This is a genomic window from Aquimarina sp. BL5, from assembly GCF_003443675.1.
Taxonomy (GTDB): domain Bacteria; phylum Bacteroidota; class Bacteroidia; order Flavobacteriales; family Flavobacteriaceae; genus Aquimarina.
In genome coordinates this window covers 3615043-3845728 of the sequence record NZ_CP031963.1, presented here as the reverse complement: position 1 = coordinate 3845728, position 230686 = coordinate 3615043, and the positions used below count along the sequence as shown (strand labels likewise).

Here is a 230686-nt window from a genome sequence, read left to right as displayed (position 1 = left end):
AAACAAGGTTCCCCCATTAGCTGCTTCAAAATGACCTACTTTATCATTTACCGCGCCGGTAAAAGATCCTTTGATATGCCCAAAAAATTCACTGGAGGCAATTTCTTTTGGAATCGCTCCGCAATCCACTGGAACGAAAGGTTTATCTGCTCTTTTACTGGCTTTATGAATACTGCTGGCTACATACTCTTTTCCTGTACCACTGTCTCCAATAACTAGTACAGACATACGAGTAGGAGCTACCAATGCAACATATTCATTCAATTTTTTAGAAGCATCACTGATTCCTTTTACAAAAGAATTGTTTGTACGAGCAATCTTCTCTTCTTTTTTAGGCGTTTTACTCTCACTAAATTCAGACTCTTTAGTGTCTACTTTTAATGCCTTTTCAATAATCTGAAGTATTTTATCGGGATTAAAGGGTTTAGAAACATAATCAAAAGCTCCTTGCTTGATAGCGTTAACAGCCATGTTTATTTCGGCATAACCAGTCATAATTACAACTTGAGTCTTTGGATTCTTAACTCTAATATCGTCTAACAAAGTAATACCATCCCTATCTGGTAATCTTACATCAGTGAGTACAATATCAAACGTATGCTCCTGAATCTGTAAAATTGCTTCATTACCAGAAAATGAAGTAGATACCTCATATCCTTTTTTTTGCAAAAAAGTTTTAAGCATCGTACAAAAAGCTACATCATCTTCAACTATCAGTAATTTGGACATATTGATATCATTTAATTTTAAATGTATGGTATAAAATTAAACATTAAAAACATTTAATTAATCTCTAACATAAAAGAAACATAAAAAATAAAAAAGAGACCCTTGGGATTGGGTCTCTTTTTAGCACTAAACAACTTTATATCGTCTTTTGGTTGCAAAACGATATCCTTTTCTACCCCTAGATTTAAGATTTGTCGTCTGGCTTTATCCATTCGCCATTAGCGCTAGCAAATACTACTTTAGTATAGTTCTCTTTATCTTTGAGAACTATCTTATATGAATTATCCTTGGAAATATATGCTTTGTAAATACGTAAGTTCTCAAAATCTCTTGCAGCAGCATCTTGAATTGTCATTGGTAATTCCACGATTTCAATTTCAGTATACTCCTGTAATTCATATTCATAATCCATAAACTCCCATCCATCATTCTCAGCCAAATCGTCTTGTGCTATCACTCCTTGTGCTGATATAATACTAACTACTATAGCGATGATCATTTGTAAATTTTTCATTTGATTATAATTGTAAACACTTGTCTTACGATTATAAGTAAAGGAATAATTGTTCCAAAAAATAAATAAACAAAAAATACATTAAATCAACTGATTTACAGTTACTTAAGTATTTTGTTTTGGATCGAGAATCTGTGGAAATCTGTGGATTCCACACAAAAGTGTAGAAATTATACACACTTTTATATGGGGAAATAATTACATTAGAGGTTTTTTACGATTGGATTTTTTAAATGCTTGTCTTTTTTTATTTTCCAAACGTTTTCTAACAGAAGACTTAGAGGGCCTGGAAGCCTTTCTTGGTTTAGGTATATATAAACTTGCTTTTATAATCTCCAAAAACCTACTAATTACAAGTTCCTTATTTCTGTGTTGACTTCTTGTATCTCCACATTGTAAAATTAATTCACCTGATTTAGTAATTCTTGATTTTAGCTTATTAATAATTCGCAACCTTTCTTCATCAGTAATCCCCTTAGAATCTATTAAATTAAAGCTAAGCTCTATCTTAGAAGAAACTTTATTAACATGCTGACCTCCCGCACCAGAACTTCTAATAGCTTTGAACTTCAATTCATTTATGATAACCGAAATATTCACGAAAAAAGTTTTACTTGATGTGCAGACTTTAATAGATCATTTACTGTTTTCACAGGGTTAAATGTAGTCAATGGTACTTCTACAAAAACACTAATCCAATTAGCCATTGCACCATTCCACAATCCTGGCAACTCTAATGCTTTTAACACTTGTCCATTTAGTGATTTCGTTGTTATAAAGCCTGCATCCGGATCAACAAAATCAAGTAAATTAAACTTACTCCCTTTATAATCACGGACACCACAAACCAGATCTACAGGGTTAAAATGCGTTGCACTTTTTAAAATATCCTGCTGTCTATTATCCTCTGAGTTTATTTGTGGTGTTTCAATAATCTGTAAAACCAATCTACCATTCTCTCTTTTTATCCAAAAAGGGCCTCCTCCAGGTTCTCCCTCATTAATTACCATACCACATACCCTTATAGGTCTGTTTAATGATTCTTTTAGAAATTGAAGTTTATATTTTTCCGAAAACTTATCAAAGTCCAATGGCAGTCTTACATTAAGTTGCTGTACCAAAAATTTCTTAATATCCTTAAGTTCGGCTTCTGATGGAATATTTTTATCAATAGCACTTAATATTCTAAAAACTTCATCTTGAATTTCAATTAATTTACCTGCCAGTACTTTTTTATACCCCGATACCTCATCCTGATATTTACGCACTACAACATTGTCAATGTTTTTAATATAAACGATATCTGCATCCAAATCGTTTAGATTTTCAATCAATGCTCCGTGTCCTCCTGGTCTGAATAATATCGAACCATCTTCCGTTCTAAACGGTTCATTATTTTTATCAACTGCTATAGTATCTGTTTCTGGTTTTTGAAAAGAATAGGTAATTATAAAATTAGTATCTGTTTTTTCTTCTACTTTTTTCTTAATCCTTTCGAATTCATCTTTAAATGCATCGAGATGCTCCTTAGAAATTGTAAAATGTAACTTAGAATCTCCAGTGACATTTTTGTTATATCCTGCGGCTTCAAACAAATGTTCTTCAAAAGAAGTGGATATACTATTTGTGTATTTATGAAAAGGCAATAATCCTTTTGGATATACCCCAAAATTTAACCCTTTTTCTTTTAGCATCATTTCTATAAAAATATAGAGCTGTCTTCCTTCTGATAAAGATTCAAAATTAGGATACGAAATCTTTATCCTTTGCATTACGATATCATAAAAAGGAAATTTTTCTAAGCCTATTAAAAAAAGTCGTATAGCATTTGCCTTTTCGTGATTGGTATACGAGTTTAAACTTTCTTTTTCATACTCATAATTATCTAAAAATTTAAATAACTCCTTAAACATTCGGGTAGCTGCACCGGAAGCCGGCACAAATTTGATCGTATCCAGGTTGGAAGATCTAGACTCATATAACTTAGTCAATTCGGTCTGGTAGTGATCAGAAAATTTTAAAATCCCATTATCAAGACTAGCAGCACTTCTTAATGCCACAAAAGGAATTTCATTTTTAAATGTCTCAATCTGTGCTAATACTTTTTCTACAGTTAAGCCTTTGGATGTAATTAGCTTAATATCTTTATCGGTAATATTCACGTTACTTCTCTATTAATTGATCAATAGTCTTTATTGCTTTTTTAAAACGAGATTCGGCATCTCCTTTTAATATAATATAATTACACTTATTTTCATCCAGAGATTCTTTAAAACGTAAAAACATTTCTTCTCTCTGATATGGTTTATCTCTTAGATCATCAGGAATCCAAGGTATGTCAATATAAGTTAAAAGATACAAATCGTAACTGTTTTTTAATGAAAATTTACGTATCATTTCGGGAACCGACCCATTATAATACGCTTCAGAATACACTTTGATTTCAAGAAGATTTGTATCGCAAAATAGTATTCCACCAGATTCTTTCATGATTTCATTTTCTAATTTCATTTGTCCCACAGCAATTGGAATCAAATCCTCATAAGTACATACTTTTTTATCAGTGTCCCATTTTTTCTGAAGATACTCTCGCATATATTCTGGTACCCATAAGGCATTGTAATGTTTAGCAAGTTGTTTAGATAGGGTGGTCTTACCCGTTGATTCAGGACCAAACAATACTATCTTTATACTGTTACTAGCGTTTTGTCTAAACTTTTCTTCCATGCTAAATACCCTTGAATTGCCATAATTGTGAAAATCAAATATTGAAAACTGGTAAACGTAAATCCTTTATAAAAATATAAGGGAATCGAAATAACATCCCCTATGATCCAAAAAATCCAATTTTCAATTTTTCTTTTAGCCATCAACCACATACCCACAAAAAAGATGGCTGTTGTCAATGTATCTACATATGCTGTCCAATCATTCCACTTATCAAATGTTTTATATACAATATAAACAAAAATTAATGTTGCAATAAAAATTATTATTTCTATGATTTTTTCCTTGGAACTTGTTCTAGAAATAGGAGTAGTATGCGTTTCGTCAATTTTTCTTGTCCAAATATACCAGCCATAAATACTCATTATAAAATAATAGGCATTTATCATCATATCACCTAATAAGGACCATTTTAAAAGTAAGTACACATAAATCGATGTACTTACCAAACCCGTAGGATATACCCATATTTTATTAAACCAAGCAAAGAAAACACTTGCTATTCCAAATAAAACTGCAGTAATTTCTAGAGAAATATCTAGTGTAGAATATTCTGTATATTGACCAAAGAGAAAATCAAAAATTTGGTTCATAGTCACTTCTATTGCTTTTTACCATTTTCATATATACTAACACGTGTTCCATATCGCCAAATGCCTTCTTAATTTCTTCCGTGAGAAAGGGCATCACCTTATCATACTCTCCATATATCTGAGTACTTAATGGATTTTCTAAGACGGCAAAATCAGAAGTTCGTAATCTTTTTATGAATCGAATAATGTGTTGCTCGAAATCATCTTGTAAAGGGGTAAGTGTTAATTCTATTGATATTTGCATATATATTTATTTCCAAGAATGTTTGTTATAAATCTATTCTTATTCATATGGAAGTGCATACACACAGGTAAAACCATCAAACTCAGTAAAAGTAATATCATAATGGCTAATACTATCCTTATGACTTATACTTCCGGCTGTAAATGGCATATTTAGATCAAATGGCATAATATGTATATTCTGCTCAAAACTCAATCCAGCAGTTCCATACAGTTTATACAACGATTCTTTGGCTCCCCAAATAACTGTTAATACACGTGTTTTTTCTTCTTCCTTATATTTACTTACAAATTCTTGTTCCGACTCCACAAATTTATGAGCAATCCGATGAATTTTTTCGCGCTGTTTCTCGATATCGATACCAACAAGTTTATCACTAACGATTATTCCTGCGTATTCATAAGAATGTGTTATCGAAATTTGTTTCCCATCTTTTAGGTGAGGTTTTCCAAAATCGTCATAATACAAATCATGATCTGTATACCCAAAAGTTGCTAATAAATGCCTAATACTCATAAAACCCCGCTTATGCATATCCGATTTCATGTTATCAACTCTGTTCTGACAATGATTCGTTAACTGAATCCCTTCAGATAGAACTTCAAAAGACTCTTCTATCTTCCAAATCAATATATTAGTACTTTGATCGACTGTTATAGTTTTGTAAAGAGGCATGTGAATTATTAAAGTTATTATGTACCTTTGCAAACTGAAAATCAGGAACCAGTAGCATGATTTTCAGTAGACGAATTTAGAATAATTTAGTGCGAAATACTAAAATTATTGCACTTCATAAACATAAAACAGATACTATGAGTACCAAAACAGTACCTTATGTTCCTTACAAGGTGAAAGACATTTCATTAGCTGCATGGGGAAGAAAAGAAATCGAACTAGCCGAAGCTGAAATGCCAGGTCTTATGTCACTTCGAGAAGAGTATAAAGATGAGCAACCTCTAAAAGGTTCTCGTATTGCAGGTTGTCTTCACATGACTATTCAAACTGCCGTGTTAATAGAAACATTACAGGCTCTTGGAGCAGAAGTAACCTGGAGTTCTTGTAACATATTTTCCACTCAAGATCAAGCAGCTGCTGCTATTGCAGATGCTGGTATACCAGTATATGCTTGGAAAGGTATGAACGAAGAAGAATTTGATTGGTGTATCGAACAAACGCTATTCTTTGGAGAAGATCGCAAACCATTAAACATGATTCTTGATGATGGTGGAGATTTAACCAATATGGTTTTAGATCGTTACCCGGAACTAGCTGATGGAATCAAAGGTTTATCAGAAGAAACTACTACAGGAGTTCACCGTTTATATGAGCGTGTGAAAAATGGAACCTTACCAATGCCTGCCATTAACGTTAATGATTCTGTTACCAAATCTAAATTTGACAATAAATACGGTTGTAAAGAAAGTGCTGTAGACGCTATTCGTCGTGCAACAGATATTATGTTAGCCGGAAAACGAGTAACTGTTTGTGGATACGGTGATGTTGGTAAAGGAACAGCTGCTTCTTTCAAAGGCGCAGGAAGTATCGTAACTGTAACTGAAATTGACCCTATTTGTGCTTTACAAGCTGCAATGGATGGTTTTGAAGTAAAGAAACTAGAAACTGTTATTGGAAATAGTGATATCGTAATTACTACGACTGGAAATAAAGATATCGTTCAAGGACATCATTTCGAAGCTTTAAAAGACAAAGCTATTGTATGTAATATTGGGCATTTTGATAACGAAATCGATATGGCATGGTTAAACAAAAATCATGGACATACTAAAGATACTATCAAACCTCAAGTTGATAAATATAATGTAAACGGAAATGATGTTATCATCCTTGCTGAAGGTCGTTTAGTGAACTTAGGTTGTGCAACAGGTCACCCAAGTTTTGTAATGAGTAACTCATTTACCAACCAAACGTTAGCACAAATTGAGCTTTGGAAAAACAGTGAAAAATATGATAATGAAGTGTATATGCTACCAAAACATTTAGATGAAAAAGTAGCAAAACTACACTTGGCTAAAATAGGAGTTGAACTTACGGAATTACGTAACGATCAAGCTGAATATATTGGTGTAACTGTAGATGGGCCATTTAAACCTGAGCATTACAGATACTAAATTAAGAACTACAGGGCGCTCTAGATTTTTAGATTGCTTCGCGCTCTTATAACATAGACAAAACCCTTACTAGTTTCTAGTAAGGGTTTTTATTTATTTCCGCTTCCTGAAAATATAACTCATCCATACCGGATCATTTTCTTCAGAAACTACCGATTGGCGATCCACAAACTCCCAATTAGCAGCATTCATATAATTTAGCAAATCAGAAGTTCCTTCTAAATCCTCCAGCTGCTTGATTGTTATCTGCTTTCCTTCTAATGATTTTTGTTCCTGAACTTTTATTCTTTTTACTCTTCCGCTGTTATTAGCTTTCTGTATCACAATAACCTCTATATAATCATATTTAGGTATATCCTGAGAGGTTACAGCTGTTGTCATCAATAAAAAAATTAAACAGCATGAAATTTTTATAATTTTACTCATGAAAAAAATATTTTTATTTGTTTAATTTAAACAAAAAACCCTTTCCAAGCTAACTTGAAAAGGGTTAATCTATATTACAAAGGAAAATATCCTTATGCTTCAAAAGGAACTATAGAAACATAAGATTTATTATCTCTTTTCTTAGTAAATTTCACCATACCATCCACTTTAGCGTGCAGTGTATGATCTTTACCAGCGTAAACATTCTCACCTGGTTTGTGTGCTGTACCTCTTTGTCTTACAATGATGTTACCAGCGATGGCAGCTTGTCCACCAAAAATCTTAACACCTAAGCGTTTCGATTCTGATTCTCTACCATTCTTAGAACTACCAACTCCTTTTTTATGAGCCATTTTCTTAAGGTTTTATATCGTTAATAATAACGAGATTATTTTACAATCCCGCCGTCTAATTTATCTTGCCATTCTTTTAACTCATCCCACTTACCTTCAGCAGCCATTTCAGCTTGCTTTGGCCAAGTATCAGGAACGTGATTTCCACGAACATCTTTAATAAACTCAGCAATTTGTTTCGGATCAGCTTTTGCAAGATCAGCAAAAGTAACGATACCGTTAGCTTTTAGAGTTTCAGCGATTTTCGGTCCAATACCTTCAATCTTTTTAAGATCATCCGCTTTAGCTGATTTTTTAGGAGCAGCTTTCTTTGGAGCTTCTTCCTTTTTAGGGGCAGCAGCTTTAGCTTCTACTTTCTTTTCAGCTTTTGGTGCAGCTTTCTTAGTTTCCTTTTTAGGAGCAGCTTTTTTAGCTCCAGAAGCAACTATACTTTCGATTATGATTTCAGTTAGAGACTGACGGTGACCGTTTTTAACACGGTATCCTTTACGTCTCTTTTTCTTGAAAACAATAACTTTATCACCTTTTAGGTGTCTTGTGATTTTTGCTCCTACTTGAGCTCCATCTATAGCCGGGGCGCCTAAAGTAACTTTATCTCCATCTGCAGTAAGAAGAACCTTGTCAAAAGAAACTTTATCTCCTTCTTCTCCTGCTAAACGATGAACAAAAACTTTTTGGTCTTTTGCAACTTTAAATTGCTGCCCTGCTATCTCTACAATTGCGTACATAGCGTAACGTTTAATTAATTTTTATATCTAAAGAACTATCGCTTATCAAATAAGCGGTTGCAAATATACTGCTAATTAATTAACTGACAAACATTTTACGCCTTTAAGGGACTCGAATTATGTTTTTTCTTAATATTCCAACTGTCTTTAAATAACTGCATAAAAGAAAGAGTTAGTACGAATGTAGTTGCAAAACCCATAATAGCTGCTACAAAAACCACAAGACCAACACCTACGTGATAGTGAGAACTCCAGTTGGCAAGCATTTCTGGCAAGAAATTAGTATTAATATTAGTTACATAAATAGCAAAGAAAATGGTGAAAATAAGTGTTGAATTAAACCCTGTAAATAATCCCGCCATAAAACCCTTTTGAAATTCAAAAGCACTTCCTTTTTCAAGCTTATAATCTTTCAGAGCTTTATATAATCCAAATGCTACTATAATTCCATTACCCAGACTAAAAACAGGATTAGTTTGCATTCCAATTAATGATAAAATTAAAAAATAAGCAATCAGTCCAATTGCAATCATAACGCCATATTTAACAGGGATTGTAGACTTTTTCATAATTTTTCTTTTTTGGATTTAACAGAAATTTATGGATTATTAGCGGTTTTCAGGCTTAAAAAATTGTTAATTTATTATAAATAAAGCACTTAGCTCTCCGTAATTTTCCGAAAAAATCACAACAAAATTATCATTACTAAAAAGTAAACAAAAATATAGCAGAAGAAGATTTTCAATAAAATCTAGTCTAAAACATAGTGCAATAAAGATTCATTCATCTAAGAGTGGGTCTCTATTTTTTTGCGGTTTGCAATATAAACTCCTAAAATTATAATTCCAGCTGCAATTACTTGATAAAAGGAAAACTCTTCTCCATCCAACAATCCCCACATTAAAGCTACTATCGGGATTGTATAGGTAACTGAAGTAGCAAAAACAGGGCTGCTAATCTGCACCAATTTATTGAACAACACCTTAGCAATTCCAGTTCCTACTACTGCAAGAATTGATATATAGATCAAACTTGTATGCATAGTGGAATTTGTAATTACTTTCTCATCAAAGAAATTAGAGTAATACAACACAATAAGCGAAGGAATCACTAATACAATAAAATTACCATTTGCAATTGCCATGGGTGATATTTGCTGCATGTAACGCTTTATAATATTTACATTCATTGCGTAGCAAACAGATGCACAAAGCACTAACGAGGCATACCAATAATTCTGATTAGGATGTATTGAAGCACCTTCCAATATTAACGCTAAACATCCAATTAACCCAACAACAACTCCTATTAGCTGGTTTCTACTAAAACGAATAGAGAAGATTAAGACCCCTAGAATCAAGGTAACCAGTGGCGTAGTAGAATTTAGAACTGAGGCTATACCGCTATCAATTTCAGTTTCTGCAAATGCAAATAAAAATGCTGGGATAAATGTGCCTAAAAAACCAGAAATAATAATCCATTTCCATTCTTCTTTCTTAATGGTTTTAATGCTTCTAAAACCAATCAGAAATAAAAAAACAGCTGCAAATAATGTTCTTAAGGCTCCTAATTGCATTGGTGTTAGACCTATCAATGATTTTTTAATTAGGATAAATGAACTACCCCACACCAGTGATAATACAACCAAGTATATCCATTTTAGTTTTGCGTTTTGCATGTACCGTTTTATAAGCTGCAAAAATCACTAAAATTATGAAAGTAATGATGTAGAATGTATAAAAATTAACTAACGTTTAGCTTTATTCTTTCCACTGAACCGTCTCCATCAAATGAATTATATCATTTCGTAAGTATTTTGCTGCTGGAAGGATGGAATCATAGTTTGGTTTCACCTTAAAATAAACAGAACCGGACACAAAATGATTGACACTATCTGTAACGTAAAACTGGCAAGAAGAAGCAGCATTTCCTGTTACTTCGTATATCCTACCATATACTTTTTTCTCTGGATAAACAAAGTCTTTTGGCTGTATAGCATCAGCTTTTATAAAATGTTCTTGTGTAAGATTTTGTGCATCTCTCAATAAAGAATCCAGATTATTATTCACATCGTAATAAGAAAGATAGACAGTAGCGTTTAGTTTTGGATACTTTATATTATACCAACATTTCTTGTTGTTTTTTGCTCTTTCGAACTTCGAAATATTGTTTTTTTCAAAATTATAAGAGCAATCCAGCGAAGCCTGTTCATATTTTGGAGCTGGATAAGCCAGTCGTAGCATCCCTTTAGGTTTAGGCAACGTCTCTCCTCCACAAGAACACAAAGTACCTATAAGAATTCCTACTATAAATTTACTCAGTCTACTCTTCATTTATCGTTAATTTTATCCTTTTAATTCTTTTATTGTCCAAGGATTCTATTTTAAAAGTATAGGACTCAACTGTAATTACATCTCCTCTTTTTGGAAAGCTACCGGATATCTCTAACAATAATCCAGCAATAGTTTCTGCATCTCCTTTTTTATTCTCAAAAACAGAATGATCTTCTAATTTAACTACTTTATAAAAATCCTTTAGCGATGTTCTTCCTTCAAAAACGAAATTATTATCATCTAATTTAGAGAATATCAAATCCTCATCATCAAATTCATCACTAATATCCCCTACAATTTCTTCAATAATATCTTCTAATGAAATTAACCCACTTGTTCCACCATACTCATCTACTACTATAGCTAGGTGATTTTTTTTATCTTTAAAATCATTTAATAAATCATCTAATTTCTTGTTCTCCGGAACAAAATAAGGTGCTCTTACAAGATCTACCCATTTATAATCTTTGTGATTGATATAAGGTAATAAATCTTTGACATAAAGAATTCCAGTCACTTTATCAATACTATCTTTATATACCGGAATACGGGAATATCCATTTTCAATAATTTCTGGGATAACCTTAGCATATTCCATGTCTTGATTTAAAGCAAAAATATCAATCCTCGGCTTCATAACCTGTTTGGTGTCCGTATTCCCAAAAGATACGATGCCTTCTAGGATTTTTTTCTCTTCTGAGGTTGTATCCGTATCCGAAGTTAGCTCTAGTGCTTGGGATAATTGATCCACACTGATATTCGACTTCTGCTTGCCTAACCTACTATGAATTAATACTGTTACACTTCTCATTGGCAAACTAATAGGAGTAATAATCCAATCCAGTACTCTTAATGGTCGTGCCATAAAATTGGCAAACTTCACGTTGTTTCTACTCGCATATATTTTTGGTAATATTTCTCCAAATAGCAAAATGAGAAATGCAACTAAACCTACTTCGACAACAAATCTAACACTTAACCATTCTAAACCTGGAACAACTATATCATCAAGACCTTTAAAATAAATCTCACCAAGCGTATCAAAAAGCAACACTATTGCAATATTAATAAAGTTATTTGCCACCAATATTGTAGCTAACAATTTTTTGGGCCTGCTAAGTAATTTTGAAATTATCTTTTGACTAACAGTAGGATCCTCACTTTCTAGCTTTAGATCTGATGGAGTAAGCGAAAACAATGAAACCTCACTACCTGATATGAGGGCAGAACAAATCAATAGTAATATAAGGACAAGCAAATTAATTGCCTGCATAGAATCAAAAGCAAATAATAAAATAAACAACGGTTCGGGATCAGGGTCCAAATTATATCTGTTTAGTTAAACATGTTAAAACGGAAGATCATCTTCTTCCATTTCTGTGGGTGAAGATGAAACCGATTGTGAACTATCAACCGAAGGCTTATGTATGTCCGGTTGTTTTTCTGCAATTATTTCAGAGTGTTGACCTTCAGTTTTTGGAGTTAAAAATGTAAAATCAGTACACTGTATTTCTGTACTATATCTATCTTTTCCTTGATCATCTTGCCACTTTCTGGTTTTAAGACGACCTTCTATATATACTTTATCTCCTTTTTTAAGGTATTTTTCGCAGATTTCTGCCGCTTTATTTCGCACTACAATATTATGCCATTCTGTAGAAGTCACTCTATCTCCTGTAGTTTTATTCACATAAGAATCATTAGTTGCTAGCGGAAATCTACCAATACAGTTTCCTCCTTCAAAATAATGCATCTTTACTTCATCACCCGTATGGCCAATAAGCATTACTTTATTCAACGTTCCAGACATACTCTATATTATTTATAGTAAATGTAATAAAAAAGCATCATACCTAAAAAAAGCTATCTATAAAATTACCTAATAATATAGGAACCGGATATTCGCGAATTTTCTCTATTTCCACTAGATCCAATTCACCATTCATTTCAGGTTTTTCATCCATTTTTACAATGTAAAAACGAGTATATAAATGCTGATGAGATAGCTTATGAATTTTAAACTCATCCTTATAAAGTGTAATATCATAAGATTTAGCATTCATTAAATTTTTAAAAATATCGTGATCCTTTATATAAGTAAGATCTACATCATTATCACTTTCTATTAAAGGGAATTCGTATAAGTTTTGCCAAATCCCTTTACCTATTCTTTGTCTTATAATTGTTTGTTGGTTTTTTATAGAAAATATCAAATAATTAAAATATCGCTTCTTGACTTTTAATTTTTTAAGCTTTACTGGCAAGGAAGCAACAGTTCCTTTTTTTAAAGACTCACAACTGTCGTTAAATGGGCAGACAATACAATATGGACTCTGAGGTTTACATTGTAACGCTCCAAACTCCATAATTGCTTGATTATAAGTCGCCGGTTGCTCAGGATCTATAAACTCAAAAGCAATTTTTTTAAACTCTTTAATACCTTGTGTACTATTAATAGGAGTATCTATATTAAAATATCTAGCCAAAACACGATACACATTACCATCTACTACAGGAACCGCTTCATTGTAACAAATAGAAGCGATAGCACTAGCCGTATAATCACCAACTCCTTTTAGCTTTAATAGATCCTTATAAGTAGAAGGAAAAACACCATTAAGATCATTAGCTACATATTTTGCAGTAGTGTGCAAGTTTCTTGCTCTAGAATAATAACCTAAGCCTTGCCATAATTTTAGGACTTGTTCTTCTTCTGCGTTTGCTAGATCAAAAACAGTCGGATATTGGTCCGTAAAAGACAAATAATATGGTAATCCTTGCGCAACTCTGGTCTGCTGAAGTATAATTTCGCTTAACCAAATGCGGTATGGATCGGTAGTTTCTCTCCAAGGCATCGATCTTTTGTTTTCTAAGTACCACGAAATGAGTTTTTTAGAGAAAATCATAATGAAATTGTAAGTTTTGTAAAATTAAACCTTTAAAAGATGATAATTTCATCTTAAGTATTGATATTTTGGAATTTAAATTGCTATATTTGCCCCCTTGAAAATTTAAAAACCCCTAAATAGGTAATATAATGACTAAAGCAGATATTGTAGCAAAAATTTCAGAAAAACTAGGAATTGAAAAAGGAGATGTTCAGGCAACTGTTGAAACCTTTATGGAAGAAGTAAAAAGTTCTTTAGAGAGCGGAGATAATGTATACCTAAGAGGTTTTGGTAGCTTTATCATCAAGACAAGAGCTGAAAAAACTGGTCGTAACATTTCTAAAAACACTACAATCAAAATACCTGCACATAATATTCCTGCTTTTAAGCCGGCGAAAGTATTTGTGGAAGGTGTAAAAACTAACGTAGAAGTTAAGTAAAAAAATTAATAATCAATAAACAGACGCAACTATGCCAAGTGGTAAGAAACGTAAAAGACACAAGGTAGCTACGCACAAGCGTAAAAAGAGAAGAAGAGCTAATCGCCACAAGAAAAAGTAGTTTTCTAACTACTTTTTCTATTTAAGAATGTTCTTTGAAATCGAAATAGAGTATCTTATATCTCTACCTTTATAAGACTTTGTTTCAACGGAATTATTAAAATTCCTGTGAATAAAATTTGTTTAATCCATCTGTCTCGAACATATCGAGGTGGATAAAAATCTAATCAGAGTGAACAAAGAATTGATCATTAGATCTGGTTCCTCTACTGATTTTGCCTTATTAAAAGATGGAAAACTAATTGAATTACATAAGGAAGAAGACGACAGTAATTTTGCAGTAGGTGATATTTTTATTGCCAAAATCCGTAAAGCTGTCCCTGGTCTTAATGCCGCATTTGTTAATGTAGGCTATGAGAAAGATGCATTTTTGCATTATCATGATCTAGGTCCTCAAGTATCTTCTTTACTTAAATTCATTAAACGTGTAAGCACAGGTAAATTAAGAGATTATTCTCTAAAGGATTTTCCTTTTGAGAACGATATTGATAAACACGGAGTTATTACAGATGTGTTAAAATCAAATCAATCGCTATTGGTACAAATAGTAAAAGAACCTATTTCTACAAAAGGTCCTCGAATTAGCTCAGAGCTATCGATTGCTGGTAGATATATTGTTTTAGTACCTTTTTCTAACCGAGTTTCTATTTCACAAAAAATAGAATCATCAGAAGAAAAAGAACGTCTGAAAAGACTGGTAAAAAGTATTAAACCAAAAGGCTTCGGAATTATTGTACGTACAGTAGCAGAAGGCAAAAAAGTAGCAGAACTAGATAGAGATTTACAAAATCTAGTGGAACGCTGGGAGTCAATGTGTAAAAAATTATACAAAGCACCCCATCCATCAAAAATTTTAGGTGAAATGAATAGAGCATCCTCCATATTACGAGATGTCTTTAATGATACTTTCACTTCTATTGTTGTAGACGAACAAGATCTCTGCAACCAAATCAAAGATTATCTGCAAGAAATTGCACCAAAAAAAGAATCAATCGTAAAGTTACACACGTCTAACGTTCCTGTTTTTGAAAAACACGGTATCGAACGACAAATCAAAACAAGTTTTGGTAAAACAGTCTCCATGAGTAAAGGAGCCTATCTTGTAATCGAACACACTGAAGCAATGCACGTCATTGATGTAAATAGTGGAAACCGATCTAACAAAGCCAAAAATCAAGAAGACACTGCTCTAGAGGTCAACCTAATCAGTGCAACCGAAGTAGCCCGCCAACTACGTCTTAGAGATATGGGAGGTATTATTGTAGTCGATTTTATAGACATGAATAATGCTGATAACCGCAGAACGCTCTTCAATCACTTACGTGAAGAGATGAAAGACGACAGGGCGAAGCACAAAATTTTACCGCCAAGTAAGTTTGGCTTGATTCAGATAACGCGACAGCGTGTACGACCAGAAATGAATATTAAAACCCGTGAGGAAAATCCTAACGGAGGAAATGGCGAAATTGAGGCGCCAATAGGTTTAATAGACAAAATAAAGGTCGATTTAGAAAAACTAATTAAAAAAGAACATAAAAAGTTAACGCTTAGTGCGCACCCTTTTATTGCAGCTTTTTTAACTAAAGGATTTCCATCCGCCCGATCTAAATGGTTTATAGACCATAAAAGATGGGTAAAAGTAATACCTAGAGACGCTTACACGTATTTAGAATATCATTTCCACGATAAAGACGGAGAAGTGATAAAATAAACTAAGCCCAACTTACATATGTAGGTTGGGCTTTTTTTTGTTTAACATTGTCCCATCCTGAAATAAGTTGACATAAAATCGACTTATTTAACGTGAGTTCGGGATAAGATTAATTAATTCCATTCTTCTCTAAAAATTCGAATGTAGTTTTCGTTATTAAGTCCATATCTTCTTTATTGAAATCTCCATGTTTTTTGCCTTCTAAAGTCAAAAGATAATTAGGCACTTCTAATTCTTTTAGTTTTTTATGTAGTAATTCTCCCTGACTGTATGGAACAGTCTGATCATTAGTACCGTGAATTGTTATAATCGGTGGTGCATTTTTTGTTACATATGTTATTGGGGATAATTCCTTACATGTTGCCTCAAAATTCTCTATATCCTCCACTAAATCATTTACAAAATCTTTATTATTCCAAGTATCTAAACATCCTTTTACATCTGTAATTCCATACCAATTTACCACACCTGCAATCTTAATATTAGATGTATTCGCTAAGCCAAGCATTAAAGATAAGTGCCCACCTGCAGAATCACCTGCTATGACAATTTTATTAACATCAAAATAATATGTATCTGCATTTTCGACTATCCAATCCAATGCTTGATTTACATCGCTAATACAATCAGCAATTGAGTTTTTACCTGTAGCAAAACGATAATTCACATTGACTACTTGCCAACCTTTTTCAATGTATGGCATAATTTCAAAGATCGAAGTACTTTTATTTCCTGATACCCATGCGCCACCATGAATAAAAAGTAAAGTAGGTCTTTTTTCAGTGTGATGACGAATATACTCTTTAGGTCCTCCCACCTTTTCTGATGCCAAATACAAATCTAATTGCAAAGCAGTACTATCATCCGCTACTCCATATGTAATATCAACTTTCGGTGTATTGATAGCATATAGTTTGGAACTTAGCAAAAACTCTTTTTCTATTCGTATTTGATCATTAGTTTGTTCGTTAGAAGTATGACAAGAGGTTACTAACAATACAATAATCCCTAAAAAAAAATATGATCTCATTTCAGTATGTTTCTGGTGGTTAATTATCCAGTAATATTATGGTTTTACTTGCAAAGCTTCAAATGTTTAGATCAAATTCTAAAATTTTGAAGAATCTAAAAGTAATACATAAAAATAGTCTTTTCGAATGGGAAAGCATTAGGCATAGCTATGAATGATAATCCAAATAGATTTTTTGATGACGATGAAAATTATTGATTTTTAAATGGTTGGGGATAAATAGATGTATTTACAAGACTAAAATAATAATATGTTATTGTTGATTTTTGTCACAAGGATTTCCTGTGTAGGCAAAGTACAAGTAAAACTGTTAAATATATGTTCTAAAATAGACTATATTTATACAACCATTAGAATAGTGAATGGAATTGGTTTATTATTTTAGCTAAGCAAGAACGGATTAGAGAAATAAATGATTTATTAAGAAAAAAGATAGTGAATAATTTAAAAGATTTTTATGATTATTTAAATCAGTCACTATCAAGTAATATTCAATATAGAGATTTATCAAATTTATGTTTAACATTATTTTGTAATGTTAGTGTTTTACCTGAAACATTTCAATCACTAAAACTTGATAAGGAGAGTTTAGCTAATATTTTCTCTAAAATCGCAAAAGAAAAAATGATTCCTTCTTACCCATCTACTGCTTCACTTTATGGAGCTTCGTTTCATAATACTTATGATAAAGGGCATTGGTTAGAAGTTATGGCTAGTATTTTAAAAATGGGAAATGAACCTGACACAAAAGAAGCTGAAAAATTACTAGTTTCCAGTTCTCCAGCTGGAACGAACGAGATTAAGTAACCTCAGCTCTACGAAGAATGATGCTCTACGAATAATTTGTGACTTCGTAGCGGTAATGAGTAAGAAATAAAAATGCTAAGAACCAGTTCCATTGATTTGTAGCTGGTTTTTGTTTGTTAATAATTCAATACCGAAACACTATCCTGGCTGATACTCTGGATGCCCCCACTCGTCCTAGTATGCGCTACCGCAAGTTTGCAACTTGTGGTGTCAAAGATGTCTCGTCCTAAAAAAAGTTTACATATTTTACATTAATCCTAAAATAGATTTACAACTTAATCTTAGTCCTATTATTGATTTACAATGATAGGACTTTTTACATAATAATTCTTCCATAGTTTTTCGGTTTTTATGTTGTTTTGATATACTTGATTCGGAGTTAAATTTCCAATACTCATATGTGGTCTTTCTTGATTGTATAGATTGATCACTGTTTTTAATAAGTTTCTAGCTTCCTCTATATTTTCTACTGTATAATCATTTAGGTATTCTTCTTTAATAATTCCATTAATACGTTCTGCTATCGCATTTTCTAGTGGATCTCCATTTTCAGTCATACTAATTTGAATATTATTAGCTTTTAATAGTTTCACATAGTCATGGCTACAATACTGAGTCCCTCTATCAGAATGATGTATTAACCTTCTACTCCCACAGTCTTGTGGTAAATCTCTTATAGCCATTTGCAAAGCCTTGATTGTTTCTGAAGTTTGTAAACTATCTGCTAAATAATACCCTATAATTTTTCTAGAATAAACATCTGTTATAAAACGTATATAGACAAAACCGATCTCAATTTTCCAATAAGTGATATCACCTACCCATAACTGATTTACTCCTTCTGGTATAAACCCTTTAATAAGGTTTGAGTATTTTTTGAACCTATGGAAAAAATTTGTGGTTACTGTTTGTTTCTTTTTTCGTCTTACTAATAAACAGTTTGCCGATAAAATATCAAATAATCGGTCTCTACCCATTTTTATTTGATGTTCCATAAGAAATGGTTGTAAAAGCTCATAGAGTTTTCTACCTCCCATATGACGATGATGTTTTCGTATCCGATGTACTTCAGAGACAATTAAATCTTCTTCAAAAGAAAGTTGTTCTCGATACCAAAAATATTGATAATATGCTTGACGAGTAACACCAAGTAATCGGCAGAACCTGCCTAAACTAACCTTTGGATAAAGGTTTTTCATCTCTTGGATTACTTGGTATTGGACTTTTTTACAATTTTAATTTTAAATTCATGCTCAGCCACTTCAATCATTTTACGATAAGCCTCGGCCAATAATCGAGCTTCCTGAAGTTCCTTCTTTAATTGTGATAAAGATGCTTCTTTATTATTTGGTGATGATTTTGATTGATCCGCCATTGTAGGTAAAGGTACAATACTTGGCTTAGAATAATCATATCCAAATTCCTTTAACCAATACGTAATCCGTGAATGTCCTATATGATATTTATCCTCAATCTCTCGTCTGGTAGCAGTCCCAGTCAAAAACTCATTACATACAAAGCGTTTAAATTCTTCACTATATTTTGATTGCCATTTTGATGAAGATGTTTTTGAATATCGTTCCATAAATTTACATTTTTGTGTAAACCTATTTCAGGACAAGACAAGATTGGCGGGAATGAGTAAATAAATGACAAAAACCAGTTACAGAAATGTAGCTGGTTTTTTTATGCAATAGATTTAAGTTTTACATTTTTGATAAGTGCATCAAGAGTGTATAAGATATGTTCTTTATCATTATCATCCATTTGTTGTACTTGGATAACACGTTTAAGGACACAAATAAAGAATATATTCTTTCTCGAGAACTTTACAATTATTAAAATTAGTGAATAACTTCTTCATCTAGACAGAAAACATAGAATCTCACATATCTATTCTAAATAATTGTTCAAAAAAAAAAGCATTTTTTTATGAGAGTCTCAACTAATGAGACTGTAGCGTTGTATTCTTGTATTGTAAATGAAGTAACACTTATAAGTTACTCTATTTCAATACAAAAAAACATATTCAAATATTTAAAACCTAATATCATGAAAATATCAAATTTGTTTAGAGAACTATCGATTAACGAACTTACAATGTTCAGAGGAGGAAACCTATTCCCATCTGAAGATAACACCGAAGGATTACCAATTGTTCCTTTTGGAGACCCTAGCGATCGGGATGATTACTTCCCGCAAAACCCGCAACCTTAAAACTAAATGCGTTGTTATAGCCATATATCGTATCAAAATATTACAAAAATTCATGGCTCAACTTCCAGAGTTTTCAGATCTAACAATCATTTTATCAATAATCTTTAATTATATACTCATGAAAAATTTAGCAGCATTATCAAATCAAGAAATTACAACTATTAACGGAGGAAATCATAGCTCTAACGTTTGGGACAATGGATCAGGTGGCGGATGCACCGACATACCAGGATTTCCAGGTCCTATAATCATTTTAGGCCCTACCACTGGACCTACATTTCCTGATCCAGATGTATTCTCAATGTAATCAATTTATCAATAACACTAATTTCGCACATTATGAAAAATCTAATAGCATTAAAAACTCAAGAAATTAAAAACATCAATGGTGGCAATCATAATCCAAGTGTAATGGATGATGGTAATGGTGGAGGTTGCACTGGAGGACCTATTATCGTTATTGGCCCAACAACCGGCCCAACATTTCCTGATCCTGACATTATTTTTGGATTTTAAATAATCTTACTTTGCCTTTAACCCAAAAATTCCTTCTGTACTAATCTATGGAAGGAATTTTTAGATACCAATACGTCTATTTTTAACCCAACTATTTAGTACTGACATGGAAAAAAACTATCAAAAACTGTTATATACGGTTATGAAGAACTTCGAAGGAATGTCTAAAATTGACAGCTTTGATCTTATTCATAAAATGGAGATTTTATTATACTATGCTAATAGCCCTCTTAACATCGACGAGGTAAAGAATATAATGAGCTCAGAAGTCCAGACTGAAGAAATTGATCCTTTTTATTTTAACATACTTCCCAATGGAAATTTCTGCGAATTTATCGGAAGTAATGGAGTTCTTCATATCTACAAAGAAGTGAATAGGTTTTTACCAGATTGGTCCATTTTTAATACCTATCACTATAAATCAAAATATTTACCGTTGGAACTTAAAAAACTCACTCGAAGAAACCTGCTTCAAAGCTTCGAAGGAAAACCATATCAGGAAAAAATCAAGGTTTTTTTAAAAATGAATAAGGTTACTAAAAAAGACACGATCACAAATAAAATGCTATTATTAAACATATAATACCTGATTATGTATTTTTGTGGCGATGTATCAAAAAACACCACAATCCATAACCGTTACAGAGGCCTTAAAAAAAATGGAGCATTATTGTGCTTATCAAGAACGCTGTCATAAAGATATCAAGGATAAGTTAAGCTCTATGAAACTAATTCCGGAGGCAAAAGAAAAGATCATCTTACATCTTCTGGAACATAATTTTCTTAATGAAGAACGCTTTGCTAAAAGTTTTGCCAGAGGAAAATTCAGAATTAAGAAATGGGGCAAGCAAAGAATCGTTAGAGAATTAAAATTTAGACAAATCTCTGCCTACTGTATTAAAATGGCTTTAAAAGAAATTCCTGAAAACGAATATTTAGAAACTTTTCATGAGCTCGCAGAAAAGAAATTCGCTACTATTTCTGAAACAAATGCCTTTAAGAAAAGAAAAAAACTAATTGATTACCTCCTCTATAGAGGATGGGAAAACCAATTAGTTTTTGAGAAGGTTAATGAACTTCAAAATAATTAATAAAACAGTAAATCTTTTACTAGTACTGAAAATTAATTGTTGAAGTTTTATTTAAAATAAAAATTATACGTTTATAAATCACAATTACATTTTGTTTGCCCTTCTGTAGGTCTATCTCCTATTGTAGTGGCACCAATCACAGTTATTGTACCACAATTATCATTGAGTTTTGTCAAACAATATATAACAAATGAGCTATCCTGCAATGTTAAATCGTCTCCTCCTCTAACTAAACTCTTATTAGATAACTTAGCAATAGTCAACTTATCTAATTGTAATCTCCCGTTTAATTTTCTTTTTTTCATTCTACTCTAACGTTTATTTTTTATTAAATATAATTACAAGTATTGTCTTTCAAAATATCTCGTGATTTATAATACCCCACAGTTACAATTAGTAAGCTTTTCTGTAGGTCTATTTCCAACTGTAGCACTTCCAATGCCAGTTACTGAAGTACAAGTTATAACAGAGGCACAAGTAGCAGTTGGCTCATTAGGATTTTGATGATCGCTATATTGGTCTGTACTACCTCCTTTTATTATTGACGTGTCGGATAATTTGGCAATAGTTAATTTATCAAGACTTAATTTCCTTTTAACCTGTTTTCCTTTCATATATTAAAATGCTTTTCATGTTCTTCACAAACATAGAGATTATTCCTTCTTATGTAATAGTTTTAAATAAAGTAGTAGACGATATTCCAGAAAAACATGTTTTAATTTACTGATTTATAGATTTTTAAAAATATTCGAATTATTTAATCTTTTTCTTTTTTATCTAGTTCCTTGATAAAATATGAGGGATGAATTCCATTTTTTTTATAAAATGCTTTAGAAAACACCTCCGTACTATTAAAGCCTATTTCGTTCGCAATTGCTCGTATAGAGTACTTTTTAAATTTTCTATCTGTCTTTAATCTCTCTATAACATATTCAATTCTTAGTTCATTAATATATGTATTAAAGTTTTTCTTCTTATACCTATTGATTACTTTGGATAAGTATTTAGAATTGGTATCAAAACTTTTGGCTAAACTATTCGTGGTTATATTTCGCTTTAAGAATTCTGATTTAGATTCAAATTCTTCTAATCTAACTAATATTGCTTTAATTAAGGTTTCGTCGATCCCGATTGTGTCTTTTCCCTCTATTATTAAATTCTTTTTATTTAGGGTTTCATTGGAGTTTGTTGCGTTATATAATTCATCAAACCTTTTCTTATACTTTTTATTTTTCACATAATTATATCCTAAAACCAAAATAAAAATTACACATAGGATTATTAATGATCCCATCCAAAACAGAGAAAATCGATTTTCTTTTTCTAGTGAATTTATAATCTGTTGTTTTTCGGCTATCAACTTTGGTGTATCGTAGTTTTCAATTACATTTTTAATTAAATATTTATAATTGCTATTTAAAATACTATCTACACTTAGTAATCTTTCAATATATTTTAGCTGATTATCTGTGTCATTTATTTCTTTATAATGATCGATTAAGATTTCATAACTCTTTCTACTCTCTGGAATTATCTGCGGACTTTTCTGAAAAATAACATCTACCAACTTATGTTCTTCTATAGCACTATCTATCATACCAATGGCAGCATATGATTTTCCTAAGTAATAATGTGCTTGACCAAGATTAGCCAAATCATGAGTCTTCTTCAATAAATCAATAGCTTTTACTAAACTATCCTTCGCAACTATATATTTTTCTTTACTAAATTGGTTTATTCCTTCATTCAGAATAAAATAGCTCTGAAAATAGGGACGTTCTAATTCCAAAGATTCTTTATAACCTAAATTATTTATTACAGAAGCAGAATCCAATACTTTATTAAAATTATACGACTCTGAAAGTGCAAAAAGTAACTCCAAATATTGTTCTGGTGCTTGCTTTTTATGTTTAGAAAAAAAAGGATAACAATCTCTTAAATTTACCAAGGCCGTTTCATTCTCTCCCATCCATCCTTTTAATATCCCAATACTCTTTTTACTGGAATATTGAAGACCAATATTATCATATTTCTTCGCCTCTTCGTTTACCTTAAGAAAATAATCAAAGGCTTTTTTAAAATCTCCATCATTGAAGTATACTACTGCCTTCTGTCGATATGAATAAATTGGATATTGAGGTGAATTGCTGTTTTTAGTAAATGAAATAATGGTATCACTATACTTATGAGAAATAGCACTTTCGCTGATTAAGGACATTAAGTAAAAACCATGAATTATATTAGTTGTATCATTATTTTTTCTTGCCTTTAAAAGATACTTATGGGCGTATTCTTGAGCTTTTATCGTATCCCTTTCGTTTTCATAAAAAGCTTTTGACAAATATTGATAACTATCTTCTAAATTATGAGACGTGGGATATTCTTGAAAAGCCATTATATGATTAGCATATAGAAAAAAAAGAAAAACTTTAAAGAACAACCTCTTATAATTCATTTATAAAACACATTTTAATAAAAACTAAACCTTTATCTACACTATTAAACGGTAGGTAAAGATATTATTATTTGTTTTTATCAATTCGCACATTTAAAAAAAATAAACATCTGAAAATCAAACTTTTGATAAAAAAAACAAACAATCGATATTCTGAGAATATCTAGAAGATATTCCCGAATATCGCGTTACTCCACTTGTCAATAGGCCATCTCTCACTATACATTTGTTTCAATCAAGTAACGAATATTAGATAAAAAAGGCGAATACCGAAAAGCCTTATCAATAGAGTAGGTAGAAAAACAAAAAACTTTTATGAAAACATTATCATTTTTAAAAATCGGGGCTGTCCTATTTTTTTTATCACTTTTCACTTCTTGTAATACAGATGAGCTAGAAAGCTTAGAAATTCAAGAAGACATTAATAATATGGAGTTTTATGAAGATGACCAATCCTTTTCATCTAATTCTTTCTCTGGAAAATCGGGAGGCTGTATTACCTGCGCACTAAGTAAAATTTTAAAAGAAGAATGGAGAAATCCCAACTATGGAGGAGGTGGAGGAACTACTACCGGATGGACTTTTAATGTAAGAAATCGATTTGGAAGAAAGATAAATGCAGATGAAATCAAAAAACTTGAAAATGCTATAAACAACAAAGAAGTTGAAAAAATTGATAGACAACTTACTATCTATGGTAATGATGGAATTTTGCAATACGAAGTCGTACCTCATCTAGTAGCTCTAGAGAACGGTGAACCTTATTTTATATATCAAAAATATATTGTAGGGCTTTATGCAACCTCTTTATAAAAATAATACTACAGAAGATGAATATCGAAAAGTCCTAATACAGTGACTAAACACATTATTTTTATGGAGTAGTTTAAATTTATTCATTTTTAAGAAAAAGATGTTTTCATAGTGAATTGGAAAAAATTTAAATTACTCCTATTATGTTAAAACTTAAAAAAATGAAAAAACCTAGATCATTAAGAACTTTAATCATAGTTACAAAACTATTTTTAGTTATTGGAAGTTTTGTGTTTTTACAGAGTTGTCAAAATGAAGAAACTCTTGAAGAACTAAATTCTGAAGAATCAACAGATACATCAATTCAAAATGGTTCTGTAACACAGGAATTTGCATATATCGGTAAAAGTGGAATACTAAAAGAAGTATTATATGATAATCAAACCATTACCGTAGAAGAAATAGATGGGAAATATATTTTAGAAGGAGATATCATAATAACTCCTCAAGAAAATACAAATGATGCTAAAAGTACCGGACGAAGAAATGGTGATCGCAGATGGCCAAATTATACAGTACCCTATACCATTGATTCTAGTATACCCAATCAGGAAAGAATCACTAATGCTATTGCTCATTGGGAAAGTAATACAAGTTTACGATTTGTCAAATACACTGGGACTAATGTATTATTTGATAGTTTTGTTTTTTTTAAAAGAGGTGATGGATGTTCATCACCAGTTGGCCGACAGGGAGGACCTCAAATAATTACCCTTTCGGACAGATGTTCTACAGGCAATACCATTCATGAAATCGGTCATGCCATTGGATTATGGCACGAACAAAGTAGATCTGATCGAAATGAATACCTTACTATCAATTATAACAATATCAAAGCAGGAAAAGATCATAATTTTAAAACGTACCTCCAAAGGGGTCAAGACGGTCTTGATTTAACATCAACATTAGATTTTGATAGTCTTATGATGTACGGCCCATGTTTTTTTGCTAAAGCTTGTGGTGAAAAAGATAACTGTTTTTGTGATCCATCAGAAGCTACTATAACAAAAAAAGATGGTAGCTCATACTTTATAACAGCTCGTGAACTATCTAGAGGTGACATCCAAGGTATTAATAAAATGTACCCTAAAAAGTTTTCTGTAAATAGATGGGCAACTAGACAAGGCGGTTTTTGGAGTGCTCAAAAATGGATGTCTGGAGATTTTAATGGGGATGGAAGACAAGATTATGCTAAGGTGTTTAACGATGGTGGAAATGCAAGTATCGATATTCATATCTCTAACGGAAGTAGTTTTTCTATTCAGCGTTGGGCTACCAAACAAGGTGGTTTTTGGGATGCTCAAAAATGGGTCGTTGGAGATTTTAATAATGATGGAAAAGATGATATGGCCAAAGCCTTTAACGATGGCGGAAATGCAAGTATTGATGTGCACATCTCTAATGGACGAAACTTTTCTATAAAACGATGGGCTACAAGACAAGGTGGGTTTTCTAATGATCAGAAATGGGTTTCCGGAGATTTTAATGGAGATGGAAAAGATGATATGGCCAAAGCCTTTAATGATGGTGGTAATATTAGTATAGACACTCATATTTCTAATGGAAGTAGCTTTTCTAAAAGACGATGGGCTACAAGACAAGGTGGGTTTGCCAATGCCCAAAATTGGATAACTGGAGATTTTAATGGAGATGGAAAAGATGATATGGCCAAAGCCTTTAACGATAGAGGAAATATTAGTATTGACACTCATGTTTCTAATGGAAGTAGCTTTTCTATAAGACGATGGGCTACCAGACAAGGAGAATTTGTAAGCACTATAAGATGTATTGTTGGGGATTTTAACAATGATGGAAAAGATGATATTGCCAAAACCTTTAATGATGGTGGTTATATTAGTATAGATATACACGCTTCAAGCGGAAGCAATTTTAATATTCAACGTTGGGCAACTAAACAATCTGGCTATGCTAATAGCCAAAAATGGGCATCTGGAGACTTCAACGGAGATGGAAAAAACGATTTGGTTAAAGTTACAAGTGATAACAATTCAGCAACAATAGATACTCATCTAACACTTTAATTTAAAAAAAAATGCTTTAAAACATAGGTTATTTAATTATTTAATAAATAAGAATAAATAAAGATTAAGATATGTTAAAACAAATTTCTGAATTAGGAAAAACACTAAAAAGTAAAGAATTAAAAACAATCAATGGTGGGGGAGGTCCAGGTGCAAACACTTGTCGTACCGAAATGGATTGTGACTACGGAAGAGGAATATGTAATGGATTTTACTGCATTTACGAAATGGTATAATTCTTTTACTAATAATCCCGCAATCAGTAATTGCGGGATTATTTTTTACAAATAAAACTATCAGTTACCACTACTTAGTAATTCAACCGCTCGATCTATTCCACTATCCTTTTCCTCATTAAAATCATCGTTGGAAAACAACGGAACTCTATTCTCCTCACTTGGTCCAATTCCAATCGCTTCATAAACTACACCTTGAGCATCACTATATACTTCGTTAGACAATCCTATGGATGCTCCATTTGGCAATACATGAACCAAAATATCAGAAAAAACACCATTTGTATTATCTCCTACGATAGTTACATAAGGTAAATCTTTCATACAAAGTGTGAAAATTTCTGCAGCACTAGCAGTTAATGGGCTTGTTAGTAATACAATGTCATCCGTAAACTGAAAATTTCCTTTAGGGGTTACAGATATAGAAGTGCTTTCTGTAAAGCTATCCCCTAATCTAGCTTTTTTAGAAAAAGCAAGGCGTTCTTGATCTACAAATCGTGATGCTATTTCTACAGATACCATATCATATCCTCCTCCATTAAAACGAGTATCTATAATCAATTTAGACACTCCCGAATTCTCAAAATCATCCATCATTCTGTCTAAAACGGTATTCAACGTCTGTAACTCTGTACTTTCATCAGCGCTATAACCTTCCATACCAAGAATATTCACATATCCAATATCACTATCTAGCATACCCCAAGCAATATTTTCGCTTTCATCTATCTCGAACTCTCCTCCAAAATATTTTAGTGTTATCACCTCAAATCGTTGATTATATAGTCTATCATAATCTTCTGCTGAATCAATTGTTAAATCTCCTATTAATCCTGCATTTAATCTCTCTAATAAACTAGGCAAACCAGCATCTATACTAATATTATTTTCTTCATCTTCAATGATCACATGTCCATCATTTAGTAAAAGTACTAACTCACCAATAGTTTCATAAAAATTCTCAGCAGTTACCTGATCACGCAAACTCTCATATTGAGACCAATCCACATTTCTTGTTTCAAAAAAAGCATAGTAATCATTGAAGATATTCCAGAAGTGATCAAAATTAATCTTTGGATCTTCGGTCCTCAAAATCTGATCCGGCAAACAAAACTCGTTTTGATTTTCTAATCTTGTAAATGTAAGATCCGAAGCTACTAGTTCTGAAACACCTATTAATTCATTTGCATTAACCAGATCGAATTGAAAACCTGCAAATTCATCTGCATCAAAATTATCATCGAGCACTGAACACCCAGAAGTATTTATACCGTAAAGCGTATCTTGATCATCTGTAAATTCAATGATATACCCTTTATCTGCGGCTAACCAGAATCCATTTATAGTCTCTTCTATAATGATCGGTGCATCATCATCGGATTGACATCCTATTACAAACACTAAAATGAACCCTAAAAAATACTTTTTAAAAAAATCTAAAATCATACTATTCCGTTTTAAGAATTACATCACTATTGACAATTAAAAAATCAATCAGTTGCATGAAGTTATAAAGAAAGATAATAGTCTATAAATCTAAATAGATAAACACAGCTTCTGATTGGAGTCAAAACTAGACAGTAAATAGAGAATCAATGTTCCGAAATATGAACATTTAAAAAATCAGCACCTTTTTCTGATTCGTTTTAAACTGGTTTGGAGTTAATCCAGTTTCTTTTTTAAAAGAAGTATAAAATGTAGTTTTAGACTTGAAACCCGCTTCTAATCCTATTGCCAATAAGCTGTATTTATCAAACTCCTCATTGAGTATCATATCTTTTACCTCTTTTACACGATATGAATTAATATATGCCGTAAAATTCTTTTTAGTAACGTCATTTACAATTTGGGAAAGATAACCAGAGCTTATATTTAGAGTTTCTGCAATCATTTCTTGATTCAAATTTGGGTTGCGATAGATATAATCTTTTTGTAATAAACTTTCTAGTTTTTGGAAATATACATTGTTCTTAGAAAATGAATGTTGAGAAACTGAAATCTCCAATTTTTTTCTATGTACATCATTATGGTCAACACTAATAAAGCCCTTTTGCGTATTCGTGAGTTTTAATGAATAAATTCCATTATATACAATCCAAAAAATAAACAAAGATGCTCCAGAACATATTATAAAGATACCAATTTCATAACCTATCCCGAAAATCATATCAGTAATATCAACCAGAATCCAGGAAGCGACTAATACAACCTCCCAAATACATAACCTTTTTAACCATTTACCATTTTGGTGGTCTACATATTTTTTGTTTTTGAGAATACTATATGCCCAAATTGCAATCACAAAATTAAAGGAATAATAACCAAACTCCTGGATATTAAAAACCCAACCATAAACTAACTCTTTATATTCCCATGAATACATATACCATCCATAAACGTACTCTAGATTAAAAACAATATTTATGATTACAGAGAATGAAAATGGAATATATAATAGAAAAAGGTTCTTGTTTTCTAGTAGATTATGATCTATCGATTTTAGTATGTAATGAAAGAAAAAAACTGGAAACAAAAATATCCATTCTATATCATATAAAATCAAGAGTTTAGGATATTGCTGATATATCTCCAACGTATCTAGATATACATTAAACATTAAAAAAGCCAAAATTAAAATTGAATATCCTAAATATTTATTCGTTTCGCTTTTAAAATATGGGGAAAGTAAAATAGCAAAACCAAAAAGAAATCCTTGAGAAGCACTTATTAACAAAATAATATTCACAAATTCCATGCATAGAGATTATATGATCTTCTTTTTATAAAGACAAAAAGAAATCAAAAAAGTTGCAAGGTTTCTCTACTTACAAATTACACCTCTTGTTGGTTCTCTTGATAGCTATTTCATTTTTATAATCCATCCATTTCTGACCACCAATCCTACGCATAGCATTATCAAAATACCGCATAAAGAAAATGTTGTATGCTGCTTTGTTCATATTTCCTAATCTCGTAGCCATCGCGCGAATACTCATAGAAAACCCTGGTGTGAGATAGGTCATCTGATGCCAGTATCCTTCTGGCATATAAAGTGTTTCGCCGTGTGTAAGATTCGCTATATATCCTTTAGCTTTTTTAAGGGCAGGCCATTTTTCTAAATCGGGATTTGTAAAATCAATGTCCTGATGTGCAATTAGCGCGTGAGGTACTTTATATAAATATTTAGTTTCAGATGGAGGAAATAATATACATTGTTTATCTCCATGAAAATGAAAATGAAGAATATTACCCAAATCAATATCATAATGCATAAACACCTTAGAACCCTGGCCTCCAAAAAAAAGATAAGGCATTTTTTTTAGTAATCTTAAACCGATTTTAGGGTACTTATAATCTTCCCTAAGCTTTGGTACTTCTTTTAGTAAATTATATAGAAAGATTCTGTAATTAGTAGGCTTTGAGTTTAACAAATTCACATACTCGCTCATTTTCATACTTGTATGTGGTTCGTTAAATTTAAATTCAGAATTTATCGGCCTATCATCAAATAAAGGCACCTCTTTATCACCAGCTACCTTATTAATATACTCTAGGTCCCATTTCTTATATGCCGGCCAATCTTCTATTAATTTCCGAATAACCACTGGTTTCTGTGGTATAAAATATTCTTTAAGAAATTCTTCTTTGGTGATTGACTCAACTCTTGGTATTTGCTCTAAATTTAATTCCACTGACTATGAAAGCCCATTATGGGCACTTATTAAAAAATTGATTAATACCATTTGGCATAAAAAATAGTTAACATCACGGTTTGTTAAATTTAAAGTTCGCAAAACAATATCAAGATTTTGTATTATCAAAAATTTCTACTATTGTTTATCGATCTCTATAAACAGTTTCTTTAGCTTTCTGCTTGGCAAGTTCATTTTTTTCAATGGTATGATCGGGTCTTGACCATTTAGGCTTTTCTCCTTTTGCTTCATACTTAGAATCTTCTGCTTCTATCGTATCAGGTTGAGCCTTTTTAACAAATGGTTTTTGAGGATTTAATCCTAATTTCTTAAACATTGCCATATCCTCATTTACATCAGGATTAGGAGTTGTTAATAATTTATCTCCTGCAAAAATTGAATTTGCGCCAGCAAAAAAGCACATTGCTTGCCCTTCTCTACTCATTTCTGTTCTTCCTGCGGACAATCTTACCTGTGTTTGCGGCATTACAATTCTAGTTGTTGCAACCATTCTAATCATATCCCAAATTTCTACAGGCGTCTGATCTTCCATTGGTGTACCATCAACAGCAACGAGTGCATTAATCGGTACCGATTCTGGTTGTGGATCCAATTTAGCCAAAGCCACTAACATTCCTGCTCGATCTTCGGATTTTTCACCCATTCCTATAATACCACCGCTACATACAGTTACATTAGTTTTACGAACATTATCTATTGTTTCTAAACGGTCTTCGTAACCTCTGGTAGAAATTACTTCTTTATAGTATTCTTCTGATGTGTCTAAATTATGATTATAAGCATACAAACCAGCTTCTGCAAGACGTTGTGCCTGATTTTCTGTAATCATTCCTAAGGTACAACAAACTTCCATTTCTAGTTTATTGATTGTCCGTACCATTTCTAATACGTTATCGAACTCAGGACCATCTTTTACATTACGCCAAGCTGCTCCCATACATACTCTAGAGCTTCCTGAAGATTTGGCACGTAATGCTTGTGCTTTTACTTGCTGTACACTCATCAAATCATTACCCTTAATATCTGTGTGATATCTTGCCGCTTGTGGACAATACCCACAGTCTTCGGGACACCCACCTGTTTTAATAGATAACAAAGTAGATACCTGTACAGTATTAGGATCATGATATTCTCGATGAATTGTTGCTGCTTCATAAAGCAACTCCATTAATGGTTTATTATAGATATCTAGTATTTCCTGCGATGTCCAATCGTGTCTAATAACGCTCATAAAATTAATGGTATGTGAATTTTCAAAAGTAATTGTTTAAAATCAAAAAACACAAATTAGCTTTATCAAATTCGATAGTTTTAATAACAATCTATCTTTATTCTAATTCTTTTTTTCTGGCAGCTCTAATAAAATACTAACTGCATTTCCGCCAAATCCAACAGCATTGACTATAATTTTACTCAATTTTTTGGGAATTTTTTTATGCTCTATATAAGGGACTGGTATAAACTCTTGATGTTTCATCATTAAAATAGCCAGTTCCATACTCAAAATTCCACTAGCCCCAAATGTGTGACCAATTTTCCATTTATTGGTTGTTAATGCTGGAATACGCTCTCCAAAAACAGTTTTAATAGCATTATACTCTGCTTGGTCACCCTTCACAGTTCCTGGGGCATGCAATACTATTGCATCGACCTCTTCTAAATCTGTTGTCTTTAGAGCCATTTTCATTGATCTCTGAAAACAATCCGCCTCTGTAGATATAGATATATTATGTGTTAATGCTTCTGTAGCGTATCCAATACCAGAGATTAATGCTAACGCATTTTCTTTAATCCCATTTTCTAAACAAGCAACGCCTGCTCCTTCTCCTAAAAACATAGAATTTCTGATTTTATTCCAGTTCATTGCCTGACAAGGATAGGCTTCATTTCTACCTGAAGCATAAATCTTCAAAGCTTTCATTTGGGCAATCGTAAAAGGAGTTAGTGGAGCCTCACTTCCTCCTACTAGGAATTTATCGCTTAAACCGGATTGAAGCCACGCGATACCATTTAGTACTGCATGTAAAGCAGTGGAACAGGTTATAGAATGACTGATGTCTGGGCCTTTAGATCTTAAATCCTGAGCAATCCAAGAAGATACATTACCCAAAGTAGTAGTAGGCGAACTCAAGGTAGAAGATTGATTAGTCTCTAAAAATTCTTTATGATACTCCTCAAAAAGACCTGTTGCTCCCCTAGAAGAACCAACATTAATTCCAAAATTAAATTCACCTTCCCAATTCGCATCTTTTATAGCGTTTCTAGCAGCAAAAACCGCAAACAAAACAGAATCATCCAAAGAGGTATACTGAGAATTCTCCTCTTTAAGTTTTTCAATTTCTTGTCTTGACGTTTCGTTTAACTTAGCCACTGGAGCTTGATTCCCCATGAAATCTTCAAAGGTGATCTGATGTGATGATTCTTTGTATAAATCCCAAATCTCCTTTGAGGTAATTCCTAATGGAGAAATAGACGAAATTCCAGTTATAGATACAGGGTTTTGCAACACTAAATTTTTGGGCAAATGTAGGGGTTTGTTAAATTTTGTTCAACTAAATATGGTTTTTTTTGATTAAATTATAAATACTGAAATTGTAACAAAAGCAATGATTTTCAGACTTATATAATGAACTGAATCTTATCAAATTATTATGGAAGAACATACACCACGAAAAAGTTGGTTTAGCAGAAATTGGCCTTGGGTAGTTCCTGTAGGAGGCTGTCTTACATTAATCATCATATTCTTTGTTTTCTTAGGCTCTGTTATATTTGGGGTCTCTCAAGCGTTTACAAACTCGACGCCATATCAAGATGGACTTATAAAAGCACAAGAGGATGAATATGTAATTCAAATGTTAGGAGAACCCATAGAAACCAATGGTATTATGAGCGGTGACTTAAAATTTGAAAACGGTGAAGGTTCCGCTGACATTTCTGTTCCAATTAAAGGTCCAAAAGGAGAAGCAAGAATACGCATTGTAGGCACTAAACAAAATGACATCTGGACTTATACTGAACTATTTGTTATATTTAAAGAGACAAATGAAACTGTTGATTTATTATGGGGAGAAGGTCAAAAAAATGAATATTTTTTTTAATTAAAAAGACTGTTTTATGATTAAAAGTAAGAAAAGCTCTAAAATCATATAATTCTAATAAAAATGAAAACAGTGATTTTTTCTCTACTTTAAAAATTACTTGCAAAGAAATATTACCTAAAAAGATAGCTATTTTACTTGCTATGGAAATAGCTGTTTTTTATTATGGTTTCGTCTCATGGAGAAAAACCAAATTACAAAATAACGAATTCTCTTATCATAAGAACAGTGGTACCATCCCTATTTTAATTGCATTAATTCCAATAATCGCAATAGAAACATATGTGCTAAATATTCTTCTTAGTAAATGGAGTATTACAGCAGCCTGGTTAGTAAGTGCACTAAGTATCTATTCTGGGTTTCAGATTTTTGGATTTTTAAAATCAATGTTTAAAAGATCTTTTTCAATCGAAAAGAATACAATTCATCTACGATATGGAATCTTAAGTGAAGCAAGAATAGACATCAATAACATAAAATCTATTGAGATTTCTTCAAAACCTATTGAATTTAATGATACTGTAAGAAAACTATCTCCGTTAGGTGAATTAGAAAGTCATAATATAGTTATCCATGTAAAGAAAGAAAATACTATAATCGGACTTTACGGAATTAAAAGAAAATTTAAAACCTTAGCTTTCTACATTGATAATAAAGAAGAATTCAAAGAAGCATTGGATAAAAAAAATTCGGTAACAGAATAAAAAAGAAAGCAGGTATTTAACCTGTTTTCTATTGTAAAATAGTTATCCAGAAAAAGCATCAATTCAAGTGTTTTGTCTTAGTAAAACTAGTTAAATTATAATTTATAAATTAGATAAGAGCATCAGGATGGTGTCATAAATTTTATTCAATTGATCCTTAGTTATCACATATGGTGGTAATATATAGATGGTTTTACCCAAAGGACGAAGACAAACTCCATGTTGCATGAAATGATCAAAGATCTCATATCTTTTTTTACCATAACGATCCATTTCTATATCAAGATCTAAAGCATATATGACTCCTTTTTGTCGCGTAGTTTTTATCTTGGGGTGGTTCTTTATTTTGGCATCAAAATCTGTATGAGATTTTATAATAGTTTTAATGTTTTTCTGAATCTCTTCAGATCCTAAAAGTTCAATTCCTGCAATAGCCACAGAACAAGCTATTGGATTAGCGGAATAGGTATGCGCATGAAAAAAAGCTTTACCAATAGAATCATCCAAAAACGCATTATATATCTCTTGTGTGCAACTAGTTACAGCCATCGGAACAAAACCTGCTGTTAAAGCCTTGGACATAGATATAATATCCGGCTTGGTTTCCATATACTCTGAAGCAAAGTTTTTTCCAGTTTTACCAAAACCTGTCATCACCTCATCTGCAATAGTAATGATATTGTTTGTAACACAAATCTGAAGGATTTCATTTAGATAAACTGCTTCAAACATATGCATGGCATTTGCTCCCTGGACCAATGGTTCATAAATAAACGCAGCCACATCATATGTAGAGATGATCCTTAATAATTCCTTTATAACCTCATCAAAATTTTCCTTATTAGGAGTCGCAATTCTTTGTACATCTATAAAAAAGTCTTCAAAAGGACCATTATACACGGACAATCCAGATGCAGACATGGCTCCAAAAGTATCACCATGGAAACCATCATTAAAAGCAATAATCGTATTTCTCTTTTCACCTTTATTAAAATGATACTGCAGCGCCATTTTAATTCCCACCTCATTTGCTGTAGATCCATTATCAGAGAAGAAGATTTTTTCTTGATTCTGAGGTAATATTTTGATCAATTCCTCAGAAAGATGAATCGCCGGTTCATGTGTAAATCCGGCGAAAACAATCTGATCCAGATTCCGCATTTGCTCATTTACCTTTTCTATGATGTAAGGATTACAATGTCCGTACATAGCCGTATACCAAGAAGCAATTCCGTCTATATATTCTTTTCCATCATCATCAAATAACAAGGCTCCTTCAGCCTTTACTATAGGTAAAGCATCTGGATGAATTTTGTGTTGTGTAAGCGGATGCCAAAGATGTTTTTTATCTCTTTCTTTTAGACTCATAATTCCTCTAATCTATATCTGAACAAATCTGCATATTCCTTAATCACCATCGTATCAAAGTAAGGTTCATCATCGATTCTACCGATAACCCTAGCTTTAGTCATTTTTTTGATAATATCCTCTGTAGTTACATGTTCATCTCCACTAAAAATAATCGCTGGATCAAATCCTTTCTCTTGTAATAACTTTATTGTCATCAATGTGTGATTAATACTTCCCAAATAATGTCTAGAAACTACGATCACTTTATAATCAGAGTTAATAAGATCTAAAATAGTATCTTCTTCATTTAGTGGAACCAATAATCCTCCTGCTCCTTCAATAACGATATCGTTCTTCGTTTTTGGAACCTTAATGGTATCGATATTGATTGTAGTTCCATCAATCTCAGCCGCCGCGTGAGGACTCATTGGTGTTTCTAACGCATAACTATTGGAGTGAAATTTGGAATTAGTATTACTCACCAATTCCTTTACTTTATCAGTATCAGAACATGATAAATCTCCTGCCTGAACGGGTTTAAAATAATCAGCTTGTAACGCCTCAACAACAATTGCCGAAGCTACTGTTTTGCCTACATCCGTTCCTATTCCTGTGATAAATATTTTTTTCGAATTTGTGATAGCCCTGTCAGACATGATAATGTGTCTTTTTAATTTTAAACAAAGGTAGCTAACAACTCTAGAACTTCTGCTATTTCTTCTTTTGTATTATAAGAATGTAAACAAAAACGCAAACGTTCCTTTCCTTCAGAAACAGTAGGAGAGAGGATAGGTTTTACATTAAATCCATTTTCTTGAAGATGTAATGCTACCGCTTTTACTTTCTCATTACCCGAAATTACGCAACAATGGATCGAAGAATTACTTTTTATAAAAAGTGATTTTAAATTAGTTGACTCTAATTTCTGATTAAAAAAACGGATATTACTTCTTAGTCTTTCAATTTCTATAGTAGTTCTCAATTCTTCATAGGCTGCTTCAATAACCACAAGTGAATGAGGTGGTAAGCCTGTTGTGTATATAAAACTTCTGGCAAAATTCACCAAATAACTTTTCAATTCAGACGATCCTAAAATTACTGACCCATGGCAACCCAATGCTTTTCCAAAAGTATGTATCCTGGCAAATACACTATCTTCTAGCCCCAATTCCTGAATTAAACCGGTCCCTTTAGTACCAAAAACTCCCGTAGCGTGAGCTTCATCTACTATAAAATGGCACTTGTTTTCTTTACATAATTTAGCAAAAGCTATTAAATCAGGAATATCTCCATCCATGGAAAAGACTGACTCGGTAACTATATACACTTCTTGATTAACGGCATCTACATTCCGACTTCGCTCAATGTGACGGCTAAGATCCGCTAAGTCATTATGAAGAAACTTATACGATTTAGCATTGCTCATCGTAATTCCATCTCGTATCGAAGCATGAATAAGCTCATCATACAAGATAATATCTCCTCTTTGTGGTACTGATGAAAAAAAACCTATGTTAGCATCATAACCTGAATTAAAAATCAATGCTGATTCCGCATTATGAAACTCGGTAAGGATTGTTTCGGTTTCTGTATATAATTGATGATTTCCAGATAGCAAACGAGAACCAGTAGCACCGTTTTGAAAACTTCCTTTTACTTCTAATGCCTTATGTGATGTATCAAAAATTGTTTTACAAGAAGCAAAGCCTAAATAATCATTTGATTGGAAATCAACAAGATTATTAGTTCTACCCAATTTACGAAGTGCACTACTTTGTTCTCTATCCGTGAGCTTTTTTTGAAGTTTTTTTGGGAAGCTTTGCATAATGACAAAAATACATAATACTATTTAACCCAGATAATTTAGATTCACTTACTATCTTCATAATAGAACGAAAAAACTGCTAATGCTTTTCTAAAATATAACGTTATAATTACAACTTTATATATCGTTTTTCGTGTACTAAGCAATTATCAAATCTTTCTTTGATTTCCTATATAAGTAAGAGTTAAAAATACTTCTTTTTGCAAATCTAAATTGCCTATCAGAATTAATTAATTTCACATATACATTCTTAGGAACTCCGAAATATTCATACGTAGTACCGTCTAAAAATGAAACCTCTAACAACAATTCTTTGTGCTGAAAATCTGCTATACCTGATTCCGCTAAAGTTTTATTATATGCTTCTTGATTAGCTGCTTTTGTTTCTGGTGCTATGCTTACCAAAAAATGATATCCATCTATGATTTTTCGACTTTTTTCTTCTGCCTCTTCACGCATTGGATTTCCTTCAAGAAATTTATCTGGATGCCACTCTTTTACTAAATTTCTATAGGTAGTTTTTAGTGTTTTAATTTTAAAATAGCCGCTTTTACTTATAAAGACCTTTGTATTCTTATATGTCTCAATGAGATATCTAAAAAAAAAGTTACCTCTTTTTCTTTTTAGGGGTTTCTATCTTGAGAGCGCTAATATTCTTTTTTTCTGCCAGATGATTCGCTAGTATTTTCTCAATCAATTCCTCTTTTGTTAGGTGATGAAAAACAGTTTTAATTTTTTCTTTAAACTCTGTCGATACTTCGTGATTCGGTTTGGTTTTAAATATTTTTTTAGCCCATAAAAGTGTATTATTCTCTTCTATGCTTTGAGCATCTGCTTTCTTAAACTCCTTAAAAGTAATTCCTAATTCTTCTGTAAACTCTTGTAAATCTTCAATTTCTTCTTTTTGTAATACAGTTAAGGATAATCCTTTGGCTCCCGTTCTTGCAGTTCTCCCACTACGATGTACATAAGTCTCATACACATCTGGCAAATGATAATTCACTACATAGGATATCTCTTTTACATCAATTCCTCTGGCAGCTAAATCTGTAGCAACAAGAATGTTTATATGTCCCTCTCTAAATTGCTCCATTATTCTATCTCTTATGGGTTGTGACAAACTTCCATGAAGTGCACCAGAAGAAAACTTATTGATTGCCAAGTTTTTGGCTAGTTTATTAACCGCTGCTTTTGTTTTACAAAAAATAATACCTCGTTCGCCCTCTTTAGCACTAAGAAAATGCATTAGAACTTCTAACTTTTCTATAGGTTCTACAACTACAAATCGGTGATCAATCCCCTGATGCCCTATGGTTTCCATGTCTGCACTTACCTGAATCACGTGCTTGGACATATAATTCTGGATCAGCTGTTTTATAGTTCCTGGCATTGTTGCTGTAAACAAAATCGTTCTTCTTTTTTTTGGCAAAACAGCAACGATTTCATCCAATCCTTCTTTTAAAGAACTAATCATTTCATCTGCCTCATCTAGAACCAGATAATCTGCACTTGTTATATCAATCTTATCTCGTTTTATTAAATCAATTAATCGTCCTGGAGTTGCAACCACAATATGGGTAGTTTCCTTTAGACGCTCTATTTGTGGTTTAATAGGGATTCCTCCACATATCGAAGCTATAGATATAGTGGGCAAATACTGGGAAAAGGAAACTAAATTGTTATAAATCTGTTGTCCAAGTTCTCTAGTAGGAGCCAGTATCACCGCTTGAATTTTTGGGGAATCCAAATCAACCAATTGCAGTATCGGTAAACCAAAAGCTGCTGTTTTTCCTGTTCCAGTCTTCGCTAAACCAACAAAATCATCTTTCTTTTGTAATAAGGTAGGAATTGATTTTTCCTGAATATCTGTAGGTACAGAAAAGTTCAAGTCTGCTAAACTCTTTTGTAAAGGAGCAGCAACTCCTAGATTAAGAAACTGATTTGACATAAAAATATTTTCGGCAAAGATAGGTCTATAATCCTATCTTTATGTCTTCTTAAACAATGATTAGAATCTTATCTTTATATTTAGAATCCTATCAATAAAAAAATGAATCTTAAGCATCTAAAATATACAATTGCTACATCAGATAAGGAGTTGGAACAAATCATTAAACTTCAACAGAAAAACCTAACGGCCTCAATTTCTCAAAGTGAAAAAGAAAAAGAAGGTTTTGTTACTGTAGAACATGATTTGAATATCCTAAAAAAGATGAATGACCAACAGCCACATGTAATTGCAAAGGATGGAGATCTTGTGGTTGGTTACACGCTTTGTATGACAGCAGATTTTGGAAATGATATTCCTGTGCTTAGGCCTATGTTTAGAAAAATAGAACGTTCATTTGATCAAAATGAGACATATATTGTTATGGGGCAAGTTTGTATTGACAAGGAATACCGCGGTCAAGGAATATTTAGAAGTTTATACCAAAAAATGAAACTCGAATTACAAGAAAAATATGATCTTCTAATCACAGAAGTCGCAGCTAATAATTTACGATCACTACAAGCTCATAAAGCCATCGGTTTTAAAAATCTGCTTGTGTACAAAAGTGATGAAATTGATTGGCATCTTATCAGTTGGAACTGGGAATAGTTTTTTCTGTTTCCGAAGACTTTTCTTCCAAATCATATCCAAGATTTTTCCCTTTTTCTACTCTGGAAACACCATTTGTCATCCATTTTGGGACTGGTTTTCCCTGTAAATAATGATCAAAAAATTGCATCATTCTAATTGAAAGGTCTTGTCGGTTTTTTTCTTTTCTTAAGTTATGCGCTTCATCATTATATACTAAAAGCCAAACTGGTTTCTGCAGTCTACGCATCCCCATAAACATTTCTATACCTTGATAGTAAGGAACTGCTCCATCTTTATCATTATGCATCATTAAGAGCGGTGTTTCTATTTTAGGAATTCCAAATAATGGGGAGTTTTCTATATATAGATCAAAACCTTCCCACAAGTTTTTTCCAATTCTACTTTGAGTTCTCTCATACTGAAACGCTCTACTTAATCCGGATTGCCAACGGATTCCACCGTATGCAGAGGTCATGTTACTTACTGGAGCTCCAGCCATAGCAGCTTTAAACTTATTGGTTACCGTTACTAAATAGGCTACCTGATATCCTCCCCAACTCTGACCTTGAATTCCTATATTTTCACTATCTACATAACCTAATTTTTCTAAAGCCTCTACTCCAGAAACGACACAGTTATATGAGCTAGGACCTGGTTTACCATCTTCATAAACAATATCAGGCACAAACATGATATAACCATTACTTACCAAATAAGAAGGGTTTACAATAGAAGCGCTCGGCCTCGGAGTATAATAATTTCTATAACTATCCGATCGTTTTTCATAAAAGTACGTAATCAAAGGATATTTTTTTGATGGATCGAAGTTTTCCGGTTTATAGATAATCCCTTCTAACTCTTTACCATCATAAGCCTTCCAGCTAAAAAGCTCTGCTGTTCCCCATTTAAAATCTTTTTTCTGAGGGTTTGCATCTGTAATTCGCGTAGTGTTTTGAAAATTAGTATTTGTATAATATAAATCCTGAAATGTATTAAAGTTTTGTCTCCTAAACGTGAATACTTCTCCTTTTTGAGCCTTCTTATATTTGTTTAAAAAGAATTCTGTCGGTTTTATTTTTTCTACTAACTTATCATCTGTTAACACATATAAACCTGAAGCTTTAGTCGTCATATCAAAGCTTGTAATCAATAGCTCATTAGCACTATAAGACGCATTATTGGGGTTTTCTGCATCTAATCTTTGAGTTCTATATTCTATTTTATTTTTTCTTCCATTAGCTGTAATATTAATAGGTATTGTTTCTCCAGACATTGAAACTTTCCAAACATCAAACTTATTATAAATCAACCCATTACCATCTTTATCAAATCCTCCAAAACCATGTGGATATGGTAACATAGGATGATCATCATCTTCGTCATAAAAAGCTACCTCAACTTTCTTCGTAAGATTAGTTTTTCTCAACGTCGACAATTCTAATGAAAACCAATATTTTTTAAATATATTATAATACAAAGCATACTTCCCATCAGGCGACAAATAGGGTTGTAAAGCTGTTTCCCTGAGTGCCAAACGTTTTTGACCAGTATATGTATCTATTACGTAGAAATCTTTGGTCCAAGGCATAGCCCAGGAACGTTTGACATCATAAGGAGCGCCTGTAGCTCCTAATATAAATCTTTGTTCTCTGTTCTTATCTAAAATAATATCTTCAAATGTTTCATCCTGTATATGAACTATGGATTTTTTTTTCGGTATTATAATAAGAAATAAATGCGCTATTTTTTAATTCTTCGAACCTTGCATTTTGCTCAGGCTGTATCATTTTGTCTTTCCAATTCCAAACATCTACTTGTGGAACTTCGTCTTCTAAAAGTGTAGTGTCTTTTTGATACTCAACTTTTGGCTTTGAATAAAAATAAAGTCTATTACCGCTTTCCGAAAAAAATGCGGTCTGACCAGCACCTAACTCCCAATTTTTTCTAAGATTTTTTCCTATAGTATCTACTAAATTTAGTAGCTTTTTATCTTTATAATAAAATAACTGATACCTTAATGAATCTATGTGAGTAGAGTCCTTTGCGGCGATATAGGAAAATTGCTTCCCCGTTCTATCAACTGATAATTTATCATAAATATAATTAGTAGTATCTATTACTATCTTAGATCTAGAAACGATATCATATTCGAAGACTCCTAGATCTTTTTCTTTCTTCTTTTGGTTTTTCTTTGTATAATAGAATTTCCTGCCTTCCTTTGAAAGAACAAAATCCTTGATTTGAAAAATAGTATCTTTTTCTTTAGTCTTTAGGTTATATACTAATGCATAATTCTGCTTAAACGCCTTTCCTAACTTAGATTTGACAGTATCTTTTTCATTAGTTTTCAGAGAATCTTCTTTCTTTTTTTCCGGTTTCTTATTCTTAAATTTTTCTATAACTAACCAATCATTAGACTCTTCTGGAATCTTGTAAAAACTTGCTCTTACAATAGAATCATATATTTTATTATTATTTACATCATAGATAAACAAATCATCTTTTGACTGTTTTTCTTTTTTTACCTTTTTCTTTTTCTCTTTTCGAATGACCTCATATTTTGGTTTCCGTTGGAAAATCACAAAATTTTCGTCTTGTGTGATTGAAGAATTATACCCGTTAAAAAAAGTGAATTTTTTGTTATTTTCTGTATTGTAAATTTCTATGTATACATCTCCTCTTTTTGTAGAAGTTGTAATCACAGAAACGATCAATTTTCCTTTATTGGATATTTTAGTATCCGTAATACTTTTCCAGAGATCATAATCTTCATGACTTAAAGATCGTTTCTGAGCAAAAACTAATGTTGTAAAACTGAAAAAAATTAGAGTAACTATATTCTTAATCATTACGTTGAGCTATGTCTATCCTCGAAATGTATAAAACGTTTTACCTATAAATAATCGTTTAACATAATTTTATATAAAATCCTTATTATTATCTAGTTTGATATCAATTTGCCATATGAAAAAGGAGCTAAAAACATCTATGCTTTAGCTCCTTTACATACATTCAACACTATTCTTGATTATTCTATGCCTAGGTATGGATTGTAGATATAAGTTTTACTAAAACCTCCTAATCCATCAAAATATTCATCTACTAGATGTGCCGGATAATATGCAATACCTCCTGCCAATAAACCTTGGTTGCCTCCATCATTTTTATCATCCCAATTCCAAGGAGCATTGGCACTTCCATTACCATAGGATTTCTGAAATGATTTAGCATTACTAAAAAGATCAGTATTAAAACGTTGATCCCACATACCTCCATTTTCGAATATATTTACTAATTTATATTTTACGTTTCTATCATAAATATCGGATGGGTATTCGCTAGTAGTTTTACTTGGAAAATATACTACATAATCACTTCCTCCTGGTTGTTGTTTTGCGTGTGCTTTGATACCATGTCCTTTTGCCTCGGCGGATGTTTTAAATCGATTAACTCCGTTATGATTTTGTGTAGTTAAAGTACCGTCTATATCTTCATTTCCATTAGTCAAACCAGAATTGGATGCTTTATAAGAATAAAAGTCAGAATGAAATACAGTTACTATTCCTATTGCCTTACCATAAGTAGAATTATCTTTTTTAACTATGGTTAATACACCTTCAAGATCATTTTCATGCTCATCAAGCCTGTATAAAAACCATATATCCGTCCAATCTCTTGGATGAAAAAAAGCATATGTAATAAAGTAATGTGTACTTGTTTCTACCACAGAATAATATCCCACAGCGTTTCCTTTTCTGGAAGAATTAGCTATATTATCCCAATTATTTTTAGCATTAAGGTCACCATCGAAATCATAACGAGTTATATAATCTGCTTTTCCACTTAAACCATGAGAACCTGTGCGATCTACATCTTGATAATGCACCGGAGCATGCTGATAAGCTAAATCCAAATAGAAACTAGAACTTTTACTTTCTGTTAATTTCTCATCAAAAAGGTAAACATCCTCATTTGATTCACATCCACAAAAAATTGTAGTTAGAACTAAAAATACAAGAATTTTTTTCATGTTTTGGTAATTTTTAAGTTAGTTAAACACTAAAATTAATATTGCTTTTCTTAGCTTGGTTTAGCTCAACTTTAAGACTTTATGAAACTAACATTGATCAAAAGTTATGAATGTTATCATTCTTTAAAAATTACTTAACAATGAAAAATTAATTAATCTATTATATCTATAAACTTTTGAACATATTCTTCTTCATAATCGAATATTCCTCTAATATGTTTTCCTTGTATTTTCCAAAACTCTGTGTTCGCTTTATCTGAAGCTTCATAAAGTTTCTTCCCTAGTTCATAAGGAACCTGTTCATCTGCATCACTATGGATAATAACTATTGGCTTACTTATCTTTTTTATTTCTTTTTCGGCAGGAAAATCATTATTCATTAATAATGGTATCATCCATTTAAAGTTTTCTAAATTTATTGCTTTTGCATACACCTTTCCTATATCAGGAAACGAATTAAATGTGCCCTCTATAATCACTCCAGCTATTTTATCACTGCGCTCTGCCGCATTCATTATAGCAAATGATCCTCCCAATGATTGCCCCCAAATCACTATTGGCTTTTCTGTCATATTCTCATCGGCAACTATTTTATCAAATACATATAAAGCATCTTCTTTTAGCATTAATGAATTACTAGCTACTCCTGTAGATCTTCCAAAATCTCTACGTTCGAAACTAAATACTTGAAATCCTTTTTTCGTTAAAATCTCATAATACTTTTGGGATGCCATTAAATGCATACCCTTACCAGAATAATGAATAATAGTAGCTATTGGATCTTGAGTCTTCGGTTTAAAAAGAACTCCATGTAATTGAGTATTCTGATCAATTTCAAAATAGTACTCTGAATGATTCATAGAGGTTTCAAAAATTTCATATTCTAATCCGTTGGTATGATAAATCATTGCATCTGTATATCTAGAAAATCTGATGTATAGTATACTCCCAATTATTAAGAGAATTGTTGCTGCGATAATTATCTTTCCTGCTTTAATAAATGTCTTCATTTCTAATATTTCTAACTGTTTAATGGTTCAAATAAACAGGCTTTGATATACACAAAAAAAAGAATGTGATGATTACATACTTTCTGTGGTAGAGAAATATTTTTTGTGGTGAAATTTTACTTTTCTGGGGTCAATTCGTATGAGATTTTACCTCATCAAAATAAGTTTTAGACACAGGAATGACTTCTTCTATATTATCCAGACGCACTTTACCATTTTGTGCATTACCTTCTAGCGAAGAAATATAGCGAGGATTAATAATATATGATCTATGCACTCTAATCATATTTTCTAATTGATCAAGTACCGACGAAAGTGTGTTACGCATTACTTTCTTCTTTATCTCTTGTCCTTCTTCGTAATAAATGTTTACATAATTATCTTCTGACTTAACATAAATAACTTTTGCTAATACCACTAAAAAAGATTCTTTTTTCAAAGAACTCTTTAGCAACACTTTTCTATTATAACTTAAATCAACTTTTTCTATACTCTCAATTGTTTTTCCGTAGTAGTTTCTCAAAAAGAACGAGACTACGGATAAAATTATTCCAAAACCGAGAAATATAAATCGAAACCACTTAATGAAAAAATCAAAATTGATAAAGTTCGATCTTTTATTTATAGATAATTCAGTATAAAAAAACGAGATAGTAATTGCAATCGAAATGTAGAGAAAACAAAATATAAATTCTTCACTCCATCTCCACCTTTTAAAATTCAAGTAATAGTATCTCGATAAAAAATAAAGAGAAAGATATACTATAAACGAAATAATTCCATAACCTATAAAATAAAGGTCCTTATAAGGGTGATTAAAGTTATTTGCTCCAAAAGGTTGCAAAAAATTAAGTATAAAAACTACCGCGAAACTCAAAATGGCCGCAATCTTCACGTGATTTGTAAGAGAAGTAGAATATGGAAAAGACTTATTAAAAAGCATAAAAAAATCCCTGTTAGTATATAACAGGGATTAAATATAACAATCTTTATAATTGTAATAACTAATAAAAATACATTTAGTCAGCTAAAACAATTACTTTATTATCTTTCATTTCGATAGTTCCAGAATTGATAGAAAGAAGTGTAACTCCATTTTCTTTAGAAAACTTCTCCGCTACTTCCTCTTCCAGATTCATATCTCCGTACACTTTTACATTTCCTTTTCCTAATAAAGAAACGATTGGTGCGTGATTATCTAACATCTGAAATTCTCCATTCACACCTGGCACAGCAACTGAAGTTACCTCACCACTAAATAAAACTGCTTCTGGAGTTACTATTTCTAAATACATATTTTTAAAGTATTAAGTATTGAGTAATTAGTGTTAAGCAAATAAGAAAAAAATTACTCTTACTACTTCATTGCTAACTTCTCTATACTAATTTATGCTTCAGCTAACATTTTCTCACCAGCTTCGATAGCTTCTTCGATTGTTCCTTTAAGGTTAAACGCTGCTTCTGGTAAGTGATCTAACTCACCATCCATAATCATTGTAAATGCCTTAATTGTATCTTTAATATCTACTAAACATCCTGGGATACCAGTAAACTGTTCCGCTACGTGGAATGGCTGAGATAAGAAACGCTGTACACGACGTGCACGCCCTACCGCTAGTTTATCTTCTTCAGATAATTCTTCCATACCAAGAATAGCAATAATATCTTGTAATTCTTTATAACGCTGTAAAAGCTCTTTTACTCTTTGTGCGCAATTATAGTGCTCATCACCTAAAATATCAGCTGTAAGAATTCTTGATGTAGAATCTAATGGATCTACCGCTGGGTAAATACCTAGCTCAGCAATCTTACGAGATAATACTGTTGTTGCATCTAAGTGAGCAAATGTTGTTGCTGGTGCTGGATCCGTTAAATCATCTGCAGGTACATAAACTGCCTGTACAGACGTAATAGATCCTTTCTTAGTAGAAGTAATACGCTCCTGCATCACACCCATCTCTGTGGCCAATGTTGGTTGGTAACCTACCGCTGACGGCATACGTCCTAGAAGTGCTGATACCTCAGAACCTGCTTGTGTAAAACGGAAGATGTTATCTACGAAGAAAAGTACATCTTTTCCTTGTCCATCTCCAGCTCCGTCACGGAAATATTCTGCAATCGTAAGACCTGATAAAGCAACACGAGCACGTGCTCCTGGTGGCTCATTCATCTGTCCGAATACGAAAGTAGCTTTAGATTCTTTCATTACTTCTTTATCAACCTTAGAAAGATCCCATCCTCCTTCTTCCATAGAATGCATAAAGTCATCACCATATTTGATAATGCCTGACTCTAACATCTCACGAAGTAAATCATTTCCTTCACGCGTTCTTTCTCCTACTCCTGCGAATACAGAAAGACCACCGTGACCTTTTGCAATATTGTTAATCAACTCCTGGATCAATACCGTTTTACCTACTCCAGCACCACCAAATAAACCAATCTTACCACCTTTTGCATAAGGCTCGATAAGGTCAATTACTTTAATACCTGTAAATAAAACTTCGGTAGAAGTCGATAAATCTTCAAATTTAGGTGCTTGACGGTGAATTGAAAGACCATTATCTCCTGCTTTAGGCAGATCTCCAAGACCATCGATTGCATCACCAATTACATTAAATAGGCGTCCATATACGTCTCCTCCGATTGGCATCTGTATTGTAGAACCTGTTGCAACAGCTTCTACTCCTCTGCTTAATCCATCACTGGAATCCATCGCGATCGTACGTACAGTATCTTCACCAATGTGAGACTGAATCTCTAACACCAACTTGGTACCGTCTGCTTTATTAATTTCTAACGAATCGTAAATTTTTGGTAATTCAGTACCGGCAGCGAATGCTACGTCTATAACCGGACCTACAATTTGTGATACTTTACCCGTAACTTGAGACATTATATAACTATTTAATGTTTAGTATTTAACTATTTAAAAGACCCTTTTTTCGAATGTACCGAATACGACCTTTTTTCAGGCTGCAAATATAGGCTTTTAAAATGAAAAAAATACTGTCTTTTATTTTGTTTTTTTTATGCAAAAATCTAAAGCTTATTTCAGGTACAAAAAGTACTGATCTTAGGAAGCTTTTATTTGATTTTGAAATCTCAAAATTGCACTTCTTTTTAATAAATCAATAAACCATCTCGCATTCATTATGATTGTATCAAAAAAGTTTTTAAAAAAAAGTCTAAATGAGTTCAATAGATTAATTCTTTACAGTTTTATAAATGCCTCGAAGTAGTTTTCTGGCATTTTTCACTCAACCATTTCAATTGATTAACAGATAATTAACAGGTTTTCTACGTAACAAATAGCATCTCCAAGATATTAAACTATGAGTGCAATCGGTTTTGTGCTCTTTAACATAAATCAATCTTTTAAAACCATTTTATTATGAAAAATCTATTTTTTTTAATTTTTCTTGTACCTATATTTATGATAAGTCAAGAGTGTCCTTTAACAATTTCTCAGATCATTGCTAATGCTGAATTTCAAACACCCAATACTTATGAGAAATTTAATTTTGAGTTTGATGTAGTAACAACTTCTCCGGTACCTAATACACCTGACATATACAATCCTGCTTCTTACGTAATGACAATAATACAATTGGATGATAATGGCAATGAGATCGAGCCAGTACCAATTAATTTTTTCACAAATACAATTAATGTATCTGACTATTACAATAACATAGTTATCCCAGGGCCTTTTATATGGATAAATGAATTTAAATATTTCTACAGGTCTGATCTTATTGATATTAAAGAACTATTTCCAAACCACACTAGTAGCAAAAATTATGTAGTACGGGTTTCAACCTTTTCATCTAATGTTTCCGGTGCATTTTATACAAAAAGATGTTTTACTCAACCAATATCTTCTATACGTGTTTATCAAGGAATAGATTCTGATGGTGATGACGTACCAGATTTAGAAGATAACTGCGTAACTCTTTCAAACAACGACCAAAGTGATAATGACAATGATGGCTTAGGAAATGTATGTGATAATTGCCCCGACAATCCTAATGAAAATCAAAATGATAGAGATAATGATGGCATTGGAGATGAGTGTGATTACGATAATGATAACGATGGTGTCGAAGATGACCAAGACAATTGCCCTTATACTCCAAATACAGATCAAGCAAACGACGACACAGATACAATTGGTAACGTCTGTGATAACTGCCCAAATAATACAAATCAAAACCAAGCAGATATAGATGGAGATGGAAAAGGTGATACCTGTGACAGTCAAGACAATCGAGATAATGACGGAGATGGCATACAAAACTGGGAAGATGATTGTCCTGATGAAGCTGGTCCTGCTTCAAATAATGGATGTCCTGCACAGTTAGAAAAACCAAATCTTACCTTTAAGAGATTTAGAATAATTGATGGTACAACCACCTTATTAGATTTTCCTAATGATAACCAAAATGCTCCAACTTTAAGAAAAGGAAAAACGTACGATTTCAAAGTAGAAGTCATTAATGACCAATCAAATTCTTCTACTGCATCTCCAGTTTCTTTAGAATTATTAATGAGTACAAGTACCTCTGTGTTTTATCCTAATCCCAGTGCCCCTGTTTATGGTGTAGACACAGCTGCTGATATAGGATCTATTAGTGCAAATAACACCAAAGAAAAAGCTTTTAAAGTGAAAATTGGTGATAAAATTGGTTCATCTCCAAACTTATCCAATGGTTCACCGTATTATTTTTATCTAGATATTGATATTAATGGAAATATTGACGAGAGTAATGAGGAGGATAATATTCTTCGAATAGGCTTTTACTATTCTTCTTCAAGATCTAGCAATATCTCACCTTTTTCTTTAATTTCTACTTCGAAAATCGAAAATCAAAAAACTTTTGAGGTTTTTATATATAATATTTCTGGGCTATTAGTTACTCAAAAAACTGTTACAACCAGAGGAGAAGAAAATAACTTTGTTCAAAGTTTACCAAAGGGTTTTTACATTATCAAAAACGACACAAAAACCTATAAAATAGTAAAAAAATAAAATGAACTAATAGAAATATAGCTATCCATATCTTTAACCGGAAATCAAGTTTGATTTCCGGTTTTTATATGCTTATATACATTAATTATGGCAACATAGTGGAATAAAAAGTTGGATAATCCGCTGCTTTTACCATAGGAATATTAGCACCATAGGTTTCATTGATTTGTTTTAAAGCTTCGTTTGCAAGGAGTGCGTATCCTCTCGCCGTAGGATGAACCCCATCTAATGAAAACGCTCCTCCAAATACTAGATCATCTTCTAACAAAAAATTATCAAAAGTAATTCCAGTGGACGCAACTTGAACAAGTAATGCATTTGCATCTACCAGAGCTAATCCTGCCTGATCCTTTGCAGCGGTAATTACGGCGTTAAATGCGGTTGTTGCGGTAGCTATCTCCTCTTGCTCGCTTGGCAATAATAACCATTTATCCTCTAAAGGGTACGTAACTCCATTAACCGCTAATTGACCAGCAGTGGCCTGAGGTAATCCTAATCCAACTAATGTAGCAAAAGCGGCTTCATTTACCTGACCAATAATAGAGGAACTTGGCAACACTAATAAATCATTTTCATTAGCTTGTCTTGCCTGTCCATACAAGAATCCAAACACTCCTGCAGTATTAGCATCTACTCCAAATTGTTGAAGTTCTGCAACTAGGTCTGCTGTGATATTATCTAATGACTCATCTTGAATCACTACAGCACTTGCGGCATCAGTAGCAAAAGTTATAGATCTCTCAGGATATCCTAAAGACGCAAAAGCTGCATTTAATACGGCAAATTGACCATTTAATGTTGGGATTAGAGGTCCAAAACTAGAATTAGTAGGATCTAAAGGATTAAATGGCACCGTTGTAAAATGAGGAATTGATGTTACATCTGGTATATTGGCTATTACTCCTTTTGCTCCTACTGAAGTCAACGTAGCAATTAATGCATTATATGCCTGACTAAACACGCCGGTATCTGTAATTGGGTCTGTGCCATCACCGCCCGTTAAAGCATATCCTAAAACATCGTTGTTCCCTATCCATAAAGAGAAAAAAGTAGGATTCTGATTCATTGCATCTTCTAATACGGTCGCAGTACCACTAGAAGCAATTCTTACAAAATATGGATTCGCTGTAGCTGGCATAGCTCCTAAACCGGCAGCATTTCCATATCCTGGAGCTAATAAGTGAAAACTTTTAGTACCTGGAATTCCCATATTATTAAAGCTCGAACCAATATTCGTAGTAGCTTCAGTAGTAGGTACTTCTGGTGAGAAATCTAACATATCCGGAACAACTCCCAAAGGATACGGACCCGAGCCAAAGTCATCATCTGGATTAACATCGCTATAAAAATACAATCTTGGACCAAAACTACCATTTGCCATTGGCATCCCACCAAAAAGGAATCCACCAGTATTATCACTCATTAGTGGCTGAGTAAAATTTCCTCCGCCTACTAATGCAAACTGCTGTGCTAAAATATTAGGCATCGAATTTTCTTGACCTGCAATAAACAATGCATTATCAGTAAACCCTGCAGTCAGAGAATTTCCCAATGAAACAAAAGTCGAAAAATCAGCAGTTCCAGCCGTGATAACTACATCTTCTGTTGTCGAATCATCATCAGATTCGCAAGCTATTAATCCAAAAACCAATACTATTAATAGCCATTTATATTGAACATTCATATTTCTTAAAATATTTTGCATTAATTATAAGTTGTTTATAGATATACCGATATAGTATTGAGACCCAATGAATCCAGTACCAAAAGCAGTAAAATACTCGTCTCCTAAAATATTGGTAGCACCAGCCTTAAGTATAGCCTTTAATTTTGGGATTGTGTAATTAATTTGTGCATTAACAACATTAAAAGAAGGTACATTCCCATCTCCAAAAGAGGCTTCCCAGAAATAGGCATCACTCCAAGTCCAACTAGTATTAAACCCAAAGTTTTTAACCAAACTAGTATGTCCGAAAGAGGCCTTTACCTTATGTTCTGGAGTATTAAAAGTTGTTCTAAAATCAGGATCTTCACTCTTATCAAAATCCAGCTTTGTGAATGTATAATTTACTCCAATATCAAAATTACCTAACACCTTAGTATCCACACCAACAGTTCCTCCAAATGATTTAATATCAGCATCAGAATTAGTATATGCCTGATATACTTCTGTATCTCCAAACCGTATAGCATCAAGAGATAAAGTTCCATCTCCAACCTGCCCATAAAGAGGAACTAAAACATTTTCCGTCGAGATAAAATCAGTATAAAGGTTGTAATAACCACTCAAATCAATTACAAATTTTTTAACCTTTCCTCGGTATCCAACCTCGAAAGCAATAACCTTTTCAGGCTCAACTAGATCCACGTTAGATACTGTTGGAGCACCGTTTAATACAGAGTTTAATGAAAATGAATTTTCATAAGCTTGTCTACCAACTACACTAGCGGTATTGCTACCTGTTAATATTTGACCATCACCACTTAGATCAAAAGTTCTAACATCTCGATCTAAGTTGTCTGAGGCAGATCCTACGAGAATAGCTCTACCTACATCTAATCCAATAAACAAATCTTGTGTTGTAGGGTTTCTAAAACCAGTCTGTGCAGAGAAACGAATATTATGATTTCTGTCAGCACCAGCTGTATATCCGATGGATAATCTCGGAGAAATATTCCCATCAAACAATTCCGACTTATCGTATCTAATAGATCCAGTTATTTTCAATCTATCATCAACTAATTTCTTTTGCACTTGTGTGTATACTCCAAATTCCGAATATCTAATAGGCCCATCAAAATCTGTAAAAATAGTTCCTGAAGAATTCAATGTATACTCTCTAAAAGACCCTCCAACCTGAATATCAGCAAAACTTTCTGTAAGGTGACTAAAATTATAATTGACATCGACGTGCCTTAATTGACTCGCATCCTGAAATTTAGACCCTGTAGCGAGATCAGGATCAGAGGTTACTGTTCTAAATGCGTTTTCAAATTCTGGAGTATCTGGTAGTATCCTACCTGTATCAGCAGTTTGTCTTGCTATTAAATGTGCTTGTTCTGGTAGCTGACCAGCAAGTGTTGCTTGTGCAAAAGTCCCAGCATACTGACCAAACCAAGTTCTATCATCTTTCCAAAGTCTATTTATATTAATTCCAGTAAATCTTGAATCATAAGAGTCTCCGGCATCTTCATCTGTTATATATCCTCTAATAAAAAAGTTATCGTTTTTAATTTCTAATTTATGTTGTTGCAAGAAGAAATTACGAATAGAGTATCGATTTGCGCCTTGATAAATTGTGGTTCCTCTTCCAATTTTTCCTAAATATATAATTTCCAAATCATCTGCAAAAGGACGATAATGTAATGCAGCATCAAATTTAATGCTTTCCGCATTATAATTATTCAGATCACTTTCTAAATACCCTGTTCTACTTACATCTTCATTAGGTATTAAGTTTTCTGCTCCGGCAGGTAATAATCCTTGATTCACCAATTCAACACCTACACCTCTTATATTAGTGCTTACTTCATCCCCATAAACATTAAGTCCATCATAGTTAGGATCGGACCTATCTGTTCCAGTGTCTAATACATTTACTGTACTTGTAGCAAACCAGTCTGTTCCTCTTAAGTATGAGAAATTTACTTTTGCTGCGAACTTATCTGAGAACGCGTGGGCCATTCTAATCCCATAATCATAGTATTCATTATCACCAGCAACATCCTGAGAAGTAATACCTCCTTTAAAATATGCACTTATTCCTTGATGATCAAATGGGTTTTTACTCGTCATAAACAAGATGCCATTAAAAGCATTTGCTCCATACAACGCAGAAGATGCTCCTGGAAGCAACTCTATACTATTCACATCTAATTCTGTCATCCCTAATAAATTCCCCAGAACAAAATTTAATGCAGGTGCAGCATTATCCATTCCATCAACTAACTGTACAAATCTAGTATTAGCAAAATCTGCAAATCCTCTAGTATTAACAGATTTAAAGGTTAGACTATTCGCGTTAATATCAACCCCTTTTAAATTTTCTAAACCATCATAAAAATCTGCGGCTGGTGTATTTTTTATTTTCTTTATTCCGAAGCGCTCTACACTTACCGGAGATTCAAATACACGTTCTGGTGTTCTTGAAGCAGAAATAATAACCTCATCCAATTCCGTTCCTTCTTTTAAGGTAATCCTTAAATCACTTGAGCTAGCGGTAACATTTACTGTGGCAGACTCAAAACCAACACTACTTACTATAATAGTAAAAGGAGGTGTTTCCTCCAGTGTTAAGGTAAATAATCCGTCAAAATCGGTAACTGTACCTACCGAAGCCCCTTGTAATGCAATGTTAGCCCCTGGAATTGGTTGATTGTTATTATCAACGACCGTTCCACTAATTGTTGTTTGTGCAGTAGAAATAATACCTATAAAAAGCATCATTCCTAACGTAATTGTCCTCATATCCTAGATTAGTTTTTATGTTATGACAACAATATACGTTTTTTTGCTAATTCTTTAAAAAAAAGTTAAAAAGTTGTGTTTTCATCAATTCTTACTATTATATATTGAAAATTTATCTAATTATTACGCTAACTACTTATTTTTATCTAAAATCAAAAACACTATAAAACAATCGTTTGGTTGAAAATAATTTGACTTTATTTATAGTAAATCTAACCAAAACATTTTCTTCTCGAATACTAAAATATTAAGTAAGATTCCAACTTTACAACACATTATACATAAAAAAATCCCCGTTTAGTTTCCTAAACAGGGATTGTATTACTTACTAAAAGTTAACTAACTTATCCTGTATTTTCTTATATTAAAAGTTATTGATTGTTAGTCCAAGATAATATAGTGAACCTATTGGTGCTGTTCCGACAGCAGTGAAATACTCACTACCACCAATATTAGTTCCACCAAGCTTAAGAGTTGTTTTTAATGACGGTATTCTATAGTTAAGCTGTGCATCAAAAACTGTAAATGATGGAACATCTCCTTCCGCAAAGGCAGATTCCCAAACATATTCTCCACTCCATTTAACAGCTGTGTTGAAACCGAAATTTTTGAATAGATTATCGTGTCCAAAACTAGCTTTAGCTTTATGTTCTGGAGTATTAAAATTAGTTCTAAATCCAGGATCCTCATCTTGATCGAAATCTTGCTTAGTATACGTATAACTAGCATTAAGATCAAAATCTCCAAACACCTTAGCTGTAACACCTAATACAGCTCCGAATGAGTTTATATCAGCATCTGAATTTGTAGTAGCCTGAAAACCTGCAAAATTACCAGTACCAATTGCTGCTTGACCTTCAGGAGTTCCTGCGGTTCCACTTAATGGACTTACAACATCAATTGTGGAAATGAAATCTTGATACATATTATAGTAACCACTAAGATCAAGTAATAACTTTCCAAAATCTGCTCTATATCCTATTTCTATGGCTGTTACTTTCTCCGGTTGTACGATATCTGGATTTGCTACTACCAATTCAGCTGTACCTCCTGATCTTATAAAATCCTCAACAGATTCTGCTGTGTAAGAGTTTTCATAAGCCGCACGACCTGTAATAGTAGTTCCATTTACAATTCTTGAATAACGATCTAAATTATCTGGAGCAGAACCTATAATAGCTCCCTCACCAATATCAAGACCTAAATAAAGGTTTTGTGTTGTGGGGTTTCTAAAACCTGTTTGGATAGACGCTCGAAGGTTACGGTTTCTATTTTTACCAAGCGTATATCCTACTGAAAATCTAGGTGAAAAATTACCATCAAATAATTGAGATTTATCATATCGAACAGATCCCGTAAGTTTTAATCTGTCATCTAATATCTTTTTCTGAATTTGTGAGTACACACCTATTTCAGAATAATTAATCGCTCCATCAAAATCGGTATAAAAAGTACCTTCAGAATTCAATGAATATTCTCTAAAAGAACCACCTACTTGAATATCCGCAAAGTCATTGGTGATATGACCAAAATTATAGTTAGCATCTACGTGACGTAACTCTGTTTTAGAAATAAATCTAGATCCAGTTTGAAAATCAGGAGTACTGGTTACTTCATTAAAAGCATTTTCAAAACCAATAGTACCTGGCTCTAATCGATCTCTATCTGCAAAATCTCTAGCAGCCTCATGCCTTTCCAGATCAGTACCTACAGTGGTTGCAAATGTAGTTCCATATTCCTGAAACCATACCTCATCACTTTTCCATCTTCTATTAATATTAATCCCAGTAAAACGCATATCATAAGTATCTCCTGCATCCTCTGCAGAAATATAACCTCTTACAAAAAAGTTATCATTTTTTACTTCTAGCTTGTGTTGCTGAAAAAAGAAATCCTTTAAAGAAAATCGGTTAGAGTCCTGAAAAATTGTTTGTCCTTTACCCAATTTACCTGCATAGATAATTTCAAAATCATTATTAAAAGGTTTATAATGAACTGCACCATCAAACTTGATACTTTCTACGCCGTAATCTGTAAGATCAGATTCGTTATATCCGGTTCTGGTTACTACACCAGCTCCTGGAAGAAGGGCTCTTACCTCATCTCCATAAACGTTTAAACCATTATATGCTGGATCTAATTCACGACTAAATCCAGGGTTTTCAATATTGGCTTCACTATTTGCAAACCAGTCAGTACCATTCATATAAGAGAAGTTTACCTTTGCAGCAAAATTATCTGTAAACGCATGAGCCATTCTAATACCTACATCATAAAACTCATTATTACCCGCAGCTTCTTGAGAGGTAATTCCTCCTTTGGCATACGCACTAATACCTTGCTTTTCGAATGGGCTTTTACTAGTCATAAATAAAATACCATTAAATGCGTTCGCACCGTATAAGGCAGATGATGCTCCTGGAAGTAATTCAACATTCTCAACGTCTAACTCATTCATTCCAATAAGATTTCCTAAAGCAAAATTTAAAGAAGGAGAAGTATTATCCATTCCATCTAACAACTGAACAAACCTGGTATTGGTAAAAGTCGCAAATCCTCTGGTATTAATTGACTTAAATGTCAAACTATTCGTATTAACATCAACACCTTTTAAGTTTTCCAAACCGTCGTAGAAATCTACGGAAGGTGTATTTTTAATTTCTTTAACACCAAATCGCTCAATACTCACTGGTGATTCAAACAAACGTTCTGGTGCTCTGGATGCAGATATTACAATCAAATCTAGCACATTCCCCTCAGCAAGAACTATAGTTACTTCTTGTGTAGCCGAAGTCACTTCTACCGAACTGGACTCAAATCCAATACTACTAGCGGTAATTGTAACAGGAAGTTCATTAGTTACCGTTAATGTAAAGAAACCGTCAAAATCTGTAACTGTTCCAATGGCTTCTCCTTTTAAAGAAATATTAGCTCCTGGAATTGGCTGATTAAAGTCATCGATTACTCTACCATTAATTGTAGTTTGAGCATTACTAATGACACATAGTAATAGTGTTACTATAAAAGTAATTTTTTTCATAAATAGGATATTTTAAAGTTTAAGTTTGTTGGGACAACTTAAACTTGTTTAAACGGAATTTATCCACTCCAGCCGCGAAACTAATAAAAAAAATACTATTCACGCATAGTTTTTAATTGTTTTTTATCGATTAAATGCAAAAATGTGCGATATATCGCACATTTTTGCATTAAAACAAGTGGTTTTCTATGTTTTTGAATATTATTCTACTGTAACTGATTTTGCCAAATTTCTCGGTTGATCTACATTCTTATCTAACATAACAGCAATATGATATGATAATAACTGAAGCGGTATTGTCGTTAAAAGAGGAGTAAGAAACTCTATAGTTTCTGGTATTTCGATTACATGATCTGCGAGTTTTTTTACTGTTTCATCTCCTTCTGTAACAATACCTATAATTTTTCCTTTTCTAGATTTAATTTCTTGAATATTACTGACTACCTTATCATAATGCCCCTTTTTGGTAGCAATTACAACCACAGGCATATGCTCATCTATAAGAGCAATGGGACCATGCTTCATCTCTGCCGCAGGATATCCTTCTGCGTGTATATATGAAATTTCCTTTAATTTTAACGCTCCTTCTAGAGCTACTGGGAAGTTATACCCTCTTCCTAGATATAGGAAATTCTTAGCTTCCTTATATTTATCAGCAATTAATTTAATATGATCATTAGACTCTAATGCTAGTTTCACTTTTTCCGGAATGCGTTCTAGTTCCTGCAAATAATAATGAAAATCACTATTAGAAATAGTTCCTTTTCTTTCTGCTAACTTTAACGCTATCAACGAGAGTACTGTAATCTGAGTTGTAAAAGCTTTGGTAGATGCTACTCCAATTTCTGGGCCAGCATGTGTATAGGCTCCTGCATGTGTTTCTCTGGAAATAGATGATCCAACTACATTACATACTCCAAAAACAAATGCTCCTCGTTCTTTTGCTAATTTAATGGCAGCCATTGTATCTGCAGTCTCTCCACTTTGCGATATAGCTATAACCACATCATCCTGATGGATAACAGGGTTTCTATATCTAAATTCTGAAGCGTACTCTACCTCTACAGGAATTCTTACTAACTCTTCAAAAATATATTCAGCAACAAGACCAGCGTGCCATGAAGTACCACAAGCAATAATAAGAATACGTTTGGCATTGAGTAATTTTGCTAGATTATCATCAATACCGGCCATTTTTATGATCCCTTCAGCGACTCTCATTCTACCTCTATAGGTATCACTTATTGCACTTGGTTGCTCATAAATTTCTTTAAGCATAAAGTGATCATATCCGCCTTTTTCTATTTGCTCAAGATTTATCTGTAATTCCTGTAGATAAGGATCCACAAGACTATCATCTTTGATCTTTCTTACTTTTATCCCTTTATTTCTTCGAACAATAGCCATTTCGCCATCTTCGAGATATATAGCATTATTAGTGTATTCTATAAAAGGAGAAGCATCAGAAGCGATAAAAAATTCGTCTTCACCAACACCAATTGCCAACGGGCTTCCTAGTCTCGCTACAACTATTTCATCAGGTTTTTGTCTGTCAAACACTGCAATTGCATAAGCACCAACCGTTTGATTTAATGCAATCTGAACAGCTTTCCCTAATTTGACATTTTCCTTTGTCTTTACATCTTCAATCAAATTAACTAATACTTCCGTATCTGTCTCGGAGGTAAAAGTATACCCTCTATTTATTAATTCTTTTCTTAGTGATTCATAATTTTCTATAATTCCATTATGAATAATCACAAGATCACCAGAATTAGAATAATGAGGATGGGAATTGACATCATTTGGAACTCCGTGAGTAGCCCATCTAGTATGTCCTATTCCAACATTTCCATTTGTGGAAATTTCTTTTACTAACCTTTCTTCAAGATCAGCAACTTTACCCTTTGTTTTGGACAACTTAATATCTTGACCATCGTAAAGTGCAATTCCTGCAGAATCATACCCTCGATACTCTAATCTTTTTAATCCTTTTAATACTATTGGATAAGCCTCCCTATGACCTATATAACCTACTATTCCACACATGGTTTACTTGTTTGTCAGTTAATTACTTTTTGTTCTTGTATAAAAAATATCAAGCTTTAAACGTTTTTCTTCAGGAACATCGGTTCTATTTCCATAAAGAATGGTCCCTTCATGGGATATTATGGATGAAAAGGGGATGATTTCATCTTCAGTGTTATTAGGGGTAAATCCTTCAGCGTTTGCTACAATATTAACATTTTGAGACACTGACAATCCTAGTTTTACATTATCTGTATCTTCATTTAGAATATTGATCACATGACGTGTCAATCTTATTTTATAAAATTCTCCATTTTCATCACTATCTCTACTAATCCTTCCCAAATGATTAGTAACAGAGAGTATGGGGCTCGTTTGATTAGATGTTGGGTCTGCTAAGAAGTCAACAAGAACCGCTCCTGTTTCCTCATTAAATACATATATCCTCTCCGGTTCGGTATCTCCAGATACCATTTCATCCTGATTGATATAAATTTTCATACTAGCCTCATTAATCAACCAATCCTGTCGTTTTAAGAAATCTAGTTCATTTTCTAATTCTCCATCTTCATTAGTTATCATACCATTAAACAAGTCCAAAACTGCAAAAGATCCTTCTCCACCTTTCAAAAACAGGTTTGCCTCACCATTAACTTCATCTTGATCATCTAAAGCTCTTTCGAAAGTAGTAACACCATCATTTAATGTAGCATTAGAAAAATCAAAATCAATACTATTTACAATATTATTGGAAAAATTAAGAACAAAACTACTTTCATCTCGTAAAAGTTCTGTTATATCTCCATCTCCATCCTCATCTTCTTCGTCTACATTATCTGTTTCGAAAGAATAGTGTAGTGTGAGATTTGCATCTGATATATCAAAAAATACAAGACTTCCATCACTTGTAATTGATTCTGCTTTAAAATAAAGACCTCTAAAATAGTTTCGGAAATTGTTTGGATTACTTAATTCGATACTTCCTTCTTTATCTAAAAACAAGGATGTGAAATAATTAATTAGTTCTTGATTTCCAACCCTAGTATTATCGGTACTAGGATTGTTATCTGGATCAGGATTTAATGCCGTAGCTGCAGCCGCTGCATCTTCAGAAACCAATACTAATCTTAACGCTGGAATAAATGTTGAAAATTCAGTACCATCAGCATCGGTATCGTCAGTAGCATCATCCTCTGTCTCCGTTAATAATCGTATTTCCTTTGAAGAAGGTTTAAAATTATTTTCTTCAAACAACAACCTATTCTCAAGGCTAGAACCAAAATTTCCGGAAATATCATCAGAAAAATATACTTGTCTTTCTTCTGCTCCTTGATCAAGATCAAAATCTCTTAGAAAATAGTCAGAATGATAAACTGATAATTTTATATCACTAGAACCATACACCGAATCTAATTCAAATGTATTAACGACTACTCCATCTTCTGTATTTGATTCTGTTATATTACTAAAGTATGGTACATTCAATACTACACTATCTAGAATCGCATCTCTCCCAAAAGAAGGATTAAACTGACTAGGTATCACCTCTGAAACTATACTATAAACAGATTGCCCATACACTGGATCATTGTAAACTCCTAATAAATTATTAGGTAAACCACTGGTTTGGACTTTTTCAAATCTTTTACTGTAGGCTATCGGAATAGCATTGTATTCGTCATCTTCAAAATTTACATCTCCAATTACCTCACTTCCAACTGAATTAAAATCATCATCACAAGATACAGCAGTAAAAATAACAGCTACTATAGCTGTTATTTTGATCAAAACATTTTTCAAATTCATAATAGTTCCTTTTGCTACACCAACACTTCTGTCTGATAGAAGGATTCATAGGCTTCAGCAAATTCATCTGGTTTTTTATATTCTAATACAGGTTGATCTATAGTTTCTAAATGTTTGGAAAGTTCTTCAGGAATTTCTTCCGACCCAACAATTATTGCATCAGAATTATCTATTGCAACTTTCATTACATTATTATATGTTGGTTTAGCAAGATCAGCTATCTTCTCTTCATCTATTCCATCAAACTTAACTTTTTCTAACATATTTTTGTCCAACGTTCCTTTATATCCATGATCATAAACAGAAGTTACAATCTTACTATGGCTAAATAATGGTTCATTAGCATAATAATTTCTTAGATATAATGGAAGCATAGATGCTAACCATCCGTGAACATGTATTACATCAGGAGACCAATTTAATTTCTTAACCGTCTCAATAACTCCTTTTGCAAAAAATATTGCCCGCTCATCATTGTCTGGAAATAGATTTCCTTCTTCGTCAGTAAGGGTGGCTTTTCGCTTGAAATAATCTTCATTGTCAATAAAATAAACCTGCATCCTTTCTTTAGGGATAGAAGCTACTTTGATAATCAAAGGCATATCTAGATCATTAATAACAAGATTCATCCCAGATAAACGAATTACTTCGTGTAGTTGATGTCTACGTTCATTAATGTTTCCGTATCTGGGCATAAAAATTCTAATTTGCCCGCCTTTGCTGTTTACCATTCTTGGTGCTTCGAAAGACATCGATGAAATCTCTGTCTCTGGTAGGTAAGGTATTACTTCTGATGATACGTACAATATCCTCTTATCTTTCATATGATCTACTTTTCTCGTCTCCTTAGGAATAAATTTTTGCAAAATTACGAAAATTTATGTAGTCTGCCAGTAATATCTTATTTTTGCACGCCTTTAACTTTTAGATAAATGCGGGTATACGAGAAAAGACTGGACATTGAACGAGATGTTGCAGACTTACATAAACAAAATAAAAGCATTGGTTTTGTTCCTACAATGGGAGCTTTACATCATGGCCATCTAGCTTTGGTACAAAAAGCAATCGATCAAAATCAAGTTGTCATTGTCAGTATTTTTGTCAATCCAACTCAATTTAATAACTCTGAAGATTTAGTTAATTATCCACGTACTCTTGATTCGGATGTAGTACTTCTTTCTAATTTATCTAAAGCAATTATTGTTTTTGCACCGAAACCGGAAGAAATATATGGATCAAAAAACAATTCTCTTAAGTATGATTTTAATGGATTAGAACACGAAATGGAAGGTAGATTTCGCCCAGGTCATTTTGATGGAGTTGGAACAGTTCTTAAACATCTATTTACTATTGTATCCCCAACCAAGGCTTATTTTGGTGAAAAAGATTTTCAACAACTTCAAATTGTCAAAAAACTAGTTGAGATTGAAAAAATGTCAGTAAAAATTATTGGCTGCCCTATTTACAGAGAAGATAGTGGATTGGCATTAAGCTCCCGAAACAAAAGACTAAACAAAAAACAACTTCAAGAATCTCCTTTGATATACAAGACATTAAAACAAGTCAAAAATGATTTTGGCACAAAAAGTGTAATAGATTTAATAGATTGGGTTTCAGAACAGTTTAAAAGTAATGAGACGTTGGAATTAGAATATTTTGAGATCGCTAAAGTTTCTAATCTTAAATCGATCAAAAGAAAACGAAAGAACACCAAGTATCGAGCTTTTATTGCAGTTTTTGCAGGAGAGGTTAGACTTATAGATAACATTGCCCTAAATTAAAAATAACTAAATTTGTAAGATGTTTGTACACGTTGTAAAATCAAAAATTCATCGCGTTAAGGTAACAGGTGCTGACCTAAATTATATAGGTAGTATTACTATTGACGAAGATTTAATGGATGCCGCTAATATCATAGAAGGAGAAAAGGTACAGATCGTTAATAATAATAACGGTGAACGCCTAGAAACTTATGCTATTCCAGGACCTAGAAATAGCGGAGAAATTACACTAAATGGAGCAGCTGCCAGAAAAGTCGCTAAAGGAGATATATTAATTCTTATCACTTACGCAATGATGGATATTGAAGCTGCTAAAAAGTTTAAACCATCATTGTTGTTTCCTAATGAGGAAAACAACTTACTAAAGTAAAAGAGTGAATCCTAAATTCATAAAGTTTTTAAAAATAATACTCCCGCTGATGTTGGGAGTTTTTTTAATTTGGTATTTTCTCAGTTCTGCAACTCCAGAATACAGAACTAAATTATTACAAAATATTAAAAATGCCGATCCAATTTGGGTACTAGTATCACTTACATTAGGTATCATATCTCATATCTCCAGAGCATATCGCTGGAAATTTTTATTAAATCCTCTTGGTTACAATCCTAAGCTACACAATAGTTTTATGGCAGTAATGGTAGGTTACCTATCCAATCTAGGAGTCCCCAGATCTGGTGAAGTGTTAAGAGGTTTTACGGCATCCACTTATGAAAAAATTCCTTTTGAAAAAGCTTTCGGAACCATCGTTTCAGAAAGGATAACTGATTTAATTATGCTTATCATAGTAACCACTATGGCAGGTATTCTACAGACGGAGTATTTACTTAACTTTCTTGAAGAAAAAAACATTAATCCTTTACTTACACTTGGGATCATTCTATCTCTAATACTTATTGGTTTTTTAGGACTAAAAATTCTCCAAAAGTCTTCCAACAAATGGATTGTAAAAATTAAAGATTTCGGGATGGGTTTATTAGATGGAATGAAAAGCATCTTCTCTATGAAGCAAAAATGGGCTTTCCTTTTTCATACTATCCTGATATGGTTTTTATACGTATTAATGTTTTATGTTATAAAATTTGCTGTCCCAAATTTAGATAATGCTTCTATAGGAGTAATTCTTGTGGCTTTTGTAGTTGGCTCTTTTTCTATGTCCACTACGAATGGAGGTATTGGGATATTACCTTTTCCAATTGTTGTCGGAGCTGTATTTATTTTTTTTGGTTTCGAAAAAAGTGATGGAGAAGCTTTTGGCTGGATTTTGTGGGGTTCTCAAACTGCAATAAATATTATCGTTGGTGCGTTATCATTTTTATTCCTGCCGATTTTAAATAGAGAAAAAAAAACTTAATAAAACGCTTATAAACAATAGATTGATTATTTTGTCGGTTTGTTATAAAATTTCAAAGGTTTAAAATAATTTATATATTGTCACTCGCTTAACCTTAATCTTACTACTTATGAAGAAAAGTATATTTTTAATTCTTATATCCATCTTTAGCTCGATCTCTTATGGTCAAGTAAAATACGAAACATTTAGATCTATTAAACTGGATCAGAACCGAGATTTAAAAATCCAATTGCCTCGTAATTATGAAAAAAATGAAGATAAAACGTATCCCGTAATTATCGTATTAGATGGTGATCATTTATTCGAACCAGTTGCTGGTAATGTAGATTATTTCTCATATTGGGAAGATATGCCTGAATCTATCGTAGTTGGTGTTCTTCAGAGAAAAACAAGAGAAGATGATTGTAGATATGATTTAGCTAGTTATTTACCTGAAGGTAAAGGAGCTGAATTTTTTGAATTTATTGGTCAGGAATTGTTACCATATATCGAAGAAACGTATAGAACTGCTCAGCTAAAAATGATAGTTGGTCACGACTACACCTCTAATTTTATTAATTATTTCTTATTTAAAGAAAACCCAATCTTTCAGGCGTATATCAATCTAAGCCCTGAGTTAGCCCCTCCTATGGAAGAGCGAATTTTTAATGTCCTAAATGGTGCAAATTCAGACGTATGGTATTACTTAGCAACTGCTACTAATGATGCAGATAAAATCAAGAAAAATTTAATCTCTGTAAATGAAAAGTTGTCCACTATAGAAAATCCTGAGGTTAATTATTTCTTTGATAATTTTGATGAATCTTCTCATTACACTTTGGTTGGTAGAGGAATACCAAAAGCTCTGGAAACTATTTTCGAAATGTATCGCCCTATTAGCAAAAAAACCTATAAGGAAGATATTCTTACTTTGGAAACATCATTATATGATTATCTTGTAGATATCTATGATACTACCGAAAAATTATACGGAATCAACCGCCAAATTAGAGTAAATGATTTCATAGCAATTTCTACAGCTATAGAGAAAAAGGAGCTTTGGGAAGAGTTAGAGCCTCTTGGTAAATTAGCTATTAAAGAACATCCAGAAACTATGTTAGGATACTACTATCTTGGCTTAGGTTATGAGCAACTTGGAGAGCCTAAAAAAGCAATGAGAGCTTATGAAAATGGGTTTTTACTTAATGAAATAGCTTTTCTTACTAAGGATTACATGTTAGAAAAGGTTAATAAAATAAAAGAAGATTTCGGTTATTAATATCTAATTTAAAAGCCAAATCAGATAATAAAAAAGATCCCGAAAATGGGATCTTTTTGTTTTCGTACTAATTGCGGAATCAACTTAAATAATAGTATTTTTGCAATCAATTTATAAGCTATGGCCAAAACCAAAACTGTCTTTTTCTGCCAGAACTGCGGTTCTCAATACGCTAAATGGCAAGGACAATGTACTTCTTGCAAAGAATGGAATACCATTGCAGAAGAAGTTGTGCAGAAAGCTGAAAAAAATGATTGGAAAGCCCCTAACACATCATCAAAAGAACGCCGAGTCTCGAAACCTTTAAAAATCTCTGAGATTGACACTAGCCATGAGGCTAGATATAATACAGACGATGCTGAACTAAACAGGGTTCTTGGTGGGGGATTGGTTCCAGGATCACTTACATTATTAGGAGGAGAGCCAGGAATTGGAAAAAGTACATTGTTATTACAGATTAGCTTAAAACTACCTTATAAAACCCTATATGTTTCTGGCGAAGAAAGTCAAAAACAAATAAAAATGCGCGCAGAGCGCATACACTCTAAAACAGACAACTGTCTGATTCTTACTGAAACTAAAACCCAAAATATTTTCAGGCAAATTGAAACTACAGAACCGGATATTGTTATTATCGACTCCATACAAACCCTACATAGTGATTATATAGAAAGTAGTGCTGGTAGTATTTCTCAAATAAGAGAATGCACCACAGAGCTCATTAAATTTGCTAAAGAAACAGCAACTCCAGTAATTCTTATTGGTCATATCACAAAAGATGGAAATATAGCTGGGCCTAAAATACTAGAGCACATGGTAGACACAGTACTTCAGTTCGAAGGAGATCGAAACCACGTATATAGAATTCTAAGAGCCTTGAAAAACCGTTTTGGCTCTACATCAGAATTAGGAATTTATGAAATGTTAGGTAGTGGCCTTAGAGAAGTGAGTAATCCTAGTGAAATTCTAATCTCTAAAAAAGAAGAAGAATTAAGTGGAACTGTCATTGCAGCCACCGTAGAAGGTATGCGACCATTGATGATAGAAATACAGGCGCTGGTAAGCACGGCAGTTTATGGTACCCCCCAACGAAGTGCTACAGGATACAATCTTAAACGATTAAATATGATCCTTGCTGTACTCGAAAAACGAGCTGGTTTCAGATTAGGTGCTAAGGATGTATTCCTGAATATTACTGGCGGTATTTCTGTAGATGATCCAGCTATTGATCTTGCCGTTGTTGCCGCTATATTATCATCTAACGAAGATATCCCAATTGCCAAAGATTATTGTTTTGCCGCAGAAGTTGGACTTGCCGGTGAAATTAGACCTATAAACAAAGTAGAGCAAAGAATACAAGAAGCCGAAAAATTAGGTTTCTCGACTATTTTTGTGTCTAAATACAATAAAATTTCTCGAAAAAACACACAGATCAACATTCAATTAGTTGCCAAAATTGAAGACGTGGTAGAATATCTGTTTGGTTAATTTTTATGGTGCTGGATTAGGAATCTGCGCATGAACTTCATTTATTTCGTTGATAATTTCATCAGACAAAGTAAGATGAATACTACCAATGTTTTCCGTAAGCTGTTCTACAGTAGTTGCTCCAATTATATTACTTGTTACAAAAGGTTGTTGATTTACGAACGCTAGTGACAATTGTGTTAAACTGATATTATGTTTTTTAGCAATTTCGTTATATAGCCTAGTTGCCTTATAGCTATTCTCATTCATATACCTATTATAATTAGGAAAAAGATCAACTCTGGAATTTTTTGGAATTTCTTCAAGATACTTACCAGTCAGCATCCCAAACCCTAGCGGAGAATAAGGTAAATGACCGATATTTTCACGATGTAAAATCTCTGCAAGACCTATTTCATCCTTTCGGTTTAGTAAATTATATGGATTCTGTACAGTAATCATCTTAGGAGCTCCTTTTCTAGCTTCTTCTGTATATCTCATAAGGCCATATGGTGTTTCGTTAGAAACTCCAATGTGTCGAATCTTTCCTTCTTTTACAAAACCATCAAGGTGCTCCAAAACTTTTGCAAAATTATCCTTCCAGCTATCATCCTCATCATGAGTATATCCAAGTTTACCAAAATAATTAGTCTGTCTTTCAGGCCAATGTAATTGATATAAATCTATGTAATCAGTTTGTAATCTTTCTAAACTTTTATGTATAGCATCGGCAATCTCTTGCTTGCTAAAGTCTCCTTTTCTTATGTGTTTCGAAAACTCCGCAGGTCCTACAATTTTAGATGCAATAACCACTTCATCTCTTTTGCCATGTTTTTTTAGCCAACTTCCTATAACGCGTTCTGTACTTCCCTGTGTTTCTTTTTTAGCAGGTACAGAATATAACTCAGCGGTATCTATAAAATTAACCCCTTGACTAATTGCGTACTCAATTTGCTCATGACCTTCGGATTCTGTATTCTGTTCCCCCCAAGTCATAGAGCCCAAACATATTTTACTAACCTTTATATCCGTATTTGGTAATGTACTATACTTCATTCTTTAATGTAAAAATTTATTAAAAAAACCAAAATTAAAGACTCTCTTTTTAGATATTCCAAAAATAATCATAATAAATACGTTAATGTTACTTGTTTCCATTTTAACTATTTTAAAAGTTCATAAAACGAGAAAATTATCCACATCAGCACCATAAATATCTACACATCTGCTTAGTAACAAATCATCAAACAAAACACAAATACCTATTTATCAGTATTTTACGTTTTTTCAGAAATTTTGGAATAATTATTTCGATATACATAACATATCTAGGCAAAATCCTAGACTGAAATACAAAAAAGAAGATTACAATTTATTTTGATGATGAACAAAATCTAAAAAAGTTTATACCAACCAAAAGGAGGTACTATTATTACCTCACCAAAAAAGGGTTTGCATTCCCCGAACCCTTTTACTTTTTTAACCGGAAAAAGAGCTTCTTAATTAAAGGAGCTCTTTTTTTGTAGTATTGTTTCTTAATAAATACCGAGCAGAACGTAGTTAGTTATGACTAAAATCAGTTATATTGTATATTATTATATATATAAAATAATATTTGTATATATTTTTATATCTTTATTTACTTTTAAATTTGTGAGACAAATCCATGCTAAACACCTATTATAAAGACTTAACTAAAGAAAATAAACAATTTGCTATACACAGAATAGCTTCTAAAACTGATTTTACTGAAGAAATTGTAAAAAGAGTATTACAACGCTACAATCCTCTAATGGAAATACAGGAAAATAGAATAGTGATCAACCGAAACTCTTATCATAAACTAGTTCGAGAAATATATAAAGAAAATGTACTATCTAGATAAAAAAAACGGATGCAGTTACCCCATTACTACATCCGTTTCACAACTAACCAACCTAAAAAATTAATTCCTCACTCAACCAACACTTATTATCTTTTTAGATTGATATAAAAGTATTTTCTTTCTATGATTGATAAAAGTAAGAATTAGGGAATCAAGGTTTCTATTGAGGGAAATAGTCGATTTGCTTATGCAGAGAAATATACATTGTATTTAGAGATGGTACTTTATAGTAAACAGCTTCTAACGGAGTATTCTGTTATATATACTTAATATTTCTTAAAAAAATAAGAAGCTATTACTTCTCTATTAGTAGTATGTGGAGATTCCTTCTCTTCAGGGAAGTTTAAAGTCGGTGTTCTAAATAAAATACCTACTAAATCCTCTCTGACAAAGAGAGAAGTGTAATTTGAACTCAAAACCAAATACATTATGAAGTCACACCTTTTTTAATTGATCTGTCATTTTTATAAACAAAAAAAGCGCTTATCGCGCTACTATTATGACTTTGGTAATATCTCTATTACTTTGCCATATACATTTTTGGTCCATCCATTGATACGACCTCGGTTGTTACCGATTAGTAATCCTCGTTTTACATTTTTGCCCTTGACTAAATGTGTAAAACAGTTTCCCTTTACTTTACAAAAAACAATATCTCCTGCTTTGCAATCTTCCCAATTTACAGGCTCCAATACTACAGGTTGTTTTGATTGTAAGATAGGTAACATAGAATTACCTGGTTCTTTGGAGACAATTGTCTCTCCATTCAATAGTTTTTGAATCTTCCAATTCATAATCATAGTTTTAAAAATTAATATTTAATTCAAGAACTATGGAGTATGGTTTTACAAAGAACATGTACGTCAGTACGTTACAAAGATAGCTGTTTTTTTTTAACAATCTTACTTTTACGGGAGTAGAACAGAAGTATTTGTATTTCTAAAAACTTACTTTCGATAACTTTTCGGTAGCTTACTGCTGTTCAATATTTATGTGGAAATAATTTGATTATCTAGCATTTACAACAAAAGCTTTAGACATATAATTTTCTATAAGATGCCCACCTAAATTAAAGTTTTGTAGTGCCCTATCTAGCACCCAAGCATCAGAACTTACCACTATATCTTTAACATCTGCTAGAACTGTATCAGGATTGTTTTCTAAATATATGTTCCAAGGAAATTGATATTGTTCAGCTAATTCGCGGAGCATTGTTTTTAATCTACCACTATTAGAGACTGGGGCATCAAAATACCAGTCTACAGCAATTACATCCAATTCATTTAAAACATTACCTATTAATAATAGTGCTTCTTCTGTTTTTTGAACTCTTTTATACGTTCCATGTACACCAGAAACATCTCGATAATATCCATCCAATCCCTTGAAAACATATGCTCCAGACATAACACTTTCTAAAATGATCAAGATATTAAACCCATCAATTACAATTCTTTTACCCTTTAAATCTTTTGGATCTAAGCCTTTCTCGGCCCGTACAATTATTTGTTGTTCGCTTGCGCTTATTCCTTGTAGCGCTCTTTGCTGTCTGGCATTGAGCCTGTATCGATTACCGACTAATTGTAATGATGATTTTTCTGCAAACCCTCTACTCAATAGATAACACATATCTTTTGCTGCATCTCTGAGTTTTTCTTGCATTTTGAAGTCACCAAATAACCGATCATCACTGACTTCTTTTCCTCGGTTTCTGACAGACATATTTACTTGGAATATGTTTATATACTATTCCTTATTCGTCCTTATTCACTTTCTTGGTGATACCACATTTTCTGCGAACCGTTCTTTCGGAAAGCGCTGCGGCATTTCTAGCTTGTTGTTCAGAACGACCGTCTTTAATTATCGCATCATATACTGTTTTATTTTCCTTAAGACCCTCTATGACACAATTAAAACCTGGACTGTCTTTACCTTTATAAGGTTTCTTTTTTTTAACTTTTGCAACCAACTCCCTGAACAATCTATCTTTTAATACTTTATCTTGCTGAACCTCTACCACAAATTTATATAGTATTTCTTCTTCTTCTGCACTCATCTCATTCACTTTATCCAAGACATTGGAATACTCATCATTTGTAAAATCAAAATATTTATAGAAATCGAAGTAGTTGTTCTGATCTTCTTTCTGTTCTTCTCCATCTTCTGAGTACTCATCACTTTGCGTTTCTTCTTCCTCATAGTACTCTTCTTCGCTTTCCTGGCTCACCCCTTTAATTACAGATAATACTACTATTATAAAAATATATAACCTCTTCATTTGCTGTATGGTTTTAAATTAATTTGGGTATTATAAACGTCTAAGAATGTTCTTTTGTTATCTATCTCCTTAATTTTTGAGAATTTTACTATATGCATAATTAAGGATTTTATTTTTGTTTCCTAAATTCGTGGCATACTTTTTGGAAACTTCAAATTAAAATAGTTATTTTAAAGCGATTTTTAAGATAACTTTAATACTAAAATTATATTTATTCCGTTTTGGAATACGTGAAATCAAATACGTAGTTTTGATACTAAATTATTATAACACCCAAATATTATGAAAAAATTATTTCTACTTTTACTTATGGTAGGCGCTGGATTCACAGGTCAAGCACAACAAAGTTGGTTAGATTTGCAAGAAAAAGTTTTCCCTGACATTTATCATTTAGCAACTGAACTTGGTAAACAAACGGATAAAGTTGTTGCTAAAGGAAGTGCTATTTCTATTACTACTAGTAAAGGAACAGTTACTCTAGAGCAAAGACGTGATAAGACAAAACCAGAAAATGTAAAACATTATGAATATTTTCTTTTGGCTTCAAGTGGAAAAGAGATTCCATTACGACAAATGAATGCGCACAGAACCTTGGAAAAATTTCAATTAAAACTTTTACAGTTAAAAGAAGCACTTTCTGAAAATCAAGACAAAGATGTAGAAGACTTATTAGATAGTCTATTTTAATAATACATATAGCATATAAAAAAAGCGGTCTATCGACCGCTTTTTTTATATACCATACACACCGCTATATATCATTTAATAATTTGGAGATTTCATCCAACTTAGGCGTTAAGATTACTTCTATCCTTCTGTTCTTTGCTTTACCAGTTGACGTATCATTGGACGCAACTGGTGAGAATTCACCTCTTCCTGCAGCAGTCAAATTCTGCGCATCTATTTGATTATTCTCTAATAATAAATTCACGATCGCCGTTGCTCTTTTGGTAGACAAATCCCAGTTTCCTTTTAACTGTCCATTCCCAGCATATGGTACATTGTCAGTATGACCTTCAATCAATACAGCAATATCCTGGTTTTCTGCTAATACGGACGCTAATTGTTTTACAGCTTGTCTTCCCTGCGTTCCAACTGCCCAACTACCTGAATCAAATAATAGTTTATTCTCCATAGAGATATATACCTTACCATTTCTTTCTTCTACGGTTAATCCTTTTCCTTCAAAATTTCGCAGGGCTTTGGAAATAGCAGTTTTTAATGCTTGCATTTTGGCATCTTTGGCAGCAATCAATCCTTCTAATTCATCTACTCTTTTAGAACGACTATCCAGATCTCTCTGTAGTTTTTCTAATCGATTTCGTTCTGCAGCTAAGGTTCTTTCTTTTTCTTCTAACTGAGACAATAATTCTCTATTCCTCTTATTATTCGCATTTAATGCAGCCGCACTATTTTTTCCTAATGCATCATATGAATTCTTCAGGTTTTCATAATTAGTAGAAAGCGCATCATATTTGGATCGTAACGCATCTCTCTCTGTTCTTGTTTTTTCGTACTCATCATTAAGCTGATCCATCGCTAACTTATCAGCTTCACTCGTCTTCTGTAAAGCTCTAAATTTGTCTTCCAGCTTACGATTATCACGTTTTAATCGTGCATATTTACCTTCTAATTCCTTATGTACTTTAGAAGAAACACAGGACGTAGCAAATGCTGCTATGAATACTACTATTGCAATTCTTTTTATCATATTTTTTAATTTTAAACAAATTAAGGAAAACTTCAATTCGAATGTTTTATCGTAATAATATGTAGACAAAATGTATCGAGAATAGTTTTTCAATATAAAAAACACTATTCTCGATACACTGTTTCGTTCTTCACAGTACTCTAATTGACGTATTTTTTAAATTTTTTCTACACGTTTAACTCTACCATAATAGGACAATGATCGCTATGTTTGGCATCTGATAAGATAACGGCTCTTTCTAATTTATCTTTTAATGGTTGTGCTACCATCCCGTAATCTAAGCGCCAACCCTTATTGTTAGCTCTAGCATTAGCTCTGTAGCTCCACCAAGAATAATTATGTGGTTCTGAGTTGAAATGCCTAAAGGAATCTATAAAGCCACTGTCTATAAAATTACCAATCCATTCACGCTCTACTGGCAAAAATCCAGACACATTTTTATTACGAACCGGATCGTGAATATCAATAGCCTCGTGACAAATATTATAATCCCCCAAAATCACCAAGTTGGGATGAGAGGTCTTTAACTCATTGATATACTCCTGAAAATCATCCATAAACTTCAGTTTATGTTCTACACGTTCTATATTAGAACCACTTGGTAAGTAAAGACTCATAATAGAAACTCCATTAAAATCGACTCTTAGGTTACGACCTTCGTGATCCATATAATCGATTCCGGTTCCATATGCTATATGATCAGGCTCTGTTTTAGATAAAACAGCGACGCCACTATATCCTTTTTTCTGAGCACTATACCAATAGTTATACTTATATCCAGCTTCGGCAAAAACATCCAAGTCTAGCTGATCTTCATTGGCTTTAATCTCCTGCAAACAAATCACATCTGGATCTGCCTGTTGTAACCATTCTATAAATCCTTTTTTTAATGCTGCTCGGATTCCGTTTACATTGTATGATATTATTTTCACTTGTTTGTTATTTTTATTTATAGCTTTACGCTTCTTTTCTTGATCCTTTTATATCTATGAGTTGTTTGTCAGTCTGAGCTTGTCTAAGACCAATGAACCATAATATGCATACACTTCGATAAACTCAGTGTGACATTTATAATGAATCTAATTTAGCACTCTCTTTCTATACCAAAACAAACTTAGTAAGATCAGTGCTAAAATACCAATTCCAACCCACCAATATATATAATTGTTATCTTGAAACTGAATAGCCGTGGTATCTCCTAGCAAATAAAACCCACCCCAATAATAGGGATGATAGGTCTCTTCGTTTGTAGTGGTTAGAAATTGTAATTTTGCTTGTTGTAAAGCTTCTGCCTTATTTTTACCTTCTTTAAGATTAGTATAAAAATATTCCATGATCTTAGGAGTTGTCTCATCCGATACTTCCCAATTGGTAAGTAATAGGCTTTTGGTTCCTGCATACTGAAACGCATTTCCCAAACTCATAATCCCTTCGCCTTTCGCAATTTTACCAGTTCCCGTATTACACGCACTTAATACCGTTAATTCTGCCGGAATATCTAATGCAAATAATTCATGACTATATAAATAATTATCTTCTATTGTATCTTTACTTTTGGTAAAATAAAGCCTAGAATTCTCTGGTCGTTCATTGTCTACATCCCCATGTAATGCTAAATGTAAAATATTATAGGCTCCTGCATGCTCTTTAAAGTTTTGCTCTGTAGCCTCAGAACCATAAAAGTATTGCCCATCTACAATATTAGCAATGGCCTTGATCTCTTCTCTAGTTCCTGGCAGGTCCATACCTAAATTTCTAAAAGCTTTTAAACTTACGTTTCTTGTAGTTGAAATCGTATCTCCACTAGAAAAAGAAAAGGCTAAACATTCTTGTTGTTCCTTAGAAATGATTTGCTCCTGTTGATCACCAAACAATAATGTAGCGGAATTAGCATACGAAATTGCATATTCTTTAAGGAAGTACGGCCCAGTTTTAGGGTTGTTAGAAGCATTTTCCTCGGTTAATAATAAATCAAAATTAAGATGCCATAGTGATCCATCTGGAACTATGATTAATTGATTACCCACCAGCTCTTGTTTGATTGGAGCAACTAAAGTTTGATATAATCGGTATGAAATCTCTTTATAAGCATCATAATTCTTAGTAATAGAACTCCTAAATTGTTCAATCTGCTCATCAAGTTTTGGAGTTGATAACTCCATTACTGCAATCTTGCTTTTAGAAATTGTAAAGGCATAGGTGATACTATCTGCCGTAAAAAACTCTAGTAAAGTTTTTTTATCATCTAGTTTTTCTTGAACATCGGCTACAGAAATAACTTCATTCTTATATTTTAATTGATGGTATTTAGGATAGTTTTTTTCTAAGACTTTGGTCAAGGAGTCCTGCTTTCTGGAGATATTGAAGAGTTCACTTTCGTAACTAGTAATCTTAACACTATCCCTTTCTTTTTTAGAAAATTCTTCATTGATTTTAGACTGATAAAAGGCTTTATTAACTCTTAGGTTTTTCTCCACTTCATTAAGTTTACTTGGTAATCCTATATAGTTTTTGGCATTAGAATCATTTAGAAGATCTTTTAATGTATTAGATTTACTTTTCTCAATATAACTATATGGAATAGATATATTATTGTTTTCTTCTTTAGTTGCTTCTTGTAACAATAATTCTGCCTTTATAGCATTCGCATATATCCCCTTAGCTTGTTTTGCGAAAAATAACTTATCTTCATGTCTTTGGTAAGATTTTCTTGTATACTCTATTAATGAATTTATATTCTGATAAACTTCAATACCTCCATTTAAATCTTCAATCTTTTTTTCCTTTTTATATTTCTTTACAAAAGTTTTTGCTTTTTCTTCTAAGGTTTGAAATAACATTTTAGAATTATGATATTGGCTAGGGTTAAAAACACCTGCCAAACTATCAAAATTACTATTGTAATTGGAGGCCAACGCTTTATCAAAAAAAAGCAAAGCATTTTGATAATCTTTTTGTTTATAATATATTACTCCTATTTGAAATAAAAACTCAACACTCAAAGGGCTTAATTCACCATACAAACTATCAACAATTCTAATTGCCTTTTGTGAATAATCAAAGCTCTCAGTAAGATTATTTTGCTCAAAATGGAGCATTGAGAGACTTAATAAAGAAGTCGCTATTTTAAAATTCTCTTTTTTAAATGTTTGACTATAAATATTTAATGCATCTGTGTGATACCTCAAAGCCTTTTTAAAGTCTCTCTTTGCTATATAAACATTTCCAAGGTTTATATACAAATCAGCAATATCGGGATGATTGTTTCCGAATGCTTTTTTATAAATTCTTAGTGCTTTACTATAATAATCAATTGAAAGATCTTTTTCTTCTTTTTTCTCGTGAACAAAACCAATATTCCAATAACAAATCCCAATACTGGGATGATTCTTATCAAGAATTTTTAATCCAATATCCATTCCTTTCTTATGATATTGTAGAGCCTTACTATATTCACCTATATCAGTTAAAGTAAGACCAATATTTATATAGATAGCAAACAAAGGATATTGGCTCTCGTTTTTTCGAAATATTTCTAAAGCTTTTAGTTGATATTTCAATGCATTTTGATACTGTTTTAATCCACTATAATAAGACCCTAAACCAGAATAATCATAACCGACGGACAGATGCTCTTGACCTTTATTCTTAATAGTTATTTCTAAACTTTTTCTATAATAAGAAAGCGCCTGAGAATGTTCACCTAAGTCACTTAAGGTACCTGCCAAGTTATACAAATCGTTTCCAACTCTTTGATCTTCCTCGCCAAAAAGTCTAATATCCATATCTAATGATTTCTGTTGATATTCCTTTGCTTTATCGTATTGGGAAATAGCATTGTAGACCAATCCTAAATCACCAAAGGAAGTCGATAGAAATTTGTGATCGCCACTAAAGATTTGTTTTTTTATTTCCAATGATTTTTGAAAATTTACTAGAGCATTTTGAAAATCAGACATTTTATAGTAGGCTGATCCTATATTACTATAAGTTATTGACTTTTCTTCATTCTTTTCAGCAAGGTGTTTTATACATATTTTCATTGCCATTTCAGCGTTATTAAGAGACTCTTGAAACTCTGATTTACGTCTTTCGTTCTCAGAAATCTTGTTATAACACCCAGCCACTCGCTCCCAGGCTTGTGCTTTTTCATAAATTGGCAAGGCTTTCTTAAAATACACAATCGAACTATCTAACTTCCTATCAGTTAACAAAGAATCTGCCTTCTTGAAATACTGAGAAGCTAGAAGAGTATCGTTTGCTATCTTACTCTGAGAAAAAGAAAGACTAGTAAAGAATAAAAAGAGGACGATGGTTTTTAGTAAATTCATGAGGGTATGGTTAAAAACTACGGGGATGTTTACAGAAACAAATATACTTAAAACAAACCCTAACCCCTCTCAAGAGGAGAATTTAATGCTCTTCATTTAATATACAATAGTTAAACATTCCAAATAAAGCTATTTTATTTACTACCTAAAATTTCAACCACCTTCTTTGGCTTTTTGGTTCGAATTCTTATAGTTTCATACTGCCAAGTTTTATTTTTTTTATGGGCGACAATGTCCATTTTTCCTTTTTGTTTTGATCCTTTGACTCCAACAGTAATGATCGCTTTACCTTCTTCTGCATATCGTACTTCTCCTTCCAGAAGTTCAAAAATACTAATCGGTTGTACTTCTCCTAATAATGTAATCACTCGATCATCATCTTGTACCATATCAAAAGCATTATTATACACTGACGGATCCACAATAGCTTTGGTAAAATCTCCAATAGGTTTTCCTAAAACTGTTAGTATCGTTAAAATAAATCCAAATACTAGCACTAAAACTACCAAAACCCAACCTCGATTTTTATGCCACCAATTTTTTTTATGTATATAATCTGTCATAGACTCCTACTTTATATTAAAAAATTTAACTCTTTTATAGTTTTCTAAAGTTTACCGTGATCTAAGATATCCATGGGTTACTAGATCCGTTTTATTTTGAATAGCTATCAAACTACCTTCTTTTATTAAGAAATTTCTATCCGTAATATCCAATACATCTTCGTAATAATGATCTGTAATGATAATTCCTTTTTTCTTCTTAATAGATAGTAGTAACTCTTTTATCAACTCCTTATAAGAAGGTTGAATCATTGAAAAAGGTTCATCCATCATTAAGAATTGGTGTTCTAAATGTGAGAGTAACACAACTTCTAAATACCTCAACTCTCCTAATGACAGTTTTCCTGCTCTTCGGTTTTCTATGCTATGTATTCCTTTTGTATAAAATATTTTATCCTGATCCTCTCCATTGGGAAATAGTAAAGGAATAATATCTCTTACTTTTTTCTCTTTTGGCAAAAAAGAATCCTGAGGAAGATATCCTATTCTACCATCTGCTATTACCTCTTTAGGCTTTATCGTTTCATCATCTATATTAATATATATTGCATTAGACCTCATTGTTCCAAAAACACATCGTAGCATCGTAGATTTTCCTGTTCCGTTTCTGCCAAAAACACCAACAATTTCGCCCACACCGCATTGCAAAGTAACCTCATTTAGAATGTAGTTTTTGCCAAATGATTTTGTTAGATCCCTAATAAAAAGATGGTTCATATTTTAGAATTAAAAAAAAGTCAAGAGTAAAAACAGGAATGGCAATGATATAAACACATTCATAAAAAACACGTTTATGGTAAGCTCTGATTTTGTAAATCCAAGATTAGCATACATATAATATTCGTTATTTTTAAAAGTCTTAAAGCCTTGTAATCCTACCCAAATACCTACTGTATTAAACAAAAATATACTCCAGTATACCCCACTAATCAAACTCATAAGAAGGCAAAATACTAGGTTAAACAGGTTTACATCACAAAAGAATTTAAAAATCGCTCTATAATACATTTATGAAATTTTGATAGATTAACAAAACTTAATGCTACTTTTATCGTTATTGCTATTATAAAAACCTTTCCAATCAATAATTGTTGCACAAATCATAGTAATTTAAGAGGTTAACATTATCTCAGTAAGTGAAAAACTTTAGTTTTGTATCGATGCGCATTTTTACGGTTTTAGGTTTTTTATTATTTTTTAGTACCAGTACTTTACTTGGACAAGATGCTTCTGGAAACTTCAGAAGTAAAAGAGTACGTGTTACTGACACTATCCGTATTGATTCTGTGAGTATCAACTCTTTTGATTTTAAATTACTTTCGAAACAAGGTGTAGCTATTGATAGCACATTATACAAAGTTAGTTTTGAAAACGCTTCGGTCATTTTATCGCCACAACTAAAGTCACAAAACGATTCGATTACCATACAATACTATCGTTATCCTGATTTTTTGACTAAAAAATATTTCGAATTTGATCCATCGATTATAGTTGAGCAAAACGGTGATCTACAGAAATTGTATAGCTTATCTGAAGCAAATAATAAAAAAGAATTTACACCCTTTGATGGACTTACTACGAACGGAAGCATCTCTAGAGGAGTTACAGTAGGTAGTAATCAAAGTACAGTTTTAAATTCTGAATTGGATCTACAAATTTCTGGAAAAATAAGTGATAATATATCTTTACGAGCTTCTATACAAGATGCAAATGTGCCTGTACAACAAAGTGGATATTCTCAAAATCTTGATGAATTTGATCAAGTTTTTATCGAATTGTATAGCAAAAACTGGAATGTTAGAGCCGGTGATGTACAATTACAAAACTCTACAAGTTACTTTAACAGGTTTACCAAAAACGTACAAGGAATATCTATCAATGGAACCCTAGATCATCCCGAATCTAAGACAGGTCTATTTGCCTCGGGAGCTTTGGTAAGAGGAGTTTTTACCAGAAGTCAGTTCACTGCACAAGAAGGAAACCAAGGACCTTATAAGCTAACAGGTCCAAATGGAGAGTTGTTTATTCTTATTGTATCGGGTAGCGAACGTGTATATGTAAATGGCTTACTTCTGGAAAGAGGTGAGAACAAGGATTATATTATCGATTACAATGCTGGAGAAGTTCGCTTTAATCCTACCTTTCCAATTACTTCGGATATGAGGATATCAATAGAATACCAAACTACAGAGCGTAATTACTCCAGAATCATTGTTTACGGCGGTGGTGAGCATAGTAGCGAAAAACTAAAAATAGGAGCTTTTGTATATTCAGAAAATGACGCAAAAAACCAACCTTTACAACAAAATTTAAGTGATCCACAAAAAGAAATTCTGTCCAATGCAGGTGATGATATCACACAGATGATTTCTCCATCAGCTGTTCCCGATGTATTTAGCGAAAATAAAATTCTCTACAGAAGAGATATTATTGATGGTCAGGAAGTTTTTGTGTTTTCTAGTAATCCAGAAGATGAATTGTTTAACGTTCGATTTTCATTGGTAGGTGATAATCAAGGTGATTATATTGTAGGAGATGTTACTACAATTAGTCGAATTTTTGAATATGTAGCTCCCGTTAATGGTATACCACAAGGTAATTTTGCTCCAGTAATTCAGTTGGCAGCTCCTACTAAGCTTCAGACAGCGGTAATTCAAGGTTCCTATATACCAAATGAAAAAACAACTATTGGGTTCGAAATTTCAGGAAGTAAAAATGATTTAAATCTTTTTTCGGATCTGGATGACGATGATAATGATGGAGTAGCAGGAAGACTTCAGCTAAAACAACGTATTTTTTCTAGAGATAGTAGTTGGACAATGAACGCATTTGCTAATGGAGATTATATTCAGTCAGAATTTAAAAGCATCGAAAGAATCTACAATGTAGAGTTTAATAGAGATTGGAACTTAAATGATCCTTTGGGAGATCAGCAATTTTTTACTTCTGGTCTGGAATTGCTTCATCCTAAAAAAGGATTTACGAGATATTCTTTTCAGCATCTTAATTTCTCAGAAAATTATAATGGTAATAGACATTTGTTAAATACAGAACTTAGATTAAATAAACTAGGCGTTTCTTTATATTCAAGTTTGTTAAATAGTAAAAATGCTGACTTAGATTCAAGGTTTTTCAGAATCTATAGCATACTAACTTATAGTTTTCCAAAAAACTGGATTGGTGCTAAAATAGCAACTGAAGAAAACAAGGAGATAGATTTAAGCAACCAGACTTTTACCTTAAATACCCAAAGGTTTAAATCTTACGAGGTTTTCAGTGGGGTAGGTGATAGCACAAAAATTTATGCAGAAGTTGGATATCGACATCGTATCAATGACAGTGTACGAAATAATCTTTTGGACAAAGTAAGTACCTCTAATACCTATTTTTTAAAATCTAATTTACTAAACACGACCAACACTCAATTATCCCTGTTTGTAAACTACAGAACACTAAACAATGAGGATCAAAACCGTGACACCGAACAATCATTAAATTCGAGATTGTTATATAATCAGAAATTCTTTGCTGGTAAAATTAACTGGAATACTGTTTTTGAAACCAATAGTGGAACCTTACCTCAGCAAGAATTTACTTATGTTCAAGTAGACCCCGGACAAGGAACCTATACCTGGAATGATTATAATGACAATGGAGTTCAGGAATTAGAAGAGTTTGAAATTGCTCAATTTACAGATGAAGCTATTTATCTGAGAGTATTGCTTCCCAATCAACTTTTCGTGCAAACCCATCAAAATCGACTAAGTCAAATTATTACGTTAAACCCTCTTTCCTGGTCTGGATCAAAAAACAAAACGAAAAAGCTTTTATCTCATTTTTATAATCAAGCGTCTTATATAATAGATAGAAAAAACCTGCGTGATGATGCTTCTTTTGACATTAATCCTTTTAGAAAAAATGATAATGAACTAGCATTAAATCTAAGCTTTAGAAACACTCTATTCTTTAACCGTGGAAAGCAACGCTATACTACTTCGTACTCTTTTCTTTCTACTAAAAACACTAACTTACAAGTTACAGGTCTTCAGGAAAATATTATAAACAGCCATCAACTAACTTTTGCACACAAAATGGCAAAAACTTGGCTTTTTGACCTAAAAAATGAATATGTAAAAACCGAAAGTGTTTCGGAAAACTTTGGTAATAGAAACTACCTCCTAGAAGGTTATAAAATTGAACCTAAATTATCCTATTTACTTTCTCCTCAAACACAATTTAGCGTCTTCTACCTCTTAAATGATCAAGAAAACATTTCGGGAGAAGAAGCACTAGCACAACAAAAATTGGGAATTTCTTTTGCCTACGCAAATAAGCAACAAGTATCAATTACTAGTGAGTTTAATTATTTTAATAATGATTTTACAGGAAATGCTTTTTCTCCGGTTGGATATCAATTACTTAATGGTTTGCAACCTGGTGACAACTATACCTGGTCTGTTTTAGCGCAAAAAAAATTAACCAAATATCTGGATCTTAATATATCATATTTAGGTCGAAAAAGCGAAACAGCTAGTACAATTCATACAGGCAGCATACAACTTAGAGCATATTTTTAGCAATGAGTTTAAGACTTATTCTTATCTTTATAAAACAAATTAAATACTATGAGAGGGCTTCTGAAAATTTCTTGCTTAATGACTATTATTTGCTTGTACAGCTGCAATACGACTAAAAGAACAGATACAAAAGCTGTTAGCGATAATAAAAACAATTCTCAAACCATAAATTCAGAAAAAATGTTAGAAAAAGGGTTTATAAAAGGAACACTTTCTACTAATAAATCAAAAGACTGTCCATATATTCTGACTGTAGAAAAATATGCTGATAAGTTAGACCCTATAAATATTCAGGATTTCTTTAAAATAGATGTACCAGAAAAGGTATGGGTAAAATATAGCGATCTAAGAATGAGTAGTAGATGTAATGATGCTAGACCTGTCTCTATTCAGGAAATGAGTAAACGTGTTGATTAGTTTACAGAGAATTTAGCTGATTTCCCCGTCTTACTTCCTCCAAGACGGACAAAATAGATTCCTGTACTAGCATATGACATATCCACGCTATCAAAAAATCTACCATTCGCATCTTTTTCTACTTTATTATTAGCGTAAATAATCTGACCATTTATATTATAAACTACAAGCCTTAAAACATTATCTGCATTAGAATCACTCATAGTAATTAAAAACTGTTTACTAGGAAGACTAATCACTATAAGATCAGAATTAGGATTCGTATTTTCTCCTATTTCTACGGTATAATCGTGTGTAGTACCAAACTGCATAGACCCACATGGATCATTAAGATCTGCCCCATTATTGGTATTCGTATCCCCAGCTCTAACTCTTAGTAAATGTGTTCCTAACGGAGCTTCATTACCTAATGCAAAAAGAAAAGTTTGATTAATGTTTTCTTCTGATATTACTTGGTTACTGATAATCAACTCTTCATCTTCAAAAATAGTATCATCATCATAATCTATCCATAAAGATAATTGTTCCGAATCACCTTGTGCAAAACCTACCTGAACAGTTAATGCATACACTCCTATGGATCTATCTAGATTAATTACCATATTAGTGAAATCATCATAGCCATTTCCACATTCGATATTTCGGTTAGAGATATTGGATAATTCAAAAGATGACAATCCATCTCCAAATCTTAAACAATCAGACGTAGGCGAACATAATCGATGCTCGATTATTCTATTTATTGAATCATTATTAATATCCTGATCTATTCCTAAAGAGGTTCCTACCTGAAACGCATAGCTCGCAAATTCTGATAAATCAGCAGTTGTGGTGAATGTATATTGGGCAGTTTCTCCAACATCGATAGTTCCCGTAAATATTTCACTCACCACTGCTCCACCATCAAGCGTATAAAAAACCGGAATATTGGATTGTGGAGAACCCCCATAATTCCTGATACTTATCGTAATAGCTTCTTCAGACGAAAGACCTCCTCCAGATATGGGAGATACTAAGCTAATAGCTCCTACATCATTTGGTAACAAATTAGAAATTTCTTTAGTTATACAATCATTTTCAGGCATAACATCACCAACTTGATTTGTTTCTGCTAGAATGAAAGAGGTATCACTACCGGTTAAATTTGCAGTTGTATTAAAAGTAAACGATGTCGTTTGGCCTGCCCCAATAGTTCCTGTAAAAATTTCATTAACGGCCGTTCCTCCATTAATAGAATAACTTATTGGAATATTATTTTGTGTTGTAGTACCATAATTCTTAATAGTAACAGTAATCACTTCAGAAGTAGTAAAAGTAGCATCATCCGGAGTATCAATGCTAATAACACCTACATCATTTGCCACGTTTTCCGCAATTTTGAATACTCCAACAATATCTCTAGCATTGTTTCCTGTACCCTCAAAGTACTCTGCAATATGCCAAAATGTTTGATCATCAAGTGGATCTACAGTAATCTGTGCATAATCGCCATAACGATTTCTTGTCGTTATACTTACATCAGTACCTACAGCTATCGTCTGTTCTGCAAAAGTCATAGTTCCTAAAGGATCATCGGCTAATCGTCCGGTATATCTAATAGAACCAAAACTATCCGTATTTGCACCATCAGCTACAGTACCAATAGTCGTATAACCCATTCCGATATTTCCAAAAATATCCATGATCATACTCGCACACCAGGCGCTTTTACCGCCAGGTGAGGTATATGTTCCTTCCTGAAATACGGACCACGGCTGATCATCACCATTTTGACGGAGCTCATACCATCTTATTCCAGACAAATTATCCGAATCTAATCTATCGTCAATATCTATCGGAAAATTTAATACTACAGAATTATAACTACAAAACCTTCTATAATTAGTTGCATACATTACAGTACCCTGTAAAACATCAATATCTTGGCCCGCTGTACCTGGCTGTGGAAGATTTCCAAACGAACCTCCATCAAATGTAGAATCAAAAGGAGTTATATTTCCATTACTAACATTTAGTTCTTCTGCTTCAGCAATCGTAGATTGTTCGGGATTAATCCAATCTACATTAATTGTCCATAATTTTAGTGCATCTTCGTTAACCCCTTCCCATTCATCATCCTGAAAATAAATGATCTTTGCATTTCCAGCTGGAGGAAGAGAACTTCCTATTGCATTAAAAGAAGCTGGGCTATAAAACCTTCCAACTCTGGATCCAGGTAAAGGAAAACCAATCATTTGGGCTCTATCAACACCTGTTAGCATTTGTTCTCTATCTATAACATATACCACCTCACTTGTCATTTGCTGTCCTTGATCTTTATTAGCTGTCACATAATAGCCATCTGACCAAATTGAAAATTTAGTATAATCCGGAAAACTACCGGTATTAAAACGATATGTATACCATCCATCATTAACAGGATCAGGGCCTTTACAAACTGCCACTAAAAAACCATTAGGAGTCTCACTAAACTGTGTTATTACAAATCGATCAGCAAAATTATCATAAAACACAATCGGATCTCCCAAGGATTCTCCTGGAAAAATATTAGTCAAGGAGGTAGAAGGCACTAAAACATTTCCATTTCTATCATAGATTGCAAACGCAAAATTTTTAGCCGTTATATAATGATTAGGCCCTATCGCTCCTGTAGGATCGGATGGAGAAAAAGAACTGGAATTAGCTTCAAAAATCAATGAAGGAGCTCTATTAGCTCTAGTATTGCTAGCACTTTTTTGCTTTAATAATAAAGCATCTTGCCCTTTTGGCAATCCTTTACCAGGTACAATTTTATTAGCACCAGTTCTCTTAGGGTTTACCTCTCCTTCTCTAATTTCTTCCGGGATCAACTTCTTACCCTTCAGTGGTTCTACATCTTTCATATAACTAGAAGAAGTAACCAACGTAGCAGTCATGGTTTTTTTATTCTGGGAAAAACCAACTACGCAGAAAAACAAAAAAGAAAAGAAAGTTATCCTTTTCAATAGCATAAGAGAATTTTTAAGATGAGAATTATTTCAATTTTTGGTCTAAAATACAATTAATACATTAAAATATGATAAAAACTAAACACTTAATCTATACTTATAACGGGAAACAAAAGAGATTTCTTATAATTAGAAAGCTCCAAGTTTCTTTAGAACTAAAAAATGTCGCCCCTAGACATATAATTAAACAGTTAAATCTCTATAAACCCTACTAAACCTATCTATTATCCTGTAGTTAAAATAAAAAAAAGCCGCTTAAGAGGCGGCTTTTCATTGCTGTTGTTATTTTATTTTAACCAAAATTCTGCATCCACTTTTTCTGAGATAATGGATTTTAGTTCTGAAATCGGAACACGTTTCTGCTCCATAGTATCTCTATCTCTTATCGTCACCGTTTGATCATTTAATGTATCATGATCTACTGTAATACATATCGGTGTTCCTGCTGCATCTTGCCTTCTGTAACGACGCCCAATAGCATCCTTCTCATCATAAGCTACATTGAATTTCCATTTAAGATCTTCTACAATTTTTTCTGCAACTTCTGGTAGGCCATCTTTTTTAACTAATGGGAGAATAGCTGCCTTCACTGGCGCTACCACTGCCGGTAATTTTAAGACTACTCTACTAGATCCATCTTCTAGTACCTCATCCTGCAATGCGGTAGAGAATACAGCAAGAAACATTCTGTCCAATCCTACTGATGTTTCCACTACATAAGGAACATAGCTTTCTTTTAATTCTGGATCAAAAAATTGTAATTTTTTACCCGAAAACTCTTCGTGTGCTTTTAAGTCAAAATCTGTTCTAGAGTGAATTCCTTCCAATTCTTTAAATCCAAATGGGAAATTAAATTCTATATCTGCTGCAGCATTTGCATAATGTGCTAACTTATCATGATCGTGGAAACGATAATTTTCTTTTCCTAATCCTAATGATAAATGCCAGTTTAATCGCGTTTCTTTCCAATGCTCATACCACTTCATTTCTTCTCCTGGACGCACAAAGAACTGCATTTCCATTTGTTCAAACTCACGCATTCTAAAGATAAATTGTCTTGCAACAATCTCATTTCTAAATGCCTTACCTGTCTGTGCTATTCCAAAAGGAATTTTCATTCGACCTGTTTTCTGAACATTCAAAAAATTAACAAAAATACCTTGCGCTGTTTCTGGTCTTAAGTATAAATCCGTAGCAGACTCTGCAGAGGCACCAAGCTTAGTACCGAACATCAGATTAAATTGCCTAACATCTGTCCAGTTTTTAGATCCTGTATCGGGATCAGCAATACCTAGTTCTTCAATCAACGCTTTTACATCGGCTAGATCTTCATTTTCCAAAGATTTTGCCATACGCTTCAATACTCTCTGTTGTTCTGAAAGATATTTTACTACTCTCGGGTTGGTTGTAATATATTGTTCTTCATCAAAAGAGTCTCCAAAACGTTTTTTAGCTTTCGCTATTTCTTTTTGAGCTTTTTGGTATTGTTTTTCAGCATAATCCTCTAACAACACATCCGCTCTATATCTTTTTTTAGAATCTTTATTATCTATAAGTGGATCACTAAAAGCATCTACGTGGCCTGAAGCTTTCCAGGTCGTTGGGTGCATAAATATTGCAGCATCCAACCCTACAATATTTTGGTTCATATGCACCATGCTCTTCCACCAATATTCTCTAATGTTCTTTTTAAGCTCGGCTCCATTTTGCCCGTAATCATATACCGCGCTCAATCCATCATAGATCTCACTAGAACCAAAAATATACCCATACTCCTTAGCATGAGCTATAACCTTCTTAAATTTATCTTCTTGATTTGCCATGGCGCAAAAATAACTGAATTTACAAGAATTGAAAACGAATTTATTTAATTAATGATCGGATAAAGTAATTTCTGACAAAAACACAAAAAAACCACCATATTACTAATAACATGGTGGTTTGGTATTTATGTTTTGAAAAATTATTCTTATTTCAATTCAAACTGTGTATTAGAAATCATTCTAGGACCAGAGAATAAATTTACTACATAGTTTCCTTTTACTAACTCTCCATCTGATGCGTCTACTAAAACACAAACGTCTAAAGCATCATTCTCATAAAACACTTTATTACGACCACTATACGTAAGAACCGCATCATCAAAGTTTATCGAAACTTTATCTCCAATAAGATTATTTTCAGGATTAATAACCTGAACGAATAAATCCTTATCTCCTTTTTCAGTCAATTTATTAGGTGATAGTGTAAAACAAACTCTTACTTTTTCAGCTCTACTTGATCTTGATGTAGTAGTAATTTTACCACTATTTCTTACTCTAACTCCTTCTGCTTTGATACCTGAAGCCTGTAAAGCAGATCCTCTTTCTACAATTTCTGCCAATTTACTATTCTGTGATGCCAAAGAATCAGAGAATACAATTCTTTCTGATAAAGCTGTAGAAGTACTATCTAAATCAGTAGCTAACTGAGCATTAGCAGTAGTTAAACTATCCGCCAATTTAAATAATCTTTCACGCTCTTTTTTCAGTTTACTTACTTCTCTTCTATATCGCGCAATCAATGCTACATTAGCATCATAGTCTTTTAAACTATCTAATAAAACAACAACACGCTGCTTTTCTTTTAGTAAATGATCATCCATTACCTCATTAAGTGCAATAGCATTGTCATATTTTGTGATTAATTCTCCTAATTCACTTTCAATTAAATCCTTTTCTTGTTGCAAAATTGCTTTTTCTCTCTTTTCTTCGTTGTAAAACTTATACGTGAAGATCCCCAGAATTAATAAAAGAGCTCCCAGAACACCAATTAGTATCTTAAGGGTCAAGTTATTGTTTTGAGTTGTCATAATAAATTTCTAATTTTTGATGGTTACGTTAAAATAGTAAATTTAGTTAAATATAATAATTAATGTTAATTGACCTAATATGTTAAGCGACTTAGCTTATTTATTCTATCCTATATTTTGTTCCGCTTGTGACAATCCTTTATATAAAAACGAAAGGATCCTGTGTACTTCTTGTAGACACAAGCTCCCATTAGGTAATTTTCATAAGGTAAACGCTAAAAAGATCGAAAAAGTATTTTATGGGCGAGCCAAAATAGAAAATGCTACCTCATTATTGGTGTTTGAAAAGGATAGTTTAGTACAAAATTTGATTCATAATCTTAAGTATAGAGGTAGAGAAGAAATAGGTAAAGAACTTGGCATTTGGCTGGGCGGAGAATTAAACCAATTATCTGATTATCAATGTATTGATTCTGTTATTCCAGTACCTCTCCATCCTAAGAGATTGAGAGAAAGAGGTTTTAACCAAGTAGAGAAATTTGGGAGGGAAATTGCTAAAAAACTAGATGCAAAATACATCGATAATGTTTTGAAAAAAAATTCCTACAATGAAAAACAATCAAAAAATAGTCGTTTAACTCGCTGGATAAACACTTCTGAAACATTTGGAATACAAAATGAGTCCTTATTGATAAACAAACATATTTTGATTGTTGATGATATTGTTACCACAGGTGCCACCATAGAAGCTTGTATTCAAGTTCTTAAATCGATCTCAGGTATCAAAATAAGCATTGCGACCATGGCTATCACTATATAGATTTTTTGTTTGTTATAAATAGTCGTTTCTTTGTGTCTTTAAAAAATTGTAACGGAGCTATGTATAAAAGATCCTATACGTTATTGTTAACTGCTTTTTATTTAATCTTGATTGTTAGTTGTGCCAAAAAAGGTTCTATAACAGGAGGCGAAAAGGATGAAATTCCTCCCAAATTTGTGAAGGCGACTCCTCCTAATTTTTCGACAAATTTTAACAATAATGAAATTCGAATTTATTTTGATGAATACGTAAAGCTAAAGGATCCCCAAAAACAAATCATTATATCTCCTCCTATGGATCCCAAACCAGAGATAACACCTTTAGGAGGCGCTAGTAAGTATCTGAAAATTAAATTTTTGGACACTTTATTAAAAAACACCACCTATAGTATCAATTTTGGTCAAAGCATCGAAGATAATAATGAAGGAAACGCTAATCCATTTTTTAAATATGTTTTCTCTACAGGAGACTCATTAGATTCACTTAGAATACAGGGTACTGTTGGAGATGCTTTAGAGAAAAAAGCAGATCCTTTTATTACTGTTGCCTTATATGAAATTGATGAAAACTACTCTGACTCTTTAGTTTTTAATGAAGTGCCCAGATATGTAACAAGCACATTAGACAGTATTAATTTTGACTTAGACAATCTAAAAGAAGGTAAATACAAGTTAATTGCACTAAAAGATGTTGCAACAAACTATACCTACCAACCAAAACAAGATAAAATTGGTTTTTACGAAGAGATTGTAACACTTCCTGCAGATACAGCAAAAATCTTTACGATAAACCTATTTAAAGAAATTCTAGATTTTAAAGCATTAAAACCAAAACAAGTATCGAAAAATTCTTTTGTTTTTGGATATAACGGTGTAGCCGATTCTATGAAAATCAACATAGTAAGTAAAACTCCGGAAAATTTTGAAACTAGAATTTTTCCAGATAAGACAAAAGATACATTACATTATTGGTTTAGACCTTTTTTCGAGGCGGATTCGTTGATTTTTGAAGTAACCAACAGTAAAAACTTTCGAGACACTTTAGTTGCAAGATTTAAAGATCAATACAAAGACTCCCTAAAACTTACAAGTAATATAAAAAGAAGCCTAGCTTTTAATCAAGATTTTACACTATTCTCCAACACTCCTATAGAAACCATTGATGAAAAATTAATCTCATTAACTGATAAGGATACTTTAGACGTGCCATTTTCAGTGAAATTGGACAAAGTTAAAAATGAGGCAATATTTACTTTCGAAAGAACAGAAAGCAATACTTATAGAATGCAATTGTTACCGGAAGCTGTTAGCGATTTTGTAGGCAATGTAAATGACAGTATAAATGTTAATTTCAGAACTACAAAATTAGCAGATTATGGTACGATCTTTTTTACGCTTCAAAATGTAAAAGAATATCCCGTACTGATTCAAGCTACTGATGAAAAGGGACTATTTATTGACGAAAAAATAGCGACTAAAGAAGAAACCACCATTTTTGACAACTTAGAACCGGGGAAATATAATCTAAGAGTCATTTTTGATAAAAATAAAAATGGAGAATGGGATACGGGAGATTTTCTAAAAGGAATTCAGGCAGAAAAAGTAGTTTACTATCCTAAACCCATAGAAGTAAGAGCTAATTGGGAATTAAAACAAACCTTTATTTTGGAGTAATCTGAAAGTTGTCTGCATCATTCAGAAAAGGCAATTTTTTACGAGTATTTTCGATATGGGATTTATCTAGAGTAGCATATAATATTGCCTCTCTTTCGATTGGATTTTCTTGCAAAATAGAATTCCCCAACACATCATAAACAGCAGAATGACCACTATATTCATACCCTTTTCCATCGAGACCTACTCGATTGACACCAATACAATATGACATATTCTCAATAGCTCTTGCTTTTAGAAGTGTATCCCAGGCATTCACTCGCGGCTTTGGCCAACTAGCTACATATAGCAATACATCATATCCAGACGTATTTCTTGCCCAAACCGGAAATCTAAGATCATAACAAACCTGTGGTTTAATTTTCCAGTCTTTATAAAGTATAATTACTTCTTCATTACCAGCTGTAAACACTTCTTCCTCTTTAGCTAATGTAAATAATTGATGCTTGTCATATTTCTCAATGTTTCCATCAGGTCTTACAAAAAGAAAACGGTTAAAATACCCTTCGCTCTCTTTTATAATAATACTTCCTGCAATAGCGCAATCTTTCTCTTTAGCTAATTTTCTTAACCAACTTATCGTTTCACCATCCATAGTCTCAGCAACTTCGGTAGCGTTCATCGTAAACCCGGTATTAAACATCTCTGGCAAAACAATCAAATCTGTATCATTATGTATGGACTTGATCTTTTGTTTAAAGACGGCTCTGTTTTGCATTGGATTTTCCCAAGCTAAGTGAGATTGGATTAAGGCAATGTTTAAGGTAGTATTCATAGGTTAAAAATAACGAAATCCTAGATTCTTAAAAACAAACAATGAACTATTCCTCTTCATCAGTAATAACTATATTTTCGAAATGAGCTGTTTTCTTTTTAGAAGAAATAGTGATGTTATCTATTCGAGATTTTTCAATTTTATCTATATCCTGTTCTTCGATAACAAAATCTATTTGAGTAACACTTCTATTTGAAACATTAGAAAAGTCGGATTCTATTTCTTGCATATCCGAAACCAGATTTAATTCGAAATTTCTTCCTTTAATCAAAAGCGTTGCTCCTTTCCATGTTTTAATATGAAAACTCCCTAAAACAATTGTTTTTATATAATAATAACCAGCTAACTCCACAACGTCCATGTAGATTTCATTTAATTCAGAAGACGCAAATCGAGTACCTTCAACTTTAATAATAATATCCTCAGTATAAGTATCAACATGCAATTTTTCCATAGCTCTTACATTACCAAGAGCTGCTTGCACTTTTAGAATAGATTGTTTTAAATTCATAATTAAGGTTTAGATACCAAAAATAACTTTTCATTTAGAAGGATAAACATATTGATTTAGATTTTACACACTTAATTCATTAGAATATTACAACTAAGATTTTTAAAGATTAGATTTATCTTACTTTATAAAAAATACTTCTCCCTAATTATTTCTAAATCCTTTTCTTCTTCCAGATAGATAGGTAAATGAAAATCATCTAATTTTTTCAAAGTATTCAATAATGATATCTGCTCATTTTCTGTAAGGCAACCACTTACTACCTTCGCAGCTTTACTTGCTTCACCATATGCCATAATTACATATTCTTCTCCTTTTTTTGTAAGACGCAAAAGTTTACTTCTTTTATCATCGGGATTTGGAAATTGTTCTATGATTTCATTTTTGAGAAGTCTCTTAATCACCTCCATTCCAGAAGATTTATCATACACCATTTTTCTTATTAAATCCGTTTTTCCTATCTCTCCCGATCGATGAAGAATAGCAGTAAAAGCAAAATCCATATCAGTAGTAAATGGCAAATCAACTAATGCCGATTTAATATACGTATTAGAATATCTACTTAATCTACCAATGTGTGCGGCTATTTCTGCTTCTCTACTATGCCCCGTAATAGTATAATTTTCCGAAGCACTAGTTTGATCCATACGCTTAGATACCCAATTCACAAAGGATTTTAGATGTATATCATTGCTTTTTCGCTCATTTACAAACTCTCCTACTAGATCTATCAACTGCTTAATTAATTCGTAAACCCTCATTAAAACTATTTTTTAACACCAAATTGTGTAAAATTATTATTATATAATACCTATTTGTTTAATATTTGCATTAAAAAATTAAACAAATGTATTTTAAAACACTTTAAACCTATTGTCATGAATATCAAAAATACTGCTTTAATACTTTCTTTACTATTTATAAATCAGATACGAGCTCAGGTATATGGAGAACTATCTGGTAATGTTGTAGATCAAACAGGTCAACCCGTTCTAGGGGCTTCTGTTCTTATTGAAGGTACTGAAAAAGGTGCACAAACAGATTTTGATGGTAATTATCGCATCGAAAACATTATTCCTGGTTCCTATAACCTAACCGTCAGTTATATTGGGTTTCAAACACAAACAAAATTTAATATCATTGTTAAATCAAAAGGAACTCCTGCATATAACTTCGTTTTAAAGGAGTCCGCAGAAGCTTTAGATGAAGTTGTAATCAGCAACGTAAATAGAATTAGTAGACCAAAAGAAACACCGCTTTCCATTCAAACGCTCTCAGCAGTAGAAATCGCTACATATCCAGGAAGTAATAATGATGTTGTGCAGGTTGCTCAAACACTTCCAGGTGTTTCTCCTTCCATTGGTGGCTTTCGTAATGATTTGATAATTCGCGGTGGTGCTCCAAATGAAACTGTTTACTATCTAGACGGAATGGAAGTGCCAAATATTAATCATTTTAGCACACAAGGAAGCTCTGGAGGTCCAGTGGGGCTTATTAATGTATCTTTTATAGACAATGTCACCTTATCTACTTCTGCCTTTGGTGCTCAGTATGACAACCCACTTTCTGGCGTATTACAATTCAGTCAACGCAAAGGAAACAACAAGGATTTTAGTGGTAATTTTAGAATAAGTGCTAGCGAGGCAGCACTAACACTAGAGGGACCTCTTTTTAAAGGAAAGAAAAATGAAGAATCAAAAACTACATTTTTAGTATCTGCAAGACGAAGTTATCTTCAATTTTTATTCGAAGTGATTGGACTTCCTTTTAGACCTAATTATTGGGATTATCAATATAAAATAAACCATAAGATTAATAAATACAATGATATCAGTCTTATCGGTTTAGGATCAATCGATGACTTCTCTGTAGAATCACCTGAAGATTTTGATGCTGAACAACAAGCTCAATTAGAACAAGCTCCATTTATTGACCAACGCACTAATGCGATTGGGCTATCCTGGAAAAATAGATTTAAAGATGGTTCTGGTTTTATGGAAACTACCCTAAGTAACAATACATTAATCAATAAGTTTACCCGATATGAAGATCCTGAAAACGAAACGGGTGTAATTTTTAGCAATGATGCTACTGAATCTGAAACAAAACTTAGATATCAATTAACGAAATTTTTTGGTGATTGGAAATTAACCACAGGATTTAACGCACAATATTCTGATTACAGTAACGAAACAATAAATCTAACAGACAATAATATTTTTAATACAGAGATTGACTTCTTTAAATATGGTCTATTTGCAAATATGACGAAATCATTTTTTAATGATAAGTTAGATCTATCGCTTGGTTTTAGAATGGATGATGATAGTTTTACGAAAGAGGATAATTTACTCTCCACATTCTCTCCTAGATTCTCTTTTTCATACCAATTTAAAGAAAACTGGAGACTAAATGGTTCTTTAGGAAGATATTATAAAATACCTCCATATACCATCTTAGGCTTTAGAAACAATGACAATACACTTATAAATCAAGATGTAGAATATACAGTAAGCGATCATTATGTTTTAGGGCTTCAACACGATTTTAGTCCTTCTTCAAGCATCTCTTTAGAAGGGTTTTACAAGCGTTATGATGATTATCCAGTTTCCGTTTTAGACGGGGTATCACTTGCTAACAAGGGAGCAGATTTTGAGATTTTAGGAAGTGAAGATGTTGCTACAGTTGGTAGAGGAAGAAGTTATGGGGCAGAACTTCAATTTCAGCAAAAGCTTTCTAACAATTTTTACGGAATTTTTGCATATACCTGGTTTCATAGCGAATTTACAGGTTTCAACCGAGATGTATATCTCCCCTCGGTATGGGACAGTCGTCATCTAGTTTCATTTACAGGAGGATATAAACTAAAACGAAATTGGGAAATAAGTGCCCGATATCGTTTTGCAGGTAAAACTCCTTTTGTGCCCACAGATCAAGATGCCACACTTACCAATTATCCAGAAGTTATATTAGATTATGATAGGCTAGGTGAGGAAAAGTTAGATATCTTTAGTCAACTTGATTTACGAATTGATAAAAAATGGAATTTTAAAAACTTATCCCTGAATGTATTTATAGAGGCACAAAACATATTAGCCCAGCAAGCTCCACAACCTACTCAATTTGGGCTTACTCGTAATACAAATGGAACTATTGTAGAGCCCAGAAGTTTAACCGAGATAGAAACAGAAACCGGCCAAATCATACCTAGTCTTGGAATTGTTATAGATTTTTAAAAGACTAAAAAGATCATAAATACATCCTGCTTTTTTAACAAATAGTAAAGCTGGTGTTAAAAAACAATACATCGATACGAAATAATTTATATCGATGTATTGTTTCGCTCTTCTTTTTTATAGAAAATCCTTATTTTCGCAGACTTAACAGAAAGAACGATCAAATGAGCACGAAGTTTCCTGAATATAAAGGACTTGACTTGCCAAAAGTGGCAGACGATATACTAGAATTCTGGCAGCAGAATAATATTTTCGAAAAGAGTATTTCTGAGCGAGAAGATGCAACTCCTTTTATATTTTTTGAAGGACCACCATCAGCAAATGGATTACCGGGAATTCACCACGTAATGGCTCGTGCTATTAAAGATATTTTTTGTCGTTATAAAACTCAAAAAGGATTCCAAGTAAAGCGAAAAGCTGGATGGGATACTCATGGGCTTCCTGTAGAATTGGGTGTCGAGAAAGAATTAGGTATCACTAAAGAAGATATCGGCAAGAAAATTACTGTAGAAGAATATAACGAAGCTTGTAAAAAAGCAGTAATGCGTTATACAGATATCTGGAATGACCTTACCGAAAAAATTGGCTACTGGGTAGATATGGAAGATCCCTATATCACCTATAAGCCGAAGTATATGGAAACGGTATGGTGGTTACTTGCTGAAATCTATAAGAAAGGATTATTATACAAAGGATATACGATACAACCCTATTCTCCTAAAGCGGGAACTGGATTAAGTTCACACGAACTTAATCAACCAGGAACATATCAAGATGTTACAGACACTACAGTTGTTGCTCAATTTAAAGCTAAAAAAGAAACACTACCTTCATTCTTAACAGATGTGGTTGGTGATATTTATTTCTTAGCTTGGACAACTACTCCATGGACATTACCATCGAATACTGCATTAACCGTTGGGCCCAAGATTGATTATGTAGTTGTAAAAACTTTCAATCAGTATACGTTCGAACCGATTAATGTGATTCTGGCTAAAAATCTAGTTGAAAAACAGTTTGGCGGAAAATTTATCCAAGCAGAAAGCGAAGAAGATGTAAATGCTTTTAAAGAAGGTGATAAAAAAATTCCTTATTTCTTATTAAAAGAATTCAAAGGAGCTGATCTTGTAGAGATACGTTACGAACAACTGTTAAATTACGCACTACCAAATGACAATGCGGAAAATGCCTTTAGAGTAATCTCCGGTGATTTTGTAACTACAGAAGACGGTACTGGTATTGTTCATACAGCGCCAACTTTTGGTGCAGATGATGCGATGGTAGCGAAACAAGCTACACCAGAAGTTCCACCGTTACTTGTTAAAGATGACAATGACAACCTGGTTCCGTTAGTAGATTTACAAGGTAAATTCACAAAACACGTTGGTGAATTTGGCGGTAAGTACGTAAAAAATGAATATTATAATGATGGTGAAGCTCCAGAGAAATCTATAGATGTAGAAATTGCTATCAAGTTAAAAATAGAGAACAAAGCCTTTAAGGTTGAGAAATATGTACACAGTTACCCTAACTGCTGGCGTACAGATAAACCTATTTTATATTACCCATTAGATTCCTGGTTTATAAAAGTGACCGATTTTAAGGATCGCATGCATGAATTGAATCTAGGTATCAACTGGAAACCAAAAGCAACTGGAGAAGGTCGTTTCGGAAATTGGTTAGCAAATGCTAATGACTGGAATTTATCTCGATCTCGTTTCTGGGGAATCCCCTTACCTATCTGGAGAACGGAAGATGGCAAAGAAGAAATAATGATCGGTTCTGTAGAAGAATTAAAAGCTGAAATGCAAAAAGCAGTTGATGCTGGAGTTCTGGAAGCCGATATTTTCGCAGATTTTATCGTTGGAGATATGAGTGAAGAGAACTATGACAAAATAGATCTTCATAAAAATGTAGTAGATAAAATCACCTTAGTTTCTCCATCAGGAAAACCAATGAAACGTGAAAGTGATTTGATCGATGTATGGTTTGATTCAGGTTCTATGCCTTATGCACAATGGCATTATCCTTTTGAAAATAAAGAAAAAGTAGAATCTGGAGAAAGAAAAGCAGATTTCATTGCAGAAGGAGTAGATCAGACACGTGGGTGGTTCTATACTTTACACGCCATCGGAACAATGATTTTTGATGATGTTGCATATAAAAACGTGGTATCTAATGGTTTGGTATTAGACAAGAATGGTCAGAAAATGTCTAAACGATTAGGTAATGCTGCAGATCCTTTTGACACACTAAAAACATATGGACCAGATGCCACAAGATGGTATATGATAAGTAATGCCAATCCATGGGACAACTTAAAATTTGACCTTGAAGGAATTGCGGAAGTGCGTCGTAAGTTTTTCGGTACGTTGTATAACACCTATTCGTTTTTCACACTTTATGCCAATATTGATAATTTCACCTATGGAGAAGCTGATATTCCATTAGCAGAACGTCCAGAAATTGATCGATGGATTTTAAGTGAACTACATACGCTGATCAAAAATGTAGACGAATATTATAATGAATATGAACCTACAAAAGCTACAAGGGCTATTTCTGATTTTGTTCAGGAAAACCTAAGTAATTGGTTTGTCCGTTTAAGCAGAAGAAGATATTGGAAAGGTGAATACCAGAAAGATAAGATCTCTGCATACCAGACTTTATATACGTGTATGCTTACAGTAGCAAAACTGGGAGCACCGGTAGCACCATTTTTTATGGATCGCCTGTACAAGGATCTTATCTCTAATTCGGACCAAGAAACTTCTGAAAGTGTTCATCTGGCACATTTCCCAAAATATGAAAGCTCGTTTGTTGATAAGGCTTTGGAACACAAAATGCAAAAAGCACAATCTGTATGTTCTTTAGTACTGTCTTTGCGACAAAAAGAAAAGATCAAAGTACGCCAACCATTACAGAGAATCATGATCCCTGTATTAAACGAAACAGATAAAGCTGAGATAAACGACATTGCTGATTTAATAAAAAGTGAAGTAAATGTTAAAGAGATAGAGCTACTTGACGATGCTTCAGGTATTTTGGTGAAACAAATAAAACCAAATTTCAAAAATTTAGGTCCTCGTTTCGGGAAAGACATGAAATTGATTGCCAGCGAGATACAATCTTTTGATCAAGAGACTATTAAAATTCTAGAACAAACTGGAAGTTTTGACTTAGAAATTAACAATAAAATTATTACATTAGGTACCGATGATGTAGAAATCAGTTCTCAGGATATTGAGGGTTGGTTGGTTGCAAATTCAGGAGCTCTAACCGTAGCATTAGATATAACCATAACTCCAGTGCTCAAAAAAGAAGGGATTGCCAGAGAACTTGTAAATCGAATCCAAAATATCCGTAAGGATAGTGGATTAGAGGTGACTGATCGAATAGAAATTGTAATAAAGGAAAACAAGTCTATCCAAGAAGCCGTTGCAACTAATGAAGCATACATCAAAAATGAAACCTTAACCGAGACAATTGAATTTGCAACAGATGTAATAAATGGTACGGAAATTGCGTTTGACGACATTGCAACCCAATTGGTAATTAAAAAACAATAAGAGTATGGCAGCAGATGTAAAAGTAAGGTATAGTGATGCCGATTTAGCGATGTTCAAGGAAATCATCGTTGACAAAATGGAAAAAGCGCAGAAAGATTTAGAATTACTTCAGAGCGCTTACAAAAATGATGGTAATAATGGTACAGATGATACTTCGCCAACATTTAAAGCTTTTGAAGAAGGAAGCGAAACTATGTCTAAAGAAGCAAATACACAATTAGCAATTAGGCAAGAGAAATTCGTACGTGATCTAAAAAATGCATTACTACGAATAGAAAACAAAACATATGGCATTTGTCGTGTCACAGGAAAACTTATTAATCCAGAGCGATTAAAGCTTGTCCCACACGCAACACTTAGTATTGAGGCTAAGAATATGCAGAGTTAAGAGCTGTAAGAAGAAAAATAAATAAAAAAAAGTGTACGTAATAAAACGTACACTTTTTTTATTGCTATAATCCTAGATTTAAGTAGAATTAACAAATAATATCATTCAAAATCAAATTAGATTACAAATTTCAACCAATTTTTTAATATCGATGATAAATATTAAATTTTCGCTGATTTTAATCACATTTTCCTTTTTAAAATCGTGTAAAACACGGACCAAAGATTCCACTGAAGTACCTACGATATTACTATGATCTTTTCTGGAAATTCTAAAACCACCTCCTTCCTTTATACTAAAAAATTCTTGTAATTTTATAATAGAAATAGCACATCGTTCTCTTACACTGTGTTGAGCCAAGATTCTAGAGTTATTAATAAATACACCAAATTCGTGTGAAATACTTCTCAATAATCTATTTTTAATATTTGGATTGTCTTCTAATATTTTAAAAAAAACATCTTTGGGAATTAAATTCACAATAGAATCTGTTAAACAAGCTGCAGAAGAAGAATAGGTTTCTTCAGAAATAAGCTCATGATGACCTATGATCTCTCCTTCTTTAGCCAAATAAAAAATATGCTCTTTACCGTTAAGCCCAGTAGCATATTTTTTAATTTTTCCGATTCTTATGATATATAATCCTATAGGTGTAGTGCCTTCGTGAAAAATAGCCTGTCCTTTTTTCAGCTTAAGGACGGTTGATTTATCTTGTATAAAATTAAAATCCTTATCTGGTAAGTCTTTCAGAACAAATTCGTTAATAAAAGAATATCTTTTGTGGGGAAATAGTGTATTTATCATTTTAAATAAGTTGGTTTAAGGTATTTAGGTACAAAAAATTAAACTAATTTCAAAACGACAGAAGGTTCTTTTAGATTGTGTATATTAAGTCATCAGAAGGGTGTTTTTAGAAAAATTAAAATCAAAATGGGCAATTTCACAAAACATAAGATATAAAAGCGTTTCCTTCATAAAGACAATTCCAGTATAGGATTTTTGGGGGCTATATTTTAGGAAATATGTAGTTATAAAAATGACAAAAACCGCCAAAAAAAAATTTAGGCAGTTTTTGTATTGTTAAGGTTATAGTTCGAAAACAGGGCTAATCTTTTGTTCTAATAATTCTACCATTTAATTCCTGAGTAGGTCTGTAGTTCTCGTGCATAATCTCTTCGAAATTAGCAAGTTGCTTGACTGAAGCAGTAATAGGTTCTTTTACAACATACCAAGTAACAATTTCGGAACAAGCAGGAGTTGTCAAAGACCCGCTGTAGGTATAAAACTCCATATCATCCGGTAACAACTCTTCGACTTTAAATGTAGATTTACTTGAATAACTATCACCTTTGTATTTAGGCAATTTACCCATATACTCTTTAAGTACTTCTTGCTCTTCTCCTTCTTCAAAGAATATACCTATTACGGCTAATAATTTTGTTACAGGGTCCTGGTGTACCAAATGCATTTCCATAGGATATCTCTTACCATCTATAGTATGTTCACTACCTGTGTGAAAATGAAATTGTAATAAGTCGTAATCAATATTATTAAGATCAGCACTACTACCACCGTCATAGTTAAACTGGATCGTATGCCCATTATTAATGATACTAACTTGACTTTCTTCATAATTTATATTGATATTATTGATACCTCCGTCTTCTACTACAGAACTGGTAATAATATCAATAGGTGATTGCACATTTCCGGCACAATCTTCCCACTCCCCACTACAAAGGCTTGACCAAAATTCTGGTCCTTCCTTTCCTTCATATTCAAAATTACAATCAGATTCTGGGGATTTTCCATTAAAAACATTTGCCAAAGCTTGTTCACTTTTATCTCCCAGATCAATTTCCTGTGGATTTGTTTCAACTTCTTGAACACTACAAGAAGTAATCACTAATAATGTTGCTAAAACGGATAATTTTAAAAAATTGGTTTTCATAATTGAGTTTGTGTTTAGGTTTAAGATTTAATTTTTAAAATTATCCATAAACCAAATAAGATTTATACACATTTGTCAATGAAAAAAATGATTCTTCTCAAAAGAAGAAGAGATAAATCTCAATAGAAAAATTGAGATTTATCAATAAAAAAAATGAGATCTGATTGTTAACAGGCTCAAAGAAAACTTTTAAAAGATGGCTGAAACACAAATAATAATCCTGCATATGAATCAGTGTAAGCAGAGATGTGAACTTTTTTAGAATAATTGTACTTTGTAGTGTAACCTTTTAGATAAACGAAGGTATTACTAATAGAGACTAACCATAAAGAGTGACATCTTGAAAAATTTAACCGATGAAGAACTAATGATTCTGGTATCTAATGGAAATTTAGATATAATGAGTATCCTTTTTGACCGATACCATATCAGAATTTTTAATTTTTTACTAAAAATGACAAGAGATAGGGATATCAGTCAAGATATTACTCAGGAAACTTTTTATAAGGCTATAAAATATAGAACTTCTTATAAAAAAGGTAAGTTTTCGTCTTGGATCTATACCATTGCCCGGAATATCTTTTCTGACCATTATCAAAGTCAGAAAAACAAAGATCAACCTCTAGACGAGATTGAATATAAAATAGAACGAGAAGAAACTAATGGTATAGAAAAAAGTGAAATTAAAGAGCAACTAAATAGAGCTTTAGGACAGCTAAACCAGAGTGACAGAGAATTAGTAATCATGAACAGATACCAAGGTATCAAATACCAAGAAATTGCAGAGATAACTGGATCAACTGCAGGAGCAGTAAAAACCAAAGTACATCGAGCAATTCATAAATTAAAAGATCATTACCTACAAAATATATAACGCTATGAAATGTAGTCAAATAGAAGAACGACTTATCGATTATCTAGATAACAATTTAGATCAGGAAGAGCATCGTATTATTGCAGCTCATCTTGCAACTTGTAGTAGCTGTCAGGAGTCATTACAAGAACTCCAACTAGTTTTTGATGGAATTAATAATGATCCGGTGGAATTACCAGATGGAAGTATTCAACTAAATTTTGAAGAAATGCTTCAAAAGGAAAAAGAGACATTAAACAATCCCAAAATAGTTTCACTTCATAAAAATCTTAAACATTCTTGGAAAACAGTATTACAAATAGCAGCTACTGTTGCATTAATTGTTTCAGCATATTTCTACGGAAAACAAGAAAACAATGAGTCCTTTTCTGAGGAAATGGCAGTATTAGAAGAAGAAAAAGTGCAATTAAAACAAGAAGTAACCATTTCTCTTATTGAAAATAAATCTGCTAGTAAACGTCTAAAAGCCGTGAACTATGCAGAAGAATTTGAAAAACCCGGAAATGAGATACTAAAAGCCTTAATTAATAAAATGTTTTATGACGACCATATCAATGTGCGACTTGCTGCAGCAGAAGCACTCACTAAGTTCTCGGACTCAGAAATGGTTCGTAAAGCACTAATAGATGCTCTGGAAACGGAACAAGATCCAGGCATGCAAATTGAATTAATTCAAATATTAGTTTCTATACAGGAAAAACGCGCAGTTCCTTCTATGGAAAAGTTACTTCGTAATGAAGAAACACCTAGTTATGTAAAAGATCAAGTGACTATTGGTCTTCCAAGTTTAATTTAAAATTTCAATCAAAACAAGAACAGATGAAAAATATAGTAATCGCAATAGTACTTTTTATAACTATTGGGCATATACAAGGACAAGAAAATTACACCCAATCCTTACAAGGCGTCAAAAACGTAGTAATTGGTTCGGAATCTGGAGTAAAACTGAAAGCACACGATAAAAACGAATTGTTGATTCCCGGAAAGGGTAGAAAGATGCCCGAAAAAGCTAAAGGATTAAAAGCCGTATACGCAGGTGGAAGTGATAATACCGGTTTTGGAGTCTATGTGCAAAAAGAAGGAGGAACACTAATCATTAGAAATTTAAAAAGCACCTATACCAAAACCTTAGAAGTTTTCCTTCCGAAAAACATTAATATTAAAGTCGAAAAAAGTAACCTTGGAAAATTAGTTGCAGAAGGATTTTCTTCAGAAATCGAAGCTACGACCAATGTAGGGAATATAACGCTTAGGGATGTTACAGGTCCTATTGTCGCTAAAACAGCCACAGGAGAAATTAATATTATATTTAATAAAGTAAGTCAGAGCTCACCTATTTCTTTGGTCTCAGCCACAGGAGCTATTGATATTAGCATTCCTGCCAATACTCCTGCTAATTTAGAAATGAAAGCAACAATGGGTGAGATTTTTACTGACTTTGATATTAAATTCCCTGTACCAGAAAACAATCTGAAAGTGGTAAGTGGTAAAAAAACAATAAAAACTGAATTGAACAACGGTGGGGTAGAGATTAATCTAAAATCCGCAACCGGTAATATTTATCTAAGAAAACAATAAAGAGGTCATTCATCAACCTGTCCGCCTAAGGTGGATCAAAAACAATCAACTCATGAAAATTTTAGTAAACCTAATCACATTATGCTGCATAGCATTTCAGCTAAACGCACAAAAAGTAATAGAAAAAGAAATCACTACTTCTGCCGATCGAATTAAAGTGGAGTTCAAATTTGCCCAAGACATCGCTATCAAAACTTGGGATAAAAGTACTGTTTATCTTAAGGCCGAAGTAAGTATTAACGATGGAGAATTTGACAATTATTTTGATCTAAAAATAGATAACTCCTCTTCTATGTTAGATATAGAATCTAGTTATGGTGATTTATTTGAAAAACGGAAAAAAGAGAAAGGATCTAACCGCAAAAACAATTGGGGACCTTGTAATAATATGGATATAAACGCCAACTATACGTTATATCTTCCTAAAAATGCCAAACTACTGGTAAAAAGTATTTCTGGTAACGTAGCTTCAGAAAACTATCAAGGAGAACTAGAGATAGATATTATTAGTGGTGATATTGATATTAAAAAATATCAGGGAGATTTAAACCTAAAAACAATTAGCGGCACTATTGATATTCATATTGCAAAATCTAAACTAAAAGCAGAAACTGTTACAGGAATGATCTATTCTGACAAAGAATTAGAGTTTGATCAAGGAAAAAATAGAATAGTAGGAAGCAAAGTGACGGGTACTTTTGGAGATACTAAAAGTGAATTAGCACTTCAAACAGTGAGCGGTGATATTTTTATAAGAAAACAATAATTGAACACGCTATTTATTATATATTTCAAACTTTGGCTCTAAAAAATCAAGTTTAAAATATGAATTAAAATCAGGAAAAAGGCTACCTTAGAAAATATGAGGCAGCTTTTTTTCTTTTCAATATTTCTTCAGCTATCTATATCGGTACAATCACAATCTATTTTTAACAAAAGTATTGACGCTACTGATCTTTCAGAAGTTTTTATATTTCTTGACGATACATTTCAGATAGAAATAACTAACACTTCAGAAAACAAAATTATAGTCAACGGCATTTCTGAAGGAGAATACCAAAATAATATCTTGATAAATGCGACACGAAAAGAAGACTCCCTTACAATTCTTGATGATATCCAGCCTTTTTCAGAAAAACATAATGACAAACTAAGCGCACATAAAGTAATTGTAGTGAAAGTAAAAATACAAATACCGCAACATCTCAACGTAACAATAAAATCCAGAATTGCTTCTCTAAAATTAAATGCCAAAATAAAATCATTGTTCGTAGAGCTTAACTCTGGTGATTGTCTACTCCGTAATTTTATCGGCAATGCAATGATTAATACGTTAGAAGGAGATATTACAGTGTATACTAAAAATGCAACGATTAATACTAAGACAAAATCTGGAATCCTTTCTATAGAGAAAATTTTCGGGCAACATCAAATCGAATTAAAATCCATAACAGGAAATATTAGTGTTTACAAAACAAAATAAAACACTATTTTTGTCCGTCACTGTATGAAATAAGAGAAATTTATGTCCTTGAAGAAGTCTATTTTAGTTATAATCTTAGTTCTGCTAATAGATCAGATTTCCAAAATTTATATCAAAACTAGCTTCACTCTTCACGAAGAAGTACCTGTTTTTAGTTGGTTCCGAATTGTATTTGTAGAAAATAAAGGAATGGCTTGGGGGTTTGAACTTCCAGGAAATTATGGGAAACTCGTACTTACATTATTCAGATTGGTCGCAATTACTGGTATTGGATATTGGCTATATGATTCTGTAAAAAAGAACAGTTCTAGAATTCTTACGTTTTGTATTTCTTTAATTTTTGCAGGAGCTTTTGGAAATATCTTAGATTCCATTTTTTATGGTATCTTTTTTAGTGCAAGTACTGACGTTCAAATCGCAGAATTTTTACCTGAAAGCGGTGGATATGAAAGTGTATTTTATGGGAAAGTAGTAGATATGATCCAATTTACTTTTTATGATGATATTTTACCCGATTGGATTCCTTTCTTGGGAGGAAAACATTTCTCTTTCTTTGATCCTGTATTTAATATTGCCGATTCTGCTATTAGTATTGGTGTATTCTTATTATTAGTTTTTAATAAAAGAGCTTTCCCTAAGAAAGAAGAAATAGCAGAAGTTCTAGACTAGAATTTTTTCAAAATCATCAAGACGAATCGGTTTGGTAAGGTAATCGGATACTACTCTGATAGATTTTGCTCTATCAATATCTCTAGTATCGATAGAGGAACTTACCACATATAGATCTATTTTTTTGCTAATTTTATCCTTGATTTTTGTGAATTCTTCTAGAAATTCCCAACCATCCATAATGGGCATATTCAGATCAAGAAATATAACCTGAGGAACACTACTCTCCTCTGTATCTTGTATTGATTTAATAAAAAAGTCTAACGCTTCTTTACCGTTATTAAATACAATTACTTTCTCGGATAATTTTTTTAGTTCTATAATTTTACTAACTAAATGAATGTACATGTTGTCATCATCAATGATGCAAACACTCTTTGTATTATGGGGCATGGTGGGGTAAAAATTAAAATATTAAGACGGTATAACTATCCTTATTAATAAAAATTGTTTACAGCTAGTTAAAAGTATAAACATTTAACGGTGTTACACAATAATCAAGACGAATATCGGTTGGTAAAACTTCTTTAATTTCTTTTTCCGGAGAAAAAAAGGAAAGCCCAATTTTAAGAGTGTCCGGATTACACTTAGCTAAGAACTTATCATAAAAACCTTTACCATAACCTATACGATTTCCTTTTTCATCAAAAGCCAACAGTGGAATAAAGACTACTTGGGTTTTATCTTCAGGAATTGGAATGCCATCAGTGGGTTCAGGAATACCCCAAGAATTCACCTTAAGAATAGTCCCATCGGTTAGCAATATATGTTCTAAGGTGTTGTTTTCGAAATTACTTTTAGATACCACTATATTTTTATCTTTCCCTTGAAGAATATGGAGTATAAATTCTGTATTAATTTCTCTTTTGTTTTGGATCGATAAAAAAACGTGATAAAAAGATTGCTCCCAGATTGACATCTTCAGTAAATTATTTGCAATATCCATGCTTAAATCATCAATCTCATCTTCACTAAGTTTGGATCTCAGTTCTTTATATTTTTTTCTTAGGTCTTTTTTATTCAAATTTTTCATCTCCTAAAACTGTTGTAATATGAAAAATTGCATCCCCTTTATAAACTATTGGTGCTTCATTGACATTTATGATATACCCATCATTATTAGCTTTTACCACGTGTCTCATTTTTCCATAGGGATCAGTAATTGTAGCTAAATGTTCACCTTTCTCGACAAGCTTCCCGTACGGGATTTTTACATGCAGTAATCCACTATACTTAGCACGCAACCAAGAACTTTTTTTTATAAATATTGTTTCTGCTTTGATTTCTGGGATTGCAAAGGAAGGGTTCAACATATCTAAATGGTTTAGTACCCTCATTGTACCATGAACACCTTCTCTGGCTATATCTCTATTACTGTTTTGTGATTTCCCTCCTTCAAATAATAAAATATTGATTCCTTTCTTAGCACAAGTAGCGCGATAAGAACCATCCAAATTCTTAGAAAACATTGTGAATGGAGCGTTAAATATCTTTGCAAATTCCAATAACTTTTCATTCTTGCCATCCACGCGAATATGCGGCGCATTAAATCTACTAGCTCCTCCTGTATGAAAATCCAAACAAAAATCTGCTACTGGTAGAATTTCGTTAACGAACTGATATGCAAAACGACTAGCTAACGAACCACTTTTCGTTCCTGGAAATACCCTATTTAAATCTCTACCATCTGGAAAAGACCTATTCATACTTAAAAAACCAAATACATTAAGAACAGGAATACAAATAATAGTTCCTTTTGCAGGTCTGTTAATTTTTTTAGCTATGATCTGACGAACCACTTCTACTCCATTAATTTCATCTCCGTGAATTCCCGCAGTAATCAATACTGTTGGCCCTGATTTTTTTGATCGCTCAATAATAATAGGAATTTCTACTTTTGTAGAAGTATATAGATTCGCAATATTAAAATTGATTGTTTTACTAGTCCCAAGTGGAATCTCTTCTCCAAGAATTCTTAGTAAATCTTTCTCTTTTTCTCTTATCATATAATTTTATACACTTCTTTCGATATATCGAATAATAGTCTTTGCTATATCTTTTCCGGTTGCTGTTTGAATTCCTTCCAAACCGGGAGATGAATTCACTTCTAAAATAAGGGGTCCTCTTTCACTTTGTAGCATATCTACTCCAGCAACTCCTAACTTTAGAGACTTTGCAGCCTTTATCGCAGCATTCTCTTCCTCATCAGATAATTCAATAATTTGCGCACTACCGCCTCTATGTAAATTCGACCGGAACTCACCTTCTTTTCCTTGTCTTTTCATTGCTCCAACAACCTGACCATCCACGACCAACACCCTAATATCTGCCCCTTTTGCCTCTTTTATGTATTCCTGAACAATTACTCTGGCTTGTAATCCATTAAAAGCCTCTAAAACAGATTCTGCAGCAGTCTTTGTTTCTGCTAAAACCACACCTAATCCTTGCGTTCCTTCTAGTAATTTTATGATAAGTGGAGCGCCTCCCACGTGAGAAATCACTTCAGAAACATCCTTAGAATAATTCGTGAATACAGTTTTTGGCAATCCTAATCCTGCCTTAGAAAGAATCTGAAGACTTCTTAACTTATCCCTAGAATTTACCAATGCTTGTGATTGAACTGTAGTAAAAACGTTCATCATCTCAAACTGTCTTACGACGGCTGTACCATAAAATGTAATCGAAGATCCTATCCTAGGAATTACTGCATCTACATGATCCAATTTTTTCCCTTTGTAATAGATTTCTGGTTTTTTCTTTTCAATAATAATATCGCAGTTTAATGGGTCTATCACTTGCACATTATGATTACGTTTTACTGCAGCTTGTACTAATGCGTTTGTAGAATATAAACTCGCACTGCGAGATAGTATTTTTATGTTCATTAGGATTTTAAATTATAAGACTGATCTTCTAACTGAGGGTCTACCAAAAATTTTCCGCTTAGAAATTTACGACCAATCAATACAGGAAAACGCATATCATCACGAGAAGACAATGTTAATGTTATAGAATGAGTTTTATTAAAAAGTGTGATTTTTGTTCTAATAGCGTACCTAACCTCTACTTTTCCATTACTACTTTTAACCGCAGTAATATCATAGTTTTTAAACGTAAATTTTTTACCATTATATTCGGGATGGGTAGGGTCAAGAAATCGGCATTCCAAAACCTGACCTACCTCCTTTATTTCTTTACAATGTATTGAAGAAGTATACGCTCCCGTATCGACTTTTGCATCAATACCATGTAAATCCAAAAGTGAGAAATCCACCTTGTCAGTCCTACCAATTATTTTTTTTTGATCTTTCAAAAAAATATCTTTAAAAATATAACTACTAAAGTAATAAAAAACCAGATGCATTCTGTACTATAATACTTTTTAATAGTTAAATTCATTTTCTGTTTTTAACATAATATTCAAGTCAAGTGTATTTAATAATTCCCGTAAAGCACTAAATTTACACTTAGATTATGCAGAAACCTTCATTAGATATACAGCTTAAAATATTACCAACAGGTCCAGGAGTCTATCAATATTATGATAAAGACGACAAGCTCCTGTATGTAGGTAAAGCCAAAAACCTTAAAAAAAGAGTTACTTCTTATTTTACCAAAAGTCACGATAATTATAAGACGAAAGTATTGGTTAAAAAAATCAGTACGATAAAGCATATTGTCGTAGAAACTGAAACAGATGCATTACTCTTAGAAAATAATCTTATAAAGAAGCATCAACCTCGTTTTAACGTAATGCTTAAGGATGATAAAACATATCCCTGGATTTGCATAAAAAAAGAACGTTTCCCGAGAGTTTTTCCTACTAGAAATCTTATAAAGGATGGTTCAGAATACTTTGGGCCTTATACAAATTTTAAAACAGTAAATACCCTTTTAGATCTTATCAAAGGCCTATACCAATTAAGAACCTGCAATTATGATTTATCACAACAAAAAATCGAAAGTGGAAAATATAAGGTGTGTCTAGAGTATCATTTGGGTAATTGCAAAGGTGGATGTGAAGGATATCAAGAAGAAGAAGAATATCGTCAAAACATAGAAGCAATTCGCCAAATAGTAAAAGGTAATTTTAGAGATTCTCTTAATAGATTCCGAAAACAAATGGCAGATCATGCCGAAAAAATGGAGTTTGAAGATGCACAACGAATAAAAGAAAAAATCGAAGTTCTCGAGAAATATCAGGCTAAATCTACTGTTGTTAATCCTAAAATCAGTAATGTAGATGTTTTCTCAATAATTTCAGATGAATCTTACGGTTATGTAAATTTTCTTCAGCTTTCTTACGGTGCCATTATACGATCACACACCACAGAAATTAAAAAGAAACTCGAAGAAACAGATAAGGAATTATTAGAACTGGCAATCATAGAACTACGACAACGATTCGGTTCTCGATCCAAAGAAATATTTGTTCCAATTAAGGTGGATGTTGGTGAAGACCTAAAAATTACAATTCCACAACTAGGAGATAAAAAGAAAATCGTAGACTTATCGTTACGAAACGCAAAATACTTCCGTCAGGAACGATTTAAGCAAATTAAAATTGTTGACCCTGATAGGCATGTAAAGAGGTTAATGGCTCAGATGAAAAAAGACCTGAGATTACCTGAAGAACCAATACACATAGAGTGTTTTGATAACTCTAACATACAAGGAACGAATCCAGTGGCTGCTTGTGTAGTCTTTAAAAATGGTAAACCAAGTAAAAAAGAATATAGAAAATTCAACATTAAAACTGTACAAGGGGCAAACGATTTTGCATCTATGGAAGAAGTTGTATATCGCAGATACAAACGATTATTAGATGAAGAACAACCACTACCACAATTGGTAATTGTAGATGGAGGAAAAGGTCAACTTTCTTCTGGGTTAAAAGCTTTAGACGACCTTAATTTAAGAGGAAAAATAACTATTATTGGAATAGCAAAAAGACTGGAAGAAATCTATTATCCCGGAGATTCAATACCTTTATATTTAGATAAAAAATCAGAATCACTAAAAATAATACAACATCTTAGAAACGAAGCGCATCGTTTTGGTATTACATTTCATAGGCAAAAAAGAAGTAAGGCCGCACTAGATACAGAACTGGATACAATTCCTGGGATAGGGGAAAAAACAGTTGTAGAATTATTGAAACATTTTAGGTCTGTAAAAAGAATTAGTAAAGCAACCAAAAAAGAACTTGCGGAAGTAGTTGGAGATTCGCGCGCAACCAAAGTGTATAATTACTATCTTTCTAAAAAAGAATAAATTTCTCATGCAATCTACCTCAAATAAAGTTCTAAATATACTGTTAGTAGTGGTAGTTCTTTTTGCATCCAAAACCATATTCTCTCAAGATAAAGATATCCTTGAAATTCATGATAATCCGGAAGACGAAGATGTGAAAGTTGGGTTAGTTTTAAGCGGTGGTGGAGCTAAAGGATTGGCGCATATTGGCGCTCTAAAAATTATTGAAGAAGCTGGAATTAGAATAGATTACATTGGTGGAACGAGTATGGGAGCAATTATAGGCTCGTTATATGCATCAGGATATACTGCTAAAGAGTTAGACTCGATTTTCAGAGCTGTGGATTTTAATGTACTCATACAGGATGATTTACCAAGAAAAGCTAAAACTTTTTATGAACGCGAGGATTCTGAAAAATATGCACTTACACTTCCTTTCGACGATTTCAAAATAGGACTCCCAAAAGGGCTATCAAAAGGACAGAATTTTTTTAATGAATTTGCGCGATTAACCTCTCACGTTCATGAAGTTAATGATTTTAGTAAGCTTCCTATTCCTTTTTTCTGCATGTCTACCAATATAGCTACCGGCGAACAAATCTTATTGGATAAAGGATACTTACCTGAAGCTGTCTCGGCTAGTGGCGCATTACCTTCTATATTCAGTCCAATAGAATTAGATGGTATTCTAATGACTGATGGAGGTGTTGCTAACAATTACCCAATAGAGGAAATTCGTAAAAAAGGAGCCGAAATCGTAATCGGAATTGATGTGCAAGACAGTTTGATACCAAGAGACCAATTAAATTCTGTAACTAATATCATGTTACAGATAAGTAATTTCAGGACGATTAAAGCCATGAAAACCAAAATGCCTGAAACCGATGTCTACATAAAACCATCTATTTCAGAATTTTCATTAATATCTTTTGATCAGGCCGATAAAATTATTGCCAATGGAGAAAAAGCGGCATTCGCTAATTATGAAAAATTAAGAGCAATAAAAAGGCGTCAAAAAACTTCGAAATCACTCGCTAAAGTTCCTAAAAACTCTGATACACTTCTTATCAATAGCTTGGTTATTTCTGGAAATCAAAGATATACAAGATCCTATATCAAAGGAAAATTAAAGCTAAAACTAAATAACCCAAAAACCACTACCTATAAAAAGCTCTATGAAGGAATTAATAATCTATCTGCCACAGGTAATTTTGATAGAGCAAGTCATCGATTAATAGATAAAGGTTCTGAAAAAGAACTGGTTCTTAACGTTAAAGAATCAGAAAACACTATGTTATTGCGTTTAGCTCTTCATTATGATGATTTATACAAAACCGCTGCATTGATAAACTTCACTAAAAAAAGTTTACTCTTCAATAACGATGTCCTTTCGTTCGATGTAGCATTAGGAGATAATATCAGATACAATTTAGACTATTATATAGACAAAGGTTTTTACTGGAGTATTGGTTTAAAAAATAGTCTCAATCGTTTCAATAGAAACGTACAATATGAGCTGGTCAGAGAAGATTTTAGTTTACCCGATATAGAAGTTAATAAGATTAATCTGGATTATTTAGATTTCAAAACTCAGTTCTATTTAGAAACTTTATTGAATCAAACTTTTTCTTTAGGTCTTGGAGCTGAATATAGGAGATTCCGGCTTATTTCTGAAACTATTGGAGAAGATGAAGATCAATTACCTAGAGTTGTTTTTGATAATAGTAATTACTGGAGCGCTTTTTCATATTTAAAATTTGACAGCTACGATAATAAATATTTCCCATCTTCAGGATTTTTCTTTGATGGAAATGTTAATTACTATTTATTTGACGATAACCCAAACAGCGAAAACAGCAATTTTGTTATTGCAAAGGCTGATTTTGGCTATGCTTTTAACGTTTTTGATAAAACTTCAGTGAACCTAGGGTTAAGTGCAGGTAACAGATGGGAGGAACAAAATATAAGAAGTCTTAATTTTTTTGTTGGTGGTTTTGGCGCAAAAATGATCAATAACAACATTCCCTTTTACGGGTACGATTTTTTAAGTATTGTAGGAAATAGTTTTGCAAAAGCAGCTATTACTTTAGACTACGAAATATTTCCAAAAAATCACATCAATCTAGCAGCAAATTATGCTAATGTGGGAAACAGGTTATTTGAAAATGGCGGATGGCTAGAATCTCCAGAATATTCTGGATATGCGCTTGGATATGGTTTAGAAACCTTTGCCGGACCTGTACAAGTAAAATATTCATATTCTCCCGAACAAAAGGAAGGAGAATGGTTTTTTAGCGTTGGTTTCTGGTTTTAAAAAGTTTTACTATCAAAAAGATCGAAATATTTACGATATTTGTATTATTATGAGCTTGTACTGGCAGGATTTATTATTGCTACTACACTACCTTATCAAACGAAATCCGGAATAAGGTAGGGGTTTACTATTTCATTACTTTTTTTTAAAAACTAATAGTTAACACCATAATCTTTAAAAATCATGCCTTTTTATCATTCTTTAGGTAAAATACCTCCTAAGCGTCATACGATATTCAGAAAACCTGACGGAAATCTGTATTATGAACAATTATTCGGAACCATTGGTTTTGATGGGATGTCTACTAATTCATATCACAACCACCGTCCTACTCAAGTAAAAGAAATTAAAGGAAGTTACAGTGTAGCTCCAGAAATTGCAATTAATAACAATATTAAATCCTACCGTCTTCACGGTTTTAAAGTAAAGCCAGAAAATGACTATTTGCAGAGTAGAAAAAATGTACTAACCAATAGTGATGTAAGTATTATTTTGTCTGCTCCTCAGGAATCTACTTCAGAGTATTTTTATAAAAATACAGATGCGGATGAATTAATTTTTATACATCGCGGAAGTGGTAAATTTAGAAGTCACTTAGGAAATTTGGATTTTAAATATGGAGACTATATTTTAATACCGAGAGGTACTATCTATAAATTAGATTTTGATACGATAGATAATCGTTTATTTATTGTAGAATCCAGAAGACCTATTTATACGCCGAAAAGATACAGAAACTGGTTTGGACAATTGCTGGAACATTCACCTTTTTGTGAGCGAGATCTAAGAGCTCCTTACGAATTAGAATGCAATGATGAAAAAGGAGATTTCTTAATCAAAGTAAAAAAGCAAGACGAGATCTTTGATATGATCTATGCCACCCATCCTTTTGATGTAGTAGGTTATGATGGATACAGCTTTCCGTATGCATTCTCAATTCACGATTTTGAACCAATTACTGGTAGAATACATCAGCCACCTCCGGTACATCAAACTTTTGAAACAGATGCGTTTGTAGTTTGTTCATTTGTCCCAAGACTATACGATTATCATCCTGATAGTATTCCTGCTCCTTACAATCATAGTAATATCGATAGTGATGAAGTTCTGTATTATGTAGATGGTGATTTTATGAGTAGAAATGATATTGACGCTGGTCATATCTCTCTGCATCCAGCTGGTATTCCTCATGGACCTCATCCAGGTGCTGTAGAAAGAAGTATTGGCAAGACCAAAACAGATGAGCTAGCGGTAATGGTGGACACTTTTAAACCACTTATGGTGACCAAAGAAGCTATGAAAATAGCGGATGAAGAGTATCATAAATCTTGGTTAGAATAGTCGATAAGAAAATATGATAATGGGAAAATGAGAAGGTTCTTGATCTTGGTTTTAAAAAAACTAATGTATGACTTTTAATGAAAAATATAAAGACAATGTAATTCTTATAAAAAGCTTTGAGTTTGCAATCAAAATTGTAGAATATTCTGAAGAATTGGAGTCTTTTAGGAAATATGTTCTGGCGAATCAATTACTTAAATCAGGAACTTCTATTGGTGCTAATATTAAAGAAGCGCAAAATGCTGAAAGTAAAAAAGACTTTATTCACAAAATGAAGATTGCTATAAAAGAAGCTGATGAAACAGAATATTGGTTGTTTATATGTGATGCCATAAAGAATTATCCTGAATGTAAATCGTTGCTATTTGAATTGGAGTCAATTATAAAAATTTTAAATAAAATTATAAGTTCTTCTGTTAAATCACTAAATAAATAGAGAAATGTTAAATTTTAGAACAGATATAACTTCTCATCTTAGAGCTATGTGGTAAGTGTGTTTTATTTCAGAAAATCATTTTTTTTGAAATAAAATAAATCCATCATCCAATTTTCACATTCACTAATTATCAAATTATACTATTATGTCAACAAATATATCCTCTCAGAATTTAGAAAAAATAATTCCTGAAGCTGAAGATTTCTTACCTCTTTTAGGAACGGACTTTGTAGAATTATATGTCGGTAACGCAAAACAAGCTGCATACTACTATCAAACAGCTTGGGGGTTTCAACCAATTGCATATGCCGGATTAGAAACAGGTCTTAAGGATCGAGTTTCTTATGTCTTACGACAGGACAAAATTACTTTAGTACTCACATCTCCCTTACAACCGGATGGAGACATTAACAAACATATTAATGCACATGGTGATGGTGTAAAAGTTGTTGCGCTTTGGGTAGATGATGCTACAAAAAGTTATGAAGAAACAACCAAGCGTGGTGCAGAATCCTATATGAAACCAATTACAAAAGAAGATAAAGATGGTAAAGTAGTTTTTTCTGGGATACATACCTATGGAGAAACTGTTCATGTATTTGTAGAGAGAAAAAATTATCACGGAGCATTCTTACCAGGTTACATGCCTTGGAACAAATCCTACAAAACAGAGTATAATGGGCTTAAATATATAGATCACATGGTAGGAAATGTTGGCTGGAATGAAATGAATAAATGGTGTGAATTTTATGCTAAAGTTATGGGGTTTGCACAACTGGTATCCTTTGATGACAAAGATATTTCTACAGAATATACCGCATTAATGAGTAAGGTAATGAGTAACGGAAATGGTAGAATAAAATTTCCTATAAATGAACCGGCTGAAGGAAGAAAAAAATCTCAAATCGAAGAATATATTGATTTTTATAATGGAGCAGGTGTTCAACATATGGCTCTAGCTACAGATAATATTATAGAAACGGTTACAGCACTTGATAATCGTGGAGTAGAATTTCTAACCGTACCTGCCAGTTACTATGAAACTGTTTTAGATAGAGTTGGAGAAATTGATGAAGATCTCGAACCATTAAAGGAGCTTGGAATTCTTATTGACCGTGATGATGAGGGTTATCTTTTACAAATTTTCACCAAACCTATTTTAGACCGTCCGACCATGTTTTTCGAAATAATACAAAGAAAAGGCGCACAATCTTTTGGGAAAGGTAATTTTAAAGCTCTTTTTGAAGCGATAGAAAGAGAGCAAGAACAAAGAGGAACTTTATAGCATAAATAGCCTTGAAAAATTAAAGCAACATATGTTAATAAATTGAGATTATTGAAAAATTATTCGTTTCTGCCTAAATTTTTGTTAAATATCATAATAAAAAAACGTTTTCGTTTGATAATTATGCAAAAAAAGCGGATGTTTGTATTATAAGCGGAGTGGTTACTGCTTATACCAAAAACAATAATTATTCTCATAATTTAAGTTTTTAGTTGGTTAATAAAAGTAAAAGAGAGCTGTGGTGGCTCTCTTTTTTTATTACTTTTTTTAAAATTTAGTAATACCACCGACTTTTATCTGTTTATATTATATAGTATTTTTGGAATGGATATTGTAAATATTACTAATCATAGTGTTTACGTTAAACAAAACAACACCCAAAACAGTTATGAAAAGATATCTTCTTTTATTGTTAATCTTTATTACAACAACCTCTATTGCTCAAGACATTCATAGCTCTTTTGAAAATGGAGAATGGTTTAAGTTCAAAATTCGTTATGGAATTTTTACCGCTAGTTATGCCACGTTAGAGGTTAAGAATGAAACACTAAATGGAATGCCGGTACATCATATTGTAGGTACAGGAAAATCTTCAGGAGTTCTTAGTATGTTTTTTAAGGTAGAAGATTATTATGAAACATATGTAGATAAAACCGAAGTCAAACCTTATCGTTTTATTCGTAAGATTAATGAAGGAGGGCACACAAAAGATATTGAGATTAATTTTGATCATGAAAACAAAAGAGCTCAAGTATTCAATAAAAAGTATAACAAAAAAGAAACATTTACTATCAAGGATAACATCCAGGATATGATGTCTTCATTTTATTATTTAAGAAATAATATTGATGTATCTTCGCTAAAAGAGGGGGACGAGCAATTAGTCAATATGTTTTTTGACAATGAAAACTACTTATTTAAACTACGTTTTTTAGGAAGAGAAACAGTTAAAATGAATGGTAACAAAATACGTTGTTTAAAATTTCGCCCGATAGTGCAAGCAGAAAGAGTATTTAAGGAAGAGGAAAGTTTAACAGTTTGGGTAAGTGATGATGATAATCGAATGCCGATTAGAATAAAAGCTGATATTCTTGTTGGATCTATTAATGCAGATTTAATAGCCTATAAAGGACTTAAACACCCTCTTAAAATTGTAATTGATTAATGGACGAATCCATAAAGCCTGAGATTGCTGAAAAAATTAGGCAACTCGAGAAAAAGTTCAAAAATTCTGGTCAGGATCTAGGATCCTATTTAGATGGCCTACTGCACGACCGATACCTTACTTATTGGGATTATATTCATCTAGACACCTTACTTAGTTTACAAATCCCAAGAACACATTTCCCTGATGAGGAAATTTTTATTATGTATCATCAGATCACCGAGCTTTACTTTAAGTTAATTATTCACGAGCTAAAACAGATCATTGATGATAAATTACAAACCGCAGAATTCTTTACAAAAAAGCTAGACCGAATCAATAGATACTTTAGAGTACTAATAGACTCGTTTGATGTTATGATCAAAGGAATGGATAAAGAGCAGTTTCTAAAATACAGAATGTCTTTATTACCAGCCAGTGGATTTCAATCAGTACAATTTAGGATGATAGAAATATATGCTACTCCTTTAGTTAATCTGGTAAACAGTAAAGAAAGAAGTCAATTCTCTGAAGAAGATCCACTGGAAGAAGTATACGAACACTTATACTGGAAGTCCGGTGCAACGGATATCAAGACTGGAGAAAAAACATTAACACTAAAACAATTCGAATATAGGTATACACCTAGAATGATGCGTATTGCACATCAGGTAAAACAGAGTACTATTTATCATAGATATCTGGAACTTCCAGAAAAAGAACAAAATAATGTGCAGCTTATTAATGCATTACGTACTTTTGACACCAATGTAAATATTAATTGGTTATTAATGCATATGGGTGCCGCCTACAGGTATCTCAATAGAGATAAAGGTCAAGTATTGGCTACAGGAGGAACCAACTGGAAAAAGTTTTTACCCCCTAGTTTTCAAAGGATTATATTTTTTCCTGATCTTTGGAGCGCAGAAGAAAAAGAAAATTGGGGACAACAATGGGTTACCCATCAATTTAATACCACAAAATAGAGTCAGTTGAAGAATTTAGGTTACATACTACTTTTAGCAGTAGTATTGATTTCATGTCAGCAAGAAAAAAAAGAAGTAGAAGTTGTTCTTCCTAAGGTAATTGAAAAAATAAAAGAGCCACCTGTTGTTAAAGAGTTTGGATTCAATCTTAACAACTTCAAAGTAGTTAGAGACACTGTCCGCCCAGGTGATAGTTTTGGAGCTATATTAGATAGTCACGGTATTTCTAGAGCTAAAGTTTTTGAAATTTCTAACAAAATTAAAGATACCTTTAATGTTGCCAGAATTATGGCAGGAAAAGCATATGCTGTTCTTAAATCTAAAGACACTACAGAGCAGGCGCAAGTTTTTGTATATCAAAATGGACTTATTGACTACACTGTTGTAGATTTTAGAGATAGTATTATTGCCAGAAAAAGTGCAAAACCAGTAAAAATAGTAGAAAGAATAGCTTCTGGAACTATAGAGAGCAATCTATCCCAGACCTTTGATGATATGGATCTTAGTTTTCTTGTTGCTTATAAAATGGCAGACATTTATGCCTGGACCATAGACTTCACAAGACTTCAAGCTGGAGATCAATTTAAAGTTATTTATACAGAGAAGTATATAAACGACACCATACCTGCAGGAATTGGTGAAATCAAAGCTTCGTATTTTGAACATCGAAGCAAACCAATATATGCCTTTAAATTCGAAGATGATACCATTAATGGGACATCAGATTATTTTGATCAGGAAGCAAACAATTTACGTAGAGCTTTTCTTAGAGCACCTGTTCAGTTTAGTAGAATTTCTTCCAGATATAATCTTAAGCGGAGAATACGATATTACGGAAACAAAATAAGACCGCATCGCGGAACAGACTTTGCCGCTCCAGTTGGGACTCCGATACTTGCAACCGCAGATGGTACAGTTACCAAGTCAGAACGCAAAGGAGGAAACGGAAAATATGTAAAAATCCGACATAATGCTACCTATGACACTCAATACCTTCATATGAGCAGACGTGCTGTAAAAGTAGGAGAATACGTAAGACAAGGAGATGTTATTGGTTATATCGGAATGACAGGGAATACCAGTGGACCACATGTATGTTACCGTTTCTGGAAAAATGGTAAGGAAGTAGATCCTTTCAGAGAAGATTTACCTGCCTCAAAGCCTCTAAATGATAGTTTACGACCTGCCTATTTTAAACATATTGAACCAATGAAAACAAAATTAGACAGTATTATATTCAAACCGAAACAAGAAATTTTATAACCACATGGCATTACCAACTATTAACCCTACCACCACAAAAGCTTGGGAAGCTTTACAAAACCATTTTGAGAATATAAAAGACTCCCATTTAAAAGATCTTTTTGCTCAATCTCCAAATCGAGCTGAAATATTCTCTATCGATTGGAACGATTTTTATGTGGATTATTCTAAAAATCGAATTGATGAAACAACAAAAAAACTTTTAATAGACCTTGCTAAAGAAGTACAGCTTGATAAAGCAATACAAAACTATTTTGGAGGAGAAATCATAAACGAAACAGAAGAAAGAGCAGTACTTCATACAGCCCTTAGAACTCCGTCTAGTAACACTGTTAATGTAGATGGAAAAAATGTAGTCTCTGAAGTATCTGCTGTAAAAAATAAAATAGAAACCTTCTGTAACAAGGTCATTAATGGGGAATTAAAAGGATACACCAATAAACCATTCACAGATATTGTAAATATTGGTATTGGTGGTTCTGATCTTGGACCTGCTATGATCACGGAATCTTTAGAACATTATAAAAACCATCTAAAAGTACATTTTATATCTAATGTAGATGGTGACCACGTACATCAAAACTTAAAAAATCTTGATCCTGAAACCACCTTATTTGTAGTAGTTTCTAAGACTTTCTCTACACAAGAAACATTATCCAATGCCACTACTGCCAGAAGTTGGTTTACAAAACAAGCTTCTCTAGAGGCAGTGAGCAAACATTTTGTTGCTGTATCAAGCAACATCTCTAATGTGACCAAATTCGGCATTGATTCATCTAATATTTTCCCGTTATGGGATTGGGTCGGAGGCCGTTTTTCACTTTGGAGCGCGGTAGGATTATCGATCAGTTTATCTGTAGGGTACAAAAACTTTGAATCCCTATTAGAAGGCGCACATGAAATGGATGAACATTTTAGAACTGCCAATTTTGAAGAAAATATACCTGTTGTTTTAGGAATGCTTAGTGTATGGTATAACAATTTCTTTGGTGCAGAAAGTGAAGCCATCATTCCATACTCTCAATACCTTCATAGATTACCAGCATATCTGCAGCAAGGCATTATGGAAAGTAATGGTAAAAGTGTAGATCGTAACGGAAATCCCATTGACTACCAAACAGGAACTATTATCTGGGGAGAACCAGGAACTAATGCTCAGCATGCATTCTTTCAGTTAATTCATCAAGGCACAAAACTTATTCCTGCGGAATTCATAGGTTTTAAACATTCCTTATTTGGAGATAAAGATCATCAGGATAAATTAATGGCCAATTTCTTTGCACAAACCGAAGCTTTAATGAATGGAAAAACTGAAACTGAAGTGCTGGAAGAGTTGAAATCAAAAAATCTTCCTGAAGACAAACTAAAACAGTTGGTACCTTTCAAAATCTTTACGGGTAATAAACCAACCACCACCTTACTTATTAACAAATTAACTCCTAAAAGCTTAGGAGCATTGGTATCCATGTATGAGCAACGAATTTTTGTTCAAGGAATCATCTGGAATATATTTAGCTATGATCAATGGGGTGTAGAATTAGGTAAGCAATTAGCTACAAAAATTTTAAATGAAATCGATAATTCGCAGATTTCTGATCATGATTCGTCTACAAAAACACTGTTAAAAAAATATTTGAGTTAGATTTTTTTTGGTTAATAACTTTTGAATATTTTCAATTTGTTATAAATCAATTAAATACAAAATTGAGTTACCTTAAAACCGTTAAAATTTTATGTAAAAATTTTAACATTAAGATAAACTTAGATTGCGTAAAGATTCGTTTTTTTGCGCCAAACAATTAACTCAATTATTATAATGAAAAAAATTACATTTTTATTTATTGTAATTCTTTTGGCAACGGTCTCAGGAACGTTTGCACAAGGAACAGTAACGGGAACAGTATATGATGCTGAATCGAATGCTCCACTTCCTGGAGCAAATATTTTGGAAGTAAGAACTAATAATGGAACCTCATCTGACTTTGATGGAAAGTTCTCATTAAAAGTTACTAATCAAAAAGGAATGGTTAACGTTTCTTACGTTGGTTTTGGATCAAAAAATATTCCATATGACGTAACTAATGGAGATGTTGATTTAGGAATTATTACACTAGCATTAGACAATTCTTTAGAAGAGATTGTAATTGTGGGTACGGGAGTAGTAGATTTAGCAGAGGATAGAAGCACACCTATAGCGGTATCCACTATTAAAGCTGATGAAATCCAGGCTAAAGCTGCAGGTAATGTAGAATTACCAGAAATATTAAAAAGCACACCTTCAGTATTTGTATCTAACCAAACAGGATTTGGTGACGGAGCATTATTCGTAAGAGGATTTGATGACACTAACACTGCTATCCTTTTAAATGGACAACCTATCAACTCTCAAGAAGATGGACGTGTATTCTGGTCGAACTGGGCAGGTCTTTCGGATGTTGCGACTGCAGTACAAATCCAAAGAGGTTTAGGATCTTCAAAATTAGCTATTTCTTCAGTAGGTGGTACTGTTAACATTGTTATGAAAGCTGCTGATAGATCTAAAGGTGGTTATGCCAGATTCTTAGGAGGTAATGATAGCTATGCTAAAGGAACTTTAGCATATGATACAGGAATGAACGAAAAAGGATGGGCATTTTCTGTACTAGTAGATTATTGGAGAGCACATAGAAAATGGGCTGAAGGTACATATGGACAAGGACAAAATTACTATTTTGCTGTAGGTTATAAGCCAAATGACGACCATGCTTTTAACTTCTTAGTTACTGGTGCTCCACAATCACACGGTCAAAGATGGTCACAATCTCAGGAGATTATAGATGCAAATCCTAGGTATAATCAACATTGGGGTTACTCTGGAGATTTAGATCTAAATGCAAACGGAGGTAATGGACAATTCACTTCCGATATAGATTCTGAAAGAGCAAATTATTATCACAAACCAGTTGCTAACCTAAACTGGGATTGGACACTTAGTGAAAAATCACAATTATCTTCTGTTTTATATGCATCTTGGGGACGCGGTGGATCCGTAGGTCCTAGAGGAGCTAGAGCTCAGAGAACTGAAGATCCTGATGGAGATGGACCACTAAGTGGACAAATAGATTTTTATAACACCGAACAAGAAAACCTTGCTATTGCAGGTGGAATTGGTGGTGGTAGAACAGGATATGTAAGAAGAAATTCAGTAAATAATCACCAATGGTATGGTTTAATCTCCAACTTTAATACAGATCTTACGGAGACATTGTCTTGGAATGTTGGAGTAGATTTTAGATTGTACCGAGGTGATCACTTCAGACAAATTACTGATTTTCATGGACTTCAAGGCTGGTCGGATGATCGTCCTGATGGTGGTATAGTAACAGAATCCTATGATTCTAATCCTTGGGCAGCATTATTTAGTTTTGCCGACGAGGATCAGAGAATTGACTATGATTATTCAGAGAATATTAATTATCAAGGAGTATTCTCTCAGATTGAATATGCAGGTGATAAATTTAGCGCATTTTTTCAGGGAGCGGTTTCTAACCAATCGTTTCAAAGAGATGGTAGATTTGAAAGTACTGAGGGAGCAAGTGGAAAATCTGATAAATTGAATAAGATCGGATACAATTTAAAAGGAGGACTTGGGTATACGATAGAAAACATGCATACACTATATATGAATGCAGGGTTCTATTCAAGGCAACCATTTTTAGACAATATTTTTAACAATATTAGAACCTCCAACGAATTAATTCAGCCTGAGGTTGATAACGAAGATATTACTGGTGTTGAATTTGGATATCGATTTAGAGCAGGAAGGTTTAACATAGATTTTAATGCTTATTATACCAACTGGGATAATAGGACAATTGTTTCCTTTGGTAGACTTGATCGTAATCCTGTCCCTACTCCAGATGATGACTCTGATGATGCTTTTATAAACATTTACGATAGAGGAATTAATCAAATTCACGCAGGTGCTGAGGCAGAGTTTAGATATAAAGCAACTGATTGGTTAAATTTTAAGGGTTATATTTCTGGAGGTTCTTGGAGATTTAATGGAACTACTAATAAACAGATTATTGACGATGATACCCAAGAAGTGATATCTTCTGAGGATGACTTGGATCTAAGCGGTGTAAAGGTTATTACTGCTCCACAGTTTACCACTGGTTTAGGTGTTAATGCCAAAATTTATAAAGGCTTATCTGTAGACGGTAATATAAATTATTATGCACAACAATATGTCGACGATCCAGAATCGAGAGGATTACAAACAAGAAATATTGGTACAATCAAAGCATATTCCTTAACAGATCTTGGATTAACGTATGATTTCAAATTCGATACTCAAAGTTTAGTGTTTAGAGCAAATGTTTACAATGTATTCGACGAAGTAAGAAAGCAAGCAACCGATGATTTTGGTTTCTTCTTTACCAATGGTACTACATTTAATGCATCCGTACGTTATAACTTCTAATACATCAATAGATATTAACAGTATCTTAAACCTCGCTCTATTTGGGCGAGGTTTTTTTATGTAATAATTTTTTCTTTTTATGGTAACATTTTGATCACTTATGACATTGACTTTACTAACTTATTGAATAAAGAGTGGGAGTTGGGCCGTTTTCTAACTTTAATCAAGGACAATTAGTAAATTTTGATCAATTTGCTGTTGGCACTACTACACCTGAGTTTACATATAATCCAAGCGTAGAAGGTACTGAAAATATTGTTGATGATAATGGATTAAATCCCTCAAGATGCTTAATACCAGTTGCTTTAAGATATTCTTTCTAAGACACTTTACAACTAATCATAAAATTTATGTTATCCACATAAATAGAGGTATATCAATCAATTATTTTTAATTTTTTAATTAAACATTTTAACGTTCAACACAATCAGTCCAATTAGAGTAGCAAGCGTTACAGCTGTATGGTCGCGTTGGATTACCACTTTGAACAGAATAACAATATGTTTGACCTCCTCCATCTTGATGACTTCCCGACTCATCATTTTCGTTCCAAAAATAACTCCAATGCCCTGTGTCTTCCCCTGCATTGATTTTTTTAAGTTGCTCTCTTTCTAGTCTTGGAAAACTTAATTCTTTTAATTTTTTCACGATTGATATTTTAAATTTATCCTTACTCTATTTAAAGCTTTTCAGGTTACGCTCTACTATTATAAAGAAAACTAATATTTCCCTAAAGGTTATTTGTTTTAGATGTAATTTAACTATTTTAACATCAGATTATAAGATAAAACATTAATGAAATACTTAAATAAAAATGAAGTCAACGATATTGTTAATTTCTTAACTACTAAATATCCAAATTGTTTAACAGCTATATTAAGTGGTAGTATAATTGATAAAACCAATGATGTAAATTCTGATTTAGATATTATTTTAATTGTTTCAGACAGAAATAGATTGTATAATGAAACTTTAAATCTAAAAAGTTATAAACTTCAAACATTCATTATTCCGCTACAACATCTTTATGAGCGCTTGTACGCAGATTATATAAATGCACGATGTCATTTTATAGGTCTTTTAGCAAAAGGAGTGCACTTATACGGTGATGAAAAATTGACTAATTCAATATGTAAACATTGTGTTTATTTAGAGCAATCTGGACCATTACCTTTATCAGATGAAAACCATTTAAAATCAAGAGTCCTTATTACTCAACTGATTGCTAAAATAGGTAACACAAATGAGAAATGGGAAAACCTCATTTTAGATGCAGGTTTACTTACAAATGAATTAATTGGTTTCAAATTGCACTCAGAAGGTGCTTGGAAAGGAGACGGTAAACATAGAATGAAGTTTATTGGAAATCATAATCCAAAATTCAAGGAGCAATTAACATATGCACTGATTTTTACCTACAACAATAAAGATTATAAATTATTAGTTGACCTGGCTAAAGAAGAAATAAAAGCTAAAGGCGGTCTGGTTGAATTTCATCCTAAAGAAAATATTCAATTAACTGCAAGTGAAGATTTTATTTCACTAAGTATTAAATATCTAGGAAATATTCAGCAAAATAAAAACACTGTTTTAATATTAAATGATTCTTTTATCAAGCTTAAAGCAAATTCAGTTAATAATTTTGAATATTATTTTTACACTACTTTTTTAACAGGTAAAGGATTTAAAACAGAAGATACTTTTTGTGTAATTCACGCTGATAACGAATGGCTCAATAGTTTTTTCATTGATTGGCTGTATGAGCTTAAGAATAAGAAAAATCTTAATAATTTGGTATTTCCAACTTTTATCGACCCAAAATATAAATTTATTGATAAATCATTATATAAAAAAGTATTACCGGTATTTAAAAAATTGAATAGTCAAAACCTTGAAAACAAAGATGGTGTTTTAGATGATGGTACTCAGATTTATTTTGCATTTATGATTTTAAAAGATATTGAGAATATTTTTTACCAAACCAAAAGCGAAGATTTTAATATGCTCCTAATGTTTTTATTTAGAGAAAACTTTATTTTTAGTTACGATATTGATATCCCAGTAAACTCGAAAGAATTATTGATAAAACGAAAAATTACTTTTTTAAAATTTGAAGAAACTTTTAACTCGCAAAAGAATATAATCGAAGAAATATGGAATGAGGAAAGTGACTCACCAATAAAAAATGAATTAGAAGTTGTTTATAACAAATTCCCTGAATTAAAATCCACAATGGACACTTTTCCTTCTTACCTTTTATATCTATCGAATAAAGATTTAGAGAATGAAATAGTTTTGATTAAAGAACTAATTTTACGATGTATGGGGATATTATTAATACAGCCATCATTTGTGTCCTATATAATTTATTCTGCGTTAAGAGTCAGAGAAAAATCATTTGAATGGATTAAGTCCAATTTTGATATAGGTTAATCTTAACAAGCTTTTCAAAGCTATTTTTTCAATTTACTCGCTTCGAACTCTACATTACACGCTTAATATCATTTCCGAGATATATAGCTGCTGGATAAATAGAGTCGTAATTAGGTTTGTAAACATCTGAGCGAATACAAGATAATATTTTCTTTATATTCCGGTAGTAATTCTTAAAGTTTTTATGTGTTATGATCTGAAAATAAGTTATGTTATATTTTCTAACCACACTCTAGGATTGATGTTTTTCATTTTACAGATCCCGAACAAGGAATATAGTATGCTGCATTTTGACCTGTGTTGTGTGATCTACTTTCCACCTATATTGACAAAACGGATAATGTTTACTATTAGATTGTTGTCGAGTATTATACATACATTTTTAAAGATCACTTCCGTTTTTTGGATATTTCTTTGTTAAAAAACTAGTAATATCTCCTTTATCACTTTCCTTTAAATAACACATAAAATTCAAAATTCATTATTTTGTTAAAGTTAAATCAAAAGATATAATCTGTTACTTTAATTTATTTAAATTTAAAGAAATATTTATTAAAACCTATTGTTATGAAAAAAATTAAAGACTTAAAATTCCCGAAATTAGACAGAAAAAAATTAAAGCAAATTAATGCTGGCGATTATATCGATGGCGTTTATGTAGGTGGTGGATTTTATAACGACAATGATGAATCAGGCGGTGGTGGACAACAAAGTTGTTTCGGTTGGAGATGTAGAAACGGAGAGAAAGTATGGAAACAGATTAGCTGTAGCTCGACTTACGTTTTCAATGGATGTGATTAACTTTAATCGATTAGAGTAAATTTATATTTTGTCACTATAAGTAAAAACCTCCCTCTATTTGAGCGAGGTTTTTTTATACATTATGTTTACCTTTGGATAAACTAAACACATCATTATGTACGAAGCTATACAAATCGTTCACTCTTATTGGGCATACCTAGTTGTTCTTGTTGTAACTCTTGCCACTATCAATACACTAATCGGTTTTTTTACTAAAAGAGAGTACGCTCCTAAAGATTTTAGAATATCACTTTTCGGCTTAATTGTTACACATCTTCAATTATTAATAGGTATCATTATATTCTTTATTTCCCCTACTATTGTTTGGTTTACAGAAGGTATTGGAATGGGCGAAATCATGAAAGATCCTTTATTAAGATTATATAACGTAGAGCATCCTACTGTAATGATCTTAACCGTAGTTTTTATTACTATTGGATATTCTAAGCATAAAAAGAAGCTAACCTCTACTCCAAAGTTTAAAATGCTAGCAATATTTTATACAATAGCGTGGCTATTAATGTTATCTAGAATTCCCTGGACGAACTGGTTTTAAGAACCGAAAACTGTTAATACTAGTTTTCTAGAACCTCCATAATTTCGATGTTCGCATAGATAAATTCCTTGCCAAATTCCTAGATTAAGTTTTCCATTGGTAATAGGTATCTGAACAGAAGCACCCATTAATGAAGACTTAATATGCGCCGGCATATCATCAGGACCTTCGTAGGTATGGATGTAATAGGGTGCATCTTCGGGAACCATAGTATTTATATGACTTTCAAAATCTAATCGTACCGTTGGATCAGCGTTCTCATTAATAGTTAAACTAGCGGAAGTATGCTTTATAAACACCTGTAGTTGTCCTATTTCAATCTTACTAACCTCGGGAATTTCGGAAAGCACCTGATCTGTAATCAAATGGAAACCTCTGGAATATGGTTTTAGTTTAATTTCTTTTTGGAAGAATTTCATAAATCAAGATCCGTAATCTGTATTCTTAAAGCACTTATAATTCCAAAAAAAATATAACCTATTTTAATCTCTTTTTCTTTCGCAAAATCGCTGCGCTTTATATATTCAAAAAGTGTGGGAAGTTCCTGCTCAATATTTTCAGGTAAATCATTATCATGCTTTATAGAAGGAAGAACGATGTCTAATTCTAACAACCATTCTTTAAAACCTTCTAAATCTATAAAAATATTTTCTTTCGAGATTTCTTGACAAGTCTTTATCATCAGTATTGCTTTTACAGATTCTATTATTGTTTTTCCAAAACCTTCTTCTTCAAATCTATTAATAATTAAACTCAATACGTGTTTTCTTTCTTTTATATCCGAAGAAAGATACTTCTTAGATATGGTTCCCAAAAATAAATTATACACAGCTAATTGATCTTCTGAAAGAAAAGGTATAATACCATCTAAATCAAGCAATTTATACAGACCTTTATTCTTGTTATTAAAAAACTCCTCTTCAGGTATAAACATAACTATAGATTCTGAAATTAGATTGTCAAACCCAAAATAAAAGGTAATAATGTTACCTGATAAAATTTCTTTTTCTAATGATGGAGAGTAGGTTATTGCTCTATACTTAGTTCTAGTAACCGGAGTAAACTTATTAATATAATATAAGACTAATGAATCTTCGACAGCTTTAAAATCATTAGTTTTTAGAAGTAACTGCGCTTCAAAATCATCAATATACTCTTTGAAAATTTTCCCTCTATAAGATCCACTTGTATGAAAAGGATAAATTAATTTAGAAATGTAATCGAACAAATGGTTTGATAATCTATTATATGCAAAAAAAGATTCTGAAGCATCTTGTTTTCTGGTATCTGTAAAATTAGCGGCTATGTTATGCAAAAAAATATTATTTGCACTATAATTAGGTAAACAAGCTTGGGTAAATATATTATAGGTTTTTTCTATAACATCCACAAAAGAGATACCTATACCCTTTTTATCTCGAATAACAGTCCATTGGTTACTTGAAGAAAATATTTTACTCGCCGTGGGGGAACCGTTAAAAGCAGCTAGAATAAAATTGATAACATCATTATGATCAATAATAGATATATCAAATTTCACCCCCTTGTATTCAGTATGAATTTGAAAGGGATCTCCTTCCGATAAAATAAGAATATCTATATCAGAATCTTTATTACGAACTTCATCAATATTTCGAATATTATGGTTACTTCCCATAAGTATAACAGTGTCTAAATCAACTGTTTTTTTTGATTTCTCAATAACAATTTCTTCAGTAGTATTAATAAGTTCAGAATATACCCTTTCTATCTCCATATAATTTTCTAGTTAAACCATATTAAAACAAAATACGACCTATTCTAGTAGATCGTATTTTATTAATTAGTATATTAAATTGCTAATTTTAACTATCCTTACAATCCCAAAATCCGCCATATTCTGGATAATAAACACAGGATCCTTTAGATGTATAATAGCCCCAACCACTTGTATCACCACCACAGCCAGCTTTGCATTCTTCTAAGGTATTAAATGTACCACCATTAATCGATTTTCTTTCTTCTGATGTAAGTTCTCTACTACCTTGGTTTTTCGCTATTAACGATTCTTTCAAAGATTTTAAATCTTTCATATGTATTTAATTTTAAGAGTTAACAATATTAATGTTATTTTTTCCCTTAAAATTACTATAAACCCAACTACTTATATGATTAACAACTGTTATATTGTTGGTAAAAAATGTTATACTTTGTTAAGTATTTCTTTATTAAAATTTTAACAAGAAAAAGTTTAGTTTCTTAAAGGATATAATCATTCTTTATATTTAATATAAATATTACAATGAGAGTGTAGTCTCTTATTCTAAACTACTATACCTTTGTTACTCAAATTTTGATCAAATGGATTTATCCCAAATAAAACTAGTTGCAACAGACATGGATGGTACGCTTCTCAATTCCAGAGGAGAAGTTAGCCAATCTTTCTATTACCTATTCGATGAACTCAGAGATCTAGGAGTTACTTTTGTTGCTGCAAGCGGAAGACAATACTATAGTATTATACATAAACTAGATACTATCAAAGATGATATTATCGTTATAGCCGAGAATGGCGCCTTGACAATGCATAAGGATCAAGAATTACAAACCACAGAAATTGATCGTAAAACGTATTTAGATTTACTAGATGCTACCAAAGACCTAAAAGGATCGCAAGTAATATTATGTGGCCGCAAAAAAGCATATATCGAAAATTACGGACAGGATTTTATAAATATGCTTAATGAGTTTTATGGTAGATATGAAATCGTAGAGAATTTATCCCAAGTAGTTGATGATCAATATCTAAAAATTGCCATCTGCAATGAAAAAGGTGCAGAAAAATACCTCTATCCATCTCTTAAACACCTAGAAGACAAATTAAAAGTAAAAGTTTCTGGCAAAGTCTGGTTGGATTTATCTCACAACGATGCTAATAAAGGACACGCTCTTAAAAATCTTCAGAAAAACCTTAACATATCACCTGGAGAGACAATGGTATTCGGGGACTATAATAATGACCTAGAAATGATGTCACAAGCTACCTATAGTTTTGCAATGCAAAATGCACATCCTAACGTAAAGGCAGTAGCAAATTATACTACAAAAAGTAATGATGAGAATGGGGTAGAACACATGTTGTCTAAAATGATCGAGGCAAAAAAGAAAGAACTTAGTTAATTCTAAAAACTTTCCTCTAAAATTAATCGACTTCTTAACTCCAAGATTCTAATTATGAAATACAAGCCAAAACAATAGAAATGATAAAAAAGTAAACGTATATCGGTTGCTTTGTAAAAAAATTCTGCATAGCCAGTTGCGTTATATTTATTTGTTAAATTCTGATAAAGAAATCTATTTAGAAATCTATATCAGAATACAAATATATTAAAAACAATCAAAAAAACAACACTTAATCTATAAAAATAGCTTTTTAACTATAATTTATAGATAAAAATATAGGTTTTTTCCTACCCTATTAAATACTTCGCAACCCTAATCGTTTAACTTTAGTACCGCCATAAATGCTTCCTGAGGAATTTCTACATTACCAACCTGACGCATACGCTTTTTACCTTTCTTTTGCTTTTCTAATAACTTACGCTTACGTGAAATATCTCCACCATAACACTTAGCAGTTACATCTTTACGCAATGCTTTTACTGTTTCACGAGCAATAAACTTTGCTCCAATAGCCGCTTGGATTGGAATATCGAATTGCTGACGAGGAATTAACTCCTTTAATTTCTCGCAGATTTTTTTTCCAATACCGTAAGCGTTATCCTTATGTAACAAAGCAGATAAGGCATCTACTATATTCCCATTAAGCAACATATCAACTTTTACAAGTTTCGATTCGCGCATTCCGATTGGTGCATAATCAAAAGAAGCATACCCTTTAGACACTGTTTTAAGTCGATCATAAAAATCAAAAACAATCTCTGCCAATGGCATATCAAAGGTAAGTTCTACACGCTCTGTTGTTAGATATGTTTGATTGGTGATCTCACCTCGTTTCTCGATACACAGTGACATTACAGATCCCACAAAATCTGATTTGGTAATAATGGAAGCCTTAATATAAGGTTCTTCTACGCGATTCATAGAAGATGGGTCTGGTAAATCACTTGGATTATTAACTATGATAATCTCATCTGGATTTTTATTGGTAAATGCGTGATACGAAACATTAGGAACCGTAGTAATTACAGTCATATTAAACTCACGTTCCAGGCGTTCCTGGATGATTTCCATATGTAGCATTCCCAAGAATCCACATCGAAAACCAAATCCTAATGCCGCCGAACTCTCTGGTATAAAAACTAATGAAGCATCATTAAGCTGTAATTTTTCCATAGAAGAACGAAGTTCTTCATAATCCTCCGTGTCTACTGGATAAATACCAGCAAATACCATAGGTTTTACGTCTTCAAACCCTGCAATAGCATTCTGGGTAGGTGTTTTAGCATCAGTAATAGTATCTCCTACCTTTACTTCTCTAGCATCTTTTATACCTGTAATCAAATATCCAACATCTCCCGTCTTAATACTTTTCTTAACCACTTGATTAAGCTTTAGTGTCCCCACTTCATCAGCAGAATAATCTTTTCCGGTAGCAACAAACTTAATTTGCTGTCCTTTTTTGATTTCACCATTCACCACCTTAAAATAGGTTTCTACACCTCTAAAAGAATTATAAACCGAATCAAAAATTAATGCTTGTAATGGTTCATCAGGATTTCCTTCTGGAGGAGGAACTCTTTCTATAATAGCAGCTAGAATTTCTTCAATCCCAATACCTGTTTTAGCACTGGCAGGAATTACCTCTTCGGGGTCGCATCCTAACAAATCCACAATATCATCAGTTACTTCTTCGGGATTTGCACTAGGCAAATCCACTTTATTCAATACCGGAATAATCTCCAGATCATTTTCTAAAGCTAAATATAAATTAGAGATTGTCTGTGCCTGAATACTTTGTGCTGCATCAACTATTAGCAAAGCACCTTCGCAAGCCGCAATAGAACGAGAAACCTCGTATGAGAAATCTACGTGCCCTGGAGTATCAATAAGATTTAGGATATATTCTTCGCCTTTATACGTATATTCCATCTGGATTGCGTGACTCTTAATAGTAATCCCACGCTCCCGCTCCAGATCCATACTATCTAATAATTGTGCCTGAGCTTCACGAGCTGTAACAGATCCTGTGAAATCCAAAAGCCTATCCGCCAATGTACTCTTACCGTGATCAATATGCGCAATAATGCAAAAGTTTCTTATATTTTTCATGCTATCTCTTCAATTAGTTTTTGGGGCGTGACCCATCTTAGGCGGGTCGGGCTTTTCGTTTCAATTCCTCGCACTTCCTTCGTCAGGCTGCGGGATTTCCTCTTCAATCCCTCACGCAGTTTCCACTACTGTAATGACTTGCAAATATAATCGATTTTAAAAGGTTTATATCATCTATCCAAGCATTTTTAGACCTCTTGGTTTTCTAGAACGTGAAGATTCACTATAATTCGTACTTTTGCCACACATTTAATAATAAATAACCTTATAAACAGAGATTGTGGCAAAGATTGGAGACATAGATGTAGGAGAATTTCCATTGTTATTAGCACCTATGGAAGATGTGAGTGATCCCCCTTTTCGTGCATTATGCAAAGAACAAGGAGCTGATGTCGTATATACAGAATTCATATCCAGCGAAGGGTTAATTCGAGATGCTGCAAAAAGTGTAATGAAATTGGATATTTATGAGAAAGAACGTCCAGTAGGAATCCAGATTTTTGGGGCTAACCTTGATTCTATGCTTAAATCTGTAGAAATTGTAGAAGCATCTGGGCCTGATATCATAGATATAAACTTTGGTTGTCCTGTTAAAAAAGTAGTAAGCAAGGGTGCAGGAGCTGGTATCCTTAAGGATATTGACCTTATGGTGTCTCTTACCAAAGCTATGGTAGAACATACCAAATTACCCGTTACTGTAAAAACAAGGTTAGGTTGGGATCATGATTCCATAAAAATTGTAGAAGTTGCAGAACGATTGCAAGATGTAGGAGCAAAAGCGATTGCCATCCATGGTCGAACACGCGCTCAAATGTATAAAGGCAACGCCGATTGGAAACCTATTGCAGCTGTGAAAAACAACCCTAGAATGCATATTCCCGTTTTTGGTAATGGCGATGTCGATAGCCCTGAACGGGCTATGGAAATGCGTGACCAATACGGACTTGATGGAGCTATGATTGGCCGAGCAAGCATAGGATATCCTTGGTTTTTTAAGGAAGTAAAACACTTTTTTGAAACTGGAGAACATTTACCCCCGCCTACTTTAGAAGAAAGAGTTATCGCTGCACGCAGACATCTGGAAATGGCTATTGATTGGAAAGGAGAAAAACTAGGTGTTTTCGAAACTCGTAGACATTACACTAACTACTTTAAAGGCATTCCACACTTTAAAGAATACCGCATGAAAATGGTAACCAGTGATCATTCTATAGATGTTTTTGATACGTTTAATGAAATTCAAGAAAAATTTAGTGGGTTTGAGTTTGTATGATCCATAATCCTACCTTGGTTAAAACCCCACTAATTTCTGATTGATTCTACTGGATGCTAATAACGAAGCTACAATACCAATTACTGTAATGGTTAGGAATACTATGATAAAACTTGCCACAGTAATTTTGGTAGGATAAGGTAAAGAAGGTGTGATCATAAGCAACCCAAACTGTTGTTGACATATAATCAGTATAAAGCCTAAAAGCAACCCTAATAATGCTCCCAAAATGGTCATCAACGATCCTTGAAACAAAAATATTTTTCTAATTTTTGGCAAGGCAGCACCCAGGTTGTACAATGTTTTGATATTGTTCTTTTTATCAATGATCATCATGATAATTGCTCCAGCAACATTAAATAATGCAATAATGGCTATCAATGTGATCACTAGATATGATGCTAAATTTTCAGTATTGAGCATTTTATATAAGGTATCATTAAGCTGTATTCGATTTTTTATAATCACCTGATCCTCAAAAAGAGTTTGTAATTGCTCTTTAATAGTATCTTCATCTGCATCCGAAGATAGTTTTAGTTCTATATTCGTTATAGCATCATCAGGCAATTTTAATAAATCTCTTGCAAGTCCTATAGTAGAAAAAACGTACTTTTTATCTAGATCCTCATTTACCGTATAAATTCCTGTATTAACAACGGCTTTTTTTCTAAATGCTTTAGATGGGTCTTTTGGAATCCCTTTTCCAGGTTTAGGAACGTATATGTTTAAGAAATTGGTGTATATCTGTTCTACCCCCATTCCTAATTCTCTACTAATACCATATCCAGCAACCACCTGCGCATCATTATCGGTCAACCATTCTCCGGCAAACACAATGCTATCAGTTTGAATTACATTTTTATAATTAGCATCAACACCTTTTATAAAACCTGTTTTTTGTTTGTCTTTAAATCCTAGGACTACACGTTCTTCTATAATTTCAGAAAAGCTAACAACCCCTTCTAAACTAGTTAATTTTTCTTTTTGAGCATCTGTAAAAGTAAATGTCTTTCCACTTGATGGAAAAATTTTAAGATCTGGGTCAAAATAAGAAGAAAACTGCAGACTAAAATCTTTTAGCCCTGCGAAACCACATAAAACCAGAAATAGTGCCATGGCACCTATAACCACTCCTGCTGCTGCAATACCTGTAATAATATTGATTGCATTACTGCTACCAGGAGAAAATAAATACCGCTTAGCGATGTAGTATGAAAATTTCAAATCGTTAAATACGAATCTAAATAAATTTAATTTTTTTTGAATAAAGATAAAAGAATAAAGGATTATTATCTCTTTATTCTTTTTCAAACACTGTAAAATTTTACTTCTTCTTGCGGCGCGGTAATAAATCAGGATTTTCTAATGGATTTTCTTTTCCTTTTATCGCCTTGTCTATATTATCTATATATTCTAAAGAATCATCTATAAAATAAGACAATTCTGGCATACGACGAAGCTGGTTTTTAGTCCGCTGAGCTACCTGATGTTTAATCTGTGATTTTACCGCATTTACTTCCGTCAGCACTTTTTCTCCTTCGTTATGAGGAAAAACGCTCATATATACTTTTGCAATCGATAAATCTGTTGTCACACTTACCTTAGTAACAGAAACTAAAATCCCTTGTACTCCCGCTTCACGTAATGCGTGTTGTATTACATCGGCGACATCGCGCTGTAATACTCCACCTATTTTTTTCTGTCTGTTTGTTTCCATGACTGCAAAAATAGGTAATTATGCGATGTATTAATTTCTTTTGTTATAAAATCCTTTACTTATCCCTATTTTGTACTTTTACTTCCTGGTAATAAAAACATCTCATGAAATGAGTCATAGAAATCAGGTTCGCACCTTCCAGAATGATTCATGACGAAATTATATCTGACATTAAAAAAGAATAAAACAAACAGATGAATCATATTAACAAAATAGAACATATCGGAATTGCAGTAAAAGATATTGATCAGGCCAATACATTATATGAGCAACTATTGGGTGTTCCTCCGTACAAACAAGAAATTGTAGAAAGTGAAGCAGTAATTACTTCATTTTTTAAAGTAGGAGATAATAAAATAGAGCTTGTTGCAAGCACTAAAGAAGATGGACCTATAGGAAAATTTATTTCTAAAAAAGGGGAAGGTATCCACCATATCGCTTTTGATGTAGATGATATTGAACAAGAATTAAAAAGATTAGAAAACGAAGGATTTCAATTGATTAATAAAATTCCAAAAAAAGGAGCTGATAATAAGCTTGTTGCATTTATTCATCCTAAAACTACAAATGGTGTTTTAGTAGAGCTTTGTCAAGAGATAAATTAAATCCTAAAAATGTTTGGCGTGTTTATTACAATTACTTAAATTTGCGCTCCGTTTTAGGTCCCATAGCTCAGCTGGTTAGAGCATTTGACTCATAATCAAAGGGTCCTTGGTTCGAGCCCAAGTGGGACCACCGAAAAGCCTTAGTGAAAACTAGGGCTTTTTTTTATAAAATGAAGCTAAACAAATCTCATACGAGAAGCTATTCCTTAGAGAAGAATTTGTAGAAGGGATCTCAAATAGGCCTAAAAATCAAGTAGCAACAACAATAAAACCACCTCCCTTTCTTATCACATCTAATCCGCATGAGTACATACAAAAACAAATTAAACATTGATAACCAACCATTTAAATACTCATTGTTAATAAAACCTGATAAAATAATTTTTTAAATAGAATTCCTCCTATTAAATTTACATCCAGAGATCACTACATTCTGGTATGTTTTTTGGGGAAAGAACATCAGTAATGATAAAGGGAATACAAATCAAAACTTGTAATTATGCAGTATAAAGTAATTGATACTAAAAGCCAACACTTTGGTAAAGTATTAGATTTTAAGTCTTGCGCGGATGTTAAGGATTTAGGTGGCGTAATTTTAAAAATAGACGAAGAAACTTTTTCACTATTTCGATTTAATGAAGTCGAAAAAATAGATACAATTCTAGCTAGCTAAAGAAATTCTTTCATTCGTTTTTTAAGCGTTTATTTAAGCTTAATAATCCAAAAGATTAAACTATTTTTTATTGGTTTACGTACTGATTTATCCTTTCTAAAGAGATGATCACATCATCAATCCATATATTGCGAGTACCTCCGCCGGTTTGATAGTCTACCCAACCTAATAGAACATTTTCCATAATAGGAAACTTCCATTGACCATTAGTACCGTTTGCTACGCATCCTTCTCCACTATCTACTACAGTAATAGATTCTATTAACACATCATCTAACCACAATTGCATGGTATCTTCATTTCCATTAAAATACCATTGTAGTGTAAACCACTTACCTTCTGGTATTTTTGCCTGAGAATGTTTCCAGCAGTCACTTTTTACGCCTTGTGTTTCATAATTAGCCATCAACTTTTTATTATGCTGACCACCATAGCGAATTTCTGAAGAATATAATTCATCAGCTACTTTACCAGAACTTTGGATCATTGTCCAATGGACTCCATCAGGAGAAGCCTCTTCAACATACATTTTTAAACTACCATAATATGCATTATTCTTTAGGGGAAAAATATGATCAATTCCTAAGAAAGCACGATTTTGATAGCCTTCACCAGTAACAAAATGAACTGATTTACTCCCACTAAATGATTTTGTGTCATCAATAATAGCAACCCCTTTACCTGTTTTCTCCCAGGGTTCATTAGGTGTTTCGCCAATCGTATATTTTTCGAAACTATCTTGATAAAGAACGTGATTTGTTTCATCACAAGAAAGAAATGACACGAAAACTATGACCATTAAAAACCTTTTATTCATTTTCTTAGATATTACCTATCCCAATTCTGTTATTCTTTTTACATATTTACCAATCACATCAAACTCTAGATTCACTACTGTTCCAACTTTAAAAGTATTAAAATTCGTATGCTCATATGTAAAAGGAATAATCGCCACGCTGAATTCATCTTTTTTAGAATTCACAACAGTTAAACTTACTCCATTAACTGTAACCGAACCTTTTTCTATGGTAATATTACTTAAGGAAGGATCATATTGAAATGTAAAATACCAACTCCCATCTGCTTCTTTGATATTTACACAAGTAGCGATCTGGTCTACATGACCTTGTACAATATGACCATCCAAACGGGCTCCTAATTTCATTCCACGTTCTAAATTCACAATCTGTCCTTCTTCCAGATGAATGAGATTTGTTTTATCTAAAGTCTCTTTTATTGCGGTTACTGTATACGTATCACCTTCAATAGATACTACTGTAAGACAAACTCCATTATGCGCAACGCTTTGATCAATTTTTAGCTCAGAAGTGAAATTCGCACGGACAGTAATATCAAGATTTTCTTGATTTGTTTTTAGATTAGCAACTGTTCCTAATTCTTCGATGATTCCTGTAAACATAAATGCGAATTATTTAGTTAAATTTGTGACCTCAAAATTTGTGATCTGTTCTTAGATTTCAAAAATACTTATAAAGTAGGTTATAATGAAGAAAGAAGAAAAAATAAGATTAGGCATATCAATTGGAGACCTAAATGGTATCGGAAGTGAAGTAATTCTCAAAACTTTCGAAGATCCGCGCATGCTGGACTTCTGCACTCCTGTAATTTTTGCATCTGTAAAGGTTCTTTCTTTTCTCAAAAAACAGTACAACATTACTGCGAATCTTCACGGTATTGATAAAACTTCTCAAATTCTGGATGGTAAAATAAATGTACTCAATATATGGAAAGAAGGAGTAGCTATTAATTTCGGACAAGAGGATTCAACAATTGGAGCATATGCTATTAAATCATTAAAAGCAGCAACTTCTGCTCTGAAAAATGACGAAATACAGGTCCTAGTAACAGCCCCTATTAACAAACACAGCATTCAATCTGAAGATTTTAATTTCCCAGGACATACAGATTACCTAGATCAGGAGCTCGAAGGAAATAGCTTGATGTTTATGATAACAGATACTTTAAAAGTAGGCTTGCTTACAGATCATGTAGCTGTAAAAGATATTGCAGAAATCATCACACCAAAACTTATCGAGCAAAAAGTAGATACTATATACAACGCATTAAAGCGAGATTTTGGAATCAGTAAGCCCAAAATTGCAGTTTTAGGCATCAATCCTCATAGTGGAGACAACGGTGTAATTGGCAAAGAAGATGAAGAGATATTAAAACCTACTATCAAAAAAATAAATGAATCTGGTAAACTTGTATATGGTCCATATGCTGCAGATAGCTTTTTTGGTTCCGATGGCTATAAAGCCTTTGATGCGATTGTAGCTTCTTATCACGACCAGGGATTGATTCCTTTTAAAACACTATCGTTCGGAAAAGGGGTCAACTATACTGCTGGATTAAACAAAGTACGAACATCTCCGGATCACGGAACTGCTTTTGAAATTGCAGGAAAAAACAAAGCAGACAACGGATCTTTCAAAGAAGCAGTATTTTCGGCTTTGAAAATTTTCAAAAATAGACAAGAATACAATGAACTGACTAAGAACCCATTAAAAAAACAGCCTCGTAAACCTCAATTCAAAGGAAACAAGGAAATAAAGAAGAATTAGTTAGTTTAGGATAATCGTATTAGTCCATAACGGAGTGATCAATCAACTGGTTTCTGGTCAATTCATTAAGTGTAAATCAAGTTTGAAGATAAATTTTAATCCAGTTATTTACACTAAAAAACTATCTCATTGACTCAAATACTTAAAGCCGTACAAACTAAATACTAACTTTCTGATATAATTTTATTTACAAAAATGCTTTCATAATGTTTTTTTGTTATCTTTGCACCCGCCTTTGCCGAATTGGCAGAGACTCGAAACTGATGATGAAATGAAACCACTAAAAGAGTTTAATATCCCTTTTGTTGGACTGAAGCAAGGATTACACAAGTTTGAGTATCAAATTGGCAATACGTTCTTCGAACATTTTGAGTATGACGAATTTAATGCATCTGCAATAAAAGTCGATCTGGAGTTTAACAAGAAAACAACGATGTTAGAACTTCGGTTTGAGGCTAATGGCACAGTAAATGTCAATTGCGATGTCACCAATGAACCTTTTGATTTACCTATTAAAAATGAATTCTTTTTAGTAGTTAAATTTGGAGAAGAGTATAACAATGAGAACGAAGAAATTCTTATTATTCCTTTTGGAGAATATGAAATCAACGTTCAGCAATATATATATGAACTTATTGTTTTAGGAGTACCTTCTAAACGAGTTCACCCTGGTGTCGAAGATGGTACATTAGAATCTGACATACTTGAAAAATTAGATGAACTAAGCCCGAAAGAGGAAACATTAGAAAATAATAACGAGGAAATTGATCCTCGTTGGGACAAATTAAAAAACTTATTAAACGATAAATAATAGCTAACAATGGCACATCCTAAGAGAAAAATCTCCAAAACAAGAAGAGATAAGAGAAGAACACATTATAAAGCTACTGTACCACAAATAGCTACAGATCCTACAACAGGAGAAGCACATTTATACCACAGAGCACATTGGTTTGAAGGTAAATTATATTACCGTGGTCAGGTAATTATTGACAATACTGAAGAAGAAGTAGCATAAGTATACTGTTAAAATTCTATACAGAACTCTCACAAATGTGAGAGTTTTTTTGTTTTTAGTTGAATATGTGTCAAAATCCCGTTATTTTGCGCCATATTTGCATGTAATTTAGTATTTTCGACCACTTTTTGCACATTATTACGCAAAAAGTCCTGAAATTAGCTAAGTAATTTATTGATGCTAATTCCTGTAATGCAGGCACGCAGCGGAGTTATTAGCGAATTCCATCTGAAACGAATATAATAGAGATTCGGATGAAACTAAAATCAAGATATGAGTAAAATCACAGCCGCTATCACAGCTGTAGGCGCTTATGTGCCGGACTATGTGTTATCTAATGAGATATTAGCAACAATGGTCGATACAAACGATGAATGGATTACCACTCGTACAGGTATTAAAGAACGTAGATTACTAAAAGAAGAAGGTAAAGGAAGTTCTTTCTTAGGTATAAAAGCAGCAGAGGATTTAATTGCTAAAAAGAATCTCGATCCTAAAGAGATAGACATGGTGATCTTTGCAACTGCTACACCTGATCTTCCCGTTGCTGCAACCGCAGCATACGCAGCTTCAGAAATAGGAGCAGTCAATGCATTTTCTTATGATCTACAAGCAGCTTGTTCCAGTTTTTTATATGGAATGTCTACTGCAGCCAGCTATATTGAAGCAGGAAGATATAAAAAGATCTTATTGATTGGAGCAGATAAAATGTCATCAATTATTGATTATACTGATCGTACTACTTGCATCATTTTTGGTGATGGTGGTGGAGCAGTGCTTTTCGAACCTAATGATGAAGGATTAGGACTACAAGACGAATACTTACGTACAGATGGTGTAGGGCGCGAGTTTCTAAAAATTGAAGCAGGTGGGTCTATCTTACCTCCATCAGAAGAAACGGTAGCAAATAGACAACATTTCGTTCAGCAGGATGGGAAATCAGTATTTAAATATGCTGTTTCTAATATGGCAGATGCCAGCACGAAAATCATGGAACGCAATAATATTAGTGGAGAAGATGTAGATTGGCTTGTTGCACATCAAGCTAATAAACGTATTATCGATGCTACTGCAAACAGAATGAATCTGAATCCAGACAAGGTTCTTATGAACATTCATAGATATGGTAATACAACCTCAGCAACATTACCATTATTATTAAGCGATTACGAAAAACAACTCAAAAAAGGAGATAATATAGTATTTGCCTCATTCGGTGGAGGCTTTACTTGGGGTTCAATTTTCTTAAAATGGGCCTACAATTCCTAAACAACTAAAACACACAATACCCAACATTATGGATTTAAAAGAAATTCAGAATTTAATCAAATTCGTTGCCAAATCTGGGGCTAGCGAAGTGAAGTTAGAGATGGAAGATGTAAAAATTACTATCAAAACAACTTCAGAAGAAAACAAAGAAACAACAATTGTACAGCAAATACCAGTAGGTAATGCAGTGCCTGCTCCCCAACCAGCGGCACAAGTACAAACTCCTGCTCCTGTGGCTACTGAGGCTGCAACTCCGAGTAGTGAAGAAGACAATTCTAAATACATTACTATAAAATCTCCTATCATAGGAACACTTTATAGAAAGCCATCTCCAGACAAATCAACTTTTGTAGAAGTAGGAGATACTATCAAGGAAGGAGATGTACTTTGTATTATTGAAGCAATGAAGCTTTTCAATGAAATTGAAAGTGAAGTTTCAGGTAAAATCGTTAAAATTTTAGCTGATGATAATTCTCCTGTAGAATTTGATCAACCATTATTCTTAGTAGACCCATCATAACCCAATTTTAAAATTCCAATTGACAAATCCCAAAATCCAACAATATGTGGAATTTGGAACATGGAATTTGAGATTTTTAAATTTAGAACGTTATGTTTAAAAAAATTCTAATTGCCAATAGAGGTGAGATTGCAATGCGTGTAATCAGAACTTGCAAGGAAATGGGCATTAAAACTGTTGCAGTATATTCTACCGCAGATGCAGAAAGTTTACATGTTCGTTTTGCTGATGAAGCTGTTTGTATTGGCCCAGCACCTAGTAGCGAATCGTACCTTAAAATGTCTAATATTATAGCGGCTGCAGAAATTACAAATGCAGATGCTATACACCCAGGATACGGATTCTTATCAGAAAACGCCAAATTCTCTAAAATTTGCGAAGAGCACGAAATAAAGTTTATTGGTGCTAGTGCTGAAATGATCGACAGAATGGGAGACAAAGCATCCGCTAAATCAACTATGATAGAAGCTGGAGTTCCTTGTGTACCAGGAAGTGAAGGTGTTATCCCCGACTTTGAAACGTGTATAAAAGTAGCTAAAGAAACTGGCTATCCGGTAATGCTTAAAGCTAGTGCCGGTGGTGGTGGTAAAGGTATGCGTGCCGTTTGGAAAGAAGAAGATCTGCAAAATGCATGGGAATCTGCAAGACAAGAAAGTAAAGCGGCCTTTGGTAATGACGATATGTACATGGAAAAACTGATCGAAGAACCTCGTCATATCGAAATCCAAGTTGTAGGAGATAGCAACGGTAGAGCTTGTCACTTATCAGAAAGAGATTGCTCTGTACAACGAAGACACCAAAAACTTACCGAAGAAACTCCTTCTCCATTCATGACTGATGAATTAAGAGATGAAATGGGGAATGCAGCCGTAAAAGCAGCAGAATATATCAAATATGAAGGAGCTGGAACTGTAGAATTCTTGGTAGACAAACATCGTAATTTCTACTTTATGGAGATGAATACTCGTATTCAGGTAGAACATCCAATTACTGAGCAAGTGGTAGATTACGATTTAATCAGAGAGCAAATATTAGTAGCAGCTGGAGTGCCAATTTCTGGTAAAAATTATTATCCTCAGTTACACTCTATAGAATGTAGAATAAACGCAGAAGATCCTTACAAGGATTTCCGTCCTTCTCCCGGTAAAATAACTAATTTACACCTTCCTGGAGGTCACGGAGTTCGTATTGATACTCACGTATACAGTGGATACACCATTCCTCCAAATTATGACTCTATGATTGCTAAATTAATTACTACCGCACAGACTCGTGAGGAGGCAATTAATAAAATGAAAAGAGCTCTTGATGAATTTGTAGTAGAAGGAATAAAAACTACTGTTCCATTCCATAGACAATTGATGGATCATCAGGATTATGTTTCCGGAAACTATACCACCAAATTTATGGAGGATTTTGAAATGGAAGAACCAAAAGATGACTAATCAACATTTAAGCCTCAGCAATGAGGCTTTTTTTATGAATTTAAAATATGCCTTTCAGCTATTGGGAACATAAAACCTGGTTATCTAATATTGATTTTACGATCATAGGTAGCGGGATCGTAGGACTTAATAGTGCGATTCGCTTAAGAGAAAAATTTCCGAAAGCTAAAATTCTAGTGTTGGAAAGAGGAATCCTACCTAATGGGGCCAGTACAAAAAATGCAGGTTTTGCATGCTTCGGAAGTTTATCAGAAATTCTTGATGATCTCCATACCCATTCTGAGGAAGAGGTATTGCAGCTTGTACAAAAAAGATATAAAGGACTTCAGTTATTACGCAAAAATCTGGGAAGTACAAATATAGATTATATTGCTGATGGCGGTTATGAACTTTTTACAGAAACCGATCACAATTTATATGAAACCTGTCTTTCAAAAATGGAAAATATTAACTCATTTCTAAAACCTATTTTTAAGGAAGATGTATTTTTACCAAAAGATAATATTTTCAATTTTAAAAACATTCAACCTCAATATATTGTAAACCAGTTCGAGGGACAAATTGATACTGGTAAGATGATGGATGCTTTATTACGCAAAACCCAGATTTGTGATATTAAGATACTTAATAATTGCAGTGTACAAGCTCTTACAGATACTAATGATTCCGTAGAAATAAAAACAGATCATTTTACGTTATCATCAAATAAAGTATTAATCGCTACCAATGGTTTTGCCTCTCAACTAGGTCTTAAGGAGGTCAAACCGGCAAGAGCACAAGTTCTGATTACCAAACCTATTCAGAATTTACATATCAAAGGAACTTTTCATCTGGATAGAGGCTATTATTACTTCAGAAATATTGATGATAGAATTCTCTTTGGTGGAGGAAGAAATCTGGATTTTAAAACAGAAGAAACTACAGAATTAACACAAACCACATTAATACAACAAAAATTAGAGGAACTATTACAAACAGTAATTTTACCTGATAAAAACTTCGAAATTGAACATCGCTGGAGTGGAATTATGGGTGTTGGAAATCAAAAAAAATCTATAGTTAAACAAATTTCTAACAATGTCTTCTGCGGAGTACGACTTGGAGGAATGGGTGTTGCCATTGGAAGTCTTGTTGGCAAGGAATTGGCCGATCTTTTATAGACGTTATAGACGATTACTTTATTTGTTAGCTATGAAAAAAATATTTCGTTTTATATATAAAGGCTTTCTAGCCTTCTTTATCTTTAGTATACTATGGGTACTCATATATAAATGGATTGATGTTCCAGGAACTCCGTTAATGGGTATTCGTCATTTTCAATCTGAAAATGAGGCTTCAATAAAACACCAATGGGTTCCGTTAAAAGATATTTCTAAGAACCTACAACTTGCCATTATCTGTAGCGAAGATCAACGATTTATAACACATAATGGTTTTGACACCGAAGCCATCCAAAAAGCAATTTCTGAGCATAAAGCAGGTAAACGATTACGAGGAGCCAGTACCATCTCACAACAAACGGCAAAAAATGTTTTCTTATGGCCAAAACGCAGTTGGATCCGTAAAGGATTAGAAAGTTATTTTACTTTTTTAATCGAAACCTTCTGGAGTAAGGAGCGTATCTTAGAAATATATCTAAACAGTATAGAAATGGGAGATGAAATATTCGGTGCTGAAGCTGCTGCAAAATTCTGGTTTAACAAATCCTCAAAAGATTTAAACGCTCATGAGGCCACTGCAATAGCCGCTATTCTTCCTAATCCTAGAAAATATTTAGCAGACCCACCATCAATGTACGTTCAGAAAAGAAAAGAATGGATTCTTCAGCAAATGCGTAATTATGGTTCGCTTTCTTTTTCAAAATAACGTAACCTAAAAAAAGATTATTTCTAATAGGTAGGGTAAAACCTTAGTGATCTGTTCTATAATAAAGCCCCTAAAACTCTTTATTATGGAAAACGATTTGAGTAATAACACCTTTATGAAACAATCTAATGGGATAAAAAACAACTTGGTAATTCCTTATTATTTGGGAAATCAAATCAATAAACAAGATTCTAATTATTACAATACACCTCGAGTAATAAATCTTAACACTAAAGACCTTCCGGGAATCCCAACTATTATTTCTGGAAAAATCTACACTAAAGACAAAGAACCAGTACCAAATGCGAAAATTGAAATTTGGCACGCAGATGATGCCGGTGCTTATCATAACGAAGGGTGTTTTTATTTCCCTTCGCAGACGACATTATCTGGATGTATTACTGCAAATGAATCCGGAATTTATAAAATAAAAACCATCCGTCCTGGAGTTTACGGATGTAGAGCAAGACATTTTCATTATAGAATTTCCGCAAAAGGACATAGAACCCTAGAAACTCAAATTTATTTTAAGGATGACCCCAGAATTTTAATTGATGAAATTGCACTGGTAGCGGAAAATTGTAGAATCATCGATTTTAACTTTAACAGCATAGGCTATCTAGAAGCTAACGTTCCTATTTTTTTGCCCAGAATTTAGTTTGAATTATTTTTTATACGGTAGAGAGGCAGTCTAATTATGGACTGCTTCTCTTTTTTTCGATATACTACAATAATATTTGTACAGTCATATAGGTTATTCTATATTGAAATTTAAATCCATTTTTTTTGAAAAAAATAAAAGAAGAACTATATGATCATTGTAAGCAATTCATACAAGATCGCCATAATCGCATTCAAAATAGGATTGCCAATATACAGGAATCATTAACCTCTGAAACAAAAAGTACAGCAGGTGATAAACATGAGACAGGAAGAGCTATGCTTCAGTTAGAAAGAGAAAAAGCAGGTGCGCAATTAGCCGAAGTTCAGAAGTTACAGGAGGTTTTAGCTAAAATCGATACACACTCATCTTCTCAGGTCATACGATTAGGAAACATTGTAAAAACCTCTAAGGGGAATTATTATTTAAGCATTTCTGTAGGGGAAATCAGTATTAATAATAACTCCTATTTTGCTATAGCCACCAATACTCCTATTGGGAAATTGTTGTTAGGGAAAACTACAGGCGAAAAATTTAGGTTTAACAATACTCTTATTGAGATCATTGATATAAGTTAATACGTTTAGAGAATATGTAGATTATGAAACAAGGAGTTAAAACAAATTTTTCTGATGTAAAGTTGTTTCTCATTTTAATTCCGTTCATTAATATTATTAATTACTATCTAACTTATTCTAATATTAAAGCAGATTGGTTTTTAGCACTCACGTTTTCAATCGATACATTACAAGGATATATAGCTTGGTATGGAATCCGGCATACCATAGGTTTTTTGGATCAAAAGATACCTTATCATAAGTCGTTAACACGGCGTATTATTTTTCAAATAATCACAACATTGTTGATTGCGTTAGTGATTATTATTTCTTTAACAGAATTATTAAGTTGGTTGGCTAGGGGAAAGTCAGCCCCAATACATTTTTATACACAAGATATTTTTATAATTGGTATCTGGATTTTTGTGATCAATGGAATATATATAGGAGCTTATTTTTACGATCAATGGAAAAATACTGAAATCAAATATAAACAAGATCATCGTTCTCGCTCGGAAGGGATCATGGTAAACCATGGGAACAAAAAACTAAAACTTATTTTTGATCAGATTGCAGGATTCCATATAGATGGTGATTATACCGCGGTATTTACAAACAACAGTAAAAAATATTATCTGGATCAATCGCTAAATACTTTAGAAAACCAACTTCCCAAAATCAATTTCTTTAGGCTTAACAGGCAATTTATTATAAATAAGGATATGGTTAAAGGGTTCAAAAGAATAGAAAACGGAAAAATTCTTGTATTAATAAGTCCAGAATATAATTTCCCTTCAGAAATTACAGTGAGTCGAACTAAGGCATCAAACTTCAAAAAATGGTTCGAGTTTACATAAGACATTTCGTAGGTAATTTTACTACATTTCACAGATAACGTACTTTATCAACCAAACGAATACAGGTGATTGTATGTACTATTGCTATAATAAAATTATAGAATTATGGTATTTACTAAACAGGTTATTAGCTCGGTATTAATTACTTTTTCAAGCTTCATTAGCTTTTCCCAAGATAATTTTGACAAGGAAAAAGATATTAACGCATTAATGAACGAATGCTTGGTAGATAAAGGAAAAAAACCAGTTCATAATTTTCTGTTGTATGCTGAAAATGCTGAGACAGAATTTCAAATTAATACTGGAGTAGGTGAAGTTAAAAGAAAAAGCAGATATGTTAATGAAACCTATCAATTCAATATTGCTAGCATCACCAAAACTCTAGTTGCTACTATTATTCTTCAAATGGAAGAAGAAGGCAAATTGAAAATTGAAGATAAAGCTGAAAAGTATTTAGGCACTTTAGAGTTTATTGATTTCAAAAATTTACACATACTGAATAAAACTTCCTATTCAGATGATATCGATATAAAAATGTTACTTAATCACACTTCGGGAATTGCAGATGTATTTATTGATAAAGCGATTAGATTTAATCTAAGTGTATTACTAAACCCTAAGAAACAGTATACGGCAAAAAAGTTTTTTGAAAAATATTACAAATATGGTCTAAATAAGAAACCTCATAACGCTCCTGGAAAAGGATATTACTATTCTGATATTAATTATATGCTGTTAGGGTTTATTATCGAAGAATTGAGTGGAGAAACACTCGCACAGGTAATTCGAAAAAGAATCCTGGAACCTCTCCAGATGCAAAACACTTATTTCGAATTTTACGAACCTATAAAAGGCAACGGTAAGCGGATTGATGCTTTTCTGAATAGGATCAATATCACAAAAAAAGTAAACACCTCATATGAATGGGCTGGAGGTGGTCTAGTCTCTACTACAGAAGATATGGCGAATTTTGTAAAAGCATTATTTAAACTTAGGTTATTTAAACATAAACAAGCCCTAAACAAAATGATTGACTGCTCTGATACCGAAAAATTTAACAAAAACTATGGATTAGGAATTTTTAAATATGAGATTAAAGGAATAACATTTTATGGTCACGGAGGGTTTTACGGTTCATTTTTGGCCTATGCTCCTAAAGAAGGATTGTTGATTTCTGCTAATGTTAATCAGGCAAATCCGCCGTTTAATAGCATGGAAGTAATTAGTAAATTGGTCAGTATTTTGCATAAGAATCAGATCTAAATTTAAGCAAATGATCATTTTAGGATTAAATTGTAGCTTGTTATAGTATAAAAAAAGGATTTTAAGTAAATTGCTGCCTCACAAATTATCATTCTAAATGAAGAAGCTTTCTTTATTACTTCTAATTGCAGTAATCGTTTTTGGGTGCAAACCGTATCAAGATACCAAAATCAGAAAAGGTCAGATGACCTATGAAGAATTTAGAGCAGAACAGCGATCTTTTCCCACAGAAGATGGCATCATCAAATATATTGACAAAGGAAACGGACCCGCAATCGTACTACTTCATGGAATTCCTACTTCTGGCTGGTTATATCGTAAAATGATCGATCCATTAGTTGCTGGAGGATACCGTGTTATTGTTCCAGATATGTTAGGATATGGTTCTAGCGATTCTCCTGAAGGATATAAAATCTATAGTGAAAAAGAGCATGCCAAACGACTGCTAGCACTGATGGATGGACTTGGTATTGAGTATTGGTCTCACGTTATGCACGATGTAGGTGGAGTATGGACCTGGGAACTTTTTAATCAAGCCCCTAAAAGAATCGAAGAATTAATTGTGTTAAATACCTTATTATACGAAGAGGGTTTTTATCCTCCGATACGATTTAGTCCTGGTCCTGCAGCCAAAGCTGCGATGTGGTCCTATAGAAATGGAGTAACTACCAATACCTTATTAAAAAGCTTATTCAAAGAAGGATTAAAAGAAAATAAATTAAATGAAATTGATGTAGAAGGTTATAAAACTCCTTTGTTAGAAGGAAAAACCGATGGCATGTACTATTTCTTTACAAGAACATGTAATTACTTTCCCGACTACTCCTTAGTATTTGAAAGTATCGATATTCCCGTTGCTGTAATTTGGGGAATTCACGATACCATGCTACAGTGGACTCCACAACAAACTAGAGTAACCAATGCGCTTAAGATAGATGAAGCAGATATTCATTTTATCGATGAAAAACACTTTATCCAAGAAACAAAAGCAGAAGAAATCTCTTATAAAATTCTAGACTTTCTTAGATAACATTTTAATTAAGGCCTGAGTTCGTTACCCAATGCTGTAATTCTACTCGAAAAATAGTGCCATTAATTAATTCCTGTACCTGCTCTAGTTCATCTTTACTGATTGCCAAGTCAATTTTTTCAGACGGTGTCCTAAGCAATAATGACCTACAATTCTGATGGTCAACACATTGATCACAGCATTGTGATTGTTCTGTAATTCTGCAGGCATCCGAAAAATCCTTTAACTCATTTAGGGTAAGTAAAAATCCTATATCCCTAAATACCAGTTGAATTTTGGGCGTAGTGACAAGCTGTTGTTGTTTCTTCCAAAAAAAAGATATGCCAACTTTATTACTGTATATTTTATCAATAGCATTCATTCTGAATCGTATTTGACTCAAAAGTATTAATTATTTATAATTAATCTAAATAAAAATAATTTAAATTATATCTTTAAGCTTTAATTGTAGGGATACAGTGCCATTCCATTCATTTTCATCAATTGTATAAGCAACCTTGACACTTTTTGATCCCTTTATCAAATCAAGTTTTGGTCCGAGGTTAAAACCAATAACACCAAAAGCTAATCCATTTTTTTGTACTTTACATTTCAGATGTTTATCATCAGCACCAACACATTTAGCATATCCTGTATCCTTTACATTTTCTGTCATAAAAACTGGTGTCATATTTCCTGGACCAAATGGCGCAAACTGTTTCAGAATTCTAAAAAACTTTGGTGTGATCTGATCCAATTCTATAATTTCATCTATCAGAATTTCTGGAGTTAGTAACTTCTTATCAATAGTAGATAGTACAGTTTCTTCAAATTTTTGCTTAAACACCTCATAGTTTTCTTCTTTCAGGGTCAATCCGGCTGCATATTTATGACCTCCAAATTGTTCTATATAGTCCGAGCAAGCATCCAAAGCATTGTATACATCAAAACCTTTAACAGATCTTGCAGAAGCCGCAAGTTTCTCTCCGCTTTTGGTAAAAACCAACGTTGGACGATAATAGGTTTCTGTAAGTCTGGACGCAACGATCCCAATTACGCCTTTATGCCAATTCTCATCATATACTACGGTGGTATATTTATCTTCTTCTGAGTTTTGGATTATTTGTACCAAAGCTTCTTCAGTGATACTCTTATCAGCATCTTTTCGATCACTATTATACGTTTCTATTTCTGAAGCATACTGTAATGCAATTTCAGGATTTTCTTCCTTAAGAAGATTCACAGCATGCAATCCGTGTTTCATTCTTCCTGCCGCATTAATTCTGGGAGCCAGTATAAATACTACGTCCGTAATTGTTAAGATCTCTTTTTTAACTTGTGAAAGCATTGCCTTAAAGCCTGTTCTAGGGCTTTGATTAATAACTTGTAAACCAAAATATGCCAGCACCCTATTTTCTCCAGTGATCGGAACAATATCTGCTCCGATAGCGGTAGCAACTAAGTCTAAATACACTAACAAATCATCTATAGTTTGGCCTTTTTTAATAGCAAGAGCTTGTATTAATTTAAAACCTACTCCGCAACCACATAGTTCTTTATAAGGATATTCACAATCTTCTCTTTTAGGGTCCAGCACTGCAGCTGCATCTGGGATTGTATCTCCTGGTCGGTGATGATCGCAGATTATGAAATCAATTCCTTTGGATTTTGCATACGCCACTTTTTCTACCGCTTTGATACCACAATCTAACGCAATAATCAATGAAATATCATTATCAGAAGCGTAGTCAATCCCTTGATAAGAAACACCATACCCTTCTGCATAACGATCCGGAATATAGGTAGTAACTTGCGATGAAATAGTTTCTAAATATGAAGACATTAATGCAACAGAAGTAGTCCCATCTACATCATAATCTCCATATACCATAATATTTTCGTGATCAGATATAGCGTTATCAATTCTGGAAACTGCCCTATCCATATCCTTCATTAAAAAAGGATCAAGCAAATCTTCTAATGAAGGACGAAAAAACTTTTTGGCTTGATCATAGGTTTCAATTCCTCTTTGGACCAATAAAGAAGCAATTATAACATCTACATTCAGAGCTTCTGCTAAGTTGTTGATAATTGCAGTGTCTAGTTGTGGTTTTAGGGTCCATCTCATTAGTATTCTCGTTCCGAAATTATTTAAAAAATCCAAAGTACAAAAAACATCCATACTCCTTTAGGTTTGACATTAGTTTTGTATTTTGCTGTGCTAAAATTTAAAATTAACTCAAAAAAATATACATACACATGCCATTAGTAACACCTTTATCAGCTGATCACGATCAGGAAACCAAAGAATTAGCTGAATTCTTTAACGAAACACTTGGGTTTTGTCCTAATTCTGTATTAACCATGCAACGAAGGCCTGCCATTTCTAAAGCTTTTATTAATTTAAATAAAGCAGTTATGGCCAATGAAGGTCGCGTAACCTCAGCATTAAAACGAATGATTGCTTGGGTAAGCAGTAATGCTACGGGTTGCAGATATTGCCAAGCACATGCAATACGTGCTGCAGAGAGATATGGCGCAGAACAAGAACAACTAGATAATATCTGGGAGTACAAAACTCATCCTGCGTTTAGTGATGCAGAACGTGCAGCACTTGATTTTTCTTTGGCTGCATCCTTGGTTCCTAATAACGTGGATGAAGCTATCAAAACGGAACTTTATAAATATTGGGATGAGGGTGAGATCGTAGAAATGCTTGGTGTAATTTCTTTATTCGGATACTTAAACCGCTGGAATGATTCTATGGGAACTACTGTAGAAGAAGGAGCCATAGAATCTGGAGAGCAATATCTTGGTAAACACGGCTGGGAAAAAGGAAAACACGTATAGGATTTACCAGATTGTTGGATTCCTAGAATGTTAGATTAATTAGATCGTAGAATATTAGATGAGACCTCACAGGTTTTCAAAACCTATGAGGTCTTCTTATAGTAGCTTCACACGGAAATAATTTTCTCTCTTATCGCTTTTATGATTAATCCTGCGGTATTTTTTACCTCTAATTTCATCATTAAATTTTTACGATGACCTTCTATGGTTCTAACGCTCAGAAATAATTCTTCTGCAATTTCTGCGGTAGTATATTCTTTAGTAACTAATTCTAACACTTCCAACTCTCTTGAGGAAAGATGATAGTCTTTTCCAATTAAAGGAGGTTTAGTCGATTTATTCTTCAATCCCTTTAATAATGCTTGAGAAACAAAAGGATTGAAATAAAAACTTTTTTCATATACAGATCGTATAGCATCCTCTAACTCTTGTCGGTTGGTATCTTTTAATAAGTATCCGTTTGCACCAACCTCCATAAGATACGATATCATTCGCTCTTCTTTATGCATTGTAAGTATAATAACTTTCATATCTGGATACAACTCTTTTACTTTTACCGTTGCATCCATTCCATTCATTTCTTCCATTTCAAGATCTAATAGTATTACATCAGGAACTGTATTATTTAATTTGGCTAATAAATCTTTTCCACTAACTGCTTCCAGAACAAGTTCTATATTGTTCATTTTATCCAATAACGATTTGATTCCCTCCCGAAATAAATTATGATCGTCTATTAATCCCAGTGTAATAGTTTCCATGGTTGTTATCTTTTAGGTTGTTAAGAGTGCTCATTCTGGTATTTTTAATTGAACTTTCATTCCTGACTTTTCTTCTAAAAAACTAATGGCTCCTGATAAAACAGATAACCTACTTTCAATGTTTTTTAGTCCTAGTCCTTTTCTGTATTGAAGTTGTTTTTGATCTAGTCCTTTCCCATTATCCTCATAGACAATAATTAATGCATCATTTTGATTCCTCATCTCAATTTTTATATCCGAGGCTTCTGCGTGCTTAAGTGTATTGGTAATTAACTCTTGGATAATTCTATAAATATTCAACTCTTTTGTTTTGGCTATAGGTAGTGTTGCATTATTTACAAAAGAAATTTTGATTTTTCCTGAATCTCTTATGGTTTGCACCAAGCTATCAATAGCTTCTAAAAACCCTAACTTCTCCAATACCACTGGTCTTAAATCCTGAGAAATACTACGTACACTCTGGATCATATCATCAAAAAATCCTCCTATTTTATCAGCTATGCCTGTTAACTCTTCTGATGATAATTCTGGCCCTATTTGGCCAATATAGAGTTTAGTCGTCGTTAGCATAGCGCCTACATCATCGTGTAACTCTTTAGCTATTCTAGTACGCTCATCCTCCTGGCTCTGGATAGCTGTTTTTAGTAATTCTTTCTGATAATCTGATTCTGTCTTTTGATGTTTTTTTTGCTGAGCAAGTAATCTACGTTGGTAGACAATAAAAAACATAATCACTGATAGTGATAGTAAAAAAATTACTACCATACCAATGATTATAATCTTTAATGTTATAGCTTCTTCGGATTCACCCATAAAGCAATGGTATAAAAAATAGTCAATACAATGTTTACAATAGCGTGAAGTCCCCAAACCAAATAACTTGCTTCAGTAGATCCTTTAAACATATTGTTATTAATAAAAAACAGTATTAAGTTACTCGAAAAATATATCAAAAACCCAGAATTGATCCAAAACATTGGATTAGTTTCTAAAGCGCTATATTTTACTTCTTTTAGCAATGCGTAAAAATAACTTAGAGAGAAAAATATAACCAGTAATCCCATAAGGGTTGTCACATTAGAATTAAAGGTATACAAATCCTGAAAAAATAAGGTGTTAGCCAAAGAAAAAATCCCAAAACCAACACCTAGAATAACAAAGAAATTTTTAGAGAATATTCCTGATAATACTTTTCTGTATATATTTATAATCAACAAAAATTCAATCACCGCGTAAAAATGATATAACGGTAAATTATTAATTTTTTGTCGCCAAAGCATATTTGAAACAAATTCTACTATCAGTACCAATCCTAACAAATACAAAAGACGAATCTGTACCTTATTTAGTTTCTTAAATCTATAAGTTGCTAATAATAAAGGAACTACCACTACAAAAGACGATACATTCCCTAAAAATTTAAAAAACTCTTCATTCATTAGTAATTATTATTTAGGACAAGTGGGTGGACAAGGAGTAGAATATTCTATGAAAATTTCATTAGTTTCTGAAAATTCTACCACTGAATGTCTGGATATAATATCGGTGTCTATTTCACTTTTAGGAGTGATTCCTATTACAGGAGTAAACGAAATCATATCTCTTTTATGAAACTTATTCATATCTACTCCTGGATAAAGAATAAATTCTTCGATATTACCTAATAAAGAGTCATTAAAAAGATCTATAATATCGGTGTTTTCAATCAAGTAGTAATTTACTCGTTCTCGTTGTCTCGTTTGAGTGTCTACCGATACAAATAGATCATCTACCAAATTATCTTCGAGATTGTTCCAATTGGTCAAAATCATTTCTTTAAAAATGCCAGGTACCAATACCCCTCCATTATTTATATCTCCTATCATTCCGTTCTGATTGGGTTGTACGGGTTCCTTGTATTTTGGTTCCAAACTAAAAAACAACTTTTCAAATGTATCCGCCAGATCTATCTCTATAATTGGCACAAAAGTGAATTTCTTTTTGTCTTCTACCTCTAATGCCATATGGGTTTTAATTCTTTGGATAGTTTTTTCATCATCCTTAAGATCGTTTAATGTAGTAACATCATCACACTTCATTTTAAAATAATTAGTTCGCGTATAATGTCCGCTAAAAGGCTTATTTTTTGTTTCGTTTAAACGTTGAAAATGCCTAGCCAATAACAATACTTCTTCTTGTTGCCATCTTTCAATTTTCTGTGCTTGTTCTAGAGTCATTACCTGGTTTTGTGTGATTGTCTGTTCCATTTGTGTGAAAATTTATTACGTTAAATTGGTTTATACCTTAAATCTAAGCAAAAAACATATTTTCAACTAATAATGAATAGATTAACAAGTAGTAACCATTAAAAAACACGTATTTACCACGGGTTTGTAATTCTGGTATTTATGGTCTTTTATATGATCGATATTTTAACCAATTTTGAAACGTCTTAAATATTTGAAAACAGTAAAAAGTACAAAATCAAGAAAATTCGGTAGTGTTGGGGATCTTTTTCGAAGTTAAATGAAGTAAAAAAACATCTTGGATTCATAGACTCGAGATGTTACTTCTTAAAATAATATCGAAAACTTTTCCAAAGTAAATAGATGCTTATTATAATGATAAGAATAGCCCATATCCAATAGGTTCCAATCGTATTCTGGGCAATAGCTTGTGTATCAGAAATCTGAATAACTCCATCTCTTTCGAACTGTTTTGTAAACAAATAGTCTAACTGAAGATAGGTACTTAATACCGACTGTAGGCCTAAAAACAGAATCACAACTACTTCTAACTTTCTACTTTTAAATAGGGTAATAATAAATAAAAGTACAGCAAAACTACTCATTACCGCAACTCCCCAAAAAGACCTGATCCACAATAATAAGGAAAGTATCATAACACCTATCAATATTCTAAGAGCAATCATAGAACTTCTATGTGATTTTGCTGATACAATTAATAACGCCCCCACAACAGCTGGTCCTAATAATCCTCCAGCGGCTACCAATGCATTACCTATAAAAGGTGGTAAATAACTTCCTCCTAAATGATAATAAGCAACACCTCCACCATTTTCATAAATTTCTAAATACTCAAAACTCCCACCTGCTAACAAGGCTGTTAATCCGTGTCCCATTTCATGAAACCACGTTCCTAATAATCGAAAAGGATATTGAAACCATCCAAAATAGGGCAACTGCCATAGTATAACAACTACTAAGGCAACAACAATTATGGTATAATCAAAACGTTTAGAAATACTAGTAATTTTTAAATTCGTTTATAATCTTTAAATCAGCTTTATATATTAAACAAACCAAACATGCAGCCTTTGTATTTCCCAAAATCATCAATTATAAATTCTTTGATACAGAAATATCTTTTTACTATTCTGGCTTGTTTTCTAACTATTGGTATTCATCGTCAGGAAAAAGTTACAGAACAATTTACTTTTTCAAATAAGAAATCTTTTAAAGATATCGTTGTAACAAGTTCATCAAATACATCAAAAACACCAATTCATAGGCCAAACATAAATTATGGGTGCTAATAAACGAGCGATCAGACCAGTTCACTAACCACATTTTCTTTGGAACCTGAATCTTCTTCAGCGACAGCAGTAAGCTTAAAAACAATCGATGAAATCAGAAAAGATTAGGAAGGTGATGATGACAAATCATAAGAGTCTTTTAGTCAGCGCCTGACCTTCAAAGGATATTCCACTCCATCCTGTTTTCATAAAATTACGAATATTTTGATGATCCGTTCCTTCAGGGTTTTCCAGAACATCTCTGTAATACTGCCCAAAACAATGTAGTGTTTCTTCTTTCTCTAGGTTTTGTAGTTTCGCAAAAGAAAATAACTTACAAGAACCAGAATTTTCTCCTGCTTGATTCGTTATATTTCCATTAATAAAAGATACAGGCTCAAAACTATAATGAGCATCTATGATATCCATTGTATTCTGAAATGTTATCTCTGCTGTAGTGTTTCTAAGTTTTTTAATAAATTCAGATATGTTCATATATTATTTTTTACCTCCAACTACTATAACTATTTCTCCTTTGGGAGGTTTATTTTCAAAATGAGATAATACTTCTTTTGCAGTTCCACGAACGGTTTCTTCGTGAAGTTTACTTAATTCTCTAGATACCGAAACTAATCTATCTCCTCCAAAGTATTCTACGAAATTTCCTAATGTTTTTATAAGCTTATGAGGAGATTCATAAAAAATCATTGTTCTGGTTTCTTCTGCTAATATTTTGAGTCGGGTTTGCCTTCCTTTTTTTACCGGAAGAAATCCTTCAAAAACGAACTTGTCGTTTGGCAATCCACTATTGACCAAAGCTGGCACAAATGCTGTTGCACCAGGCAAACATTCTACTGCTATATTATTTTCGACACACGCTCTGGTTAATAAGAATCCGGGATCACTAATCGCTGGCGTCCCTGCATCACTAATTAATGCAATTGTTTCACCACTTTGTAATCTTCCGATAATACGCTCTATTGTTTTATGTTCATTATGCATATGATGACTTTGCATATGTGTCATAATTTCATAATGTTTTAACAATTTACCACTGGTACGGGTATCTTCTGCCAAAATCAGATCGACTTCTTTGAGTACTTTAATTGCTCTAAAAGTCATATCTTCCAGATTACCAATAGGTGTTGGAACTAAGAATAGTTTAGACATGTATTAAGGTCTTACTTTTTTACTCGTTGTATATGATATGATTAAAAATATCAGGCCCAAAGTTGCAAACAATCCTTGTCCGTCATCTTTTATATGATGAGCAGTAAAGGCTAGTACCATATCAAAAAAGAAGCCTGCATAGGCCCATTCTTTTAGCCATTTTATTTTATTAGTAAGGATCACAATGATCCCACAAATTTTAGCAATCGCCAGAGGAATAACTAAATAGGTTGGATAATCTAGGCTTTCAAAAAAACCTCGTACCATATCAGTATTAAAAAAATACATCTGTGCAGAAAATAGCATAATTCCACACATTGCTAACGTAGCAATCCAGTAGATAATTTTCATATAAATCGTTGTTATTTTATTTCTTGAGGGCTTTAGTTATCAAAAAACATTAATCCTTACTTAGAATTCATATTTATTGGTTACAATCTCCATAAAACGCTCTTCATATTCTTCTTTTCCTACCCAATTATTATAATCTGGTTTCACCATATTCTTAACAAACTGTCGCGCCCCACTTTTGCTATTCAGTGTATTCAGTTGTGAAAGCACCCTGTTATAGTCTGTAGAACTTCCATCAAACAAGTGTTTTATAAAAGCCAAGCGATCATTAAGCCCAATATTTATACCCTTTTTTAATTGGTCATTAAGTGATTTTGGCTTTTCATCTATATCATTGACTTTATCTAAAATAGGCATGCTCTGCGGAACTGATCCTATCTCTTCTTTATCATTTTTTTCATATGCAGGCTCGGATAGAGAAACATTTTCTTCAGTAAATTTTGGAACAGGTACAAAAAGATCTTCAGTCACTTTCTCATTAATTTTTTCAATAATGATTTCAGGTTTTTGTTCTTCAAATTCCTCTATTGGCGGTTCAATGGTTCTGTTTCCTAGATTAAACATAGTTTCTGAAACCTCCTCTACTTCAGTTTCCTCCTCAAGATTTATAATAGGTTTTGGTTTTATCTTATTTATAGTTTCTTCTCGTATCTCTGTATCACCTTCTTCTAAAACATCTTTAATCTGCCCTATTGTTGGTTGGATATCTGCGAAATGAGATTCTGCAAAATTTAGAATACTTATTTTCTCATATAGTTGTCTGGCCTCTTCCTGTAATTGTGGTAAGGTAGATCTATCCTTAAGTTGTAATATCCTATGAGCAATGCTTATTAGTTCTGCTTCCAATTTCTTCTTCATAACTTTCTTGTTCGTTTGGGCTATGCTTTTTGTTTTTTAATAAATTTACCTCATCTTTAGAGCAATACCAAATAATAAATTGAAATGTAAGATTGTTTCATCTATGGTCTTAAATTTCATTTGGTATTAAAGGAGTAGGGTTTCTTTTAATTGACGCTGAAAAATACAAAATGTTTCTCGAAAATACGGTAAATCATAAAGAGCAATTTGGGTGGATAGAAGTTATCTGTGGTTCGATGTTTTCGGGTAAGACCGAAGAATTGATCCGCAGACTGAAACGCGCACAGTTTGCCAAACAGAAAGTTGAAATTTTTAAACCAGCCATCGACGTGCGCTATGATGACGAAATGGTTGTTTCTCACGATGCGAATGAAATTCGTTCTACTCCGGTTCCAGCAGCCGCTAATATTAGAATTCTAGCAGATACCTGTGATGTGGTAGGCATTGACGAGGCACAATTTTTTGATGATGAAATTGTAAGTGTTTGCAATGATTTGGCTAATAAAGGTATTCGTGTAATCGTTGCAGGATTAGATATGGATTTTAAAGGAAATCCTTTTGGACCCATGCCGGCACTTATGGCTACTGCAGAATATGTTACCAAAGTTCATGCGGTTTGTACCCGAACTGGTAATCTTGCCCAGTTTAGTTTTCGAAAATCAAAAAAAGACGATTTAGTATTACTCGGAGAAACCGATGAATATGAACCCCTAAGTCGCGCCGCTTATTATAAAGCTTCACTAAAAGAACATGTAAAAGAAATAGAGGTCACTGATCCTAAAGAATTATCTAAAAATTCTGAAAAATCTAATGAGTAGTGTAAAAGAAACCATTCTAGAAATTAACTTGGCTCACCTTACTCATAATTATAATTATTTAAGAAGTAAGCTTAAACCAGATGTTAAACTATTAGCTGTAGTAAAAGCTGCAGGATATGGAAGTGATGCTGTGGTTATGGCTAAGCACCTGGAAAAAATAGGAGCGGATTATTTTGCTGTCGCTTACGTTTCTGAAGGAATTGCGTTACGAGAAGCAGGAATCACAACCCCGATACTAGTGCTACATCCTCAACCCATAAATTTTTCGGTATTAATACATTATCAACTAGAACCTAGTCTTTATAGTTCAAGGGTTTTAAGAGAATTTATAGCCGTAGCTGAGGTTGAAAAACAAAAGGAATATCCTGTTCATATTAAATTTAATACTGGATTAAACCGAATAGGTTTTTGGGAGGATGATGTGGAATACATCATAGATCATTTAAAGAAAACTAACACAATCAAAATACAATCTCTATTCTCTCATCTTGCGGCAAGTGAAGATCACAACGAAAAAGAATTTACCATAAACCAGATCAATTCATTTAAGAAAACTGCTTCAGTAATGATTGCAGCATTAGGTTATACACCAATCCTTCACCAATCCAACACTTCGGGAGTGCTAAACTACCCCGAAGCACATTTTGATATGGTGCGCACAGGAATAGGCTTATATGGATATGGTAATGAGGCAATTTATGATAATGCATTAAAACCTGTAGCATCTTTAAAATCTATTATCTCTCAGATCCATATGTTAGAACCTGGAGAAACTTTGGGATACAACAGAGCTTTTAAGGCAGAGGGTTTTATTAAAACAGCAACCATACCAATCGGACATGCTGACGGTATCGGAAGGCAGTACGGAAATAAAAAAGGCTTTGTTACAGTACACGGTAAAAAAGCTTATATCATTGGTAATGTGTGTATGGATATGATTATGATAGACATCACAGATATTGAGTGTAATGAAGGAGATGAGGTAATTATTTTTGACAACACTTCTTCTGCGGCGATAATCGCTGAAGATGCAGGTACTATTTCTTATGAACTTCTTACAGCAATTTCTCCAAGAGTAAAACGTGTCATCATCGATAATAATTGAATTTCATCGAATTCTACGCCTGTATTTTTTAACATTCTTTTCACTCTTCATTGTTTTTTTACGTATTTTGGTAATATAATCACTAACTAAATAAAATATATCATGCTTAAAGAATTTAAAGAGTTTATTATGACTGGTAATGTCGTTGAATTTGCTGTTGCTGTAATTATGGCAACTGCAATTGGAGGCGTTGTCAAAGGGTTTGTATCCAATATTGTAATGCCTGTTGTAGGTTATTTCTCGGGTGGAATGGATTTTAGTAGTAAAAAAATTATTCTTCAAGAAGCAGTTGTAGATGCTACAGGAGCGATAACAACAGCTGAAAATGCAATTACTTATGGAGCTTGGATTAACACCATTATTAATTTAATTATCGTTGGATTCGTAATGTTTATGATTGTAAAAGCATATAACAAAACTAAGAAGCCTGTTGAGGAAGCTCCTGCTGAACCAGCTGGTCCAACTCAAGAAGAGTTATTAGCTGAAATTAGAGATTTACTTAAAAAGTAAAATCTAACTATACTAAAATGAATTATCTATAGCTACCGCTATACTACATATTCTAACTAAACCGCTCTATAAACAGAGCGGTTCTTTTTTACAGAGTGTTAAATAAATAACAAAATGTTTAAATTAATATGATTTCTCAAAAAATCATTATTCTTATAGAAATAATTAGCACATTTGCTGGAATTTAAAAACAAAGACCGATTTTTGTGTCATTAAGAAGTCAATAATAAATAAAGCAGATGAAAGTAGCTGTTGTAGGTGCCACTGGATTAGTGGGCACAGTAATGTTAAAAGTATTAGAAGAACGTAATTTTCCGGTAACGGAATTAATTCCTGTAGCCTCAGAAAGATCTGTTGGTAAAAAAATATCATACAAAAATCAAGAATTCACAGTAGTTGGATTAGCCACTGCTATAGATATGAAACCTGATGTAGCATTGTTTTCTGCGGGAGGAAGTACCTCTCAGGAATGGGCTCCTAAATTTGCTGATGCTGGAATTACGGTAATTGATAATTCTTCGGCTTGGAGAATGGATCCTACCAAGAAGTTGGTGGTGCCAGAAATTAATGCTAAAGAGCTAACCAAAGAAGATAAGATTATTGCTAATCCTAATTGTTCAACGATACAATTAGTGATGGCATTAGGCCCTTTGCATAAAAAATATGGAATCAGACGTGCAGTTATTTCTACATACCAATCTATTACTGGTACAGGAGTAAAAGCCGTACAACAGTTGGAGAATGAATACGCAGGTGAGAAGGGTGAAATGGCATATCCATATCCAATCCATCGTAATGCTATACCACATTGTGATGCATTCCAAGAAAATGGATATACTAAAGAAGAAATGAAGTTGGTTAATGAGACTCAGAAAATCCTTGATGATCGCACTATCGCTGTTACCGCTACAGCCATTAGAATTCCGGTTGTTGGAGGGCATAGTGAGAGTGTAAACCTCGAATTTGACAATGAATTTCAGGAAAACGAAATTCGTCAGTTGTTAAATAATACTTCTGGAGTTACCGTACAGGATAATCCAGATACCAACACCTATCCTATGCCTATCTATGCAGAAGGAAAAAATGATGTTTTTGTAGGCAGAATCAGAAGAGATCACTCCACAGAGAATGCTCTTAATATGTGGATCGTATCAGATAATCTTCGTAAAGGAGCAGCTACTAACGCTGTACAGATTGGAGAATACTTAATAGAAAATAATTTAATCGGCTAAATAACCAACCTTTATTATTAAAACCCTTGTTATCTCAAAAGTATAACAAGGGTTTTTTCTTTATTTCTAATTTTACAAATTAGAATTACTCTCTCACTCTAGGAACATATATGTGTTTTCCTAAAAATAATGCATTCAGAAATAGCCGGTTAGTTCCGTACCACGAACCTCTAAAATTAGGGTTATCCGCAAAGAGAATTACCCTACCACTTCCTATAGCACTCACTAACAGTGAGGCTGATGGTTTTAAATAATTCTCATAATTATCACTAGATACATATCCATCAATATGCGCATCTTCTGTGTATTTTGCCACGGTAGCATATGGGTTCTTACTAGGAGCAATAAATACTTCATTGTTTTTATAAACCGGTAATGAATTATATCGATATCCAAAACCTAAAGGGTGTGTAATATCCAAATCTACTTCGAAAATTGCACCTCCAACTCGTTCTCGCCCGATATTTTCGCCTGCATCCACATATGGTAATCGTTTTACAACTTCATTCTTTGTCGTGTCCTTTTCTTTTTTGGTTAACTTCTCTTTCACCATTTTGTTATCAATGATCCATTTCGAGGCATTCGCAATAGTAACCAATGTATTTCCATAAGACACCCATTCTTTTATTTTTTTCTGTTGAAGAGAATCTAGTTGTTGGTATCTTCCAGACACCATAACTAAGGTATTATATTCTTCTAAAGGAGTTCTATTAAACATATTCATTCTTAACTTGGTTATTGGCATATGAACTCGAGTATCCAATAAATGCCATACCTCTCCTGCTTCATAAGAATTTACTCCATCACCAATCAATAAAAGTGCTTTGGGAGTATCCAGTTTTCTAAAATTACCACTTCCTAAGTCAATTCCTGATGTACTAAATCCGGTATTTGTACTAAAAATGGGGACATTAAATTTTTCTTGTACTTCCTTGACTATTGTAAATACTTCATCACTATTTTTTTTCTGCTTGCTTACTGGAATCAAAACGCTTCCGTAGTTAAAGCTTTTATTTCCATTGGAGGTTATGATACTAAATGGTTTAAAGGCCGAAGCAACCAATAGTCCTTTAGATTGCATATGATATAATGCAGCTGGGGCGTTATAATCATCCCAATCTAAGATATACGCATAATTGGATTTTGAAACCTTTGTAATAGTAGCTATTCCCTCGGTAGAACTGACTTCTTCTCCTAAGTTTATAGATTTCAATCCTTTATATTTCAAATTATAAAAATTGGCAACACTCCAAGCCGAAGCATCATAAAATACACTATCTCGATATTTATTATAGGTTTCGAAAATGGTCTGTACCATTCGTTTTTGAGGTTGTTTTACCGGTACCACATATCGGTCTCCTTTTTTATATACTTTAATTTTATGAAGTAATAATTTATCAATAAAAGCTTTATTTCTATTTTGGTCATAAGCATCTCCAAACTCGTATCCTGCAATAGTACTCTTTGCTTCGTTATTTATTGCAGATTTAAAAAAGTTTTGTTGATACTTACGGAGTGTCCCTTTATTCTCTACCGCAGCTTTTATGGTAGCTATGCTTGAAACGTACTGATTTCTAATTGTAAAAGGAAATGAAATAGTTCCATAATCTGTATCCTGCAAATGCCCTCTAGAACTGGCTTGTTCAAATAATAAAGCCAATGCGCCCTGTAAATCAGGATAAGAAGATCCATAACCCGGATATGTCCCGTCAAAGGCTTCCTTTGTAAAATAAAAAGATCCTATATTATCCAAAGCATTAGAAAAATATGGTGCAAATAGATTATTTAGATCTTCATAATTCTCTTTAGGCATGATAGGGTCATGCGAACCGATGGGCTTCATGGGCTCAAAAAAGTAGGTGCTATTCGTACCCATTTCGTGAAAATCCGTTACCACATTTGGATACCATTCGTGATACCAGGTTAATTTTCCACGACTTTCTGGATTGATTCCAAGTAGCCAATCTCGATTAAGATCAAACCAATAATGATTCGTTCGACCACGAGGCCATCCTTCGTTATGCTCAGCATCATAACGATCACTTACTAATGGATTTCCTTTGAACTGATTAGCCCATTGGGTATGTCTCTCCCGTCCATCTGGATTAATCGTAGGATCAATAAATACAACCGCATTATCCAGATATGTTTTTATTTCCGAGCTGTTAGAAGCGACTAAGGTATAAGCTGTTAGCATGGCCGCTTCAGAACTGGAAGGTTCATTACCGTGAACATTATACCCTAATTGAACAAAGATTGGCACATCATTATAGTTTGTAGGTGTAATAGAAGTTTTCGTAAATGCTAAATGCTGCTCTTTAAGTTTTGGCAGATTATTTAGATTATCAGGCATGGAAACCGTTAATATGACTAATTTTCTATTCTCATGAGTTTTTCCATAGCTCTTAATAGAAGCTCTTTCCGATAATTCTGCAAGCTTTGTAAGATATTCCACAATTTGATCATGACGTGTATGTTGCTCACCTATTGGATATCCCAGAAATTCCTTGGGTGTGGGAATTTCTGAAGAAAAAGGAGCCTTATCTTTTAAAAAATAGTCTTGCCCAATAACAGGAGCTATACATAGTAAAGAGATAAAAAAAGTGAGTGTTAGAAAATGTGTGAACCTCATTATTTATAGTATTAAAATTACTTCAATTAGTTAGTTTTCAATAGGTGTAAGATATTTTTTTAACTCCGGCTTTTAATAACATTTGTAAGGTTTTTAACATTTCCTCCTCTAATACATCACTTAACAATAAAAAAACAAAACAATGAATACTAAATTAATATTAGCCTTAAGAATCCTATTAGGAGTCTTATTAATCGTTTTTGGAAGTAATAAATTTATCGGTTTTTTACCTGATTTTGAATTTGCTAATCCAGAGGCAGGAGTTCTTTTTGGAGCATTAGCAAGTAGTTACATCCTTAAAACCGTTGGATTGATCGAAGTAATTGTCGGACTTTTATTGGTGAGTAATAAGGCAGTGCCTTTTGCATTAGTATTAATGGCTCCTATTTCTGTAAACATCATCCTCTTTCACGCTACTCTTGATCCTGCAAATATAGCTCCCGGAGCATTTGTTTTTCTGATGAATGCATTTCTAATTTACGCAAATTGGAATACTTTCAAAAGCTTATTTTAACACGTTACTCCTATAATTTTGCTGGCATAAAAGCAAAATTTTTCGTTTCTTAGGGGACGGAAAATTCCGACTGCTCTACATTAAACGATCAGAAGCGTTGCTAAACCCCAAAGCAACACTCAAATGTGTAATAACTATATGATCGTAATTAGAGCAGTCTTTTTTTATACTTTCTTTAGCATATTGCAGTTAGGACTTTTAATAGATTTGTGCGTTAACTCGCTATAAGTGTTAAAAATAAGTTGAATAACCTATGAAATAAATAATATTCAGCTAATTATTAGACTGCAAAATTTAACTCATCATGAAAAAATCGCTTTTAATATTATTTTTGATCTCATTTATAATAGGATGTAAAGAAGAAACAAAAATAGAAACTGCTAAAACTATTATTCCATTGAATTACCCTGAAACTAAAAAAGTAGATACTATAGATACTTATTTTGATACCAAGGTCGAAGATCCTTATCGTTGGCTAGAAGATGATCGTAGTAAAGAAACCGAAAACTGGGTTGTTGAGCAAAACAAAGTAACATTTGATTATCTGGATAGCATACCTTATAGAGATCAACTAAAAAAACGATTATCTACACTGTGGAACTATGAAAAAGTTGGACCACCATTTAAGGAAGGTGACTATACCTATTTTTATAAAAACGACGGATTACAAAATCAATATGTAATCTATAGATTTAAAAATGAAGGTGATCAACCTGAAATATTTTTAGACCCAAATACTTTTAGTGAAGATGGAACAACCTCTTTAGGAGGAATTAGTTTTTCTAAAAACGGAAAACTTCTAGCCTACTCGATTTCTGAAGGCGGTAGCGATTGGAGAAAAATAATTATTAAAAATTCAGAAACCAAAGAAATTATAGAAGACACATTGGTAGATATTAAATTTTCTGGAATGTCCTGGAAAGGAAATGAAGGCTTCTACTATTCTAGCTATGATAAACCTAAAGGAAGCGAACTATCTGCTAAAACAGACCAGCACAAAGTATATTATCATAAACTGGGAACTCCTCAAAAAGATGACACATTAGTTTTTGGTGGTACGCCAGAGGAAAAACACAGATATACCAGTGGTCGTGTAACCGAAGACGACCGATATTTGGTTATTACCGCTAGTACTTCCACTTCTGGAAATAAGTTATTCATTAAAGATTTAACGAAGCCAAATAGTAAATTGGTTACTATTTTAGACACAACAGAAAGTGATACCTATGTAATCGAAAATGTAGAATCTAAACTATACCTTGTAACTAATCTTAATGCTCCGAATCAAAAAATTGTAACGGTAGGTGCAACTAATCCAACACCCGAAAACTGGAAAGATTTTATTCCGGAAACCGAAAATGTTTTAAGTCCTAGCAAAGGTGGCGGTTATTTCTTTGCAGAATATATGGTAGATGCAGTGTCTAAAGTATTACAATATGATTATGACGGAAAACTAGTACGTGATGTAAAATTACCGGGAGTAGGAAGTGTAGGAGGCTTTGGAACCAAAAAAGAAGAAAAGGAATTATATTATTCATTTACCAATTACAAAACCCCAGGAAGTATCTACAAATATAAAATTGAAGAAGGTACTTCAGAATTATATCGTAAGACAAAAATTGACTTTAACCCGGAAGATTATGAAAGTAAGCAAGTTTTTTATGATTCTAAGGATGGTACTAAAGTCCCAATGATTATTACCTATAAGAAAGGAACTGAACTTACTGGTAAAAATCCTACTATTTTATATGGTTATGGCGGATTTAATATCAGCCTTACACCTTCTTTTAGTATTGCCAATGCCGTATGGATGGAACAAGGTGGTATTTATGCAGTTCCTAACTTAAGAGGTGGTGGTGAATATGGTAAAAAATGGCACGATGCAGGAACCAAAATGCAAAAACAAAATGTATTTGATGACTTTATTGCTGCTGCTGAATATTTAATAGAAAATAAATATACTTCTAGTGAGTATCTAGCTATTAGAGGAGGCTCAAACGGAGGCTTGTTAGTAGGAGCTACAATGACACAGCGCCCTGATTTAATGAAAGTAGCACTACCTGCAGTGGGTGTTTTGGATATGTTACGCTATCATACATTTACAGCTGGTGCAGGATGGGCATATGATTATGGAACTGCACAAGATGATAAACAAATGTTTGAATATCTAAAAAGATATTCTCCAATACATAATGTAAAAGAAGGTGTAAAATATCCGGCAACACTGGTTACTACTGGAGATCACGATGATCGTGTTGTACCTGCACATTCTTTTAAATTTGCAGCAGAATTGCAGGCAAAACAAAAAGGAACCAATCCTACATTGATAAGAATAGAAACGAATGCTGGCCACGGAGCAGGTACACCTGTCAAAAAAACAATTGAACAGTACGCTGATATTTTTAGCTTTACGTTATTCAATATGGGATATGAAGTTTTACCAGAACAAGTAAATGATGAGATAAAAGGATAATTATATTATTATTTAAATTAAAAGATCCGTTTTCTTAAAAGAGACGGATTTTTTTGTTGAAGTTATTTATATTTGAAATATGCTTACAGTTCAAAATGTTTCCTTCGCTTATGATACCGCTACGGTTTTAAAAAACATCAATTTTACTATTGAAAAAGGGCAACATATCGCACTTATTGGAGCTAGTGGTTGCGGAAAAAGCACATTGCTAAAAATCATTTATGGGCTTTTGGATGTAGATCAAGGGACACTATTTTGGGATGATCAAAAGATATTAGGACCAGCCTATAATTTAGTTCCTGGACAAGAAAACATGAAATATCTTTCTCAGGGATTTGAACTGATGTCCTATAGAACTGTCTCAGAAAATATAGGTCAATATCTATCTAATTTTGAACCAGAACTAAAACTTGGTCGCGTCAATGAGCTTCTGGAAATAGTCGAAATGACTCCATTTGCTGATATTAAAATTGAAAACCTAAGTGGGGGTCAAAAACAAAGAGTTGCACTGGCAAAAGCACTTGCTAAAAGGCCAGAGTTATTATTATTAGATGAACCTTTTGGAAATATTGATAATTTCAGACGAAGTTCTTTACGCAGAAATCTATTCGCCTACTTAAAAAGAAATAAGATTACTAGTATTACTGCGACTCACGATAAAACAGACATACTATCCTTTGCCGAAGAAACTATTGTAATTCATAAAGGTGAGATTATTACCAAAGGGAATACTCATAGCATATATCAAAATCCGGATAATTATTATATTGCCTCACTTTTTGGTGAAGTAAACGAATTACTAATTTCTACCATTATACCAGATTCTGATAGTGATAAAACGATTCTCGTATATCCACATGAATTAAAAATAGTAAAAGATTCTAATCTAAAAGCTCGAGTTAAAAAATCCTATTTTAACGGAAATCATTTTCTAGTTGAAGCTATTTTTAACAATAAAATTATTTTTATTGAACACTCAGAAGCCCTAATGAATTCACATGAAATCAAAATAGAGGTCTCTAAAGAAACAATCACCTCTAGAACTTTTAGATAATAGTTCTCATGTAGTTATAAAACTATAAGAAATAATTTTTACAGATTGTCTGACCAGTCTTTACGAAGACTAGTTGATTCCTTACGAATTCTATTTTTCACTTTTCGAGTTCGCTTAATTGTAGTATTTTTATAGATGGTAGATTTGACACTTATGTCCAAAAATTAATAGTACCTTATAAACTACTTACCCTTAAAACCAACAACTATGAAACGTAAATTATTTATTTTAAACATTTTGGCAGTTTTATTTACTGCTAACCTAATGCTTGCACAGCAATCGAACGTGCAACGACAAAGTCCAACCGATAAGGCTATAGCCAATGTCCCAGATACAGGTTGTACTGGTCAGGATACTTTTGACCAAGGTGTGAGAATTGTTCCTAATGCAAATTCGTGGAAGGATAGCTATCAGGCAAATGGCTTTTGTTTCTGTAAATCTTCTTTTGATCACGGTGTTGGTAATTTCAAAATCGATATCAATGGGCAAGGGAGAAATATTAAAGATATTTGTGATGAGCTTAAACAACATCCTAGCTATAGGGATCTAGCAAATGGAGACCCCAGATATAATACTATACAATGTGGTAACGAACCTGGACATGGAGACGCCATTACGATACAAGGTAAGAGAATTAAAGATGAGAAAGTATGTCCTGGTCGTGTTGACCAAGGTAGTAAAGGATGTCAATGTAAAGGACCTAAATTCGATATGGACTGGTTAAGTTCCAGGCCTCGATTTGGTGGAGATGGCAACGGAGGCGGAAATAATACAGGACCAAACACCTCATTTACAACTCCATCTAATAACGCCACTTTTTCAGCTCCTGCGACTGTAGAAGCTATTGTTACTGCAACTGACAGTGATGGTGTTAGTAACGTACGCCTATATCTTAATAATTCTTTTATAAGACAAGAAAATGTTACTCCTTACACCTGGAATAACAATAATCAGGATAATGCCTTAAAGAATCTTCCTGAAGGAAGTTATACATTAAAAGCCGAAGCTACTGATAATAAAGGAGCTAAAACAACAAAAACTATTTCTTTTACCGTAGGCAATGGAGATGGTGGAGGAGGAACTAACGACTTTGTAACAATACTAGGACAAAGTATTAACAAATATGTAAGTTCTGAAGGTGGTACTAGAACGATGCAAGCCAACAGAAATTCTGCAGGAACAAACGAACAATTTACTGTTGAATCAGCAGGAAACGGAACGGTTAGTTTTAAAGGTAATAATGGCAAATATGTTAGTTCTGAAAATGGAGGCAAGCCTATGAACTGTAATAGAAATGCTGTAGGATCTTGGGAAAAATTCACCTTAGAATCTCTAGGAGGTGACCTTTATGCCATAAAAGGAAATAATGGCAAGTATGTAAGTCACGAAAATGGGAACAATGCTATCAACTGTAATAGAGATGCTGTTGGGCTTTGGGAAAAATTTATTATTAAAGGCTTAAACACAACCAGGCTAAATGAATTAGTTAAAGGAAGTACAGAGCCTTTTTCGATTAGCGTATACCCAATTCCTATGAGCTCTGATGACATTAACCTAACGATCTCATTGCCTAAAAAAGTGACATATTCTTCTATTGAAATTATAGATCTAAAAGGAAATAGTATTGCAAAAAAGAATACTGGTGCTATGGAATCAGGTACCAAATCTATTTCATTAAATGAAATGAAACAAAGTATGCTTTCTAGTGGGCTTTATATTATAAAGGTACGATTGGATAACACCGTGATTACTAAAAAAATAACGAAACAATAAAATCAATCCTTAGATTTTTTTTAAAGCGGATAATCAATCTAGGTTATCCGCTTTTATTATCTTTTTTATATTTCTCCAACTTCATTTCTTTGCCATCAAAAACAGCATAAGTGTAATGCACTATCCAATCTCCTAGATTGGTATATCTCGAATTTGAATTCAGTTCAATTTCCATTGGAAGATGTCTATGTCCAAAAACAAAGTAATCTGTATGTTTAGCCTCTAGTTTTCGCTTACAGTATTGCACCAACCATTCGTTATCTTCTCCTAGAAAAGTAACATCCTCATCTCCTGAGATTAATTTATTTTTTACGGAAAGGTATTGCGCTAACTTTACTCCTAAATCTGGATGTAACCATCTAAAAAACCATTTAGCAACAGGATTGGTAAACACTTTTTTCATACGTTTGTACCCTTTGTCTCCTGGTCCTAAACCATCTCCATGACCAATAAGAAATGTTGTATTGTTAAAAGTAAATTCCTGAGGTTTATGAAACACTGGGATGTTCAATTCTTCTTCAAAATAACCATTCATCCAAAGATCATGATTCCCCACAAAATAGTATACAGGAATTCCGGCGTCAGTAATCTCTGCTAGTTTCCCTAATGTTCTTGTAAACCCTTTAGGAACAACCGTTTTATATTCAAACCAAAAGTCGAAAAGATCACCTAATAAAAAAATTGCGGCGGCATCTTTTTTAATCTCATCTAACCAGCTTACAAATTTTTGCTCTCTTGGAAAACTCTTCTCTGTAGTTGGAGCTCCTAAGTGATTATCTGATGCAAAATATATCTTTTTACCTTCTGAAAGATTTATAAGTTTCATGTACGTTGTTAGATGATAAAAAAATATTTATTATTAGTCGTTATCAGATGCATACCACTCAGCAAAAGAAGTTTCGGTTTCCTGAAGCTTTAGAGAATGTAATAGTATATTCTCTGGAAGTCTTGCTTTAATTTTTTTAGCAAAATCAATTACCATATTTTCACTTGTAGGTTGATAATCTACTAAAATAACATTGTGGCCCCTTTTTTCTAATTCTCTAGCCAACTCTATGTGCGGCGTGTTCTTATTAAAAACAGTTGCGTGATCAAAGATATCTTCTATATCTTCTTTTACAATCTTCTTAAGGTCTCCAAAATCGATAACCATTCCCAATTTTACATGAGACGTGTCGGTGATAGGACTTCCGATAACGGTAACACCCAATTTATAACTATGTCCATGGACATTTTTGCACTTGCCATCATAACCATATAATGCATGACCGGTTTCGAAAGAAAATTGTTTGGTAATTCTGATCTTACTCATTTGTCGCTTTGTAACTTTCTGCAAAGTTAATGAACATTATCTTCTCTTTCTTTTATTATAAAAGTAAACTACTACTAATATGATTCCTAAAATCAGGAACAATCCATTTCCTCCTAAAAAATTGAGTACATCCATATTTTATTTTTTGAATTTTTCTAATGCATCTTTGGTAAACTTTGACAATACTAATTCTCCAGATACCTCAGCTCTTTCTGTTAATAATTTATCCCAATGATCTGTTCCTTTCCAATTTACTTCTTTCATTGCCTGTATAGCCTGTGGGTTATAGCTTGCTAATTTTTCTGCAAACAATTGAACTTCTTTATCCAGCTCTGTAATAGTTTCGAATACTCTGGTAAACACTCCTTTTTCCTTAGCCCAATAGGCATTTTTCCATTGAGATGCATCCCAAGCCAATGCTTCAAAAGCTGCTAATCCTATTTTTCTGGATACTGCTGGTTCAATAACAAAAGGTCCAATACCAATCGTTAGTTCGCTCAATTTAATTGATGCAGCTTCCGTTGCCATACAATAATCACATGCTGAAGCTAAACCAACACCGCCACCTACAGTTTTTCCCTGTATTCTGCCAAGAATTGGTTGTTTACATTTTCGCATTGAGTTTATTACATTAGCAAATCCTGAAAAGAATTTTTTCCCTTCTTCTAGATTAGTGATCGCAACTAATTCATCAAAAGAAGCTCCTGCGCAAAATGCTTTTTCTCCTTCTGATTTCAAAATAATAACGTGAATCGAAGGGTCATTGGACAAAGTATTAATAGCATTTGTTAATCTCTCTAATAGCTCTGATGGGAAAGAATTACTTGCCGGATGTCCAAATTCTACAGTGGCAATATGATTTTCTGAGTGTGTATATAAACTTCCGTTAGTTCTTGTGGTAGTCATTTTACTAGATTTTTGATAAAAATAGATAATATTTTAGATTCTTATACTAAGTCTCAGACCATAATATAAACCCGTATTTCCACGTATTTATATTTTTCATTTTATAAATTACATTTGGTATATGGAAAAAAAGTATTTGCAAAAATTCAGACTAGCAGCTATACTTATTTGTCTATATGTAATTATAGTAATGGCAATCTTAAAATTCGCATTTTAAGTAGCGGCCAATGGATAATACTTACTTCTAAATTTTATTACCAATGCTAATCCTCTGATCAACATCCAAACAGTAATAGCGATCCATATTCCATGGAGTTTCCAATCAAAATATCTAGCGATTAATAATGCAGGAACAAAACCAAGAAATGTAGAGCCTAAAAGTACATTCCGCAAAAATCCAGTCTCTCCAAGCCCCTTGAATATTCCATCACCAACAAACGCTAATGCATTTATGGGTAATGCAAGTAAAACTAAATAGAAGAAACCACTAAATATAGCTAACACCTCCGGATCTTTAGTGAAAATCAACCCTAATTGTTCTAACATCAAGAAAGAAAAACCACCTAAAAGACATGCTACTACAATTCCATATATATTTACTTTCTTAGACATTGCAACTAGGTTTTTATAGTCTTTAGCCCCTAATAATCGTCCGCCCAAAATATTACCAGCACCACCATATCCATCAATAAAAAACGCAAAGAACAACCATAATTGTATAGCAATACTATGAGCTGCAATATAATTTGTCCCTAAACTTGTCGCTTCTCTTACTGCTAGAAGCAATGTAGTATTTAACGCCAGTGAGCGAATAAAAAGATTCCCACTCATCACTAAAAAACGTTTCATTTCTGGATGCCAAAGTTTTTCTAATCGTAGTGATACTTCTGTCTTTTTAATCAATAAAATAAATGATAAGGCAGCCATTAGGATCTGTGAAAAAAGGCTTGCCCACGCCGCGCCTTCGAGATGCATCGGTTCCAAAATTCCTTTTATTCCATAAACCAAAGCAAAATCCAATATAACATTTGCTACGACTCCAATAAGTGCAATAATCATGGGCCAAAATGTATTTTGAAGTCCTCTGAAAATTCCGAAAACAGCAAATACAAATAATGATAAAGGAAATCCCCATACTCGAATGCCATAGTATGAAATACAATACTCTAACACCTGACCTTCGGCTTTTAGAAGTATAAAAATTTCTTTAATAAAAGGTACAGTAATAAGAAGAATTGTTATACTTAGGCCAATATTAAAAAGTATTGCTTGTGCAGGTAGTGTCTTTACTTCATCCAGTTTCCCTGCTCCTAAATATTGCGAAATAATGGCGGAGATTGCTGCACGAGTTTGCGCTAGCACCCATATCAACATAGACAAAAATGATCCCACAATTCCAACTGCAGCAAGAGACTCTGTACCATTTACCGGAATATTTCCCACAATTGCAGTATCGGTGGCAGACAACACTGGTTCTGCAACACCTGCTATAATTGCCGGAATTGCCAAGCGGTTTATATTTTTAAAACTTATAACACTACTCACAATACCAATTCATAACAATAAAAAGGATGTTCACTTTGTTTTGGAAAAAAAATATCTCCTAATCTTTTATATCCTCTGGTTTCATAAAACTTTTGGTTTCTTTTGTTTTGGCTAAAGGTATCTAGACGAATAGATTCGTAACCTTTCTTTTCTGCAAACGTTTCTGCCCAACTCATTAATCGTTGTGCATATCCCTTACCCCAATAATCCGGATGTATTGCTAATCGATGTATATATAAATTGTTTTGATTCTTGGTAAGCCATTCAATCGGAATATATTCTTCATCCATAAGTTCTGTAACTACGATAATACCCATAATGATATTATTTTCTTCTAAAACATATAATTCTTGTAGTTCTATATCTTTCTCAAAACGAGATCGGGTAGGATAATGTTCATTCCATTGATAAATTTCTCTAGCAATCATAGCCTTAGCACAAGCTTGCGTTAATTTATGAATAGTATCTAGATTAGAAGGTACTGCTTTACGAATCATACTTTTTTACAAACTCCAAAAATACAAACTATTCCTTTGTACAATGATATCTGAAGTATGCCCGAACATTATTTTATATAAACTTTAAGAAAACGAAGGTTATTTATGCCATTATGAACTTCTAAAAAGCCTTGTTTACTGATCAAAAATTGTAATTTTGCATCCTTAAACACAAATCAAGCTTAGTAATGAAAAATATTCTTGTTCCTTTAGGTCTATCAGAAAATTCGGTTAGTATAGCTCGACTTCAATACACTATTGATTTCGCAAAAGAAATAGGAGGAACAGTATATGCTGTTCAAATTTTTAAAGAATTACCCAGATCAGGCAGTCTTCCTTCGGTTAACGAAACTCTAAAAAATATTTCGGTTACTACAATTGAAGAAAAATTCGCTCAAGTTGATAAAAAAGGTGTAGATCTAATTGCGTTACCATTAGAAGGTGATTTATTAGAGGCTATCCCGGAATTCAACCTACAACACTCTATTGATTTAATTGTTCTTGGTGCAGAAAGTAATGATATCAAAAACCCTTATTTTCTTGGTCAAACCTCTGGGAGTTTGGTAAAAAAGACAGAAATACCAGTACTAGTAATTCCAGAAAATTATATTTTTCAACCAATATCCAAAGTTTTAATGGCTATTAAATCTGGGGTTATTAAAAAACAAAATTCGCTGAATCCTATAAAAGAAATCTTAAATACTTTTAATTCAGATGTAAAGTTACTTCAGGTAAAGACAAAAGAATTTTTGCCAGAAGATGTAGAGTTCCAAAAAGATTTAGCAGAAATTATAACATCCTATAAATCTTCTGAAAACGCAACTTTATTCCAAGGAGTTTTAGAGCATCTTAATGAAAATAATCCTGATCTATTATCCGTTTTTAGACGTAGAAGAGGCTTTTTCGCCAAGCTATGGGAAGAGAATGTAATATTGAAAAAAGATTTTGAAAGTAGAATTCCTTTATTAATTCTTAAGGGTGCTTTACGTGATTAATTAATAATTATGGGGATGTAGCTTCCTCCTGCGCTGCGCTGCGGCGGACAGGCGCTTCGCTACAGCACCGCAAAAAAATGGGGATGTAGCTCAGCTGGCTAGAGCGCTTGACTGGCAGTCAAGAGGTCGTGGGTTCGAGTCCCATCTTCTCCACTGAAAATCAAATAGTTATAATTATAGTTCATTATAACTTTTTTGATTTGCACGAAAAATATCAAATTTTGTGTTCACTTATCTGATTTACTTATAAAAACCTAACCTTCAATTACAAAATACTTATGATACAAAGAGTTAATAAGTTTCAAGTTTAAGGGTTTAATTAAGTATTCTGGAGTAAAATGTTTAGCATTGAGTACTTTAGAATATTCAGTATTAACTATAGAAGAAAGGATGAAAATTTTTGTTTTTACTTTTTTTGAATATAATTTTTCAAATCTCTCGAGAAACTCCCATCCATTTATATCTGCCATATCTATATCTAAAAAAATGATATCTGGTTCAAAAGATTGATCCTTTTCAAATCGCTCAAGTACTTTATGCCCATTTATAAATTCCTCTATGCGTCTAAAACGTTTTGATTTTAGCATTAAGTACTTATTCAGGAAGTTAGTGGTTTTATTGTCATCAATAAGTATGGTATGATTAATCCTAGACATGACTTCATTTTTTAAAATGAGGATTAATTTATATTAGATATCAATGAAAGTGCGAAATTTTGAGGATTATTTTCTTGATATATCGATAAAATATGATTTTTTTCGACAAAATACGATGTGTTAATAATTTGTTAATCAATTTTTTAAAAGTATTTATTTTCAAAAACAAAGGTTTTACCCTTTATATATTGAGGGAAAATTCCCAAATATATTTATGAATTGTTTTTATCTTCACTAACGAATTATTGAACTTTTTATTGAGCATTTGGTCGAAAAAACATACACATTAACGATTTTTAAGATATTTTTTTATCAATGATCACTTTGTGCAAATTAAAATAGAACAATATTTATACTGAGTTTTCGGATTCATTACACTAACTAACTATTTCGGCATGATTAAAAACTACTTGTGTTTCAAGGTATACTCATTATTTTTTTATGGTAATAAACACATCATCAAAGTATTATTATTTATTCTAATAGGCTTTTTATCAATTACAACTACAAATGCCCAGAGTTGTACAATAAATGCCGGAATAAACCAAACTATATGTGTCAATGATGTGATGCAATTGGATGGTAATAGTCCTGACACGTATGCTTCTGGTCCCACTTGGACACAAATCTCAGGACCATCGGTTATTATAAGTGATCCTAACATTGATGATCCAATAATTACAGGTTTTTTAGGGGGCAATACATATGAATTTAGATATGCTGCAGAATGTTTTAATGGAGATACACCTTTTCAGGATGTGTCGATCACAGTTTTACCTATAACCGAGGCTACTGCTGGTCCTGATATTGCATCATGTCCTGATAGTTCAGGCTCATTGATCGTTAACGGTAATTCACCCACAAATTCTGGTGAAACGGGTATTTGGTCCATCGTCGGCAGTAATAACGCGGGAGTATCTATTTCTGTTCCCAGTTCTGCCAGCACACCCATTACTCTTCCAGAGGGAAGCGCGGGAGTAACTACATTACGATGGACTATTACAGGACCTACCGATCCCGGTTCTGGAATTTTTTGCGAGTCCTTTGCCGAGTTAACAGTCACTAATTTTGGGGGAGAGAATCTGGTCGATGCAGGATCCGACCAAAATTTGGATAGCTGTTACACTGTTAGTCAATCTACAAATCTTAATGGTTCTTTTGCAGGAAATAATATTAATGGTCAAGTAGGAACCTGGACATTTGTTAGCGGTCCTGCTGCACCAAACATTGATAATCCTAATAATAACACTACAGATGTTAGTGAATTAATAGAAGGTACCTATGTATTCAGATGGGATGTAATGGGACCTTGCGTTTCGGGAAGCGATACCGTCACTATCACAGTGGATCCAGCAACTCAAGATGTGACTACTGCCTCTATTCAAGATGATAATCAGCGATTTTGTGATCCCAATATTACTGAAACTACCCTGGTTGGGTCAACACCAAATTTTACAAACGAAACGGTTATATGGGAACAAATAGATACAAACCCGCCCGTAACCATAGTGAGTCCTAATAATAGTACAACTCAAGTTACCGGATTAACATCTCCAAATTCATATCAATTTAGATACAGAATTATCAATAATGTTACAGGTTGTGATTCATCAGATATAGTAAGGGTAAGATATAATACCAACCCTATAAGGATAAATACTTTTCCTCCTGATCCTCCTGCAGACCCCAATACAGACGAAGATGGCTTAGATGATGTTGTAGGTGCATGTGGTCAAACCTCTTTTTCTATTCCATTTAACTTCTCAAGTGGTACTCGTACTGAATATAGGATCTTAAGTGGTCCTACCAATCCTTCCATTACTTATGGCGCAATTCTTCCTGCTGGTAACAGTCCAACTACTATAAATGATTTGGATGTTGAAGGGACGTATACGATAGAGTTTAAAAGATTGCGAACAGGAAGTTCTTTGCAAAGTTGTGACGAAGCTACTGATTTAGTTACCATTTCTGTTTCTCTCATACCTACGACTGCAAATGCTGGGTCCGATCAAACTTTTATTTGTGGACAAACTGGAGGTAATTTGGCCGGTAATGCGATTACTACAGGGCAATCTATTTGGTCTCAAATATCAGGGCCAAATACAGCAACGATTGCTGATATTTATGCACAAACTACCGGAATATCTAATCTTATTCCTGGGGAGTATGTTTTTAGATATTCTGTTTCGGCTGGTCCTGATTGTACACCGCCTTCTTTTTCGGATACTACGGTATTTGTTTCTCCTTTGGATAACAATCCCGTAGAAGCGGGAGCAGATCAAACAGTATGTTTTAATGCCCCTGTAACCTTGGCCGCAGATCCTCCAACTGATAGTCAAACGGGTACTTGGTCATCACCTGATGGTATTGTTTTTGAAGATCCAAATGATCCTAATACCATAGCAACGGGGTTTATCAACCCATCTACAGCTTATGTACTTACCTGGTCTTTAATCAATGATTTTACTTTTTGTGGTCCTGCCGCAACAGATACTGTCACGATTACAACAACTGCAGACGAGTCACCCACTATAGCAGATGCAGGAACTGACACTTGTTTAGGTTCAGGCATAACGAATATCACACTCGCCGGTAATCCAGAAGATCCTGCAGATGAGACGGGGACATGGACTGTAACTCCATTGACAGGTGTAGTTTTTGCTGATGAAAATCAGTTTGATACCGATGTAACGTTACCAGGTGATGGAACTTATACATTTACTTGGACTATAGAATATACCTCTATTCCTCCTTCTCCATCATGTACTGCTACTTCCGATAGTGTTGAGATAACTGTTGCTAATACCGCCACAGCAAACGCAGGACCTGATGACAGTTTTTGTGCCACTTCTTTTACGATGGCTGCCACCGATCCTGCACCACTAGGAACAGGAACCTGGAGCCTGGTAACAGGTAATGGAGGATTTACTGTTGACGATATTAATAGCCCCACAGCTACATTTTCTGATTTATTGGATGGTACATATGAATTCGCTTGGACCGTATCTTTTGGAAGTTGCTCTACTGCTTCGGATACAGTAATTATAGATATCGGAATACCAGTAACTCCTGCCGTTATTCAAGGTGGTGATCAGGTTATTTGTTCTGATAACAATACTACAATTACCGCTGACCCACTAAACAATCCAGTAACAGAATCGGGATCATGGACTGTTTTATCAGGTCCAAATACCCCTACTATTAGTGACCCAAGTAGCAATAGTATTACTGTTAATGATTTAACAACTGGTACTTACATATTTAGATGGACTACAATAGGTAGTTCTCCTGTTTGTGACCCTAGAACAGATTCGGATGAAATTCAAGTAGACGTATTTGCCCCTGCAGATGCCGGAGATGATCAAAATCTATGTCAAGTAACCAGTGTTCTTTTGGAAGCAACTACGATAACCACTAACCCAGATGCTACAACTGTCACTACAGGTACGTGGACTGAAATTACAGCTAATGGTTCCACTATTACTCAATCTCCAGCAAATAGTAATACTGCAAACGCCACTGTTGTTCCTGGAAATACATACACATTCAGATTTACTACAGATTATACTGGAGCAGGAGCTACGTGTAATAATTTTGACGATGTTACCATCACAGTTAGTGATGGTCCTAGTGCTGATCCTAATGCAGGGCCTGATCGTTTTGTTTGTGAAGCGAATACCAATTCAATTGTATTAAATGGTAGCACGCCTCCTGGGGATCCAGGATTAACCGCAAGCTGGAGTATTTTGAGTCAACCAGCAGCAACCGCATCTATTCCAGGCGGTGACATTAATAACCCAAATGCTACATTAAACGGATTATCGGTGCCGGGGGTATATATTTTAGAATGGAATTATTCAATAAATAATTGCGTTGATAGAGCAGATATTGTAAGAGTAGAAGTTTATGAGGCACCAGACCCTATTGAGGCTGGACCAGATCAGCCGAATGCTTGTCAGGAAGATGTACAAATGGCTGCTACTTCTCCCACAAGTGGAACCGGGTTATGGTCATTTGCAAATTCAGGTGATGACCCATCTGGTGGAATAGTGGTTATTGATAGCCCGAATAATCAAGAAACAACTTTGTCAAATGTTCCTGACGATGTTGGGAATGATGGTATTGATGATGTGTATGTATTGACTTGGACAGTTTCTAATTCTAATACAGATCCTTTTACAGATCCAGTGTCTCCTAATTTATGTGATCCACAGTCTGACACTGTTACGATTACATTTACGGGAGCACCACCTTCTCCTGCAGAGGCAGGCCCTAATCAGGATTTGTGTGATGACACTCAGACGTTTATGGATGCCGATCCAATTACAAGTGGCACAGGAACCTGGACACAGACGGGAGGTCAGGCAGGTCCTACTATCACGGCGCCAAATAATCCCGCAAGTTTGATCATAGATTTAGCTCCTACACCAGTAGGTGATCCTTATATCTTTACTTGGACTGTTGTTGGCGGTGGTTGTACCAATGTAGATACTATGGAAATTATAATCCGTTCAGATCCTATCGTTGCAGAAGCTGGACCCGATCAAACATTACCTGAGCTTTCCTTAGTAACTTTGGATGCCACACCTACCACAGTAGGAGAAGGAATGTGGTCACAAGTTTCTGGACCGAATACTGCGAATATTGATAATCCATTAGATCCAGAAACAGATGTAACAGGAACTATAGTAGGAACGTATGTTTTTGAATGGACAATTACAAATGGTGACTGTGATCCCGCTATGGATCAAGTAACCATTATAATAACTCCAGTATCTGATTTGGAACTCACAAAATCAGTTATACCTTCTTCGGTAAACATTGGCGATCAGGTAACATTTACGGTTTCTATTTTTAATAATAATACTACACTCACTAATTCATCAGATGCCAGTGGTGTTAATGTAGAAGATTTGATACCTCTTGGGTATACTCTGGTACCGGGAACAGTCAGTAATGGAGGAATTTATAATGCAGGAAATCTATCCATAACTTGGGTAGGATTGGATGTTGCTAGTGGAGATACTTTAAATTTAACGTATGATGTGATTGTAAATTCCTCAGGACCATACGTAAATTCTGCTCAGATTATAGCCAGTGACAGTTTTGATCCAGATAGTGATCCTTCTACCGATAATACCGTAGATGAGGATGGTGATGCTGATCCGGATGATGATGATGAAGACACAGCAAATGTAACCATAATATCAGCAGATTTAAGTTTAGGAAAAACAGTAACGCCGGCTTCAGCTGATGTTGGAGATTCTGTAGTGTTCACGATTACTGTTACTAATGGAGGAGCTAACTCAGCAACTAACGTTGTTGTAGAAGATCAATTACCGACAGGATATTCATATCAAAGTGATAATAGTGGAGGTAATTATGCTCCCGGATCTGGAGTTTGGAATGTAGGAACTGTAGCTATTGGTTCACCCGAGAGTATACAGATTACGGCTTTGGTCAATGCTCCAACAGGTGCAATTGGAGAATATAATAATGTTGCAGAGATTACTGCAAGTGATCAATTGGATCCAGATAGTACCCCTGACAATGATGATGGTAATCAGAGCGAGGATGATGAAGATGCAGCGAGTATTCCAATACCAGAAGTATCCGATCTAAATATCAATAAGGTAGTAAGTAATACTACTCCTAATGTGGGTGATGTAGTGACTTTTACTATTACCGTAACCAATGACGGGCCTAATGATGCTACTGGAGTTGGGGTAGAAGATATTGTACCAGCAGGATATAGTGGTATAACTAATATTTCACCTGCTATTATACCAGCTCCAACAGGTAATACTATAAATTGGACAGGATTATCAGTTACTACTGCTACTCCACTGGTATTAAGTTTTGATGTTACCGTAGATGCTCCAACGGGAGCTGCTGATGAGTATTTGAATCAAGCAGAGATTACGGCTAGCGATCAGTTTGATCCTGATAGTGATCCTACCTCAGATAGCACAGTTGATGATAATGGCGATGGTATTGCTGATGATGATGAGGACACAGCAGTTGTTACTGTTCAAACTTCCGATTTAAGTATTAAGAAAAGTATTGATAATAACAATCCCAATGTAGGCGATACTGTTACCTTTAGTTTGATAGTTAGTAATGCTGGACCTGATGCAGCTACGGGTGTATCAATAGAAGATGTATTACCAATAGGGTTCTCCTTGGTAACTGTTAATAATGGAGGTACTCCAGATCTTCCGAATAACACTGCCAATTGGAGTGGATTAAGTATCCCTGCTAATAATGGAAGCATTACTCTAACCTATACCGCAACTGTTGAAGCACCAACGGGTGCTGCAGGAGAATATACAAATGCTGCGCAGATTACTGCTAGTGATCAGTATGATCCAGATAGTGATCCAACAGCGGATGAGACTGTAGATGATAATGGTGATGGTATTGCTGATGATGATGAGGATAGCATTACGATTCCACCGGCTCAAGCTGATTTAAGTATTAGCAAAGGATTACAGAGTGGAAGTGCTACTCCAGATGTTGGAGATACATTAGTATTTGAGTTAACAATTACCAATGATGGTAGCAGTGATGCTACTGGAGTTTCTATAGAAGATGTATTACCTATAGGGTTAACATTAGGAACAGTTAACAATACAGGTACAGCTGATGTTCCTAATAATACTGCTAATTGGACAAATTTATTCGTCCCTAGTAATAGTTCAATTACCCTAACATATACAGCAACGGTTAATGCACCGACTGCTACTGCTGATGAATATCTAAATGTAGCTCAGATTACTGCTAGTGATCAATTTGATCCAGATAGTGATCCTAATACTGATGAGACTGTAGATGATAATGGTGATGGTATTGCGGATGATGATGAAGATACTTTTGTGATCACTCCTACTGCAGCAGATTTAGCGTTAGTAAAGAGTTTTGTAGATGTCAATGGAGCACCTGTTAATATAGGTGATGTGTTAACTTTTAGTTTAGCAATCACTAATACAGGTCCAGATGTAGCTACCAATGTTTCTATCGAGGATGTTTTACCAATAGGTTATAGTATTGTGGCTGGTAGTATTGATAATGCTGGAGTATATAATGCAGGATCGACCACTATAGATTGGGATATTGCCACTGTTCCATTAACTGGAATTACACTTACCTATCAGGTAACGGTAAATGCTCCAACAGGCGCAGTAGGAGAATATACCAATTTAGCTCAGATTACGGGTAGTGATCAATTTGATCCAGATAGTGATCCTACTACTGATGAAACTGTAGATGATAATGGAGATGGTATTGCGGATGATGATGAAGATACAGAAACTGTAGTTCCAGCTCAGGCAGATTTAGAAATTTCCAAAGGAGTTCAAAACGCAGGGACAGTATTACCTCCTAATGTTGGAGATATAATTACTTTTGAAATTACATTGACCAATAATGGACCTAGTGAAGCCACCGGAGTTGAAATACAGGATCTTGTTCCTGATGGATACGCTATTGTAGGTGGAACTATTGATAATGGAGGAATTGCTACTGGCAATCAAATCGATTGGACAACTCTTACCATTCCTGATCCAACAGCGCTTCCTGCTGGTAGTAATATTATTACCTTAACCTATGATGTCCAAGTATTGGCACCAACAGGTATTGCAGGAGAATATAATAATGTTGCAGAAGTAACAGCGAGTGATCAGTTTGATCCCGATAGTACGCCAGACAATGATGATGGAGACCAGGATGAGGATGATGAGGATAATTTTGAAGTTACTCCACAGACTTCTGATTTAAATATAAATAAAGTAGTAAGTGATCCTACTCCAAACGTGGGAGATACCGTTACTTTTACTTTAACTATTACTAATGATGGGCCAAGTGATGCTACAGGGGTATCTGTTGCAGATATTGTGCCAGCAGGATATAGTGGTATAACTAGTATTAGTTCTGGAGGTATTGTTACAGGTAACACAATAGATTGGACAGGTCTTTCAGTAACAACTACTGTACCTTTAACACTTACATTCGACGCTATTGTAGATGCTCCAACAGGAGCTGTTGACGAGTATTTAAATCAAGCAGAGATTACAGCGAGCGATCAGTTTGATCCAGATAGTGATCCTACCTCAGATAGCACAGTTGATGATAATGGTGATGGTATTGCGGATGATGATGAGGATACGGCAGTAGTTGTTCCACAATCAGCGGATTTAAGTATTACGAAAAGTATCGATGATAACAATCCTAATGTAGGTGATACGGTTACCTTTAGTTTGGTAGTTAGTAATGCAGGACCTGATGCAGCTACGGGTGTATCAATAGAAGATGTATTACCAATAGGGTTTACATTGGTAGCTGTTAATAATGGAGGTACTCCAGATCTTCCAAATAACACTGCCAATTGGAGTGGATTAAGTATCCCTGCTAATAATGGAAGCATTACTCTAACCTATACCGCAACTGTTGAAGCACCAACGGGTGCTGCAGGAGAATATACAAATGCTGCGCAGATTACTGCTAGTGATCAGTATGATCCAGATAGTGATCCAACAGCGGATGAGACTGTAGATGATAATGGTGATGGTATTGCTGATGATGATGAGGATAGCATTACGATTCCACCGGCTCAAGCTGATTTAAGTATTAGCAAAGGATTACAGAGTGGAAGTGCTACTCCAGATGTTGGAGATACATTAGTATTTGAGTTAACAATTACCAATGATGGTTCAAGTGATGCTACTGGAGTTTCAGTAGAAGATGTATTACCTATAGGGTTAACATTAGGAACAGTTAACAATACAGGTACAGCTGATGTTCCTAATAATACTGCTAATTGGACAAATTTATTTGTACCTAGTAATAGTTCAATTACCCTAACATATACAGCAACGGTTAATGCACCGACTGCTGCTGCTGATGAATATCTAAATCTAGCTCAGATTACGGGTAGTGATCAATTTGATCCAGATAGTGATCCTAATACTGATGAGACTGGAGATGATAATGGAGATGGTATTGCTGATGATGATGAAGATACTTTTGTGATCACTCCTACTGCAGCAGATTTAGCGTTAGTAAAGAGTTTTGTAGATGTCAATGGAGCACCTGTTAATATAGGTGATGTGTTAACTTTTAGTTTAGCAATCACTAATGCAGGTCCAGATGTAGCTACCAATGTTTCTATCGAGGATGTTTTACCAATAGGTTATAGTATTGTGGCTGGTAGTATTGATAATGCTGGAGTATATAATGCAGGATCGACCACTATAGATTGGGATATTGCCACTGTTCCATTAACTGGAATTACACTTACCTATCAGGTAACGGTAAATGCTCCAACAGGCGCAGCAGGAGAATATACCAATTTAGCTCAGATTACGGGTAGTGATCAATTTGATCCAGATAGTGATCCTACTACTGATGAAACTGTAGATGATAATGGAGATGGTATTGCGGATGATGATGAAGATACAGAAACTGTAGTTCCAGCTCAGGCAGATTTAGAAATTTCCAAAGGAGTTCAAAACGCAGGGACAGTATTACCTCCTAATGTTGGAGATATAATTACATTTGAAATTACATTGACCAATAATGGACCTAGTGAAGCCACCGGAGTTGAAATACAAGATCTTGTTCCTGATGGATACGCTATTGTAGGTGGAACTATTGATAATGGAGGAATTGCTACTGGCAATCAAATCGATTGGACAACTCTTACCATTCCTGATCCAACAGCGCTTCCTGCTGGTAGTAATATTATTACCTTAACCTATGATGTCCAAGTATTGGCACCAACAGGTATTGCAGGAGAATATAATAATGTTGCAGAAGTAACAGCGAGTGATCAGTTTGATCCAGATAGTACACCAGACAATGATGATGGAGACCAGGATGAGGATGACGAGGATAATTTTGAAGTTACTCCACAGACCTCTGATTTAAGTATTAATAAAGTAGTAAGTAATCCTACTCCAAACGTGGGAGATACCGTTACTTTTACTTTAACTATTACTAATGATGGGCCAAGTGATGCTACAGGGGTATCTATTGCAGATATTGTGCCTGGAGGATATAGTGGTATAACTAGTATTAGTTCTGGAGGTATTGTTACAGGTAACACAATAGATTGGACAGGTCTTTCAGTAACAACTACTGTACCTTTAACACTTACATTCGACGCTATTGTAGATGCTCCAACAGGAGCTGTTGACGAGTATTTAAATCAAGCAGAGATTACAGCGAGCGATCAGTTTGATCCCGATAGTGATCCTAGCTCAGATAGCACAGTTGATGATAATGGTGATGGTATTGCGGATGATGATGAGGATACGGCAGTAGTTGTTCCACAATCAGCGGATTTAAGTATTACGAAAAGTATCGATGATAACAATCCTAATGTAGGTGATACGGTTACCTTTAGTTTGGTAGTTAGTAATGCAGGACCTGATGCAGCTACGGGTGTATCAATAGAAGATGTATTACCAATAGGGTTTACATTGGTAACTGTTAATAATGGAGGTACTCCAGATCTTCCAAATAACACTGCCAATTGGAGTGGATTAAGTATCCCTGCTAATAATGGAAGCATTACTCTAACCTATACCGCAACTGTTGAAGCACCAACGGGTGCTGCAGGAGAATATACAAATGCTGCGCAGATTACTGCTAGTGATCAGTATGATCCAGATAGTGATCCAACAGCGGATGAGACTGTAGATGATAATGGTGATGGTATTGCTGATGATGATGAGGATAGCATTACGATTCCACCGGCTCAAGCTGATTTAAGTATCAGCAAAGGATTACAGAGTGGAAGTGCTACTCCAGATGTTGGAGATACATTAGTATTTGAGTTAACAATTACCAATGATGGTTCAAGTGATGCTACTGGAGTTTCAGTAGAAGATGTATTACCTATAGGGTTAACATTAGGGACAGTTAACAATACAGGTACAGCTGATGTTCCTAATAATACTGCTAATTGGACAAATTTATTCGTCCCTAGTAATAGTTCAATTACCCTAACATATACAGCAACGGTTAATGCACCGACTGCTGCTGCTGATGAATATCTAAATCTAGCTCAGATTACGGGTAGTGATCAATTTGATCCAGATAGTGATCCTAATACTGATGAGACTGGAGATGATAATGGAGATGGTATTGCTGATGATGATGAAGATACTTTTGTGATCACTCCTACTGCAGCAGATTTAGCGTTAGTAAAGAGTTTTGTAGATGTCAATGGAGCACCTGTTAATATAGGTGATGTGTTAACTTTTAGTTTAGCAATCACTAATACAGGTCCAGATGTAGCTACCAATGTTTCTATCGAGGATGTTTTACCAATAGGTTATAGTATTGTGGCTGGTAGTATTGATAATGCTGGAGTATATAATGCAGGATCGACCACTATAGATTGGGATATTGCCACTGTTCCATTAACTGGAATTACACTTACCTATCAGGTAACGGTAAATGCTCCAACAGGCGCAGTAGGAGAATATACCAATTTAGCTCAGATTACGGGTAGTGATCAATTTGATCCAGATAGTGATCCTACTACTGATGAAACTGTAGATGATAATGGAGATGGTATTGCGGATGATGATGAAGATACAGAAACTGTAGTTCCAGCTCAGGCAGATTTAGAAATTTCCAAAGGAGTTCAAAACGCAGGGACAGTATTACCTCCTAATGTTGGAGATATAATTACTTTTGAAATTACATTGACCAATAATGGACCTAGTGAAGCCACCGGAGTTGAAATACAGGATCTTGTTCCTGATGGATACGCTATTGTAGGTGGAACTATTGATAATGGAGGAATTGCTACTGGCAATCAAATCGATTGGACAACTCTTACCATTCCTGATCCAACAGCGCTTCCTGCTGGTAGTAATATTATTACCTTAACCTATGATGTCCAAGTATTGGCACCAACAGGTATTGCAGGAGAATATAATAATGTTGCAGAAGTAACAGCGAGTGATCAGTTTGATCCCGATAGTACGCCAGACAATGATGATGGAGACCAGGATGAGGATGATGAGGATAATTTTGAAGTTACTCCACAGACTTCTGATTTAAATATAAATAAAGTAGTAAGTGATCCTACTCCAAACGTGGGAGATACCGTTACTTTTACTTTAACTATTACTAATGATGGGCCAAGTGATGCTACAGGGGTATCTGTTGCAGATATTGTGCCAGCAGGATATAGTGGTATAACTAGTATTAGTTCTGGAGGTATTGTTACAGGTAACACAATAGATTGGACAGGTCTTTCAGTAACAACTACTGTACCTTTAACACTTACATTCGACGCTATTGTAGATGCTCCAACAGGAGCTGTTGACGAGTATTTAAATCAAGCAGAGATTACAGCGAGCGATCAGTTTGATCCAGATAGTGATCCTACCTCAGATAGCACAGTTGATGATAATGGTGATGGTATTGCGGATGATGATGAGGATACGGCAGTAGTTGTTCCACAATCAGCGGATTTAAGTATTACGAAAAGTATCGATGATAACAATCCTAATGTAGGTGATACGGTTACCTTTAGTTTGGTAGTTAGTAATGCAGGACCTGATGCAGCTACGGGTGTATCAATAGAAGATGTATTACCAATAGGGTTTACATTGGTAGCTGTTAATAATGGAGGTACTCCAGATCTTCCAAATAACACTGCCAATTGGAGTGGATTAAGTATCCCTGCTAATAATGGAAGCATTACTCTAACCTATACCGCAACTGTTGAAGCACCAACGGGTGCTGCAGGAGAATATACAAATGCTGCGCAGATTACTGCTAGTGATCAGTATGATCCAGATAGTGATCCAACAGCGGATGAGACTGTAGATGATAATGGTGATGGTATTGCTGATGATGATGAGGATAGCATTACGATTCCACCGGCTCAAGCTGATTTAAGTATTAGCAAAGGATTACAGAGTGGAAGTGCTACTCCAGATGTTGGAGATACATTAGTATTTGAGTTAACAATTACCAATGATGGTTCAAGTGATGCTACTGGAGTTTCAGTAGAAGATGTATTACCTATAGGGTTAACATTAGGAACAGTTAACAATACAGGTACAGCTGATGTTCCTAATAATACTGCTAATTGGACAAATTTATTTGTACCTAGTAATAGTTCAATTACCCTAACATATACAGCAACGGTTAATGCACCGACTGCTGCTGCTGATGAATATCTAAATCTAGCTCAGATTACGGGTAGTGATCAATTTGATCCAGATAGTGATCCTAATACTGATGAGACTGGAGATGATAATGGAGATGGTATTGCTGATGATGATGAAGATACTTTTGTGATCACTCCTACTGCAGCAGATTTAGCGTTAGTAAAGAGTTTTGTAGATGTCAATGGAGCACCTGTTAATATAGGTGATGTGTTAACTTTTAGTTTAGCAATCACTAATGCAGGTCCAGATGTAGCTACCAATGTTTCTATCGAGGATGTTTTACCAATAGGTTATAGTATTGTGGCTGGTAGTATTGATAATGCTGGAGTATATAATGCAGGATCGACCACTATAGATTGGGATATTGCCACTGTTCCATTAACTGGAATTACACTTACCTATCAGGTAACGGTAAATGCTCCAACAGGCGCAGCAGGAGAATATACCAATTTAGCTCAGATTACGGGTAGTGATCAATTTGATCCAGATAGTGATCCTACTACTGATGAAACTGTAGATGATAATGGAGATGGTATTGCGGATGATGATGAAGATACAGAAACTGTAGTTCCAGCTCAGGCAGATTTAGAAATTTCCAAAGGAGTTCAAAACGCAGGGACAGTATTACCTCCTAATGTTGGAGATATAATTACTTTTGAAATTACATTGACCAATAATGGACCTAGTGAAGCCACCGGAGTTGAAATACAGGATCTTGTTCCTGATGGATACGCTATTGTAGGTGGAACTATTGATAATGGAGGAATTGCTACTGGCAATCAAATCGATTGGACAACTCTTACCATTCCTGATCCAACAGCGCTTCCTGCTGGTAGTAATATTATTACCTTAACCTATGATGTCCAAGTATTGGCACCAACAGGTATTGCAGGAGAATATAATAATGTTGCAGAAGTAACAGCGAGTGATCAGTTTGATCCCGATAGTACGCCAGACAATGATGATGGAGACCAGGATGAGGATGATGAGGATAATTTTGAAGTTACTCCACAGACCTCTGATTTAAGTATTAATAAAGTAGTAAGTGATCCTACTCCAAACGTGGGAGATACCGTTACTTTTACTTTAACTATTACTAATGATGGGCCAAGTGATGCTACAGGGGTATCTATTGCAGATATTGTGCCTGGAGGATATAGTGGTATAACTAGTATTAGTTCTGGAGGTATTGTTACAGGTAACACAATAGATTGGACAGGTCTTTCAGTAACAACTACTGTACCTTTAACACTTACATTCGACGCTATTGTAGATGCTCCAACAGGAGCTGTTGACGAGTATTTAAATCAAGCAGAGATTACAGCGAGCGATCAGTTTGATCCAGATAGTGATCCTACCTCAGATAGCACAGTTGATGATAATGGTGATGGTATTGCGGATGATGATGAGGATACGGCAGTAGTTGTTCCACAATCAGCGGATTTAAGTATTACGAAAAGTATCGATGATAACAATCCTAATGTAGGTGATACGGTTACCTTTAGTTTGGTAGTTAGTAATGCAGGACCTGATGCAGCTACGGGTGTATCAATAGAAGATGTATTACCAATAGGGTTTACATTGGTAGCTGTTAATAATGGAGGTACTCCAGATCTTCCAAATAACACTGCCAATTGGAGTGGATTAAGTATCCCTGCTAATAATGGAAGCATTACTCTAACCTATACCGCAACTGTTGAAGCACCAACGGGTGCTGCAGGAGAATATACAAATGCTGCGCAGATTACTGCTAGTGATCAGTATGATCCAGATAGTGATCCAACAGCGGATGAGACTGTAGATGATAATGGTGATGGTATTGCTGATGATGATGAGGATAGCATTACGATTCCACCGGCTCAAGCTGATTTATCCTTGACCAAAGTAGTAGTAGATGGAGATACAACACCATTAATTGGTTCTGAGATTACTTTCCAAATTAGAGTATTTAACGACGGACCACAAGATGCAACTGGTGTTGAAGTAACAGATTTACTACCATCTGGATATGACTTTATATTATTCAGTTCTACTGTAGGTGATTATGATGAAAACACTGGAGTTTGGACAGTTGGTAATATTGCTAGTGGAACATCAGAAACATTACTAATAGATGTATTAGTAAATGCCACTGGGGATTATTTAAATATTACTGAAGTTACTGCTTCGGATGTGTTTGATATGGATTCTGTTCCGAATAACGATGATGGTGATCAAGATGAAGATGATGAAGATAATGCAATTGTTACTCCTGTAGAATCAATTGCGGATTTATCGCTTACTAAAGTTGTGGTCGATGGAGATACAACTCCGCTTATAGGTTCTGAGATTACGTTCCAAATAACGGTTACTAATGATGGTCCACAGGATGCAACAGGTATAGAAGTAACGGACTTGCTTCCATCTGGATACGATTTTGTTTTGTTTAGTTCTACAGTAGGAGGATATGATCAAAACACTGGAATTTGGACTGTTGGTAATATTGCTAGTGGAACATCAGAAACACTGTTAATTGATGTATTAATAAATGCGGCAGGAGATTATTTAAATATAGCAGAAGTTACCGCATCTGATGTTTTAGATATAGATTCGAGTCCTGATAACGATGATGGAGACCAAAGTGAAGATGATGAAGATAGTGAGATTGTAACTCCAGTAGAGTCTATAGCGGATTTATCCTTAATTAAGACAGTTGTTGATGGAGATACAATGCCATTGATTGGAACAGAGATTACTTTCCAAATAACAGTGTCCAATGATGGACCACAAGATGCATCTGGTGTAGAAATACTAGATTTATTACCATCCGGATTTGATTTTGTTTTGTTCAGCTCTTCAACCGGAAGTTATGATGAAAATACAGGAATTTGGAATGTAGGTAATATCGCTAGTGGAACCTCTGAAACATTATTAATTGATGTACTAGTAAATGCCACGGGAGATTATTTAAATGTAGCAGAAGTTTCGGCATCAGATATAACAGATCCAGATTCTGGACCAGGCAATGATGATGGAGATCAAAGTGAAGATGATGAGGATAATCAATTAGTCACTCCAGTAGATGCGATTGCTGATTTATCTTTAGAAAAAACGGTTGTGGATAATGATATTACACCAAATGTTGGTGATGAGATCACTTTCCAGATAACAGTAACGAATGATGGTCCTGATGTTGCTACGAATGTAGAAGTAGTAGATCAGTTACCACCTGGATTTGATTTTATACTATTCAGTGCAACATCCGGGACATATGACGAAGTTACGGGAGTGTGGAACGTAGGTACGGTTCCAAATGGAAGTACACAAACATTATTCATTGATGTATTGGTAAATACTCCATCGGGCGCCCCTGATGAGTATATTAATGAGGCTGAGATTACCGCTAGTGATCAATTGGATCCTAATAGTGTGCCAGGTAATGACGATATTACAGAGAATGATCAGGATAATATCCAAGTATTTGTTGAGCAAGCTGATTTGAGTCTTAGCAAATCGGTAAGTAATGTAAATGCTAATGTAGGTGAGGTTGTTACTTTTACAATACAAATCGATAATATAGGACCTGATACAGCAACAGGAGTAGGAGCTCAAGATATATTGCCTATAGGATATAGTAATATTTCCAATATTAGTAGCGGAGGCTTGTTAACTGATAATACCATTGATTGGACGGGATTAACAGTAACTACCGCCGGATTAACTTTAACCTATGAAGCAACTGTTAATATGCCAACACTAGAAGATGGGGAGTATATTAATATTGCTCAGATTACAGCTAGTGATCAATTTGATCCTAATAGTGATCCTAACAATGATGATGGAGATCAAAGTGAAGATGATGAGGATAACGCATTTATTGAAACTCCTGTAGCGGATATACAAGTAATTAAAACGGTTAGTAATGCTAATCCTGCAATAGGAGATATTATCACTTTTACCATTACAGCAAACAACTTAGGATCATTAGATGCTACTACAGTAGAAATATTAGATCAATTACCAACTGGTTATAGGTTTGAATCATTTACGACAACATCCGGTGTTTACAGTGAAGTTTCTGGAATATGGAATGTGCCATTGGTTCCAGGTAACGATTCTGAAACACTCGAAATCGTAGTAGAAGTTTTAGATATAGAAGATTACTTGAATATTGCTTCTTTAGTCTCTTTAGACCAAATTGATGGGAATTCGAATAACGATGAGGATCAAGTGACAATTGATACTATTTGTCTAACAGTATTTAACGAGTTTTCGCCAAATAATGATGGTGTGAATGAACAATTCTATATCGATTGTATAGATAGATATCCAAACAATAAACTAACCATATATAATAGATGGGGGAATATCGTATATCAAAAAGATGGATATGATAACACATTCGATGGAACTTCAAACGGTAGAGCCGTTTTATATACGGAGGATAAACTTCCAGTAGGAACCTATTACTATATTCTTGATTTAGGAGATGGTAATGAGCCAAAAGCTGGATGGTTATATATCAATAGATAAAAAATCTACCGATGAAAAAGAATAGTAAAAGAGAAAATCTACTTTCGAAAAATTTGATAAAGACAATGAATATTGATATCAGAAAAAATATAGGGATTCTAATAGTATTTGTATCATTAGGTATGTATGCTCAGCAAGATCCGCAATTTACGCAGTATATGTATAATACGATGAGTGTAAATTCTGCTTACGCAGGATCTCGAGGAAATCTTAGTGTTACCGGAATTCATCGTTCTCAATGGGTAGGTATTGATGGGGCGCCAAGAACGCAAACGTTAACAGTAGATTCACCTATTGGAAAAAAGGTGGGTCTAGGGTTGTCGATTGTAAACGATCAAATAGGCCCTGCTGATGAGTTTTATGTTGATTTGAATTTTTCCTATACCATTCAAGCTTCTCAAACCCATAAATTATCTTTTGGAGTTAAAGGAGGAGGAAGACTCTTTAGTCTAGATTGGACAAGAGGTCAATCTCAAAACCCAGATATATTGTTTCAGCAAAACATCAATAATAGGTTTTTGCCCACTGTTGGGGCTGGATTATATCTGCATGGTGAAAAAAGTTATTTAGGAATATCGATTCCGAATTTCTTTACCGATCAACATTATGATGACATCCAACAATCATTAGCTTCAGAACGATTACATTTTTTCTTAATAGGAGGATTAATATTTGATGTCAATGCAAATACCAAATTTAAACCTGCATTTCTGTTAAAACATGTTGTAGGAGCTCCCTTAATAGTAGATTTATCAGCTAATTTTATGTTTTATGATAAATTCAGATTAGGAGTAGCTTATCGCTGGGATGACTCATTCAGTGGACTTGCAGGGTTTCAAGTCTCTCCAGGATTGTTAATAGGATATGCCTATGATTATACGACTACAGAGTTACAAAAGTTTACAACGGGTAGTCATGAAATTATGATACGTTTTGAATTAATATCAGCAGAAAAGAGATTAAAGTCACCTAGATTCTTCTAAAAAGTACTCAATAATGAAAAGAATTATTACTATACATATTTTATTGATTTTTTCAATTACAATTTCGGCTCAGAAAAAGTATAAACGGGCGGATGATTTATTTTCTAAAATGTGGTACATACAGGCTGCAAAAGAATATGAAGCAGTTATTGATGAAGGAGATAATTCGATCGAAGTATTACAAAAAGCAGGAGATGCTTATTATTTTAATACCGATATGGAAAATGCTTTTAAATGGTACGATAAATTGATATCTGAATATCCCGATGAAGTTAATCCAGAATATATTTTTAGATATGCCCATTCTTTGGAAGGTTTAGGAGAATATAAATTAGCAAAGAAGTGGATGAAAAAATTTGCTAAAAAAACGAAAACCAATGATCCTCGTGCCACCAAATATGCACAAGAAGAAGTTACTATAGAAGATATTTTAGATATAGAACCTCAATTCGTTCTTAGAAACCTTTCTATAAATACCGAGTATTCAGATTTTGGACCAATGTATTACAGAGACAGCTTAGTATATGCTTCTGCAATAGATTCTTCATATTATCATGAAAGAAAATATAGATGGAATGAGCAGCCATTTCTTAATTTGTATTTAGGTGAAATGAATACTTTAGAAAATGATGTTATAAAATCAGAGAATTTTTCTAAAACGATAAACACAAAATATCATGAAGCAACTGTTTCTTTTTCTGTTGATAATAACAAGGTATATTTTACCCGTAACAACTTCGATGGAAATTTAGGAAGAGATGAAGAAGGCATTAATCATCTGAAGCTCTATAGTGCTGTTTTAGAAGAAGATAAAAAAGGAAATCAAATATGGAAGGATATAAAAGAATTACCTTTTAACGGAGAGGATTATTCAGTAGGACACCCAGCTGTTAGCCCAGATGGAAAGCAATTGTATTTTGTGTCAGATATGCCTGGTTCAATAGGAGCTACTGATGTATTCGTAGTTGATATATTAGATAATGATGAATATTCTAAACCTAGAAATCTAGGGAATCAGATTAATACCTATGGTAGAGAAATGTTTCCTTATATAACAGAAGAGAGGTTGTATTTTGCTTCAGACGGACATTTAGGCCTCGGAGGATTGGATGTTTTCGAATCTAACTATATGGTTAATAATTATTTTGAAACCCCGGTAAATTTAGGATCTCCGCTTAATAGTAAATTAGATGATTTTGGATTCATAATAAGAGAGGATAAAAATACTGGATTTGTTTGTTCTAACAGAAAACAAGGAAAAGGAGATGATGATATTTATTCATTTGAAAGGATTCCTGTAGAAAAATGTGTTCAAAACGTCTATGGATACGTTTCCAACAATAAAACTGGTGAGCGAATTACCAATGTTAAAGTAGCTTTATTTTCTAGCGGTGGAGAACAAATACAAGAAACTATTACAGATGTAAATGGGGATTATAATTTTGTTACTCCTATTGATTGCGATGAAAAATATAAGGTCATTGCCCAAAAACAAGGGTATAGCCCAAATGATAAAGAATTTAAAACAGCTAGACAGACTGGTAAAACAGAAGTGCCATTAGGTCTTGATACCGTAAGTGAATTAATTGTAGAAGAAAATGGTTTACTCAAAATTAAGATTGGAATAATATATTTTGATTTAGATAAATCTTTTATACGAAATGATGCTGCTATAGAACTTAATAAAATTGTTATGTTAATGAGCCAGTATCCTAATATGATTATTAAAGTTGAATCACATACTGATTCAAGATCACCAGATGATTATAATCTTGCCTTATCGGACCGAAGAGCAAAATCTACAAAAGAGTATTTGGTGTCTCAGAAAATCTCTGCAGAAAGAATCGAAAGTGCCATTGGATATGGAGAAACCCAATTAATTAATAACTGTACTAATGATGCTTCTTGTTCTGAAGCAGAACACCAACTAAACAGGAGATCAGAATTTATAATTACTAAGATGTAGTTTGTCGATGTAGCATATTATTTTATAAAAAACCTCTCAACCGCCTAAAAAAATGGCACTAAGAAATTTTCACTTATATGTTTTCCAGGATCCACATATCTTGGAAAACACCGCAACTTTTTTTATTAAAATAGCAAAACCCAAAAATATACAAAAGGTTAAAAAAAAACGAGATAAACAAATACTATCAATTAATAGTTATTAAAGTATTTAAATTAAATACTTTATGATCAATATACCTGCAAATAAGTCTGTAAAAACTAATACATAATATTTTTGACTGACCCAGTCAAGAGGTCGTGGGTTCGAGTCCCATCTTCTCCACTGAAAATAAAATAGTTATTGGTTATGGCTTTTTTATTTCCACAGAAATATAACTTTAATAAAATAAGGGTATGCATCAAAGATCAATACTAATTTGCTTTGTTTATTCAAACATTCTAGTTATCCTAAAAAGGATTCTCAACACTCCTCTCCCTATTCTCAATTCCTAATTTTCACCCTGAAGTCAAAGGGCTCAACTGTCATAAACAAACCCGCTAATCATCAAAAAATATACGTTTTAAAAAAATTGAATAATTCACGCTGAATATTATTAATAAAGCTTGAAGCACTATTAATTAAAAAACAGAAAGTCAGAAGACAGAAGAAAACTTCAGTCCTGGATCTCCTGATTTTTAACTCAAATAGACAAACCTAAAATAAAAACAAACTTCGGGCTTCTGACTCCTGATTTCTAATTTTTCTCTTTGAACGTAGTCTAAGAACTGACATATAATCTTGATTTATAAAATAATTTAAAAAAAATCAAATTTCTCTGGTAACATTTATCCTATTGCTGACACTTAACTATATAAAAAGAAAGTAAAGGATAAAATAAAGAATGAAAATGTAAAAATTCACAAAGGGAGGTTAAAGCAAAACACTGATTAACAACAATTTAAAGCCTACAGCTTTTAGTGTCATTCAGAAACTATTTACTAAAGTAAAAATCCCTTACGGTTATACCATAAAATTTTATATTTGCGCCTTCTTTTTTTTAGCCCAAAATAAAAAAATAAATAAACATCATATTTTATGAAAAAATCAATTCTATTTACTGGCATAGCCATGATTTTAGCGATTCCTTCTTTTGCACAATGGAATCCCAATGATGATAACGCCACCACTGGCAATGTAACTGCGCAAAACCCAAATAATCCAGAAGCTGTAAATATGCTATCATGGTATAATGATGTCGCAAGAATTCGCATTGGTGGAATGGGAAATGGAGCAGATAATGGTTTTTTGATCCAAGGACCTGGAAATAAAGATTTGTTTAAACTTTCTGGAAATGGTAATATTAATGTATATGGTAATAATATCACACAAAATATTACTGGTACTCCATCAGCTTGGTATTATCTTATACAATCAAATGGAAAGAATAGCGGTTTTTGGGCGAATAGCGGAAATCCAGCATTATACCTTAGAAATACTTCTGGTAGTCTTAATACCGTGATTAGACCTGATGGAGATTCATATTTACTTGGAGGAAATTTAGGTATTGGAACCAACAGCCCGGCTGCAAATTTGCACGTAGTAGGAGATGGAATTCGAGCATCTAACTTCTCTCTTGAAAGTATAAATGATCTTACCAATGATAGTCCTTGGTATGGACTAGGTAGAAGCAATTATGCCTCCTTATCTTCAGATAACATAAAGACCTCAGTTCAGTTAGCAGGATATTACGGATTATTATTTAAAACTGCTGCTGGTTCATTAGGAATTCATCAAAATGGAAATGTGGGAATTGGGGCAACTAATCCTGGTTCAAAGCTTCATATATCTAATGGAAGTTCTGGAGGTACTACACACGGTTATTCGGATCTAACTATAGAAGATAATGACAACCCCATGATAAATCTATTATCCCCAAATAATAAAACAGGATTTTATGGTTTCTCTGATACAGAAGACAACTATGTAGGCGGAATGCAATATGTACATGCCACAAACAGTATGATATTTAGAGTTAATGATCATTTGAATGATATGACAATCGATCAAAGCGGAAATGTTGGAATTGGAACAGTAAACCCTTCTGCCAAACTACAGGTAGAAGGACAAACCAAAGTTGGAAAATGGGGTATTTTGACATTAGATTGGACAAATGAACCAAACTGGGGAGGAAGTTCTAATAAATGGGCTGGATATATAGGTTTTAATTCATCTAGAAATGATGAAGATCCTAAAGATCATTATAAAGGAACTAATAAATATACCTCAAAAGGTGTTTTTGAAGGTTCTAATTATGGCTTCCGTTGGTTATATAGAAATCATAATAATTACGATTCGGATGCACAACATCAACTTACTGAATACATGCGTTTGACAAACGATGGAAATCTTGGCATTGGCACAACAAATCCAGACGCTAAACTTACCGTAAAAGGAAACATACACACCCAAGAAGTAAAAGTAGACCTTAACGGTGCTGTGGCTCCTGACTATGTGTTTTTAGAAGATTATAACCTGAAATCGATCAATGAAGTAGAAGCCTACATAAATGATCAAGGACATTTACCAAATATTCCTTCTGCCGCAGAAATGGAGCAAAATGGTATCGAGCTAAAGCAAATGAATCTCAATCTTCTAGAAAAAATTGAAGAGTTAACACTCTATACAATTGCACAGGAAAAGGAAATCAAAGAAACTAACAATAATCTTTTGGCATCCGACTCCCGACTTCAGACATTAGAAATCAAAAATAACGAACTCGAAAACCGATTAGAAAAATTAGAAAAATTAATAACTAACAAATAAAAAGTCAGATGTCCGAGGTCTTAGGTTAACTTCTGACTTCAATTCCCGGACATCAAACCTCGGACTTCAAACATCCGACTCCAAACCCAAAATAAAAACAAACTTCTGACTTCGGTCTACCGACATCAGACTTAAAAAGTAAAACAAAACATGAATAAAATCGCATTACCCATCGCCATTATTGCACTAGTAGCATCCGTAGCCTCTTTTTTCTACTTACAATCTTCATCAGATTTGGTATATGTAGATGTCAACAAACTTTTAGATGGTTATAAAAGAACCAAAATTGTAAAAGCTGAATTTGATGAAAAGGCAAAAACAATGAAATCAAACGTCGATAGTTTATTAGCCGATTGGCAAAAAGAATTGAAAACATACGAAAAAGAGCGTAGTGGTCTTAGTGAAAAAGAACTAGAACTAAAACAACAATTATTAGGAAACAAACAACAACAAATCAACAATTACCAACAAGCCGTACAAAAACAATTACAAGAAGAAGATAAAAAAGTTACACAAACAGTAATTAACGATATCAATGATTTTGTAAAAGAATATGGTAAAAAGAATGGATACAAAGTAATTTTTGGAGCAACGGGTAGCGGAACCATTATGTATGGAGAAGAATCGTCTGATCTAACAGATAAAGTATTAGAAGAGTTAAACGCAGAGTTTGAGGGGAAATAGATTGAAGGTCAGCCCTTCGACACCGCTCAGGGTAAAAAGTCAGAGGTGGAAGACAAAAGTATCAGACTTTGGGCTTCAATGAAACTAAACAAGTAAAAATATAATGGGAAAAACGATAAAATTATTAAAAATACTAGTGATAGCTACACTAATGGGAAGTTGTGCTTCTGGTTATAAAACAATAGTACCTGCTCAGATTAATTACAAATCATCAAGTGTTGATCAATCAGTGGTATTAAACTATGAATATAATCTATTAAACAAAAGATACTCAAAAAAGGAAATCAAAAAAGGAGTGAAACTTATAGCGGTTAAAATCACAAACAACGGAGATCGCGATTTAGTTTTTGATAAAGATATACTACTACAGAATCAAAGTGGTACACCCTTAACTATTTTAGAATCAAAACAAGTATTTAAAAAATTAAAGCAATCCGTTCCTTCTTATCTATGGTACTTATTACTAGCACCGCTAAACCTTCAAACTACTAAAACTAATGAATTTGGTCAAACCACCAGTAATAATGTTTTTCCGGTAGGACTGATTGTAGGACCAGGAATAGCTGGTGGAAACATGATTGTAGCAGGATCCGCTAATAAAAAGTTTAAGATGGACTTATATATGTATAACCTTCAGGGAACCAGAATTAAAAAAGGAAGTACGGTATATGGATTAGTAGGAATCAAATCAAATACTTTTAAAGCTATTGATATTAAACTTATAAAATAAAAATTCAGACACCAAACTTTGGGCTTCGGTCATCTGACTTAAAAAAGATAATTTGAAAATAATAATAACAATTTTAGTAGCAGCATTACTTCTTTCCTCTTGCTCCACCAAAACCTTTGAAAGCAAGAAAGAGTTATGGAACTACCTAAACGATCCCGAGAATGAATACTCCCATACTAAAACAGTAAACGGAGTAGATTTCTCTCTTGTATATAAACCTACTGACTTATTGGTAGATCAAGAATTAAGTGATGAAATGACTGATTCTAAAATCGACAGTTTACGAAGGAAATATGATCAATATTTATATTTCAATTTGTCTATGTCCAAAAACAACCAGGAACTGTTGAGTAATGTTGCGGGCAACAAACAGCAGTTTGGAGCAATGGTAAATCAACTAGCTTTTGGGATGGAACAAAAAGTACATCTATACACTCCTCAAAAAGACACCATTGAAATGGCAGACTATATCTATCCTAGAATGTATGGAATGAGCGGGGCTACAACAATTTTGTTGGTATATCCTAAAAAAACCATGGTAACAAATGCCGAACATATGACACTTAGTATTGAGGACCTTGGATTTTACACAGGAGAAGTAAAGTTTAAGATTCCAACAAAAATATTTAAAAACGAATTACAATTAAAGTTTGAGTAAGGATTGAAGACAAAGGTCAGGAGTCAGAAGTTCGAGGACGGAAAACAGAGGCTGGAAGTCTGGGCAGGAATCAGGGGGCAGGAGTTGGAAAAAGAAGCTTCGCTTTGAAAGAAACAAACTTCGGTCATCCAACTCCTGACATCAGACATCCGACTTAAATAACAAAAAGAAAACGAAACGTCAGTTCGAGTGATCCGACAAGAGGAGGATTGTATCGAGAACACATAAAAACCAGAAACATCAAACAATAAACCTGATGAAGAAATACAAAACAAAACCATCACATCGTATCATAGCCTTATTTTTTACGATTACTTTTTTACAAACACTAATCCCCTACAACCAACTTTGGGCAAACAACAATGGGCCTAATGCACCAGAAGCAGCTGCTTTCGAGCCCGTGGATGCTACGGATATGGTAAATCTTTTAACAGGTGATTTTTCTTATGTATTACCCCTATTAAACATACCAAGCCCGGAAGGAGGTTATCCATTGGCATTATCATATCACGGTGGTGTAGCTCATAATCAAGAAGCATCATGGACTGGATTGGGCTGGAACCTAAATCCAGGATCTATAAACCGTAATATAAATGGTTTTCCAGATGATTGGGGAAAAACAAAATATGAAGAGTTTTTCTATGATGCAGGATGGGAGGAGAACGAATATAACTTTAGTTTAGGTATAAACATTAATGGTTTTAATATTGGACAAGGTGTAGCATGGGGTTCTCATAGATCTACTGGTGGTTTTGTCTCATTAGGATATGGATTAAATGATGTAGGTGCAAATGTGACAGTAGCATCAGAAGGTTCAAGCATTGGTTTTGGATACCAAGGGTTTAACGTAAATATAGGAACAAACGGCGTTGGTATAGGGTATGGTAGCGGTTTCAAAAACAGCGAGTTAAGCTATGGCATCAGTCTTAACTATAACTATAATTCTAGTTTATCAGGAGGTCTATCATTAGCAGGAACAGAATCAAATAAATCTTCAAAAAGTATTTTGAAATCTACATCTGTCGGGATAAGTTTTAGCTCAAATGGTCCTTCCTTAAATGGTTCAATTAATGGAAAAGGAGGAGGAATATCCACCGCAAATTTTGGAGTTTCGAGTGATGATTATAATGTAAAAGTAGATGGATTTCAAAGTTCAATCCCTGTCTATATTTTTTATGTAGGTTTTGGTCATAAAAGAATTACTTATTCTTTATTCAAAAAAAACAACCTAACTACATCAGGTTCCGTGTATCCTTATCACGCTAATGAAACTAAATCATTTTCTAATGGTTCAGAACCAAGCTATTTAATGAAAGAAAACTATTTTATGGATGTAAATGAATTCCCTGCTTTTTCTCATAAAAACATGAGTTTGGATTATTTGGTTGAACAAAATTATAAGATTGATAAAAACAATATATCTCTACCAGGGTATGATAACTATACCGTTACTTCTCAAGGATTATCTGGAAGTATAAAACCTGCAAGCTATTATGAACTTAACTTAGTAGATAGAGGAAGGGCGGAAACTAATAATGATAATATCTACACTGCATATGTTGCCGATAATTTTGACAGTTATTTAGATGAAACAAATGATTTAGGAGGAACAACTCATTTTTATTTTGAAAATGAAATCAACTCATTTTTAAGATTAGACCGTACAAATATTTATAAAAATGCAACAACCAATGGAATAACGAATCCATCTGATAAGGTTTTACTCGAAGGCTTTGAAACTTCTAGTACCAGTTTATATAATCAACAAATAGCTCCAAACGGTGATCAATTAAAATCGGGTAATAGAAAACGTACAGGTAATTACATAGAAACTTTTACGAATAAACAAATTCGGGATGATAATACTGTTGGTTTTATTGAAGCAAAAAACATTAATAGAAATGGAGAAATCGATACGTTTTTAGATGAGGGTATTGGAGCCTTCAAAATTACAGCGTTAGATGGTAAAACATATCATTATTCTCTTCCTGTTTATAATTTTGAAACATTCTACAAAAACTTTAAAACCGAAAATCAAGAGAATACAAACTTCTTTGAAATCAAAAAGACCAAACCCTATGCTACACATTGGTTATTAACTGCCGTTACAGGTCCAGATTACGTAGATATAAATACTAATGGACAGGTAGATAAAGAAGATTATGGATATTGGGTAGAATTCGATTACGGAAAATGGTCTGACGGCTATGTTTGGAAAGGTCCTTTTGATGGATATGAAGAACATGAAAACAAAGAAGATCCTAATGATAAAACCTACTCTTATTATTGGGGTAGAAAACAGATCTACTATCTGGATGCAGTAAAAACGAGAAGTCATACGGCATTGTTTGTAAAAGATCTTAGAGCCGATAATACATCTAAAGAATTAAACATCTACAAGAAGTTATATACTGGAGGCACATTTAAGGCCGATGAATATAGCGAAGAGATTCAATCTGGTAAAAGTATATATATATCTCCAACCATAGGCGAACCTGGTGATGTTGTTTATAAAGGTGATGGCAATACATATACACTTCCCGATTATCCCTTTATGCCAGTACATTCAGGGTCTAACTATAAAGAAGTATTAAAAGGAATTAAAATGAGTTCAAAGTATATAGATATTCCAAAAAACAGGCTTTTAAAACTTAGCAAAATTATCCTTCTTAAAAATGATCAATCAAATATAGATAAAGGGAGAGGTAACATTACATCAACACTTACCGGGTATTTAAGTATCAACAATGGCTACAAGAACATACAACCTTGTGAATACGATACGATTGATCAAAGCACTAACATATGTGCAGAAATAATAGTGCTATCAAACGGATATTTAGATCCTATCATTCTTAAAAGTTTTCAAATACATCAACAAGATAAAGTTTTAGATATAAAAGACATTGAAGGATTAAATTTAGAGGAACAGGCAGCCCAAGTAATTGATTTTAATTATGACTATTCATTAGCTCAACAATCCCTTAATTCAGTAGCTTCAACTAAAGGAAGGTTGTCTCTAAAATCTGTAGATTTTGCTGGTAAAAAAGGAATCTCGTTAGTACCACCATATAAATTTAATTATAATTTACCATATGTTACCTATAATAAGGAAAATCAAGATGAATGGGGGTATCATAAAACTAATCCTGAAGCTTGGAGTTTAAATGAAATTACTACTCCTACTGGTGGGAAAATTAAAATTAATCACGAAGCAGATTCGTATTACTCTGAGGCAGCTTATAACTCCTCCGAAATCTTCAATAATGCTATAATAAACAAGAATGAAAACAGTGATATTATAGAAATTGAATTTCTCAATTCAAGCATTAATTTAAATGAATATTTCAATCTAAATGTAGAAACTAATTTATTTTTAAACTTAAGAATTAGATCTATAGGAGGAGGTAATTATAATCCGAATATAGAGGTTAAAGTCACTAACATTGATAATTCTAATAACAAATTAACAGTGCAGGTAATAAAATATGAAGACGATGGGTATAACTATCATATAAATAATATCCCTATTTCCAATTTAGGAAGAAGTGGAGAGTTCTGTCATAGTTCATTTTGTTTTTCTAAACCTTCTATCAAAAGTACGAAAACACCAAATCTTTATTATACTGATACAGAAGCAAACGGTAAAACTGGTGGAGGTATTCGAGTTGCTAGTATTGAAGTCAAAGGTGAAAATACAACTTTAAAAACGGTATATGATTATACCAATTTAGATGATGATAATATTTCTGGTATAACCTCCTATGCTCCTTCAGAAGAGCAAAAAGGAATTCCTTATGTTAGTGAACTTCCAGCACCTTTAATTACCTATGGAAATGTAACTATGAAAAATTATGATCAGAATAACAGATTTTTAGGAAGTACTTCTTATGAGTTTGATGTTCTTCAACCTTATGAAGAACATCCTGATTATATCTTTTGTTTAGGGGATTTCTTTAAAGTAGAAGAACAGCAAAATGAGAGTTTTTTCGATGGAGAGGTAAAAGCCAAAAAATATACTATTTATAATAAGATAAGTGATATAGGTCGAGTATTATCCATTGCCTCCCATAATAAGAATGGACAATTATTAAATAAAACAGTCAGCAGTTATAAGACAAATTTAGATAATGATGGTCAAATAGGAGTTTCTCAACAATCATATAAGAGTATTAAAAAACTCCAAAAAAACAATGAGGCGAGCTTTCTAATAACTTCCTCAAGTAAAATAGATTATCCTAGTGTTCTAGAAAGCACAACAACATCACAAGGGGGATTTACAAATACTACCTATTACGATAACCATGATTTCCTAACAGGTCAGGTAATGGAGACGAGGACAGTTTCTAGTGAAGGTACAGAATTCAAAACCAAAATTACTCCAGCATATCAAGTAAGTAATTATACTGATAATACCAATGGTTATAGTATGGGTGCTAAAGTAGATAACCCAACAAACAAAAACATGTTAACCCAAACAGCGGCAAGCTTAACTAAAATTAAAGATGCATCTGGAGATTGGAAAATTATGAATGCTTCTGTCGATACCTGGAATGATGATTGGACCTATCGTTCATATAACGGAACAACTTCTACCCCAAGCAATGATGCAGAAAAAATCTGGCGTAAACACCAAACTTTTGCCTGGAAGGGAGAAGTAGATGATGATGGAGCGTATGCAGGATACACTGGAAATGATGATAACTTCAATTGGTTGGATCCAGACAATCAATCCAATGCAGAGTGGATCAAAACATCCGAAGTAAGTCTATATGACCACTATTCTATGCCATTAGAATCTATCGATATCAATGGTAATAAAGCTAGTACCAAAATGGGAGATGATAATTCTAAGGTATTTGCGGTAGCCAATGCTAGTTATACTGCCATGTATTATTCTGGTGCAGAAGATTTAATAGAAAACACAAGCTACTTTAGTGGAGAAGTGTCCAAAGGGAGCACCGCTACTCTATCCGACACCTATCATACAGGATCTAAAGCGATACAAGTGTCTGCTAATGTGAAAGCATTCTCAGTACAACCAGAAGGAGGAAACTATAAAGTATCGGTTTGGGCGTATAAAGGAAATAATACTAGTTATACTAATACAAAATTACGTGCTGGAAGTACTGTAATTTCTTATCATCCAGCAGAAGTGATTCCAGCCGGAGATTGGGTACAACTCAATTTCTATACAGGTGATATCGCTGCAAATCAAGAAGTATACATCTATAATTCTTTGGGAACAGCTATATATGATGATTTCAGAATGGTTCCTATAGCATCCTCTATGAGTAGCTATGTATATAATGAATGGGATGAATTGACATATATTATCGGAGCTAACAACTTGGCTACTAAATATGAATACGATGATGCAGGTAGACTAAAAAGAACTTATGCAGAAGTAATGGATACTCCAGAAGTAACAGGAGGATTTAAATTAAGTAAGGAGATCAATTACAATTATGGAACTCCTATAAGTAGTAACACAACAAATCCTAATGCACTAAGTGTAAGCTTAGGTATTAGTAATCCTAATGTATCAACTACTACCCTCACCGCAACAGCAAGTGGTGGAAGTTATGAGTATCAATATCGATGGGCGATCAGTTCTAATAACAGTAGTTTTAGTTTTGGCGGTTGGACTTCTTCTAGTACCACTTCTCTAACTACGAGTTGTGGAATTGGCGGTAGACGCTATTACAAATGTGAAGTAAGAGATAAGAATTCTGGAACTATTGTTACTGGTTCAGGAAATCACCAAAGAGGAAACTGTGGAAACGGCGGCGGAGATCCTGATAATCCAATACTAATCGATGAACCACAACAATAACCAACTTTAACAACAAAACAGATGAAAAATTTACATATATATATTGCATTTTGTTTAGTAATGGTGGTTATTGGAACTACCAAAGCCCAAAATTTAAATTGGTATCAGAATACTGGTTTTAATGTTATTAATACGAACACCGTATCAGGAAATGGAAACCTATTATCATTTGAAGTATTATCTGAAGAACAGTCTACAGGGTATTTTGAAGTAACCAACTTTAAAGTAAACGGGAATAATCTTGCTGGTTTTTTAGAAACCAAATTTACAGTTGCTTCTATCTATTTTTCGCGAACAACACAAACTTCATTAAATAATACAAATCAATATATTCTTAAAATCGATCATAATGGAGATTCGGGGCTTGTAGGTAATAGATATACGATTTTTGCATATAACACTGATGGTACAGAAATAGGACGTTTAGAAAATATCGCTCTACAAACCTCCGATCGAGTGCGTATTGAGAAGACGAGCAATTCACAACTGCGTTTTCTTTATAATACCCAAGTAATTGGAACGGTCACAAACCCTAACCTATCTTGGTATAGAGCAGGAGTATCAGGCTATATTCTGGCTGATAATTCTACCACCTCTGTGTTATCTTTGACCTATAGTCAACAAGGTTTTGAGATCACAGATGATAGTTATGGACCTTTTTCTGTAACAGACACTGACAAAAACTGGGTATCCGTTAATAGTTATGGTATTACCGAAAATATAATAGGTAATTTTAAAGGAGCAAGTGTAAGCTATTATGATGATTTAGGAAAAGGAACGCAATCGCAAACCTTTGATCCCAAAGAGAAAAAAACCTGGGCAAGCGAAGTTCGATATGATCATCAGGGAAGACCAGCATTAAGTACTTTAAGTGCTCCTATAGGAAACGATGGTGCATTTACCTATAAAGAAGGATTTATCAAAAAATTAGGAAATGCAGATTTTGATATTAGTGATTATGAAAAATCTGATATCGAGAATCCAACTCCGGTAACTGCAGAGGCAAACACCTTAGGTTGGTATTATAGCGAAAGTAATAATAGAGACCCTTATCAAGACGTTACGGATCGACCTTATTCCAGAACAATCTATAGTGAATTAAATCCAGGAACATCATTAAAAACTATAGGTGGTAACAAAATGGCAGATGAATGGAAAAATGGCTATGTGTTCTCTATGCCTGCCGGACAGGAGTTATCAAAAACTGGAGCTTTTGGGGATTCTAAATACGATGATTATAAAATCGTAAAAACCGTATCTAGAGATGTACACGGAATAGAAGCTGTAGTCTTTACAGATACAGATGGTAAAACATTAGCGGCTGCAAGAAGTGGTAACGAAGAAGGTGGTACTTCATTAAGACCCTCTTATGTTACTATTGGCGAACAAGGATTTGTAGACATACATTTGCCAGTTGGCACTAGTGGAATATCAATTTCCGGAAATTCAGGGATTTCTTTAGAAGTTTTCGATTTAATAACAGAACAAATTACCACTACTTCTTGGGGAGATTTACCTTCTGGGTTTTATCGTATAGCAGTTAGCGATATCGATACTTATTCGTTTAATGAGAACGCACCCATCACTATTACTTATAAAGAAAACTACTATGACTATAGCCTTAATGAATACGATAAAGCAGGACGTTTACTAAGCAGTAAACAGCCTTTGCAACACCTAGAAAGTACTTTTGAGTATAATACCTTAGGGCAATTGACACAAACTCATAGCCCTGATGAAGGAGATGCATGGTTTTTGTATAGAGAAGACGGACAAATACGTTTTTCTATCAATAGTAAACAATGGGAAAACAAAGAATTCTCATATACCAATTACGATCATTTAGGTAGACCTATAGAAAGTGGCGTATATAAAGATAATAGCCTCGCATATTTACAAGCTGCCATTCCTATAGATCAGGTGGTAAAAACGACGGATCCTTTTAAAACAGCATTAAAAAATCTGATCGATACACCGGATGGAGATGGTTTAGCAGATAATAACTGTACCGAGATACATAAAACTACTTATGACTATCTACAAAATGGAGATATCAATGCATTACCTATAGGATATAAAAACCCTTCTTTCTTATCAACGAACGTAGCCAAAACCGAGAACGAAAACACCACAACATACTACAGTTATGACATCTACGGCAGAGTACAATGGGTTGTACAAAACATTGCTAGTTTAGGAATCAAAACCATCGATTATGAGTATGACCCAATTACCAGTCAGGTAAATCGAGTGGTATACCAAAAAGAAGAAGGAGATCAATTTATTCATCGATATACCTATGATGATATAGATTATAGTCTCACGAAGGTTGAAACTTCTGTCGATGGCACCAATTATACCGAACACGCTGCCTATGAATATAATGAAACAGGAACATTAAAACGTTTGAATCTGGCACAAGGTTTACAAGAAATAGACTATGTCTACAATCTAAACGGAGCATTAAAAAGCATCAATCAATTAGAGCTAAATGATACCAATAAAGATATATTTGGGATGAATATACATTATTATAAAGACGATTATACACGTACTAATACCCCAGCTCCAGTAAAAACCATAACAGAAGGGATAAATCAATATAATGGTAATATCAAAGCCATTACCTGGAATACGAGGCGAGAAGAGAATCTGACCACTCCTGGTAGTTATTATTATAAATACAATAAAAATAATTGGTTGACCGGAGCAAGTTTTGATACGCCTATTAGTGATGGCGACCCTACTGTAGCTCCTACTGCAATAAGAGAATTACCACAAACAACCACAGAAAATATAGAAGTATCACAATTGGTAACTTTAAGAGATGGTTTTAGTATTACCGCTACAAGTTCCCTTTCTTTTAGTGCTAAAATTATCGAAGCAGGAAATGCAGTAGATGCTAGTGGTGATTATAATGTATCTAATATTACCTATGATGCCAATGGTAATATACAATCTTTGGATAGAAACAAAGATGAATATCAAGGCAGTAATACCATGGATAAATTGTCCTACACCTACAAAACAGAAAAACCAAATCAATTATTACGAGTAGATGATGCCGTAACTACAGCAACCAATGCAGATGATATCAAAGATCAAGCTACTAATGATAATTATAGATATAATGACATAGGACAATTAGTAGAAAATAAAGAAGAAAAGATTACGTATATTTACAATGCCACGGGATTGGTGACTCAGGTAGCCTATAACGGTACACCTGTGGTGAAGTTCTTTTACAACGATAAAAACCATAGAGTAAAGAAAGAGTCGTATGATTCTGGTAGTGGTAATTTATCGTATACAGAACATTATGTACGGGATGCAGCAGGAACTGCTTTAGCGATTTATAGAGATGGAGAAGCATCAGAGCATACCATATATGGCGCTAGTAGATTAGGAGTGTATAAAAGAGGAACAGGAAGTAGTTTATATCAACTAACAGATCATCTTGGTAATGTAAGAGCGGTAATCGGTAGAATGAGTACTGGACAAGTTATGGCTCTTACTTCTGCAACAGATTATTACCCCTTTGGAATGCCAATGCCTAACCGAAATGATGTTGGTGATTACAGATACGCATACCAAGGACAAGAAGTAGATCCCGAAACTGGAAAGGAAGCGTTTCAACTGCGTTTGTGGGACTCTCGTATTGGTAGATGGCTGACTACGGATCCAGCAGGACAATATGCTTCTCCGTACTTGGCAATGGGAAATAACCCTATTTCACAAATTGACCTTGATGGTGGTTTTGCAAATCCTGTTTATGGAAGTGATGGTACACGTATAGGAACAACTAGTGAGGGTGACACTGGCGTCCCAATTATATATGATGGAGATAATTTAGACTTTTCATCTTTGACTAAAGACCAGTTAATTACTAAAGGAGGAGAATACTTTAATTTTCAATTAGATTCTCACTCTCAAGCATTAATGTTTAATGATATATTAGGAGGTACTCAATATTGGATTAATTCATTCACAGATGAGTTAACAGGGGAAACGTTTTCACACGCTGGACAATATTGGGCAGATACATATTATCAATCAGATTTGAGAGGTGGATCTATTTCAGTAAATAAAGGAAATGGTGATATTTTTAACAAACCCGCGAGTAGTTTCACAAATTTTACTACCACAACGAATGGGATTAGTTATAAAATAACAACTTATAATAGTTTATCTGGATATACACCTACTGTAGAAAACATAAGAGCTACTGTAATAATTCACGAAGGTCTTGTTCACGGAAAATGGAACCTAGGAGATATAGAGTTAAGTCATCGAACAGCTTACCAGGCTGTCATAAATAGTAATTTATGGAATGGAACAACTAATAGTTACAAAACAACCGTGCGGAATCAATATCAAAATTATCTAGGTACAGAGAGATTTATGCTGGGTCTAGATGAGCAAGTTAACCCTGTAATTATAAATGGATATTAATAATGAAAAAACTCTTTTTTTTACTACCCTCTTTAATAATTTTAAGTTTCTGTACAGATATTAAAAAGAATACTATTATCGAGCAAACAAATAAGAAACGAATCGAAAAACTAAAGATTTTATATTATGGACCATATAAAAAGAAGGTTTTTATAAATTATCTTGTTCAAATAGAAAATGAAAACTTAATTAAATACACCAATAATTTAAATGAGTTTACTATAAGTAAATCTTTTCAAGATAGTTTCGTAATACCAAACGAATTGAAAAAAATCAATGAGATAGAATTCTCTGAATATGATTCAATAGTCTGGGACAGTACATCAAATACTATTGTTAGGAATATATTTTTTACTAATAATTATGAAGAGAAAAAATTACGAATTATTGGGTATCCTAATTCTTTAAAAAATGACCCAATTTTAGATTTTACTGATGGTATACTTAATCAAGTTATAAAAAATGACAGCCTTAGCCCCGCTCCGCAAAGAGTGATTAAATAAAAAAGGAGTGCTGCGCGAATGTCTCCCGACTTCGTGCCGTCAAAGATTGGTAGATAAGATTAAGAAAATATAAAAACAGTCACGTTTGTAAAAGATGTGGCTGTTTTTTTGTTCTAAGAGTCTCGTCCTGAAATATCGTTACACTAAAATGTTATTTATGGAGTCATTACATTCAAATTATGTAAAGCGTACACAGAAGGATTACAGTTTATCCTTTAAGCTACAAGTTGTTCAAGAGATTGAACAAGGCTTATTAACAAGAACTCAAGCTTTGGATAAGTATGGTATTCAAGCAAGATCTACGATTCGCACTTGGTTAAAAAAATATGGTAAATTTGATTATGATTTTAGTGTAAATAGATCCATGTCCAAAACACCTGAACAACGTATTTTAGAATTAGAACAGCAAGTCAAGCTTTTAGAGAAACAAAAAGCAAGAGCTGAATTTTTAGCAGAGCGTGCGGATAAGAAAGCAATTATATTTGATATGATGATTGATATCGCCGAAGAGGAATTTAATATTCCGATCAGAAAAAAGCACGTACCCGAGTTATCGAAAAATATAGCCAAGAAAAACAAGAAAGCATAACTGCTACCTGTGATTTACTCGGGGTGAATAGACAGGTGTATTATAGAGCTATTCGGTCTTATCAAGACAAACAAAAACTAAGTAAAAAGGTAATTGATTTAGTAAATACCATTCGCATATCAATGCCTAGAATCGGTACAAGAAAATTATTTCATCTTTTAAAATCTCAACTCAAAGTAATCGGAGTTGGTCGCGATAAGCTATTTAAAATACTAAAGGCTAATAACTTGTTGATTTTACCTAAAAAGAATTATCATGTAACTACGGATTCTCATCATAGATTTAGAAAACATAAAAATCGAATAAAAGATGTTGAATTTATCAGACCAGAACAAGTATGGGTCAGTGATATAACTTATATAGGAAATAGGGAAAATCCATGTTATTTGGCTTTAATCACGGATGCTTATTCTAAAAAAATAATGGGATATAATGTATCAAATAGTCTAAGTGTAAAAGGATCTTTAACAGCTTTAGATATGGCTATTTCTAATAGAGATTATAATGAAAAACCTATAATTCATCATTCCGATAGAGGATTACAGTATTGTTCCAATGAATATCAAAAAACATTAAACATCAATAATATTAGCCCTAGTATGACTGAAAAATATGACCCTTACGAAAATGCCATAGCAGAAAGAATTAATGGAATTCTTAAACAAGAATTTGCTATTGACAAGTATGATACTTCAATGCAAATCAAAACCAAACTGGTTCAAAATGCAATCCGCATTTATAATCAGATAAGACCTCATTTATCTAATTCAATGTTAACACCTGATCAAATGCATCAACAAAATAAATTAAAAAGAAAAAGCTACAAAAAACAAAAGGTAGCAAATTAAAATTGCTACCTTGTATTTATTAATTCCTGTAACGATTATTCAGGACGTCACAAAGAATAAGCTAGTCGAGCTTTTGCATCACGTATCATTGCATCAAGAGCAAATAAGATATGTTCTCCCTCGCTAGCGCAAGCGAAATTAAGTGACCGCTAGCGCGATGCCTCTAGGCTCGTGCCGTATCAGATTGGCAGATAAGCGTAATAAAATATATTAAAACAGGCAAGATCTTATGAAATGGTTGTGATTGTTTTATTTTTATCCAGATGGTGCTAGAAATGTTAGATTTGACGCTGAAGGAAACTTTGCGGAAATGATAGTTCACCTCTACTTCTCTTTTTAAATATAGAAAACTATCTAATATCAAAGTAAAGACGGAACTGCATTCCGTGCCACATAAGAGTAAGAAATATTAGTAAAAGACAGACCCGATCGCCTTTAGATTCGTATCAAGATAATTTTATGATTAAATTTAAAAAGAACGGAGTGAACTTTCCCGATCGCTAGATTTATAAGATCCAGTCCGCGTATTAGTCTCCGTCCTTTTTTCAAGTTACTTAGAACCATATAGAATTTTAGTTTGTCCTTATTAAAGGTCTTAGTTAAAGTAACTCAATTATTATCTTAAAATTAAAGTTATGAATTTTAAAAATGTAATTGGTATTGATATTAGTAAAAATACCATTGATGTATGTAATCATTTAGATCAGAAAAATGCTCAATTTAGTAATAGCAAGAAGGGTTTACAGAACTTTTATTTGTGGGTCAAAAGTTCAAAAAATGAAATCGAAGATGTGCTTTTTGTGTATGAACATACAGGTATGTATTCGCATTTAATAACCGAGTTTTTAACAGATAAAGAATGCCATTATCACATTGCACCTGCTTTAGATATAAAGCGTTCAATGGGAATCACAAGAGGCAAAGACGATGTAATTGATTCTAAAAGAATTGCTTTATACGGTTATCGATTAAAAGATGAAATAACTCCAACAAAAAGCTACTCAAAATCCATTACTCAATTGAAATCATTGATGAGTCTTAAAGCTAAGCTAATAAAACAACGAGCCGCTTATAAGGGTACTCTAAGTGAGCAAAAAAACATATATAAAACAAAAGACTTTAAAATCATTTTTGAAGTCCAGGAAAAGATGATTCGTTACATAACAAAACAAATCAAGACTCTTGAATATCAAATTTTGGAAGTTATAAAAAGTCAAGAGGCATTGAAACAAAGTTTAAAGTTAATTTTAAGTATTAAAGGTGTTGGAATGCAAATGGCTACAACGATGATTATTGCTACAGAAAACTTTACCAAATTTAAGAACTGGCGAAAATTTGCATCATATTGTGGTGTAGCTCCTTTCCCTTATCAATCAGGAACAAGTGTAAAAGGACGTAATAAAGTCTCACAACTCGCTAATAAAAAAATAAAAGTATTGATTCATATGTGTTCAATGGTAGCAATTCAACATAATCCAGAGATGAAAAAATACTATGAAAGAAGAATTGAAATAGGTAAAAATAAAATGAGCACAATTAACATTATTAGAAACAAGTTAATAGCTCGCATTTTTGCAGTAATTGATAGACAAACTCCATATGTGGATACAATGAAATTTGCTTAAAAAATAATTTGAAAAAAGCTTGTTTTAATCATAGAATACTCGGATGTGATAGCGCGGAATTACATTCCGTGCAACATAAGAGTAAGAAATATTAGTAAAAAACAGTCATTATCTTCTAATATAGATTTTGGCTGTTTTTTATTTTTATCCATACATCAGATCTCTAAAAAAGATAAAGACAGTGGTAAAATGAAATTATTAGAAATAGCATAAAATTTTCACTGATACAGTCAAGAGGTCGTGGGTTCGAGTCCCGTCTTCTCCACAAAAAACAGACAGTTATGATAAGTAGTTATCATAACTGTCTTAATATGATTCTTTAATTTTTATTAATCCACAATTAGTTTTCTTATGATTGTTTTTTTGTTCTTATCCACTTTCAAAAGATAAACTCCCTTGCTAAGACCACTGAAACTATATTCTTTTTGGCCTACTTCTTTTATGCTTCTTATCTCTCTACCGGAAACATCAAATAGCACTATCCGTCTTATATCATTATATTCTGATACTTTAATATTTACAACTCCATTACTTGGGTTAGGAAAAACTAGTACCGTTTCTTCTTCTTTCAATTCGTTTGCTTCAGGTATTCGTTGATCACCTGCACTTTTAAAACTAATCCAATCTAACTGAATGTTTCTACTTGCATTATGAAAATATAGATAAACTACATGGTTTCCTGATCCCGTTATATTAACCGTTTTCTCTACATAATCATTCCATCCTCCTGTACTTTCTGGGTAGATTTCTGCAATATTGTTACTATCTCTATTGTTATCAATTCTCACCTTCATATAACCGTTTTCATTATTTCCCTTAGCGTATCTAAAAGTAAATTTGCCTCCAGATATATCAACATTATCAAATTTCATCCAATGAGAATAGCTAATATTTGTTACGACCCCGTTTACATTATTCAATTGATAAAAGTTTTCTGTATTATCTTCTGCCTCTATTGTATCGCAGTTTGAGCTATCAGTAGTGCTATCGGATTGTTCAAATCTCATCCAATTAATATTGTAAAGTCCTCCAGAAACATCTAATCGTAATACTTGATTCGCATTTCCACTTGTGATTTGGACATTTTCTATTAGTACATTTTGCCATGATTGCCATCCATTAGTATTAGGGATAGCTACAGAACCTAGTTCTGTTGTTCCTAACTTTAGAGCTAAAGATTTCGAATTATTTTGAGTACTTGCCACTCTTAAAACTATATCATATGTTCCAGGAGTAACGTCTCCTATTGTATACTCTAACCATTCTCCATTAGCTGTCCATCCTACATTAGTGCCACCACCATTATCGGTTGTATTTTGTAGATCAACACCTTCATCCGTTCTTCCCTGACTTCCATTATTACTGGAGTCAGAATCGTTATAAGCGATTCCTTGCCCTCCATTATCATAATCTTCTGCCTCTATTATTCCAGGAATAGTGTGACTTCTAAACGGTGATTGTATAGGATCAGGGTCCACTGTGTCTCCTTCATTTATAACAACGTTACCCAAACTTGTAGGGCAATCGTTATTTCCCCAACGCACCCATACATTGTACGTTCCAGGAGCAAGGTTATTAAAAGCTATAGTTTCGGAATTATCATTCACATTTAGGGGATATGTTGCGCCACCATCGTTACTAAACTCTATAGCTTCTCTACCAGAAACATCAGAAAAAGCAAAGGTAATTTTTCCATCACTAGCACCTTGAGTCGTTTCGTCAGTTGTACTTACAGTCGCGATTGGAAAAGCTGTTCCATTACAATCTGGAATACCTACATCATCTGTAATTGCTTTAAAATTTCCTGACAAGTGCATAAAACTCATCATATATAGCAATCCATCATAATATCTAAATTGACCTGATGGAATCGGAGTATCAAAAAATTCATCTACAAATGGCCATACTTTAGAATCTTCAAGAGCCAAAGCTCCAACAGCGTTACAAGCTACCAAACCAGGAGAATGGTCACTATTTCTGCTAAACGAACCGTCTAATGTCCATAAAGTACTGTATCCTGGTTTATCTTTAAAAAAATTGATCTGCTTATCTATTAGTGGTTGTATATCATTTTTATTTTTTTGAAACCAGGCAAAATCAAATCCCATATTCATAATATTTCGCCAAGCATCAAACTCAAAATTACCGTGATTTCCTTGATTTACAGGTCTGCCATCAAACTCTGAATAATCTGGCATTAATCCAGTCTCAGGATGTGCTGCTCTAGGAAGTAAATAAGTACGACTTATTGTGGCCATATCCGCCCATAATTGATTGTTCCTAGCTGCTTCTTTAGCCCATATTTCATAAAAAGCAGGAAGATGATATGATGGATCTGTAAAACTCGCAGAATTACCACAAATTCCAAAAACTATTTGCTTTTCATCTTGATCAACTAAAGCTGTAGGGCATGAAGATGTACTTGGTGCTGGTTTGTTAAGCATACTATCTAAAATATAGTCTGCTTCGTCTCTATAGTTAATAGATCCGCTACTGCCCCATAATGCATCAGCAAAGAACAAAGCAGTAACAAAATACTCTTCCCCATCTGGAGCAGAATTTTGATCAATCATAGAAAAATTAGTTCTATTTAATTGCCAAGAGAATAAACCTTCTCTATCCGTACCTATTGGATGCTGACTATATTTTTGGGCAAAACGCCATAATTTGTCAAATTCAGCTTTCTTCCCTAATTGCACGCATATCATCATTCCATATGACATTCCTTCTGATCTTATATCATTGTTTCCTGTATCCAAAATATAAGCCATATCATTACCTACCTCGTAATAAAGTCTTTCATTAGTACTATCTCCGTTTACAAAATAATGATCCCAGATAGCATTCATCTTTTGTTGCACTTCCGTTTCCGTTTTTCCAGATTCTACAAACATGTTTCTATATATTCCAGATTCGAATGAAGGTGCAGATGGAATAACTGGAGCTGGTCTAGGTGGAGGAGGAGATCCTAAAAAAGTAAAACTAATTCGATCTAAAAACGTATCATTAGATCCATTATCTGTGATTAATTCTAATGAAAAAATAAGAGGGTTACTCCCTGTAATCGTAACTTCTCGTGAGCTATTAGAAACAGAGGCTCCAGAAAAACTAAAAGCACCTAGGTTATTACTTCCTATATTTAAATTAATCTTGGCTTCACTACTATTAGAGGATGCTCCTGTTATTTCCACTTTATATAAACCAGGTACAGTTGGTAAACTAATTGAACCCTCTGCTTTATCACCATTACCATAAAAAGCTATACCATTAAAAGGTGAATCAATCAATCCAGCATACGGACCGCCAATGCTCAAATCTTCAATCTGAACAGTGGTTTGTCCGGAGACTATTATTACACAGAGGAAGAATAACTTAAAAAAAATTGTTGTAATTGTTTTCATAATAGATTTGTGTTTAGAAATTTAGTTGATCTAAATTATAACATTATTCACGCAAACAATTAGTAAACCATTAAGCCTCTAAAAACCGATTAAAAAACCAATGACTAATAATAGATACTCAAACTAAATACAATTCTAAAAACATCTATAAAATAATGATAATCAGATAATTATATGTTTTTTAGTATTGTGTATTTCTTGATTTTTTTACGAAAACGTTTTCGTAAAAATCTTTGTAAAAAAGTATATAAAAAGCTATTAAATGATGCAGAAAATTGGTAACGAGTTAACTTATTGGTAAAGATTAGAGATCAAAAAATAATAATCCCTGTAAAAATAACTTTTACAGGGATTATTACGACGATTGTTTATGGGAATAAGTTTATTATAATCCTTCTAAAAATCCTTGATATGCGTCTTTTTTATTAAAAGAAGCATCAAACAATAGAGGCCACTCTGGTCTACCATTATTTTCGGGAATTAACCAAGTATCATCATCTTTTAATCCCCAAACTGTTATTGCGTATTTTTTGTTCTGCGGAATTGCATTAAAAATCTCAACTACTTCTCGTACTCTTTGTCTTTGTGCCTGAGATCTTTCTTCAGTAAGTTCGGTTAAATCATTTGCAGCATTAACCTTTACATCTAGTTCTGCAAAATGCACTAATACATCCTTTGCTACTATTTCATCTGTAGCTTCTTGTATCTGCTCTCTACTAGGGAAATTATAATCTATATGCATCTGATAACCAACACCATCAATAAGATCATTTACTAACAGGTCATCTACCATTACCAGTACTTTTCCTCTTTTTGTACCATCAAAGGTCATGTTATAATCATTATAAAACAACTTCACATTAGGATCAGCGGCTCTGGCAAAAGCAAAACATTTTTCGACATAATCTTCACCCATTCTCTGTAAGAAAACGGTATCTCTCCATTGAATATTTGGATCATCATCAATGGCTTCATTAACGACATCCCAAGAATTAATTCTGCCTTGATATCTAGTCAATACAGCTGTTATATATTGTTCTATTAAGTCTTCAAACTCTTGATCTGTACCGCTAAAATTCTCTAATGCTTGTGGTAAACTTCTATGCCAGATCAGTGTATGCCCATGTACATTTAGATTATTTGTTTCTGCATAATCAACTAATGCATCTACTTTACTCCAATCATATATAATTGCACCTGTATTATCAATACCTGTAAATATAGAAGCCATTTTCATATCATTTTCTGCAGTAATGCTACTAAACTCTCTTGTATATATTTCATCATAAGAGGATATATTAGTTCTAGCTTCAGAAACAGCTACACCAACAAAAAAGTTATTTTCTGTGGCACTTTTTAGCGTAACATCATCAGGGAATTCTGTATTTGTCTCTACTGAAATCGTATTTGAATTTCCTGAGATAACACCACCGACAACCGCTCTCACTCTATAATAATATGTAGTATTAGAGTTTAATCCAGTAACCGATTGAGACAGTTGATTTATAGACAGATTATCAAAACCTTCTACAAAAGAACTAAAACCACTATTAGTAGAAACATCTAACGCATATTCACTCGCTCTAAATACATTATTCCAATTCGCCCTAAAACTTGTTAAAGCAATATCACTTGCTTCTTGAGCTACTGGAGCTACTGCTCCCGACAAACTGTTATTGTCATCATCACTTGAGCATGACATAAATGACAGTATGGTAAGACATACCATGACATAAAATGCCGAATTACTTATTTTTCCTAATTTCATCTTACTATTTTTTTTAATTTTAATATAACAAGGAGGATCTCCTCAAATCTTAACTTGAATTAGTTCCTCCTTGACATGGCTTCTCTTTTTTTAAAAGAAAAGAAAATGGGGACTTTTTTTGTTTTTATATTCGTTACTCTAGTTCTAAAATCTCGAACTTGACATTATCATATTTGTATCCTGAAGGCACTACTCCAGCGCCTCCTTCATGGCTGATTTGCATCTTAACAGCTACGATGGTCGATGGATTTACATCTCCATTCCCTTGATTACCTGGATCAAATCCGAATCCGAAATCTGCCATTTTTAGCCTTAAGGTTTGCCATCCGGTTCCTTCTAATGGAGCTTTGATTAACCAATTACTTCTGTCATCTTCCAAAACAAATTCCATTACCGTTCCTGGAAAACCATCTCCATTAATATCTATGATTAGGAAGGCATTTTCTGCATCCGTAGCTGTTGTTACAGAAGCAATACTTTGATGAGAACTTCCTGTAAAACCATCTGTGCCCGTATCATCCCAAATAATTTCTGCTCCAGTACTTCCATCTGCACCTATCCCATTGGCAATTCTAAACATATTGTCTCCATAACTGAACCAATCAGCATTATAATCGTTATTAATATTTGGTATCCCATTACCTTCAAAATCAGTTATTAAAACCTCCACAACACCTCCTACAATTGGTAGGTCTTTAGAAACCATTCCTGCAGAAGTAACTACGGTAAATTCTGTTGTTTCGGTTCTACCTTCAGGAAAAGTAAAAATAAGTTCCTGAGGAGAAACCACGATAAAATCCCCTACGGATTCTCCATCAATTAGTACATCCTGCACGTTAAAAAACCAGTTACCAAACACTCTAATTTCTACACCAGCCTCTCCTTTTGGTGGAGAAAAAGTATCCTGAACAGTCAATGTAGGTTCAGGTTGTTTTATCTCAAACTGAGAAGATACCGTTTCACCATAAAGATTAGTAAACTTTACTGTTTGAGTTCCAAAACGACTTCCTTGGTCTACATCAAATGGAACGTTAAAGAATAGTGCTACATTAGAATTCAATGCCGAGTTGAAAAAAGTATTTACCGTTCCATCAAAAACGATTTCTTTCATATCACTTAGACCAGATCCTTCTACCCTAACCAATTCATCCGGAAAACCCGAATTGATTGTAGGTTCATCTCCAAGAGATAGGATAGTTGCAATTTCTGGAGTACCAAATTCTCCTCCATCATTTTCGTTGTCTTCACAAGAAAACAGTCCTAAGAACAAGATCATTATAGAAGATAAGGCAAGTAATCCCTTATTCGTATTTATTAATTTGTTTTTCATTTTCTTAATTATTAATTACATAATCTACTGCTGGACTTGTCGTATCTATAAACGATAACTCTGCTGATGGAATTGGTAATGTAAAGTCACCATCACCTGCACTATCTACAAAAAATGATGAAACATCCAACGGAACCAAAGTATTTACTGTTCCTCTATCTTGACTTCTTATAATAGACGTTGCCACGCTTCTGTCCATTCTTATCAAATCAAGCCAATACTTACCTGCTTCAAAAGCAAATTCAATTCTTCTTTCATCCATCAGCGCTTCTCTAGTTAACATTGTTTTTTCTGAGAGTCCTGCTCTTCTTCTAATTTGATTAAATGCATCCAGTGCCTGAACATCTCCTGTAGAATCTGCATCACCCATAATAGCTTCTGCATAGATCATTAGTACATCTGCGTATCGCATTAGTTGTGTACTCATTTCTGTTCTCATAAAAAACACATTTGGATGCTCATTTAAGGATCCTACCACATATTTTCTATATCGTAACTTTGTCGAAGATTCATCACCATTTTCAGGAAATGTCCACCCTCCCTCAGTAGTTAGTAATTCAGTGTACGTTCTTCCTGGTTCGCAAATAATCCATTTTCTTCGTAAATCTTCTTCATCCGGTTCTGTTATCTTATCAAAGGCAAGATACAGATCAATACTTGGTGCCACGGATCCGAAAGAACCGTCATTACCAATGACATCATCACTCGCAATAAGATAGGCTTGGTTAGTATTCTGTATACCCCATAATCCATTAATGGAAGTCCAAACCCATCTGTAAATACCTTCACTATTTACACTAGCTGATGGATCTATAAATTGATCTTGATAATTAGGCTGTAAACTGTGTAATCCGCTATTGATAACCAATTCTGCATACTCTCTGGATTTCGCATAATCTTTACGAGTTAAATACATCTCTGCCAGATACGACCAAGCCGCTGTTTTACCAATTCTCATACTACCAGAAGTCCCTACTGGCAATAGCTCTGCAGCCTTTTGTAAATCATTTTCTATAAAAGCATAAATACTAGAAATCGTATTGAGAGGATATAAAGTAGAAGTATCCGAAGTTATTTCATCAATAACTGGAACTTCTCCCCATAATCGTACCAAATAGAAATAAGAAAAAGCGCGGATAAATCGTGCTTCACCTTCTACCTGATTTTTAACTTCTTCAGAAATCTCAGGGCTCAAATCTCCTGCTACTACTTTTAATAGCTGATTGGCATCTGCAATTCCTTTATAAAAGCCTTCCCATCCTTCTAGGAGCGTACCATTATTAACTCCTATGGAGAATAATCTCCAAGGAGCATCTCCTTCAAAACCAATCGAATTACCTGCCAACATATCCAAAGAATACATAAACTTATCATTCGTTGTAAAAAAGGATTGCCCATATAAGGAATTTGCTCCTGATAATAATTGATCGTCAGTTTGGTAAAAATTATCTTCTGTTATAGAATCTACGACATCATTTACTAAAAAATCATCCCCACAAGAGGTTAGAAAGGTCAATACAATAAAATACTTAAAAAATTTCTTACTACTTTTCATACCGAACATATTATTTTCTTTTTCATTTTTTTAAAACTGTACATTTAGTCCAAGGGTCATTGTTCTTGGAACGGGATATCTACCAAAGTCTATCCCTTTAAAAAGAGCACTTTGATTTAATGATCCTACCTCTGGATCATAACCTGAATAATCCGTAAAGGTGTATAAATTTTGAATAGTGGTATATACTCTAATTTGATCAAAAATTTTGGTTTTTCCAAATGTATCTTTAGGTAAGGTACATCCGAAAGTAACACTTTGAATTCTTAGATAAGAACCATCTTCTATGAATCTATCAGACACTCTATTATTTCCATTCTTATCTCCATCAGAATATCTTGGTAAACTTCCATCAGTATTAGAAGCACTGAATCGATCGATCACTGTTGCTGCTTGATTTGCATTAAAACGATTTACACCTTCAATATACGTTCTAGTATAATTGTAAATGTCATTACCGTAAGATCCTTGAAGGAAGACAGATAAATCAAACATTCCATATCGGAAATTGTTAGTTATACTATAAGTAAAATCCGGATGAGGATTCCCAATAAAAGTTCTATCATTATCATCTATGGTTCCATCTCCATTAAGGTCTTTAAAACGCACATCACCAATCCAAGTACCAGTAGCTTCATTACGAGTACTCTCTGCCGGGATTATACCATTATCCAATTCCTCTTGGGTTCTAAATAAATCATCGGTTACGAATCCATAGAACATACCTATTGGCTGGCCTACTACTGATCTTGTTAAATCAGCAACAATTTCTTCATCTCTTAAAGTTCCTATAAGAGCATCATTATCACTAGACAACTCAGTAATTTCATTGCGATATAAACTGAATACAATATTAGTATCCCAACTAAACTTCTCATTAGTAACATTTTTAGTGTTTAACGTCACATCAATACCGTCATTGATCATTTCACCAAAATTTTCTACGGGTGCATTGATCCCTATAAAAGATAAGGTGTTTAAACTTCCTAAAAATCCTGGGACAGGTCTGGTAGCCAGAAAATCTTTGGATGTTTTTCTATACACATCCACATCTAACCTTATGGCATTGTCAATAAATCCAAGTTCTACTCCAAGGTTTGGTGAAATCAAAGATTCCCAAACTATATCAGGGCTATTAAAATTGGCTAAGCTAAACCCACTCCCAAAAGCAGTATTTTGGTTTCTAAGGAAACTCAAGAATAAATTATCACCAATCCCTTGGTTTCCACTAGTACCATATCCTGCTCGAATTTTAAAATAGCTCCAAACATTTGATATACTTTCCATAAACGGTTCATCACTAACTACCCAAGCTCCGGATACTGATGGGAACAGACCCCATCGAGTATCTCTCCTTCCAAACTTTGAAGAACCGTCATATCGTAAAGAAGCAGAAAGCAAATATTTTGAATCGTAATTATAATTGATCCTACCGAAATAAGAAAGTATTGAATTTGCTCCTTCAAACGATTCTGATAGTGATGTTTCTGCATCACCTGTATTTAAACCAGGAATATCATTACTGGGAAAATCAGATCGTTGTCCGGATAATCCTTGAAATTGAACTTTTTGAGCTTCTGTTCCTAATAAAATATCCAACCCATGATTTCCTATCTGAGGAGTATAGGTCAAATAGTTTTTAAATAGATAATACAATCCTTCATTCGCGCTTTTAAAAGCCGAATTCAAACCATTAGAAAGTGATCCAAAATCAAAAGTTGGGAAAAAGCTTTCTGTTTTGGCAGTATTGTAATCATATCCTAAATCAGATCTAAACTTAAGATTATTTGCTAATTTTAAATCTAAATAAATATTTCCATTCACTTTGAAACGTTCCAGCGTGCTATTTCTTATTTCTGAAGCAGCTACTGGGTTAAGTGCTCCTGTATTACCTAAACCATTTTCTGGAGAACCAAACGTACCATCTGGATTTCTAACGGGTACATCAGGTGTTTGTCTTAAAGCTGATGTAATAGTTCCATTACGAGAATCGTTTAATCCTATTTGTTCTAATGAGCTACTTAAATTAATATTGTGTCCAAATTTAATTCTATCGTTATATTGATAATCTAGATTTAATCGTAAACCAAACCTTCTTAAACCAGAATTAATTATAATACCATCTTGATCAAAATAATTTGCTGAGGCGTAGAATTTTGTTTTTTCTTTTCCTCCCGAAATTGATAATTGATGATTGATTATCGGAGCAGCTCTGAAAATTGCTTTTTGCCAATCCGTTCCTTCTCCTAAAATACCTGGATTTTCAAACTGTGGAGCAGGAGGTAAATTAGTTGATGGACTTTGTCTAACCTCATTTGAATACGCTGCAAATTCTCTAAGATTCATCATATCCAATAATTTTGGTGCAGATTGAATCCCTCCATATGTCTCATAATTTATCTTAGCTTTACCTGCTTTACCTCTTTTTGTAGTAATGAGAACCACACCATTAGAGGATTGTGCTCCATATATCGCTGCAGCAGAAGCGTCTTTTAAAACTGTTATCGATTCGATATCATTTGGATTCAATGCAGAAAGAGGACTTATTGCGGTTTGCCCACCAGTTCCTCCGAAACGTGAAAAATTAAAAGAATCACTTTCTGAATTCTGAACGTTTACTCCATCTATAATGTATAAAGGTTCATTAGATCCCGTTACCGATGTAGTACCACGTATTCTTACAGATACGGCCCCTCCTGGTCGCCCGGAGCTTCGTGTTACAGTAACACCAGATACTAAACCTTGAATTCCTTGATCGATATTAGTAACGACTTGTTTTTCTAAAACATCTGCACTAATTGTTGATATAGCCGATGTAAGATCTTTTTTTCTACTCTGTCCGTATCCAATAACTACAACTTGTTCTAAATCCGTTGCTTCAGGAATCATAACGACATTAATCTGTCCGGATTCGATAACAATTTTTTCTATAGTTTGCATTCCAACATAAGAAAATACTAAAATATTTCCTTTCGATAGTCCCTGTAATTCATAGTTACCGTCAAAGTCAGTTAAGGCACCATTGGTAGTACCTTTTACCAAGACTGTTACTCCTGGCAAGGGCATATTAGATTGATCCGTAACTGTTCCACTTACACTATCTTCTTGCGAAAAAACATGCTGTGTTCCAATTAAAATAAATGCAATAATTGCTAGTTTAAGTTTTATCATATGACATTATTTTTATGTAGTTTAGTTAAAAAGTGCTTGACAGCTACTTTTGTTTTCCTTTAATTAGTATTCCTTGTCCCTTACAACTATTTAGATACCAATTAATTAAAGCTTCATTTTTTAGTTCCATTTTTAGTTAAGTGTGATTTTTTTGGTTAAATTCTTTGCTGTTGTAGTATCATTTTGATTGGGTTGTTTTCCACCCATATAAATTTGAACTGCTCCTGATATCTTCTCCTTATCTCCTGCAGAATTAATGACAGCATATTGTTCTGGAGTAACTGTAAAGCTTACTTTTTTTGTTTCTCCGACTTCTAAGTTGATTCTTTTAAACCCGATTAAAGAGTGTTTAGGCCCATCGGCATATTCTTTTTTATCTTGGGATAGATATAACTGAACAACCTCATCTCCTTTACTATCTCCAGTGTTAGTAACTTGCACTGATACAGGAATATTTTCATCTGTTTTTATAGCATCTGGCGCTTCTAATTTTGAATATGAAAAAGTAGTATATGACAATCCGTGTCCAAACTCATATAGAGGCTCTCCCTTAAAATATTTATACGTTCGATTCGTCATATCATACGATTTAAAATCAGGAAGATCTTCAACAGATTTGTAAAAGGTAACAGGTAATCTACCTGCTGGATTATAATCTCCAAAAAGGACGTCGGCAATAGCTCTTCCTCCAAATTCTCCTGGATACCATGCTTCAAGAATAGCAGAAACATTATCATCTGCCCAATTAATGGCAAGTGCACTTCCATTCATCAATACTAACACTGTTGGCTTGCCTAGAGCTTGTATTTCTTTTAATAAAGTAACCTGAGATTGCGGTAAAGAGATTTCTGATCTATCTCCTTTATCGAAACCATCTAAAACAACTGGCATTTCTTCTCCTTCTATATCAGGAGATAATCCTAAACAAAGCAC

191 protein-coding genes and 2 tRNA genes (2 of these 193 running past the window's edge) are annotated in these 230686 nt (G+C 33.5%); 92 read left to right on the top strand and 101 right to left on the bottom strand.

All coding sequences use genetic code 11. From position 1 onward, the window contains the following. From D1818_RS16040 to D1818_RS16005, 8 genes are all read right to left on the bottom strand, one after another. A protein-coding gene (locus D1818_RS16040) for a sigma-54 dependent transcriptional regulator (protein ID WP_118459993.1) crosses the window boundary here: on the bottom strand, positions 1-729 show its 5' portion. The gene continues 624 nt to the left of window position 1, outside the view; the window shows 729 of its 1353 coding nt (coding positions 1-729); its start codon is at positions 727-729; its stop codon lies off the left edge, out of view. A 184-nt stretch (positions 730-913) separates the two neighbouring features. After that, positions 914-1243: a hypothetical protein gene (locus D1818_RS16035; protein ID WP_118459992.1), complete on the bottom strand. Its 330-nt coding sequence runs from the start codon at positions 1241-1243 to the stop codon at positions 914-916. Positions 1244-1441: 198 nt separating this feature from the next. Further along, positions 1442-1843, bottom strand: coding sequence for an alternative ribosome rescue aminoacyl-tRNA hydrolase ArfB (gene arfB, locus D1818_RS16030; protein ID WP_118459991.1), 402 nt, complete (start codon positions 1841-1843; stop codon positions 1442-1444). Then, entirely contained in the window at positions 1840-3405 is a 1566-nt protein-coding gene (locus tag D1818_RS16025) for a DUF4301 family protein (RefSeq protein WP_118459990.1), read from the bottom strand. The genes arfB and D1818_RS16025 overlap by 4 nt, the downstream gene beginning before the upstream one ends. 1 nt (position 3406) lies before the next feature. Further along, positions 3407-3970: an AAA family ATPase gene (locus D1818_RS16020; protein ID WP_118459989.1), complete on the bottom strand. Its 564-nt coding sequence runs from the start codon at positions 3968-3970 to the stop codon at positions 3407-3409. Further along, on the bottom strand, positions 3931-4563 hold the full coding sequence (gene pnuC, locus D1818_RS16015; protein ID WP_118459988.1) for a nicotinamide riboside transporter PnuC: 633 nt from the start codon (positions 4561-4563) through the stop codon (positions 3931-3933). The genes D1818_RS16020 and pnuC overlap by 40 nt, the downstream gene beginning before the upstream one ends. Further along, complete coding sequence (locus D1818_RS16010) at positions 4547-4807, bottom strand: hypothetical protein (protein ID WP_118459987.1); 261 nt, start codon at positions 4805-4807, stop codon at positions 4547-4549. The genes pnuC and D1818_RS16010 overlap by 17 nt, the downstream gene beginning before the upstream one ends. A gap of 39 nt (positions 4808-4846) precedes the next feature. Next, the gene (locus D1818_RS16005; protein ID WP_118459986.1) at positions 4847-5482 is read right to left on the bottom strand and encodes a 4'-phosphopantetheinyl transferase superfamily protein; all 636 of its coding nucleotides are present in this window, start codon (positions 5480-5482) and stop codon (positions 4847-4849) included. 137 nt (positions 5483-5619) lie between these two features. Here D1818_RS16005 and ahcY point away from each other — a divergent pair, with 137 nt between their 5' ends. Further along, positions 5620-6936, top strand: a complete 1317-nt coding sequence (ahcY, locus tag D1818_RS16000; RefSeq protein WP_118459985.1) for an adenosylhomocysteinase — start codon at positions 5620-5622, stop codon at positions 6934-6936. A 93-nt stretch (positions 6937-7029) separates the two neighbouring features. On the opposite strand, the gene D1818_RS15995 is transcribed toward ahcY, so the two are convergent. The 9 genes from D1818_RS15995 to mutY all read right to left on the bottom strand — a co-directional run bounded on the left by D1818_RS15995 (position 7030) and on the right by mutY (position 13682). Then, positions 7030-7362: a hypothetical protein gene (locus D1818_RS15995; protein ID WP_147406099.1), complete on the bottom strand. Its 333-nt coding sequence runs from the start codon at positions 7360-7362 to the stop codon at positions 7030-7032. A 92-nt stretch (positions 7363-7454) separates the two neighbouring features. Beyond that, positions 7455-7715 carry a 50S ribosomal protein L27 gene (gene rpmA, locus D1818_RS15990; RefSeq protein ID WP_118459983.1) on the bottom strand — a complete coding sequence of 87 codons (261 nt, stop codon included), beginning with the start codon at positions 7713-7715 and terminating at the stop codon, positions 7455-7457. 35 nt (positions 7716-7750) lie between these two features. Next, positions 7751-8443 (bottom strand): 50S ribosomal protein L21, encoded by a 693-nt coding sequence (gene rplU / locus D1818_RS15985; protein ID WP_118459982.1) that lies wholly within the window; start codon positions 8441-8443, stop codon positions 7751-7753. 95 nt (positions 8444-8538) lie between these two features. Then, positions 8539-9012, bottom strand: coding sequence for a DUF4199 domain-containing protein (locus D1818_RS15980; RefSeq protein ID WP_118459981.1), 474 nt, complete (start codon positions 9010-9012; stop codon positions 8539-8541). Positions 9013-9230: 218 nt separating this feature from the next. Continuing rightward, complete coding sequence (locus tag D1818_RS15975; protein ID WP_118459980.1) at positions 9231-10121, bottom strand: DMT family transporter; 891 nt, start codon at positions 10119-10121, stop codon at positions 9231-9233. A gap of 82 nt (positions 10122-10203) precedes the next feature. Continuing rightward, positions 10204-10776: a gliding motility lipoprotein GldD gene (gldD, locus tag D1818_RS15970; protein ID WP_118459979.1), complete on the bottom strand. Its 573-nt coding sequence runs from the start codon at positions 10774-10776 to the stop codon at positions 10204-10206. Next, entirely contained in the window at positions 10766-12100 is a 1335-nt protein-coding gene (locus D1818_RS15965) for a gliding motility-associated protein GldE (RefSeq protein WP_118459978.1), read from the bottom strand. The genes gldD and D1818_RS15965 overlap by 11 nt, the downstream gene beginning before the upstream one ends. Positions 12101-12124: 24 nt before the next feature. Continuing rightward, a complete protein-coding gene (locus D1818_RS15960) occupies positions 12125-12586 on the bottom strand; it encodes a single-stranded DNA-binding protein (RefSeq protein WP_118459977.1) in 462 nt (153 codons plus the stop codon). A gap of 43 nt (positions 12587-12629) precedes the next feature. Then, positions 12630-13682: an A/G-specific adenine glycosylase gene (mutY, locus tag D1818_RS15955; RefSeq protein ID WP_118459976.1), complete on the bottom strand. Its 1053-nt coding sequence runs from the start codon at positions 13680-13682 to the stop codon at positions 12630-12632. A gap of 131 nt (positions 13683-13813) precedes the next feature. Between mutY and D1818_RS15950 the strand changes: the two genes are divergently transcribed. Next, the gene (locus D1818_RS15950) at positions 13814-14104 is read left to right on the top strand and encodes an HU family DNA-binding protein (protein WP_024768281.1); all 291 of its coding nucleotides are present in this window, start codon (positions 13814-13816) and stop codon (positions 14102-14104) included. Positions 14105-14396: 292 nt separating this feature from the next. Continuing rightward, complete coding sequence (locus tag D1818_RS15945) at positions 14397-15935, top strand: Rne/Rng family ribonuclease (protein WP_118459975.1); 1539 nt, start codon at positions 14397-14399, stop codon at positions 15933-15935. Between the two features lie 109 nt (positions 15936-16044). Here D1818_RS15945 and D1818_RS15940 read toward each other — a convergent pair whose 3' ends face one another. After that, positions 16045-16965, bottom strand: a complete 921-nt coding sequence (locus tag D1818_RS15940; RefSeq protein WP_118459974.1) for an alpha/beta hydrolase — start codon at positions 16963-16965, stop codon at positions 16045-16047. Positions 16966-17400: 435 nt separating this feature from the next. On the opposite strand from D1818_RS15940, the gene D1818_RS15935 reads away from it, so the two are divergent. Continuing rightward, a complete protein-coding gene (locus D1818_RS15935) occupies positions 17401-17772 on the top strand; it encodes a hypothetical protein (RefSeq protein WP_118459973.1) in 372 nt (123 codons plus the stop codon). A gap of 290 nt (positions 17773-18062) precedes the next feature. Here D1818_RS15935 and D1818_RS15930 read toward each other — a convergent pair whose 3' ends face one another. Together D1818_RS15930 and D1818_RS15925 are read right to left on the bottom strand one after the other, a co-directional pair. Beyond that, positions 18063-18971, bottom strand: a complete 909-nt coding sequence (locus tag D1818_RS15930) for an IS3 family transposase (RefSeq protein WP_118459972.1) — start codon at positions 18969-18971, stop codon at positions 18063-18065. Positions 18972-18979: 8 nt separating this feature from the next. Continuing rightward, positions 18980-19357 (bottom strand): hypothetical protein, encoded by a 378-nt coding sequence (locus D1818_RS15925; protein WP_118459971.1) that lies wholly within the window; start codon positions 19355-19357, stop codon positions 18980-18982. Positions 19358-19824: 467 nt separating this feature from the next. Between D1818_RS15925 and D1818_RS25405 the strand changes: the two genes are divergently transcribed. The 5 genes from D1818_RS25405 to D1818_RS15905 all read left to right on the top strand — a co-directional run bounded on the left by D1818_RS25405 (position 19825) and on the right by D1818_RS15905 (position 21596). Then, a complete protein-coding gene (locus D1818_RS25405) occupies positions 19825-19989 on the top strand; it encodes a hypothetical protein (protein WP_158596903.1) in 165 nt (54 codons plus the stop codon). Between the two features lie 118 nt (positions 19990-20107). Next, a complete protein-coding gene (locus D1818_RS15915) occupies positions 20108-20296 on the top strand; it encodes a hypothetical protein (protein WP_120752386.1) in 189 nt (62 codons plus the stop codon). 32 nt (positions 20297-20328) lie between these two features. Beyond that, on the top strand, positions 20329-20505 hold the full coding sequence (locus D1818_RS25400; protein ID WP_158596904.1) for a hypothetical protein: 177 nt from the start codon (positions 20329-20331) through the stop codon (positions 20503-20505). A 142-nt stretch (positions 20506-20647) separates the two neighbouring features. Then, the gene (locus tag D1818_RS15910; protein ID WP_118459968.1) at positions 20648-21088 is read left to right on the top strand and encodes a hypothetical protein; all 441 of its coding nucleotides are present in this window, start codon (positions 20648-20650) and stop codon (positions 21086-21088) included. 76 nt (positions 21089-21164) lie between these two features. Next, complete coding sequence (locus tag D1818_RS15905; protein ID WP_233558505.1) at positions 21165-21596, top strand: regulatory protein RecX; 432 nt, start codon at positions 21165-21167, stop codon at positions 21594-21596. 71 nt (positions 21597-21667) lie between these two features. Here D1818_RS15905 and D1818_RS15900 read toward each other — a convergent pair whose 3' ends face one another. From D1818_RS15900 to D1818_RS15890, 3 genes are all read right to left on the bottom strand, one after another. Beyond that, positions 21668-21901, bottom strand: coding sequence for a class I lanthipeptide (locus tag D1818_RS15900; protein WP_118459966.1), 234 nt, complete (start codon positions 21899-21901; stop codon positions 21668-21670). A gap of 66 nt (positions 21902-21967) precedes the next feature. Next, positions 21968-22210 carry a class I lanthipeptide gene (locus tag D1818_RS15895; RefSeq protein WP_118459965.1) on the bottom strand — a complete coding sequence of 81 codons (243 nt, stop codon included), beginning with the start codon at positions 22208-22210 and terminating at the stop codon, positions 21968-21970. A gap of 143 nt (positions 22211-22353) precedes the next feature. After that, a complete protein-coding gene (locus tag D1818_RS15890) occupies positions 22354-23991 on the bottom strand; it encodes a helix-turn-helix domain-containing protein (protein WP_158596905.1) in 1638 nt (545 codons plus the stop codon). A gap of 375 nt (positions 23992-24366) precedes the next feature. Between D1818_RS15890 and D1818_RS15885 the strand changes: the two genes are divergently transcribed. The 3 genes from D1818_RS15885 to D1818_RS25395 all read left to right on the top strand — a co-directional run bounded on the left by D1818_RS15885 (position 24367) and on the right by D1818_RS25395 (position 27142). Beyond that, positions 24367-24864 (top strand): hypothetical protein, encoded by a 498-nt coding sequence (locus D1818_RS15885; protein ID WP_118459963.1) that lies wholly within the window; start codon positions 24367-24369, stop codon positions 24862-24864. A 161-nt stretch (positions 24865-25025) separates the two neighbouring features. Continuing rightward, the gene (locus tag D1818_RS15880; RefSeq protein ID WP_158597061.1) at positions 25026-26906 is read left to right on the top strand and encodes a M12 family metallopeptidase; all 1881 of its coding nucleotides are present in this window, start codon (positions 25026-25028) and stop codon (positions 26904-26906) included. A 71-nt stretch (positions 26907-26977) separates the two neighbouring features. Then, complete coding sequence (locus D1818_RS25395) at positions 26978-27142, top strand: hypothetical protein (RefSeq protein ID WP_158597060.1); 165 nt, start codon at positions 26978-26980, stop codon at positions 27140-27142. 60 nt (positions 27143-27202) lie between these two features. Here D1818_RS25395 and D1818_RS15875 read toward each other — a convergent pair whose 3' ends face one another. From D1818_RS15875 to D1818_RS15855, 5 genes are all read right to left on the bottom strand, one after another. Further along, positions 27203-28588: a S41 family peptidase gene (locus D1818_RS15875; RefSeq protein WP_118459961.1), complete on the bottom strand. Its 1386-nt coding sequence runs from the start codon at positions 28586-28588 to the stop codon at positions 27203-27205. A 169-nt stretch (positions 28589-28757) separates the two neighbouring features. Continuing rightward, complete coding sequence (locus D1818_RS15870) at positions 28758-29897, bottom strand: AraC family transcriptional regulator (protein WP_118459960.1); 1140 nt, start codon at positions 29895-29897, stop codon at positions 28758-28760. A 70-nt stretch (positions 29898-29967) separates the two neighbouring features. Beyond that, positions 29968-30834, bottom strand: coding sequence for a cupin-like domain-containing protein (locus tag D1818_RS15865; RefSeq protein WP_118459959.1), 867 nt, complete (start codon positions 30832-30834; stop codon positions 29968-29970). 145 nt (positions 30835-30979) lie between these two features. Beyond that, the gene (gene bioB / locus D1818_RS15860; RefSeq protein ID WP_118459958.1) at positions 30980-32086 is read right to left on the bottom strand and encodes a biotin synthase BioB; all 1107 of its coding nucleotides are present in this window, start codon (positions 32084-32086) and stop codon (positions 30980-30982) included. Positions 32087-32188: 102 nt separating this feature from the next. Then, positions 32189-33361, bottom strand: coding sequence for a beta-ketoacyl synthase N-terminal-like domain-containing protein (locus D1818_RS15855; RefSeq protein ID WP_118463817.1), 1173 nt, complete (start codon positions 33359-33361; stop codon positions 32189-32191). Positions 33362-33506: 145 nt separating this feature from the next. Here D1818_RS15855 and D1818_RS15850 point away from each other — a divergent pair, with 145 nt between their 5' ends. Then, on the top strand, positions 33507-33953 hold the full coding sequence (locus D1818_RS15850; RefSeq protein WP_118459957.1) for a cytochrome c oxidase assembly factor Coa1 family protein: 447 nt from the start codon (positions 33507-33509) through the stop codon (positions 33951-33953). A gap of 143 nt (positions 33954-34096) precedes the next feature. Beyond that, a complete protein-coding gene (locus D1818_RS15845) occupies positions 34097-34657 on the top strand; it encodes a hypothetical protein (RefSeq protein WP_118459956.1) in 561 nt (186 codons plus the stop codon). A 102-nt stretch (positions 34658-34759) separates the two neighbouring features. Here the strand turns inward: D1818_RS15845 and bioA are convergent, their stop codons facing one another. The 5 genes from bioA to D1818_RS15820 form a co-directional block, all read right to left on the bottom strand. Next, the gene (gene bioA, locus D1818_RS15840) at positions 34760-36025 is read right to left on the bottom strand and encodes an adenosylmethionine--8-amino-7-oxononanoate transaminase (RefSeq protein WP_118459955.1); all 1266 of its coding nucleotides are present in this window, start codon (positions 36023-36025) and stop codon (positions 34760-34762) included. Further along, on the bottom strand, positions 36022-36663 hold the full coding sequence (gene bioD, locus D1818_RS15835) for a dethiobiotin synthase (protein WP_118459954.1): 642 nt from the start codon (positions 36661-36663) through the stop codon (positions 36022-36024). Before bioD ends, bioA begins: the two co-directional genes overlap by 4 nt. 20 nt (positions 36664-36683) lie before the next feature. Continuing rightward, positions 36684-37832 (bottom strand): pyridoxal phosphate-dependent aminotransferase family protein, encoded by a 1149-nt coding sequence (locus D1818_RS15830; protein ID WP_118459953.1) that lies wholly within the window; start codon positions 37830-37832, stop codon positions 36684-36686. A 138-nt stretch (positions 37833-37970) separates the two neighbouring features. After that, entirely contained in the window at positions 37971-38420 is a 450-nt protein-coding gene (locus D1818_RS15825) for a KTSC domain-containing protein (RefSeq protein WP_233558554.1), read from the bottom strand. A 19-nt stretch (positions 38421-38439) separates the two neighbouring features. Further along, complete coding sequence (locus D1818_RS15820; protein ID WP_118459951.1) at positions 38440-39780, bottom strand: DEAD/DEAH box helicase; 1341 nt, start codon at positions 39778-39780, stop codon at positions 38440-38442. Between the two features lie 102 nt (positions 39781-39882). Between D1818_RS15820 and D1818_RS15815 the strand changes: the two genes are divergently transcribed. Then, entirely contained in the window at positions 39883-40431 is a 549-nt protein-coding gene (locus tag D1818_RS15815) for a GNAT family N-acetyltransferase (protein ID WP_118459950.1), read from the top strand. Here D1818_RS15815 and D1818_RS15810 read toward each other — a convergent pair. The 7 genes from D1818_RS15810 to atpD all read right to left on the bottom strand — a co-directional run bounded on the left by D1818_RS15810 (position 40412) and on the right by atpD (position 48349). Continuing rightward, entirely contained in the window at positions 40412-42001 is a 1590-nt protein-coding gene (locus D1818_RS15810) for a S9 family peptidase (protein WP_118459949.1), read from the bottom strand. The two genes, D1818_RS15815 and D1818_RS15810, sit on opposite strands and share 20 nt — an antisense overlap. 94 nt (positions 42002-42095) lie before the next feature. Further along, on the bottom strand, positions 42096-43262 hold the full coding sequence (locus tag D1818_RS15805; protein ID WP_118459948.1) for a hypothetical protein: 1167 nt from the start codon (positions 43260-43262) through the stop codon (positions 42096-42098). A 179-nt stretch (positions 43263-43441) separates the two neighbouring features. Further along, positions 43442-44443, bottom strand: a complete 1002-nt coding sequence (locus D1818_RS15800; RefSeq protein WP_118459947.1) for a hypothetical protein — start codon at positions 44441-44443, stop codon at positions 43442-43444. A gap of 152 nt (positions 44444-44595) precedes the next feature. Continuing rightward, entirely contained in the window at positions 44596-45453 is an 858-nt protein-coding gene (locus D1818_RS15795; protein ID WP_118459946.1) for an alpha/beta hydrolase, read from the bottom strand. 130 nt (positions 45454-45583) lie between these two features. After that, positions 45584-45976, bottom strand: coding sequence for a LytTR family DNA-binding domain-containing protein (locus tag D1818_RS25390; protein ID WP_158596944.1), 393 nt, complete (start codon positions 45974-45976; stop codon positions 45584-45586). A gap of 496 nt (positions 45977-46472) precedes the next feature. Beyond that, a complete protein-coding gene (locus D1818_RS15785; RefSeq protein WP_027394768.1) occupies positions 46473-46748 on the bottom strand; it encodes a F0F1 ATP synthase subunit epsilon in 276 nt (91 codons plus the stop codon). Positions 46749-46840: 92 nt separating this feature from the next. Further along, complete coding sequence (gene atpD / locus D1818_RS15780; protein ID WP_118459944.1) at positions 46841-48349, bottom strand: F0F1 ATP synthase subunit beta; 1509 nt, start codon at positions 48347-48349, stop codon at positions 46841-46843. Positions 48350-48847: 498 nt separating this feature from the next. Between atpD and D1818_RS15775 the strand changes: the two genes are divergently transcribed. Then, positions 48848-50485 carry a thrombospondin type 3 repeat-containing protein gene (locus D1818_RS15775; RefSeq protein WP_118459943.1) on the top strand — a complete coding sequence of 546 codons (1638 nt, stop codon included), beginning with the start codon at positions 48848-48850 and terminating at the stop codon, positions 50483-50485. A gap of 85 nt (positions 50486-50570) precedes the next feature. Here the strand turns inward: D1818_RS15775 and D1818_RS15770 are convergent, their stop codons facing one another. The 6 genes from D1818_RS15770 to D1818_RS15745 form a co-directional block, all read right to left on the bottom strand. Further along, on the bottom strand, positions 50571-52190 hold the full coding sequence (locus D1818_RS15770; RefSeq protein WP_233558552.1) for a G-D-S-L family lipolytic protein: 1620 nt from the start codon (positions 52188-52190) through the stop codon (positions 50571-50573). Positions 52191-52193: 3 nt separating this feature from the next. Then, a complete protein-coding gene (locus D1818_RS15765; RefSeq protein ID WP_118459942.1) occupies positions 52194-54953 on the bottom strand; it encodes a TonB-dependent receptor domain-containing protein in 2760 nt (919 codons plus the stop codon). A gap of 364 nt (positions 54954-55317) precedes the next feature. Continuing rightward, on the bottom strand, positions 55318-57993 hold the full coding sequence (locus tag D1818_RS15760; RefSeq protein ID WP_118459941.1) for a TonB-dependent receptor: 2676 nt from the start codon (positions 57991-57993) through the stop codon (positions 55318-55320). A gap of 201 nt (positions 57994-58194) precedes the next feature. Continuing rightward, positions 58195-60042 carry a glutamine--fructose-6-phosphate transaminase (isomerizing) gene (gene glmS, locus D1818_RS15755; protein WP_118459940.1) on the bottom strand — a complete coding sequence of 616 codons (1848 nt, stop codon included), beginning with the start codon at positions 60040-60042 and terminating at the stop codon, positions 58195-58197. Positions 60043-60060: 18 nt separating this feature from the next. Further along, positions 60061-61827, bottom strand: coding sequence for a DUF4270 domain-containing protein (locus D1818_RS15750; protein WP_118459939.1), 1767 nt, complete (start codon positions 61825-61827; stop codon positions 60061-60063). Between the two features lie 14 nt (positions 61828-61841). Continuing rightward, positions 61842-62651 carry a glycogen/starch synthase gene (locus D1818_RS15745; protein WP_118459938.1) on the bottom strand — a complete coding sequence of 270 codons (810 nt, stop codon included), beginning with the start codon at positions 62649-62651 and terminating at the stop codon, positions 61842-61844. A 108-nt stretch (positions 62652-62759) separates the two neighbouring features. Between D1818_RS15745 and panC the strand changes: the two genes are divergently transcribed. The 5 genes from panC to radA all read left to right on the top strand — a co-directional run bounded on the left by panC (position 62760) and on the right by radA (position 67706). Beyond that, the gene (gene panC, locus D1818_RS15740) at positions 62760-63608 is read left to right on the top strand and encodes a pantoate--beta-alanine ligase (protein WP_118459937.1); all 849 of its coding nucleotides are present in this window, start codon (positions 62760-62762) and stop codon (positions 63606-63608) included. Between the two features lie 19 nt (positions 63609-63627). Next, the gene (gene panD, locus D1818_RS15735) at positions 63628-63978 is read left to right on the top strand and encodes an aspartate 1-decarboxylase (RefSeq protein ID WP_118459936.1); all 351 of its coding nucleotides are present in this window, start codon (positions 63628-63630) and stop codon (positions 63976-63978) included. Positions 63979-63982: 4 nt separating this feature from the next. After that, the gene (locus D1818_RS15730) at positions 63983-64960 is read left to right on the top strand and encodes a lysylphosphatidylglycerol synthase transmembrane domain-containing protein (protein WP_255424766.1); all 978 of its coding nucleotides are present in this window, start codon (positions 63983-63985) and stop codon (positions 64958-64960) included. A gap of 109 nt (positions 64961-65069) precedes the next feature. Then, on the top strand, positions 65070-66218 hold the full coding sequence (locus D1818_RS15725) for an alpha/beta hydrolase (protein ID WP_118459934.1): 1149 nt from the start codon (positions 65070-65072) through the stop codon (positions 66216-66218). Between the two features lie 120 nt (positions 66219-66338). After that, the gene (radA, locus tag D1818_RS15720) at positions 66339-67706 is read left to right on the top strand and encodes a DNA repair protein RadA (protein ID WP_118459933.1); all 1368 of its coding nucleotides are present in this window, start codon (positions 66339-66341) and stop codon (positions 67704-67706) included. Positions 67707-67709: 3 nt separating this feature from the next. Here radA and D1818_RS15715 read toward each other — a convergent pair whose 3' ends face one another. Next, entirely contained in the window at positions 67710-68741 is a 1032-nt protein-coding gene (locus tag D1818_RS15715; RefSeq protein ID WP_118459932.1) for an aldo/keto reductase, read from the bottom strand. Positions 68742-69351: 610 nt separating this feature from the next. On the opposite strand from D1818_RS15715, the gene D1818_RS15710 reads away from it, so the two are divergent. Next, complete coding sequence (locus D1818_RS15710; RefSeq protein ID WP_118459931.1) at positions 69352-69570, top strand: hypothetical protein; 219 nt, start codon at positions 69352-69354, stop codon at positions 69568-69570. A 497-nt stretch (positions 69571-70067) separates the two neighbouring features. Here D1818_RS15710 and D1818_RS15705 read toward each other — a convergent pair whose 3' ends face one another. The 3 genes from D1818_RS15705 to D1818_RS15695 all read right to left on the bottom strand — a co-directional run bounded on the left by D1818_RS15705 (position 70068) and on the right by D1818_RS15695 (position 71848). Then, a complete protein-coding gene (locus D1818_RS15705) occupies positions 70068-70364 on the bottom strand; it encodes a hypothetical protein (RefSeq protein ID WP_233558655.1) in 297 nt (98 codons plus the stop codon). Positions 70365-70578: 214 nt separating this feature from the next. Continuing rightward, positions 70579-71292: a DUF434 domain-containing protein gene (locus tag D1818_RS15700; RefSeq protein ID WP_118459929.1), complete on the bottom strand. Its 714-nt coding sequence runs from the start codon at positions 71290-71292 to the stop codon at positions 70579-70581. A gap of 31 nt (positions 71293-71323) precedes the next feature. Then, positions 71324-71848 (bottom strand): hypothetical protein, encoded by a 525-nt coding sequence (locus tag D1818_RS15695; protein WP_118459928.1) that lies wholly within the window; start codon positions 71846-71848, stop codon positions 71324-71326. A gap of 282 nt (positions 71849-72130) precedes the next feature. On the opposite strand from D1818_RS15695, the gene D1818_RS15690 reads away from it, so the two are divergent. Continuing rightward, positions 72131-72535 (top strand): hypothetical protein, encoded by a 405-nt coding sequence (locus D1818_RS15690; RefSeq protein WP_118459927.1) that lies wholly within the window; start codon positions 72131-72133, stop codon positions 72533-72535. A gap of 64 nt (positions 72536-72599) precedes the next feature. Here the strand turns inward: D1818_RS15690 and D1818_RS15685 are convergent, their stop codons facing one another. From D1818_RS15685 to D1818_RS15665, 5 genes are all read right to left on the bottom strand, one after another. Further along, entirely contained in the window at positions 72600-73559 is a 960-nt protein-coding gene (locus D1818_RS15685; RefSeq protein ID WP_118459926.1) for an OmpA family protein, read from the bottom strand. 167 nt (positions 73560-73726) lie between these two features. Next, positions 73727-74491 (bottom strand): exodeoxyribonuclease III, encoded by a 765-nt coding sequence (locus D1818_RS15680; RefSeq protein ID WP_118459925.1) that lies wholly within the window; start codon positions 74489-74491, stop codon positions 73727-73729. Between the two features lie 147 nt (positions 74492-74638). Beyond that, a complete protein-coding gene (locus D1818_RS15675) occupies positions 74639-77890 on the bottom strand; it encodes a tetratricopeptide repeat protein (protein ID WP_118459924.1) in 3252 nt (1083 codons plus the stop codon). A 134-nt stretch (positions 77891-78024) separates the two neighbouring features. Continuing rightward, positions 78025-78453 carry a cytochrome c oxidase assembly factor Coa1 family protein gene (locus D1818_RS15670; protein WP_118459923.1) on the bottom strand — a complete coding sequence of 143 codons (429 nt, stop codon included), beginning with the start codon at positions 78451-78453 and terminating at the stop codon, positions 78025-78027. A gap of 51 nt (positions 78454-78504) precedes the next feature. Next, on the bottom strand, positions 78505-79170 hold the full coding sequence (locus D1818_RS15665; RefSeq protein WP_118459922.1) for an ATP-binding cassette domain-containing protein: 666 nt from the start codon (positions 79168-79170) through the stop codon (positions 78505-78507). A gap of 443 nt (positions 79171-79613) precedes the next feature. On the opposite strand from D1818_RS15665, the gene D1818_RS15655 reads away from it, so the two are divergent. Together D1818_RS15655 and D1818_RS15650 are read left to right on the top strand one after the other, a co-directional pair. Beyond that, positions 79614-83030, top strand: coding sequence for a hypothetical protein (locus D1818_RS15655; RefSeq protein ID WP_118459920.1), 3417 nt, complete (start codon positions 79614-79616; stop codon positions 83028-83030). A gap of 78 nt (positions 83031-83108) precedes the next feature. Further along, the gene (locus D1818_RS15650; RefSeq protein WP_147406116.1) at positions 83109-83447 is read left to right on the top strand and encodes a hypothetical protein; all 339 of its coding nucleotides are present in this window, start codon (positions 83109-83111) and stop codon (positions 83445-83447) included. Here D1818_RS15650 and D1818_RS15645 read toward each other — a convergent pair. The 3 genes from D1818_RS15645 to D1818_RS15635 all read right to left on the bottom strand — a co-directional run bounded on the left by D1818_RS15645 (position 83444) and on the right by D1818_RS15635 (position 89285). Further along, positions 83444-86362 (bottom strand): GEVED domain-containing protein, encoded by a 2919-nt coding sequence (locus D1818_RS15645; protein ID WP_158596919.1) that lies wholly within the window; start codon positions 86360-86362, stop codon positions 83444-83446. The two genes, D1818_RS15650 and D1818_RS15645, sit on opposite strands and share 4 nt — an antisense overlap. A gap of 359 nt (positions 86363-86721) precedes the next feature. After that, on the bottom strand, positions 86722-88257 hold the full coding sequence (locus D1818_RS15640) for a glycine--tRNA ligase (protein WP_118459917.1): 1536 nt from the start codon (positions 88255-88257) through the stop codon (positions 86722-86724). Positions 88258-88403: 146 nt separating this feature from the next. Next, a complete protein-coding gene (locus tag D1818_RS15635; RefSeq protein WP_233558529.1) occupies positions 88404-89285 on the bottom strand; it encodes a hypothetical protein in 882 nt (293 codons plus the stop codon). Positions 89286-89364: 79 nt separating this feature from the next. On the opposite strand from D1818_RS15635, the gene D1818_RS15630 reads away from it, so the two are divergent. Continuing rightward, entirely contained in the window at positions 89365-90045 is a 681-nt protein-coding gene (locus D1818_RS15630; protein ID WP_118459915.1) for a ComF family protein, read from the top strand. A gap of 59 nt (positions 90046-90104) precedes the next feature. Further along, positions 90105-91718, top strand: a complete 1614-nt coding sequence (locus D1818_RS15625) for an Ig-like domain-containing protein (protein ID WP_118459914.1) — start codon at positions 90105-90107, stop codon at positions 91716-91718. Here the strand turns inward: D1818_RS15625 and D1818_RS15620 are convergent. The 3 genes from D1818_RS15620 to D1818_RS15610 all read right to left on the bottom strand — a co-directional run bounded on the left by D1818_RS15620 (position 91705) and on the right by D1818_RS15610 (position 93765). After that, positions 91705-92493: an amidohydrolase gene (locus D1818_RS15620; RefSeq protein ID WP_118459913.1), complete on the bottom strand. Its 789-nt coding sequence runs from the start codon at positions 92491-92493 to the stop codon at positions 91705-91707. The genes D1818_RS15625 and D1818_RS15620 overlap by 14 nt on opposite strands. A 46-nt stretch (positions 92494-92539) precedes the next feature. Further along, positions 92540-93004 carry a hypothetical protein gene (locus D1818_RS15615; protein WP_118459912.1) on the bottom strand — a complete coding sequence of 155 codons (465 nt, stop codon included), beginning with the start codon at positions 93002-93004 and terminating at the stop codon, positions 92540-92542. Between the two features lie 125 nt (positions 93005-93129). Then, positions 93130-93765: a MarR family winged helix-turn-helix transcriptional regulator gene (locus D1818_RS15610; protein ID WP_118459911.1), complete on the bottom strand. Its 636-nt coding sequence runs from the start codon at positions 93763-93765 to the stop codon at positions 93130-93132. Positions 93766-93882: 117 nt separating this feature from the next. Between D1818_RS15610 and D1818_RS15605 the strand changes: the two genes are divergently transcribed. The 3 genes from D1818_RS15605 to D1818_RS15595 all read left to right on the top strand — a co-directional run bounded on the left by D1818_RS15605 (position 93883) and on the right by D1818_RS15595 (position 100197). After that, on the top strand, positions 93883-96240 hold the full coding sequence (locus D1818_RS15605; RefSeq protein ID WP_118459910.1) for a TonB-dependent receptor: 2358 nt from the start codon (positions 93883-93885) through the stop codon (positions 96238-96240). Positions 96241-96404: 164 nt separating this feature from the next. Beyond that, positions 96405-99809 (top strand): isoleucine--tRNA ligase, encoded by a 3405-nt coding sequence (ileS, locus tag D1818_RS15600; protein WP_118459909.1) that lies wholly within the window; start codon positions 96405-96407, stop codon positions 99807-99809. A gap of 4 nt (positions 99810-99813) precedes the next feature. After that, on the top strand, positions 99814-100197 hold the full coding sequence (locus tag D1818_RS15595; RefSeq protein ID WP_118459908.1) for a TraR/DksA C4-type zinc finger protein: 384 nt from the start codon (positions 99814-99816) through the stop codon (positions 100195-100197). Positions 100198-100308: 111 nt separating this feature from the next. On the opposite strand, the gene D1818_RS15590 is transcribed toward D1818_RS15595, so the two are convergent. Continuing rightward, positions 100309-101001 (bottom strand): Crp/Fnr family transcriptional regulator, encoded by a 693-nt coding sequence (locus tag D1818_RS15590; RefSeq protein WP_118459907.1) that lies wholly within the window; start codon positions 100999-101001, stop codon positions 100309-100311. A gap of 301 nt (positions 101002-101302) precedes the next feature. Next, positions 101303-102148, bottom strand: coding sequence for a carbonic anhydrase (locus D1818_RS15585; protein ID WP_118459906.1), 846 nt, complete (start codon positions 102146-102148; stop codon positions 101303-101305). Positions 102149-102488: 340 nt separating this feature from the next. Between D1818_RS15585 and D1818_RS15580 the strand changes: the two genes are divergently transcribed. The 6 genes from D1818_RS15580 (at position 102489) to D1818_RS15555 (ending at position 106752) form a co-directional block, all read left to right on the top strand. Next, complete coding sequence (locus D1818_RS15580) at positions 102489-103022, top strand: RNA polymerase sigma factor (RefSeq protein WP_120752414.1); 534 nt, start codon at positions 102489-102491, stop codon at positions 103020-103022. 4 nt (positions 103023-103026) lie between these two features. Beyond that, a complete protein-coding gene (locus tag D1818_RS15575) occupies positions 103027-103818 on the top strand; it encodes a HEAT repeat domain-containing protein (protein ID WP_118459904.1) in 792 nt (263 codons plus the stop codon). 23 nt (positions 103819-103841) lie between these two features. Next, positions 103842-104600 carry a DUF4097 family beta strand repeat-containing protein gene (locus tag D1818_RS15570; RefSeq protein ID WP_118459903.1) on the top strand — a complete coding sequence of 253 codons (759 nt, stop codon included), beginning with the start codon at positions 103842-103844 and terminating at the stop codon, positions 104598-104600. Positions 104601-104652: 52 nt separating this feature from the next. After that, positions 104653-105366, top strand: coding sequence for a DUF4097 family beta strand repeat-containing protein (locus tag D1818_RS15565; protein ID WP_118459902.1), 714 nt, complete (start codon positions 104653-104655; stop codon positions 105364-105366). A gap of 96 nt (positions 105367-105462) precedes the next feature. Further along, the gene (locus D1818_RS15560; RefSeq protein ID WP_118459901.1) at positions 105463-106083 is read left to right on the top strand and encodes a hypothetical protein; all 621 of its coding nucleotides are present in this window, start codon (positions 105463-105465) and stop codon (positions 106081-106083) included. Positions 106084-106125: 42 nt separating this feature from the next. After that, positions 106126-106752 (top strand): lipoprotein signal peptidase, encoded by a 627-nt coding sequence (locus D1818_RS15555; protein WP_118459900.1) that lies wholly within the window; start codon positions 106126-106128, stop codon positions 106750-106752. On the opposite strand, the gene D1818_RS15550 is transcribed toward D1818_RS15555, so the two are convergent. From D1818_RS15550 to D1818_RS15530, 5 genes are all read right to left on the bottom strand, one after another. Then, positions 106744-107145, bottom strand: coding sequence for a response regulator (locus tag D1818_RS15550; RefSeq protein ID WP_118459899.1), 402 nt, complete (start codon positions 107143-107145; stop codon positions 106744-106746). The genes D1818_RS15555 and D1818_RS15550 overlap by 9 nt on opposite strands. Positions 107146-107209: 64 nt before the next feature. After that, the gene (locus D1818_RS15545; protein WP_118463811.1) at positions 107210-107776 is read right to left on the bottom strand and encodes a 5-formyltetrahydrofolate cyclo-ligase; all 567 of its coding nucleotides are present in this window, start codon (positions 107774-107776) and stop codon (positions 107210-107212) included. After that, positions 107769-108758 carry a succinylglutamate desuccinylase/aspartoacylase family protein gene (locus D1818_RS15540; RefSeq protein WP_118459898.1) on the bottom strand — a complete coding sequence of 330 codons (990 nt, stop codon included), beginning with the start codon at positions 108756-108758 and terminating at the stop codon, positions 107769-107771. Before D1818_RS15540 ends, D1818_RS15545 begins: the two co-directional genes overlap by 8 nt. 6 nt (positions 108759-108764) lie before the next feature. After that, positions 108765-109637 carry a 30S ribosomal protein S6--L-glutamate ligase gene (rimK, locus tag D1818_RS15535; RefSeq protein ID WP_118459897.1) on the bottom strand — a complete coding sequence of 291 codons (873 nt, stop codon included), beginning with the start codon at positions 109635-109637 and terminating at the stop codon, positions 108765-108767. Beyond that, positions 109637-110065 carry a RimK/LysX family protein gene (locus D1818_RS15530; RefSeq protein ID WP_233558530.1) on the bottom strand — a complete coding sequence of 143 codons (429 nt, stop codon included), beginning with the start codon at positions 110063-110065 and terminating at the stop codon, positions 109637-109639. The genes rimK and D1818_RS15530 overlap by 1 nt, the downstream gene beginning before the upstream one ends. A gap of 161 nt (positions 110066-110226) precedes the next feature. On the opposite strand from D1818_RS15530, the gene uvrC reads away from it, so the two are divergent. The 11 genes from uvrC to D1818_RS15475 all read left to right on the top strand — a co-directional run bounded on the left by uvrC (position 110227) and on the right by D1818_RS15475 (position 125562). Continuing rightward, on the top strand, positions 110227-112026 hold the full coding sequence (gene uvrC, locus D1818_RS15525; RefSeq protein ID WP_118459895.1) for an excinuclease ABC subunit UvrC: 1800 nt from the start codon (positions 110227-110229) through the stop codon (positions 112024-112026). A gap of 7 nt (positions 112027-112033) precedes the next feature. Further along, positions 112034-114319: a patatin-like phospholipase family protein gene (locus tag D1818_RS15520; RefSeq protein WP_118459894.1), complete on the top strand. Its 2286-nt coding sequence runs from the start codon at positions 112034-112036 to the stop codon at positions 114317-114319. A gap of 183 nt (positions 114320-114502) precedes the next feature. Continuing rightward, positions 114503-115660, top strand: coding sequence for a homogentisate 1,2-dioxygenase (locus D1818_RS15515; protein WP_118459893.1), 1158 nt, complete (start codon positions 114503-114505; stop codon positions 115658-115660). Between the two features lie 67 nt (positions 115661-115727). Further along, positions 115728-116096: a four helix bundle protein gene (locus tag D1818_RS15510; protein WP_118459892.1), complete on the top strand. Its 369-nt coding sequence runs from the start codon at positions 115728-115730 to the stop codon at positions 116094-116096. Between the two features lie 145 nt (positions 116097-116241). Next, positions 116242-117381, top strand: coding sequence for a 4-hydroxyphenylpyruvate dioxygenase (gene hppD / locus D1818_RS15505; protein ID WP_118459891.1), 1140 nt, complete (start codon positions 116242-116244; stop codon positions 117379-117381). A 388-nt stretch (positions 117382-117769) separates the two neighbouring features. After that, a complete protein-coding gene (locus D1818_RS15500; RefSeq protein WP_118459890.1) occupies positions 117770-118546 on the top strand; it encodes a DUF3108 domain-containing protein in 777 nt (258 codons plus the stop codon). Further along, positions 118546-119511, top strand: coding sequence for a tryptophan 2,3-dioxygenase family protein (locus tag D1818_RS15495; RefSeq protein WP_118459889.1), 966 nt, complete (start codon positions 118546-118548; stop codon positions 119509-119511). The genes D1818_RS15500 and D1818_RS15495 overlap by 1 nt, the downstream gene beginning before the upstream one ends. 6 nt (positions 119512-119517) lie before the next feature. Next, the gene (locus D1818_RS15490) at positions 119518-120774 is read left to right on the top strand and encodes a peptidoglycan DD-metalloendopeptidase family protein (RefSeq protein ID WP_233558495.1); all 1257 of its coding nucleotides are present in this window, start codon (positions 119518-119520) and stop codon (positions 120772-120774) included. Between the two features lie 4 nt (positions 120775-120778). Then, positions 120779-122416 carry a glucose-6-phosphate isomerase gene (gene pgi, locus D1818_RS15485; protein WP_118459888.1) on the top strand — a complete coding sequence of 546 codons (1638 nt, stop codon included), beginning with the start codon at positions 120779-120781 and terminating at the stop codon, positions 122414-122416. Between the two features lie 174 nt (positions 122417-122590). After that, the gene (locus D1818_RS15480; protein ID WP_118459887.1) at positions 122591-125239 is read left to right on the top strand and encodes a TonB-dependent receptor; all 2649 of its coding nucleotides are present in this window, start codon (positions 122591-122593) and stop codon (positions 125237-125239) included. Positions 125240-125373: 134 nt separating this feature from the next. Beyond that, entirely contained in the window at positions 125374-125562 is a 189-nt protein-coding gene (locus D1818_RS15475) for a hypothetical protein (protein ID WP_118459886.1), read from the top strand. 88 nt (positions 125563-125650) lie between these two features. Here D1818_RS15475 and D1818_RS15470 read toward each other — a convergent pair whose 3' ends face one another. Continuing rightward, a complete protein-coding gene (locus tag D1818_RS15470) occupies positions 125651-125887 on the bottom strand; it encodes a hypothetical protein (RefSeq protein ID WP_118459885.1) in 237 nt (78 codons plus the stop codon). 147 nt (positions 125888-126034) lie between these two features. Here D1818_RS15470 and D1818_RS15465 point away from each other — a divergent pair, with 147 nt between their 5' ends. The 3 genes from D1818_RS15465 (at position 126035) to D1818_RS15450 (ending at position 129029) form a co-directional block, all read left to right on the top strand. Beyond that, positions 126035-127672 (top strand): hypothetical protein, encoded by a 1638-nt coding sequence (locus D1818_RS15465; protein WP_118459884.1) that lies wholly within the window; start codon positions 126035-126037, stop codon positions 127670-127672. Between the two features lie 567 nt (positions 127673-128239). After that, positions 128240-128473 carry a hypothetical protein gene (locus D1818_RS15455; protein ID WP_118459883.1) on the top strand — a complete coding sequence of 78 codons (234 nt, stop codon included), beginning with the start codon at positions 128240-128242 and terminating at the stop codon, positions 128471-128473. 115 nt (positions 128474-128588) lie between these two features. Then, a complete protein-coding gene (locus tag D1818_RS15450) occupies positions 128589-129029 on the top strand; it encodes a hypothetical protein (protein WP_118459882.1) in 441 nt (146 codons plus the stop codon). Here D1818_RS15450 and D1818_RS15445 read toward each other — a convergent pair. From D1818_RS15445 to D1818_RS15435, 3 genes are all read right to left on the bottom strand, one after another. Then, positions 129026-129448, bottom strand: coding sequence for a secondary thiamine-phosphate synthase enzyme YjbQ (locus D1818_RS15445; protein WP_118459881.1), 423 nt, complete (start codon positions 129446-129448; stop codon positions 129026-129028). The two genes, D1818_RS15450 and D1818_RS15445, sit on opposite strands and share 4 nt — an antisense overlap. Further along, positions 129445-130785: a hypothetical protein gene (locus D1818_RS15440; protein ID WP_118459880.1), complete on the bottom strand. Its 1341-nt coding sequence runs from the start codon at positions 130783-130785 to the stop codon at positions 129445-129447. The genes D1818_RS15445 and D1818_RS15440 overlap by 4 nt, the downstream gene beginning before the upstream one ends. An 88-nt stretch (positions 130786-130873) precedes the next feature. Next, on the bottom strand, positions 130874-131101 hold the full coding sequence (locus D1818_RS15435) for a hypothetical protein (RefSeq protein WP_118459879.1): 228 nt from the start codon (positions 131099-131101) through the stop codon (positions 130874-130876). A 268-nt stretch (positions 131102-131369) separates the two neighbouring features. On the opposite strand from D1818_RS15435, the gene D1818_RS15430 reads away from it, so the two are divergent. Continuing rightward, positions 131370-132188: an HAD family hydrolase gene (locus tag D1818_RS15430; RefSeq protein WP_118459878.1), complete on the top strand. Its 819-nt coding sequence runs from the start codon at positions 131370-131372 to the stop codon at positions 132186-132188. Between the two features lie 315 nt (positions 132189-132503). Here D1818_RS15430 and lepA read toward each other — a convergent pair whose 3' ends face one another. Further along, positions 132504-134300 (bottom strand): translation elongation factor 4, encoded by a 1797-nt coding sequence (lepA, locus tag D1818_RS15425; protein ID WP_118459877.1) that lies wholly within the window; start codon positions 134298-134300, stop codon positions 132504-132506. Between the two features lie 280 nt (positions 134301-134580). On the opposite strand from lepA, the gene dusB reads away from it, so the two are divergent. Next, positions 134581-135573 (top strand): tRNA dihydrouridine synthase DusB, encoded by a 993-nt coding sequence (dusB, locus tag D1818_RS15420; RefSeq protein ID WP_118459876.1) that lies wholly within the window; start codon positions 134581-134583, stop codon positions 135571-135573. Positions 135574-135591: 18 nt separating this feature from the next. On the opposite strand, the gene D1818_RS15415 is transcribed toward dusB, so the two are convergent. Next, entirely contained in the window at positions 135592-136797 is a 1206-nt protein-coding gene (locus D1818_RS15415; protein WP_118463805.1) for an FtsX-like permease family protein, read from the bottom strand. A 100-nt stretch (positions 136798-136897) separates the two neighbouring features. Continuing rightward, entirely contained in the window at positions 136898-137290 is a 393-nt protein-coding gene (rbfA, locus tag D1818_RS15410; RefSeq protein ID WP_118459875.1) for a 30S ribosome-binding factor RbfA, read from the bottom strand. Positions 137291-137493: 203 nt separating this feature from the next. Here rbfA and mce point away from each other — a divergent pair, with 203 nt between their 5' ends. From mce to D1818_RS25385, 3 genes are all read left to right on the top strand, one after another. Further along, a complete protein-coding gene (gene mce, locus D1818_RS15405) occupies positions 137494-137895 on the top strand; it encodes a methylmalonyl-CoA epimerase (protein ID WP_199726256.1) in 402 nt (133 codons plus the stop codon). Between the two features lie 56 nt (positions 137896-137951). Continuing rightward, positions 137952-138025, top strand: a tRNA-Ile gene (locus D1818_RS15400). A 369-nt stretch (positions 138026-138394) separates the two neighbouring features. Beyond that, positions 138395-138568, top strand: coding sequence for a hypothetical protein (locus D1818_RS25385; RefSeq protein WP_155839739.1), 174 nt, complete (start codon positions 138395-138397; stop codon positions 138566-138568). A 67-nt stretch (positions 138569-138635) separates the two neighbouring features. On the opposite strand, the gene D1818_RS15395 is transcribed toward D1818_RS25385, so the two are convergent. Beyond that, complete coding sequence (locus D1818_RS15395; protein ID WP_118459873.1) at positions 138636-139385, bottom strand: hypothetical protein; 750 nt, start codon at positions 139383-139385, stop codon at positions 138636-138638. Positions 139386-139400: 15 nt separating this feature from the next. Next, complete coding sequence (locus D1818_RS15390; RefSeq protein ID WP_118459872.1) at positions 139401-139988, bottom strand: riboflavin synthase; 588 nt, start codon at positions 139986-139988, stop codon at positions 139401-139403. 85 nt (positions 139989-140073) lie between these two features. Here D1818_RS15390 and pdxA point away from each other — a divergent pair, with 85 nt between their 5' ends. The 13 genes from pdxA to D1818_RS15325 all read left to right on the top strand — a co-directional run bounded on the left by pdxA (position 140074) and on the right by D1818_RS15325 (position 151639). After that, the gene (gene pdxA, locus D1818_RS15385; protein ID WP_118459871.1) at positions 140074-141153 is read left to right on the top strand and encodes a 4-hydroxythreonine-4-phosphate dehydrogenase PdxA; all 1080 of its coding nucleotides are present in this window, start codon (positions 140074-140076) and stop codon (positions 141151-141153) included. Between the two features lie 271 nt (positions 141154-141424). Continuing rightward, positions 141425-141964 (top strand): DUF177 domain-containing protein, encoded by a 540-nt coding sequence (locus D1818_RS15380; protein WP_118463802.1) that lies wholly within the window; start codon positions 141425-141427, stop codon positions 141962-141964. 9 nt (positions 141965-141973) lie between these two features. Beyond that, entirely contained in the window at positions 141974-142171 is a 198-nt protein-coding gene (gene rpmF, locus D1818_RS15375) for a 50S ribosomal protein L32 (protein ID WP_027394691.1), read from the top strand. Between the two features lie 273 nt (positions 142172-142444). Then, positions 142445-143440: a beta-ketoacyl-ACP synthase III gene (locus D1818_RS15370; RefSeq protein ID WP_118459870.1), complete on the top strand. Its 996-nt coding sequence runs from the start codon at positions 142445-142447 to the stop codon at positions 143438-143440. A 28-nt stretch (positions 143441-143468) separates the two neighbouring features. Next, positions 143469-143960, top strand: a complete 492-nt coding sequence (gene accB / locus D1818_RS15365; protein ID WP_118459869.1) for an acetyl-CoA carboxylase biotin carboxyl carrier protein — start codon at positions 143469-143471, stop codon at positions 143958-143960. Between the two features lie 92 nt (positions 143961-144052). Then, positions 144053-145405 (top strand): acetyl-CoA carboxylase biotin carboxylase subunit, encoded by a 1353-nt coding sequence (gene accC / locus D1818_RS15360; protein WP_118459868.1) that lies wholly within the window; start codon positions 144053-144055, stop codon positions 145403-145405. 47 nt (positions 145406-145452) lie between these two features. After that, positions 145453-146565, top strand: coding sequence for an FAD-binding oxidoreductase (locus tag D1818_RS15355; RefSeq protein ID WP_118459867.1), 1113 nt, complete (start codon positions 145453-145455; stop codon positions 146563-146565). A 31-nt stretch (positions 146566-146596) separates the two neighbouring features. Further along, complete coding sequence (mtgA, locus tag D1818_RS15350; protein ID WP_118459866.1) at positions 146597-147271, top strand: monofunctional biosynthetic peptidoglycan transglycosylase; 675 nt, start codon at positions 146597-146599, stop codon at positions 147269-147271. A gap of 85 nt (positions 147272-147356) precedes the next feature. Then, the gene (locus D1818_RS15345) at positions 147357-147929 is read left to right on the top strand and encodes a hypothetical protein (protein ID WP_118459865.1); all 573 of its coding nucleotides are present in this window, start codon (positions 147357-147359) and stop codon (positions 147927-147929) included. A 128-nt stretch (positions 147930-148057) separates the two neighbouring features. After that, complete coding sequence (locus tag D1818_RS15340; RefSeq protein WP_118459864.1) at positions 148058-148510, top strand: 3-oxoacyl-ACP synthase; 453 nt, start codon at positions 148058-148060, stop codon at positions 148508-148510. A 23-nt stretch (positions 148511-148533) separates the two neighbouring features. Then, a complete protein-coding gene (locus tag D1818_RS15335; protein ID WP_118459863.1) occupies positions 148534-149346 on the top strand; it encodes a LytTR family DNA-binding domain-containing protein in 813 nt (270 codons plus the stop codon). Between the two features lie 105 nt (positions 149347-149451). Next, complete coding sequence (locus D1818_RS15330; protein ID WP_118459862.1) at positions 149452-150609, top strand: serine hydrolase; 1158 nt, start codon at positions 149452-149454, stop codon at positions 150607-150609. Positions 150610-150706: 97 nt separating this feature from the next. Next, a complete protein-coding gene (locus D1818_RS15325; protein WP_118459861.1) occupies positions 150707-151639 on the top strand; it encodes an alpha/beta fold hydrolase in 933 nt (310 codons plus the stop codon). 4 nt (positions 151640-151643) lie between these two features. Here the strand turns inward: D1818_RS15325 and D1818_RS15320 are convergent, their stop codons facing one another. Together D1818_RS15320 and recJ are read right to left on the bottom strand one after the other, a co-directional pair. Continuing rightward, entirely contained in the window at positions 151644-152021 is a 378-nt protein-coding gene (locus D1818_RS15320; RefSeq protein ID WP_147406094.1) for a hypothetical protein, read from the bottom strand. Between the two features lie 39 nt (positions 152022-152060). Beyond that, complete coding sequence (recJ, locus tag D1818_RS15315) at positions 152061-153746, bottom strand: single-stranded-DNA-specific exonuclease RecJ (protein ID WP_118463799.1); 1686 nt, start codon at positions 153744-153746, stop codon at positions 152061-152063. A 131-nt stretch (positions 153747-153877) separates the two neighbouring features. On the opposite strand from recJ, the gene D1818_RS15310 reads away from it, so the two are divergent. After that, the gene (locus D1818_RS15310) at positions 153878-154468 is read left to right on the top strand and encodes a carboxymuconolactone decarboxylase family protein (protein WP_118459859.1); all 591 of its coding nucleotides are present in this window, start codon (positions 153878-153880) and stop codon (positions 154466-154468) included. A 107-nt stretch (positions 154469-154575) separates the two neighbouring features. Here D1818_RS15310 and D1818_RS15305 read toward each other — a convergent pair whose 3' ends face one another. From D1818_RS15305 to D1818_RS15265, 9 genes are all read right to left on the bottom strand, one after another. Next, positions 154576-155229, bottom strand: a complete 654-nt coding sequence (locus D1818_RS15305; protein WP_118459858.1) for a response regulator transcription factor — start codon at positions 155227-155229, stop codon at positions 154576-154578. Between the two features lie 30 nt (positions 155230-155259). Next, on the bottom strand, positions 155260-156042 hold the full coding sequence (locus tag D1818_RS15300; RefSeq protein ID WP_118459857.1) for a sensor histidine kinase: 783 nt from the start codon (positions 156040-156042) through the stop codon (positions 155260-155262). Then, on the bottom strand, positions 156018-156668 hold the full coding sequence (locus D1818_RS15295; protein WP_118459856.1) for a hypothetical protein: 651 nt from the start codon (positions 156666-156668) through the stop codon (positions 156018-156020). Before D1818_RS15295 ends, D1818_RS15300 begins: the two co-directional genes overlap by 25 nt. A gap of 9 nt (positions 156669-156677) precedes the next feature. After that, positions 156678-157475 (bottom strand): hypothetical protein, encoded by a 798-nt coding sequence (locus D1818_RS15290; protein ID WP_118459855.1) that lies wholly within the window; start codon positions 157473-157475, stop codon positions 156678-156680. Positions 157476-157774: 299 nt separating this feature from the next. Continuing rightward, the gene (locus tag D1818_RS15285; protein ID WP_255424744.1) at positions 157775-158446 is read right to left on the bottom strand and encodes a M50 family metallopeptidase; all 672 of its coding nucleotides are present in this window, start codon (positions 158444-158446) and stop codon (positions 157775-157777) included. Between the two features lie 444 nt (positions 158447-158890). Then, a complete protein-coding gene (locus D1818_RS15280) occupies positions 158891-159238 on the bottom strand; it encodes a HopJ type III effector protein (RefSeq protein ID WP_118459853.1) in 348 nt (115 codons plus the stop codon). 3 nt (positions 159239-159241) lie between these two features. Beyond that, the gene (gene rsmI, locus D1818_RS15275; RefSeq protein WP_118459852.1) at positions 159242-159913 is read right to left on the bottom strand and encodes a 16S rRNA (cytidine(1402)-2'-O)-methyltransferase; all 672 of its coding nucleotides are present in this window, start codon (positions 159911-159913) and stop codon (positions 159242-159244) included. Between the two features lie 3 nt (positions 159914-159916). Further along, the gene (locus tag D1818_RS15270) at positions 159917-160264 is read right to left on the bottom strand and encodes a DoxX family protein (RefSeq protein ID WP_118459851.1); all 348 of its coding nucleotides are present in this window, start codon (positions 160262-160264) and stop codon (positions 159917-159919) included. A gap of 60 nt (positions 160265-160324) precedes the next feature. After that, positions 160325-161122 carry a hypothetical protein gene (locus D1818_RS15265; RefSeq protein ID WP_118459850.1) on the bottom strand — a complete coding sequence of 266 codons (798 nt, stop codon included), beginning with the start codon at positions 161120-161122 and terminating at the stop codon, positions 160325-160327. A gap of 170 nt (positions 161123-161292) precedes the next feature. Between D1818_RS15265 and D1818_RS15260 the strand changes: the two genes are divergently transcribed. The 4 genes from D1818_RS15260 to D1818_RS15245 all read left to right on the top strand — a co-directional run bounded on the left by D1818_RS15260 (position 161293) and on the right by D1818_RS15245 (position 164787). After that, a complete protein-coding gene (locus D1818_RS15260) occupies positions 161293-161940 on the top strand; it encodes a thymidine kinase (protein ID WP_118459849.1) in 648 nt (215 codons plus the stop codon). Further along, a complete protein-coding gene (gene alr / locus D1818_RS15255; protein WP_118459848.1) occupies positions 161933-163045 on the top strand; it encodes an alanine racemase in 1113 nt (370 codons plus the stop codon). The genes D1818_RS15260 and alr overlap by 8 nt, the downstream gene beginning before the upstream one ends. 102 nt (positions 163046-163147) lie before the next feature. Beyond that, positions 163148-163555: a large conductance mechanosensitive channel protein MscL gene (mscL, locus tag D1818_RS15250; protein WP_108804728.1), complete on the top strand. Its 408-nt coding sequence runs from the start codon at positions 163148-163150 to the stop codon at positions 163553-163555. 239 nt (positions 163556-163794) lie between these two features. Further along, entirely contained in the window at positions 163795-164787 is a 993-nt protein-coding gene (locus D1818_RS15245) for an aspartate-semialdehyde dehydrogenase (RefSeq protein WP_118459847.1), read from the top strand. 85 nt (positions 164788-164872) lie between these two features. On the opposite strand, the gene D1818_RS15240 is transcribed toward D1818_RS15245, so the two are convergent. After that, complete coding sequence (locus D1818_RS15240; RefSeq protein WP_118459846.1) at positions 164873-167419, bottom strand: M14 family zinc carboxypeptidase; 2547 nt, start codon at positions 167417-167419, stop codon at positions 164873-164875. A gap of 142 nt (positions 167420-167561) precedes the next feature. On the opposite strand from D1818_RS15240, the gene D1818_RS15235 reads away from it, so the two are divergent. The 4 genes from D1818_RS15235 to D1818_RS15220 all read left to right on the top strand — a co-directional run bounded on the left by D1818_RS15235 (position 167562) and on the right by D1818_RS15220 (position 173233). After that, positions 167562-167933 carry a DoxX family membrane protein gene (locus D1818_RS15235; protein ID WP_118459845.1) on the top strand — a complete coding sequence of 124 codons (372 nt, stop codon included), beginning with the start codon at positions 167562-167564 and terminating at the stop codon, positions 167931-167933. A 304-nt stretch (positions 167934-168237) separates the two neighbouring features. After that, positions 168238-170406, top strand: coding sequence for a prolyl oligopeptidase family protein (locus D1818_RS15230; protein WP_118459844.1), 2169 nt, complete (start codon positions 168238-168240; stop codon positions 170404-170406). 79 nt (positions 170407-170485) lie between these two features. Beyond that, positions 170486-171460: an ABC transporter ATP-binding protein gene (locus tag D1818_RS15225; protein WP_118459843.1), complete on the top strand. Its 975-nt coding sequence runs from the start codon at positions 170486-170488 to the stop codon at positions 171458-171460. Positions 171461-171667: 207 nt separating this feature from the next. Next, positions 171668-173233 carry an Ig-like domain-containing protein gene (locus D1818_RS15220; protein ID WP_118459842.1) on the top strand — a complete coding sequence of 522 codons (1566 nt, stop codon included), beginning with the start codon at positions 171668-171670 and terminating at the stop codon, positions 173231-173233. Between the two features lie 43 nt (positions 173234-173276). Here D1818_RS15220 and D1818_RS15215 read toward each other — a convergent pair whose 3' ends face one another. From D1818_RS15215 to D1818_RS15195, 5 genes are all read right to left on the bottom strand, one after another. After that, the gene (locus D1818_RS15215; RefSeq protein WP_370449362.1) at positions 173277-174059 is read right to left on the bottom strand and encodes a UDP-2,3-diacylglucosamine diphosphatase; all 783 of its coding nucleotides are present in this window, start codon (positions 174057-174059) and stop codon (positions 173277-173279) included. Positions 174060-174092: 33 nt separating this feature from the next. Beyond that, positions 174093-174545, bottom strand: a complete 453-nt coding sequence (locus D1818_RS15210) for a 6-carboxytetrahydropterin synthase (RefSeq protein ID WP_118459841.1) — start codon at positions 174543-174545, stop codon at positions 174093-174095. Positions 174546-174683: 138 nt separating this feature from the next. Beyond that, on the bottom strand, positions 174684-175451 hold the full coding sequence (locus D1818_RS15205) for an enoyl-CoA hydratase/isomerase family protein (RefSeq protein ID WP_118459840.1): 768 nt from the start codon (positions 175449-175451) through the stop codon (positions 174684-174686). Positions 175452-175664: 213 nt separating this feature from the next. Then, complete coding sequence (locus D1818_RS15200; RefSeq protein WP_118459839.1) at positions 175665-176996, bottom strand: MATE family efflux transporter; 1332 nt, start codon at positions 176994-176996, stop codon at positions 175665-175667. Then, the gene (locus D1818_RS15195) at positions 176993-177493 is read right to left on the bottom strand and encodes a GNAT family N-acetyltransferase (RefSeq protein ID WP_118459838.1); all 501 of its coding nucleotides are present in this window, start codon (positions 177491-177493) and stop codon (positions 176993-176995) included. Before D1818_RS15195 ends, D1818_RS15200 begins: the two co-directional genes overlap by 4 nt. A gap of 188 nt (positions 177494-177681) precedes the next feature. On the opposite strand from D1818_RS15195, the gene D1818_RS15190 reads away from it, so the two are divergent. Further along, positions 177682-178488 (top strand): universal stress protein, encoded by an 807-nt coding sequence (locus tag D1818_RS15190; protein WP_118459837.1) that lies wholly within the window; start codon positions 177682-177684, stop codon positions 178486-178488. Between the two features lie 79 nt (positions 178489-178567). Then, positions 178568-178641: transfer RNA gene (locus tag D1818_RS15185), tRNA-Ala, on the top strand. 101 nt (positions 178642-178742) lie between these two features. On the opposite strand, the gene D1818_RS15180 is transcribed toward D1818_RS15185, so the two are convergent. Then, entirely contained in the window at positions 178743-179144 is a 402-nt protein-coding gene (locus D1818_RS15180; protein WP_118459836.1) for a two-component system response regulator, read from the bottom strand. 395 nt (positions 179145-179539) lie between these two features. Between D1818_RS15180 and D1818_RS15175 the strand changes: the two genes are divergently transcribed. From D1818_RS15175 to D1818_RS15120, 13 genes are all read left to right on the top strand, one after another. Next, entirely contained in the window at positions 179540-196849 is a 17310-nt protein-coding gene (locus tag D1818_RS15175; RefSeq protein ID WP_118459835.1) for a gliding motility-associated C-terminal domain-containing protein, read from the top strand. A gap of 65 nt (positions 196850-196914) precedes the next feature. Continuing rightward, on the top strand, positions 196915-197832 hold the full coding sequence (locus tag D1818_RS15170; RefSeq protein ID WP_118463793.1) for a type IX secretion system membrane protein PorP/SprF: 918 nt from the start codon (positions 196915-196917) through the stop codon (positions 197830-197832). A gap of 13 nt (positions 197833-197845) precedes the next feature. Beyond that, on the top strand, positions 197846-199798 hold the full coding sequence (locus D1818_RS15165; RefSeq protein WP_118459834.1) for an OmpA family protein: 1953 nt from the start codon (positions 197846-197848) through the stop codon (positions 199796-199798). Between the two features lie 1077 nt (positions 199799-200875). Then, a complete protein-coding gene (locus D1818_RS15160) occupies positions 200876-202603 on the top strand; it encodes a tail fiber protein (protein ID WP_118459833.1) in 1728 nt (575 codons plus the stop codon). Between the two features lie 150 nt (positions 202604-202753). After that, positions 202754-203287, top strand: coding sequence for an OmpH family outer membrane protein (locus D1818_RS15155; protein ID WP_118459832.1), 534 nt, complete (start codon positions 202754-202756; stop codon positions 203285-203287). Between the two features lie 103 nt (positions 203288-203390). Beyond that, a complete protein-coding gene (locus tag D1818_RS15150; protein WP_118459831.1) occupies positions 203391-204017 on the top strand; it encodes a hypothetical protein in 627 nt (208 codons plus the stop codon). A gap of 52 nt (positions 204018-204069) precedes the next feature. Beyond that, positions 204070-204675 (top strand): hypothetical protein, encoded by a 606-nt coding sequence (locus D1818_RS15145; RefSeq protein ID WP_118459830.1) that lies wholly within the window; start codon positions 204070-204072, stop codon positions 204673-204675. A 256-nt stretch (positions 204676-204931) separates the two neighbouring features. Further along, positions 204932-210511, top strand: coding sequence for a hypothetical protein (locus tag D1818_RS15140; RefSeq protein ID WP_118459829.1), 5580 nt, complete (start codon positions 204932-204934; stop codon positions 210509-210511). Positions 210512-210532: 21 nt separating this feature from the next. Then, complete coding sequence (locus D1818_RS15135; RefSeq protein ID WP_118459828.1) at positions 210533-214963, top strand: RHS repeat domain-containing protein; 4431 nt, start codon at positions 210533-210535, stop codon at positions 214961-214963. Between the two features lie 2 nt (positions 214964-214965). Continuing rightward, on the top strand, positions 214966-215466 hold the full coding sequence (locus D1818_RS15130; RefSeq protein WP_118459827.1) for a hypothetical protein: 501 nt from the start codon (positions 214966-214968) through the stop codon (positions 215464-215466). Positions 215467-215623: 157 nt separating this feature from the next. Further along, on the top strand, positions 215624-216055 hold the full coding sequence (locus D1818_RS25615) for a helix-turn-helix domain-containing protein (RefSeq protein ID WP_205487253.1): 432 nt from the start codon (positions 215624-215626) through the stop codon (positions 216053-216055). Beyond that, complete coding sequence (locus D1818_RS15125; protein WP_205487267.1) at positions 216019-216903, top strand: IS3 family transposase; 885 nt, start codon at positions 216019-216021, stop codon at positions 216901-216903. The genes D1818_RS25615 and D1818_RS15125 overlap by 37 nt, the downstream gene beginning before the upstream one ends. A gap of 635 nt (positions 216904-217538) precedes the next feature. Further along, positions 217539-218528: an IS110 family transposase gene (locus D1818_RS15120; protein ID WP_118459826.1), complete on the top strand. Its 990-nt coding sequence runs from the start codon at positions 217539-217541 to the stop codon at positions 218526-218528. Between the two features lie 329 nt (positions 218529-218857). Here the strand turns inward: D1818_RS15120 and D1818_RS15115 are convergent, their stop codons facing one another. The 6 genes from D1818_RS15115 to D1818_RS15090 form a co-directional block, all read right to left on the bottom strand. After that, entirely contained in the window at positions 218858-221929 is a 3072-nt protein-coding gene (locus tag D1818_RS15115; protein WP_118459825.1) for a glycosyl hydrolase family 8, read from the bottom strand. 385 nt (positions 221930-222314) lie between these two features. Continuing rightward, positions 222315-223697 (bottom strand): endo-1,4-beta-xylanase, encoded by a 1383-nt coding sequence (locus D1818_RS15110; RefSeq protein ID WP_118459824.1) that lies wholly within the window; start codon positions 223695-223697, stop codon positions 222315-222317. A 133-nt stretch (positions 223698-223830) separates the two neighbouring features. Continuing rightward, positions 223831-225027, bottom strand: coding sequence for a hypothetical protein (locus D1818_RS15105; protein WP_118459823.1), 1197 nt, complete (start codon positions 225025-225027; stop codon positions 223831-223833). 4 nt (positions 225028-225031) lie between these two features. Next, entirely contained in the window at positions 225032-226582 is a 1551-nt protein-coding gene (locus D1818_RS15100) for a RagB/SusD family nutrient uptake outer membrane protein (protein WP_158596948.1), read from the bottom strand. Positions 226583-226612: 30 nt separating this feature from the next. Then, positions 226613-229753, bottom strand: a complete 3141-nt coding sequence (locus D1818_RS15095) for a TonB-dependent receptor (protein WP_118459821.1) — start codon at positions 229751-229753, stop codon at positions 226613-226615. A 132-nt stretch (positions 229754-229885) separates the two neighbouring features. Continuing rightward, a protein-coding gene (locus tag D1818_RS15090) for a glycoside hydrolase family 3 protein (RefSeq protein ID WP_118459820.1) crosses the window boundary here: on the bottom strand, positions 229886-230686 show its end. It continues 1860 nt past the right edge of the window; 801 of the gene's 2661 nt are visible here — the last part of the coding sequence; its start codon lies beyond the right edge, outside the window — the gene reads right to left on this strand; it ends in the stop codon at positions 229886-229888.

Bases quoted from the DNA above. Each gene is read 5' to 3' on its own strand.
- D1818_RS16035 (WP_118459992.1), bottom strand. From the start codon at position 1,243: ATGAAAAATTTACAAATGATCATCGCTATAGTAGTTAGTATTATATCA.
- D1818_RS16020 (WP_118459989.1), bottom strand. From the start codon at position 3,970: ATGGAAGAAAAGTTTAGACAAAACGCTAGTAACAGTATAAAGATAGTA.
- pnuC (WP_118459988.1), bottom strand. From the start codon at position 4,563: ATGAACCAAATTTTTGATTTTCTCTTTGGTCAATATACAGAATATTCT.
- D1818_RS16010 (WP_118459987.1), bottom strand. From the start codon at position 4,807: ATGCAAATATCAATAGAATTAACACTTACCCCTTTACAAGATGATTTC.
- D1818_RS16005 (WP_118459986.1), bottom strand. From the start codon at position 5,482: ATGCCTCTTTACAAAACTATAACAGTCGATCAAAGTACTAATATATTG.
- ahcY (WP_118459985.1), top strand. From the start codon at position 5,620: ATGAGTACCAAAACAGTACCTTATGTTCCTTACAAGGTGAAAGACATT.
- D1818_RS15995 (WP_147406099.1), bottom strand. From the start codon at position 7,362: ATGAGTAAAATTATAAAAATTTCATGCTGTTTAATTTTTTTATTGATG.
- rpmA (WP_118459983.1), bottom strand. From the start codon at position 7,715: ATGGCTCATAAAAAAGGAGTTGGTAGTTCTAAGAATGGTAGAGAATCA.
- rplU (WP_118459982.1), bottom strand. From the start codon at position 8,443: ATGTACGCAATTGTAGAGATAGCAGGGCAGCAATTTAAAGTTGCAAAA.
- D1818_RS15980 (WP_118459981.1), bottom strand. From the start codon at position 9,012: ATGAAAAAGTCTACAATCCCTGTTAAATATGGCGTTATGATTGCAATT.
- D1818_RS15975 (WP_118459980.1), bottom strand. From the start codon at position 10,121: ATGCAAAACGCAAAACTAAAATGGATATACTTGGTTGTATTATCACTG.
- gldD (WP_118459979.1), bottom strand. From the start codon at position 10,776: ATGAAGAGTAGACTGAGTAAATTTATAGTAGGAATTCTTATAGGTACT.
- D1818_RS15960 (WP_118459977.1), bottom strand. From the start codon at position 12,586: ATGTCTGGAACGTTGAATAAAGTAATGCTTATTGGCCATACGGGTGAT.
- mutY (WP_118459976.1), bottom strand. From the start codon at position 13,682: ATGATTTTCTCTAAAAAACTCATTTCGTGGTACTTAGAAAACAAAAGA.
- D1818_RS15950 (WP_024768281.1), top strand. From the start codon at position 13,814: ATGACTAAAGCAGATATTGTAGCAAAAATTTCAGAAAAACTAGGAATT.
- D1818_RS15940 (WP_118459974.1), bottom strand. From the start codon at position 16,965: ATGAGATCATATTTTTTTTTAGGGATTATTGTATTGTTAGTAACCTCT.
- D1818_RS15930 (WP_118459972.1), bottom strand. From the start codon at position 18,971: ATGAAAAACCTTTATCCAAAGGTTAGTTTAGGCAGGTTCTGCCGATTA.
- D1818_RS15925 (WP_118459971.1), bottom strand. From the start codon at position 19,357: ATGGAACGATATTCAAAAACATCTTCATCAAAATGGCAATCAAAATAT.
- D1818_RS25405 (WP_158596903.1), top strand. From the start codon at position 19,825: ATGAAAATATCAAATTTGTTTAGAGAACTATCGATTAACGAACTTACA.
- D1818_RS15915 (WP_120752386.1), top strand. From the start codon at position 20,108: ATGAAAAATTTAGCAGCATTATCAAATCAAGAAATTACAACTATTAAC.
- D1818_RS25400 (WP_158596904.1), top strand. From the start codon at position 20,329: ATGAAAAATCTAATAGCATTAAAAACTCAAGAAATTAAAAACATCAAT.
- D1818_RS15910 (WP_118459968.1), top strand. From the start codon at position 20,648: ATGAAGAACTTCGAAGGAATGTCTAAAATTGACAGCTTTGATCTTATT.
- D1818_RS15905 (WP_233558505.1), top strand. From the start codon at position 21,165: ATGGAGCATTATTGTGCTTATCAAGAACGCTGTCATAAAGATATCAAG.
- D1818_RS15900 (WP_118459966.1), bottom strand. From the start codon at position 21,901: ATGAAAAAAAGAAAATTAAACGGGAGATTACAATTAGATAAGTTGACT.
- D1818_RS15895 (WP_118459965.1), bottom strand. From the start codon at position 22,210: ATGAAAGGAAAACAGGTTAAAAGGAAATTAAGTCTTGATAAATTAACT.
- D1818_RS15890 (WP_158596905.1), bottom strand. From the start codon at position 23,991: ATGGCTTTTCAAGAATATCCCACGTCTCATAATTTAGAAGATAGTTAT.
- D1818_RS15885 (WP_118459963.1), top strand. From the start codon at position 24,367: ATGAAAACATTATCATTTTTAAAAATCGGGGCTGTCCTATTTTTTTTA.
- D1818_RS15880 (WP_158597061.1), top strand. From the start codon at position 25,026: ATGAAAAAACCTAGATCATTAAGAACTTTAATCATAGTTACAAAACTA.
- D1818_RS25395 (WP_158597060.1), top strand. From the start codon at position 26,978: ATGTTAAAACAAATTTCTGAATTAGGAAAAACACTAAAAAGTAAAGAA.
- D1818_RS15875 (WP_118459961.1), bottom strand. From the start codon at position 28,588: ATGATTTTAGATTTTTTTAAAAAGTATTTTTTAGGGTTCATTTTAGTG.
- D1818_RS15870 (WP_118459960.1), bottom strand. From the start codon at position 29,897: ATGGAATTTGTGAATATTATTTTGTTAATAAGTGCTTCTCAAGGATTT.
- bioB (WP_118459958.1), bottom strand. From the start codon at position 32,086: ATGAGCGTTATTAGACACGATTGGACATCGCAGGAAATACTAGATATC.
- D1818_RS15850 (WP_118459957.1), top strand. From the start codon at position 33,507: ATGGAAGAACATACACCACGAAAAAGTTGGTTTAGCAGAAATTGGCCT.
- D1818_RS15845 (WP_118459956.1), top strand. From the start codon at position 34,097: ATGGAAATAGCTGTTTTTTATTATGGTTTCGTCTCATGGAGAAAAACC.
- bioA (WP_118459955.1), bottom strand. From the start codon at position 36,025: ATGAGTCTAAAAGAAAGAGATAAAAAACATCTTTGGCATCCGCTTACA.
- bioD (WP_118459954.1), bottom strand. From the start codon at position 36,663: ATGTCTGACAGGGCTATCACAAATTCGAAAAAAATATTTATCACAGGA.
- D1818_RS15830 (WP_118459953.1), bottom strand. From the start codon at position 37,832: ATGCAAAGCTTCCCAAAAAAACTTCAAAAAAAGCTCACGGATAGAGAA.
- D1818_RS15820 (WP_118459951.1), bottom strand. From the start codon at position 39,780: ATGTCAAATCAGTTTCTTAATCTAGGAGTTGCTGCTCCTTTACAAAAG.
- D1818_RS15815 (WP_118459950.1), top strand. From the start codon at position 39,883: ATGAATCTTAAGCATCTAAAATATACAATTGCTACATCAGATAAGGAG.
- D1818_RS15810 (WP_118459949.1), bottom strand. From the start codon at position 42,001: ATGCCTTGGACCAAAGATTTCTACGTAATAGATACATATACTGGTCAA.
- D1818_RS15805 (WP_118459948.1), bottom strand. From the start codon at position 43,262: ATGATTAAGAATATAGTTACTCTAATTTTTTTCAGTTTTACAACATTA.
- D1818_RS15800 (WP_118459947.1), bottom strand. From the start codon at position 44,443: ATGAAAAAAATTCTTGTATTTTTAGTTCTAACTACAATTTTTTGTGGA.
- D1818_RS15795 (WP_118459946.1), bottom strand. From the start codon at position 45,453: ATGAAGACATTTATTAAAGCAGGAAAGATAATTATCGCAGCAACAATT.
- D1818_RS15785 (WP_027394768.1), bottom strand. From the start codon at position 46,748: ATGTATTTAGAAATAGTAACTCCAGAAGCAGTTTTATTTAGTGGTGAG.
- atpD (WP_118459944.1), bottom strand. From the start codon at position 48,349: ATGTCTCAAGTTACGGGTAAAGTATCACAAATTGTAGGTCCGGTTATA.
- D1818_RS15775 (WP_118459943.1), top strand. From the start codon at position 48,848: ATGAAAAATCTATTTTTTTTAATTTTTCTTGTACCTATATTTATGATA.
- D1818_RS15770 (WP_233558552.1), bottom strand. From the start codon at position 52,190: ATGCAAAATATTTTAAGAAATATGAATGTTCAATATAAATGGCTATTA.
- D1818_RS15765 (WP_118459942.1), bottom strand. From the start codon at position 54,953: ATGAGGACAATTACGTTAGGAATGATGCTTTTTATAGGTATTATTTCT.
- D1818_RS15760 (WP_118459941.1), bottom strand. From the start codon at position 57,993: ATGAAAAAAATTACTTTTATAGTAACACTATTACTATGTGTCATTAGT.
- glmS (WP_118459940.1), bottom strand. From the start codon at position 60,042: ATGTGTGGAATAGTAGGTTATATAGGTCATAGGGAGGCTTATCCAATA.
- D1818_RS15750 (WP_118459939.1), bottom strand. From the start codon at position 61,827: ATGAATTTGAAAAATGTTTTGATCAAAATAACAGCTATAGTAGCTGTT.
- D1818_RS15745 (WP_118459938.1), bottom strand. From the start codon at position 62,651: ATGAAAGATAAGAGGATATTGTACGTATCATCAGAAGTAATACCTTAC.
- panC (WP_118459937.1), top strand. From the start codon at position 62,760: ATGCGGGTATACGAGAAAAGACTGGACATTGAACGAGATGTTGCAGAC.
- panD (WP_118459936.1), top strand. From the start codon at position 63,628: ATGTTTGTACACGTTGTAAAATCAAAAATTCATCGCGTTAAGGTAACA.
- D1818_RS15725 (WP_118459934.1), top strand. From the start codon at position 65,070: ATGAAGAAAAGTATATTTTTAATTCTTATATCCATCTTTAGCTCGATC.
- radA (WP_118459933.1), top strand. From the start codon at position 66,339: ATGGCCAAAACCAAAACTGTCTTTTTCTGCCAGAACTGCGGTTCTCAA.
- D1818_RS15715 (WP_118459932.1), bottom strand. From the start codon at position 68,741: ATGAAGTATAGTACATTACCAAATACGGATATAAAGGTTAGTAAAATA.
- D1818_RS15710 (WP_118459931.1), top strand. From the start codon at position 69,352: ATGCTAAACACCTATTATAAAGACTTAACTAAAGAAAATAAACAATTT.
- D1818_RS15705 (WP_233558655.1), bottom strand. From the start codon at position 70,364: ATGAATTGGAAGATTCAAAAACTATTGAATGGAGAGACAATTGTCTCC.
- D1818_RS15700 (WP_118459929.1), bottom strand. From the start codon at position 71,292: ATGTCTGTCAGAAACCGAGGAAAAGAAGTCAGTGATGATCGGTTATTT.
- D1818_RS15695 (WP_118459928.1), bottom strand. From the start codon at position 71,848: ATGAAGAGGTTATATATTTTTATAATAGTAGTATTATCTGTAATTAAA.
- D1818_RS15690 (WP_118459927.1), top strand. From the start codon at position 72,131: ATGAAAAAATTATTTCTACTTTTACTTATGGTAGGCGCTGGATTCACA.
- D1818_RS15685 (WP_118459926.1), bottom strand. From the start codon at position 73,559: ATGATAAAAAGAATTGCAATAGTAGTATTCATAGCAGCATTTGCTACG.
- D1818_RS15675 (WP_118459924.1), bottom strand. From the start codon at position 77,890: ATGAATTTACTAAAAACCATCGTCCTCTTTTTATTCTTTACTAGTCTT.
- D1818_RS15670 (WP_118459923.1), bottom strand. From the start codon at position 78,453: ATGACAGATTATATACATAAAAAAAATTGGTGGCATAAAAATCGAGGT.
- D1818_RS15665 (WP_118459922.1), bottom strand. From the start codon at position 79,170: ATGAACCATCTTTTTATTAGGGATCTAACAAAATCATTTGGCAAAAAC.
- D1818_RS15655 (WP_118459920.1), top strand. From the start codon at position 79,614: ATGCGCATTTTTACGGTTTTAGGTTTTTTATTATTTTTTAGTACCAGT.
- D1818_RS15650 (WP_147406116.1), top strand. From the start codon at position 83,109: ATGACTATTATTTGCTTGTACAGCTGCAATACGACTAAAAGAACAGAT.
- D1818_RS15645 (WP_158596919.1), bottom strand. From the start codon at position 86,362: ATGACTGCTACGTTGGTTACTTCTTCTAGTTATATGAAAGATGTAGAA.
- D1818_RS15640 (WP_118459917.1), bottom strand. From the start codon at position 88,257: ATGGCAAATCAAGAAGATAAATTTAAGAAGGTTATAGCTCATGCTAAG.
- D1818_RS15635 (WP_233558529.1), bottom strand. From the start codon at position 89,285: ATGACAACTCAAAACAATAACTTGACCCTTAAGATACTAATTGGTGTT.
- D1818_RS15630 (WP_118459915.1), top strand. From the start codon at position 89,365: ATGTTAAGCGACTTAGCTTATTTATTCTATCCTATATTTTGTTCCGCT.
- D1818_RS15625 (WP_118459914.1), top strand. From the start codon at position 90,105: ATGTATAAAAGATCCTATACGTTATTGTTAACTGCTTTTTATTTAATC.
- D1818_RS15620 (WP_118459913.1), bottom strand. From the start codon at position 92,493: ATGAATACTACCTTAAACATTGCCTTAATCCAATCTCACTTAGCTTGG.
- D1818_RS15615 (WP_118459912.1), bottom strand. From the start codon at position 93,004: ATGAATTTAAAACAATCTATTCTAAAAGTGCAAGCAGCTCTTGGTAAT.
- D1818_RS15610 (WP_118459911.1), bottom strand. From the start codon at position 93,765: ATGAGGGTTTACGAATTAATTAAGCAGTTGATAGATCTAGTAGGAGAG.
- D1818_RS15605 (WP_118459910.1), top strand. From the start codon at position 93,883: ATGAATATCAAAAATACTGCTTTAATACTTTCTTTACTATTTATAAAT.
- ileS (WP_118459909.1), top strand. From the start codon at position 96,405: ATGAGCACGAAGTTTCCTGAATATAAAGGACTTGACTTGCCAAAAGTG.
- D1818_RS15595 (WP_118459908.1), top strand. From the start codon at position 99,814: ATGGCAGCAGATGTAAAAGTAAGGTATAGTGATGCCGATTTAGCGATG.
- D1818_RS15590 (WP_118459907.1), bottom strand. From the start codon at position 101,001: ATGATAAATACACTATTTCCCCACAAAAGATATTCTTTTATTAACGAA.
- D1818_RS15585 (WP_118459906.1), bottom strand. From the start codon at position 102,148: ATGAAAACCAATTTTTTAAAATTATCCGTTTTAGCAACATTATTAGTG.
- D1818_RS15575 (WP_118459904.1), top strand. From the start codon at position 103,027: ATGAAATGTAGTCAAATAGAAGAACGACTTATCGATTATCTAGATAAC.
- D1818_RS15570 (WP_118459903.1), top strand. From the start codon at position 103,842: ATGAAAAATATAGTAATCGCAATAGTACTTTTTATAACTATTGGGCAT.
- D1818_RS15565 (WP_118459902.1), top strand. From the start codon at position 104,653: ATGAAAATTTTAGTAAACCTAATCACATTATGCTGCATAGCATTTCAG.
- D1818_RS15560 (WP_118459901.1), top strand. From the start codon at position 105,463: ATGAGGCAGCTTTTTTTCTTTTCAATATTTCTTCAGCTATCTATATCG.
- D1818_RS15555 (WP_118459900.1), top strand. From the start codon at position 106,126: ATGTCCTTGAAGAAGTCTATTTTAGTTATAATCTTAGTTCTGCTAATA.
- D1818_RS15550 (WP_118459899.1), bottom strand. From the start codon at position 107,145: ATGCCCCATAATACAAAGAGTGTTTGCATCATTGATGATGACAACATG.
- D1818_RS15540 (WP_118459898.1), bottom strand. From the start codon at position 108,758: ATGATAAGAGAAAAAGAGAAAGATTTACTAAGAATTCTTGGAGAAGAG.
- rimK (WP_118459897.1), bottom strand. From the start codon at position 109,637: ATGAACATAAAAATACTATCTCGCAGTGCGAGTTTATATTCTACAAAC.
- uvrC (WP_118459895.1), top strand. From the start codon at position 110,227: ATGCAGAAACCTTCATTAGATATACAGCTTAAAATATTACCAACAGGT.
- D1818_RS15520 (WP_118459894.1), top strand. From the start codon at position 112,034: ATGCAATCTACCTCAAATAAAGTTCTAAATATACTGTTAGTAGTGGTA.
- D1818_RS15515 (WP_118459893.1), top strand. From the start codon at position 114,503: ATGCCTTTTTATCATTCTTTAGGTAAAATACCTCCTAAGCGTCATACG.
- D1818_RS15510 (WP_118459892.1), top strand. From the start codon at position 115,728: ATGACTTTTAATGAAAAATATAAAGACAATGTAATTCTTATAAAAAGC.
- hppD (WP_118459891.1), top strand. From the start codon at position 116,242: ATGTCAACAAATATATCCTCTCAGAATTTAGAAAAAATAATTCCTGAA.
- D1818_RS15500 (WP_118459890.1), top strand. From the start codon at position 117,770: ATGAAAAGATATCTTCTTTTATTGTTAATCTTTATTACAACAACCTCT.
- D1818_RS15495 (WP_118459889.1), top strand. From the start codon at position 118,546: ATGGACGAATCCATAAAGCCTGAGATTGCTGAAAAAATTAGGCAACTC.
- pgi (WP_118459888.1), top strand. From the start codon at position 120,779: ATGGCATTACCAACTATTAACCCTACCACCACAAAAGCTTGGGAAGCT.
- D1818_RS15480 (WP_118459887.1), top strand. From the start codon at position 122,591: ATGAAAAAAATTACATTTTTATTTATTGTAATTCTTTTGGCAACGGTC.
- D1818_RS15465 (WP_118459884.1), top strand. From the start codon at position 126,035: ATGAAATACTTAAATAAAAATGAAGTCAACGATATTGTTAATTTCTTA.
- D1818_RS15455 (WP_118459883.1), top strand. From the start codon at position 128,240: ATGAAAAAAATTAAAGACTTAAAATTCCCGAAATTAGACAGAAAAAAA.
- D1818_RS15450 (WP_118459882.1), top strand. From the start codon at position 128,589: ATGTACGAAGCTATACAAATCGTTCACTCTTATTGGGCATACCTAGTT.
- D1818_RS15445 (WP_118459881.1), bottom strand. From the start codon at position 129,448: ATGAAATTCTTCCAAAAAGAAATTAAACTAAAACCATATTCCAGAGGT.
- D1818_RS15440 (WP_118459880.1), bottom strand. From the start codon at position 130,785: ATGGAGATAGAAAGGGTATATTCTGAACTTATTAATACTACTGAAGAA.
- D1818_RS15435 (WP_118459879.1), bottom strand. From the start codon at position 131,101: ATGAAAGATTTAAAATCTTTGAAAGAATCGTTAATAGCGAAAAACCAA.
- D1818_RS15430 (WP_118459878.1), top strand. From the start codon at position 131,370: ATGGATTTATCCCAAATAAAACTAGTTGCAACAGACATGGATGGTACG.
- lepA (WP_118459877.1), bottom strand. From the start codon at position 134,300: ATGAAAAATATAAGAAACTTTTGCATTATTGCGCATATTGATCACGGT.
- rbfA (WP_118459875.1), bottom strand. From the start codon at position 137,290: ATGGAAACAAACAGACAGAAAAAAATAGGTGGAGTATTACAGCGCGAT.
- D1818_RS25385 (WP_155839739.1), top strand. From the start codon at position 138,395: ATGCAGTATAAAGTAATTGATACTAAAAGCCAACACTTTGGTAAAGTA.
- D1818_RS15395 (WP_118459873.1), bottom strand. From the start codon at position 139,385: ATGAATAAAAGGTTTTTAATGGTCATAGTTTTCGTGTCATTTCTTTCT.
- D1818_RS15390 (WP_118459872.1), bottom strand. From the start codon at position 139,988: ATGTTTACAGGAATCATCGAAGAATTAGGAACAGTTGCTAATCTAAAA.
- pdxA (WP_118459871.1), top strand. From the start codon at position 140,074: ATGAAGAAAGAAGAAAAAATAAGATTAGGCATATCAATTGGAGACCTA.
- D1818_RS15380 (WP_118463802.1), top strand. From the start codon at position 141,425: ATGAAACCACTAAAAGAGTTTAATATCCCTTTTGTTGGACTGAAGCAA.
- rpmF (WP_027394691.1), top strand. From the start codon at position 141,974: ATGGCACATCCTAAGAGAAAAATCTCCAAAACAAGAAGAGATAAGAGA.
- D1818_RS15370 (WP_118459870.1), top strand. From the start codon at position 142,445: ATGAGTAAAATCACAGCCGCTATCACAGCTGTAGGCGCTTATGTGCCG.
- accB (WP_118459869.1), top strand. From the start codon at position 143,469: ATGGATTTAAAAGAAATTCAGAATTTAATCAAATTCGTTGCCAAATCT.
- accC (WP_118459868.1), top strand. From the start codon at position 144,053: ATGTTTAAAAAAATTCTAATTGCCAATAGAGGTGAGATTGCAATGCGT.
- D1818_RS15355 (WP_118459867.1), top strand. From the start codon at position 145,453: ATGCCTTTCAGCTATTGGGAACATAAAACCTGGTTATCTAATATTGAT.
- mtgA (WP_118459866.1), top strand. From the start codon at position 146,597: ATGAAAAAAATATTTCGTTTTATATATAAAGGCTTTCTAGCCTTCTTT.
- D1818_RS15345 (WP_118459865.1), top strand. From the start codon at position 147,357: ATGGAAAACGATTTGAGTAATAACACCTTTATGAAACAATCTAATGGG.
- D1818_RS15335 (WP_118459863.1), top strand. From the start codon at position 148,534: ATGAAACAAGGAGTTAAAACAAATTTTTCTGATGTAAAGTTGTTTCTC.
- D1818_RS15330 (WP_118459862.1), top strand. From the start codon at position 149,452: ATGGTATTTACTAAACAGGTTATTAGCTCGGTATTAATTACTTTTTCA.
- D1818_RS15325 (WP_118459861.1), top strand. From the start codon at position 150,707: ATGAAGAAGCTTTCTTTATTACTTCTAATTGCAGTAATCGTTTTTGGG.
- recJ (WP_118463799.1), bottom strand. From the start codon at position 153,746: ATGAGATGGACCCTAAAACCACAACTAGACACTGCAATTATCAACAAC.
- D1818_RS15310 (WP_118459859.1), top strand. From the start codon at position 153,878: ATGCCATTAGTAACACCTTTATCAGCTGATCACGATCAGGAAACCAAA.
- D1818_RS15305 (WP_118459858.1), bottom strand. From the start codon at position 155,229: ATGGAAACTATTACACTGGGATTAATAGACGATCATAATTTATTTCGG.
- D1818_RS15300 (WP_118459857.1), bottom strand. From the start codon at position 156,042: ATGGGTGAATCCGAAGAAGCTATAACATTAAAGATTATAATCATTGGT.
- D1818_RS15295 (WP_118459856.1), bottom strand. From the start codon at position 156,668: ATGAATGAAGAGTTTTTTAAATTTTTAGGGAATGTATCGTCTTTTGTA.
- D1818_RS15290 (WP_118459855.1), bottom strand. From the start codon at position 157,475: ATGGAACAGACAATCACACAAAACCAGGTAATGACTCTAGAACAAGCA.
- D1818_RS15280 (WP_118459853.1), bottom strand. From the start codon at position 159,238: ATGAACATATCTGAATTTATTAAAAAACTTAGAAACACTACAGCAGAG.
- rsmI (WP_118459852.1), bottom strand. From the start codon at position 159,913: ATGTCTAAACTATTCTTAGTTCCAACACCTATTGGTAATCTGGAAGAT.
- D1818_RS15270 (WP_118459851.1), bottom strand. From the start codon at position 160,264: ATGAAAATTATCTACTGGATTGCTACGTTAGCAATGTGTGGAATTATG.
- D1818_RS15265 (WP_118459850.1), bottom strand. From the start codon at position 161,122: ATGAAGAAGAAATTGGAAGCAGAACTAATAAGCATTGCTCATAGGATA.
- D1818_RS15260 (WP_118459849.1), top strand. From the start codon at position 161,293: ATGTTTCTCGAAAATACGGTAAATCATAAAGAGCAATTTGGGTGGATA.
- alr (WP_118459848.1), top strand. From the start codon at position 161,933: ATGAGTAGTGTAAAAGAAACCATTCTAGAAATTAACTTGGCTCACCTT.
- mscL (WP_108804728.1), top strand. From the start codon at position 163,148: ATGCTTAAAGAATTTAAAGAGTTTATTATGACTGGTAATGTCGTTGAA.
- D1818_RS15245 (WP_118459847.1), top strand. From the start codon at position 163,795: ATGAAAGTAGCTGTTGTAGGTGCCACTGGATTAGTGGGCACAGTAATG.
- D1818_RS15240 (WP_118459846.1), bottom strand. From the start codon at position 167,419: ATGAGGTTCACACATTTTCTAACACTCACTTTTTTTATCTCTTTACTA.
- D1818_RS15235 (WP_118459845.1), top strand. From the start codon at position 167,562: ATGAATACTAAATTAATATTAGCCTTAAGAATCCTATTAGGAGTCTTA.
- D1818_RS15230 (WP_118459844.1), top strand. From the start codon at position 168,238: ATGAAAAAATCGCTTTTAATATTATTTTTGATCTCATTTATAATAGGA.
- D1818_RS15225 (WP_118459843.1), top strand. From the start codon at position 170,486: ATGCTTACAGTTCAAAATGTTTCCTTCGCTTATGATACCGCTACGGTT.
- D1818_RS15220 (WP_118459842.1), top strand. From the start codon at position 171,668: ATGAAACGTAAATTATTTATTTTAAACATTTTGGCAGTTTTATTTACT.
- D1818_RS15215 (WP_370449362.1), bottom strand. From the start codon at position 174,059: ATGAAACTTATAAATCTTTCAGAAGGTAAAAAGATATATTTTGCATCA.
- D1818_RS15210 (WP_118459841.1), bottom strand. From the start codon at position 174,545: ATGAGTAAGATCAGAATTACCAAACAATTTTCTTTCGAAACCGGTCAT.
- D1818_RS15205 (WP_118459840.1), bottom strand. From the start codon at position 175,451: ATGACTACCACAAGAACTAACGGAAGTTTATATACACACTCAGAAAAT.
- D1818_RS15195 (WP_118459838.1), bottom strand. From the start codon at position 177,493: ATGATTCGTAAAGCAGTACCTTCTAATCTAGATACTATTCATAAATTA.
- D1818_RS15190 (WP_118459837.1), top strand. From the start codon at position 177,682: ATGAAAAATATTCTTGTTCCTTTAGGTCTATCAGAAAATTCGGTTAGT.
- D1818_RS15180 (WP_118459836.1), bottom strand. From the start codon at position 179,144: ATGTCTAGGATTAATCATACCATACTTATTGATGACAATAAAACCACT.
- D1818_RS15175 (WP_118459835.1), top strand. From the start codon at position 179,540: ATGATTAAAAACTACTTGTGTTTCAAGGTATACTCATTATTTTTTTAT.
- D1818_RS15170 (WP_118463793.1), top strand. From the start codon at position 196,915: ATGAATATTGATATCAGAAAAAATATAGGGATTCTAATAGTATTTGTA.
- D1818_RS15165 (WP_118459834.1), top strand. From the start codon at position 197,846: ATGAAAAGAATTATTACTATACATATTTTATTGATTTTTTCAATTACA.
- D1818_RS15160 (WP_118459833.1), top strand. From the start codon at position 200,876: ATGAAAAAATCAATTCTATTTACTGGCATAGCCATGATTTTAGCGATT.
- D1818_RS15155 (WP_118459832.1), top strand. From the start codon at position 202,754: ATGAATAAAATCGCATTACCCATCGCCATTATTGCACTAGTAGCATCC.
- D1818_RS15150 (WP_118459831.1), top strand. From the start codon at position 203,391: ATGGGAAAAACGATAAAATTATTAAAAATACTAGTGATAGCTACACTA.
- D1818_RS15140 (WP_118459829.1), top strand. From the start codon at position 204,932: ATGAAGAAATACAAAACAAAACCATCACATCGTATCATAGCCTTATTT.
- D1818_RS15135 (WP_118459828.1), top strand. From the start codon at position 210,533: ATGAAAAATTTACATATATATATTGCATTTTGTTTAGTAATGGTGGTT.
- D1818_RS15130 (WP_118459827.1), top strand. From the start codon at position 214,966: ATGAAAAAACTCTTTTTTTTACTACCCTCTTTAATAATTTTAAGTTTC.
- D1818_RS25615 (WP_205487253.1), top strand. From the start codon at position 215,624: ATGGAGTCATTACATTCAAATTATGTAAAGCGTACACAGAAGGATTAC.
- D1818_RS15120 (WP_118459826.1), top strand. From the start codon at position 217,539: ATGAATTTTAAAAATGTAATTGGTATTGATATTAGTAAAAATACCATT.
- D1818_RS15115 (WP_118459825.1), bottom strand. From the start codon at position 221,929: ATGAAAACAATTACAACAATTTTTTTTAAGTTATTCTTCCTCTGTGTA.
- D1818_RS15110 (WP_118459824.1), bottom strand. From the start codon at position 223,697: ATGAAATTAGGAAAAATAAGTAATTCGGCATTTTATGTCATGGTATGT.
- D1818_RS15105 (WP_118459823.1), bottom strand. From the start codon at position 225,027: ATGAAAAACAAATTAATAAATACGAATAAGGGATTACTTGCCTTATCT.
- D1818_RS15100 (WP_158596948.1), bottom strand. From the start codon at position 226,582: ATGAAAAGTAGTAAGAAATTTTTTAAGTATTTTATTGTATTGACCTTT.
- D1818_RS15095 (WP_118459821.1), bottom strand. From the start codon at position 229,753: ATGATAAAACTTAAACTAGCAATTATTGCATTTATTTTAATTGGAACA.